This window comes from Alteromonas sp. PRIM-21, assembly GCF_027563165.1.
In the GTDB taxonomy this organism is placed as follows: domain Bacteria; phylum Pseudomonadota; class Gammaproteobacteria; order Enterobacterales; family Alteromonadaceae; genus Alteromonas; species Alteromonas macleodii_A.
The window spans coordinates 692,059-922,744 of record NZ_JADOEK010000001.1 but is presented as its reverse complement, the minus strand read 5'-3'; the positions used below and the strand labels follow the sequence as shown (position 1 = coordinate 922,744).

The following is a 230,686-nucleotide window of genomic DNA, read 5'->3' as shown; positions in this document are numbered from 1 at the left end:
CTCTTCTAAACGTTTAATGGCCATGCTTGCAGCGGATGAACTGATATCAAGCTTCTTAGCCGCTGCCGTTATCGAATTGACTTCAGCGACTTTCACAAACACAGAAAGGTCTTCGGTTTTCATTTTTCCCTCACAGGTTTAGTCCACATACGCCCTTTAAAACATATAAAGAAAAGGCAAATGGATCACTTCCATTATCCACGTTTTCGGGAAAGTTCTTATCGATTTTGGTCGTTTATTATCCGTTAACCAACGAATAAACTGTCATTCATTCGTTAATGACATTAGTAGCAAGGATACACAGGAGCTTTATATGAAACATATCGCGTGGCGAAAACTAACCATGGCGTCGCTAGTTGTAGGCGCTTGTGCTGCTTTTTTACCCAGCGCCTATGCTGAAACAAAGGTAGTAAGTGCAGAAGATGTTAAATGGGGTTACTTAAATCCTGCACGCGGTGACAAAAGCCCAGGCGCAGCCGACCTATGGGGTGATAGAACAAAAGACACAGCCACAGGTATGCTAGTTCGTTTTAATAAGGGCTTTGAATCGCCACCCCACATCCACAACATTACCTATCGCGGTATTGTTATTGAAGGTGAAATGCACAATGACGACCCAAGTGCCGCTAAAATGTGGATGCCAACGGGTTCGTTTTGGACTCAGCCTGCCGGTGAAGATCACACTACAGCAGCAAACGACAAAACCAACCTGATTTACCTAGAAATTGACGAGGGTCCGTATTTAGTTAAACCGTCAAAAGAACATTTCGATAATGGAGAACGCCCCGTTAATTTGCACATCCATAACATGGTATGGCTGCAAAAGAGTGACTTAGTCAACATTGCGGCTGACGGCGTATCCGCCACTTATCTATGGGGCGATACCAATAGTGTTTACGGTACTTTAGTTAAACTGCCAAGCGGCTTTGAAGGTTCAATAACATCTAACGGTGATGAATTTAAGGCCGTAGTGATAAAGGGCAGCCTAAACTATAAGCAAGATAGCAACGCTGAAGCACTAGCACTTGATGCGGGAAGCTATATTGAATCATCCACACCAGCAACACACAAAGTCCGCAACGTAAGTGATGCTGACGCTATCGTTTATGTTAGAAGCTCATCTAAGTATCAAGTAAAGAACTGAAGTACACTGCGATAATTAGGAGGGCTGCACTTAATGTGCAGCACCACCACACTATTGCGATACTGATAATTTCAAAACGCGTTAACGCTAAACACAAAGATGCAGTGAGTAGCAACCAGCCTATTAACTTGGTAAAGGGTGGCGAGGGTAATAGACGTAACACCTTCGTTAATACCCTACTATTACCTGCCTGCTTCGCGTGTTTGTTCATTGCTAACATTAAGCATAAGAAGCCTAACAGTTGTAGTATAAAAACTAGTGTTATCATTCCTGCTCCTTTTTCACACAAGTGCTAGCTTTTGTACCTTTTGAGGCTATATCCGCATTGGTAATACGTAAACCTATTTTCTTTGCAGCCCAATACAAAATGGTACCTGAAACGAAAAAAGCAGGAATGAAGCTTAAATAGACGCTATCTAAATATTCGATACTGTTTGCTATTCGGTCTCTAAATAACACGAGTTCTATAGTAACGGTGAAAAAACATAGCCCACTTGCTAGCGCGAACTGCTCTTTCCAAGCAACAGCAGCTTTTGCACGCCAAAATGCGTGAACAGCACTTAATGCCCACACAGTAAAAAATGTGTTTACTTCTAATTGGGCGCGGCCTGCAACATCGTGCCCTATCAACTTGTTAGCAATAAAAAACGAAACGCTGGCCAATATTAAGCCAGCAACAGCGGCTACATTACCTTTTTCCACAAGCGCTAAAGTGAACGGGTTTTGCTTAGCGCTTTTTTTCCGCTGAGTGACCCAAATGATATTGCCAGTGGCAATAAGCGCGCAGCCTAAAATACCTAACCCAAATAGCAACCATCGCATGCCAATAGGGGCAAAGTTTGCCTGATGGAGTCCGTATAGAATACGTCGTATTTGAGCTGGAACCGTTTCGTCATCGTAACCTTTAAGTTGTTTACCTGTATAGGTTTCAAAAACTAAACGGTCTGCACGGTTTGATACTGTTGTGGCCTTGCTACGCTCTACAACCATTCGGCTATTTTTATACCCTACGCCTTCAACGGTAATTCTTGCTATTGGGTTGGGCTCGCGCCACTGATTAGCAATTTTTTCTTGTATATGCGCATAGTTCGGCACAGGGACTGGCATGGAGGGCGGCACGTTTAACAAGTGATCGCTACCAATAACTTTTTCACCTAGCTGCAGGCTCGGCAGTGAAGGAATAATCTGGCGATTTACGCCTCGTTCTCCCCGTTCGAAATTAGCGTTAGCGGTATAGGGCAAATACATAATCGCGTAAATGAAAATACCGCTTAGGCAGATCATAATACAAAATGGAATAGTGAGAATACCGGCTAAGGCATGAAAGTCGGTGGTCCACTTTTTTAGCTTTTGCGGGCGAAGCGTGAAGAAGTCTTTAAAAAATCTGCGGTGTGTATAAATACCGGTAAAAATAGCAAGCAACATTGCCATTGCAGCAATGCCGGCAATGTACCGCCCGCCAAAGCCTCGAAGTTGCAACGTGTAGTGAAAATTTCTAAAAAACAAGCCGCCTTTTGTGTCTGTTTCATTTTCTCTTGCAGCGAGTTGATTGTTGAAGGTCACGGTTTGTCTTTGCTTACCCTCACGCCATTGCACACTCCAAAGTGCAGAACGCTCTGAAGGCAAGGCTATCCGCCACTGCTCAGCTTCACCTGCATGTTCATTTAAATAAGTAAAAGAGTGGGCGAGCATCGATTGCTGACTTTGAGAAATGCTTCCTCGTTCAGGCATCAGATAGCGCGTTATTTCCGGTGTAAAATAGCTTAACGTGCCAGTGAAAAATATGGCGAAAAGCAACCAGCCGAGTATCACACCTAAATAGGTGTGCAACCAAATCATACTCTTTCTGAATGTAGCTTTCATAATGGTGTGCTTAAAGGTGAAACTAACGGAAGCGCCACGGCGAGTATGCTAATAAAAGCAATTAAAAACGCGCACCACTTCTTCGTATGCTTGATAGCAAAGCTTGCGATAAATACAGCAAAAAATACGAAGTAGCTTGCCATACTGCCACTTAGTATTGCCACTCCCTCTTGCTGCTTAAACATGTGGAAAAATATATAAGCGAAGTAAAAGCTTATTAGCGCAGAAACGGCATAGCCGCCCAGAATGGCGGCTATGCTACGCAGCGCAACGTCTACGTTGTTATTCAATGTGCTTACTCTTTTTTAGAAGCGATAGGCAACTGAAAGTTTCGCATTACGCTCTTCGCCTGGTAAACCACCTAGGTACATAGCACTGCTGTAGTAGTCTTTGTTGTCCAAGTTACGTAGGTTTAGCTGTACGTCCCAGTCGTCCGATACATAGCTAACTGCCGCATCCCATACTGTGTATGAGTCTACGAATGCGTAGTCTACGCCAAATGCCGATGCTGAGATGGTACGCTCGTCTTCATAGGTTACACCAACGCTGAACTTAACCGGCGCAGGTAGCGCTTCAAAGCTATGGCTATAGGTTAGCCAAGTACTTGCGAACTTTTCAGCAATTCCCTTCGTCTGTTCTTCATCAGTGCTCGATGCATATGCGCCAGGTTCAGTACGCGGCTCTTGATAAGTACCGTTTGCATTAAGCGACCACTGCTCATTAATATCGAAGTTAATATCTACTTCAACACCCGTAGTGCGGTCTTGCTCGTCGTAATAGAACTCTGGTACATCAATGTTGTAAGACGGATCTTCAATATTATCTTCATACAGTGGGTTGGTGTACTGAAGGTTTGTACGCGCCGTATCAAACACTACCACCGAGCCAATGACCTGTTCATTTAGCGCAGTAAAACGTACGCCTAAATCCCACGATTCTGATTCAGAGTCAGGTCGGTTGTTTTCTTCTGATAGAGAACCTAGTGTGCTGTACGCAGTGCGACCTTTTGAGTGGTTAATGAAAGTACTTAGGCTGTCGCTATACATGTAGGTTAAGCCTAAGTTGTAGGTGAAACCATCATCATTTGCATCGTACTCTGGGTTACCATCGCTAAATTGGTTCTGATAGGTTTGCTTTACGCCACCGTATGCACCACCAATACGTGCAGTAAAGTTATCATTTAGATACAGAACTTCTTGGAAGCTAACGCCCCAGCTAGATACCTCTTTGTCGTACTTGCTACGAAGCGCTGGGTTATAGTCTTCAAACGTGCCGGTGGGCCAATTTGGGTTACGAATATCTAAGATGTAAGGCACAGCATCGCTTCGTGTGTCGTCTGCATCCCAAATAGACCATTGCGTGTATTCTATGTCCATATTTTCATAGTTAGCACTAAATAGGTGCTCACCACGAATATCGCCTAGCGACCAAGTATTTGTGAGGTCGATAAAGTATTGCCACACACTTTCTTGTGCTTCAACTTTACGGTATTCCTGTCGACGTGCTGCATATGGGTACAATACATCGTTAATAACAAGCGGCGCTCGCGGCTCTAGGTTAGTCGTTCCGTTTCTGTCCACGTAAACATAGTTAAACGCGCTGGTTTGACGAATATACTCTGTTTCGTAGGTACGGTATTGTAGTTGCTGAGTTAAAGACCAATCGTCGTTAATGGCTAAGTCTTGACGAAGCTTCACGCGGAACTCTTCACCTTCATTCGGGCGAGAAATTGGTGATATGAGGCTAGTATCACCCAAGTCAAAAGGCTGAACCCCATCAGTAGAAACTAGCGAAGCAGCTAATTCGTCGCGCTGAGCGTCGGTAAGCTGTAAACCACCTGATTCTGCAGTATCGTTAACCAAGTCAGCGCCAGTCAAACTACCTGCGTCAGTATCGAACATGGTTAGGTCGATAAGTCGAACGGGATGACCTACCGAATCAATTTGTACAGCATCGTCAATATAAGCAGCAGACAATAGGAACTGGTTATCACTTGATGCAACATATTTAAGTGATGTGTAAAGCTCGCTTCGCTCATCGCTAAGTCCACGATAACCGTCAGACTGCTCGCGGTTTGCTACTACGCGATAAGCAAGGTCCTTGTTAATCGCGCCTGTTGCGTCAGCCATTATTGAATAGCTATCCCAACTGCCTACTGAGGCTTTAACTTCATAGGCTTCTTGAAACTGCGGCTTCTTCTCAATAAGGTTGATAATACCACCCGCTTCGCCCATGCCGTATAGACCAGTTGCAGGGCCTTTGAGCACTTCAATACTTTCAATATTAGTCATTGAACGTGTTGGGTTATAACTGTTGCCCAAATCTGCACCAGCATAAATACCGTCAAAGGTGTAGTTAACACCAAGGCCGCGAATCGCTAAATTATCACCTACACCGTAATTGTTTCCATCTTGGCTTAGACCACTGATGTTGCGAATACTCTCTTGCAGCGTATCTACACCCTGCTCTCTTAACAAAGTACCGTCAACAACCACGATAGCCGCTGGCGTTTCCATTAGGCTCATATTTGATTTAGTGGCCGTACCCGACTCCAGAATAAGTCGATTGTGGCGACCGTAAACGGTAATGACGTCTAAGTTTTCTTCCGCACTTTGTACTTGAGAATCTACAGGTGTCTCAGCATCGTTGTCTTGCGCCAGTACCGACGTGGCAGTAACTGTAGACGTTACAGATAAAAGAGAGAGAAGAATTGCATTAGCAACTTTACTTTTTTTGTGTGAAGTGTGGTTCATTTTTCGCCTAAATCTAAATGATAATAGTTATCGCTTTTGATAAGGCGGCGAATGTTAGGATGAGCGCTCAGTTAAATCAATATAAAAATAGCCATTAGTTCAATTTTTCTTAAAAAATACTTAAATTCTGCACTTTTTTACGTTTTATACACAATTGCTTTTTAATAATTAAACAAAATTGATTTAAGTTGAGCGGCCTTTTGCACTGCAGCTGGAGGGCGTTATAGCTAAGCGCTTTTGATTTATTTTGCGAGGATAATCAGGGATTACTAAGATTTAATAGGTAGGTGCCCTAACACCGCCGAGCACGCCAGACCAATCGCTAATGTTATCGCCACGCTAGTAAAGGTGCCGAGCAATACATACTCGGTAAGTTTTCTATCCTGGTGCTTAGTTAAATCACCGAAACGGAAAATAGATTTAGCTGCAATAAGAAACCCTATAGCGGAAAACTGATTTAACAATACAAAGGTTAACATGAGTACACGCTCTAAGTAGCCAATACGCTGCCCTGCCAGTGACAAGGTTTGTTGTGCTTCAGTGGTTATCGTAGGCGGATCATTAGGATGGGCTGATGGGGGTTTGTTAGTTAAAACTTCACTGCTCCAAGGGGACAGCAGTTGCTTTATAACAATTGAGCTGGGCTTAAGCACGGCTAAATAGGCAAGAAGCACCGCTAAATGTTGTGCACCTAGTAGCTTTAGTAACGCTAGTGCACTGTGCCATTGGTTTGTGGCATATAAAAACACGCCCAAGATCACAGCCACGTGTGCAAGCTGATCGATGACAAACGCGGTAGTATTTTGGGAGCAATAAGACTTAATCACGTCAATTTTAAAATGAGAAACCGCTATTATAAGCGTTGCGATGCCTATTGTAGCCATGCTGTCGTTGCCGGATAAAAGCACTAATGCGATAAAGGCAAGTGCACCATGTAGTAGTGCATGTAAATACAAAGGTAACGCTAGCGCGTGTCGCTCGTTTCTTTGCTTTACCCAAGAATAGGGTTGAAAATAAAAGTCGGCAAGCAAGTGTGCAAGTAGTAACCCCACCAATAGTTCAGGCTGTGCAAAGTCAGGAACGGCGTTAACGATAGCGCCTTTTGATGTTTCAGCTATCATTTAACGCTCCAGTTATGGCGTGCTTCATATAATCAAGGTATTCAGCAACAAGCTTGTAATTACTCGCGTTAAGAATTCGACTCACATTGCTTCTATTTTTATTAAGTAATGCCGCTATATTCTCATGACTTTTGTCCGAGGCTTCAAGGTAGGTCAGTAAGCTTTCTGATTGGGTTTGTGTTAAGCCGCTTGCATGAGTATCCGCAAAGCGTGTAAGTAACTGAGTTTTGTTTTCTAGCTCGGTATTGCTGCTGGAAAAAGCAAGGTAATTGGGTTTAATCGAATCAAGCCCGCGCCCTGATAAAACAAAGGCTTCCCCCGTGCCTGTTTTCACTTCTTTAGGACGAAAATGTGCTTCACCCACTGCTACGCTTATTCTTACATCAACGCTTGGCATGCGTGCTTTTAGCGCTAAACGTAAACCTAATGCAATGTGCATACTGTACTGGGGTTGGTTCACCGCCAGCTGAAATGCGTCGCCGCGATAAATGTCAAAATGGCCGTCATACTGCTTAGCGTAACTCGATAAGTGCTGATTTAGCGCAGTGAGGATATCTCTGAAGTCTTCGTCAGTATAAGACTGAGAGTCTGTGATATCGCCGGTCAGCACGCCAGCATAGCTCTTCAGTTTACTATTTATTGCGTTGTTTTTGTTCGTGTTCATTTTGCGCCGCCGTGATCTTTTTTCATTACAAGAAACGCTTTAACTTGTTATCACTATGACACGCCTATCCACCAAATTCAAAAACAATCACACTTTAAAATGTGATTAAAAATAATCACAAACAAAGATGTGACTAATATCTGCAACTATTGAGTAAGAAGATAAGCTTGCTGGAAAGCTAAACTATGGATGCGAGTGCTTCACAATTAAATTAATGCCTCGGGTACGATTAAAACGTTGCGCAATTCCTACCTGAGTTTTTGGCGCGATAAAGCGCAGAATCTACGTCTTCGATAAATGAGGTAGCATTATAGTGTTCTTTTTCTACACTATTGTGTTTTGTTGATTGACGACTATTAAAACAAGCCATACCAATACTGACCGTAAGGATGTCTTTAATGTTTGATTTTTCATGAGCTATCGACAGCTGTGATACATTGCGTAGAATTCTAGCGGCGATACACTCTAAGGCATCACTATCGGTGTTTGGCAGGATAATAGCGAACTCTTCCCCACCGTATCTTGCTACTAAGTCGTCGTTACCCAAACAACTATTAGAAAGCGTTTCAGCCACTCTCTTAAGTACGTTGTCGCCAGCTACGTGCCCGTAGTAGTCGTTATATTGTTTAAAATAATCCACATCAATTAACAATAAACTAATGGGAATATCATTCTGTTTAGAACGTTCCATATCGGATTTTATCGTTGCATCAAATAAGCGCCTATTCGCAAGCCCCGTAAGTCCGTCGATATTAGCTAAGCGCTCTAACTGCTTATTCGCATCAAGCAGCTCTATCTGCATTTTTTGTAACGCTTTTCGGTTATGCAAGTTTTGAAGCGTATTGCCAAGCATTTCACCTATACGACGTAAATATTCAATATCGAACGCTTTCCATGAGTAAGGCGCGCCAATGATATCGCACCCGATAAAGCCATACATTGTGCCGTCGACCATAATGCGCACACAAAGAAGCGAGAAAATTCGTTGCTCTTCAAAACTCGTCTTTTCCAAAGACGCTGATTCTGGGAGCGCTGAAACGTCATCGACCTTAAACAGCCCGTTAGTGATATGGCTCATAAAAAAAGGCATGGTATCAATTGGAATGTTTTGTAGCTTATTTATGTAGGGAATAACTCCCGCAGCCACCCATTCATGGGTATTTGACATCAATACGCCGTCATCGTTAAATTCAAATAAGTAACACCTATCTACATCGCAAAACGCACCAAATGCGGCTAGCGCCTGATCAATAATACTATCTAGCTCATTAACGTTGGCATTGATCAATTTTGAAGAGAAGTTAGTAAGCAGCTGGTTGAACGTAATGTGCTGATTAATTTTAGATTCTTTTTGGCTAAGGTCTAACAGCCCTGTAATATCAGTTTTTATATAAAGAACAATCCAATCATCGGTAGTGGTAGTGACAACATTTCCATCAACGAAACAATTCATGGTTCTAGAACTTGTTTGAAGTCGAAAGTAACCGTTGACCTCCAAGCCAGATTCGATAAGAGAGAAAGGGTCATCTCCTACTGCTATTTCTTCTTTCGAACTCTGGTCAAAGAACGTAAATAAACTCCTTTCTGATGTTTCTAAGTCAATTATTCCAAAACATTTTTCGAAATATTCACTCGCATAAATATCTGGGCTACCAGCACATTTAAACAATATGCTGGATGGCATTTGGCGAAAAATGGATATAACTTCTTTTTTATTCAACGTTTTTCTCGGTAGGGTGCTCTCTTTAAAAGTAGCAGTACTTCAACAACAGTAAAGCTATGGAGCACCTATTAAGGTCAAATTTCTTTCAATTTGATTATTAAACTTATTTAAGAATTATCCGTACCAACTGACGAGTGCTACCCAACAGGATCTAACGTTAATTATGAGCGACTCTATCGTAGAACTTTTAGATGAAATGTATGATGAGGAAAGCGAAAAGACGTCACTAGGTGAAATTGTCGATCGCTTTGAAGACCGAGGATTTGGTCCGCTTCTCTTAGTACCCGCTCTTATTGCTCTACTTCCTACCGGAGCGATACCAGGCGTACCTACCTTATGTGGCTTGACGTTGTTTTTTATTTGTATTCAGGCGGCTTTAGGTAAGAAAAGCCCTTGGCTACCAAAGGCACTTAAACGAAAAGAAGTGAGTTCAAATAAACTAGAAAGCGCCATAGACACAGCTAAGCCCTACGCTAAAAAGTTCGAAAAGCTACTTAAACCCCGTCTCACATTTTTATCAGATACGCCGGTAAAGAACATTATCGCTGGATATTGTGCGCTTGCGGCACTTTGCATGATTCCGTTAGAAGCACTTCCTTTTGCCGTAGCTCTTCCTGCTTTCGCTCTTTGTATTACAGCTTTAGGTATGACTAACCGCGATGGTGTGTTTTTGTCTATTGGCATTTTAATGCAGCTAGGTACTGGGTATTTGGTGATGAAAGCGCTTGGCGTAATTTAATTCGCCCTAACTGTTTTTTGCTATCCTTTGCTCGCTTTTCCAGCTTTTCTCAAAAGCTAACGCTAAACACAAATACTGTCGTTTAAGGAACGAAAGCCGTACTCCTTACACACTTTTTTTACTGCCATTCTTTTTTTTAGTTTGATATTTACGTACTATTCTTCGTTTAAAAGCCTGTACTTTGGTACAGGTATTTTGTGACAAGTCATTACCTACGAAGAAATAGGCTATAAAACTATATGAAGAGAATGTTAGCAGTATCTCTTGCGTTATTTTCGTTTGCTACTTTTGCTGAAAACTGTGTATTTAGCTGCCCTATTGGCTTAGGCGGGCAAACTATCACTCGCTCTATTTACACCTTAAACAACAATCCGCAGACCAAATTTGCCAATTGGGTGGCGTATCACGTAACGCCCGACACCATCGACGGCCCTTCGCGAAGCAGAAACTGGAAGGCAGATCCCGAACTTCAAGATGAAAGCACGCTTGAGCCTAACGATTATAAAGGAGCGTGGCGAGAGATAGGTACAGATAGAGGGCATCAGGTTCCCCTTGCCTCTTTTAGCAACTCACCAGACTGGCGGGAACTCAACTATCTTTCGAACATTACACCCCAAGACTCTGATTTAAACCAAGGGCCATGGGTTAAATTAGAGAATGCTGTACGTAGTCTAGTGAGAACTGGGCAAGATGTGTATGTGGTTTCAGGCCCACTTTACGAAACATTTTTCGCAGCCTTACCCGGTGCCGATGAGCTGCATAGTATCCCTAGCGGTTACTTTAAAGTGGTCGTAAGTGAAGTTAACGGTTTAATTGAAGCGTCCGCGTTTATCATGCAGCAAAACGCCTCTCGTCGTGATGATTACTGCGCAACACAAGTTACCATTGATGAAGTAGAAGCAAGAACCGGGTTAGATATTATGCCAGTTTTACCCGATGAAAGTGAGCAAACCATTGAAGGCAAACTTGGCAGGCTAGCGATGCGACTTGGCTGTGGCTAAGCTCTATGTATAGCTGACAGAACGCGTTATTTTGACACGCTAATAAGCAGCCTTTTCCTTTGCTAACTAGTTGCTTTTAAAAGGCTGCAATAGCAAGGCGCGAATTGAAGCGTTCTCTTTTATCGCAGGTACATCCTGTTGGCCTATGGAAAGTGTTTCATCGCTTTGCTTCGCTCTAGGGGTAAAGCTTTTAAAAAGCCTGTCCCACCAAGATACGCTGAAACCATAGTTAGAATTTGATTCTGTTTTAGCTTGGCTATGGTGTATACGGTGCAAGCGTTGGGTAATAAGCACCCATCCAATTCTGTCATCCCACCTTTGCGGTATTCGAATGTTTGCGTGGTTGAACAGCGCAAACCCGTTAAGTGCCACTTCAAAAATAACAATAGCAATGGCTGGTATGCCTAGTATCGCTACTGCCAAAGCTTTAACGCCTAGACTAATAGCAATTTCAACGGGGTGAAACCTAAGCCCTGTAGTGGTATCGACATGGCTGTCGGCGTGATGCATTTTGTGGAAACGCCATAAAAAAGGCACCGTGTGAAACAATCGATGCTGCCAGTAAATAAGCATATCCAGCAGCAGTACGCTTACTACCACTATACCGACAAATAGAGCGTTGCCGTATTGAGCATTATTCATTTGAGCAGTGGACTGCAAAGTGCCGTCTGTTTTAGCTGTTACCAGGTTAAACAGCCCAACGCCCTCTTGCTGAGCCCATATCGATACGCCAACTAATGTTGCTGGAAGTAAAACTCTAGATACTAGTGCCCCTAACACCACCATGGAAAGGTTACCTACCCAGCGTGTTTTTCTATTTAGCACGGCATTACGCGCTGGAAACAAGGCTTCCAGTAACGCCATAAAGGCAAAGATACCAAGAAATACACTTAGGCGAATAATAGACGCATTATCCACTACAGTTCTCTTTTCGATTCAATTTCATGTTTACTTCTTAACGACTAATTACGCTTTGTGCATAGAAAAGGCGCAGTTTAGACGCCTTCCACTTTTCAGTTGTAACGCCCTAAATCTCATCATTTGTCGAACATTGTCTTTGTTCTAGTTCTACTTTATTTAAGGTGCTGAACCCACCCGCAATTCGAGTGACAACCGTTACCGCGCAAGCAGCAGCAAAAATATAAGCAAGTACCGCGAAATGCTGGGGCCAAATGCAAAAACCAAGGAACACGATGATTGTTTCTGTTCCTTCTGTTAACCCCTGCATGTAATAAAAGCTCTTATTAGCGAACTGTGGCCTGTCGATATGAAATTTTTCAGCTGCAATGGCAAATGCCAAAAAGCTACTGCCCGTACCGATAAACGTGGCAAGTAGCACCATTGCGGGTATGCCCCAGTTATTAGGGTCAGCAATACCAAATGCTAACGGAATAGATGCATAAAACAAAAAGTCTAGGCATATATCAAGAAACCCACCTGCACTGCTGCTACTTTGTTGATAGCGCGCTAACTCACCGTCAATACCGTCAAGTACTCTGTTAAGTATAATGCAGCTAAGTGCCATTCCCCACCAGTTAAGAATAATAAAGGGGACGGCAAGAATACCTAAAACAAAGCCTGCCACGGTAACTTGATTCGGAGCGATGCCTCTTGCATTCAGTGCTGTGATCAAAGGCTTTAATAGCGGTTTAATAAAAGGGGTGATTTTCGCGTCTAGCATGATGATAACTCTATTATTTGACCGCCGGCAGCCAGGGCGTCCTCTTTATCGTGTGTTACAAGTACTGCGGGAATATTTCGCGCTTTAAGCTGCTTAAAAGTCCAGCTTCGAATTTGCTCACGAAGGGCGAAATCTAGCTTACTAAATGGCTCGTCTAACAATACGACGTCAGGTTGCGAAGCTAGTGTTCTTAGTAGAGAAACACGGGATTGCTGCCCGCCTGATAATGAAGTGACTGCGCGCTCCCCTGTGCCTGCCAAGTCGACAGCGCTAAGCATTTCTTCGATAGCCTCCATTTTAGCCTTTCGATTTGCGTGACTGTCTTTAGGCATGGCAAAGGCAATATTTTCCGCAACCGTCATGTGCTCAAACAACAAGGCGTCTTGAAACATAATGCCTACTTTACGTAAATGAGCCGCCTTATCGTTTACTACAACGCCGTTAATTTTGATGATACCGCTAAAACTAAACGGCCCATGAAGTTGGCCGGTAATTGCCTGCAGCAAAGTAGACTTTCCAGCCCCACTTGGCCCCATTACCGTTAAAATCTCTCCGTCTTTCACACATACATTCACTTTGAATAGTGTGTTTTGTGCATGAGAAACCACTAGGTTTTCTAAACTAAGCGCCATGTAATACTGCTCTACTCTTTTTCTCTGATGTACGTAACTTGTTGCTTGGTTTTACTAACGCGGCAGGTAAATACCACGCCATCATAAAGCCAACTAAAGGCATAATCGCTTGGATAATAACGAATACCGCCGTTAAGCGCGTACTGCTTCCCGACACTGAAGCCACGGCTTCTGTAGTGATAGTGGCAATAGTGCCCCCCGAGGCCAATAACGTTGGTAAGTATTGGCTGAAGCTAATAGCGAGCCCCAGCGCCCACGCCACCATAATGGCTGAAAACAAAGATGGTAATTTAATATGGTAGAACACTTGCCAAGGCGTTTTGCCTAGGCTTTGTGCAACCATTGCGTATCGTATATCGAATTTGCGATAGGCTACCGCCATAGACAAAAACACGTAGGGCACGACATAAACCATATGGGCGATGTAGGTATGAAACCAAACAGCGTCTTGCAGCAAGAGCTGCTGGAACCAAACCAGTCCATATAAAAAAGCCACACCAGGGACCAATAGCGGCAAAAATAACGAGATAGAAAACGCCCTGTTAGCATTTATACCTGCAGGTTTGAGCAGCTCACTTTCAAGTGTAAATAGTACTAACCCCAATGCTGAGGTGCTTACCAATATGCCCAGTAATAAACTGTTAGAAAGTGGCGTTGCAAGCGTTTCAAGTGCTGTTCGCCAATGCAATAGTGTGGCACCTTCTGGCAATAAATCAGGGTAGTACCACTGCTTAGCGATTGAGTACACAAGTACCGAATAAACCACCGCGCCAATCAAAGCAATGTATAGCGCTACAGTACTATAAGCGGCGCCTTGCACAAGGCGATCAAAAAAGCGCCGGTTCCCTTTGGCAAGCCTTTTTCTTCCCACATATTTCACTATACGTTCAACACCTAACAACAGAAGTAAAGCCAAACCACTAACGGCAACCTGAAGCACGGCTGCACTGCTTGCCAAAAGGCGCATAGATAAATCGATATGATTAAACCAATGCATAATGGCTACGGCTAAAGTGCTGGGGTTATTCCCTCCTAATATAAGCGGAATTTCCACGTTAGAGGTGGCAAAGACCAAGACTGCTAATATAGGTAATCTGATTTGTGTGAAGACAGTGGGCATTACAAGCTTAAAAAAGGTTGCCACGGGGGAATAGCCAAGCGCCGTGCCCACTTTGATATAGCCAGAAAGTTTACTTTTCACTAATGGCTGCGACATCACGCTTAACGCCATTAAAAGAATGAACGGCAGTTCTTTTAAACTTAATGCCAGTAGTACACTTAGCCCATACGGATCGTAAGGGAAAAAAGCGTCGCTACTACCAGGAATAACCGTATTTGTTCCTAGCGCGGTTATTCGAGCAAATATGCCTGACGGGCTGAATACAAATAGCAAAGCAATGGCTGCAGCGGCGTGAGGAAAAACAAGAAACGGGCTTAATAAACCTTGAATTTTGTTAAGCCAATTCGATTGATAAAACGAAGCTAATAATAAAAACGCACCGGCCATCGCCAGTAATGTAGACCCCACCCCAGTAAAAAGTGAAAGCCACACCATTTGCCAAATATCATCAAGACTAAAAAGCGTTTTAAAAACGTCTAGTGAAAAGCTGTTTGCGCCTATGGCAGGAAAATAGCCTAACGCCGGAAACGCTACGCCAACCAACCCAGCCAAAACAGGGATGCACAGTAAAAGTAATAAGCACCAGCGTGCAACTTGCGTAAATTGAGCGAACATCAATAGCGCGCTCCATAGCGTTCGTACCATGCCTCTCGCAGCGCATCGGTCCAGCTTGAATGAGGCTCGGCCAGCAGTATAGTAGCTTGCGATTTATCTAACGCTGATGGGTGAGTGTTACTTTCAACAAACAGTGCTTGATCTGGCGCTGAAAGGCTTTCAATATCAAGCACCGTGTCGTCGCCCCACACTTCTACCTTCTGTTTTTTAGCTTGTGCCTGTGGAGAGAGCAGGAAGTTGACCACCGTTTTGGCCGCCGCTTTGTTTTTTGAGTTATAAGTAAGGCCCACAAAATGGACATTCGCCAGGCTGCCGTCTTGCATAACATAGGTACGAACATCGTCAGGTAAATCGAAACGAGTTACCGCCGAAGGAATTTCTGAAGCGGTAAAAGAGAAGGCCATTGAAAGCTCACCTGTACCCACCAAACGTTGTAATTGGGAGGCTTGACGTAACAAGTGCTTACCCTGTTGCCACATAGTAGGATGCAGCGCATCAAGATACGTCCACAAACTAGGTAAAACCGCATTGAGCGATTTATCATTCGATGGCTGATAAAAAAGGCTTAACTTATCTTTATTAAGTGCAAGCGCTGCATACTTAATAAAACTAATACCTAAATAATCGCTCGGTACTGGATAGGTAAACCTACCTGGGGATTTCTGGCTAAATCGTAGAAGCTCTTCAATGGTTTTCGGCGCCATAAGCCCTAGCGTATTTAAGTGTAAGCTACGATAGTAAAAAACCATAGAGGCTTTGCCCCAAGGCGCCTCCATTCCTAAAGTAGGCTCACCAAAATCTGTTGTTACAGCGGGGTTTTGATCAGGGTTAGTTAGGCTAAAGTTGTCAAGTTCTCCTACCCACGAAGTACTTAGCAGGTCGTGCTTTTTCATCGCAGCGAAGTTTTCGCCATTTATCCATATAAGGTCAACACTCCCGTTTTTGTGATTTCCCGCCGCCTTTTCAGCAAGCACGCGAGAAACCGCATCACTAGTGTCGGCCAGCTTCACATGTTGAAGTTCTATGTTAAAGCGAGTTTTAACTTGCTCGGCTACCCACTGAAGGTAGCCATTGACCTGGGCGCTACCACCCCAGGCATGAAATCGAACAAGAGGCGTTTTTTCGTTGGCTGCTTCATCGTTGGTTTGGCCCACCGCGGGCTGGCCTACAACAAATACCGAAAAAATGACCATGCAGGTAAAAAAGAGTACCTGCATGGGAGTAAACAAGGGTCTATTTGTACTTAACTGTCCCGCAGCTTGCCACTCTGAATTCATTTGGGAAGCATTTAAGGTACTGCCGTTAGCGTTAATGTTAGCGCTACTGTGCCGCATTAAGCGCCCAGTCATAGTTTAGATATTCGATATCCGCAGTGTCATTTTTTAACGCAGAAACTTGCGTTTCAGTTAATTGCATTGCGTCTTTATACAGCAAAATAAACTCATTAAGCGTCGACGTATCGCGCCACTCGCCATTTTTACCTTCAAAATCCTCACTGTACCAATCAAATATTTTTGATAGATAGAGTGTGTTATCGCTCATATTGTTGCGAGAGGTGTCAGCCAAAAACCGCTTAGTTTGTGCCTCTAACTGCGAATCTAGTTTGTCTGCTGTGTATGCTTCTTCACGAAGCGCTGGGCAACCTACGCTGGCACAATTCACCGCAAAATGAATGCGAGGCTCGTTATAGGTTTTTGTGGTTTGGTTTGTACCGCGGATAAGTTCGTGTTCAATTTCATCTAAAGTGCGAGTTTCACCAAGCAGCGGGGCTATCTCTTTTTTCCAAGGCGAAGAAAAGAAAGTTCCTAAATCTCGGATAGAGTCAATAGCTGGGTACTCAGTTAAAATAAGCTCAATGGTATAGGCGTTGTAAGCATTAATAAGAAAAGCGAGCTGTTTATCTTTACCCCATGAGTCGAATCTGCTTTGCTCAACCTTAGATAAGCGCGCTAAATACTCGTTAAGTGTATTCCGCTCTTTTTTAAAGCCGTCGTAATTTACCTGTGTACTTACGCCGTTAGAAATTGGCGTGACGTACTTACCTAACAAATTATCAAACGTGCTATGTAGGCCCTCTTCAGCATTAGCATAGAAACTTGCGCTTGCAGCAAACAGCGCTAGGCTGCCTGCTGCAATACCACGTGCTACTGCACTATTACGTGATAAACGGGCGATTTTACATATAAAAGTAGTTAGCGTAGTTTTCACCTCTATCACCCTCTGCGCCATGTGTGAAATTTCTCAACGTAGCTTAAAAGTTTTTCAGGAGCATTAGCGCGCTTCCAGTTCCCCGCTGCGTATTTCGCACCTTCTGCCCACGTAGGGTAAGCGTGGATAGTGCCAAGAATTTTGTTAAGACCTAAGTCGTGTTTCATGGCAATAACGAATTCAGACAGCAAATCACCAGCGTGCTCAGAGACAATGGTTACACCCAATATTTTGTCTTTACCCGGCGGCGTAAGCACCTTAATGAAACCTTTACGCGCACTCTCGGCCACCGCACGATCGAGTTCGGCAAATTCGTAGCGCGTTACTTCCACATCAATATCTTGTTCTGCAGCATCTCGCTCACTAAGACCTACCCTCGCCACTTCAGGGTCGATAAAGGTTGTCCAAGGAATAACGCGATAATCCACTTTAAACTTTTTAAATGTGCCGAAAAGTGCGTTAACCGCCGCATACCATGCCTGATGCGAGGCTACGTGGGTAAACTGATAAGGGCCTACCACATCACCTGCTGCAAAGATGTTTGGCATAAGGGTTTGCAAGTATTCATCGGTTTCTATGGTTCTATCGAACTGGATTCCCAAATCTTCAAGACCAAAACCATTAAGGCGCGCTTTTCGACCAACAGCCACAATCACTTCGTCATAGGCGATAGTAGACTCAACACCTTCTTTAGCAACCACTAATACTTTTTCACCGTCTTTCGTCTCAAAGCGTAGTGCGTCATGAGATGTCAAAACATTCACTCCGCTTTCACGAAGTACAGATTCAGAATATTCAGCTACGTCAGCATCTTCCTTACCCATTAAACGTGGCGCACGTTCAACTTGTGTAACCTCACTGCCGAGACGAGAAAATGCCTGCGCCAGTTCACAGCCAATAGGCCCACCACCCAACACAATTAAACGCTTTGGCGATTCTTCAAGGTCTGCAAATTTAGACCATAAGGTGTCAGAAGTGACATAACCGCTTTGTTCAATACCAGGCAGGTCAGGAACAAAAGGCGCTGCCCCCGTGGCTACAACAATGTTCTTTGTTGTTAGCGTTTGGGTACCGCCATCATTCTTTTTAATCTCTACTGTCCAGGGGTCAATGATCTTTGCATAGCCTTTCACTACATCCACCCCTAAACTGGTGTAACGCTCTACACTGTCGTTGGGCGCGATAGCCGCAATAACTTCATGCACGCGGGCCATCACTTTTTTAAACGACATCGCTGGTGTTACCGGCTCTAAACCATAGTTATCGGCTTGGCGCATTTGGTTAGCTACTTTCGCCGTTTTTATAATGGCTTTACTGGGCACGCAGCCATAATTAAGGCAGTCGCCCCCCATTTCTCCTGCTTCTACCAGCGTTACTTTTGCTTTCACCGCTGCAGCAATATAGCTGGTAACCAACCCACCTGCACCGGCGCCGATCACCACTAGATTACGGTCAAATTTCTTTGGTTTGTTGTAGCCTTTGTATACGCGACGGCGATTCACTATTGCCACAATGCCTTTAGCTATCCATGGAAATATACCTAGCAGAACAAATGAAAAGATAAGTCCAGGCGATACGATGCCTGACAGGCTGTCAATTTGCGCCAGTTGCGTACCTGCGTTTACATAAACAGCGGTGCCAGCAAGCATGCCTATTTGGCTTACCCAGTAAAATGTCCAGGTTTTAAGTGACGTCAGCCCCATTAACAGGTTGATTAAAAAGAACGGAAATACCGGTACTAAACGCAGTGTAAACAAGTAAAACGCGCCTTGTTTTTCTACGCCCTCATCTATCTTTTTAAGCTTTTCTTTGAACTTGTTGCGTACGGTATCTCGTAGAATGAAGCGCGCGACTAAAAAAGCTAACGTAGCGCCTACACTTGACGCGAAAGACACAATAACTAAGCCCTGCGCCAGCCCAAACAGTGCACCTGCAGCAAGGGTCAAAATTGCCGCACCAGGTAGCGACAGTGCAGTAACCGCCACATAAATAGCAAAGAACACCCCAATGCTTAATACAGGGTTTTCTTCTATTTGCGCTTGAAACGTATCAAGTGAGTCCTTCATCCCCTGAAGGGTTAGATAGCTATTCAAATCAAAATAGAAAAAGCTAAATATAGCGGCGGCAATAACCCCCAAAAGCGCTATTTTCTTAAACATAAAAATCCTTAGCGCTTAAAACGCGTATTGCATGGTAACTTGAGCGTGACGAGGCACGTTTGGCATAACCAGAGTCGCGCCAAAATATCCGCCTTCAAAAAGCGGCTGCCAATTTTCTTCATCAGTAACGTTAATAACATCTAAGCGTAAACGAAGATCATCGCTAACTTGGTAATCAGCATTTAAGTCTATAGTGTACTGGTCGCGAATATGCACGGTCTGTAAAAAGTCTAACGGGAAAGACTTGGTGTATAGAGCACTCGCACCAAGTTGAACATCTTCAGTTACCTGCCAGCCAGCATTAATGGATGCTATTTGTGGAGGAATACCTTGCACTCGGCTGTTCGATGCAGGGAACGCGGCAAACGACGGCGATCCCACACCCGTGCCCTCAATAATATCTGGACGACTGTTATCAAACGCGTCTATCACCTGAGCCGTGCCTTGAAACGCTGCAGAGTCATCGAAGCGAGCGTCTAAATAACTGTAGGCAGCATTGACCCATACATCGTCGCCTTGATAAAACATTTGCAACTCAAACCCTTTGGTTTTTACGCCGCTGTTGCTGCCATCGCGATTGCGTAAGCTACGGGTTTGCTCAAACACTGCAGCTTCAGCATACCATTTGCTGGTTGGCGCGTATTTTACCCCTGCTTCATACAGAGTATTTTCGGTAGCAAAATTAAGCGGGTTAATTTCATTATTACCGCCCAATACTGTGCCACCCGCCATACTGTTTGATGTAGCATCGTTTTCGGAAAACGCAGCATATAAGTTGATGTCACCGGTGAGTTTGTAAACCGCGCTTAACTGATAACTAGTTAACGTATCGCTATAGGTATCAGACGCGGCCGTTACTCCCTCAGGCGCTAGAGGGTCACGGGCTTCAACATCGTAATAATCTATTCTAACGCCGGCAATGGTTGAAAACGTGTCTGTCCATGTAGAGCGTTGTTGGAGCGCCAACCCAGTTTGCCACGACGTGGAATCAGTGGTGTCTGACAGGTTGAAGTCGCCGCTTCCATCGCCGTCCAAATCATACTGAGCTCCCGGAGATACAAATACACCCGGACGTAACTCGACTAAACGCGCTTTTTGCGCGTCGGTAAGAGGGATCACGCGGTTAGAGATAGGCCCGGTTAAATCAATCGGATTGTCGGCCTCAGTTGTAAACTGGCTATAGCCCAGCACATCGTTATAGCGAAGCGCCAAACCTACGGTAGTAAGTTGGTTATCGTTCCACTGGTAATCTAGCTCGGTGCGATTTTCGAAGGTGTCAGCGCCGTCAATAATTTCGACAAAGCTATTTTGGGCTATCTCTTCGCGCTCTAAATACTGGTAATAGGTGATATTGCGAAGTGCCACGTTATCAGCCATTTTGTATTCTACACTGCTGCGAATAACTGTGGTTTCAGCACCATTGATGTCGTCAGGGTTAGTAAATACGCGATTGCGGGGAATAACCACTTCACCGGTAGGTGAAATAATGGCTCCAGCGCCCGGAACTGAACTGCCATTGGGCTGAGTACCTTGCCCAGTAATATAAATACCATTGTCGATAAGGTCTTGCGTAGGACGGTTTATACCTGCGTTGTCAGGATAGTCTGTGTTGTAATACTCAGCGCTAATATCCCAAGTGAGTGCGTCGCTCGGTGTATAGCGATATGCAACAAATAGATTTGTACTATCGCGCTCAGCAAAGTCATAGAAGCTGCCGTGATCTAGATACTCAGCACTGAAGCGAATGCCGCTTTTACCTTCTTCTATTGCTGTGCCGTAATCTACTTGGGCTGAATACTGATCCCAACGCCCGGCTCGAAGGGTAACTTTACCCTTGCTTTCTGTGGTAGGCGCGACCTTGGTTTGAAGGTTAACAAAGCCCCCATTACGCTGCGTACTACCAAACAGTACGGGAGAAGGCCCTTTCACAACGTCAATTTGTTCAACGCTATTAAAAGACAATGGTAACCCAAAACCATTATTACCAGCCTGACGACGCACGCCGTCTTGAAAAAGTTCGCCTAACTGACCGCGAATACTTGGCAAGCTGGGTGTACCGAAGCCGCTTGAAGCGTAGGCATTAGGGGCTGCCTTTACGATATCGTGTAAATCATTAATGTTAAGCGCTTCTATCGCTTCTGCCGACAATGACGTTACTGCACGAGGGGTTTCTGCTGCACTTAATCCGCTACCAAATAACCCTTTTAGCGTATTGTCGCCTGGGTTTAGCGTGTTTAAGCTCTGTTGACTGCCTGTTACTTCTACTACTTCAATATCTGATGCTTGCTGGGCAGCTAACGACTGACTGATGGCAAGCGCGAGTGTGCTAACGGCTAGGCCGATTATTCTTTTCATTAACGATTCCGTATTTTTATTTATTATTCGACTAGACCGATACGTGTCACAAAAAATTTCAGTACATTTAATTTTCGAAAAAATATTAAAAAACACAAAATTAAATGAAATTTTTATTTTGAACGATCGTTCTAGTATGCTTGCACTATTATACTTTTGGAGCATGTATGCAAAACAACACAGATATTCAAAAGCGACTTGAGTGGTCGTTACTTTCTCTTCGCGTAACTATTTTTATCGTTATGTTCGTTTGGACCCTAGATAAGTTTGTCAACCCTGCCCACGGCATGGCGATTTTCGAAAAATTTTACGGCATAGGCGGCGTACCTGAAATGGCCGTGTACATTATGGGTGCATTGCAGCTTGCATTGGTGCTAGCATTTTTAGCGGGCCTTGCAAAAAAATACACTTACGGCCTTATTTTTATTCTTCACGGCGGCTCTACCCTTTCGTCTTTCCCGCAATATCTAGACGCCTTTAATCACCTGCTGTTTTTTGCCGCATGGCCTATGTGGGGTGCGTGCTTCGCACTTTTCTTATTGCGCGACGCCGACACCAAATTTGCGTTAGGCAAGTAGTCAACATTTGTTGGGGCGACTGCACTAGATAGTGATAGCAGTTGCCCTTGCTACGGCTCACCTCATGGCGCTAATACTGGGCTTTTTAACCTTTGGCAGCATCATACAGTTGCTGCCATTCGCCCTCTTGTACCGGCATTATTGATAACCTTCCGCCTTTTTTAACTAAAGGTAGTTCAGTAATACCTTCCATACCTTTAATGACAGAAAGTGGAAGTACGCTGGAAAACTTCTCGACAAACTTTACATCTACGCGATACCAACGCGGGTTTTCTTGGCTAGATTTAGGATCGTAGTATTTTGACTCAGGGTTAAACTGTGTAGTGTCTGGATAACCTTCTTTCACCACTTCTGCAACGCCTGCAATACCGACTAGTTTGCAGCTGGAGTGGTAAATAAAAACCTTGTCGCCTAGCTTGACACCGTCCCGTAAAAAGTTGCGGGCTTGGTAATTTCTGACGCCATCCCAAGGCTCGGTTTGGTCAGGACGGTTTGCCAAGTCATCGATAGAAAATGCATCAGGTTCTGTTTTAAATAGCCAATACGCCATGTTCTTATTCATTCTCTTAATGTTTGCACACCTACCAAAGCGTATGTAAATAAACATACGCTGTACGTGCGCTATTATCTTTTTAACTAACACCAGTATACAAAGCGCTTTTATTTAATGACAGTGCTATACCTAAGCTTGGCTAAGACTGCTATAATTACGCACTTAATCTGAGCTTATCCCTATTTTGAGTTCAGCAATTCCCTGATTTTTCTAGATGTGATTACTATGCAAGCCACCATTAAGGCCGACCGCGGTCTGTTTTCTTACCCTAAATATTGGCCACACTGCCTGGGTACTGCGCCTTTTCTTCCTATGTCAAAAGAGGAAATGGATGCCCTTGGCTGGGACAGCTGTGACGTTATTTTGGTAACCGGCGATGCGTATGTCGATCACCCTAGTTTCGGTATGGCAGTTATTGGTCGTGTTCTGGAAGCCCATGGCTTTCGCGTTGGCATTATTTCTCAGCCAGATTGGAAGAGTAAAGACGACTTTATGAAGTTGGGTAAGCCCAACCTGTATTTTGGCGTAACAGCCGGAAACATGGACTCCATGATCAACCGCTATACGTCTGACAAAAAGCTTCGTCACGACGATGCCTATACGCCAGGCAATGTAGGCGGTAAGCGTCCTGACCGTGCCGTAACCGTATATGCACAGCGCTGCCGCGAAGCCTTTAAAGGTGTACCTGTGATTGCGGGCGGCATTGAAGCCAGCTTGCGTCGTATTGCGCACTACGATTACTGGAGCGAAAAAGTGCGCCGCTCTGTACTGTTCGACTCTAAAGCCGACATGCTGTTTTTTGGTAACGCCGAGCGCCCCCTTGTTGAAGTAACCCACCGCTTAGCGGCAGGTGAAGATATTGCTGATTTACGCGACATTCGAGGCACTGCAATCATCGTTAAAGAAGCCTTGCCCGAATGGCAAGGCGTCGACTCTACTTCTCTAGACAGACCAGGCAAGATAGACGCCATTCCAAGCCCCTATCAGATGGAGCCGGAGTGCGATTCACAAGATAAAGACACGAAAAGCAGTGAAGCACCAGAGGCTGCGCCTATCGTGATTCAGCCTGCGCAAAAAGAGAAAGAAAAGCGTAAGCCTTGGGAGAAGGTGTACGTTAAGCTGCCAGCGTACGAAACAGTAAAAGACAACAAGGTATTATACGCGCATACATCGCGTATTTTGCACCAAGAGACCAATCCAGGTTGCGCCCGTGCACTTATGCAGCGTCACGGCGACAGACACATTTGGATTAACCCACCCGCCATGCCGCTTGAAACTGAAGAGATGGACGCGGTATTTGATCTTCCATATCAGCGTGTGCCTCACCCTGTGTATGGCGATGCTAAAATCCCTGCGTACGATATGATCCGCTTTAGCATTAACATTATGCGCGGATGCTATGGCGGCTGTACCTTCTGTTCTATTACCGAACACGAAGGGCGTATCATTCAAAGCCGCTCTGAAGATTCGATTATTCGTGAAATTGAACAAATACGCGATACGGTACCTGGCTTTACTGGCGTAATTTCAGACTTAGGCGGTCCGACGGCGAACATGTATCGCCTTCGTTGCAAGAGCCCGAAGGCAGAAGCGACTTGTCGTCGCCCTTCTTGCGTGTACCCAAGCATATGTGCACATATGGATACCGACCATAAGCCAACCATCGACTTATACCGCCGCGCTCGCGAATTGCCTGGAATTAAAAAGATTTTGATTGCTTCAGGCGTGCGTTATGACTTAGCGGTAGAAGATCCAGAGTACGTAAAAGAGCTAGCCCTTCACCACGTAGGCGGCTATTTGAAGATTGCACCAGAACACACGGAAGACGGCCCGCTTTCAAAAATGATGAAACCGGGTATGGGCAGCTATTACCGCTTTAAAGAACTGTTTGATAAATACTCACAGGAAGCGGGTAAAAAGCAGTACCTTATTCCTTACTTTATCGCATCGCACCCGGGTACCACCGACGAAGACATGTTAAGCCTTGCGATTTGGCTGAAAGAAAATAAGTTTAAGCTCGATCAGGTACAAAACTTTTATCCGTCGCCAATGGCAACGGCTACAACCATGTACCACACCGAAGTGAATTCCCTTCGTAAAGTAACCAAAGACAGTGAAGAAGTACCGTCAGCGAAAGGTGAAATTCACCGTAGACTACATAAGGCTATGTTGCGTTATCACGACCCGAAAAACTTTGCGCAAATTCGAGAAGCACTTAAACGTATGGGGCGCGAAGACTTAATTGGCCGTGGTCCTCAGCACCTTGTGCCGCCCGAAACCGCTGACGAAAAACGTCAGAAAGCACAAAAAGGCCGTCGCGGTGAACGTGCGCTTACTAAGCATACTGGGCTTCCACCCACGTTTCAGGGTAAAAACGGGAAAGGCAAAAGCCGAGACGGTAGCGCTGTAAATAAAAGCCGTCGTAATACAAACGGCAATAAGCAAGGTAGCGGTAATAGGCAAGATCAAGCCAACGGAAATACCGCCAATCGAAATTCCGGAAAAGCTTCTAAGGCGAATAATGGCGGCGGAAACAATCGTGGCCGCTCTCAAAAACAGCCAAGCATGCAGAAACGTTAAGATAACAAACGCTAAAAATAAAAAGCCCGATGCTTTTCAACATCGGGCTTTTTTTGTGTCTTTTAGCAATAGCACTGCGGTATTTCAGCTAGCTATTTATGGATCCAACCTATATGTATCCAGCCTTTATGTACCCAAGCTATACGCTTACATTCAGTCGTGATTTGGGTAGCACTTAACATTTTCAAGTTTAGCAAGCTCACCCGTTTGATCATTTCGCAGCAAGCAGTGCTTGCCATTACTTAGTAACGTAAAGCTGTACACAGGGTTGTTGTGCCTTCCTTCAACGGGTAAACCTCTGCTATCTATCTTCGCTTTTCGTTCAATTGTAATGTTTGAAGTTTTGCTAAACACATTATCAGCAACAGTGATGGGTATACCGCCAAACCAGTTGCTGATGATATTTTCAATAGTTTGCTTTTGGCTTGCACTCGTGCTGTTAGTGATTGCTTTATGCAACTCAGTCTCCTTGGTTGCAGCACAACCGATTGCCGATGATAGCGCTATAGCAAGGGCAGCAGCTGGCAGCCCGGTGCTTTTAGCTTTGTCTCTACCGAATAGAACCATCATTCTTGTTCCTTGATAACGGGCTGGTTAATCTTGTTATGTAAAATAAAGTTTTCTCTGCGCGTTTCGGGTGTGTCGATAGGAATAAGCTTTTCACCTACTAGCGCGCTTTGATTACTGCGCAGTGCATTTACATCAGCCATGCCATTGCCTGATACCACTTCAGGGCATGCGCCCGTAGCTGCAAATTCTAGTGCTGCAGACAACATACCTTCATTCGGGTCGCCTAAACTAGCAGTAAAATCATCTTCAACTTCACATCCTGGCAGTTCAAAATCAAAGCTCGGGGTATTGGTTGGCATAAAGCCATCGGCATAATCACCAAAGCCTTTATTATTCACCCCTTGGAACTGAATAGTGAAGTAAGTTTCACCACAGTTGTCTGTTGGATAGAAACCATAAGGTTTACCGCACGTTGTAGAGCCAATTTGTACCACCTCTACATCTATGCCGCGAAGCGCGTTCATTACCGCTTCACTCGCTGAACAGGTTGCATCTGTTGAAATTACGTAAACACGAGTCAGCGAAAGGCTCGGCAGTAAAGTATCGGTAAGCAGTCCGGCGTTGTAATCGATAACATTACTGTAAAAAGGCGTAGGACGAATGGTCTCACCAGTAATCGGGTTAGTCGTTGGGTTCTTGTCGTTAAATCTTAAGGTTTCAAACGTGGCATTGTTCGTTTGATTTGGGCCCGCTACCATATAAGAAAGCTGTGAAGCTAACGCCAGACGCCCTCCACCGTTGTAACGTAAATCCATAACTAATTCGGTTACATTCTGTTCAACAAATGTATCGAACGCGTCTATCAGCCCTTCTTGCGCAGTAACAATGAAGGTATTAAATTGGAAGTAACCTGTTTTACCGTTTTCGGTATCGAACACCTTAACGTTTTGCACCGGCGTTACGCTCACATCAGCAGAAGTTATATCTACAGACATAGTCGTACCGTCAATCAGCTCAAACTCAAAGCTCGTAGTAGTTCCCGCTTCATCAGGAAACAATCCATCGTTTAGAGCGTTTACACCTTGCTGAGTATTATCATTAACGAAATCAACGCCGTTAATACTCACGACCTTAGCGCCTCGCGGCACATTCGCTGCAGCAGCAGGTGAACCAGGCTCTGTGAACCGCACCGTTAGCTCCCTTGGTACCGTGTTTGAGCCCGATTCCCAATCAAAACCAAATCCTGACTCTATGCCAGATTGAGATAGTTCATTATATTCAGCAGTGTCTTGTGAGAAATGAAAATTGTCTTTTGGCGTGCCACTTGGCGTTAATTCATTGGTTTTTAACTGCTCAAAGTATGCCAATACTGAAAAGTTTTCTGGGTCGTTATCGTCTACTTCGTCGTACCATAAATAGGTGTCATTGGTCCAAGAGCGCAGCCAGAGCTTTTCATCCATTGCGGTGCCTTGGGTATCTGGATAAGCACTTCCTGTAAAAGGGTCGATACCAGTTCTTGGCGTTTCACATTTGGCGATAAATTCAGATTGTGGCTCATAGACACCGGCTTCCCACTCAGGTTCAGAGGTAACGGGAGTCGTTGGTGTAGTAGGTGTTGTTGCTACTGGCGTGTTACTGGATGAACCGCCACCTCCCCCACATCCTGTGAGAAGTGAAATCGTGACTGCAAGTGCAACTGAAGTATACGTATACGCTTTCATGATTAACTATATATCCTTTATTTATGAGTGCCGAAACTGAATCTTCACCGGCCTTAACGCGCTCGATAAAATTATAACGCCTTACGTTAGCATAATTTATAGTGGTATAGGTTTGTAAGAATAACTAGGTAACAAAAGTTTAAACATTGATTAAATGTAACTAAATCTTATTTATTTGTACGTTCTAGTCGTATTATCAGCACTTTATTTCGCCACTAGTTATTGCACTATTTATTATCACTGTGAGCATCACCCCCAATATCAGCCACGTCCGTTAACGAGCGCGTTTTATTATGGGGAAGCACACCCACGGCAGGCGCTATCAGGCTACTAATAAACAAACCATACTCTGTTTCTATAGCGCCAGTTACAAAAGGGTAAGCGCCGTTTGGGTCTTGAAGAGATTTAAGTACCTTCCCACTGTCGCTAATTTTTAGAAGGTGCCCATACGCTTTACCTTGTGGTCTCAGAAACTGTGGTAAACGTTGAATTATTTTACGAACAAAGGGGTTGTCTGATAGCCCGTCTACTGGCGCTGAACGGGGTGAAGCAAGACCTAGATAGTACCCGCCACCGGCAGCCTGACTGATGTTGTCAGGAAAACCGGGTAAGTTATCTATCACCACTTCCACGCTTCCCTGTTGTGGACCATTTAACCAGTAGCGTAAAACCCGGTATTTTCCTGTCTCGTTAAACAACACAGAGTCTTGGTCATGACTCATTGTTACGCCATTTGCGAAAACTAAACCGTCTATCAATACTTTGCTCGAAGCAGTGAATGGATCGTATTCTATTAGTCTGCCATTTCCTTTGTGCTCTAGAATTTCTAGCAGGCTTGCCGAAAGCGTTCCGCCGTGGTCTTTTGCGGCAAACTTGGTGGTCGCGTCGGTAAAATAAACCTTTCCATTTTTAGCTATATCAACATCATCAGCGTATACCACGGGGGTATTCTCTACCTGATTGACCAGCGTTTTTAGTTCGCCTTTTGCGTTTGCAATGAGTAACCCTCGATGGGCATCAGCGATTAGTAGGTTTCCTTTGTTATCGTATTCAAGACCAAGTGGGCGGCCATTGGTATTTATCCATGATGTAAATGACGTTTGCCCTTGCTTCATCAACAATACCGCGCCAGAGTGCGTCGCGGTGGCAATGGTTCCCGCTTTGTTTATCGCAAAATCCTCCGGCCCCTCTTCTCCTTCTATGTCAATGTACGAAAGCTCTGCCAGCCGCGAATTTTCTGTGAACGCTTTTGTAAAGCCAGCGTTTTTAGGTGCTTGCCAACTGACTGGATCGATAGGTACCGGCCATAACAGTAAATAGGCAAGAGCTAAAATAAGAGAACCCCATAGCATTTTCATTCACTCACTCCTTTTATACTTTTACCTACCTTAGCAAGCGCAGTTGACCTACTCTGCTTTCATTTTTAAATAGAACACTATTCACCAAAGCTTTAAGCGTTTCAGAAAGCTAAGCTAGATTCGCGTATTAGTACGCGCATTACAAATACGTAAGGCGACATCCATGTAAGCATTTCGCGCGTTTTTTAGTAAAACGCTGTTGGAGTACGTCATGCCATTTTACGCAAAGCTGCTGGGAGCTAAATATACTAAGCAGGTAGATAAGGAACTACGTGCAAGTCATGCTGGCGAAACAGGTGCCGTCTGGATATACCGAGGGGCCATGGTTGCTGAATTTATCTCTAGCCTATTTCGCATTAGCAAAAGCAAAGACGGCACAGAACGCTTTATAAGAGAGCACCTTGAAACGGAGCGTGCGCACCTTGCTATTTTTGAAAGTGAAATGCCGCTGTTTAGGGGTAGCTTCATACTGCCACTATGGATAGCCGCGGGCTTTATAACCGGCTTCTTACCGCGCCTTTTTGGTCAGAACTGGTTTTTCTATACCATTTATTGCGTAGAGGAATTTGTTGATTTGCATTATGACGAGCAGTGTAAAAACATGTCGGCATTATCTGTCCCGCCATCAAACGTGATAGAAAGGTTTAAACACTGTCAGGAAGAAGAGCAGCACCATAGAGACGAAGCGTTAGCAATGATGACACAGCAACCATCTTTACCAATGAGGTTGTGGGGGCGCGCAGTAGAAAAAGGCTCTGCGTTTGCAGTTGCTGTCGCCAAATTAATTTAGGTTGATACTTGATGCTCGGGGAATGACCTGAGAAAACAGCAAAAGCAGCTTTGCGAATAAAAATAGGAAAGAACGCTACAACATGGGAAAGAAAAGCAGGTTAAAACCATCAAAGCTATGTGACAATTGCGGTGTCGAAGCTGACACGCAATTTCGTGTTCGCCAAAGTGAGACAGACGAATGGCGCATAGTGTGCAAGGCTTGCCAACAGCTCGCGAAAACAAAGGGTGGCTACATGTACGGCGGGACGTGGAAAAGAAAAAAGCGTAACTAGGGTGAATACATCAAGGGGCGAGTTAGCTGACTTTCGCCCCTTAATAATTATTTTAAGGTTTATGCGTTAACACTCGTTCCTTGAGCTTCTTCATTTGTGTTGTCTTTATTTCTGTCGCCTCGATTTACTTCGCTAATGCCAGCGCCGACATTATAGCCGCGAACGTTTTCCGCACGTTTAAATGTCACAGTAGCGCGGTATAAGCTCCAGATCACGTACACAGCCATTGGAATATTTAGCTGAAGTGATGCAATAGAAAGCGCAGCGCCTTGATGTACGGCAGCATAAGAGGCTAAAAGTACAAGCACACTTAACCCAGATATCATCAACCACACTGGCTTTGTCAGTGACTTAACTGCCACGGTCACAGCCGTATTGAATAACATTAGGCACCAAAATACGGCGATAAGAGAACCGGCAAAAAACATATCAACGGCTGCGGTTAAGGCCAGAGCACTAACACTGCCCCAGACTACAGCGTACCAAAGCCTGCTCGCTAAAGGTGGGTGGGCTTTTTTAGACAGCCAAATTTCCATACCAGAAACACAAAGCATGGTTAGCATAATGCCTAACACTAAATAGAACCACTTACTGGTTAAGCCAGCAAAATCACCAAAATGCAGTCTATACATGGCCCATACAAGCTGCTTGCCCCATTCTCCATCTTCGTAGCCAGCATCACCGATATAGTTTCCGGCAGTATCGAAACGATAGCCTTCAGCGTAAATCATGCGGTTTGGCGCTTTGGCATAAATTTCAATAAATTGCTCTGGCTCACCGACTTCATGTACGGTTAAGAATATCGGCGACTTTTCAGGCGCAAGCGTTTCCATTTGCGCGAAGGCTTTTCCAATAGCGGGTTTACCTTCTTGGGGTGTTAATACGGGGTCCGGTGTGAATATTTGATCAACAACTGCATCCCTGTCGCCGTCATAGTTGAGTGAAGCAACGACCACTAAAATAATGCCCGCCATGCCGAAATAGGCACCCGTAATCCCTATAATTAAATGAAACGGCGCAGCCCACAGGCCAAAGCGGTTGTGCAAGTCTATCTGGGCCTGCTGACCATTACCGCCTCTTCTCAGTTTGAATGCATCTTTCCCAATTCGTTTGTGGGCAATAATCCCTGTAATAACTAAGGTACAAATAATGGCGCCTAGGGCACTGACTAAAATCATTCCCCAGCTATGCGGCAGGTTTAAATATAAATGCAGGTCCACTAGCATTTGCGTAAAAGACACGCTTTCTTCTTCCAGCAGGTTACCTTCGCTATCAGCAAAATACGCTACATGGTCGTTTTCAACCACCAATCGTGGAATATCGGATGTAGGAAATACAACAAAGAGGTGGTGAGACTCTTCGGTATGTTCGGCTAGGAAGCTATCCATCGCCTTTTCAATCGCCTGTGGAGAAACATTTTCCATCTCTTCAATATGAGGCTGTTCCCATCTTTCAAATTCTAGGTGGAATACGGCAATCGTACCTGAAAGGCATACTAAAAAAAGCAGTACACTCAAAAACACACCAACCCAAGTATGTGCATTTAATGCATTTTGTTTTGTAACTTTATCCATTGATTTTCACCTACATGGGTAAGAAGATAAGTATTGGTACACAAGCCGCTGACAATGCTGCGTAAGCACCAATGACTTTAAATTTGTGAGAGGTGGCAAGATAGTGATAAACGAAAAGCCCCCACAAAACTGGCAGTAGAACTGTACCCGTAGCTAACTGGCCTGCGATGGAAAACGGAAGCAGCGCGCATACGCCTAGCGTTATTAGAACGCTAACGACCAAGAAAACAACCAGTACCACGAAATAGTTTGCAACATTTGCCAATACTGTACCTCGTGCGAAGTCAAAGCTTCTCGGCTGAGGTACGTTTTTGGGCTGAGGCAAAAACGTTTGATTTAATGCGATGAATGGCCATACAAGAATGGCAGGAATACACAACGCATATAACACGCCAAACTCCCAACCCTGTGCCATAGACCAACATACCGCTGAAACCAGCCATACAACTAAGCCTAAATAAAGATAAGTTGAGGCTTGCGCACGCCAACTTTTATAAACAACCCCTAAGGCCGCGAGTGTTAAGCCACCTGCTGCAACTGTAAGCATGATCATTCCTTAAAACGAATAGGTAAGCGACGCGTTCACTGTTCTACGTACACCTGGGAAACAATCCCCTCTGAACAAACACGACGTTAGGTATTTCTTGTCCGTAACGTTTCTAACATTCAGCTGCAAATTCACGTTACTCGATAGCTCGTACGCCACCATTAAATCGCCCAATGTATAGCTAGGTGTTTCATAACGAATTGCGCCATTTTCAGAGACCGATTCGCCGACATAGCGAACACCTGCGCCTATGGTTAGCGCTTCAAACTCAAGGGGAGAGTAATTAACCCAAAGTGACGCATTGCTGTCTGGCTGTGCTGATAACGAGAAACCGTTAGGGTCTTCTGCATCCATAACAGACGCAGCGAATTGCGCGGTTACTTCGCCAAAGTCTAAACGCCCTTCTAGCTCTACACCTTCGATGGACGTAACGCCCTGCTGCTGCGCGGCTTCATCTGGTAAACCATTTGGATTAGGAAGGTTAGACACTTCAATATCGTAATACGCCAGCGTTATAAAACCCGGAATAGCAGATAATTCATACTTAATACCGGCCTCGTATTGTCGACCTTCTTCAGGCTTAAGCTGATTGTTGTCGTTATCCAGTCCCACCACAGTTTCGAACGACTCAGCATAGCTAAGGTAGGGAGAGATGCCGTTATCGAAGCGGTATAACACGCCAGCCGAGTAAGAGGTTTGCGTATCATCTTGTTCTGTCACGCCAGTATCATTGTCAACGCGGTCGTGACGTAGCCCCAACGTCATCCGCCAGTTTTTGTAGGTAATCTGGTCTGACAAATACAGCCCTGTATCTGTAACAGTTTGTTCCGGCGCATCGTTGTAAATTGAATCAAAAACCGCTTGCTCTGGCGCACCTGTATACACAGGGTTGGCTAAATCTAGAATGTATCTAAAGTCACCTTGTAATACCCCTCCACCAGCGTAATAAGCTGAGTTAGCGTCTGTTTTAACATTTTGGTATTGCACACCCGCTAACAATTCGTGCTCAAAAGAACCTGTTGCAAAGCGCTTGTTTACTCGAATATCAAAAGCGTGTTGATTAAACGTGTTGTCCGCCTGATAAAAAGTTCTTGGAACAAAGGTATCAGTAGGCGCAACAGGCGCTCCTACAAAGGCGTTTAGGTAGCGAGTACCACCGGTAAAAGTAGGCCACGCCTGGTGATAGTCTGCCTCGCCATCTCGCCATAAGGCGGTAAATGAAAGTGATGTGGTATCGTCAATTAAATGCTCGCCAAGTAAGGTAACCTGATTTGACTTAGTATCGAATTTATTAAACCCTGGCTCGCCTGCGTAAACGTCTTGATCTGGCAGATAGGTACCATCTGCCAAAGGTAATAGTGTGCCTTCAACAGGAATAAACTGTGCCGCCGTATCGCTATCGGTATCCTGAAATAAGCCAATTAAGGTGAGCGTTGTATCATCTGACGGCATAAAAGAAAGTGAAGGCATAAGCACTTGCGTGTCATCACTGACATAATCAACCTGAGAGTCGGCATTTCTATAAATACCGACAAAGCGCCCTACCCACTTATCATCCTCAGATAGGCTACCATTTACATCTAAGCCAATTTGCGCCCGGTCGAAACTTCCGTAAGACAATACAACTTCACTTCCCTTACCTAACGTGGGTGTCTTTGACACATAGTTCATGATGCCGCCCGGTGAGCCTTGTCCGTAAAGCACAGAAGCTGGCCCTTTAAGTAGTTCAACCTGTTCCATTGTGTAAATTTCAGCGCGCGTTGAATTGTAGCTGCCGAACAACTCTTGAATAGAGTCGCGATAGCGAGGAATACTTAACCCTCTAGAAGATATTGAATCAACCCGGGTGGCGTATCCGTAAGATTCACCGGTAACACCCGCCATATAAGTTGCTGATTGGGATAGATTTAAAACGCCTTTTTGCTTTAAGTCTAATGCCGTTTCAATGGAAATTGTACGGGCGAGTTCAACGATGGGCGTATTAGACTTAGTCGCACCAAAGGGGGAGCGCGTGCCAAGTACCTCTATCTTTTCAACCGCAATTTGCTCTGTCGTTGATGCCTCCTTGCCACTTTCCTGCAAAGCCTGAACAGCGTTAATGTCACCTTCTTGGGCATTGGCATAAGACACCAATACAGCTGTTACCACTAAACTAAGTAATTTTTTGTTCATGTCGAGTGCTGTCTTCTAATTATTTTGTTATGTCTCGCCCGCTCACCAATCTGAAAATAACGAGTGCTGAGTGGCTAAATTGTACTTTGGTATAATTTAACAAAATATTATACAAATGATAACCATTTTTATTACCAATATTGAGTACAAATGGTCAAAAATGAAAATCGCAAAACACCCTTCGATATAAGGTAAAGTTGGCGCACACAAAAAAGCCGAACTAACTGAGTTAGTTCGGCTTTTTCACATATTTGAGTTAAGCGCTAGATACTAAACGTATTAAGCAGCTTCGCTCTCGTCTTCAGTTTCAACCACTTCATGGCTAAGCAGGTATTCAAAGGCGGCTAGTGACGCTTTAGCCCCCTCACCCATCGAAATAACGATTTGCTTATAAGGCACAGTTGTTACGTCACCCGCAGCAAAAATACCAGGCTCAGAAGTATGACATTTAGTATCAACAATGATTTCACCATACTGCGTCATCTCTACCGTGTCCTTCATAAACTGGCTGTTCGGTACAAGGCCAATTTGAACAAATACACCGGCAAGTTCGCGAGTGTGAACTTCATTAGTTGAACGGTCTTGGTATTCAATCGCGTTCACTTTGCCATTCTCGGCGGTGATTTGGCGTGTAGCCGCATTTTTAATAATGGTAATGTTGTCGCGCTTTTCAGCTTGGTCGATAAGTACCTGGTCCGCTTTAAGTTCCGGCATAAATTCAAATACCGTTACTGATTTTACGATACCTGCCAAATCTAGTGCCGCTTCAATACCAGAGTTACCACCACCAATAACTGCAACATCTTTACCTTTAAAGAAAGGACCATCACAGTGCGGGCAATATGCTACGCCGTTACCTACGTTCTCTTTTTCACCAGGGACACCAAGTTCTCTCCAACGTGCGCCAGTTGCGACAATAACCGTACGGGTGCGAATTTGCTCGCCTGAAGAAAGCGTAATAGTTTTAATATTACCTTTTTCAATGCTATCGACGCGTACGTGCTCTTTAAGCGTAATGTCGTAATCGCGAACGTGCTCCATTAGGTTGCCTACAAGTTCAGGCCCTGTTGTTTTAGGTACAGAAATCAAGTTTTCAATACCCATAGTGTCTTTAACCTGACCGCCGAAGGTTTCAGCAACAATGGCTACTTTAAGGCCTTTACGAGCACTGTAAATTGCTGACGCAACACCTGCAGGGCCGCCGCCAATAACAGTAACGTCTTGAAGCGGTAATGCGTCGCCTTTATTTGCCTCTTTAAGGCTAGGGTCGCGCTCGATAAGTTTATTGATAAGTACTGAACCATCAACTTTACCGTTCGCGAATAGCTCGCCATTAAGGTAAACGCTAGGTACACCTTGAATGTCGCGCTCTTGAATTAGATTTTGATACAGCCCACCGTCGATCATCTCGGTCTTAATGTTAGGGTTAATCAAAGCGAATTGATTAAGTGCCTGTACGACCTCTGGGCAGTTGTGACAGCTTAAGCTAATAAATACTTCAAAGTTAAGCGGTTCTTTAACAGCTTTAACCAATGTTTGAACACTATCATCTAGCTTAAGTTCAGTGCCTGCTGCGTGCAGCATAGCAAGTACAAGCGAGTTAAACTCATGACCACCCGGAATACCTGAGAAACGAATTCCAGTATCTTCACCGTCAGCCTCTAATAAGAAGCTGATAGCGCTGCGTAGTTCACCATTAGTTTCGCGCTCTTCTACGTTTAGTTTTTCGCTTACTGAAGCAATGTCGGACAGAAACTTCACAAGCTCTTCGCGCTTGCTATGTTCACCGGTCTGTACGACAAAGGTTACGTTTTTTTGCATTGACTCAGCATATGATTTCAATGCTTGTAAAATTTCTTTAGTTAACACGGTTATTCTGCCTTATTTTCGACACGCCGATCCCCGCCAACCTTTTGTGAAGGCTAACAACATAAGCGGAAATAGGAAATTAACATCAGGGAGTGGAGGCCCACTCCCTACAAACTATCTGCCTAACACTTCTACTAACAGTTTATCCTGCTGTGCTAGACACTAAGCGTGAATGCTTAGATTTTGCCAACTAGGTCTAGAGAAGGAGCAAGTGTTTCTTCACCTTCTTTCCATTTCGCTGGGCAAACTTCACCTGGGTTATTTGCTACGTATTGAGCAGCTTTAACTTTACGTACTAGGTCGTCTGCGTCACGACCGATACCTTCAGAAGTGATTTCCATTGCTTGGATGATACCTTCTGGGTCAACAACAAATGTTGCACGGTCAGCAAGACCCATAGTTTCGCGCATACAATCGAAGTTACGCGTGATTTCGCCAGTAGGGTCGCCGATCATTGCAAACTTGATCTTGTTGATCGTGTCTGAAGAATCGTGCCATGCTTTGTGAGTGAAGTGTGTGTCAGTAGATACTGAGAATACTTCTACACCACGAGACTGAAGTTCTTCGTACTTATCAGCGATGTCGCCAAGCTCAGTTGGGCAAACAAATGTGAAGTCAGCTGGGTAAAATACGAAAACTGCCCATTTACCTTTGATGTCTTCGCTGCTTACGTCTACGAATTCGCCGTCTTTAAATGCAGTCGCTTTAAAAGGTTTGATAGCAGTATTAATCAATGCCATGTTTAATTCTCCATTTGGTTTAAATTTTCCGAATGCTTAATGCATACGGATACAAACTTTACGTTTATTTTGTCGACATGGTTTTGCAGTTTTGTGAAGATATTCACTTGTTGCGAAATCCATGTCTCTTGAAACTGGTGATAAGAATAGCGCGCATCACTTAAAAAAACTAATTGGTAAATATGAATCGCTTAATCAGGTTATTGAATTGAACGATGAAAATAGAATCAATTCGCCAATCGGCACGCGACACATTCCTGTTTATAACCTTAATACAAGCAGCGTGAGGAACATATGACAAATACCCGAATTCACCTTATTTCAGACGAAATTGAGCGTATTGATAATCACAAACCATCGCGAAGCTTGGCAAAACATATAAAAATGGCTACCAGCCCGTTTGTATTTTATCGAGGCAGCGCTCAGTTATTCTACGCAGATATCAAAGCGGGTCTGATTAATTTCCCCAAAGAGTGTGATTCTATACCACTTACCAGCGTAATGGGCGACTGCCACACTTCCAATTTTGGTTTTCTTACAGAAGAAGGTTCTCACGGAGATACAGTAATCTTTTCTCCCAATGATTTTGATGATGCGTGCGTGGGCAAAGCACACTGGGACATACTTCGCTACCTCACCTCATTGCGTCTTGCTCAACTGCACTGTAGCGGTATAGTGGAAGGTAGATATTCAGGGGAAGGCATAGATACCACTAAATCCGTAGTCACTCATCAGCAAGTTATAAGCGCGCAACACGCTTTTATTAAGCACTATGTGGAAACCTGCGACCGTGTAGTAAACAATGCTAAAGTGCTGAACGAGGCAATAGACTATTGTCCTAATGCTGTGCCAAGTAAGCTAACAAAGCTTTATAAAAAGGCAAAAGCCCGTAGTGCGGGCGGCGAGGATTTTACAATTAAAAGTGCGCTTGCTAAAGCGGTGAGTTTTAATGGCACGAGGCTGGGCTTTAAACCCAACAGTGAAAAATTCGAAACCCTAAGCGAAGGTGAATATAAAACATTACACGAAGCGTTTGCTCCTTACATGGACGATTCTATCGTTGATATTGTTAAACGCCTGAACGCAGGAACCGGCTCTGTGAATATGGCGCGCTATTACTTTTTAGTCGGGCCGTCTAAACCACACAATGAAAAGAGTTTTGCGCATTGCCATATTGTAGAAGTAAAACAACAGCGTGTTGCTGCACCTCTTCATTACTTCCCTACCGTTAACCCTGTCAACCGTCTGAACGCTGCCCACCTTACCGCACGTTGCCAACGACGAATGCAAAGAAAGCCTGACCTTGTTCTTGATGAGGTAAAATTCAAAGACGCTCATTACCTAATTCGCTCAAGACATCACGCTAAAGTGGGTGTAGACCCTCAAGATATTGCAATGGGCAATAAGGCCCTTAACGGGGGCTTTGAATATTTTGCACAATTATGCGGTTATAGCTTGGCACTGGCTCATTGTCGTGGAGATAGAAGAAGCACGCGGTTTGCCCAATCAGCCTCAAATGCCTTTTCTCAATCAAGAGATTTGCTTGTGAAAATAGCAAATCTTTATGCAGATCAAGTCGTTGATGATCACGCTTTATTTTCTCGACATCTCGAATCAAACTAAAACAATGCTTGCTGTAACAAAAAAGTAATATGCGCCTATAAATTGGCTATAGCATTATTTAATGGTTAGGTAAGGCTACAAAAGCGATTTAACAGTATAAGTAAGTTTACTTATACTTCCTATGCTGTTGTTTTATTTAAGCTATTTTAAAAACAGCTTGAATAAGATTAAGTTATTTCTATTAATCATAAACTTCCCTACGGTAGAACAAGCAATACGAAAATTGCTCGTCACAGGGTGCTCTGCTCAAGCAGACTTTACAACAAAAATACTAGTACCTGTGATTTAAAAAATAATGAAACTACAAAGGGAAAATGACGTGAGAACATCATTAACTTTACTATCTGCAGGAATAATCTCTGCACTTTCTTCTACCGCTATTCAAGCCAACGATTTAGTTATAAGTGGTGTTATCGACGGGCCATTAAGTGGCGGTGTTCCAAAAGCTGTAGAACTCTTCGTTGTTAACGATATTGCAGACTTATCTACCTATGGTATTGGTGCAGCGAACAACGGTGGTGGAACAGATGGAGAGGAATTCACCTTCCCAGCTGGCACGTCTGCAAGCGCTGGCACTTATATCTACGTAGCATCAGAAATTGATGGATTCACCGCGTTTTTCGGTTCTGCACCAGACTACGATACATCTGAGTTAGGAATTAATGGTGACGATGCTATTGAGCTTTTCAAAGATGGTAGCGTTATCGATACGTTTGGTGATATTAACACCGATGGCAGCGGCACCGCATGGGAATACTTAGATGGTTGGGCATACCGTTCGTCTGGTCAATCGGCTAACGGCGGCAGTTTTGAAGCATCTAACTGGACTTACAGTGGTGTTGACGCGCTTGACGGTTCAACCACAAACACAGATGCGGCGACTCCCTTCCCTGCCGGTACATTTACCACCGAAGGTGGCGGTAACGACGTTGTTGACGTACCGGAAGAGCCTGCTGTTGAGCTCGGTATTTGTGGCGCAGACGCAACACTTATCAGTGCTATTCAAGGAAGCGAAAGCAGCTCTGCTGAAGTAGGCAACAGCGTTATTATCGAAGCTATAGTTACTGGCACCCGTGCTGACGGCTTCTTTGTACAGGAAGAGGCATCTGATTACGACGCTGACGATGCAACCTCTGAAGGTTTGTTCGTAGACGGCACTGTAGATGTTGCCACCGGTAATATCGTTCGTCTTTATGGGGAAGTAGAAGAAAACTACGGCATGACGACCCTTGCCATGGATAGCGATGTTGGTGCACTTGATTGCGGCACCGCAGATGCTGTGGCGGCGGTAGAGATCGCTATGCCGTACGAACTTGACCTTGAATCGGTTGAAGGTATGGTTGTTAGCGTGACTGACGCGACAGTAACAAGCACAAACAACCTTTGGCGCTTCGGCGAAATCGTTGTTAGTGACTCGATTAAACGCCAACCAAGCGATGTGGCAGCGCCTTTGTCAGATGCTTACGCAGCCGCTGTTGAAGCGAGCGAGACAAGCCTGCTTACTATTGAAGATAACAGCAGTTCTCAGTACCCAGATGCATTGAGCTTCTTCCCTACTTTCAGCTACGCTAATGCTATTCGCATTGGTGATTCGGTTTCTGCTGCAGGTCCACTTAACTACAGCTTTGGTACGTACAGAATCAACCCTAGCGACATTATTGAAGTCACTTCAACCCGTGAAGCAAACCCTGTTGTTACAGAAGGTAACTTATCAATTGCTACTTTCAACGTGCTAAATTACTTCAACGGTGAGGTGGACGCTAACGGCGATGTAACCTTCGATTATGATGAAAATCGCGGTGCGGACGATGCTGTGGCATTTGAACTACAGCAAGGTCGTATTGTAGAAGCCATTGTTAACCTAAACGCTGACGTTGTTGGGTTAATGGAAATCGAAAATGACGGTTTCGGTGAAGACAGCGCGATACAGGCTCTAGTTGATGCTATTAACGCAGAACTAGGTGAAACTGAGCAATATTCATTTGTTGCTACAAGCGATAGTAGCGAAATTGGCACAGATGCTATCACTGTAGGCCTTTTATACAAGGCTTCTGTAGTAACGCCAGAGGGCGACGCTATTATCGTTGATATGCCAGTACAACAAATTGACGAAGATAGTCTTGCACAAATGCGCCCTAGCCTTCTTCAATCTTTTGTACACACTGAAAGTGGTAAGTCGTTCCTAGTTTCAGTGAACCACTTTAAGTCTAAGGGTTCGCAATGCGCTGAAGACATTGCCGAAGCGCCATCTGAAATTACTACAATTCAGGGTAGCTGTAACGCGTTTCGCGTATCGGCAGCCGTTACATTAGGTAATGCTTTGAGCGATGAAAATCTGCCAGAGCGTAAGATAATCTTAGGCGACTTGAACGCGTACAGTGCTGAAGATCCTGTGGCTGTACTTACCGACTATACTCCTGAAGCTCGCGGTTACACTATTACCACTGCAGTAAATACAGGTATGGACGACGGTGCATCTGTTGAAGTTGAATCTAGCTTCGGCTATCACAATTTAGCTGAAGAGTTCGATGCAGAAGGCTTCTCATATTGGTTCTACGGTACCGAACAAGTAGGTAGTTTAGACCACGTCTTAGCAAGTGAAGCCATGCTTGAAGACGCTATTGATGGTGCACACTGGAATATCAACTCAGTTGAAGCCTACCAGCTACAGTACGACCAAGCGCTTCGTTATTATGCTGATGAAGACGGCTACGCGTTCACTGATGTGGGTCCATTCAGAAGTTCAGACCATGACCCGTTTGTTGCAACTTTCGATCTGCAAGCGGATGTAGTTGACGATGAAGAAGGCGATGACGACAGCTCAGGCGGCTCAATGGGAGGAATTCTTGCTCTGTTAGCCGCAGCAATTGGCTTTCGCCGTCGTGCTACTGTTGCTAAAAAATAACAGAAGAAAGGATTAAATCCTTCTTAAATTAAAAAAGCTGCCTTGAAATTCAAGGCAGCTTTTTTTAGGTTTTCATTTTGCCGTTGTGTGTACATGATTAGCGGCGTTTAAACTTTTATCTAGCCCTTTATAGTAGCTTCGCAAGCTTTAAAAAGGACAACATTCCAAATTACGCTTTAGCGACAACCACGCCGACTAAATCGGCCGCATTGGTATCATCCACTTCAATGCCAATTCGCGCGATATACTGATCCCTTTTTTCCGCTTGGGTCGCCGATAACTCTTCAGAACAAAGCAATTTGGCAGCACGCTGGGCCGAATGCATTTGTTCTTCACTTAGTCCACTATCTAGATGCATTTGAGTAATGACTTTAAGCAAGCTTAACGCGATCTGTTTGTCTTTAGGCGACAAGGTCAAGGCCTGTCTTAGATTGTTATAAGCGGGAATAAGGCGATTTTCTTTGTAATTTACAGCCGCCATCTGCTTAAGCTCTTTAGTAGTAAACTGAATTTCCGTACGCTCAATAGACTCTTGATTTAAATACTCATTAACCACTTGTGAGGTAAAAGTATCACCTTCTATCTGCTTTCTCAGTTTATCTAAAATGCTGACACAGTGTTCACGCATGCCTAACTCATGGAAGGCTTTCATCTTATCTAAACTATCTTCCATTGACAGTCCATCGGTAGACGCTGAGCGATCCTTCATTAACTTTTCAGCCTCACGTTTCTCGTCTCTCAGACATAGTACTCGGGACTTGACCACATCCATTTGCTCAGCAAGCTGATTCTGCATGCCTTTCTGCTGCCTAAGCTCTTCAAGCTCACTTTCGGCGCGTTTAAGGTACTTGTCACCTTCAGCATTTCCCAAGCTTGTAGCTAAATCAATAGTAGAGCGAATAACATTAAGCGTAAGTTGAGGGGAGTCATGAATAGAATTTTTAGCGAACTTTGCCATATTCTGCACGGCAGAAAGCTGGCCAGCTTTATCATGATTGAGTCTGGCTAGGTCCCACAAGCGCTTGTTTCGCTCGATATTACGGGGCGCAAGCCGGCTTGCCTCTTTCATTTGCTCGTAAGCAATATCAAACTGCTCTTTTTCGATGAAGTACTGTGCGAGCAAATCGAAGGTTAAAAAACGAGTATCGGGCCGCTGGAGTAGATCATCAACCAGTAACTGTGCTTCTTCTAGTTCATCTTGCCGCAATAACGAACGCGTGAGACCAATATGAACCCAGGCATGGTCCATACTCTGTAGTAGCGTTCTAAAGTAATCCTCTGCCGTTTCATAGTCCCGTAACTGCAATAAACAGTCACCAATAAGGCGTTTTATTCTGGTGTGATACTCTGAAAGCGAGGGATCTTTGAGTTGTCGCTCAGCATAATACATCGCCGTTGAATAGTCGCCAGCATGCATGCAATGCAGCATTTTATGCAGTTTCAAGCGAACTTGTATTAGGTATTCTAAGCGCGCTTCAATCTTATTGCGCTGTAATGGTTTAACCCAGAAATCATCCGGCTGCAGTTCTACAATACAGTTAACAAGTTCAGGTGATGTTTCGGCACTAAGGAAAATGACCGTTGTGGTATCGTTAATGTGGTTGAGGTGCTTAAGTTCTTCAAAAAGATGAAAGCCATCTTTATCGTGACTTACGTTAAACGCTAGTAATACAAAGTCATACTGCCTTGCCTCACATAATCTCTTGGCATGGAACGCGTTGAATGCACTACTAACGTTTTTGATCCCTATTTCGTGTAATGCTGAAGCAACAACATCGTGAACTAGCCCCTGGTTATCGATAACCAGCACATGCAGCTCTTCTCTTGGGGTGGGGGCAGGTATTTTTTCCAGCATTAGCCAATCACTTCTTACATCTTTTCCCTAAGCAACACAATGGCGTCAGGACGACCTATTGTGGACAACACTATGCTATCGTTGTGAAGTAACCATCAAATACAAAGCCTGTTTGCTTACCACTAACTTCACGGACTACTCGAATTTCAAGTAGGGTTTTATCACAACAGATATATAGCAAATTCATATTATACATAAGTATGAGTTTTTGGATACTAGCGCGGAGGGTCGATACTGTCATTAACAGTACCGTTTACCCTAAACCATCCTGCAACAGAATGGCGCGTTCTTACCGCTGGCAAAACTTCGTGGGGAAAAGCTTCGCTAAGAAATACTACAAATGTTCCTTTTGCCGGTAAGACTTTTGTTCCTATTTGATCATTTTCATCAAAATACAGCACTAATTCTCCGCCGTCAGTCTCTTTCCAGTTATCGTTGAGATAGGCAACAAGCGATAGTACCCTGTTGCCCTGACCTTTAAACGCATCTACATGGCGCTTGTAAAATTTACCTGGTTCATAGCAAGCAAAATGACTTTCAAAAGAAAAGAGCCCCATAAAAAGCGAACGGTTTATATACTGCTGCATGGCTTCACACCAAGACAACCACAGGGCGCCTTCCTCAGAGGAGCCGGTAATCCAGCAAATCTCGTCCCCTCTCACTTTTTCAGCTTTCTGATAATTCTCTGCGCGTCCAATACCCGCTTTTTTATATTCAGCTTCGGAGATTGAACGCTGACAGGTTAACAGTGCTTGTATAATGAAATCGGGTAAACCATTCTCCTGAATAGAAAAGCCTGAAGTGACTAAGTCATCTACGATTTTTTCAAATATGGCTTCATCGAAAACATGTAGAGGCTGATACGACGCAAGTTGTTCTCTATTCATCTAAGTCTTTTTACCTGTAGGCAGTTAACTAATTGTGTAGTTATTAGAAAGTTGTGGACGTAAAAAAAAGTAGCGAACTTATACGCGGCGTTGAGCGTTGTGGCAATTGCATGACCACACATTTTTCGCGCTATTTTTTTATCGATAAAAGAAAAATTATTTATCGTTTTGACGGCTAAAGAATTCGCACGTTTCTTGCTAGTTTCTTGCGAGCTATTCTTTAATTAGTCTTTAATCAGTGCGTGAGCAAGCTTAGCTAGACAGAAACTAAAACAATCACTAAAGAGAAATTTTAACAAATAAGATTAATTAGTAAGCCAAGGTATGTATTTTAATGGTGTTGCTTGAAACCAAGCCCCTTTTTACTTGTTAGCTTCGTCTTTACGGTAAGAACACGAGGACTAGATGCAACAGTTGAAAAAACCATTACAAGGCGTTTAAGTAGAAATATACACGCTGTACGTATCAGAAGTATTTATCAGAATTTTTAGTAAAAAGAGTACCCCATGAGTCAAGACCAAACACAAATAGAAGAAACGGAACACCATCTAGACTTAAGAAACTTAAGACTGGACGACTATAACGATGTAAAAGGGTTGATGGACAAGGTATACGCAAACGTTGGCGGCGCGTGGCCCTACTCTAATTATAAAGCGCAAGTCACCACGTTTCCTGAAGGACAAATATGTATTGAAGATAAAGGCAAAGTGGTTGCCTTCGCCATTTCTGTCATTGTTGATTACGACCAGTTTGGCGATAAGCATAGTTACGATGAAATAACCGGCGATGCCTATCTTACGACTCACGATCCAAATGGTGATGTGCTTTACGGCGTAGAAGTTATTGTTTGCCCAGAATACCGTGGTCTTCGTTTAGGTAGACGGTTATACGAAGCGCGAAAAGAGTTGTGCAGAAACTTAAATTTAAAATCAATTATGGCTGGGGGTCGCATACCCAATTATAGAAACTATGCGAATGAATTGTCGCCTTATGAGTACATCGAGCAAGTAAAGCTTAAGGATATTTACGACCCGATTTTAACGTTTCAACTATCTAACGGCTTTGAAGTAAAGCAAGTAATGACCGCATACCTCCCGGAAGATGAAGCATCAAAGGGTTATGCCACATTACTTCAATGGCATAACATTTACTACGAGCCGGGCACGCCTTCGTTAATCGCCGGCAGAAAATCGAGTGCGCGCATAGGATGCATCCAGTGGCAAATGCGCTATTTCAACAATGTAGAAGAGCTTCTTCAGCAGGTTGAATACTTCGTCGACGCACTTTCTGACTATTCGTGCGATGTGGCCTTATTCCCTGAGTTTTTCAATGCGCCGCTTATGGGCCTTAGCCCATCGGATTCATCAATTGACGCTATTTGGCATTTAGCTACTTATACCGATGAAATTTTAACTGCCGTATCTCATCTCGCTGTTTCGTACAATATTACGATTATCGCGGGTTCAATGCCTGTCGTAGAAGAGGAACAGCTGTATAACGTAAGCTACATATGCAAGCGAGACGGAACGATTGAAAGCCAATACAAACTTCATCCAACACCTCACGAGAAAGAGGACTGGATTATGAAGGGCGGAAATAGCCTTAAGACTTTTGATACCGATTTCGGGAAAATCGGCGTGCTAATTTGTTACGACGTGGAATTTCCAGAACTGGCGCGCATTCTTTCCGACCAAGAGATGCAGATTTTATTTGTGCCGTTTTGGACAGACACGAAAAATGGTTATTTACGCGTTCGTCGCTGTGCACAAGCAAGGGCTATCGAAAATGAATGTTATGTAGCTATTGCTGGTAGCGTAGGCAACCTGCCTAAGGTTGATAACGTGGATATTCAGTATGGTCAAACCGCGGTGTTTTCACCCAGTGATTTCGCGTTTCCTCACGATGCTATTGTGTCTGAAACGACACCAAATACAGAGATGACGCTTATCGTTGATTTAGACCTCGACAAACTCACTAAGCTGCAAAATGAGGGCTCGGTGCGAAATTACCTGGACCGACGCCGCGACCTTTATCGCGTCGAATGGATTGGCGATAAAAACTAATCAGGTTTATGCCATTGAAAAATGCTGGGGTTAGACAAATTCCAGCTTCTTTGGCTTATGGAAAGTTAGCATTCTACATAAGCCATAGAATTTCCTTTGATTTAGCGATAACATGAAACTGCGCGCAAAGAATAATGGGCTCTCTTTAAGATAAAACGTTTTGACGTAATGAAGAGAGCGCTACATAAAGAGATTATTAATTTACTATGGCAAATAATTCGAAAAACGATGAGTTTCCAACCATTAGATTGGATGAAGAAGACCGTCGAGATTATCAGACAAAGAGGCAAGCGGCCCCAACAAAGGCGACCACGCCCTCACCTTCCCCTTCAGCCAACCGCCAGCCTTCAAATAGTGGTAGCGGTAACGGAGTCTGGGTTGTTTTAGTTGCCTTGATCGCCTTAGCGGCTTGTGGTGGTTGTTACTACTTGTACACTATGCTTGAGCAACAAAAGGCTGTGGCTGAGCAAGCTGAAAAGCGCATTATGCAGCTAGAAAGCAAGCTTTCTGCGACAGGCGAGGAAATTGGTGAATCTACGGTTGCTTTACAAGTCAAAGTTACTGAGTTGTCTAATAAAACCAATGAACTTTGGGAGCAAATGGACAAACTTTGGGCTTCGGCATGGCGTCGTAATCAAAAAGAAATCGCTGACCTTGGTGATCGCGTTGGCAATGTTCAAACTGCATTGAATAAAAATGTCAGCGCCGTTTCTGACGATGTAAAAAGCCAAGCTGCAGCAATTGGCTCTGTTAAAAATCAATTGGCATCACTAGCCGATGAACTACTTGCTGTGAACGTTCAACTAGAACAAGCCACAAGCGATAAACAAAGTGCCCAGCAACGTGTGCGTAATCTTACCGATAAACTATCAGTATTGGAGCAGCGCAACACAACGTTATCTGGACGCATTACCAGTTTAGAAAACGAGATCCGCGACATCGCCACAAAAGTAGTATCAAGTGGCAGTGCGAGTGGTGGTGCGGGTTCACCTCCCTCACCTGCTGGCAGTTAAATTACCTACCACCAGCTGGCTTGTTGTTTTCAAAACGAACAGCAATGTATGGCTACTCCAGATAAATACAGAAAAAAGAAAGGGGTTAATCGCCCCTTTCTTTTTTGTCGTGATACCATTACCGCCTTCGACGAAATAAGATAGGACATACTGCGCAATGAGTGACCAAGCGCCTAAACGTTTAAATAAATATATTAGTGACACAGGCCTATGTTCACGCCGAGAAGCGGATAAACTCATTGAGCAAAAGCGCGTTACGGTAAATAACAAACCACCAGAGCTTGGTACTAAAATTGGTGTCGGCGATATTGTTAAAGTTGATGGCAAGGTGGTAGGTGCGGTAGCGAAGGACAAATCAGATAGGGTCTATATTGTATACAACAAACCTATAGGCATAACCTGTACTACCGAGCGCCATGTTAAAGGCAATATTATTGACGCTATCGGTCATAAGGCACGTATATTTCCCGTAGGTAGGCTTGATAAGCCTTCTGAAGGGCTCATCATACTCACCAGCGATGGTGATATCGTAAATAAAATATTGCGCGCTGAAAATGCGCACGACAAAGAGTATGAAGTAACGGTTAACCAGCCTATCAGTGAACGGTTTGTGAAGCGTATGGCGCGCGGCGTGCCCATCTTAGGTACAGTGACAAAGCCATGTGTTGTTAAACCGACCGGCAAAAACAAGTTTACTATTATTCTTACCCAGGGGCTTAATCGCCAAATACGCAGAATGTGCGAATTCTTAGGCTATGAGGTGACTAAACTTAAACGCACACGCATTATGCATTTAGAACTCGGGTCACTAAAACCAGGTCAATGGCGAAACTTAACAGCTCAAGAATTAAAGACGATGCAAAACGCCGTTCGTTCATCAACCAAGACAGCAGAGAAAGTAGAGTTGCGTAAATAGGTGGAACTACTACATTTAATAGTAGTATCTAATTTAGCTTTATTACGCCTTGAAACACGGACATTATCATTTTTTTTCAGTAGCAGATTTTTCTCCTAATACTGAAATTCTAGCTACCTACGATGTATTTTTCGTACTGGTTTCCGTTCTTATTGCCATATCAGCATCACTAATTTCTTTCGTGCTTGCCGCTAAGATGGCGCAAACGGAGATGCAAAACGAGCGGACTTATTGGTCGCTGGCATCTGCATGCTTTTTGGGCTTTGGAATTTGGTCCATGCACTTTGTTGGCATGCTTGCTTATCAACTTCCGCTTGTGGTCTCTTACGACCCTTTTATTACTCTGCTATCCGTATTCCCTGCGATCCTCGCAAGCATTGTTGTTATGGGCAAGTTGCCTTACAAGGAAAACGCGCTATGGCTTCGCAGTATTTATATGGGGGTCGGCATAGGCAGTATGCACTACATCGGCATGATGGCGATGCAGATGGACGCCGCAATGGCTTACGATGGCTGGTATTTCTCCCTTTCGATTGTAGTTGCTGTGGGATTGGCCGGCATCGCATTAAAAACCCATGAATATGTGACTACAGCGCAGCTTCGCATTACAAAGCAAATAGTACCAGCAATCATCATGGGGTCCGCTATTTCCGGCATGCACTATACCGGAATGCTGTCTATGCACGTCTACGCCCTTCCAGAGACTAAAATACTGCAAGAGCCTGAAACCAAGAACCTAGTTTATCTAGTCATGCTAATGGTCATGCTATTTGCATTTGCTATCTTGGTATTTATTGAACTTCGCACACGAACTTTATTACTTGAGCGATACAACGCCGTATTAAACACCGTACAAGATGGCGTTATCACCTTTGATAATTCGGGCTTGGTCGAGTTTGCAAATCCTGTGGCGTTAAACATGTTCGGCTTGAGTGACTTTACCCTTACCACGCAGTCGGTGCATATAAGAGAACTTATTAGTCCTTCTAAACATACCACTGAATCACTAATTGTTAGTTTAAAGAAAGGGGCAAATAACAGCGTTGCGCATAGCGCCCCATTTACGTTGGACGGCATAAGAAAAAATGGCAAAGTGTTTCCTCTTTCTCTGAAAGTTAAACAATTGCCGGGAAACCATGTCGCTTATATGTGTACGATTAAAGACCTATCGGATGTAAAAAACCAAGAAGTCTTTGCGCAAACCGTGTTTGACGCCCTGCCCAATATGTTGCTAGTAAAAAACGCTAAGACGCTTTCTATTACGCATGTTAACGATGCGGGAAGTGAGCTATTGGGTATTGATAAAGCATCGTTAATTGGGCTGTCTGATTTTGATATATTTGAAGAAAAAGAAGCTAAGGCGTTTGTTAGTGATGATAAGCAATTACTGTTAAGTTCCAAGAAGCAAAACGCGCATGAATACAGACTCAATATTGGCGGCAAAGTGCGCTACCTGCACACAAAAAAAATAGTCATAGGTGATAGTTACGGTGACGCACAGTTTATTTTATCACTTTCTGAAGATGTAACTAAATGGCGTGAAACCCAGTACGAACTTAAGACGCTGAATCGCAGAATGTCTATGGCTGCGGACGCTGCTCGTATTGGAGTATGGGAATGGGACATCCGAGCTAACCTTCTTATTTGGGACGAGTGGATGCACAAAATTTACAATATATCCCAAAATCGTTTTAGTGGCCTTTTTAGTGATTGGGAAAACACCGTCCATACTAGTGATATCGATGGCGTAAAGAAAAAAATTGAGAAGGCGGTATTAGAAAAATCCTCTTTTGAAGCAACGTATAGAATTAAAGCCTTAAATGAGCAGTATCGTCACGTCAAAGCATACGGCCGCGTTGAAGGTAGTAAGATGTTCGGTATTAACGTTGATATTACTGAGCAAATAGAAGCCGAGCAAAAAATTAAAAAGCTTGCTAATAGCGACACCTTAACGGGGCTTGCCAATAGATTGGCGCTATCTACTTATATGCGCAATGAACTCCCCAGGCTAGAAAGGAACGCAAAATCTTGTACCCTATTTTATCTCGATCTAAACCGTTTCAAACCAATCAACGATGAATATGGTCATGCTCTTGGTGATGAGGTACTTGTAGAGCTTGCACAAAGACTAAAAGCTTTATGCCGCTCATACGACATTGCTGCGCGTGTCGGTGGTGATGAGTTTATTGTCGTCGTCACTGAACTTAGTAAAGAATACGACATACAGCGGATAACGATGCGGCTATTTAAGACACTGACTCAGCCTATCACTACCACTCAAGGGACATTCAACATAGGGGTAAGTATTGGGCATGCAAGTTATCCATCAGAGGCAAAGACGTTAGAAGAACTTATTCATATTGCCGATGAAAGGATGTATGAAGATAAGAAGCAACATTCAAAGGAAAGTTGAAATTGCAGACTAGCCTAGTTCGAAGGAGAGTATCTCTTAAGTAAAAAACGGATGAAAAAAAAGCGCCCAATGGGCGCTTTTCTTGAAACCTAGTCTTATCGACGTAGACCTAGACGCTTGATTAGGTCAAGGTAACGCTCAGCGTTCTTGCCTTTAAGGTAGTCTAGAAGCTTACGACGTTGGCTAACCATGCGTAGAAGACCACGACGAGAGTGGTGATCTTTCTTATGATCAGCAAAGTGACCTTGAAGCTTGTTGATGTTGTGAGTAAGCAAAGCTACTTGAACTTCTGGTGAACCAGTGTCGCCTTCTTTTACGCCGTACTCAGCAATGATTTTCGCGGTTTCTGCTTTAGTTAGTGACATATCATTCTCCTAAAATTTATGCTTCGCCGATCACTAATTCAGCAAAGCGGAATGAGCGCAGTATTATAATGACGTTTACACACTTAGCAAGCCATAAACCATCTTTATTTACAGGCGCTACGTCTATGGATAAACAACCCGGCGCTTAGGGTTAACAAATACTTCTTGTTTAGGTATGCCTTGGTCTTTTGGGTCAAGCACCCCTTCCCCAACGCCAAGGAAAATACCATTAGTATCAACGCCGTGGTAGACCCGATAGGATGTCCCTTCACAAAGTGCTTCACTGCACATGCCTTTAACCGATTGGCCATTGTCAAAACGATTCCTTTCGGCGTCGTTAATTGTCACAAACGGTAGACGACTTACAGCTGTATCCATAGGAATAAGCAAGTCATCAAGGGCTTTGAAGTCACCGTCTTCTAGCGACTCCTGAATTTCAATTAACTTATCCAGCGACACCATTTTATCGGTAGGATAGTCAGCAACTTCGGTGCGATGTAAGCGGGTCACATAAGCACCACACCCTAGGTTCTGACCTAAGTCATCCACAATAGAGCGAATATAAGTACCTTTACTGCACTTGATGCGCATATCAACATAAGGCAGTTCTATTCGCAGTACGTCCAGTTCATACACTTCAATATCACGTGGTTCACGCTCAATCTCTATGCCTTGACGGGCATAGTGATATAGTGGCTTACCTTGATGTTTAAGCGCAGAGAACATAGACGGAATTTGTTTACTTTTACCTAAAAAAGCTAAACACGCTTTACGTACTTGCTCTTCAGTGACTTCAACGGGCTTCTCTTCTACCACTTCACCGTCAGCGTCAGACGTGGTTGTGCGCACGCCAAGTTGTGCCGTAACCTCGTAGGTCTTTTCCGCATCCAAAAGAAACTGTGAGAACTTGGTAGCTTCACCTAAACACAGCGGCAGCATACCGCTAGCTAGCGGGTCAAGCGCGCCGGTGTGGCCCGCTTTGGCCGCCTTATACAGCCAGCGTACTTTCTGTAATAGTTGGTTTGATGAGCCACCCAGTGGTTTATCAAGCAACACTATGCCGTTAATGTCACGGCCCTTACGACGTCTTGCCATTTACTCCTGCTCTTGTGAATCGTCTTCATCGCGCTTCGACTCATCTTTAGCGATGGTCTGAGACACAAGATTAGAAATGCGCATGCCTTCAACAATCGATTTGTCTTCAAAGAAGTGAAGATCAGGTACTGAACGCATGCGAATACGTTTGGCAAGAATACTGCGAATAAACTTTTTGTATTCAGCTAGCTGCTTAATTTGGGCTTTGCCTTCTTCTTCAGTGCTGTTGTAAATAGTCACAAAGATTTTCGCGTGAGCTAGGTCGCGCGATACATCTACATCAGAAACCGTAATTAAAGGCATATCGCCTACACGGTGTTTGTATTCGTTTTGCAGAATGCTCGCTACTTCTTTATGAACTTGCTGAGCGACTCTGTCGGTACGTGAAAATTCACGAGCCATTGTACTCTCCTTTCCTTATTTAACGTAGGGCATGCTTGAGTCTGTTTACTTTATACAGACAAAAACGGGAGCACTCGGCCCCCGTTTTTCACATGCCGAATTAACTAAGGCAATTAAATTTCGCGTTTAACCTCAACGATTTCGAAGACCTCAATTTGGTCGCCTACTTTCACATCGTTATAGTTCTTAACGCCGATACCACATTCCATACCGTTACGTACTTCTTGTACGTCGTCTTTAAAGCGACGTAGTGATTCTAATTCGCCTTCGTAAATTACTACGTTGTCGCGAAGTACACGGATTGGGTTGCTACGCTTAACATTACCTTCTGTAACCATACAGCCTGCAATTGCGCCCAATTTCGGTGACTTGAATACGTCACGTACTTCGGCAAGACCAATGATTTCCTGCTTGAACTCTGGTGCAAGCATACCGCTCATTGCCGATTTAACTTCGTCAATTAGGTGATAGATAACGCTGTAGTAACGTAGGTCAATTTCTTCAGCTTCTAGTACGCGACGTGCTGTTGCATCGGCACGAACGTTAAAGCCAAGTACGATAGCGCCTGATGCAGCCGCAAGGGTCGCGTCAGTTTCGGTGATTCCACCTACACCACTACCTACAATATTAACTTTAACTTCAGAAGTAGAAAGCTTAACCAGTGACTCAGAAATCGCTTCTACAGAGCCCTGTACGTCAGCTTTAAGTACGATGTTAAGTTCGCTAACGTCACCTGATTCCATGTTCGCAAACATGTTTTCAAGTTTCGCTTTTTGCTGACGAGCAAGCTTAAGTTCGCGTTTCTTCTGATGGCGCTTCGCTGCTACTTCACGAGCTTTACGTTCGTCTTTAACAACCGCGGCATCTTCACCAGCTACTGGAACACCTGAAAGACCAAGTACTTCTACCGGCGTTGAAGGTCCTGCAACCTTAATCTCTTTGCCGTTTTCGTCGCGCATTGCACGAACACGGCCGTACTCTTCACCACAAAGTAGAATGTCACCAGCAAGTAGTTGACCTTCCTGAACGAGTACTGACGCTACCGGACCACGACCTTTATCAAGACGAGATTCGATAACAATACCGCGACCAGAGCCTTCAGCTACTGCTTTAAGGTCAAGTAGTTCTGCCTGAAGAACGATAGCATCAAGAAGTTCATCGACGCCCATACCCGTTTTCGCAGAAACGTTACAGAACTGGTGCTCACCGCCCCACTCTTCTGAGATAACTTCTAGTTGAGATAGCTCAGTTTTAACGCGGTCTGGATCAGCTGTTTCTTTATCCATTTTGTTCACTGCAACGATAAGAGGTACACCCGCAGCACGGGCGTGCTGTACAGCTTCTTTCGTTTGCGGCATTACGCCGTCATCTGCAGCAACAACAAGAATAACGATATCCGTCGCCGTAGCACCACGAGCACGCATTGCAGTAAACGCTGCGTGTCCAGGGGTATCTAGGAAGGTGATTTCACCGTTATCTGTTTGTACTTTGTAAGCACCGATATGCTGGGTAATACCACCCGCTTCACCGTCTGCTACTTTCGCACGGCGAATGTAGTCAAGCAGTGATGTTTTACCGTGGTCAACGTGACCCATGATGGTAACAACAGGAGCACGTGTCGATTTCTCGCCTTCTGTGCCGTCTGCTAGCAACTCATCTTCAAGCGCATTGTCATTTACAAGCTCGTACTTATGACCCATCTCTTCGATAACTAGTACCGCAGTGTCTTGGTCTAGTACTTGGTTGATGGTAGCCATCTCGCCCATCTTCATCATCGTTTTGATAACTTCGTTAGACTTAATAGCAAGTTTACTTGCCAGCTCACCAACCGTGATAGTTGCACCAAGCTTAACAACGCGCTCTACTGGCGCTGCTGGCTTGTTAAAGCCTTGCTTAAGATGCTCACCAGCGTTTTTCTTAGACTTGCGACGACGACGTGAAGAACGCTCAACTTGCATGTCTTCTTCATCTTCTGCTTCTTGAGCGTAGCGGTTAGAGTGCAAGTGAACTTCTTCAGCTTCTGCTTTCTTACGACGCTCTTCTTCTTCTTTCCAGCGACGCTCGTTTTCTTCAGCAAGTTTACGCGCTTCGTCAGCCGCCTTCTTCGCGTCTTCTTCAAGTTTCTTCTGCGCTTCTTCTTCCTGTGCTTTACGAAGACGTTCTTCTTCCTGACGCGCTGCTTCTGCTTCCGCTTTTTCAGCTTCAGTTAGTTCAGGCTCGTCTGCTTTACGGGCTTCAGCTTCTTTCTTAGCTTGTTCCGCACGACGTGCACGCTCTTCATCAGCAGCTTTCTTAGCTTCTTCTGCTTTACGCGCTTTTTCTTCAGCGGCTTTCTTCGCTTCAGCAGCTGCTTTCTCTTCTGCTTCGCGCTTCAAACGTGCCTCTTCTTCAAGGCGCTTCGCTTCTTCTTCCGCTTGACGCTGCTGTTCTTCAACGTCGCTGCGCTTAACGTATGTGCGCTTCTTGCGTACTTCCACTTTCACTTCTTTAGACTTACCAACACTTAATGTGCTAGTTGTCTTACGCTTAAGTGTCATGCGCGTTGGTTCAGCTGCGCTACCGTGTTGCTTACTTAAATGATCCAATAGTTTCTGTTTCTCGTCTTCGTTTACCTGATCGCCGGCACTCTTAGAGATACCCGCGTCTTTAAACTGGCCAACCAATCGGTCAACGGTCGTACCAATGTCGCTGGCGAGCTTTTCAATAGATACATCTGCCATTACGTAATTTTCCCCCTGTTGACCTTACTCTTCTTCACTGAACCATACGATATTACGAGCCGCCATGATTAACTCACCGGCTTTCTCTTCGTCTAGTTCATCGATATCACTGATATCATCGGTACCTTGTTCTGCTAATTCTTCTAGGTCAGTAACACCGCGGCTGGCCAACACATAAGCCACGTGTTTACTCATACCTTCAAGATTTAATAAGGCTTCTGTAGGCTCTGCACCTTCAAGCGATTCTTCATTCGCTAGTGCACGCGTGGTTAAGAAAGCACGCGCTCTGTTGCGCAGCTCTTCAACCATTTCTTCATCTAACCCTTCAACTGCTAGAAGCTCGCTTGCTGGCACGTATGCCACTTCTTCTAGTGTTGTAAAGCCTTCATCTACCAAGACAGACGCAAACTCTTCGTCAATGTCCAAACCAGCAGTAAATAGATCAAGTACCTTCGCGTTTTCTTCTTCGTGCTTCTTGTTGAGATCTTCAACCGTCATCACGTTAAGTTCCCAGCCTGTAAGCTGGCTAGCTAGGCGAACGTTTTGGCCACTACGGCCAATTGCCTGAGCTAAGTTGTCCGCTTCAACCGCAACGTCCATGCTGTTGCTGTCTTCGTCAACAACAATTGACGCAACTTCAGCGGGAGCCATTGCATTGATAACGAATTGCGCTGGGTTCTCGTCCCAAAGCACGATATCAACACGTTCACCGCCAAGCTCGCCCGATACGGCTTGTACGCGTGAACCACGCATACCCACACACGCACCTACTGGGTCTAAGCGCTTGTCGTTAGTTTTAACGGCAATTTTTGCACGTGAACCTGGATCGCGAGCCGCAGATTTGATTTCTAGCGTCTCTTCTGCAATTTCAGGCACTTCCAAGCGGAATAATTCAACTAGCATGTCTGGGTGAGTACGGCTAATAAATAGCTGTGCACCGCGTGCTTCCGGACGGATAACGTAAAGAAGACCACGTACACGGTCACCTGGACGGAAAGTTTCACGAGGAAGCATATCATCGCGGTAGATAACGCCTTCTGCGTTATTACCCAAATCAATAATGATATTGTCGCGGTTTACTTTCTTAACCGTACCCGTAACCAGTTCACCCACTTTGTCTTCGTACTCAGCAATCATTTGCTGACGCTCAGCTTCGCGCACTTTTTGTACGATGACTTGCTTAGCGGTTTGCGTAGTTATGCGGTCGAATTTAATAGATTCAATCTGTTCTTCCACATAATCGCCAAGTTGTATCTCTGGCTCGTCGATTTGCGCCGCAGAAAACGTAATTTCAGCAAATGGATTCTCTTGCTCTTGATCATCTGGGATAACCAACCAGCGACGGAATGTATCAAAGTCACCAGACGTTCTGTCGATACTTACACGAACTTCGATTTCGCCTTCGTTTTTCTTTTTGGTTGCACTAGCGATTGCATACTCTAGCGCTTCAAAAATCTTCTCTCTAGGCACTTGTTTTTCATTTGAAACGGCTTCCGCCACTAACAAAATTTCTTTATTCATTTTCGCCTCTCTTATGCTTTCGTCGATGAAAGCAGAGCTGTTCCGTTAATCGAACGTGGGAACAACGTTACCTTTTTCGATATTCGCCACAGCTAACTGGAACTGCTGGCCATCCACTTCAATACTTACAATGCCGTTTTCACACGTAAGTACTTTGCCTTTAAAATTACGTCGGTCGTCCATTGGCATAGACAATCGAACTTGAACCACTTCACCTACAGCCTCGATATAATGCTTTTCTTTGAAAAGCGGTCGGTCCATACCTGGTGATGACACTTCAAGGTTATATTCAGTGCTAATTGGATCTTCAACGTCCAAAATTGCGCTAACCTGATGACTTACATCTGCACAATCATCTACGGTAATACCGTTCTCATGATCAATAAAAACGCGAAGAATTGAATGCTTCCCCGCTCGTACAAACTCGATACCAACCAGTTCAAAGCCCAGTGCTTCTACACCTGGCTCTAGCATTTCGGTTAGTTTCTCTTCAAGTTTTGCCAATGCAAACCTCCAAAAACGAAAAAAGGGCCTAAAGCCCACCTGTCATCACCCGGCTCAGCGAGGCTGACTCCAGGTTTTAATACAACAAAAAGCCCCGGACTAGCGGGGCTTTTATTAAAATTCTGAACCCATACCTGCCAATGTAGGCAGTTGCAAACTTATGGGTAAAACCACCGATAGGTGATAGCTTGCTAATGATAAGTGCGTTACTTTCCTTTAATGAGGGAGCCCGCTCTCATCACTTAATGCGCACATTATACGTATAGGCGGCGCATTAAGCAACAGCGAAAAGACTTAGCGGTTAGTCCTCATCTTTAAACTTGGCTTTTATGTCGAGTATTTTAGGCATAATTTCTATCATCAATTCGACCAGTTTTGGCTCGAAATGCTTTCCCTTCTGGCTTTCCATAAATTCGACAGTTTTTTCGATACTCCATGCGTCTTTATAAGGCCGTTTACTGGTAAGTGCATCAAACACATCAGCAATAGCACAAATGCGTCCCTCAATAGGAATATCCTCTCCGGCAAGTCCGTTAGGATAACCCGTTCCATCCCATTTCTCATGGTGGGTCAATGAAACTGACTTTGCCACTTTGAGCAGTAAAGAATCCCCGCAATCACCGATGATCTCAGCGCCAATTTCAGGATGGTGCTTCATAGTGGCAAATTCTTCATCGGTAAGCTTACCAGGCTTAAGCATGATGCTATCAGCAATACCAATTTTACCAATGTCGTGCATAGGTGCGGCATGTAGCAAGGTTTCTGCTTGTTTTTCTGTCATGCCATAAGCTAACGCCAACTCTTTAGCGTAATGACTCATGCGCATAACATGCATGCCTGTTTCATTATCCTTGTACTCTGCTGCTCTTCCTAACCGTTGAACGACCTGTAATCGGCTATCTAAAAGCTCATCAGCCTGTACTAAACTCAAATGGGTTTTCACCCGTGCTTTCACGATTGCCGGTGATATGGGTTTAGTAATGTAATCCACGGCACCAGCTTCGAAGCCCTCAGTTTCTTCATGCTCATCGTTTAACGCCGTAACAAAGATAACGGGGATATGCTTGGTACTCGACTGCTGCTTAAGTTGACGACAGACTTCAAACCCCGTAAGCCCAGGCATCATGACATCGAGTAATATTAAACTTGGCTGTCTAGCCTCAGTAAGCTTTAACGCTTCTTCACCGTTTCTTGCAAAAACAAGCTGGTAGTCCGATGCTAAAAGTTGCTTCAAAACCCGTAAATTTACAGGCTCATCATCAACAACTAATAAAGTAGGTTTTTCAATTTCAATCTCTAACATGCCGTGTCTCTGGGCTACTTTAACTCTTGTATTAATGAAGAAATGTGCTCGAGCGCCAATTCAAACTCAAAGTCATCTATATCTAAGAGAATTTGACCGATTTTCTCACTATGATTGGAGCACCCTATTTCTTTTAAAAATGACAGTTCCTCTTCATCCACCATATTTTGCTCTACACTATTGAGCATAGCTTTCAGGTGACTGAGGAGCAAAGCATTGTCTATACTTTCATTGATTGCATTTTCTGCATATAAGGGCGATTCACTTAGCATCAATTCTATCTTCTCTAAAGCGTCGCGGAGCTGATTGACTTGTTCAATATCAATGATTGATTTCAGCGCCTGTGCCTCTATCTCTCTAGTGATACGGAAGAAGGTAGTTAAACATAGGTTACCCGACGTTCCTTTTAAGCCATGAGAAAGCGATGCTACCGCTTTATAGTCTTCTCTGATAGCTGCGTTCATCAACTCATCGACCTTTTCTCTACTTGTTGAAGTGAATTTGTCCACTTCTTGCAATACCGTCTCAACACTTCCCCATAGACCAACCGCTTTCTTCAAATCTAACGTAACTTTATCGGCTTTAAACGCTGATCCAGCGTCATTCTCTATAGGCGTGTCTGCGGTAGCAAAAGTATCGAGTTTGAGTACACGCGCCACTTCTTCCATAAGTAAGCCGAAGTCCACCGGCTTGTTAGCGAACCCTTCCATGCCGGCTTGCTGCGCCGCATGCTTGTCCTGCACTAACACACTCGCAGTTAGCGCAACGATAGGTGTTGGGGGTAGCTGGTGTTCTCTCTCAAACTTACGCCGTTGCTTCGCCGCCTCTAAACCGTCTAGCTTTGGCATTTGCAAGTCCATTAAAACGACATCAAATGAAGCCGACTCCATTTTTTCTAACGCTTGCACACCATCAGTAGCAGTATCTACCTGATGCCCTGCTCGAGTAAGGAGCAATGACAAAAGCTCTACATTTTGTTGTACATCATCAACCACTAATACGTTTAATGTTGAATGAATTTGGGTTGACGACGACTCTAAAGTATCAGGGGTGTGATCACCCACTTCAACCGCTTCTAGCGGCAACCTAAAGGTAAAGGTGCTTCCTTTGTCTTTTTCACTGGTAACACAGATGTTACCGCCCATAAGTTCAACAAGCTGTTTAGAAATAGTGGTTCCCAGACCAGTACCGCCATATTTTCTACTCATTGACGCGTCCGCTTGCGAGAACGGGTCGAAAACACGCTCCACTTGTTCTTGCGTCATACCAATGCCGGTATCTGACACGCTAAAATAGACAAACTTATCGTCACCTCTGACGTTAATCGACACCTCACCTTCATGAGTGAATTTAACGGCATTGCCGATAAGGTTATTGAGCACTTGCCGCATGCGCTCTGGCACACCTCTGTAACCAGTGGCCACCGAAGAATCCACATTTAGGACTAACCCAACCTTTTTACGCTTCGCTTCTAACCAAAATGTAGAAACAACCAAATCTAATTCTTCTCGAATAAGAAAGTCGCGGTAATCTAAGTCAAGTTTCCCCTTATCTAACTTTGCACTATCCAGTATGTCGTTAAGAAGATGGAGCAGTGAACGGGCAGAACGGTTTATCGTAGTGAGATGGATTTTCTGCTCTTCACGCAATGACTCCCCTAACATCAAGTCGCTAAAACCAATGATCGCGTTCATAGGTGTACGAATTTCGTGACTCATATTGGCAAGAAATGCAGTACGTGCTGCAGCTGCTTGTTCAGCTTTGTCTTTCGCAGCTTTTAACTCATCCTCCATAACCCGCCTTTGGGTTATGTCTGATATAAAACCATCGACATATAGAATATTGCCATCGTTGTCTTTTACATGAGTGCCATGCTCTGTTACCCACTTCACTTCACCTGATTTAGCTATAATGCGATATTCATAAGAGAAAGCTTCTTGTTCAGTATTAGCATTAGAAAGCCGCTCAATATCGTCTGGATGGTAAAGGTCCGTAAACGAACGTTTTGGATCGGGTAATACGAAATCGCTGGGTGAATAACCAGTAATGTCAAACACAGCGTCACTTACAAAAACCATAGGCCAGCCCGGCATATTTAAACACCGATAGGCCATACCCGGGATATTCGAAATTAAACTTCTAAACTTAGCCTCACTTTCACGCAACGCATCTTCAATTTCTTTGCGTTTTCTAAGGTCGGAAGCAAAGGAAACAAAAACTGGCTTACCGTCTATTTTTGTATAGCCTACGCCCAAGCGCACTGGTATTCGCTCACCACCTTTTCTGAGAACTTCTACTTCTCTCCCGGTACCAATTATTTGTTCAGTTGGTACAACGCGCTGGCTAAAAAAGTCGTCGCCATACAAATATCTTCTTTCATGGGGGATAATTTCAGCAGCGTGCATACCCACTATTTCTTGCTGCGTGTAGCCATAAATCTGCTCTACAGCGGGGTTAGCGGTTTTGATGATGCCCTTATCATCCACGGTGAGAATAGCGTCGACAGCAGTATCAGTAATCGCGCTTTGAATTCGTTCACTTTCTATTGCGCGCAACATCACATCGCGGTATTTAAATAAAAGGCTAATTCCCAACACCATGGTAATCAGCACTAGTGTTACGATAGCAATAGAAATAGCTAGATAGACGGCGATATTTGACGACTGGCCGGACGTTTCCAGACCCGGTGGTAAAACAAATCTTGCCGCAGCCATGCCAGTATAGTGCATACCCGCAATGGCCAGCCCCATAACAATACTCGCAAGTAATGCATGCTTGCCCAGCATGTTTCTGCTTTTAGTCGCGGCAGTAATACCAAACTTTATCCATAGCGATAGCATTGCCAAACAAACAGCAACTACGATAGAAAGAGCGAATACACTAAGGTCATAGCGAAGAAGCGGCGCCATCTCCATTGCGGCCATTCCACTATAGTGCATGGTGCCTATCCCAGCTCCCATCAACACGCCACCTAAGACTACCTCGGTAACGCTAATACGGGTTTTAATCAAAAGGTTCAGAGCTACCCAAGCAGCAGCCACACCAGGAATAGCAGAAAGTGCAGTTATCAAGGGGTCGTAATTGACAGGTAAACACAAATCAAAGGCGGTCATGCCTAGAAAATGCATTGACCAAATACCGCCCCCTAGCGCTATGCTACCTGTAATTAATAAAGTATTTCGTCTTAATTTGTCTTGAGTAACAGCTGCTTGCCCTGCAACGTTAAACGCCATAAATGAAGCGAAAACAGCGACTAATAAAGACAGAGCAACAAGGGGAAAATGATAAGCGCCTTCAATTAATGTGGCGTGTCCTTCGTACGTGAAAAAGCGAGCAATCATGGCGCGGCCAAACTACCTGTAAGTTTAATTATTCAATGGTGGCATGACTTTAACTTAGCACACTAGACTGGGCCGTGCGGCAATTATTTCTTAAAAACGACCTTAATGTCCGCTAGTTAAATCGAGAAAATATTTACGGATTGCACAACCAGAAAAGAAAAAACCCAGCAAAAGCTGGGTTCTTAAAGTGGTTGCGGGAGCAGGATTTGAACCTACGACCTTCGGGTTATGAGCCCGACGAGCTACCAGACTGCTCCATCCCGCGACTGTACGGTAGATATTGCTTACGCAATATTATTTAGTTCTGATTTTACAAATTTGGTTGCGGGAGCAGGATTTGAACCTACGACCTTCGGGTTATGAGCCCGACGAGCTACCAGACTGCTCCATCCCGCGACTGTACGGTAAAGCCTGCATTTGCAGTGCTTTGAAATTCTGGTTATTTTCTGTGGTTGCGGGAGCAGGATTTGAACCTACGACCTTCGGGTTATGAGCCCGACGAGCTACCAGACTGCTCCATCCCGCGCCAGAAAATTAACGTTGTAACCGCTGCGTTTCATGCCTCGCTTCAACGTGGGGCGTATTATACATAGAGACTTATTCAACACAAGAGCCAAGCCGAGAAATATTTCATTTTTCTGACTGTTAGCGGTTTAATTAACCAACATGTGCAAAGTTAATACAAATCGCCGCCGAAACAAGCCCATTTTAACCAGCTGACTACCCTAACTATCTAAATTTTTCCATTTTTTCTGCAAGTGAAAAATCGAGTTCCGTCAGTCCATCAGCATCATGAGTAGTCAATGTCACTTCCACTTTGTTATATACGTTGAACCATTCGGGGTGATGTTTTAGTTTTTCCGCCCAAATCGCGATTTGCGACATCCACCCAAATGCACGGATAAAACTCTTAAACTTGAACGTCTTTTTAATAGTATCTCCACTTTGTTCCCAAGGTGTGTCATCTGATACCAGTTCGTTCAACGCATCTAACTTAGCAGTGATTTCTTTCTCTGACAGCTTAGTCGCCATTCTTATCTCCTTCGCTTCACGTTGTTCATAGGTAACCCTATGCCGTAGGTACGTCGTAATGTAATCAATCGGTTTATAAATGGAAAATATCGTAGACGAAAAAGGGAGGGCGTAGTGGAGACTATGGTTTACAAAAAAAACCTGCCTTTAACTATTAACAATAGAGGCAGGTTTTCACTGTGTTATTTTATTAATTAGAACTCAATTGCTAAGCGAGCATAAAATTGGCGCCCTCTTGGATCATGAACCTTAGAGTCAAAACCGCTGTTGGTAAATAATTGAGGCGGCTCTTCATCGAACAAGTTAATGGCACCTAAAGTTAATACATAGCTTTGCTCGGTATCGTACAACCCGCCCAAATCAATATTGTATTGGGCATCAACCGTTAGGTGGCTATCAACTTCATAAAAGCCATTTGTGCAACCACCTACGTTAGCTGTCCCGTCTGCACAGTTTTGATCGTCATCATAAGACGAAATATAACGTAGAAAGATATTGGCAGCATGAATATCGCTCTGCCATGCTAAACCTAAGTTAGCACGCAACTCAGGTGAAGACACACCTATGTTATTGAAATTACGACGTCCAGCGCCATCAATGTTACCAGCCTGAGGGTCCATCAAATCGTATTTAGTAATGTAAGTTGCATTTAACGTTGGCGTAAAATTACCAAAATCCGTTTCAATTTTATAACTGGTAACGAAATCGAGACCTGACGTTTCTAGCGAACTTGCATTAACGTAGGTGTTATTTACTTGAAGTACAGGCCCTGTTAGCGGGTCACCCGCGCGAATTACTCGCTCTGTATTGGTCGGATCTTCATTTAGCACGGCTTGCGCATTTTCTTGAATGATCAGGTCTTCAAACTCAAAGTTCCAATAATCAACCTCAACAGAAAAGTCTCTGAAAGGCTCATAAGAGAAACCAATATTGTAAGCTGTCGACTCTTCTGGTTTTAAGTCTTCATTACCTGATGTTCTAACTGCCACGAAAGCAGTTGCACCTTGAACGGGGTCGATAAGCTGTTGCAACGACGTAGCGCCCCCCTGCGCTAGGAATACCGTTGGCGCTCTAAACGACGTGGATATTGAACCGCGTAATGAAAACTCATCAGTAGCGCGCCATGATATAGCCAGTTTAGGGTCAACTGTGCTGCCAATAGAGCCGCCGTAATCTTCATAGCGCAATGCTAATTGCACATCTAATTCATCATTAATAGGCAACGCAAGTTCACCAAAGGCTGCCCAAACGTCTTGACTACCGTCAATATCGGGGTTGCCGATTACAAAGGTAAAGCTGTCTTGATTAGCTAAGTCATCGTAGTCTTGGCTAAGCTGATTTTCACGGTATTGAACGCCTAGGGCTAATGCTGCAAAGCCACCGCCCATTTCAAACACATCAAACGAGGTAAACGCTTCGAAAACTTCAAGATCTGCTTTCGAATCAATAACCTCTGTACCGGTAAATGAACTCACTACATAATCAGAATTCGGAGCACTCGTATATGAGCTCGCAAACGGATTGAAGAATTCACAGTCACCCACGCCCGGCGAGCCAGCAATTGGGTCACAATTTGAGCCACCTAGCCCGTATAGTGCAAGTTGGAACTCAGTATTGAGCACATCGGGTACTCTGAATACAAAATCGTTCACTGCACGGGTGTAGCTGACTTCCCAGAAACCAGTATCTGTTACGCCCTGCAAGCTAGTACTAAAGCGCAAGGTATCCGATTCAGTATTGGCTGGATCACCAGGAAAACCATTACCTTCAGCACGCCCAAAAAACGCCACTGGCTGACCAAATGGGTTTTGCGGGTGATAGTCTGGAACGATAGGTGACGTTAATATAGGGAAGCTCGGTGCCCCACCCCGTTCAGCACGGTTTCGAGCGGTACTGAATTCAGCTGTCCACGTAATGTCATTATCAAATTCATAGTCGGCGCGAACGTAGGCGTTAGTTCTGCTTTCATCAGCTACATAAGAATAAAACTTACCAAAGTCAAAACCACAAAAACCAACCTCTAACCCTGGGATGGTGCCGCTAGGCGCAAGCAGGTTTGGTGCGCCGCCAAATTCTTCACATCCATAAGGGTCAATAATAGGTAGAGGGCCTGCACCAGGAATATTTAAAAAGAAAGAGCCAGGATTACCCAATGCACTCGTGTCATCTTGTGGTCGGCTCAAGCGTCGGTCGCTTAAAAACAGTGGGGAACGATTTGTGTAACTAATTGCCGCTAATACGCTCCCGTTATCGCCTGTTGCACCCCACAAACCTTGCAGAATATATTCTTTGTTGTCGCCGTGTGCACCGTCTTGATAGTCAGCAGTAACCATGGCACCGTCATAGTTACGTTTAGTAATAAAGTTAACCACACCTGCAACGGCATCTGAACCATACAAAGCAGATGCGCCATCTTTAACTACTTCCATTCTGTCAATGGCAATCATAGGAACAAGTGAGCTTGTGTCTACAAAGTTGAGCCCTTCGTTTGTCGGCTGAGCGGTAACAACTTGGCGCTTGTTATTAAGCAGTACCAAAGTAGATGCTACACCTAAACCGCGAAGGTTGATGTTAGAGGTGCCTGCGGTGGCATTTTGGGTGAAAGCGTCTGGGTTGTTTTCTGCACCAGTATTGATGGTCAACGTCTGAGTGATATCGGCGATATTTTTGGCACCAATGGCGTCTATTGCCACACTGTCAACAACAGCGAGCGGTGATGGAGATTCAAAGTTTTCGCTTCTTCGAACAAAGCTTCCGGTAACAAGGATTAGTTCTACGTCTTTCTTAGCTTCTTGCTCGGATTCAACGTCAGATTCTTGGGCTGATGCGATATAAGGAGAGCAAAATAACGCAGTGCCGACCATTGCGGCTACTGCTGTCTTACGCGTTTTAAATTTCATAGTGTGATTCCAAATCTGGGCTTATCACTACCGGCACTACTACCCACACATTCCGCTAGCAACAGGCTGTTCGATTTCGTGTTTGTTATTGTTAGAGGCCTACAGAATGTTGACCTACATCACTGATACTATGCCCGAATTCCAGCTATGTAAATTTATTGTGAATAATATGTTTACATTAATTTTACACATGGTCAGACCAGGTATACTTAAGACTAACAAGCAAAAAACACGTAACAGTGGGGATGAAAATATAGTGAGAAGAACTTGCTCTAACTGCGTAATTTATTCACTACGGGGTTTTAAAGGGAAAATCAGACAATTCATTAAATAACTTAAAATCAGATACTTACCAAAGTTCTGAAAGCGGAACAATTTTTGAACCTTGTTGTGGCATCAATCAAAAAAGGTAATGGAGTCTATGGAGTTCCCCAAGATAGATGAAGTATACAAGCTTCTAAGTGAAAAGCTTGAAGGCTGGATGGAAGGTGCAATCACCTTACTACCCAACATTGTCGTTGCATTTGTCATTGCGATTGTTTTTGGTCTTATCGCCAAAATGGTAGGAAATGTTGCAGGCAAGTTGATGCGACGGACCTTTGAGTCTCGTCAGATAGCCGGTCTTCTTACGTCTATTATTAAGGCCCTAGTTCTTGTCGCCGGTATATTTATCGCCCTAGATTTTGTCGGCCTAAAAGGCACGGTAACTTCTCTTCTTGCTGGTGCGGGTATCGTTGGCCTAGCCATTGGTTTTGCGTTTCAAGATATGACGGAAAACTTCATTGCCGGTGTAGCAATGGGCATCAGAAAGCCTTTCGATATTGGTGATGTGATTGAAGCTGAAGGGGTCTTTGGAAACGTCAAAGAAATAAACCTACGCAATACGCTTGTTGAAACCTTTTATGGCCAACTTGAAGTTATCCCAAATAAGATCCTATTTCGCAATATCTTGACCAACTACTCCTATCTAGGCTACCGGAGGATAGAGGTTCCGGTTGGCATTTCATACGCTGACGATATTGAAAAAGCCGCGCAAGTTATCACCGATGCGATGAACGATAAAGACTATGTAATTAAAAAGGACGAGACCGCCGTTTATGCAGAATCGTTTGGCGACTCGAGTATCAACTTACTACTGTGGTTTTGGATCCGCTATCCCGGAGAACCTGGGTTCATGGTTGTACGCCATGACGCCATTAATACAGTCAAAACCGTGCTCGAAGACAACGATATTCTAATCCCGTTCCCTATCAGAACATTAGATTTTAATGCGAAAGGTGGTGATAAGCTCAACGCTATGCTCAAGCAGCGCGATGAGAGAAGTTCATCTGATAATAATTCATCGTCACAAACAAACGGTGACGAAAAAGCGGCTGATAACTCAAGTCAAGCCGATGATGAGTAAAACCTAAGGAGAAACAAAATGGAAATGTTAAATTCAACAACACGTAAACATACGTTTTTAGCGCTTATTCTTGCAGCGAGTATCGGAAGCTTGGGCGGTTGCGCGACCATCGAAGGCGCTGGTGAAGATATTCAAAGTGCAGGCGAAGCTGTTGAAGAAGGTGCACAAGAAGCGTCAAATTAAGTCGATTGTTGTGTTAATTGATAAGGTCAGATAAGGGGTTGCCTTTTCTGACCTTTTTTCCATCTGACCTTTTCTCGTAATAAACAAACGTTGTTTTGTTAACTGAACGCCGTATACTAGCGCAGACTGTGTAAAATCAAGCGTATGTAAACCTGCGCCATAGTTCAGTTACTATTGTGGTTTCATGACCGCCAACATTAAAAAGCTTCCTACTAGCGCTGGGTTCCCGCTCGACTTCAAAATGCAGCTAGCCTCTACCTTAAAAAGCTTACCTTGAGGCTTATCGTTTACATCAACTAGTTTAAATTGGTATTTTAACGCGTCATTGCATTTGACTGGTTCAAGGAATCGAAGTTTATCTATGCCATAGTTTATCATTGAGGCAATGTTGTCGCTTGGAGCAAGTACCTCACCAAAAGCTTTGGGCATAAGACTGGCACTTAGAAAACCGTGTGCAATGGTTGTTTTAAATGGACTCTCTTTTTCGCAGCGGGCCGTGTCTAGATGAATCCACTGATGATCGCCAGTGGCATCAGCAAATTGATTAATCATGTCTTGAGTTACAGTTAAAAAATCAGCTTGTTCAAGCACATCCCCAACCGATAAATCTAAAAGCGTCTTCATATCTAAGTCCAATCTCCATTTATTAACGACGAAACTACTATTATTCAGTTGAATGTTTCAATTAACTTTTAATAATAGGTATTTATAAATATTCTTGTTACACTAACGTAAATTATTCGTAGATGCTATGTAGCAACAGTCTCTATAGTTGCTCGTTTTTCGCTGTGAAAACAACAGTGGTTCTTCATTTTTTGGCTTTTTTATTAGGGTAGTCGCCCGTAAAGGACTAGTTATGAATCTCAATAGAATTGATTTAAACCTGTTTGCCGTATTCGACGCTATTTATACGGCTGGTAGTTTAACCAAGGCAGCTGATGTCTTGTGTATCACCCAACCAGCGGTTAGTAACTCGTTAGCCAGATTAAGAGAAATGTTGAACGACCCACTTTTCGTGCGCACAGGTCACAGTATGACCCCTACACCCGTAGCACAGAACATTATTGTGCCAGCCCGGCAGGCGCTTGCATTGTTACGCAAGAGCGTCCAGGAAAGCCACACGTTTGACCCACTCACTGCCGAGAAGTCTTTTAACTTTGCCAGTCGAGATTTGTTAGAGGCCAGTATCATGCCTCGCCTAGTGTCTCGTTTACAGAATTTAGCGCCTAATATCGCCCTAACGAATTATGAGATTCCTCGAAGCCAAGTAGTTTCAGCTATGGCGGCAGGTACGCTAGATTTCTTCGCCGATGCATCTACGTTTACTGATCCACATCTGTGTAAAGAGAAAATAGCGCAAGACCGATTTGTGGTACTCGCTCGCAAAAACCACCCTGCTCTTAAAAACGGTTTGGATTTAGATACATTTTTGCGTTTGGGGCATATTAACGTATCTCAGCGCAAATCTGGTGCGGGTCCTATTGATGTTGCTCTCGACAAGATGGGCAAACGAAGAAAAGAGGTTATGCGTGGGCAGCACTTCTTGACCGTGCCTAGTACTATCGTAAAAACTGATTTAATCGCCTGTTTACCGTTTCATTTGGCGAAGCACTATGATTTAGCTATTTACGAACTTCCTTTTGACCTGCCACCGGTAGAATACTACTTGTATTGGCACGTCAGTGCAGACCACGACTATGCACATATGTGGATGCGTGAGCAAATTATGGAAGTGGCAAGTAACTTCAAGCCTCATTGATGCTAAACTCTTTTGATACGCAAAAAACGCCCTGCAGCCTGAAGTGTCCGCGGGGCGTTTTGATGTTAGATTAATTCGTTTACCACTTCTATTGGGTGTCGTGGCTTACTTCCTTCAAAGCGCGCTACTTGGCTGCGGCAGGAAAATCCAGTCACAAGCACTTCATTAAGTGTTTCCTTTTGCGCGCAAGCGAAAACAGGAGCCCAACTCAGCGTATAAAGTGCTTTAGAGCTTTCTAAATGTGATGCTTCATGACCATAGGTTCCTGCCATACCGCAGCAGCCAACAGGCTTGTGAGTAAGGTTCACATTTAAATGCTGAAATATGCGTTGCCAACGCGCTGTGGTATCCGGCATGGCGGTTTTCTCGCTGCAGTGAGCAAGCAGAGAGAAATTCTTATCACACCCGTTACTACCGTTAATATCTGCGTTTAAACTTTTTGGCAACGCATCTATCAACCATTCATCAATGGTATGAACGAAAAACTTTCCGCGCTTATCTTTTAAGAATTTTTGGTACTCGTCGCGATAGCACAACACTAACGATGCGTCGGCTCCAACCATAGTAATACCTAACTCATGTATTTTATTTAGCTGCTTTGCCGTACCTAATGCTTGTTTTTCAAACTTGTCTAGAAAGCCTTTTACATGGGCGGGCTTACCATTTGGAGTAAAGGGCACAAGTAATGGCTTAAGGCCCATTTTACTAATAACCTTTATTAGACTTTCTACACTTTTAGCGTCATAAAAACTGGTAAAAGGGTCTTGTACCACAGCAACGTATTTTTCCCGCTCACTGTTATCAAGCCGTTCTAGTTGTTCGATATCCCCTGTATCTACAATCGATTTTACTCTGTCAACGAGCGTTGGGTAGGACAACAGCGGTGTATCTACATACTCCACTTTCTTCTTTAAAAACCATGTTACCCATTTGTGTTGAAGTAACCTGTTGTAAAGACTAGGTACTTTAGCACTTAAGGGCGCAAGCGTTTCTACATTTGCCACCAGTAAATCCTTTAGCGGGCGCATATAACGCTGGTAGTAAATAGATAAAAAGATGGATTTGAAGTGAGGAACATCAATATTTACAGGGCACTGGTGAGTGCAGGACTTACACGATAAACAGCCGTCCATCACGGCTTTAACTTCATGAGAAAAATCAGCGTCCCTAGTCAATACCGTGTTCTTTAAACGAGAGAAAACGTTACTTTTAAACTGCTTGTAGGATAATCCACCACCATTCTTTTCGTCTATTTGTCCACTTAACGATAGCAGTCGCGCCCACTCCCTTAACATACTCGCCCTGCCCTTTGGCGTGTGACGTCGGTCTGACGTTACTTTACTTGAAGGGCACATGGGGGACGCTGGTTCGTAGTTAAAGCAAAGACCATTTCCATTGCATTCGAAAGCTGGCGCAAGGTCGCGTTTAACCGTTACAGGAATAATCCGCTCGATACTCGCCCTTTTGACCGCTTTAACTGAAACTAACTTATCGTTACTGCCCAACGGCGTACAAATTTTTCCAGGGTTCATTTGGTTATAAGGGTCGAACGCCGCTTTTATTTTGCGCATTTCATTAAACAGCGTTTCACCGAAAAACTCGGGACCATACTCGCTACGAAAGCCTTTGCCGTGCTCCCCCCACATAAGCCCGCCATATTTAGATACGAGCTTTACCACCTTATCTGAAAGATTATGCATAAGCGTCTCTTGCTCGGGGTCGGCTAAATCAAGGGCAGGCCTTACATGAAGAACGCCAGCATCAACGTGTCCAAACATGCCATAGTTAAGGTTGTGACTGTCGAGCAACGCGCGAAACTCAGCAATAAAATCAGCTAAATGCTCGGGGGGCACAGCGGTATCTTCAGCAAAAGCGATAGGTTTCTGTTCACCTTTAACCTTACCTAATAAACCCACTGCCTTTTTGCGCATTGCGTAAATACGTTGAATATCAGCCTTGTCATAAGTAATTCTGTAGCCTGAAATATTCCCTTCACCTTGTTTTATCGCATCTTCAATAGCGGCTTCAAGGCAATCAATGTGGCCCTTCATTTCCTCTATCGAGCTGGCGTTAAATTCCACTAGATTTAGACCCAGTAGCGCTTCGTCGGGAACGTCGGTGATCAAGTGTTGTATGTCGTGCCAAACTATGTCCGTTTTGGCAAAGTTAAGTACTGTGCTATCAATCGTTTCCACACTCGTCGCATTCGCCTCAACCAATTGCGGAGCATGCCTCAGCGCGGCATCGAATGAGCGGTAGGAAATATTTATCAGTGCCTTAACCGGCGCTATCTTATCTAGTGTTAATACCGCTTCAGTGACAAACGCCAAAGACCCTTCAGCACCTGTTATCAACCTTCCTATATCGATGTGGTGACCATCGTATACGTGCGCTAAGTCATACCCTGTTAAAAAGCGATTTAGTTTTGGAAAAGTACGCTCCACCTCGTCCTTATAATTTACGCAGGTATCTATAGCTTGTTTGTAGATAGCACCTTCCGCAGTATTTTCATTGGCTTTTCGCTTTGCCATTTCTGTGGATATTTTAGTTGTTTCAATGACCTCACCGTTAACTAGCACTGCTTTAAGTGCAATAACGTGGTCGCTTGTCTTACCGTAAACAAGCGACCCCTGCCCTGATGCATCAGTACTTATCATTCCGCCTAATGTGGCTCGGTTGCTAGTAGAAAGGTCTGGTGAAAAAAATAGGCCATGGGGGCGTAAAACATCGTTAAGGGAGTCCTTAACTATCCCTGTTTGTACTCTCACCCAGCCTTCTTCCACATTTAGCTCAATCACTTTATTTAGATAGCGACGAATATCTACCACAATACCATCGGTGAGGCTTTGTCCGTTGGTACCTGTGCCTCCGCCCCTAGGAGCAAACGACACGTCAGGGTACTTAGCCGCTAATTGCCCGATAAGCTGACAGTCTTCGTTACTTCTAGGGTAAATTACGGCTTGGGGCAGCTTATAATAAACGGAATTGTCAGTGGCTTGCGCTACGCGGGCACTATAGCTAGTTTCAATATCACCGGTAAACTCACTCGCTCTTAGGTTTTCAATGAATGCGCGGTACTGAATAGCTAAATTTGAATCAGATTTTAGGGCGGGGAGAGTCACTACCTTAATTTCCTTGTTAAAACGGGTAAATCAATGACGAAACAACATGTCAAACTGGCCATGCACGGCCTACAATTGTTATAATATAATATATCCAATTTGTATTATAGGGCTATGCCTATTGGTGTGATAGCCTATAGCGCTATATTTCAATAACGTATCGTATAGTAAGAGCAACCATAAATATGATTAAAGCAGTACCTACCAACATCATCACGGGCTTTCTAGGTGTGGGAAAAACATCCGCTCTACTACACTTGTTAAAGCAAAAACCTTCAAACGAGCGTTGGGCCATTCTAATTAACGAGTTTGGCGAGATAGGTATTGATGGTGCGCTTGTGCAAGGTATGCAAACTGGAAAGCCTACTTCCATCTCAGAAAATGCGCAGAAAGTATTTATTAAAGAGGTGCCCGGCGGCTGTATGTGCTGCGCTGCAGGCTTACCTATGCAAATAGCATTAAATCAATTGCTCGCCCAGTCTAAACCCGACCGTTTACTGATTGAACCTACTGGATTAGGACACCCTGTAGAAGTTATGCAAACCTTAAGCGCTGAACACTATCAAGACGTGCTGGATATTCAACGTACTATCACGTTAGTTGATGCAAGAAAGCTAACCGACCATCGCTATACCACGCATGCCACGTTTAATCAGCAAATTGATATTGCCGATGTCATTGTAGGAAATAAATGCGATTTGTACGGGCAAAATGAAGAAGAAAACTTAACGCACTATGCGGTTAATAGAGGCAAGCAGAACATACCTATCGTACTTTGCGAACATGGAGAAATACCTTTTACTGTATTACAGGGAAAATCGGATGCGCTTGTAGAAATGAATGCACATGCCCACCATCACCACAATAGCGAGCCTTCACCTTCAATTAACGAACGACCTTTTCCAGATTCAGGCTTTTTAAAAATCGAAAATGAAGGGGAAGGTTTTAAAGCTGTGGGATGGCGCTACTCCCCCTCCATAGAATTCGATAGAGATGCGCTATTAGCCTGGATAAATAAGCTAGAAGTAGAACGCTTAAAAGCGGTAATGATCACAAGCACAGGCATATTTAGCTATAACCTTGCAGACGGCGACTTAGTTGAAAGTGAGCTAAGTGAATGTGCTGAAAGTAAAATTGAAATTATTGCTGCTAACGTTAATACCGACTGGGATGATGAATTAGCCGCCTGTGTACAAGCCGGCTAATCATCCGCTCAACAGACGTGGCTTAAGGCCTTGTATATTTTACCTCTCCGTTTACCAGCGTATAGTATGTTTCGCCATACAAGGTTTCGTTGATAAAGGGCGAGTTTTGTGACTTTGAAGCAAAAAATGAAGGCGTTACTGTAAACGGCGTATTTAAATCAAATAGCGCTAAGTCTGCATCTGCGCCTTCTTCAATTCGTCCGCATTTAATATTAAATATCGCTCCAGCTTGCTTACTCATAAGATCAACAGCAGTATTTAAATTAAGCTTTCCTGTTTTGACAAAATGCGTGTAGATAAGCGCAAATGCGGTCTCTAGCCCTATAATACCAAAGGGCGCTTTCTCAATAGGCAAAGCTTTTTCATGCGGCGCGTGAGGAGCGTGGTCAGTTGCAATAGCATCTATTACCCCTTCTGATAACGCTTCTCGACACGCAAGCATATCGCGTTTAGAACGAAGAGGCGGGTTCATTTTCCAATTCGCGTCAAGCGTACCATCAGCCTTAACGGGTATATCTTCATCGCAAAGCAATAAGTGATGGGGTGAAACCTCTACAGTTACATTAGCCCCTTGTGCTTTTGCCTGTCTAATAGCCTCTATTGAGTCAGCGGTAGAAACGTGTAAAACGTGATAATGCCCACCTGTTTCTAGACTGTATTCACATCCCCGCTTCACATGTACCGACTCTGAGGATGCCTTAATTCCCTTTACATTATGTATTCTAGATACGTCTCCTTCGTGGATAGCGCCGCCGTTTGATAAGCTTTCATCTTCGCTATGATCGAGTACAGGCATCCCAAGCGCTTTGGCGTTGATAAGTGCCTGCTTAAACAAGCTATTATTTTGAACGCCTTTACCATCGTCAGTAATGGCAACGGCGCCAGCAGCCTGTAAAGTTTCAAAATCTGTTATCTCTTTCCCTTCTAACCCCTTTGAGAGCGCCCCTGTGGGATAAACTTTACACAGCCCCGTCGTGCTGGCTTTTTCGACCATAAAGGCTACTGTATCTACATTATCAGCGGTGGGCGTTGTATTTGGCATCGATACTACCGAAGTAAAGCCGCCTTTTACTGCTGCGCGGCTTCCGGAGGCAATATCTTCTTTGTACTCCATGCCTGGCTCTCTAAAGTGTACTTGGGGGTCAAGCAAACCTGGGGAGAGGAATAAACCCGTTGCATCTATTACTTTTTCAGAATTTTTTTCGGTAGAAGTTCCTTGTGGCGCGGGTAATGGACATTCTGAAATCTGAACAATTTTGCCCTTTTCGATAGCGAGTGAAATAGTGATAAGGTCGTGGCCATTTCGCCCCAACAGATGGGGTGTGGTTGAAGCATTATTGATTATGATCTTCATAAGTCCCTTCGTATAAAACAATTAAAATTGGGGATTATTGGCAACGTGCGCAAATACACGCGACTTCTAGGTGAGGCGTTATAATCTCGCATTGCAACGCTTGCGCTTGCTGGACAAGATGTTCATAAACAACAGGGTCTACAATAGACTCTTCAACTGCGCCACAGCGAACGCAAATTAAAAACTGCGAATACCCGTGGTGTTCACAGCATTTAGCACGAGCACATCCTATATACTTATTGTTGAGATTAAGTTTGTGAACTAAGTTTGCCTCTGACAGGAATTCAAGCGCTCGGTAAATAGTCATTGGTTTGATATTTTCGTCATGCCGCTTTGCATACAAATCTTTTATTTCATAGGCCGACAGTGGAGACGACGCTTCAATTAATATATTAAGTACCTGCTTGCGCTTCTGTGTTAAGCGCAGTCCGTCTCCCTCACATTTATCCTGAGCTATAGCAAGCAAGTTTTGAAATCGTTGATCCATTCTATCCTCAATCTAATAGCGACGAACGTTATTCCCTGTTTACACTTTATTAAATGCAAATAACCAAAAGCGACATGTTACAGTATAACATAACAAATACACTATAAAACGAGTCTCATGAAACTTATCCGTCTTTTGGTTAACGACTACCTGAGGTTTTTTGTGTTAGCAATTAAAGCTCGCCTAGGGTTATCAAATAAAGCTTTCGCCCCCTTTTGATATAAAGATATATACCAAAGTATTAGCTAATGTATTTTTCTTAATTCATCTTTATCGTTTAATCATCTCAACGAAAACAACTATTAAATTTACTTGAGGAATTAGCCATGTTGAAAATAGTTAAAGCTTCTCTTGTTATCGCTGGTACTTTCTGCGTGTCATCAGTAGCACACGCTGACGTTAGCGAAGCATTAGCAAATATATGCACCATTGTGCAGGCGGACGATAAAGGCGAATTAAGAAAGAAGATGCGCGCCGTTCAGTCTGACTATCGAATGAAACTAAAAGACTACTATTCGGGTGTTAGCTGCAGTGGTAATAGCCTGATCCGTACTGCGATGCTTAATAATGCTGTGGAAGCCGGAGAGTTGTTGGTTAAAAAGATGCCGAAAAGCGACTTAAAAGCCCCCGAAGCAGACGGCAAAACCTTACAAGCTTGGGTTGCGGAGAACGGCTTGCAAGACAGCCCAATCGCAGCGGTGCTTCAAGAGCGACTGTAAGACAATTTCACGCCATGTGAACCAGTTCAACATGGTTGCAGAGAAATCTGCACTTTAAGAAGCGACCTCCGGGTCGCTTTTTTCTTTTTAACATTAAAAAAAAAGGAGAGTTAATATTTACTCTCCTTTTGTTTATTTACGAGTAACTTATACCTAACTGGCCTTAGCCACCGCTAGCTTTTCTTCAGAAATTGCTTCGCTTATCGAAAGTACAGGTTCATTTCGATAAATTCGCTCAAGGAATGCCTTATAAACATCAGCAAATTTTTCTTGCTGAGCAAGCTCACCAAACACTTCTTCTAACTTCAAGAAGTTTAAGCTGTCCGTTTCGTTTTGCTGAGCAGCTTGATGAAGTGTATCAGACAATACATCGTTGATTTCTAGCGGCTTTCCGTCTTGAGACGCGTGTTTATCAGAATAATACGACCAACACGCAACGACGAAGGCACTAATACTTACATCGCGACCAGCTACTAAGTTGTCGCGTACCGTAGGCAACAAGAATACTGGCAGTTTGGCTGAACTTTCTAAGCAAATACGTGCCAAGGTATCCTTGATAAACGGATTTGAAAAGCGAGAGATTAACGTGTCGCGATAATCAAATACATCAATGCCTTCAACCTGGTCTAGGGTTGGCATCACTTCTTTTTCCATAAAGATAGACAATAGCTGCTTTAACTGCGCAGCTTCTACACTCTCATGGATAGTATCAAGACCGGCAACTGAACCCACTAGTCCTAGTACTGAATGCCCGGCGTTTAGCATGCGTAGCTTCAACTTTTCATAAGGGGCTACATCGCTAACAAACTGTGCGCCCACTTCGTCAAACTGTGGCTTAGTGTTGCAAAAATCATCTTCAATAACCCACTGATCGAAAGGCTCACATACTACCGGCCAGCTATCTTCAATACCCTGCGCTTTTAAAGAAACAATATCTTCGTTTGTCGTAGCAGGCGTAATTCTGTCTACCATAGAGTTAGGGAAGCTAACATTCTCGTTAACCCATTGGGCTAACGCTTGGTCGAATAGTTCGATGTAAGCTAGCAACATCTTTTTCAGCACATGACCGTTGTGCTGAATGTTGTCGCACGACATAACAGTAAATGGCTTAACATTGTTTTCTTTACGCTTTTTAATAGCAGCAACCAAATAACCAAACACTAGTTTTGGATTTTTGGGGTTTTCAATGTCATGAATAACGTCTGGGTTAGTGGTAATAAACTCCCCTGTAGACGCATCAAAGTTATAACCACCTTCTGTGATAGTTAAAGAAACAATGCGCACTTCAGGCTCAGACATTTTATCAATAACAGCTTGAGGGTTATCCGTTGCCATCATAAACCCTGTCATTGCACCTATAACTGACGCAACGCGTGAGCCGTCATTATGTTTTTCAACTAAGGTGTACAGGTTATCTTGCTCATCGAACACTTTTTTCATTGCGCGGTCGTTCTCGCGAAGACCCACGCCACAAATGCCCCAAGACAAATCGCCGGTTTTTGCCATCAGCCTGTCTACGTACATAGCTTCATGTGCACGATGAAAGCCGCCTACCCCAATGTGAACGATACCTGTTTGAACATTCTCCACATCGTAGGCTGGGCGCTGAATACCTGCCGGCAACGACGGTAAATTAGCTTTGTTTAATAAAATAGACGTTTGAGATTGCATAAAAACCTTATTAGCTTTGAAGCGCTTTTTGGCGACGCATCGCCCAATACGCAGTAACGAAATAGATAACGGTGCACGCGAACCCAATATTAAAAAATAGATCGCGGTTCGATTCGTACACGGCAAGCGTGTCACTAAGAGAAAAAGTTTTAATTGCTAGCGCGATGGACACAAGTAGGCTAGCTACAGAAGTAAGGCGCAATAGCTTGGTTACAGCGCTGATATCTTCAACGTGGTCGTTTTCTAACGCGGCTTCTTGCTGTTGATGCGCTTCAACGCGTGCATCGAAAGCCTCTACCTGCGCTTCCTGCTCTGGGTATGACTGTTTTGCGCCGTACTTGGCTGCAAGCGCAGTATATACCGCAATAGTAAAGAACCAGGTTGGTATAAACAGGTAATAGAATGAAATTACATTTAAAGCATTTAAACCAAAGCCGAACACAAGACCTAAGCCCCAGCTTGCTACAGCTGGCGTGCTATGAGTAAGACTTTGATAATGTGCCCAGTAGCGTGTATACCCAATTCGAGGGAAAATCATATGCTCAGCGAATACTATTGCACCCACTGGAACAACAAGTAGCCCAGCATAAGTTAGCAGCGGTAGTAACTTGGTAAATACAAATGGGAAGCAAGCAATGGCCACCGTAATCATACCAACAACGGCAGTGGTTTTGGTACGTGACTTATCTTTGAAGATGGCTTGTGCAGCAAGCCCGGCACGATAAAGGTTAGCATTTGCGGTAGTCCAACCTGCAACGATAACAATAACAAGACCTGATAGACCTAGCGCGTGGAAAGCAACATCGCCTGGGTCGAGTTCAACAATAGATTTTTGAACGATAACCGCGGTTCCAGCGCCCATGATACCCGCTGAAATCCATGCGATATAATGACCAAACAACATACCTGCTGATGTGCAAAGGCCGTAGCGCTTACGCTTTGCAAATCGAAGTAGCGCCATATCAATAAGACCAAAATGCGTAATGGTATTCGCTGCCCAAGAGAAGCCAATAACTTCTAATAAACCAATCCCTGGTTCACCGCTTTGTGTTAACCCCGTCCATACCGACGTGCTGCCGATGTGCATAAAGTCGTTCCACGATGTTAGAAACGTTTGCCCTATTACAGATTCTGCTAGTGCAGGCATAAGAATAAGTGGACCACAGATGAACATAGTGAACAGCCAAGGTGCACAAATGCGGGAGAAGTCAGATACGGCGTTAAACCCGTACATGGCAACAAACACAACGATAACCCCTACTGCTAGCACTACAGCAACAAAGGCTAAGTTAGTCGGGTACCAGTTCAACTGGGCAGGAATATTTAATGCAAAGCGCACCGCCGTTGCCGATACTGTGATCATCGCAGCAGATATTACAGTGAATATGATCACATTCGCCCAGTTATAGAGCTTTGTCATCGAATCGCCCGCTATCTTCTGAAGATAGGAGTACAAGCTTAGACGGGTTTCAACAGCTATAGGTGTAGTGATAAGTGTCCAGCTTAAAACCGCCAGTAGGTTACCAATAAGTAAGCCTAACAAGATGTCGGTCATGGTGGCGCCTAGGGCGACAAACGTTGCACCGAAAACAAATTCTGTTGCGGCAACATGTTCACCGGCATACAAGCCCATGAAATGCTTCCATCCCTTTAATTTATGTTTAGCAACAGGGAGTTGCTCATCGCTTACCTGTGAAATATCAATATCGCTCGACGTTGACTTCATCTTCAAATCTCTTGTTGTAGGTGGCCGTCCCTTATTAAAAATCACTTTTGAGCATTCGCTCACTATATGGGACATATCTCATTTCGGTAGATATTTGCACATGGAAATGGAATTGTAAATACCTATTAACAAAACAAAGTGCGATGTAAGTACAAATTTAACACAATATTATTTGCTATTTTTTCGCCAATAAAGCGCTATTAAAACGCTAATCCTTTGAACTTACGGGATATTGGCGAAGCAGCAATTGTTAATAAATTGAATATTAAAGATACGCTTTCAATATGCTCTTTACTAAAGTGTTTTAAAAGGTAGAAAGCAAAGCACCAATTACTTTACACTTAGGCAATTGTACACGCCGTTTTATTATGTCATTGCCAATTTGATGGTATGTTCTTTTCCTTTTGGTAGTGAAGTCTTCGTATAACTGGTGTTTTTGATATGAGGAAAAGTAACCTTTGCAAACAACTACCGTAAAGTTAGTGATCTTTGATTGTGACGGTGTACTCATTGATAGCGAAGTGCTGTCTATGGAAGCGTGGCAGGAAATTCTAGCGGACTATAACATTTCTTTATCGAAGCAGTTCTTTATCGCTCACTTTCTTGGTAAAAGCGTAGAACACGTAGAAAAGATACTAAAAACGGACTTTTGCTTTAAGTTAACTGACGTGGTTAAAAAGAACTTTCACGCTCTGCTCTATGAAAAGTTTGAGCACTCATTGCGAAGGACACCAGGCATCAATAACGTATTAGCAAACCTTGATGCCCGCCGCATTCCCTATTGTGTTGCCACAAGCAGTTCTCCCGAAAGAACGACTAAAGCGTTAAAAAGCACCGGCCTTTTCTCTTATTTTGAGGGGCGTATTTTCACGCGCTCTATGGTAGAGAACGGTAAACCAGCACCAGATTTGTTTTTACATGCGGCGGCAACGATGGGTATAAAACCTGAAAACTGCTTAGTTATTGAAGACTCTCAGCCCGGTTTAGCCGCAGCAGTAGCCGCCAAGATGTCCTGCCTTCATTTTACCGGTGGTGCACATTTACATAACGATATAAAAGCTGATATTCCAAATGACAGCAAATCTCTCAATTCATGGGACGAAATTCATTCTCTTCTCCCTGACATTTTCGACGCGAGAAAAATAAATGAGTAAGAAAGCACAAAACGAACTCAACAAACTAGACGAAGCCGCAAGAGCAGGATGGATGTATTACGTTGGGGGCAAAACACAAGACGAAATTGCGAAGACCCTTAACACGTCACGCCAGAGCGCTCAGCGCCTTGTGGCGTTATCTATGTCAGAAGGCTTGGTGAAGGTGCGTTTAGAACATCCCATAGCCAGATGCATGGAGTTGGCGCAAGGTATTAAAGAAAAGTTCGGGCTTACATTTTGCGAAGTGGTACCCAACGTCGACGACGATCCTAATTCCACACAGGGACTCGGCCAAGCAGGCGCTGCCGCCATAGAGCGTGCCCTTAAATTTGATACGCCACAAACTATTGCTTTTGGCACAGGACGCGTTCTTCGAGCATGTGCAGATGAACTATCTATTCTTCATTGTCCCCAGCATAAAATAGTGTCGTTAGTAGGTAATATTGCAGATAACGGCGAAGCAACACGATATGATGTTGCCGTTCACGTTGCAGATAGAGTAAAAGCGCAGCATTACCCCATGCCCACACCAGTTATAGCCTCAAGTAAGTCAGAACGCGAAGTGTGGCAGCAACAACAGCATATTTCACGTATTCACGCGCTTGCTGAGCAGGCGGATATTAGTTTCGTCGGTATCGGAAATTTAGGTAGCGTGTCACCGCTTTACAAAGACGGCTTTATCGGCGATGACGAATTAGGCGTATTGTCTGACTCTGGCGCATGTGGCGAAATAATAAGTTGGGTCTTTAATGAAGAAGGTGCACTCATAAAATGCGATATTAATGAAAGAGTGACGAGCTTTAAATTGAAAGCTACGCCAGAAAAGCCTGTTATTGGCGTGGCGGCGGGCGATAGTAAATTTAAAGCTATTAGGGGCGCACTTCGCTCTAAGTTTTTAAATGGCCTTATCACAACGGAGCGAACAGCATCAGCATTACTCGAAATTTAACACTACCTCTCACCGAGTAAACAAACAAATTTGATGTACTATTAGTGCCAACCTACTAATACTAACTGGGCGCTAATTCGCTTTTCGACATAGTTAAAATGCAAAAAAACGGCATCAAACGCTGTTTTTTTGCACTTTATTTGATGCTTCAACAATTGATACTCAAAAACCTCTATCTCGCCAACACCTTTAATACTAAAGGCTATAGCGCTCCCCTACCCATCTACACCTTTAGTATAAGGTATTAGCCGACATACTTAGTTATTTCAGTGAGTATTTTTTAAACGCTTTGGTTGTCTTTTAATTAATCCCGAACAAACAAACCGATTAATAAAACAAACGAAGGAATTTAACCATGTTGAAAATCGTTAAAACCTCTCTAGTAATTGCAGCCTCTACTCTAGCTTTTTCTAACACAGCTCATGCTGACGATGTAAACGAGGCTTTGGCAAATATCTGTACTATTGTACAAGCTGACGATAAGAGCGAACTGCGTAAAAAAATGCGCCGCGTTCAATCTGACTTCAAATTGAAACTACGCGACTATTACGCTGGTGTTTCTTGCGGTGGTCAAAGTCTTATTCGAACAGCACTTACTAATAACGCTGTGGAAGTAGGCACATTGCTTGTGAAAAAAATGCCTAGCAAAGACCTAACGCAGCCAGAGTCTGACGGTAAAACCTTACAAGCGTGGATTGCAGAACAAGGCTTGCAAAGCTCGCCAATTTCGGCGGAGCTTAACGACAGAATTTAGATACCATTTTCACAACGCCATGTGAACCAATTCAACATGGTAGCAGCACATGCTGCGCTTAAGGCCCCACTGCTACGGGGCCTTTTTTATTGCTTTTTACTCTAAAGCTTATCCTTTGATGTTTATTACGGATGCTTTGGTAGCAAAAACGTCGACCTAGATAAGTAGCGAAGGAGCAAGCGTATATTTGAAAGGTATACTTTGGTATACCCTGTTATTTTACAATATGTTTTTCAGCAACTTAGATTCAGGTTTAATACATCTCAACGAACAAACATAATCTTAATAACAACAAACGAAGGAATTTAACCATGTTGAAAATCGTTAAAACTTCTCTAGTAATTGCGGCATCTACTTTAGCTTTTTCTAACGCAGCTCAGGCTAATGACATCAACGAAGCACTTGCGAACATCTGTACTATTGTTCAGGCAGATGACAAGGGTGAACTTCGAAAGAAAATGCGTAGCGTTCAGTCAGACTACAAACTTAAACTTCGCGACTACTACTCGGGTATTTCATGCAATGGTCAAAGCCTTATTCGCACAGCGATCACAAATAATGCAGTTGAAGTAGGTACTCTGCTTGTAAAGAAAATGCCGAGTAAAGACTTAGCTCAGCCAGAGTCAGACGGCAAAACGCTACAAGCTTGGATTGCAGAGCAAGGTCTACAAAGCTCACCTATTTCAGCTGAACTTGACGGCAGAATTTAATACAAAAAATTAATCACACCATGTGATACAGCAGTTCAACATGGTAGCGGCAGGACGCCGCACTGGAGGCCCCTTTTAGGGGCCTCACCCCTTTCTAAGCCTCTATAAAAGCGATCACTTCTTTTTATAACCATTCAGGCTTTGCCCCGTGTAACCAATGCGACGCGCTGGAACTAAACCACGTTGTAATGAGCGGTACATGGTGTTCAATTCTATCTCACACACTTATATCAAACGCATCATCCTGCTCTCCCCATAACAATAGCGTTGGGCAATGATCAACCTTTGAGTATTGAGAGAAAACCAATGTGCTCTCTTTCTCTAAGTTACTTTAAAAAACAAAAAAGGCCGAGTAAACCAACATAGCCAATGATCAATAGTTCAATCATTCTCTCGGCTAGGTTGTTTTCTCGGCCTTTAGTGCGTTTGATATTAGCGCACTTGTTTCAACTTTATGTGGTTACTCTATGGCAAACATACTCTCTGGCATAGACATTAGGTTGTCAGCGCCTGACTGCATTGCAGAAACCAGTGAGCGAGTGCGTGTCAACAAGCGGTCAAAATAGAACCCTGTTGTTAGGATCTTGCTTTTGTAGAACTCAGTTTCTGTACTACCCGCATCAAGTTGCTCTTGCGCCTTCACCGCCATTTTAAGCCAGAAGTAAGCCACGGTTACGTAGCCCGAGTACATTAGGTAGTCAACAGATGCTGCACCAATCTCATCAGGGTTTGACGCCGCAGCTTTACCAATATCCATGGTAATTTGTTGCCACTCATCAAGGTGAGAGTTCAGAGCATTCGTCCAAGCGCTAAACTGCGCGTTGTCGCGAAGTGAGTTACAGTAGTCGCGTACTTCTTGTACAAATACATTAAGCAGCTCACCGTTAGACCCCATCACTTTACGTCCCAGCAGGTCTACTGCTTGAATACCAGTGGTCCCTTCGTACATGGTACAAATGCGTGTATCCCGCGCCAGCTGCTCCATACCCCATTCTTTAATAAAGCCATGACCGCCGTAAACCTGCATGCCATAGCTAGTTGCTTCTTGAGCCGTTTCGGTCAAAAACGCTTTAACAATAGGCGTTAAGAAAGCAAGTTTAGCTTCTGCGACCTGCTTTTCTGCTGCATCATCGCCGTAGAGCGTGACATCAACCATTTGCATGCAGTACGCCGCTAACGCTCGGTTGCCTTCAGCAAACGCTTTTTGTGTTAGTAGCATACGGCGCACATCAGGGTGCACAATTATTGGGTCAGCAGGGCCATCAGGGTTTTTACGCCCCGTTAATGAGCGAAACTGAATGCGGTCTTTCGCGTAGCGCAATGCACCTTGGAAAGAAGCTTCAGATGCAGCAAGACCTTCTAGTCCAGTACCAATACGCGCGGTATTCATGAAGGTGAACATGCAGTTTAGACCACGGTTAGGTGGACCAATTAAGAAGCCCTTAGCACCATCAAAGTTGATAACACAGGTAGCACTAGCTTTAATACCCATCTTATGTTCAATACTGCCACAGGCTACCGCGTTTCGGTCTTGTTTTTCACCATCTTCAGAAACGTTAAATTTTGGTACAACAAACAGCGAAATACCTTTTGTACCCTCTGGCGCATCAGGTAAGCGCGCCAACACGATGTGAACGATATTCTCAGACATATCGTGCTCACCGGCAGAGATAAAAATTTTCGTGCCTGTTAAGCTGTAGCTGCCATCTTCTTGAGGCTCGGCACGGCATTTAAGCATACCTAAGTCTGAGCCACAGTGTGCTTCAGTCAGACACATTGTGCCTGTCCACTCACCGCTAACCAGTTTTTCAAGAAACATTTTTTGCTGCAGTTCTGTGCCGTGAGCTTTTAGCGTTTCCATACAGCCTTGACTTAGGCCTGGGTACATAGCCCACGAGTGGTTAGCACCAGAGAACCACTCAGCGATAATAGAGGACAACGAATAAGGTAGCGCTTGACCACCGAACTCTTCTGGGTGAGACATACTTGGCCAACCACCCTCAACGTAGGTCTGGTAAGCTTCTTTAAACCCTTTTGGCGTTGTTACTTCACCATCAACCCACTTACACCCTTCTTCATCGCCTGATGCATTAATTGGTGCAAGGGTGTTTTCGGAAAACTTGGCTGCTTCAGCAAAGATTGCAGACACTAAGTCTTCAGACGCTTCATCGAAACCCAGCTTTTGATAGTGATTTTGATAATCTAGCAACTCATGCGTTACAAACATGGCGTCACGTTGTGGAGCTTTATAACCTTCCATACCCAATACCTATATAACTTCAAATAGACCAGCGGCGCCCATGCCGCCACCGATACACATGGTGCAAACAACATATTTCGCACCGCGTCGTTTACCTTCGATGAGTGCGTGACCCACCATGCGAGCACCGCTCATGCCGTACGGGTGACCAATAGAAATGGCACCACCGTTAACATTTAATAATTCGTCTGGAATGCCTAACTTATCGCGGCAATACAGAACCTGTACTGCAAACGCTTCGTTAAGCTCCCATAGACCGATATCGTCCATGGTTAATCCATGCTGCTTTAATAGCTTAGGAATGGCGAATACTGGGCCAATTCCCATTTCATCTGGCTCACAGCCTGCCACGGCAATGCCTCTATAAATACCAAGAGGCTGGGCATTGCCTTTTGCTGCCGACTGTTCATCCATAATCACTGTTGCGCTTGCGCCATCAGAGAGCTGACTTGCGTTACCTGCAGTAATACAACCGCCTTCAATAACAGGGTTTAGTGATTTAAGCCCTTCTAACGTTGTTTCTGGGCGATTGCCTTCGTCTTTTGACAAGGTCACTTCTCGCTCAGAGGTTTCGCCTGTTTCTTTATTGAATACCGCTTGAACTGCAGTGATAGGAGCAATTTCGTCGTCAAATTTACCTGCTTCTTGGGCAGCTGCGGTGCGCATTTGACTTTGATAGCCGTACTCATCTTGTATATCCCTGCTGATGTTGTAGCGTTTACCCACTACTTCAGCGGTTTGCAGCATAGGCATGTAAATGTCTTTGTGCTTGGCAACAAGTGCAGGGTCTACGGCGCGGAACATATTCATGTTCTTATTTTGCACAAGTGAAATTGAGTCTAGGCCACCTGCAACCATAATATTGGTGTCGCCAGTGCGAATTGAGTTCGCAGCGGTAGCAATGGCATACATACCAGAGCTACATTGACGGTCTAGCGTCATGCCAGCTACCGTCACGGGCAATCCACCAGCAAGACCAGCTAAGCGACCTATATTCATGCCGCCGCTGCCCTGAGTAAGTGCCGCGCCCATGACTACATCGTCTACGCTGGCAGGGTCGATACCTGCGCGTTCTACGGCATTTTGAATGGCATGACCACCTAATGAAGGGGCTGGCAAATTATTTAGCGCACCTTTATAGGCGCGGCCTATTGGCGTACGTGCTGTACTTACAATAACTGCATCGCGCATTGTATTGTTCCTTTCAGTTGGGCTGAATGTTCAGCCTAAATTTCGCTAGCGCTTTTTATCTAAGACCAATTTCTTAGAATCAGTTCTTAGAATCAGTTCTTAGAATCGGCTCTTAGAACAGGCGCTTTGCTTTACTTAAAATTACTTCGACGGCGTAAACACTTAATGTTTGCGCCGCCAACGTGTCACCTATGCCTACTTAGGTTGGTAACTTTTAAATGTGCCGCCTTCCTGCGCCAACTTAACAAGTAAGTCACTCGGCTCAAGCCACATTTTTCCGTACTCACCTAACTGGTCGCGATAAGTCGTTAGCTTATCTAAGATAGTGCCAAGCCCTACTTCGTCGGCATATTGCATAGGGCCGCCGCGATACACAGGGAAGCCATAGCCGTAAACATAGATCACGTCAATATCACTAGATTTAGCCGCTATACCCTCTTCCAAGATGGCAGCACCTTCGTTTATTAATGAATACATAACGCGAACTAGGATTTCTTCATCGCTAATATCTGAGCGCTGGACCACGCCTAAACGTTCAGCTTCCTGCTTAGCAATGTCCAATACTTCAGGGTCTGGGATTGGTACTCGACTGCCGGCCTCATAGTTGTAGGCACCACGACCGGTTTTTAGACCGTTGCGCCCCATTTCAACGAGGCGATCTGCTACAGCGCCATACGCAGGGTCGTGAGAAATGTGTTCTTGGCGAGACTGGCGCACATAATAACCAATATCTAAGCCTGCCATATCTCCCATGGTGAACGGGCCCATTGGCATGCCAAACTCGGTAAGCACGCGGTCGACTTGCTCAGGCGTTGCCCCTTCAAGTAATAATCGGTTCGCTTCCCGGCCGTATGGTTCAATCATACGATTGCCTACAAACCCGAAGCATACTCCTACTAAAACAGCGACCTTCCTGATTTTCTTAGCCATCTTCATACAAGTTTTAATAACTTCAGCAGACGTCTTCTCAGCTTTAACCACTTCGAGTAGCTTCATTACATTGGCAGGCGAGAAGAAGTGAAGCCCAATGACATCTTCAGGGCGAGAGGTGGCTGTCGCGATTTCGTCAATATCTAGAGTAGATGTGTTAGAGGCGAGTATAGCGCCTGGCTTGCATACTTTATCAAGGGTTGAGAATACCGTTTTCTTTACTTCCATCTTTTCAAAAACGGCTTCGATTACCAAGTCAACATCGGCTAGATCGTCGTAAGTCGTTGTACCAGAAAGAAGCGCCATTCGACTTTCTACTTGTTCTTGGGTCAACTTACCTTTTTTGGCTGAATTTTCGTAATTCTTACGGATAAGGGCCAAACCTTTCTCTAGTGCTTCTTCTTTAAGCTCTAGCATAGTGACTGGAATACCCGCATTGGCAAAGTTCATAGCAATGCCACCGCCCATAGTGCCAGCACCGATAATGGCGACTTTTTCAATGCTGCGCTCTGGGGTGTTTTTATCAAAATCACTTACGTGACCAGCTGCGCGCTCAGCGAAGAAGAAATGCTGTTGGGCACGCGCCTGTGGCGTGTTCATGCATTCCATGAACAGCTTGCCTTCATTTTTAAGGCCGTCTTCAAACGCTAGGGTGTATGCGCCGCGTACCGCTTCAATACATTTTAATGGCGCGAAGAAGCCGCGAGCCGCTTTCTTAGTTTGTGCGGTAACTGCATCGAACACCGCCTGTGTCTCATCTGACATAGTCAGCGTAATGTCACTGGTACGCTTTATCGCTTTATCAGGTGTTAAACCCTGTAAATACGCTTTGGCATCTTCTAGTAAATGCTCAGGCTTATCAGAAATTTTGTCGAATACACCGGGTAATTTAACGACAGTCGTTGGTTTACCGGTAACAATCATTTGCAGTGAGGTTTGCGCGTCAGCTAGGCGTGGCAAACGCTGTGTACCACCGGCACCGGGAAGAATGCCAAGGTTAACTTCTGGCAGACCGACCTTGTTGTCGGCAAAAGTAATACGGTGGTGACACGCCAGTGCCACCTCTAGACCACCACCAAACGCTGGCCCTGGAAGCACTGCAATTACCGGTTTAGACGCATTCTCTATTTTGTCTAACACTTCAGGCAACATGGGAGATAGATCGCCGCCAGAGAATTCACTGATATCAGCGCCACCCGAAAAAATAGGGAGTGAAGAAGTAATAACAATTGCACTGACACTGTCGTCATTAAGTGCGCTATCTATACCTTCGATTAGTCCTACTCTAATAGCACGGGATAGCGCATTCACAGGCGCGCTCTGCATTGTCAGTGTAGCAACGCCTTGTTGTACTGCATATTCTACGGCTTTATTTTCCATCTCAGTCATAACCATGTCCTGTTTATCACGTTAACTGGATGTTATTGCAGTGTTGTTAATCATCCAAGTTTATTGGTGTTATAGACATTTATCATAATTTTTAATAATGACCGCTACCCCTTTTATAAGCTCACCTTTCCGTGAAGCCCCTGACACAGCTTACTTAAGCTTTAATTGACAGCTTCGCTTCTCAATGCTTTTGTTAACAAAGATAGAGCGATAATTACACTATATTTACAAAGGATGTTTATCTATGCAGGTTCGAAAAACGCCAGAAAGTGCTTTTGACAATATTAAGGATTTTCCTTACCCCCCTAAGTTTGCAGAAGTTACTGATACTATCAGTAGTGTGATTTCGATGGCGTACTATCAGTGCGGCCCTCAAGATGGACATACAATTCTGTTAATGCATGGCGAACCTACATGGGCCTATCTTTATCGTAAAATGATGCCACTGCTAGCTGACGCAGGGTTTAATGTGATAGCACCGGATTTAATTGGTTTTGGACGTTCTGACAAGCCCGTAAGAAAAGAAGACTATTCCTACGCACGCCACGTAATATGGACAAAAGACTGGTTTACACAGGTCACCAAAGGCCCGGTGACCTTATTTTGCCAAGATTGGGGGGGGTTGTTAGGGCTGCGACTCGTTGCAGATATGCCGGAACGCTTTTCCGGCGTAATGGTGTCTAACACCGGACTCCCGACCGGTGACCACTCACCGAGCGAGGCCTTCATCAAATGGCGCCGGTTTTCGCAAGACGTACCGGTTTTCCCAACCTCAAGTATTATACAAAATGCAACGACAACCGAATTAAACCCAGCGACACTTGCTGCCTACGATGCCCCTTTCCCTGATGAGAGTTATAAGGCTGGAGCGCGCATGTTCCCCCTACTAGTTCCTACAAGCTCAGACAATGCAGAGGCGCAGGCGAACAGAGATGCTTGGGAAAAACTCAAGCACTACGAGAAACCTTTTGTTACCGCTTTTGGTGATAGTGACCCCGTTACTAAAGGTGGCGATAAGATATTTCAAAAGCTGGTGCCGGGCTGCAAAGGCATGCCCCATACCACAGTGAAAAACGCCGGGCACTTTATTCAAGAAGATAAAGGCGAAGAGCTAGCTAATCTACTTATTCAGTTTATTAAACAAACACAGCTTAAATAGTTTCAACGACAAACTATCAACAGACTTAACTTCCATAAATATTAGACACTAGGAGTTTACCATGGACGCTCTTCTCGACTTTACCGGGCAAGTTGTATTGATTACAGGTGCGGGCAGCGGTTTTGGCCGTTTATTGTCTTTAGGACTTGCTAACAGAGGCGCGAAGCTAGTGCTTTCTGATATTAACCAAACCGCCCTTGAAGAAACACAGAACGATGTAAAAGCGCTCACAGATGTGGTGGTGCTAGCAGGCAACATAGCAAGTGAATCACTCAATAAAGCATTAGTTGAAAAAGCTATGGAAACCTTCGGTAGACTAGATATCGCCGTAAATAATGCTGGCATCGCCCACAATCCAGCGCCTGTGCACCAGATGACTGAAGAGATTATAGATTCACAGTTTGCTGTAAACGTGAAGGGGGTGATGTTTGGAATGAAATATCAAATTCCGGTAATGCTCGCACAAAAGCAGGGCCACGTTCTCAATGTTAGCTCACTAGCGGGGTTAGGCGGCGCGCCTAAAGGCGGTGCCTACGCTGCGGCAAAACACGCAGTGTCGGGAATAACCCGTACAGCAGCTGTGGAATATGGCCGTAAAAATGTTCGCGTTAATGCCATATGCCCCTTTTATAGCCCAACTAATATTTTAAACGTGGATGGTTACAATACCCCAGAGGCAAGGGAACAGCTTGGCATGGGCAGCCCAATGAAACGTTTGGGCGAGCCGCAAGAAATCGTAAACACCATGATGCTAATGTTGTCACCAGGCAATAGCTATATGAATGGGCAAACAATAGCCGTAGACGGCGGTGTAACCGCATGGTGATAACAAAATAGCTAGTCAATGTCTTAGCCCTAAGTATAAGAAACTATACCTTTGTATAACACAATGCCTTTAGGTTTTTCTCTACTTTAGATGTAATGAAGGGGAACAAACAAAGTCGATTAAGGAGGCGAGTGCAACCGCCTCCGAGATCTTTTCTTAGTGTGAAAGAGAAAATGTGATGAAAAACCTAACTAAAAACATTTCTTCTACTTTGGGGTTACTTGCCGTAATAAGCGCTTCAAATTTAAGCATCGCACAAGAAACGACGCCTTCAATATCAGCCCTTAAAGTAACGAACGCTTCTCAGAGTTATAAGAAAATTCGCCAAAGCAAATCGCTAGCGCTAAACACGTTTAAACGTAGTGATATTTTGCCGTCGCCAACTCCCGCCAAAAAGAAAGGTCAATATCTAGTCCACGACGCTTTACCTAGCGGTAGCTTCAACGGCAAGCAATAAACTTCAATAACCAGTCGTTAACGGCTATGCTTCTCGAGCCCTTCATTCCACCTGCGAACAAATTCATCAGACCATGCGTCCCAGCCAATGGTAGTCAGAGTCCAAATTGTGACACCTAAAATAGCAACGTTTAATACTAAACCTATGTAAGCAATAATTTTCCCTTTAGTAAGCGTCGATGAGTTTGCATATTGCTCGTAAGGAAGGGATAGGCTTTTCTTAGCGTTGCGAGCCAAAAATAGCGACAGCAGAGAGAACACAATCGCAAACCCACCAAAGATAAATAAGGTACAGCTCAGTACCGCAGACCAATAAACAGTACCAGCGCCAAAAATTTTATTGTCTGTTTGATTTTGCATTGTGCTTCTCTTCCTTGATGAATAGTTAAATGTTCAGTCTATAAATTGTTTAAATTACAGACAACTCACCGTTTTTGCTAGCGTTTTATAAACTGAAAGCTTAGTGGATATACCCACAGCTCGCCTTTATTAGCTTTTACCGCTGCTATTATCGCGAAAATGATGTTCATCAAACCAAGTACGACAAACCCTAGGGCGCCGATAATGATAAAAGTAAGAATAAAACAAATAACCGAATAAACGAGCAGGCTCAGCAACCAATTAGCTGTTACTCGACCGTGCTGATTAATATCTTCATTTTGATCTTTATGCGCTATCCAAAGCACAATTGGCAAAACAATGCCTAAGCCAGGTATGACAAAGCTAGATAATTGAGACACGTGTATAAGTGTGCAATAGCTACGGGCATTAAGCCCCCAATAAACCGGTTCTTCCGTTGACATAAATTTTTCCTTATTAGTAAGTTGGTTTTATTTGATAAATATAAGCGTCTATTGTTTCGCCGCAGTCTAGCTTAACTGGAACAATTACTCTTTCGTATTGCTCACCTTCAAAATCATCAAGCAAGGGCCAGTTCTCGTTGAGTTGGCCAGATTCAAGCACCATTCTTTCTGCACCTTTTCTTTCTATTATGCTGAAAAGATACTGCGCATACCAAACATCAAATTTGTTTTACAAAAACTGCATAGCGATACACAATGCTACCCCATGTCTATGTGAACGTCGATTCACTTTAAAATCAAAATAATTAAAGGACAAAGTATGCTAAATCATAAACGTACTCTGGTAGCTGCATTGGTAAGCGTATCGCTTATGGGATGTGGCGAGAGTACTACTCAGACAGAAACTAAACCCGAACTTACCGCCCAAGACGCGAAACAATTCTTACAGCAAGCGCAGGATGATATTGCGAAAATGCAGGTGCCGGCTGCTCATGCACAGTGGAGCTATGCTACCAATATCAATTTTGATACCGCTGCGGTTAGCGCCTATTTTAGTGAAGTGCTATCAACAAAAGTGGCAAAGTTAGCAAAAGAAGCGGCTAAATTTAATGACGTAGACGTTGATGCCAATACCCGCAGGCAACTTGATTTGCTCAAAAACAGTTTAACTATGCCTCCACCAGCAGATACTCAAAAGGCAGAGCGTTTAGCCAAAATAGGGTCAGAACTTAGCGCCATGTATGGGTCGGGTGAATACTGCAGCGATGAAGGTAACTGTAAGAGCTTAGTTGAAATGAGTGCAGAAATGGCCACGCTGCGCGACGCTGATAAACTGCTAGAGTATTGGACGGGTTGGCGCGAAGTTTCTAAACCCATGGCACCGCTTTATGCTGAACAAGTTTCTCTTGCTAACGAAGGTGCGGCGGAACTTGGGTTTGAAAACGTGAGTGCACTATGGCGTGGTAAATATGACATGCCAGCAGACGACTTCCCAAAAGAATTGGACCGTTTGTGGACACAGGTTGAGCCTTTCTACGAGTCTCTTCATTGCCATGTCCGTGCTAAACTTGGTGAGCATTACGGTGAAGATGTAGTACCGCAAGACCAGCCTATTCCGGCTCATCTTTTGGGTAACATGTGGGCGCAGTCATGGGGAAACATCTACGACATCGTTAAGCCTCAACAAGAAATGAAGGTTCCTGACGTAACGAGTGCACTCGCCGCACAGGGGTATGACGAAGTAGCCATGGTTAAGCAGGCTGAGTCATTCTTTTCTTCACTTGGCTTTGAAGAACTGCCAGAGACTTTTTGGGAACGTTCAATGTTTCAAAAGCCTGAAGGTCGTGACGTTCAGTGTCACGCTTCCGCATGGGATTTGGATGACAAAGACGATCTTCGCATAAAAATGTGTATTCAAAAGACTGGTGAAGAATTTAACGTCATTCACCATGAATTGGGCCATAACTATTATCAACGTGCCTATAAAGATCAGCCTCTGCTTTACCGTGGCTCAGCAAACGACGGTTTTCATGAAGCCATTGGCGATACAATAGCCCTGTCAATTACGCCTAAGTACCTCAAGCAAATTGATTTGATAGATGAAATCCCTGACGAATCAAATGATATCGGTATGCTGATGCAGGTAGCGCTTGATAAAATTGCCTTTATTCCTTTTGGTTTGATGGTTGATCAGTGGCGTTGGAAGGTCATGTCTGGTGAGGTTACACCTGAACAATATAATCAGCTTTGGTGGGAATTAAGAGAAAAGTATCAGGGTGTAATGGCGCCTGTTGAACGCAGTGCTGATGCCTTTGACCCTGGAGCAAAATATCATGTTCCAGCTAATGTACCTTATACGCGCTACTTCCTTGCGCATATTCTTCAGTTCCAATTCCACAAAGCACTGTGTGATATTGCCGGTGATGAAGGGCCGTTGAACCGCTGCTCTATTTACGGCAGTGAAGAAGCAGGTAAAGCGCTTAACGAGATGTTAGAAATGGGAATGAGCCAACCTTGGCAGAATGCCCTAGAGACACTAACAGGCTCACCCCAAATGGATGCCAGTACCATTGCCGATTACTTTGCACCACTCAAAAACTGGCTGGACGAGCAAAACGCAACACGCCAGTGCGGTTGGTAATGCTCTATAAAGATTAAATCGCAGCACTATTGCTAACATTTCTAAATAATTAAGCCCCTTTAAAATGGGGCTTTTTTGTACAACTTAAACTTTTGTTCTATTGAAAGTCCTCGGCATTAGCGTAACTTACACCTATGAACAATCCTTAATGTTGCAATGATATGCGCCGCCCTTCAGCATGCCACTTCTTTATCCTCGCTTTTTTGGTTAGCTGGAACCTTTCTGCACACGCTCAAATTGGTGCCCCCGCTTTTAATACATTCGACATGGAAAGCGGCATCACTCACGTTACCGTTTCTGACGTCGCAGAAGATAAATACGGCTTTTTGTGGTTAGCATCCCAGTCAGGTATAGATAAATTTGATGGCTATACCTTTAGAAATTTTGGAATGTGGGGCAAGGATGAATCTTCAGGTCTTCAAACACTTAGTGTTCTACAATTAGAAGCAAGCTTAGACGGTCAGTTTATTTGGGTTGGTACGTTTAGTGGCCTGAGTCGCTTAAATGTCGACACTGAAAAGTTTATTCATTACGCCCTTCCCGTTTCATCGTCATTCGACAAACAGATTATCAATAGGCTGAAAACCACCCATGACGGCATGCTGTGGATAATATCTGAAAGAAATTTGTATCGATACCACGAGAAAACCGACACCATAGAGTTAGTCAGCTATCTTCCTGATACCACGAGTACACTTACCGATGTAGAGCTCATTGGCAATACGCTTTATGTGACCTCTACTTCAGGTCTCTATAAGCTCGACCCTTTTAAAAGCTCGCTAGAATTAGTTGCTTACAAGGGTGTGAACTTCACTCGCCTTGTCGCTGCCGAGCGTTCAAGATTTTGGTTAGGGACTTCTACTTATGGTATTTGCTTGTTTAATCCAAATGCAGAACCTGGGGCTATTACCAAACAGTGTACCAGTGAAGCACAGGGACTGTCGGATAACTCGGTTACGGATATTTTACTTCAACGCAATGGTAACGTTTGGGTAGCAACCGAAAGAGGTTTAAACCTTTTAACGGCGCATAGCCCGTACACGGTGTTACGCTTTCCTATCAGTGACAAAGATTCAGGAGACGAGCGCGTTTCAAGTCTATACCAAACACATTCGGGTCTTGTGGTCGTCGGAACCAAAGACGATGGTTTTGCAATAAGCAACCCTGAGCTAAGCAACTTTTATACTACCGAAGTGGGAAATGGCCGTATTGTAGGCTCGATGACCGAATACAAGGGTAATAAAGTATGGCTAACCAACGAAAAAGGGCTATGGATTTACGATACCGTCAATAAAGCTTACCAGGGGCCATTTACCTCAGATAGCGCTCGAACAACCGACGATAGTGCAAGCGATAAACTAACCAGTGTTTATTACGATAAACATAGCGATACGCTCTGGGTTTCCACACGCAGTGGGCTGGCAAAATTAAATAATGAAACAAAACAGCTTAATATTGTGGCGTTACAGGGTAAATCTGGCTACAGCGTAAACATGGATGCTCAGGGTGATATCTGGTTCGGTGGTTATAGTGATGGTGTATTTGTCTATCGCCCGTCTGAGGGGCGTGTTATCAAGCAGTGGCCCCTCTCCCTCACTACTCGCATCCTTTTTGAAAATAACGAAAGTGCATGGCTGAGCACGGTAACAGGCTTACACTTTGCTAATAAACTTACTGGTGAGTTAACGAGCATTAGTGACTACACAGACAAAATGACAGACAGCACAGTGGTGACGTGGATTTCTCGTTCGAAACGCGGTGGCTACTGGGTAGGAACACAAGCAGACGGCTTATTTTTTGTCACAAAAAATAACGATGATTTATCTTCTATCAACGTTAACCAAATAAAGCCAGAGAGTAGACTGAGTAAGGTTTCAATTGGAGCCATTGTCGAAGATGATGAATATGGCTTGTGGATTTCCACAATAGTAGGCATTTCTTATTTAGCGCCCGATCTCGATACACTTTATTACTATGGCGCAGAGAATGGTGCCCTCTCTACTGGGTACTACATTGGCTCTGTAGCCACTACGGAAAATAACACTATTCTTTTTGGCGGCGCTGAAGGGCTCACTCAGTTTAACCCCTCTGACGTTACCAACGTTAAATGGTCTCCTGACGTACACCTTACTAAAGTAGAAACAGTAAATCGAGATCAGAACAATGGCACTAGCGTTCAACAGCGCCTCAATTTAGGGGAAAAGATAGAACTTACCCATAATAATATTGCCCTTTCCATTGAGTTTGCAGCAACTGATTACATGAATGCCAATGAACTGCGCTACGCTTACAAGCTGGTAGATTTCGAAAATAGCTGGCGATTTACCGATTATAAAGCACGAGTGGCGACCTATACGAATTTAGAGCCCGGCCACTACCGTTTTACAGTAAAAGCGATAAACCAAGAAAACGTCTGGAGCAGCGATGAGGCCCAACTCGAAATTATTGTCATACCGCCATGGTGGGATAAGCCTGTTTGGCGTGGTGTACTGTTACTCTCTATCTTATTGTTCATTACTTCGGTAGTTTGGCTGAGAATTTCGGCACTAAAAGCACGTTCAGCAGAGCTCTCACTGAAAGTAGAAGAAAAAACGCGAGATCTTGAAGCCATGGTTGAGAAATTGACGCTTTTATCTTCTCAAGACTCGTTAACTGGGCTTAAAAACAGACGCTATTTTACCGAACGAGCCAAAGCACAATGGCACGAATTTAAACGGCACAACCGAGCTTTTTCATTACTAATCGTTGATATCGACTTTTTTAAGAAAATTAACGACGCGTATGGTCACCACGTGGGCGATGCCGTTTTGGTTAAAATAGCTAACACCCTTGAGAATAACCTACGGGAAAGTGATGTTATTGCTCGCTGGGGTGGAGAAGAATTTTTGATATTGTTGCCTTCACTAAATATACAAGAGGCGTATTGGGTCGCTGAAAAGTTACGTAAAAGTGTAGCGGAACAAGTTGTCGAGGCACCGCCGCATTCGGTCAGTGTTACCATCACATGCGGTGTCGCAGATATAAAAGACTATGACAGTGTAGATGCCTGTATTCACGCTGTAGATAAAAAACTCTACGTAGGTAAAGAGTCTGGTCGAAACGCCGTTGTTAAATAACGGTAGCTTTGCGTCGGCTCAACACCTTACATCTGACTCATAAAGGTAATTGCCCTCACTTACCAATTTATGCAGCCAATCTCTTTAGCATGGCATTCCATCGCAGTTAATGATCGCATATTGCGATTGCTTACTATGCAACCTTGTATCGATAAATATTTTTCAATTACAAGGAGTATAGCATTATGGCTAATATATTAGTGATTGGCGCTTCAGGACAAATTGGCAAACAAGCTACCGTCAAACTTTTAGATGCGGGACATAAGGTTTTAGCACCGGTGAGAAGCCCTGACAAACTATCTGACATACAAAATGATAATCTTAGTGTGGTAGAGCAAGATCTCGAGAAGGATTTTTCTTCGCACTTTGAAGGAATTGATGTGGCGGTATTCACCGCTGGCTCAGGGGGCAATACAGGCGCTGACAAAACCCTTATGATTGATCTATGGGCCGCACGGAACGCGGTAAATTATGCTAAAGCGGCAGGTACATCTAAATTTATTATGGTAAGTTCCATCGGCGCAGGTGACCCTGATAGTGTAGATTCAGCAATTAAGCCTTACTTAGTTGCCAAGCATATGGCCGACGAGCACTTAATTAACAGTGGTTTGCATCATATTATTTTACGCCCGGGTACTTTACAGAATGAACCAGGTACTCATTTAGTGCGCACTGACATGCCAAGCAATAAAGATGATGCGGTAATCCCTAGAGAGGATGTGGCAACAGCTATTGTTGAGAGTGTTGCAAAAGAAGGGAGTGAAAATACGATTACTTACCTGTTTAAAGGCGACACGCCTATCTCGCAAGTTTTATAGCACTTAAATTCCCCCTCCTCTGTTTAGTGTGATCACTACAGCGGGAGGGGTACTATTATGCAAAAGCACCTTTGTGCAAAAGCATCTTAGGGGATTAAAGACTGGCTCACCCAGTTACCATTGGCATCTTTTTGATGCCATTCTCGGCTTTGAGGGTTGCCTCTTAAATTTAGGTAATCTACGCTTTCAATAGCCAGTAATATCACACAGAAATGAGGTGGCACTACATCGAAATCGCCTTCTATTTGAAGCGCTGTGCCATCATTACGAGGCGTACCCGGCTCGCCCCATAGAAACTGCTTTTTCCCCGCGTCCGACAACTTATTCCAGTGCTGTTTAACTAAGTCGACATCCTGACTCGCAGTGATTAATGTAGCGAGGCAAGAGAAACGGTATTGCTCTCTGCTTTTAGAAAAATACCAACATACTTGTGCTTGAGCGTTTTGCTCGAGCTGGCTGTACTTTTCTGTTCGTGTATCAGAGATAACAACTAGCTGATTTTCGTCGGTCATCCCTCTAAATACTACAGTTCGGCAAAACGGAGTACCGCTGCCATCGACCGTGGCTAACTGAAAATATCGACTTTCGGGCATACTGCGGGTTTGGTGTAGACTTTTTGTCAATCCCTGTCGCCATTGGGGCATACCCACCTCCTCATGTAAGCCAACTGCTTTTTTGTTACGCTGCTTTCTTATCAGCTAAAGAAAACAATGTGTAAAAGTTGCGCGTAGTGATATCGGCAAGCTCTTTTACCGATACACCTTTGAGTTCTGCGATAAACTCAGCGACTTCTACTACATAGCCTGGTTGGTTTTGCTTACCGCGATGAGGTACAGGCGCTAACCATGGAGAGTCAGTCTCAATTAACAACCGCTCTAAAGGTATAGCTTTCACCACGTTGCGTAGTTCATCAGCAGAGTTGAAAGTCACAATCCCAGAAATAGAGATGTAAAAGTCCATTTCTATAGCGGCCTGTGCCATCTCTAATGACTCAGTAAAACAATGTAAAACGCCTTTGGTATGCGCAGCTTTGTGTTCACGGAGCAAGTTAATGGTGTCTTCTCTCGCATCCCGCGTGTGAATAATAAGTGGCTTTCTGGTTTCGTTAGCAACTTTAATGTGATCTACAAAAGAGGTAAGCTGAATATCTTTGCTTTCCGGGCTGTAAAAATAGTCCAGCCCTGTTTCTCCTATCGCGACGACTTCTTCACGCTGCGCCTTTTCTAGAAGTTCCTCATAACTACACGCTTCGTCTTGATGCAGCGGGTGCACACCACAAGATACTGAAACGTCATCAAACTGGCTAACTGCGTCTAACATGCTGTCGTAATCGCCGACCGATACGCACACGCAAAGAAAGTGCTCTACACCTCGTGTTCTAGCAAAATTTAACGTTTCAGCCAGCTCTTCTGGCCCTTGCTTCAGTCGGTCTAAGTGACAATGAGAATCTACGAACAAACTACACCTGTATTAATAAATTGCTTTCAGACAAAAGGAACTCAAACCTTTTTTGTCTGTTAACGTTGAAACTGTTTTAACAGCCCAAAGAGTACCATCGATTTATTCACCCCAGCATGTTCAAGCGTTTTTACTGCCTCTACACACGCTACATAGCGTTCAAAGTCGACGGCCTGTTGACGTTTTATGTATTCGTCATGGGCCATTTGTTGGCACCACAATGCGATTTGCTGCGCATTGCTCTGCCACTTATTTGCAAGTGCTTGCACCTGCGTGTTGGCATCACCTGCTAAAAGCGCCTGCATACCATCACTGAAATTGCGATAACTAATATCTTCGTCACCAGAGAGCGCTTCTTCCGCGCGAAGTGGTGCATAACCATAGGCCGCCAGTAATGCTTCGCTAGCATCTTCTACGCCTTTAGCCTTAAGGTAGTTCAAACTTTCTGGTACAGACGGAAGCGCAAGTATCTGTCGTTCACACCGGCTTAATATGGTTGGCATGATCTTGTTGATACTGTCAGTAATCAGCAGTAAGAAAGTATTATCTGTGGGCTCTTCTAAGGTTTTCAATAGCGCATTAGCCGCCGCCTCTGTCATGGTGTCGGCTCGGGGGATCAGCAACACTTTGTTTCCCCCCATTTGCGCAGTACCAGAGAGCTTGGCAATGCCTTCGCGAATTTTATCAACGCCAAGCTGCTTTTCACTTTCTAAAACATGAAAGTCTGGGTGATTCCCCGCTTGCCTTAGGTGACAGCTTTGACATTGTTCGCACGGTCCATCGGTGCTAGGTTGCTTGCACAATAACGCGTTGCTTAAGCCCACTGCGAGTTGATTTTTACCGATGCCCTTTGGCCCTGTCAGCAGTAGACCATGGTGCAGTTTTTTAGCCATATATCGGTTAAGCAAGGTCGAAAACGTTGCAACAAACCAGGGCAGCATTTGCATTACCCTCTCTCCTGCTGACTATCGTTTTGCACTGAGTGGCTACTTTCACTTACAGTACCAGTGTATTCATTGCTGGTCACATAATCGGTGATAGTGGCAATAACATCTTGGTGAACCTTTTCCATAGGCTGCATTGCGCTAATTACTACTATCGATTCATCTTGCTCGGCTAACGCCAAGTATTTAGCACGGGTACGCTCGAAAAAGGCGAGCCCAGCTTGCTCAATGCGGTCAAGTTCGCCACGTCCGCGAGCCCGCTCTAGTCCTACCGCTGGCTCAACGTCTAGGTATAGGGTTAAATCTGGCTTAAACCCTTTTAGTGCGATATCGCTAATGGCTGACATGGTTGTTTCACTTACACCTCGCCCCCCACCTTGATAGGCTTGTGAGGATAAATCGTGTCTATCGCCTACTACCCATGCTCCTGAGTCGAGTGATGGAAATATTTTATTAGTAAGCAGTTGCACGCGAGCGGCGTACATAAGAAGCAGCTCAGTTTCTTCACTAACGACTTCATCCCAGTCGTGCTTTACACATTCTCGTATGGCTTCCGCCATGGGTGTACCACCTGGCTCACGAGTCTGCTCAACGCGCTTTCCAGCATCTTTTAATGCTTGAACAATTAGCCCTATTACAGAGCTTTTTCCTGCCCCTTCGAGGCCTTCAACTACAATAAACTTTCCGCGCATTACTTTTTAAACTCTGTTTTCATTTAGCTATAACCTACTGGCTAGATAACTGCTACGCACTATGTAGCTGTAACAGCAGGGTTATCGTTTTAACTGGTATTTTCGCACAGCTGCATTGTGTTCAGCGAGCGTGGTAGAGAATTGATGGCTTCCGTCACCTTTCGCTACAAAATATAAAGCATCAGTGGATAGCGGGTGTAACGCCGCATGTATCGCCGCCTTGCCAGCCATGGCTATTGGCGTTGGCGGTAACCCCTTAATAACGTAAGTGTTGTAAGGCGTAGCCGTTCGAAGGTGTTTACGCGTAATATTTCCGTCGAATGTGGGGCCAATACCATAAATCACGGTCGGGTCGGTTTGAAGACGCATGTTTTTGTTGAGTCTATTAACAAAAACCCCGGAAATCATGTCACGTTCTTCAGGTACTGCCGTTTCTTTTTCGATTATACTCGCCAAGATAAGTGCTTCATAGGGTGTGGTTAATGGAAGATCCGCTTCCCGTTTTTCCCACTCAAGAGAGACAAACTCAATAAGCGCATGGTGAGCTCGCTTCAATAATTCACTAGCTGTTGTACCTTTAGTAAAAAAGTAAGTATCAGCCAAGTACACCCCTTCGGTCTGAGATACCTGTTCGCAGCACCAATCAACACCGTTACCTTGAGTTAACTGCCTTAATTTATCGTCGTCTAAATCGAAAACAAGATTGGGATTTTGCTTAAGAGTTTCAATCCATTGAGAGAGGGTTAGCCCTTCAACTAAGCTTACTGCAAAGAAATGCTCGTCACCTTGAGTAAAAAGGGTAAATACATCCACTAATGACTGACCAGGGCGTAACATGTATGTACCCGATTTAACCGACGTGCTGCCTGCAAAAAATTTAAGCCACACTTTTGCCACAAACGGTGGCACATCAGTTATTTCTGCTGCGCGCAAGAACTTCACCGTGCGATAAGCATTACTACCGCTTTCTATGGTAAATAAAGTTTCATTTTCTAGCGTTAATTCAGAAGTGACCTTTCCAGACACGTACATAACGCCACATGCAGCACCAATCACTGCAACCATAATAAGGGACAGTAAAGTAATAACAGCCCGCTTCATACTTGGGCTTCCCTTTTGTACATTGTTTTATTTTCCATTCTACTTCGTTCTACGACTAATTCTTCAAATCACTTAAGAATGCATGCGCTCTTTTGTATGCATCTATAATGTCAATTTGAGCGCTAGCTTGTTTCGCTAGCCGCCCTTACTTTTTATTATTACTCGCTTTTTTACTGTGCACTTTTTACTGCCAGCTTTTCATTGCCCGTTTTTCACCGCAGCAGTAAGACGTGCCTTTAGGCAAGCAACTGCATCGCTTTTAACATCAAAATTAACCACAGAAAAGTCAGTCATTCTTACTTGTTTCACCGGCATTACTCCCATCAACGCATTGGTAATTACCACTGCGCTGGCTTTTCGTAAAAAAGAAAGGTCGTAATTCCCAACGTGAAGTACACAGTTATCGTTTAACAGCGAATCAATAAGACACTGCCTTACAACACCATTTACCCCACTACCCTTTAGAGAGGGGGTATACCATTCGTCATCAAGATAAAAAAACAGATTACCTGCACTAGCCTCTATAATACTATCCTGGGTGTCGCAAACGATAGCGTCGTTTACACCAGCCTCATCTACTTCGTGCTTAACTAAAACTTGTTCTAACCTATTCATATGCTTTACGCCTGCAAGCAAAGGCTGAATAGCTAACTTTGTTTGCGCACATATTACAGCAACACCTTCTTCTTTAAGGCTTTCGTAATGGCTAGGATAAGAATGTTGGCTAAATCTTACTAGTGCTTCGCTGTCTTCGCTTCGCGCGTAACCTCTTCCCGCCTGTCCACCAGAGACATGGACTTTCAGCACATACTTAGGCGAAGCGTTCTCCACTGAAGCGAGCTTGATCGCGTTTATTTGCTCAACTATAGCCGCTCTTAGCTCGTGGATGTCAATGTTAAGTTTAATGGCCGCAGCATCGTGCTCTAAACGTGAAATATGATAAGGCAATAATTGCACTTTGTGTTCGTCTACCAGCAAAGTGGTGAACACACCGTCACCGTAATTAAACGCCCTGTCACTTGGTGAAATAGGCGTAGTGCTAGGAATAATTCTCACTGCCTACTCTTGTTCGCCGTTGTTATGGTTGGTGGAAGTATACCAACTTGCGTTGGTCAGACAACTTCTAGCTGAATTGATTTGGATGTACCAATGCTGGAAGGGCCCCGACGCTTATAATTTGTGCGTAAGCGTGCAGTAAACAGCACGCTTACAAAGAAATTGAGCCCGAACAGGTATGGACTCACGACTCGTTAGAACAGAATGGACTTTGATACTTATAGTTGGGATGCCTTTCTGGAAGACAACTGGATAGATACGTCAGATCTTTAGTTTAATTGTAGTAGGCAATCATTAACACCCCACTACTGGATAGGACACTTGCCGTTACAGGAGTAAGCGTCCATGAAGCCACAGCCTCGGTTCATCCAGTAACAATTTTGTCCTTTAAGACGACACCCGATACATGCAAAGCTTGAGTCGGTTCTTCACTCACAAGGAGGCCTGTTGTCGTAGTTTGCACTCACAAGGTCTGCTGATGCTATATTCAACTGACTTCGTACAGTGAACAGCTCTTTGGCTTGTTCCAAGCCAAAGAGTTCCACGGCTTCTAACTCCAGCAGTTGCAGTTTCTGTAAGAACTCGGGGGTAGGTTCGTTCTCTGTGAATATTTCGGGGACGAGTATAGTAAGTCTATCTATGAAATCACGTTGTGACGCTGATAATGAATCCTCTTTAAGCACTCTCTGTAACTTCCATTTCCATAGTGACACTTGCTTGTCAGCAGTTAAACTGGCGATAAACACCCGTTTTTCAGTCTCCGTCTGAAGAGAGTTTAAAACATGCACTAAACTCAATTGATTTTTGCCGATGTTGGCATTGAGCTCGCTCGCTAGCTTTTGGACATGGCTATATTGCTCGTTGAGACCACAAGCCACAGTTTTTGCATTAAGATTTGAACAAAACATAATCAGACACAGAAGCAGAATTTTTTTCATAACAAAACTCCCGAAATTTAGCTAATTTTACATCTACCTCATCAGACGTATAGTCTAAAAGTTATACATAAGTATCGGATTGTCAACTTTTACCGGAGCGTGAAAAACGCCTCATTGGAGATTGCCGATTTGTTCATACACAGCCCAGCCAACAAGCTGCAAGGTGTAGGGTCGATGCTGGTTGGCGTTATTATTGATGCCGCATGCAGCAGCGGGATGGCTCAGGTTTGGACACTATGCAGGTTGACGATTATCTGGTCCATGGCTTCTAGCGCAAACATAGGTTCGTATTTTAATATTCGCCATGCGACGCGGGGAACCGATTCTACCAGTATCTGTAGGGTGTGTTTACTACAATAACATGCAGACCTATCACACAGCGCACTACTCCGGATAAGTGCGCAAAGTTACTCTGATTGCATTTACGATAAGTTAAAGGTCTAAGTGAAAACTTCTGACTGATATCAGAAGCTACCATCGACTGAAAGCCCATGAAAAAAGGCTATCGAAAAAAGATAACCCTTAAATATTACCTGCTTGCCTAAGACTGATTTTAATTGCCTGCAGTTTTGACTAATTCTCCATAAATATAGTTTTCTTCGTAACCGTCTGCTGATCTACACCTTGCCCGATTTAACATTCCAAGGCAACAGAGCTTCGACATTGCTTGGCGATGCGGCCAGGTGCTTCAGACAATGCATGATGTAATCAAACGGTGTTAAGCCATTGGCTTTGGCCGTTTCAATGATGCTGTAAAGTATCGCACTGGCATTGGCACCACTTTTCGCGTTGCTGAACAGCCAATTTTTTCTCCCAATGACAAAGGGCTTGATGGCTCGTTCGGCATGGTTGTTGTCAATGGTCAGGTTACCATCATTAACATAGCGAACCAGTTTGTGCCATTGGTTCAGGCTGTAGCCAAGCGCTTTACCCAATGTGGTTTTAGGTGGCACCTGCAAAGCCGATTTATCCAGCCAGGTTTTATATTGGTTTAGCAGAGGAAGTGTTACAGCTTGCCTGATCTTATACTTCTGCTGTGCTGCTGGTCTTCTAGGATCTGCCGCCACTCGTCCGGGCTTCGAAATTTTCTCATTGCTCACTCCGTATTTAACTTTGGAGCCAGCTTACCGAGATTTCATCACCCTTTAAATGTGCTGTTTACTGCACGCTTACATTTTTGCCATGAAAGTTAACGCTATAAACAACGAAAGGCAGCCGAAGCTGCCTTTTAACTTTACGTGAAGTTCACTTAATCAGTGATGCTTACGCTATATTAGTTACGCTATATTAGATACGCTGTATTAGATACGCTTAAATATCAATGAGCCGTTCGTACCGCCAAACCCGAAGGAATTACACAGTGCGTAGTCTTCACTGAATGCTTTCGCTTTATGTGCAACAAAGTCTAAGTCGCAGCCTTCACCTGGTTCATCCAAGTTAATGGTTGGCGGTGCCATTTTGTCACGTAGTGCCAAAATAGTGAAAATTGCCTCAACCGAACCGGCAGCACCCAGTAAGTGACCTGTCATTGACTTGGTAGAGCTAACAAGTAATTTGTGAGCGTGATCGTTAAATACACGTTTTACCGCGGCTACTTCAGCGATGTCACCTGCAGGCGTAGACGTACCATGGGCATTAACATAGCCGATGTCGCTTGCGTCCATCTTGGCATCGTTTATTGCGTTTTGCATAGACGCGGCAGCACCTTCACCATCTTCAGGTGGTGAAGTCATATGGTATGCATCACCGCTCATGCCAAAACCAACGAGCTCAGCATAGATAGTAGCGCCACGAGCCTTAGCAGCTTCGTATTCTTCTAGCATTACCACGCCAGCGCCCTCACCCATGACAAAACCATCACGGTCTTTATCCCATGGGCGGCTTGCTGCCTGTGGATCGTCATTACGAGATGACAACGCACGAGCTGCGGCAAAGCCTGCCATCCCTAACGGCGTGATAGACGCTTCAGCGCCACCGGCCAACATGGCGTCAGCATCACCATAAGCAATGGTTCTCGCGGCAATACCTATGTTGTGAACGCCTGTCGTACACGCAGTCACAACGTTTAAATTCGGTCCTTTTAACCCTTCCATGATAGACAAAAAGCCTGAAATCATGTTGGTTATGGTTGAAGGTACAAAGAACGGCGATACGCGCTTAGGTCCACTATTTGTCAGTTTTAAATGGTTTTGTTCAATTTGCTCTAAACCACCAATACCTGAACCAATAGCCACACCTACGCGATGCGCATTATCTTGTGAAACAGTTAAACCAGAATCGACCAAAGCTTGTTTGCCTGCTGCAATACCCAATTGGATAAAGCGGTCCATCTTCTTGGTTTCTTTCTTTTCAATGTATTCCTGCGGATCAAAATCGTTAATTTGACCTGCGAAACGGGTTGAATAGTTACTACAATCGAAATGGGTGATTTCACCAATGCCGCTTTCGCCCGCGAGCAGTTTGCGCCATGTGTCTTCGCTATTAAGACCTAATGGTGAAAGCATTCCAAGACCAGTAACCACTACGCGACGTTTTGTCACAAAAAGCCCTCGCTTTGGAACTAAGGTAGGAGATACAAAAACGGCTCTGTAAGAAGAGCCGCTTTGTCGCTACTTAAGACTTAAGCGTCTTTGTTAGCGTTGATGTAGTCAATTGCAGACTGAACAGTAGTAATTTTTTCTGCTTCTTCGTCAGGAATTTCAGTGTCGAATTCTTCTTCCAAAGCCATCACTAGCTCAACAGTGTCAAGTGAATCAGCGCCTAAATCGTCAACGAATGAAGCTTCTGCTTTTACTTCTTCTTCTTTCACGCCAAGTTGTTCAACAATGATTTTCTTAACGCGTTCTTCAATGTTACTCATAATTCTAGGTTTCCCTTAAACGTCACTAGATAATAAAAGTGCCGCTAGTTTATTTTGCAAGGTGCATCCTTGCAAGCACCAGTTTAAACAAATTTTCTGGTCAAACCAGCGACATTCGAAATTCGTAAAATACTATTTTTACATCCAAGTTCGGGTAAATACCACCCCAAACTAGGGAAAATTCGCAATTTTTGCGAATTTACCCCATATACATACCACCATTTACGTGGATGGTTTCGCCTGTAATATAGGCTGCACCATCGCTCACTAAAAAGGCAACAGTGGCTGCAATTTCATCAGGCGCACCTAAGCGGTTCGCCGGAATGTCTTTGAAAATGGCTTCTTTTTGGTCATCGGTCAGTGCTTTTGTCATATCGGTATCGATAAAACCAGGTGCCACAACGTTGATTGTAATACCACGAGAAGCTACTTCACGAGCCATCGATTTAGAAAAACCAATGACCCCTGCTTTCGCTGCAGCATAGTTTGCTTGGCCAGCATTGCCCGCACTACCCACTACAGAACCGATATTTACAATGCGACCACAACGCTTCTTCATCATACCGCGAAGTACCGCTTTTGACATTGTAAAAATAGAGGTTAAGTTAGTGTCGATAATATCCTGCCACTCGTCATCTTTCATGCGCATTAGCAGATTATCACGTGTGATACCTGCATTATTGACTAAGATATCGATGCTACCAAAAGCTTCGTTAATTGCTTTTAATGTTGTATCAACGCTTTCTTTGTCGGTGACATTTAGCGCAAAACCCTTGCCGCCAAACTCAGAAAGATAGTCGCTGATTGTTTTCGCACCGTTTTCACTAGTTGCAGTACCGATAACCGTAGCACCTTGCTGTGCAAGTTGTGTGGCAATCGCTTTACCTATACCTCGGCTTGCGCCGGTAACAAGCGCAATTTTACCGTCTAATTGACTCATTGCGTTTCCTTATTGTTTTAATGTTTCAACACCATCAGGTGTATTAACTGCAAGAGACGTAAGGCTCTTATCAATACGTTTGTTCAATCCGGTAAGTACTTTACCAGGACCTACTTCAATAACACGCTCAACACCCGCTGCCGCTAGATATTCGACAGTACGAGTCCATTGAACGGGGCAATAAAGTTGTCTTACTAACGCGTTTTTGATGGCATCACCTTGGGTTTCAATGGTGACATCAACATTATTCACAATATTGATTGCAGGCTCATTAACGTTCAATGACGATAGCGCGTCTTCTAATTTGTCTGCCGCAGGGCGCATTAGCTCACAGTGTGAAGGTACACTTACTGCAAGAGGAAGTGCGCGCTTAGCGCCCGCTTCTTTACATGCATTAGCCGCTTGTTCAGCAGCGTTCTTTTCGCCAGCAATAACGACTTGTCCTGGAGAGTTGAAGTTAACTGGCGCGACTACATCGCCTGTAGCAATCGCAGTTTGCTGGCAAATATCAGCAATGGCAGCATCGTCTAATCCAATAATGGCATACATAGCGCCCGCACCGGCTGGTACAGCTTCTTGCATATATTTACCACGAGCCTCTACAAGCTTAATAGCGTCAGCAAAAGCCATGGCGCCGCCGCATACTAACGCTGAATACTCACCAAGGCTGTGACCTGCTAAGTAATCTACGTCTATCCCCTGCTCGCGTATTACACGCCATATTGCGACACTTGCTGCAAGTAACGCTGGCTGCGTAATATGGGTTTCATTGAGTTTACCGTCTGCATCGTTTTGGACTAAATCCCACAGATCATACCCAAGTGCGTCAGACGCTTCTTTAAACGTCGCCTCGATAATAGGAGAAGTCTCGGCGAGTTCCTTAAGCATACCAACGCTTTGAGAACCTTGTCCTGGAAATACACAGGCTGTCTTTGTCATGTCGATTCCTTATTATTTTTAATTTACTAGAAACGAGAAAACGTCGAAATTGGAATGCCCTATAACAGGGCAAATCTCAGTAGGGCTAATAGCGAACAAGCGCTGACGCCCAAGCAAATCCGCCTCCGAATGCTTCTAGTAATAAATGCTGCCCGCGTTGAATGCGGCCGTCTCTGATAGCGGTATCAAGCGCTGTTGGCACGGTAGCAGCAGAGGTATTGCCATACTGTTCTAACGTAAGCACAACTTGGTCAAGAGACATATTTAGCTTTTTAGCTGTCGCTTTAATAATTCTAAAGTTTGCTTGGTGAGGCACTAACCAGTCAAGATCAGATTTTTGCATGCCGTTCGCAGCAAGGGTTTGTTCAACCACTTCTGAAAGCTTGGTGACCGCAACTTTGAATACTTCGTTGCCGCGCATCACACCCCAGTTTTCGTGAACAGACTGCTCATCACCGCGGGTTGGATTGCCTACGTATAGTAAGTCTCCATATGAACCTGCGGCATGAATATGTGTAGATAAAATACCTGGTTCATCACTGGCTTCTATAATAGTCGCGCCTGCCGCATCACCAAACAGAATGACCATGGTTCTGTCTTCTGGGTCTATCAATCGGCTTAGGCAGTCGGTTCCGATTACAAGAATGCGTTTGGCCATTCCCGATTTAATATACTGATCGGCTACACTTAACGCATAACAATAGCCTGCGCACGCAGCAGCCACGTCAAATGCCGGAATGCCGTCTAAATCAAGAATGCGTTGAATTTCACATGCTGTGCTTGGAAGCGCATAGCGACCACTTGTGGTAGCGCACACAATCATGTCGATAGATTTTGGGTCGATGCCCGCCATTTCTATGGCTTTTTTACTGGCTTCTGCACCCATGGTAGCAGCGGTTTCATCTGCTCCAATAATACGTCGCTCTTTTATCCCGGTACGGTCAGTGATCCATTCATCACTGGTGTCCACCATTTGCTCTAAATCTGCGTTTGTACGCACGTCGCTGGGATAATAGCTACCTGTTCCTATAAAGCGTGAATATTTGCTCAAAGCTGCTCCAACAATACCGTTTCTATCTTAGTCTTTATCTTCTCAGGTAAATGCATTTTTGCTTCTTTCATTGCTTGCACGATGGCGTAATAAAAAGCGTCTTTTTGTGCATTTCCATGACTCTTGATAACAATGCCGCGCAATCCTATCAGACTCGCACCGTTATACTGGTCGGGGTTCACGCTGTTATAGATAGATTTCAGTAATGGGAAGGCAATTTTTGCCAATAATCGGGTATAAAAGTTCTTCTGTGACTGGCGTTTTACTTCATTTATCACCAGCTTAGCCAGCCCTTCGCTGGATTTGAGCGCTACATTTCCGGTGAAACCGTCTGTAACCACTACGTCCGCATGGTCTGTGAAAATGTCGTCGCCTTCTACATAACCAATATAGTTTATGCCTGGCGCATCTTTGAAAAGCTGGTCGGCAGATTTCACCTGCGCGTTGCCTTTAATATCTTCTTCACCCACGTTTAATAAAGCGACCCGTGGCGATGCTATACCCGCAACCTCTTGCGCAAGCACGGAGCCCATAACGCCATACTGAAACAGGATCTCAGGCGTACAGTTAACGTTAGCGCCTAAATCAAGGAGAAAAACGTTGTGGTGCCCTGTTGTCGGCATCATATTTATAAGCGCAGGCCTATCGATGCCTGACAAGGTTTTGAGTAAGTAGAAAGACAAGGTAAGTAGTGCACCGGTATTACCTGCACTTACGCACGCATCTGCTTCACCGCTCTCAACGAGTTCGATAACGCGACGCATAGAAGAGTCTTTTTTATTTCGTAACGCTGATGTAGGCGCTTCGCCCATTTCAACCACTTGTGAACAATGTTTTATGGTAACGCGGTTGCGTTCAACATTGGTAAGGGGTTGTAAGCTCGAATTGATAATTTTTTCGTCACCGCACAATGTGAAATGCACATCGGGATGAAGTTGGATAGCCTTTACGGCCGCAGAAAGGATAACAGGGGGACCATGATCGCCCCCCATGATATCTAACGCGATGGTTAGTTTAGACAAAATGTACTCGCCGTATTACGCGCCGATTACTTTCTTGCCTTTATAATAACCGTCAGCGGTCACGTGGTGACGACGGTGAGTTTCGCCCGACGTTGAATCGACAGACAAAGTCGCGCCTGTCAATGCATCGTGTGAGCGACGCATACCGCGCTTAGAACGCGTTTTACGATTTTGTTGTACTGCCATAACTTACTCCTGGTCTCGCTTAAGTTCTTTCAAAACCGCGAAAGGGTTTTGTCGCTCTTGTTCCGGTTCAATCTTTCCAAACGACATATCGTCTTGCTTCACTGTACACTCCGACTCTGCATGAAGGGGCACAATTGGCAAAGATAACAGTAGCTCGTCTTCAAAAATTTGAAGCAGATTAACTTCTCCGTGGTCGTTGACCTCTACCGGTTCGTAAGCCTCGGGAATGATGTCATCGCTTTCCTGCTCTTCTCCCTGCACTGGAGTAAAACAGAATTCCGCTTCCACGGGATAATCGAGTTCACCATTACACCTTTGACAGATAAGTGTTACCTGCGTGGCTAAATGACCGTGAAAAACAGTAAGACCCTGCGCGTCTTTTTCGAACTGCACTTCTGCGTCCACATAGTCACTGCATCGGACAACTGCTTCACTCAATCGTTCCATATCTTTGGACGCAATCACGCCCCGGTAATCGGAACGTTTCATGGCACTTTTAGTCGGTTCAACCGAATGAGGGAGTTTCACTTTCTGCATAGGGCGCGCATGATATAGGGTCAACCCCTTCCTGTCAAAGCAAAATTACGTTTTAACCTATAATAAAACACTGTGTGTAATCCACCTTGATATTATAACATTGTTCACTATAGCCTGTAGATTTAATGTAAGGAGTATTAGTGGCTTCCCTTATCCTCGCTTCCTCATCCCAATATCGCAAAATGTTACTTGCTAACATTGGTATTTATGTAGACACCCATTCACCTGATATTGATGAAACCCCCTTCGCTAACGAGAGCCCTACTGAGTTAAGCTTTCGTCTTGCGCAGCAGAAGGCGCATAAAGTTGCTGCGGATATAGGTAAATTAGATAATGTAGAAGCCGGTGCTATTATTATTGGTAGCGACCAAGTGGCTTTGGTACAAACCGACACAGGGCCTCAGCTACTTGGCAAACCGGGTACGTCTGAAAATGCGGTAAAGCAATTGATGGCGTGCCAAGGTAAACAAGTGGCATTTTACACCGCACTTTGCTTACACCAACCTAGTACCAATAAAACGATAACTCAGGTAGATGAAACCCGAGTTTTCTTTCGCCATAACAGCGAAGCTGCCATTCGCGCCTACGTAGAAAAAGAACAGCCGTTAGATTGCGCCGGCAGTTTTAAAAGCGAAGGGTTAGGTGTACTGCTGTTTGACAAAATAGAGAGCCGCGATCCTAACAGCTTAATAGGTCTTCCTATAATGCTGCTAAATGAACTACTCGGCGCCCACTTCAATGTCGATTTATTAGCAATGGCAGCACAGTAAGCCGCTAATTCCGTTAGAGCAGCGCTATCAAGGCAGTTCTAATAAAAACAGCGCTATTTAAATAGCGCTGCTTCTAGTTCACTTATAGAGTGTACAAGTGCCACAGGTGACAATGCTTCTAAATGAACCTGCGCATGAACACCATATGACACCCCTATTCTATCCATTCCAATGGTTTTAGCCATTTGCATGTCATAGGTTGTATCACCTATCATCACAGCATCTTCGATTTCAAAGCCAAGTTCATCGAGAATTTGCAACAACATATCCGGCGAAGGTTTTGATTCTGCATCATCAGCAGTACGCGACGCACTGAAAAACCTGCCCGTTTCAGTTTGTAACCAAGCTCGGTCAAGTCCGCGGCGCGCTTTTCCCGTCGCCACGGCCAGTGTACATCCTGCTTTTTTCAAATTAGCGAGTAACTGTTCCACGCCGTTAAATAATGGGCAAGGTGTTGTATCTCGAGTAACAAACGCTTCTTTATATGCAGCGACTAAACGTTCAGCTAATTCATCTTCTTCAATTTTAAAAAGCTGCTTGATGGCGGGCTTTAAACTTATGCCAATAATGTGACCCACTTCGTCATAGGTAGGTATTGGCATATCGCACTGTTTTGCCGCAAGCTGCATGCAGCTGACAATTTTCGCAGCCGAGTCCATGAGCGTGCCATCCCAATCAAAGATAACAAGTTTGTACTTAGGTAGTTTTTCATCTAACGAAGTGAAAGGCTGTGTTTCCACAGCCTGGTTCTTTGAATGCATATTTTACAGCGCTTTAAGTGTATTTGAGAGAGTGTCGTCCAAGGGAGCAGTAAAAGTCACCCGCTCTTCTGTCGCAGGATGTATAAGTGAAATACTGCGAGCGTGAAGGAAAAGTCTATTCAGCCCTTTCTGGCGCATTGATGCATCAAAATCTGCATCTCCGTACTTAGGGTCACAAGCAATGGGATGACCCGCATGTAAGCAGTGAACGCGAATTTGGTGAGTTCTGCCTGTAATAGGCGATGCCTCAACTAGGGTAGCTCCTGCGTACTCTTCTAATATGCGATAGCGCGTTTCAGACGGCTTACCATCATCACTTACACTTACCATGCGCTCGCCCGATTGGAGTACATTCTTACGAAGTGGTGCTTTTACTTTAAATCGGCTTTTAGGCCATTCTCCTGCAACCAGTGCATTATAACGCTTGTCCATTTTACCCGTGCGAAGTTGCTCGTGCATGTGTCGAAGGGCAGAACGCTTCTTAGCGATTAAAATACAGCCAGAGGTATCGCGATCAAGTCTATGTACTAATTCCATAAACTTGGCATCGGGGCGCAAGGCTCGTAGGCCCTCAATCAAACCAAAGCTTAAACCACTGCCACCATGAACTGCCATTCCAGAAGGCTTGTTTATAACAAGTATGCGATCGTCTTCGAAAAGAATGTGCGACTCAAGCGCTGCAATTTTATCGAGTTTAGGTGATGGTGCCGGTGCACCTTCCGATACACGAACAGGAGGAATTCTGACTAAATCGTCGGCTTGTAGTTTGTATTCAGGCTTAACACGACCTTTGTTAACTCGAACTTCACCTTTGCGTAAAATGCGATAGATCATACTTTTAGGCACGCCTTTTAACTGCGTACGCAAAAAGTTATCGATACGTTGACCAGCCAAATCGGCTTCAACCGTTACAAAACGTACTTTTTTGGGGGCTTCTTCTTTCATGCCCAGAGTATACCTCATTGGTATTTCTCTGGGCTAATTGAAAGTGATAAATAATTGAAAAAAGCATTTATCGTCGCAATTTTAACCAAAGGCCAATTTTTGCTATTCGTCTGCGCTCAGTACACAGCCTACTTATTGAGATATACACAATTTATTCACTTGCTTTCCTTGCTAAATTTGCAGTTTTGGTGCGATAATTAACGACGTTTTTTGAACGGTAATATTCACAATTTAGTTTTTGATAGTAAGTGGTAAAAAAACGCCCTTTCAAAAACGTGAAACTCAGCGTTATAAAAACAACAAACGAGAACGAGATAGCAATCTATAAAGAACGACGATGCTACTCACACTTGTAAAACGAAAAAGTATGGCGTTCGCGTTGGTAGCATCCGCAATGAAAAAATATTTTTCAGACCAACCAAGCTAGAGAGGCAACGACTACACTGCCGTGATAAAGCAACCGCCATTGCTTGCGAACATAAAATAAGTTTGCCGTTAACTAACAGAATTAAATGACTAGCGAGCATATAAAAATGCTCGTAAAAAAGAATACAGTAATAAGGGCTAGTCGCTCCCGACATCCTTAAAGCAGTGTGGCCATTGCAATTCACTTGCGATTTTGTCTGAAAATAAGACACAAGTGAAAACAGTTAAAATTAAGCGCTAAAAACGGTGCTAACATGGCCAACCACCAGGGATAATGCGACGCAACAACAAGGTCCCCGTCCAGCCGTGAGGTTGCGCGGTGAGGGTTTGCACATGTCACTTTAATTTTGTGTCTTAACGGCTGTACTAAAACAGAGTTAGATACAATGAAAAGAATGTTAATTAATGCAACTCAGCAAGAAGAGTTGCGCGTTGCCCTTGTTGATGGGCAACGGTTGTACGATTTAGATATTGAAAGCCCAGGGCACGAGCAGAAAAAAGCGAACATCTACAAAGGTAAAATTACCCGCGTTGAACCAAGCTTAGAAGCTGCTTTTGTCGACTACGGCGCAGAGCGTCACGGTTTCCTCCCTCTAAAAGAAATTGCCCGCACTTATTTTCCTAAAGGTTACAAATTCGAAGGCCGTCCAAACATCAAAGATGTGATTAAGGAAGGCCAAGAAGTTATTATTCAAATCGACAAAGAAGAGCGCGGCCAAAAAGGCGCTGCTTTAACTACGTTCCTATCGCTTGCGGGTAGCTATTTGGTGCTTATGCCGAATAATCCACGCGCTGGCGGCATCTCTCGTCGTATTGAAGGCGACGAGCGTACTGAGCTTAAAGAATCACTAAGTAAATTAGACCTTCCTGAAGGTATGGGTCTAATTGTGCGTACTGCCGGTGTAGGTAAGTCGTTCGAAGAATTAGAGTGGGATTTAAAAGTTCTGCTTAAACACTGGGAAGCGATTTCAGAGGTAGCTGAAGAGCGCGAAGCTCCTTTCTTAATTCACCAAGAAAGTAACGTTATTGTGCGCGCTATTCGTGATTATCTACGTCGCGATATCGGCGAAATCCTTATCGATAAAACCAGCATTTATGAGCAAGCGCTACAGCACATTCAGCTAGTGCGCCCTGACTTTGCAAATCGTGTAAAGCTTTATCGTGGTGAAGTACCATTATTCAGCCACTATCAAATCGAAAGCCAAATTGAGTCTGCGTTCCAACGCGAAGTGCGTTTACCCTCTGGCGGCTCAATAGTTATCGACCCTACTGAAGCACTAACATCTATTGATATCAACTCTGCCCGCGCAACCAAGGGCGGTGATATTGAAGAGACTGCGCTTAATACTAACTTAGAAGCGGCAGACGAAATTGCGCGTCAGTTGCGTCTTCGCGATTTAGGTGGTTTGGTAGTTATTGACTTTATCGACATGACACCAGTACGTCACCAACGTGAAGTTGAAAACCGTATGAAAGACGCGGTAAGAAGCGACAGAGCCCGTGTACAACTTGGTCGCATTTCTCGCTTTGGCCTTCTGGAAATGTCTCGCCAGCGTTTACGCCCTTCTCTAGGTGAATCAGCGCACCACGTGTGTCCACGATGCTCTGGTCACGGCACTATTCGCGGAACCGAATCTTTAGCACTGTCTATTCTTCGTATTTTGGAAGAAGAAAGCATCAAAGAAAATACAGGGCAAATTGAAGCACAGTTGCCTGTTCCAGTTGCGACCTATCTACTTAACGAAAAGCGTAAGTCAATTCAGCTTCTTGAAAAGCGTCACGGCGTAGATTTACTGCTTATTCCTAATGCAAACTTGGATACACCTCATTACCAGGTGTTGCGTAGACGTCCGGATGACGTTGTGTCTGACTCAAGCTACAACGTAGAGCTAATGCCTGCAGTAGAAGCTGAAACAGAAACGACAACTACGGCACCAGTTAAACGCGAAGAACCAGCGCTTAAAGGGCTTGTTGCGCCAACGGCTGCACCTGTTGTGGCGCCGAAAGAAGAGCCGGCGAAGAAAGCTGACGATGTGCCTTCGTTGTTCGCACGTTTCGGCAAATGGATTAGTGACTTATTTGGTAGCGAAAGCGAAGAAGAAACCAATAAAGACAAGAAAGCACAGTCTGGTAACCAAAATAGAAACAACCGCACTCGCAATAACGACGACCGTCGTCGCAAGCCGCGTAATAAAAACAACCGTCGTGGCAGCCAGTCTAGAGGCCGTGACCAAGATAAAGATCAAAACCGTGATGGCGAGCAGAAAGATAATCGCAAAGCTCGCGGCGATCAGCGAAAAGATCAGCGTCAGGACCAAGACGACAAACGCAATAACAAAGGCCGTAAGCCGCGTAAAGCGCAACAGCCTCGCGATGAACAGCAAAAGCCTAAGCACGAGAAGCAAGATGGCGAACAGCAAGAAAACCAAGCGCAGAAGAAGCGTGAAGTGGCTGAACGCAGAAAACGTCGTGACAAGCGCCGTAGCGTTCGTGTGAAAAAAGATGACACTGCCGTAAATACTGCAGAACAAAAGGACGCGCAAACAGCCCCTGCGCCAAAAGAAGCAAAGGTACAGCAGAAGCCAAAAGCTGATGCAAAACCTAAGTCACCTAAAGTAGAAAAAACGCAGGCGCCAGCTGAAAATAATGTTGAGTCAAAACAGGACGCTAACAAACCAGCGCCGCAAGCGGAACAACAAGTAGCTGAAAAGCCTGTAGACGCTAAGCCGGTAGTGGCTCAATCGGATGCGACTAAGAGTGATAGTCAAACTTCTGTAGCTAATGACGCAGTTGAAGCAACTACTGATGCGAGCACTGAAGCCAACAATGAAGAACAAGGTCAAAAACGTGAAGGCCGTGGTCGTTCGCGCCGTTCACCTCGCCATGTTCGTGCTGCAGGTCAACGTCGTAAGAAAGAAGCGCAGCAAGTTGACGATGCAGACACTCAAGCTAAGCAACCTGGCGAGCTTTCACCGCAAGCTCCAGAGGCTGAAGTTGAAGCGACTGCTAAAGCTGACACCCCTGTTGTTGAAGAAACGCAAGCACAGGAGCCTGGTCAACTAGCACCAGCTGACGAACAGCCTGTTTCTAACCAAGGCAAGCAAGAAAAAGCCAAGCTTGATGTTGAAGCCGTTCAGGACGAACTTCAGTTTGATGCAGAGCCTTCAGCGGGTGATAAAGCTTCAGCGGGTGATAAAGCTTCAGCTGATAATAAAGCTTCAGCGGGTGATAAAGCTTCAGCGGGTGATAAAGCTTCAGCGGGTGAAGAGCCTTCAGGAGGTAAACCTTCTACTACTGAAGAAACTTCAGCAGTAGAAAACGCTGCCACTGAAGCCGAACAGCCCAAAGAAGCTCAAAGCGCTGAGCAAGCAAGTTCATCTGAAGACACCACGTCTGCAGCAGACACAGAATCTACAGATGAGACTGCTGATACTGAGACTTCAAGCACAGCGTCAGAAGCTAAAGATGAAGCAGCATCCCCAGAACAAGTTGAAATTAACTTGGCAGATGCGCCATCAGAACCAAAAGCACCAGCGCAAGAAGCAAAAGCAGCTGACACGGTGGCTAAAGAGCAACGTACTGCAAAGGCAGCACCCGCTTTAAATAGCCTAGCTGCTAGCGGTAAAGGTAAACGTGGCGCATCTCACCCTATGGCATTGCCAGCGCAAGTGAACGACACGTTTGTTGATGTTGCGCTTACTGCAAAAGCTGACGACACACGACCTGCACTAGCAGTATCGGGTAAAACTGCGGCCATGTCGTACGCCAACTCGCGAGCATCAGCAACTACAACACTTCCTCAAGCAGTAAGTGACGTTGCTGAAGCGCCAGCAGCGGCTGAATAAATCTCAGTTGCTAGTGGTTGACTAGCCCATGAATAAAAGCCGCTTTCGAGCGGCTTTTTTGTTTGTTAGTGTACTTTTGAAATTTAGTTCGAATTGAGAATGAAATGTCAGACACGGTAGACCAGCAATATATAGATTGGTTAAGCCAAGTGTGTAATGCCAAGGTATTAAATACGCAACTAATCCAGCCTCTTTGGAGTGGCTACGGTGCGTGCTTTCGTGCCACACTAAGCTATTCTAGTAACGGCACCGCAAAAGCCAGTAACAATGTTAGCGCTACTTGTACAGGTGAAATTCAGCACGTACAAGATAGCTCAACTACCCTACACAAAGCCAACTACCAACCAGTTACTAAGGTTGTAGTAAAATGCGCCACACCGCCAAACACCCTTTCACACCCCAAAGGTTGGAACGGCGAGGCAAGCCACAACCGAAAATGCCAATCTTTTGCGGTAGAGAACTGTTTTTATAGCCTAGTTCAAAAGCAAACTGATGCCTGCTTTCCAACAGCTAAATACATAGCACACAGCCAGCAGGGCGAAGCCTCCCTTCTGGTTATGGAAGATTTAGCGCACACTGGCTACTCACGCACAGCCTCTTCACTGACCTCAGTACAATGCGAAACCGTTCTAAAATGGTTAGCTCACTTTCACGCGCGCTTTCTTAATGTAAGAAGTGAATTTGAAAGCCGAAATATACAGTTGTGGAGCGAGGGTACTTATTGGCACTTAGCTACACGTGAAGATGAGTTCCAAGCCATGCCAGAGGGGCTGTTAAAACAAAACGCCCTGGCCATTGCTAAGACTTTAGACAGCGCTAACTATCAAACGCTAGTACATGGCGATGCTAAAGTGGCTAACTTCTGTTTTACTGAAGATTTTTCCGCCTGTGCCGCCGTCGACTTTCAGTATGTAGGTTTTGGTGTCGGCATAAAAGATGTGGCTTACTTTTTGGGAAGCGCATTACCCACTGAGACCCATATAGCCCATCGGGACGCCCTGCTTAATACGTATTTCCTTGCACTAGAAGACGCACTACAAGCTCGCTCGTCAAACCATGATACTCCTTCTTACTTCAAAGATAGCGATATTGAGCACGTCATAGCCGAATGGAAAAAGCTGTACCCCTTTGCCTGCGCTGACTTTTATCGGTTCTTATCTGGTTGGAGCCCAGAGCACTGGAAAATAGATGCTGAGCTTAAGTACCAAACTGACATCGCCTTAGCCGCCTTATAAATTTCACACGCCTTCTAGCCGCCTTTAAAACCAATAAAACTGCACCATTACATTATATTAAGCGTATATAGTGGCAAACAAATACAATGTCGTTGCCATGTACAAACGCAAACTTTATCTTTTTGGGTTGTTATCTACATTTATCTTGTTAATAGCCTTGGCAAGTGCCGCAATTTCGGCACATTTAACCCGTACTAATCTAACCCAGGCACAGCTTGCCCAGTCACTACTGTCAGAGCATCAACAGCTATCGAGTGTTTCCTACAGGCTTTTTAAACAGCTGACAGACGAGCTTATATTTGGAAAAAATGCGAACCAAGCCAAAGTTAGAAACAAGCAACAGCAAATAGAAAACACATTAAATCGAATAACATCGCTAGAACTCGCGCAGCGTGAAGCCTTAGGAGTTGAAGCAACACTTGGCAGCGTAGAGGACACTGACGAACTCGAAGCACTCATTCAAAGCATAGTGGCAGAATTTAGGGCTATTGCGCTTTCTAACGATAACACCCCACTCAACCAGCAGCAGCGCCTTCAAACATTATTAGAAGTCACCATCGACAATCAGTTTAGAGAAGCCATTAACTCTGCTGTAAATAGACAAACAGGTGTGGTATCGCGTATTAACGCTAGCATCGAAACACTCAACACCAGCATTGTATGGTTTACGATTAGTTTGGGTCTTATCACCTGCCCCTTCATTTTGCTGGGTTGCTACTGGCTATTCAATGCCCTTTATTCACCCCTTACAGTCATTCGTACTGGTACTGATGCTATCGCATCAGGAAATTATCACTATCGCTTGCCTGAAACCCTAGACAGCGAATTTACTGACTTGGTGAAAGCGCTTAACTCTATGATTGCGCGACTACAGGAGCATGAAGATCAGGCAGATGCCCATCGCAAGCATTTAGAGTTTGAAGTGGAGAGCCGTACTCGCGCGCTAAAAGAAGTAAATGACAAGCTAACTAAGCAAGACGCAAAGCGTCGGCAGTTTATGGCCGATGTTAGCCACGAATTGCGTACGCCGCTAACTATTATACGCGGCGAAGCGCAGGTAACCCTCAGGCAAGCTGCAGCGAGCAATGAGATTTACAAAGAAACGCTGGAGACCATACTTGAGCAAGCGGTTAACTTGAGTAAGTTAGTGGATGACTTACTGCTACTGGCGCGGGCCGAGATGCACGAATTCACGGTGGATTTGGTAAAATCGGACTTACACAGCCTGCTTACGCAAAACATGCCATCGTGGCAAAAACTTACAAAGCCCAGAAACCTAGATATTAAATGGCTTGCTAAAGAAAAAGCGCAAGTGCTTATCGACAGTGACAGAATTTCGCAGGCACTAACCATTCTTATTGAGAACGCGCACAAATACTCCTATCCAGATACGCCCATTTCGCTGCATGTTGAAAGCGAAGACCAGAATATCAATGTATCAGTCATTGATTGCGGTGAAGGCATTTCTTCAAGTGATTTGCAGCACGTGTTTGAACGCTTCGTTAGGTTAAAACGCAAAGGCAATGGAATGGGGTTAGGTTTGTCTATCGCAAAAGCCATTGCAGAAGCACACCACGGCGCACTAACTGCACACTCTACGTTAGGTAAAGGCTCTCAGTTTACCTTGACACTTCCTATGATAGAAAACCAAGCAAACCAATCAGATTTACCTAGCCCTGAATGACTTAGACGAATTAGGATTATACCAACAATGAAGATTCTTATTGCTGATGACGAAGCCCCCTTACTACGATTTTTATCGCGAGGCTTAAGCGCAGAAGGCTTTGAGTGTGTCGAAGAGTCGGCATTGCACAATTTAGTCACGCGCATTCGACACGAGTCCCCTGCCATCATCGTACTTGATCGCATGTTTGGCGACGAAGATAGCGTAGAGCTGTTGCCCGCCATTAAATCTCTTCCTCATGCTCCTATGGTTTTGCTACTTACAGCTGTAGATGAGGTACGGGAGCGCGTGAATGGTTTAAAACAAGGCGCAGACGATTATCTATGTAAGCCTTTTGACTTTGACGAACTGCTAGCGCGTATAACGGCCTTGAGCCGAAGAGTGACCAACGTGCCTGTTACACAATCAGGATTAACCGTCGGACCGTTAAACATCGATGATGAATCTCGCATTGCGACACTGTCAGGAGAAGAAATTACACTCACTAAACTAGAATACGACATGCTCTATTATTTTGCGGAAAATACTGAAAAAGTCCTCTCTCGAGAGCGCATATTAAGTCGAGTATGGCGAAGCCACAGCGACCCGCTGACCAATGTGGTTGACGTGTACATCAGTAGGCTACGTCAAAAGCTTCATAGCAGTGATGCCATATTTATTGAAACCTTGCGCGGGAATGGGTATCGATTAACCACCAGAAAATAGTCATTTCGTCTCATCAACTATTGCATTAAGGCCCTATTCATCCTATTTTGAACACTCGTTCAAATCTTAATTAAGGATAATCATGGCTCGTTCACCTTCATCATTACTATCACGGATATGCTGTGCAACCGCTTTAGGCCTAGGTCTGCTGTCATCACCTGTTTTTGCGCAAACAGGAAATACCGATGCAATGCAGATCGAAAAGAAAGAACTGCGCGCGCCCAAAGTTATCTTTTTTGATGTAAACGAGACCCTTCTTGACCTTACCGCCATGCGCAGTTCGGTGGGTGAAGCATTAGGAGGGCGAGACGATTTGTTACCGCTTTGGTTCTCTACCATGCTGCATCACTCGCTGGTCGACTCAACCACTGGTCGCTTCCATACCTTTGGAGAGATTGGCGTTGCCTCACTATTGATGGTCGCTGAAATTGAAGGTATTGAATTAACCAAAGAGCAGGCTAAAACGGCAATTGTCACGCCTTTGCGAAGCCTTCCCCCACACCCAGACGTTCGTGATGGCTTGCAGGCGTTAAAAGACAAGGGCTATAAACTGGTGAGCCTTACCAATTCCTCTAATAAAGGCGTGTATACCCAGTTTAAAAATGCCGATCTACTGTCTTATTTCGATGAACGACTTAGCGTTGAAGATATTAACTTGTACAAGCCAGATACACGCACTTATGAATGGGCTATTGAAAAAATGGGCATAGCAGCAGAAGACGCTATGTTAGTTGCGGCTCACGGTTGGGATATTGCTGGGGCTAAACAGGCCGGCTGGCAAGCTGCGTTTATCGCTCGACCGGGCAAAGTGCTCTATCCTCTAGCGCTATCGCCTGACACTGTAGTGAGCGGGCTAGATGAGCTAGTTTCTCAACTACCGAAGGCGAAATAAGCATTCGGGTCTTGATTGATGAATTCTGAGTGCACTTAAAAGCACCGCTTATCGGTTGGCATGGTTGAATAATATTGCTTAATACTTTGGCTATACGTCTGTTTAAAAGCTATAAGGTTATGCCAACCGATTTTTTGAGCTAGTTATAGAGCTAAGCTTTTGCTGTGCCTAGTCTTTTCATATCTATGTGAGGGATGTCATCTTCCAAGTACATCGTTGATGTGGCTTCAAAACCAAAACTTTCATAAAAGCGTTTTAAATACTCTTGCGCACCAATTTCAATATCACACCCCGGCCACAGCGACTCACAATGCTTGATGGCTTCACACATAAGGGCTTTACCCGCTCCTTTCCCCCGAAAGGCTTCACTGGTCGCCACACGGCCTATGCTTACCGATGGATAACTAACACCTTTACTAAGTAATCGTGCACATGCCACAAGCTGATTATTTTCAAAACCCATTAAGTGATGGGTTTGCGAATGGCGGTCTTTTTCATCTAATTCCGGATAGGGGCAGTTTTGTTCAACAACAAAGACATCGACTCGCAGCTTAAGCAGGTCGAAAAGTTGATGATTTGTAAGTTCATTAAATGTAAGTGATTGCCAAGAAACCATGTTACCCCGATGAATTTCTATTATTAACGTTTTTATGGCGCACATTAACTTGTGGTGTTAAAAGCGCGATAGTAAAAGACTAAAGCTATGACCTGCCGTAGTGTAACCCATTGCTATTTACTCACAAAGCGTATCAAGCTCACATTAAACAGAGTTGTTTTGGATTAGCACAACAGTTTTATTTTGTAATGATAAGCAGCATCCCCTATCGCAATTCCCCTAACTTTTTGAATGCTCACTTAGGGTTAAGATATTCATTGTTTGCTAATCCGGCCTTTACATAGTCGATAAAGGTTTTAATTTTGGTTAGGTTTTTTCGTCCTTCAACACTCACCACTTGAATAGGCAGCTTGTTATCTTCCACATCTTCTAACAAGCTAACCAATTCACCACTTTTAAGCGCATCAGCAACTTGGTAAGACATAAGCCGTACAATACCTACGCCATCTTTTGCTGCATTAATTGCCGCTCTATTTTGGTTAGACTGAAAGCGAGGCGTAAGCTTAATGGGTATAGCTTTGCCGCCTTGATGGTACGTCCATATGGCAGGTTCGTTGAATCGCGTAGGAAACAAAATGCTATGCTGTTTTAAATCTTCCGGTTTCTCGATGGGCCCGCTGCTTTCTAAATAAGCAGGTGCTGCGCAGGTTACGCGCCTTACATACCCAACAGTAACACCATAAAGCGATGAGTCTTTCGGCTTACCAATTCGTATTGCTACATCAATATTATTATCAATCAAATTCACGACGTCATCGTGAAAATGACCGTTAATTGAAATATTAGGGTAATCCTTCAGGAACTGAGAAATAATCGGCGTTATGTAACGCTCTCCGAATAATATAGGCGCAGTTATATTGAGTTCACCTTGTGGCGCGAGATCTAAGCCAGATACCGCAGCTTCACTTTGTTCAATGTCGGTCAAAATACGTGAGGCATGACTTAAGTAATGCTCTCCCACTTCGCTCAGTTTTATTTGCCGTGTTGTGCGATGAAAAAGCCTTGTATTTAACTGAGATTCCAAATATGCAATACAGCGAGTAACTGCAGGCGCTGACATTGACAATGCATCTGCAGCCCCTACAAAGCTACCCGATCTAGCCGCCTCGACAAACACTCTCATGCACAAAAGCTTATCCATATTATTTCACTATTTGAAATTATAAATTTCAAAAATAGCTAATTATTAAACAAAAAGAAAGCATTAGTATTTCCATAAGCTTATTCGCACTTTCAATTCAAACAATATTGATAAACCACAGACTGATAACACGAGGAGACATTAATGAGAGCGCCAACACCACCATTTTCACTTGAAACCGCAGCGCAAAAAGTGCGCCTTGCTGAAGACGCTTGGAACAGTAAAGACCCGGTAAAAGTTGCGGGTGCTTATACCTTCGACTGTAGCTGGCGTAACCGCGCAGAGTTCATTGAAGGGCGAGCTCAAATAGTAAGTTTTTTAACGCGAAAGTGGGACAAAGAGCTCAATTATAAACTGGTAAAAGAGCTATGGACATTTGGCTCAAACCGCATTGCTGTGCGCTTTGCCTATGAGTACAAAAACGATTCTGGACAATGGTTCAGAGCTTACGGCAACGAAAATTGGCAGTTTAACCCCCAAGGGCTGATGGAAAAGCGTATAGCCAGTATTAACGAACACCCTATTGCTGAGGGTGATAGAAAATTTACCTGGGATGGTGACCGTCGCCCCGATGACTTTCCTTCACTGTCGGAGCTTGAACTATAAACAAGTTCAGTGACGACAATAATCTAACTATGCCTATTGTGAGAAATACCCCCATGACGCACCAAATAAATAAAGTTAAGCCCCAACACCCTATTACTTTGTTTCAAAACCCTAAGTCTGGCCACTGTCATAAAGTGTCGCTATTTATGGCGCTCAACGCCATTCCTTTTATAACCGTTGAACCTGACATGGCCAGTGGCGAGCACAAAAGTGAGCGTTTTAGTGTACTTAACGTTTTCAAACAAGTCCCCGTGATAACTGACGGCGATATCACTTTGGCTGACTCTAATGCCATCTTGGTTTATTTGATCAACGCATATGCAGACAGTGATTATTGGTTAGGAAAAAGTGCCAAAGAAAAAGCGCTTATTCAACGTTGGCTCTCGGTTTCAGCAGGTGAACTTGCTAAAGGGCCCGCTGCCGCGCGATTAGAATACGTGTTTGGCGCAACAGTTCATGTTCCCACTGTACTTGCCACCAGCGCTACATTGCTTGAAAACATGGAAGCGCATCTATCAATTTCGAAAAGTGTTTTTCTAGTGGGTCATCACGTCACCGCCGCAGATATCGCTATGTATTCTTACATGGCTCACGCCCCTGAAGGTGGCATATCGCTAGAAAAGCACCCTCACATAATTGAATGGCTAAGGGCTATCGAGAGCTTAAACGGTTTTGTTCCAATGCCGTCATCTGATATTGCTCCAGTTCGCAATTAGGAGGTTGCTATGTCACTACCTAGGCTATCGTCAATAAACCCTGCGTTTCACCATGGTGAAATTGCTCTGCAAAAGAAACTGGGTATTGATAAGGAAATAGGCGAGCGAACCAAGGGATTCATCCGTAGCTACATGCCAGAGCAGCATAGGCTTTTCTTTACTTCTAGCCCGTTCACCGTTTTAGCCTTGGTAAATGACGAAGGCTACCCTGTAGCCGTTCCTGTGTGGGGAGAGGGAGATTTCATAGAAAGCCCCTCGCCCACCCAATTGCGCTTTAGCCTTCCTGTACAAGTTTGGAATATGATGCTGGGTGCGTTAAATCTCGACGTAATTTCAGGAAGCAAAATCGGCATAGTCGGCATTGAATACGCTACAAGGCGAAGAAATCGACTAAACGGTACGATAAACCACGCGACAAAAGGCAATCTTACGGTGTTGGTAGATCAAAGTTTCGGGAACTGCCCTCAGTATATTCACAAGCGAAACACGACAAAAAGGCGGCGCCTTGCCACAGGTTTACAGCCAGAGAGTAACGCGTCTTACAACGTTAATATGGCCACTACCACAACAAAGGTAATTGACACCAGGGCTCGCACAATAATAGAAAACGCTGAGACATTTTTTATTGCTTCACGGCATAGTTCTCTGGGACAAGAAGCAAACGAAGGCTTGGACGTTTCTCACAGAGGGGGCAAAGCAGGCTTTGTTAACGTGAAAGGAAATACAATAACCTTCCCTGATTTTAGCGGGAATAAATTCTTTAATACTTTGGGCAATATCCTACTAGACCCACGCGTAGGTTTGTGTTTTTGGGACAATGAAACAGGTGACCTTTTTTTCGTAAAAGCAAAAGCTAAGGTCGAACCTATTGAATCTAAAGCTTCTGTGTTTAAAGAGACTGAGTTTGAAGGGGCTGAGCGTTTTGTGTCCTTATCAGTAATGTCGGTTACACACATTGCGGGAATATACCCCTATTCTCATGAAATAACCGACATGTCTCCCTATGCACTTCAGACTGGCGACTGGAAATAAGCGTTTAATTGATGAACCCTATAATTTAGTCGGCGTAATTAATTGGAACACCATTTAAAAATAGTTAAGGTGCTTTGCTACTAGGTCTTGTATACATGAGCAAACACCCGCGCGGGCACAGGGGCAGAATATGAGTGATAAGCGCAACATCAAAACTTACAACAAACCCGCAGGCGGATGGGGCGCTTTAAAAAGCGTAACCCAAAGCTGGATCCAAAGCGAGAAGCCGCTAAAAAATTTACGGGCGATGCTTAAAACCAATCAAGATAAGGGTTTTGACTGCCCGGGCTGCGCATGGGGAGAATCTCCAGAAGGCGGACTAGTTAAGTTTTGCGAGAATGGAGCTAAAGCAGTGAATTGGGAGTCTACTGGTCGACATGCTGACCCTGCATTTTTCTCAAATCATTCTGTAAATTCACTCAAAAAGCACACAGACTACTGGCTTGAGTCACAAGGCAGACTTACCCACCCTATGCGCTACAACGCTAAAACTGACTGCTACGAACCCGTTTCATGGGACAACGCGTTCGCACTTATCGCCAAGCATCTGAATGCTCTAAGCTCACCACATCAAGCCGAATTTTATACCTCAGGGCGGGCAAGTAACGAAGCCGCTTACCTATATCAACTTTTTGTACGCGCGTTTGGTACTAATAATTTTCCCGACTGCTCGAATATGTGTCATGAAGCCTCGGGACAAGGTATGAAGCCCACCATTGGTGTAGGTAAAGGCACGGTTACGTTCAACGATTTTGAAAAAGCGGATACCATATTTGTCATCGGGCAAAACCCGGGCACTAACCACCCGCGCATGTTAGAGCCACTGCGCGACGCTGTACGTAGAGGCGCCCAAGTAATTTGCTTAAACCCGCTAAAAGAGCGCGGGCTTGAAAAGTTCCAGCATCCTCAACACCCCATAGAAATGCTAACTAATGGCTCAACGCCAACCAATACCGCTTACTTCAGGCCTGCCCTTGGCGGCGATATGGCAGTAATGCGCGGTATTGCGAAATGGTTACTAACTTGGGAGCAGGAAGCAAAAGCGGATAACGCTCCTCCTGTGTTTGACCACGATTTTATCAATACACATACCAACGGCATGGACGACTATTTAGCTGTAGTCGACAATACAAGTTGGGATCATATTGAAGCACAAAGCGGTTTATCAAGAGACGACATCCGTCACGCGGCAACTATGTACAAGCGCGGCGAACGGGTAATCATGTGCTGGGCTATGGGAATTACACAGCACAAACACTCTGTTGCTACGGTTCAAGAAATTGTAAATGTACAGCTATTGCGAGGAAACGTTGGCAAGCCAGGTGCCGGCCTTTCACCCGTTAGAGGACATAGTAATGTACAAGGTGATAGGACAGTGGGTATTAATGAAGCTCCGCCTAAAACCTTACTCGATGCATTGGAAAGCAGGTTTAACTTCGCAGTACCCCGAGAACAGGGTCACAATACCATTCAAGCGATTCAAGCTATGGAGCGCGGCGAGGCTAAAGTATTTATCGGCTTAGGCGGTAATTTTGCGCAGGCAACACCGGATACACCGCGTACACACGCTGCTTTATCAAAATGCGATTTAACGGTACATATCGCTACCAAACTAAACCGCTCTCACCTAACTACAGGCAAGGATGCACTTATTTTACCGTGCTTAGGTAGAACTGAAGTAGACATGCAGGCTAATGGACAACAAGGTGTAACCGTTGAAGATACGTTTTCTATGGTTCATATCTCCTATGGTCAACTACCGCCTACCTCGCCTGAACTTCGCTCAGAACCAGCCATAATCGCGGGTATCGCAAAAGCGACGATGGGCAACACACCGGTAGACTGGGATGTCTTAATTAGCGACTACGCTAACATTCGTGAGCTTATTGCCGATACGATAGACGGTTTTAAAGACTTTAATACCAAACTTGCACAGCCAGGTGGCTTTCACCTAGGTAACGCAGCTAGCAAACGGCACTGGTTAACACCTTCAGGCAAAGCTGAATTTGCCGTTAACTCGCTGCCAGATTCGCTGTTAAATGAAGACCTAGTTGCTCAAGGAGAAAAGCCCGACCTTATTTTGCAAACGCTGCGCTCTCACGACCAATACAACACCACTATCTATGGTATGGATGACCGTTATAGAAACGTGTTTGGCGCCCGTGATGTCCTTTTTGTTAACGAAAGTGATATCGAAAAACTGGGGTTTAAAGACGGCGATAAAGTCGATATTACCTCTATGTGGAACGACGGCAAAATACGCCAAATAAAACAGTTTATGTTAGTGGCTTACGACATTCCAAAGGGTCAAGCCGCGGCCTACTACCCAGAAACGAACCCACTGGTACCATTAGAAAGTTATGGTGATGGAACCTTCACACCAACGTCAAAATTTATTGCGATTAAACTTTCAAAGTCCGAATCGGATGGACGAATTGCGGTTTCCGCAGTTTAATCATATCAAATTTGGCCCCAAGCATGGGGCCTTTTAAATATTCTATAATATTTAGCCTCGCACCCCTTTAAATTTGTGGTGAGTACGCTCTCGGTGAGTCATATTTAGGCACGTGAATAAGGGTAATACCATAGCGGTTAGCCCACTTAACTGATAAAGCCGTAGGTGCTGAAAGGGTTACAAGCAAAGGTAACTTTGCTCTTATCGCTTTTTGTACTAGTTCTAAGCTACAGCGACTGGTTAGCACTACAAGGCAATCCTTCTGATACAGTTTATTAGCCGCAATTGCCCCAATTAACTTATCAAAAGCGTTATGCCTTCCTATATCTTCACGACACGCCAGTACATTGCGCTTAGCATCAATATAGAGTGCGCCATGCACTGCCCCACTTTGCTGCGCTAATGCTTGCGCTTGCGAAATTAGGTCTCGCAACCCTTCAAACCAGCTTGCTTCTGGTAAAGGCAAAGGTTCTACAGGTTGGAGTTGAGGCAAAGCGTTATCCAGCGCTTCGACACCACAAAGCCCACAGCCCGATGCACCTGCCAATTGCCGTTTATTTTCTTTTAACTTCCAAAATGCTTGATTGGCAATTTCGACTTCAGCATTAATATGTTCGCTATGGTGCGTCAGTTCAATGTTATAGAGCTGGCGGGGGTGTTCAATAATGTCGTTACTTAAACTAAAGCCAACTATAAAGTCTTCAATGTCTTTGGGCGTAACAAGCATTACTGCATAGTTGATACCGTTGTAACTAATGCTTAATGCGACCTCTTCAGCAAGAGTAAAATGTTGAGTTTCAGGCGTTCCATCTAAAACTAATGCGTGGTATTTAGCGTTATTTGTCATCAGGCCAATCACCTGGCGTATTAACGTTAAGCCATTGTGCCTCATCCATACGGGTTATTTTTTCGTACTGTTTTTCTTGCTCGCCATTTACCCTTTTGGGGCGCATAAGATTAGCTTCTTCAAGAGCAATGGCTTCTAGGCTTTCCAAAAATCCTACTACACGTCGCTTGTTTTGCTCGACCAAGTAGTGAGTTAGCACGGCGTTAGTATTGTGCGTAACAGACAAATAAAAAGGCAAAAAGCGTTTTTTTACATAAACCGACCGCTGGGATTCCCGCCCTGCTGATACTAACGTTTTTAAAAGCTGAGGCGTCATCTGGGGCATATCCACGGGAAGAACAAGCAATTCAATAGGGCTGTCATTGCCCTCATTTGAACTACATAAAACATCCAATGCCGCATGTACACCACCCAGTGGACCTGCATCGTCAATTTTATCATTTAAAAAATTTGGCGCATTACGGCTTATTAATACCTCATCACACCCTGCAGCCTTTAACAGCGATGACGCTTTTTCAATAAGCGTCGCACCCTGATAACGCATAAGGGCTTTATCTTGTCCCATTCTGCGAGATTGACCACCCGCTAACACTAGTCCGATAAGAGTTTTATCCACTTTATCCACTTTTCGTTTTTCTCTTATCAAGCTTTCCCTCATTATTTATTCTAAAAATTCAAAACACTGCTTAGCAATAGAAAGCTAAGCCTTGTTTAGGTTACACAGTTTGCAGAAGGCGCGCATTAGTTCGTAGAGGCTTTTTTCTTAGTACTAACCCGAATGAAAGTAGAAATAGCCATACCGTAGCAGCCTCATCAACCGCATGAGTTACAGTAGTCAAATAACCAATATCAGCAAACGACGCTATAGTGGTATCGCTTAACGTAATTGGATAGGGCCCTAAATAGCCGGTCATTAAGTCCGATGAACCACCAGGCCAAGGCTCGTCCCAATGACTATTAGCAGTACCTGCGCCTCCGCCAAGTTCAACAGGAATAAAGGTGGCGTCTTCGACAAACTCACGGCGGTAGATTTCCAAAGCGTATTCTCCGGTGTAGCGCCCTGTGCCATTAACGTAATTAGACTGGCTCCCCGCGATAAAAAAATCAGTCGTCCACAAAGTGCCAAACCCGATAACATGAGCCATTTCGTGCACGATAACATCGAGAAGTGTACCGTTAGCTTCCATGTTATTTAGATCTGCCGTATCAAAGCGCATGCGACCTTTATTCGCATAAACATAAGTACTGTCGGAAAGCTGAGTAATACTAGAAGGCCCGGCACTACCTAACACCCCGCCTCTACCATCTATCGCCACTCCACTCGCCTCTATAACAATACTATGGTCAAAAGAGCTTTGAACACCTATTAAATATGATTCCCAATACGCAATTGCATCGTCAAATGCGCTAGATTGTGTGGGTGTTAACCCTCCAAGATTATTGATAGAGATGTTGAATAGCCCAGCATTTACAGGTAGTGACATGCATAATGATATTACGACACCTAGAACCAGCTTCGGTAAACCATTCATGGCTTCCCTCCTAAATTTAGAAACAACATCTAACGCGAACAATTATGGATAACGATACTTATGCGCTTTAATAACTATAGACTAGAAAGTAGAGGTAACACCTTTCCTTTACTATTTTGTTCTTAACGGCCGAGATAAGATTTTCTAAAGAGAACAAATTCTAAAAAGTCGCAATAAATACAGTAATTTAGGGTAGCGCAAGCGATAGCTATGAAGGGACTTTGAAGTTCAATTGCAATCAGAACATGCAAATAGAGTACGGGTATTAGGAGAAGGTTGATAAAACGTGAGTAAATACAGCTATGGTTGAAAACATTTACTCACCACCGAGCTTTTTTTAAGCCACAAGGTGGTGAGTTTGAAAAGACTACCAGGTTAAATCGTCTGGAATTTCGTAGTCGGCATACCAATCGTCTTCATCCTCGTCTTTTCCGTCGCTGCCACTTTTATCTAGATCGGCGCGATATATAATTGAAGATTCATCACGTTGAGCAATTTTGTCTGCCACAGGCGTTGGAACCAGTTCGTAAGCATCGTCAAGTAATACCACAGTCAAACGACCTTTTGTCACTTGCTTGTGCATTTCTTCACTCACATACATGCGTTTTACCACGTTATCGTGAGTAAAATTAAGTAACGTTTCACCCTTACGAGGCTGTTTATTAACGTTAATAAGCTGCCTTACTTGGGCCGCAATTGAACGTTTTTCTCGTTCTTCCTGCTGTAATTGGTTAAGCTCACGAGAGCGAGCTTTTTTCTCTTCCGCCGCTTTTTGAGCCGCTAACGTAGCCTCATCTACCACTGGCTGTTTTTGCTTATTTTTCTGTTTCTGCTTTTTACGCTTGTCAGCGCGCGCTTGTTTTGCAGTTGCTTTGTCAGCCAGTCCGGCTTTTAAAAGTTGATCCTGTAAAGAGGCCATAACTCACTCTCTATTAACATAGTAATAAACCTTGCATGAAGCGTGTTGCAAGTCTTAATTGGGTTTCTTAAAACGTAATAAGCCCGAATAAAATCGGGCTTATTGTTTAGGCTTCAAAGCATTATATTAGCTTTGAATTACTTTTTCTTGGCTTTTGACTTGGCCGCTGGCTTTTTCGCTGCTTGCTCCTGCCATTTACCGTTGTCGTACCATGCCGACCAACCCGTCGCTTTTCCGTTTTCATTTTCGGACATCACATACTGCTGTTTGGTCTTTCTGCTGTAGCGAACTATTGCAGGGTTACCATCAGGGTCTGTTTTTGGCGCATCAGCAAGATAATAGAATTTCGGCGAAATTCTATCTCTAAAGCGTGCAAGTTCTTCCACTTTTGGCGCACGAGTCTCACGAGATTTAGGGAAGTTATGCGCTGCCAAGAATATGCCCGACGCCCCATCCCGTAGCATGAAGTGCGCGTCTGACTTTTCACATGGAAGTTCCGGCAGATCGACCGGGTCTTCTTTCGGTGGTGCGGCTTCCCCGTTTCTTAGCAGCTTACGGGTATTTTTGCATTCTTCATTAGTACAGCCGAAGTATTTACCAAAGCGACCGTTCTTAAGCTCCATATCACTGCCACATTTATCGCATTCGATAATAGGACCGTCGTAGCCTTTAATTTTAAATGTGCCCGCCTCAACCAAGGTGCCATCACAGGTAGGCGTGTTACCGCACACATGAAGTTTACGGGTTTCGTCTACCAAGTAACTGTCCATAGCAGTGCCGCACTTAGGGCAACGCTTTTTAGAGCGAAGCGCTTCTGTTTCAAGCTCTTCTTCGTCATCCACTTTCACCACTTCGTCACCAGGCGTTAGGTTCATGGTGTTGGTGCAGCGCTCTTTAGGCGGTAAGTTATAACCCGAACAGCCCAAGAATACACCGGTTGAAGCAGTTCTCACATTCATTTCGCGGCCGCATTTGTCACATTCAATACCCGCAGGTATTGCCTGATTTAAGCGCATACCGCCTTCTTCAGGATCTTTTTCCGCGTTTAGCAGTTTTCCATAGAAGCCACTGTAGAACTCATTAAGAACATCTTTCCAATCTTTATTGCCTTCAGCAATGTCATCAAGATGTTGCTCCATGTTAGCCGTGAAGTCATAGCTCATTAGATCGTCGAAGTTTTCCATCAGACGATCGTTTACTATCTCACCCATTTTCTCGGCGTAAAAACGTTTATTTTCTAAACGCACATAGCCGCGGTCTTGTATGGTTGAAATGATGCTAGCATAGGTTGAAGGACGACCAATGCCGCGTTTTTCGAGCTCTTTTACCAGAGACGCTTCATTAAATCGCGCCACAGGCTTAGTGAAGTGCTGCTTAGGATCAAGTGCTTTTAAGTCAAGCACATCGCCTTTTTGCACATCAGGCAACATAAGCTCTTCATCGCCTTTTTTGCGAAGTTGTGGCTGCACACGCGTCCAACCGTCAAACTTAAGTACACGGCCTTTTGCAGTAAGCTCGTAGTCCCCTGCTGCCACTTTAATCGTAGTTGCATCGTACTTAGCCGGTGTCATTTGACACGCTAAAAACTGGCGCCAAATAAGCTCATAAAGGCGCTGGGCATCGCGCTCCATATCACCTAAGCTCGCCGCACTAATACTCACATTTGAAGGTCGAATCGCTTCGTGCGCTTCTTGCGCACCTTCTTTGCTTCCATAGCGATTTGGCGATTCTGGTAGGTATTTTCCACCAAAATTGTCTGAGATATATGCGCGCGCACTTTCTACTGCTTCTTGACTCAAATTGGTCGAGTCGGTACGCATATAAGTGATGTAACCCGCTTCATAAAGACGCTGGGCCATCATCATAGTTTTCTTAACACCGAAGCCCAAACGCGTACTCGCTGCTTGTTGCAGCGTAGAGGTAATGAATGGCGCAGAAGGACGACTCTGCGTTGGCTTCGACTCACGGCTTTCCACCGTATAATTAGCGCCTTCAAGCTCAGTGAGTGCTTTATCTGTTTCCGCTTTGTTTTTAGGCTTAAACGCACTGCCTTGATGCTTGGCAACCAACATGCGAAGCGCCGCTTTTTGCTGGCTGGTCAAATCAGCGTGAACGTCCCAGAACTCTTCTGGTACGAAAGCTTTGATTTCGCGCTCTCGCTCGACAACAAGCCTAACCGCTACTGATTGAACACGCCCAGCTGAAAGACCGCGCGCAATCTTTTTCCACAGCAGTGGCGACACCATAAAGCCCACAACGCGGTCTAGGAAACGGCGTGCTTGCTGCGCATTAACGCGAGATATATTTAGCTCACCCGGGTCTGAAAACGCGTCTTGAATCGCATTTTTAGTAATTTCGTTGAACACGACCCGCTGATAAGTCTTATCTTTTTTGCCTAGCAGTTCTTGTAAGTGCCACGCAATCGCCTCTCCCTCGCGGTCCAAATCCGTTGCGAGATAGATAGTGTCGGCGTCTTTTGCGAGTTTTTTAAGTTCGTTGACTACCTTTTCTTTGCCCTGCAGCACCTGATAGTGAGCCTTCCAGTCTTTTTCTGGATCAACGCCCATCCTGTCTACAAGCTTTAAGTATTCGTGACGACGAAGATATTCTTGACGCTCTTCTTCACCTAAAGTTTTGAGTTCTTTAGCCGGTTTTTTAGGCTCTACTTTGCCTAACGCCTTCGTTGGAAGATCTCGCACATGGCCAACCGAACTTTTTACGATAAAATCTTTGCCAAGATATTTATTTATCGTTTTTGCTTTGGCTGGTGACTCGACTATGACCAGTGATTTTGCCATATAATTGAACTAAACCTATTGATTTTTAATGACTATTTACGTCAAATTCTGAAAATTGGAGCAACCCGACACTATATATAGGGTACTCGCTCTTTTTTAACATATATCTACAAAGTGAATGGAAAACAAGATCTTCTTCATACTTATTCTTTCCACCGCTCTAAACGCGCACAAAAACTGTACATTAAATAAGCAGCGTGATTGGCATCGGTCTTAAAAGCCGTATAATGCCAGCCATTCCAACCTGACCTAACGACGCGCTCAGGTTTAAAGAAGTGCTGCGTTTGCCCCTGTACAAAGCGAAAGCGCTACAACTGCAATCAATTTAATGGCAGTGTCGGTTAAGAATGTAGCATATGGGGTCAACAGCAAAAACTACAAGAATGAGGGAAAGTATGAAGCAGTTTGAAGTTAACTTTGATGGTCTTGTTGGACCTACACATAACTATGCCGGCTTATCGTTCGGCAATGTCGCTTCCCTAAACAATGCGAATGCAAAAAGCAGCCCTAAGCAGGCTGCAAAGCAGGGTCTTGCAAAAGCAAAAGCCTTGGCCGATATGGGAATGGTTCAAGGTGTGTTAGCTCCGCAAGAACGCCCTGATATCGCTGCACTCCGTCGGTTAGGTTTTACCGGCTCTGATGCTCGTGTTATAGAAAGCGCTGCAAAGCAGTCTCGCGAGATTTTCCTAGCGTGTTGCTCTGCTAGTAGCATGTGGACTGCAAATGCCGCCACTGTGTCTCCTAGCGCCGATACGGCCGACGGTCGCGTGCACTTTACCCCTGCAAACCTCACAAACAAGTTTCATCGCTCATTAGAGCCTCAGGTAACGGGCAATATTTTGCGCGGCACATTCGCCAATGAAAAACACTTCGCCCATCACCAACACCTGCCAGATAACGAACATTTTGGTGACGAAGGTGCAGCCAACCATACGCGGCTTTGCAGCAATTATGGGCAGGCTGGTGTGGAGCTGTTTGTTTATGGTCGCCATGCATTTGATACCAGCAAACCTGCGCCAACCAAATACCCGGCTCGCCAAACACTAGAAGCATGCCAAGCCGTAGCGCGTTTGCATGGCTTAGACGACGATGGCGTGGTTTACATGCAGCAAAACCCTGATGTTATCGACCAAGGTGTATTTCACAACGACGTGATTGCCGTAGGTAACCAAAACGTGTTGTTTTTCCACGAGCAAGCGTTTTATAAAAAAGAAGCGGGCTTCAAAGAGCTGCAAGCAAAATTTGGCAGCGAACCACTTCACTTTATTGAAGTCCCAACCGAGGAAGTGTCTGTTCAGGATGCGGTTAGAACCTACTTGTTTAACACGCAAATTATAACGCTTCCTAGTGGTGATATGACCATTATCGCGCCAACTGAATGTCAGGAAAACGAAGCGGTTAAACGTTATTTAGACAAGCTAGTTACACTAGGTACGCCAATTAAGTCGGTTAACTATTTCGATGTTAAACAAAGTATGCGCAATGGCGGCGGCCCTGCTTGCTTACGTCTGCGTGTTGCTATGAACGACCAAGAGCTTGAAGCAGTAAATCAAAACACCTTAATCAACGATACACAGTTTACGCGCTTAAACGCGTGGGTCGATAAACATTATCGCGATGAACTAAGCGAAGATGACTTGCGCGATCCTCAGCTACTGATTGAGTCGCGCACTGCTCTAGATGAGCTTACGCAAATTCTGAAGATTGGTTCGGTTTATCCGTTCCAGCAGGGGTAAGCGCTTTAACGAGCAGAAAACTAAAAAGAAAGCCGGCTATCAGCCGGCTTTCTTTATTCTTGGTATTTTTTAATACTTAAATTAGTACGTACCCTTACGGTGTAACAAGCGTACACTGGTCAGACACGCCAAACGGGTTTGCTGGCGGAGACGCCCCCTCATCGGTCACATCGTCAGCTGAAATACTTAATGTGTAGTTCATCGAAGCCTGAGCCTCGCTTCCTGTAGACTGACCAAAAACGGAAATAACTGCATCGTACCAAACCGCATAGCTGCTTGGATAACGGTACTCTAATTCGGCATAACCATTTTCATCTGTTTCAGCGTTGCCGTTAGCAAAGGTTATGGTGCCCACTAACCCTGGCGTAAGCATCTCGTCGCCATTGGTGTCTTCATTAGTTGGGGTTGTATCCAAGATGCCGTTATCGTTAACATCTTCTGTCAGACAGTTCTGGTTAATTATTGCTATCCATTGTGATTCATCGTCATCATAGACCCAGAAGCCTGTGCGATATTCGCCATTATCCACATATTTTGCCGGCGCAACTGATGCAGTTAAGCTCACGCCACTGACCGGCTGTCCGGCAGAGTCAGAGACAAATACACTGAAACGCTTCAAGTAAGATGTAGAGGTAGGTTCTTCTAGCTCATTACCCGTACCCAAAGAAATATCGAATGCACGAGCGCCCACCGTCAAGGTGACTTGATCATCTATCGCTGAATCATCAGCAACAAACGCGGTAATCACTACGGACTCTAAGGTTGAAACTGAGCCAGATGTAAAGACTGTTGTCGCTATTCCCTTGCTATCTGTCGTTGCCTGAGACGGTGATACAAATCCGGTAGACACGTCAGAGACCGTAAAATTGACCACACTGTTTTTAACCAAATTACCATCTACATCGCGAACCACCGCGCTAATAGTGCTGGTTTGTCCATCAGGGCCTAAAATGTCAGGCGATGCATCAGCAATAAGCGTGTGCGGTGTAGTAGCAATAAACTCAATTTGAGTAAGTGCTGAAACCAACACATTACCGCTTCCATCACTTGCCGTCGCCGTGATTGAAGAGATGCCAGCATTGTTGGCGCTGATATTGATACTTGCTTGTCCTTCTGCATCGGTTTGTACCGTTGAGTTGCCGTCAATTACGCCACGAGAGGCGCTAAACGTAACTTCTTGACCCACTACTGGCGTGTTGTTTTGACGCCACTGTACGGTGATCGTCTGTGCTTGCCCCAACGGCACTTCTTCAGTAGGCAAGTTAACGAAGTTAAATTCGTCCTGCTGAACCTGTACTGTAAAACTTGTTTCAGCATTAAGTGCTGATGCAGTAATGGTATTTTCTCCAGAAGCGGAGGCTGTATAGGATACTGTTGCTTGACCATTAGCCCCGGTATTGACCGTGGTACTGCTAAGGGTGCCGTTAGTTGCAGTTAAGACAACATCTTCGTTTTTGATAGTCTCGCCATCGGAGTCTTGAAGTCGAATCGTGTATTCAACGGTATCGTTTAAAATGACCGACGATGATCCGTTTATAGTCACTTCTGTCCCAGTAATAGTGATATCAACAGATTCAGAAAGGCTACCTGCCCCAGCAGTGATAGTAATAGTACGGTTTGATTTGTCGTTCTGCGACGTCAGTACTGCGCGAGCTGTGCCATCGGCAAGAGTTTCAGGCTGTGTTAATTGAAGTTCAACACCATCACCTGTTGCCGCTGAAAAGCTCACTTCAATCCCTTCCATCAACACGCTTTGCTCATTTTTAACTAACGCTATAAGTTCGACTTCATCACTACCGCTAGATGCCAGCTGAATACTGTCAGCGAAAAGCTCAAGAGACGCAGGCTCTTCACTTACCGTGGTGCTACCTTCAGAACTAAAGGTCGTAGAGTCTGTCTCACCAGTAGGTAGAGTCGCCGTTACTTCGCCGTCGCCAGAGGCGCTTCCAACCGACATGTCTATTGTCGCAACACCTTCGGCATTTGTTAATGCCGTCGCCGTATCGTTTGAGAAGGTAGCAAGCTCATCATTACTTAATGAAAAGGTAAGCAGTAGATCGGCCTGAGGCTCACCCAATGAATTAGTTACTGTTGCCACTGCTGTTAAGGCATTGCTAGAAGAAAGATTATTATCGGCCTCTCCACTTTCATTTTGCAATGATAGTGCAACACTAATAGTAGTAGGCTCTGTGGCACTTACCGCTGTGGCAGAGAACGTTGTACTCCCTGTTTCGCCACTGCTTAATGCCGCGGTGATTTCACCATCACCTGAAGCCGTACTGGCGTTCAAGCGAATTCTGGCAACACCGCTTGAGTTGGTGCGCGCAGTACCGGTGTCGTTGCCAAACTCTGCAAGTTCCTCGTTGCTCAACGTGAAAGTTAACAGTGCATCTGAGTACGGGTTTCCTTCGTCATCTGTCACCGTTGCTACTGCAAACAAGCTATTGTTTTCTGATAAGTTGTTGTCGCTTGTCCCACTTTCATTTTCTAATGTTAAAGCTATCGAATAGGTAGGTGTGGTAGTACCGTCGTCCCCGCTTCCATTATCCGTGTTATCCCGAGAGACTGCAGAACCGCCTCCACCACATGCTGTTAGCATAAATATTGCGCTAATTAGGCTTAGCGCTCTCGCTAATGTCGACATAATTCGTTCCTGAACCTCTTTTATTGACAATTGCGTCGTTTTTTATGTTTAAAAATCAACTGAATCTGGCACACTACGAAAGATTAAAAATATAAAAATGCACAGGAAACATTAATGTCTTCATCTGCACATAAGTATAGTTTAACCGCCCGCATATTTATCGGCATGGCTGCCGGTATCTTGACTGGTGTCTTTCTCCAATTATTGTTTGATGATAGCGGAGATTTTACTTTTTCGGTATTCGGTTTTGAGCTCTCAACGTATAACATTCTTGTTGAAGGTATATTTTCAACTCTCGGCCAAATATTTATCGCTAGCTTAAAGATGCTGGTGGTTCCCCTCGTTTTTGTTTCTCTTATTTGTGGAACTAGTACCTTATCAGACCCAAGCAAGTTGGGAAGACTGGGTGCAAAATCGGTAGGGTTATATGTTGTCACAACCGCAATCGCCATAACACTAGCCATGAGTATAGCTTTGGTAGTTTCTCCCGGTGACGGACTGAATTTAACCACCGAAACCTCGTTCCAAGCGAAAGAAGCCCCTAGCCTGTCAGACGTTATTGTGAATATGTTCCCTAGCAACCCTATAAACTCTATGGCACAGGGTAACATGCTTCAAATCATTGTTTTTGCTGTACTGTTCGGTATAGCAATGGCGATGACAGGTGATGCGGGCAAACGTCTTACCGCTATCTTTGAAGATATCAATACAGTAATCATGCGCTTAGTGACCATCATCATGAACTTAGCGCCATACGGTGTTTACGTACTAATGGCGAAGCTCTTCTCAACCATTGGCGGCGAAACCATATTGAGTTTGGCGAAGTACTTCTTTTTAGTATTTGGCGTTCTGATCCTTCACGGGCTAGTTACTTACTCTGTTTTACTTAAAGTTTTGGCAGGCTTAAACCCGGTTATTCTGTTGAAAAAAATGCGTGACGCGGCCCTATTTGCTTTTAGTACGTCAAGTAGCAGCGCAACGTTGCCGGTTACTATGGAAACAGCAAAAAACAAACTTGGCGTAGGTAATTCAGTTTCATCATTCACTTTGCCTTTAGGCGCAACAATTAACATGGACGGTACCGCCATCATGCAGGGTGTGGCGACGGTATTTATTGCCCAGGTTTACGCTGTCGACTTGAGCCTTGGCGACTATATGATGGTAGTGTTAACCGCCACGCTAGCTTCTATCGGAACCGCCGGAGTACCTGGCGTTGGCCTTATTATGCTGGCGATGGTTTTACAGCAGGTAAACTTACCCGTTGAGGGTATTGCACTTATTATCGGCGTAGACAGACTGCTCGATATGACCCGTACTGCGGTAAATATTACTGGTGACTGTATGGTATCATGCGTTGTTGCTAAGAGCGAAGGCGCGTTGGACGAGAGTGTTTACAACGACCCTATAGCAGGTTTGAAACAAGAAGATGTGGATTTCGAACACTTCGAAAAGAACAAATAGTACAGAGTTCAAACCCACTGCGTGCGCTTTGCACATCATGTAAGTGTCGTACAAGAACAGCCGTTAAATACAAACAAGGCCAGCATAATTTGCTGGCCTTTTTATTGGTTAAAGTCGTGTTATTAGCCCAATGAACATTAGCCTCGGATGTATCAGACTAACATTTGTACCCTCCTACGCTTCAGCTATGTTGCTAAAACAACGAGGCTGCCGAGCGTTACTGGTCGGTGGTGCTTAAAGTAACTATCATCGCCCCGTAATAGTTAATTTTGTAATTAGCTAGTGAAGCGCAGAAGATGGCGACACTTTTGCAGCTTTTTGCGCTGGATATAACGTAGCCCCGACACTTAAAAACATGGCTACAACAATTGTTACTACCACATCCTGCCAATGTAAGCTTGAAGGTAGAAAATCAATAAAGTAGATATCTCCAGAGAGAATTTCCACACTTAACAAGGTTTCAATAAAGCGAACAATATCTGACAAATTTGGTGCTACCAGCAAGGCAAGCGCAACGCCAACGGTAATGCCGATAAACCCGTTAATAACGCCCTGAAGTACGAAGGTATTGCGGATTAGACGGTCAGTGGCTCCCATTGTTTTTAAAATCGCAATAGCAGCCTGTTTGTCTCTTACCGCCATAACTAATGATGACACTATATTAAAGCAGGCAACCGCAATCACTAACGTAAGCGCGATATAAACCACGGACCTTACAAGCTGAATGTCGTTATATAAATGCCCTTGAGTGCGTGTCCAGTCAGACATATAAACAGCTTGAGGGTAGCTATAGCCAATATCTCGCATGGTATCGTATGCTGAAAAAGGATCGTTAAGGGTAAACTGAATTCCTTGGGCTTTAGAGGTAATACCAATAGCTTCCGACGCAGTCGCTAAATGCATCAGCCCAAGCTGATTATCTAGCTCACCACCAACAGATAACGCGCCTGCGATAGTCAGCGTAATAGAACGCGGCGCCTTAAAGGTTAAATCACGCGTGGTTTGAGGTATCAATAGCTGAACTGTGTCACCCACGTTTAGCGCCATCGAAGACATAATACCTTTACCAACAAGCAATCCATTAGATTGCTTGGAAAAGTTTAGCCACTCTTGACTAGCTACTCTTTCAGCGTATTTATCACCAACCTGATTTACTGGGATACCGGTGACGCTAATCGCCTTTAACTCGCCTTTTGACTGCAGCATGCCTGTTAACCCTGTGTAAGGGGTTACTGATGCAATACGGCTATCTTGTGAAAAACGGTAAAGCTGAGCATCTAAATTTTCTATTCCACTTTCGCTTTTACTGTATAGCTCGCCGTGTGGAACCACGCTTAAAATGCGACTCGTTAACTCTCTTTCAAAACCGTTCATAACACTTAACAGCACGATAAGAACAAAACACCCGAGCCCAATACCAATAGTCGACGACATTGATATAAACGAAATAAAGCGCTGTTCGGAACGTGTTTTTCTAAATCTCTTGGCCAATTCAAGGGCGAGCATCTTGACCCTCCACAGGCAATGCTTCGCTAGCTAAACGGCCGTCTTTAATCTTAAGTACCCTATCCATTTTCGCAGCAAGAGTAATATCGTGGGTAACCACTACAAAGGCTGTCCCCTTTTTCTCGCTTAAGCTTTTCAAAAGCTTATAGATTTGTTGTCCCGTAGAATCATCCAAATTCCCTGTAGGTTCATCGGCAAGCACCACAGAAGGTTCGGTAACCAACGCACGGGCTATTGCCACACGCTGTCGCTCGCCTCCCGACATAGTTGAAGGTAAATGATCTAATCGATGGGAGAGCCCTACTTCTTCTAACATAGCTTGGGCTTTAGTATGTGCCGCTTTAGTGGAAAGCCCTCTTATTCTAAGCGGCATCGCAACGTTCTCTAAGGCCGTGAACTCGCCAAGCAGGTGATGAAACTGGTAAATAAACCCCATTTCGTCATTGCGAAGTTTAGCTAGCGCATTACCAGATAGTTTGCCAAGAGATTTGCCATTAAATTCGACGTCGCCACTGGAGGGTTTATCTAATCCTCCGAGTATATGTAATAGCGTACTTTTCCCTGAACCAGAACTGCCTAAAATGGCTACGTGTTCACCAGCTTTTATCGAAAGAGAAACATCGTGTAATACGGGGGTGGCGTTACTGCCATCTTGATAAGTTTTGTTAATATTGCTGCAATTTAGCACGTCCTGCATGCGACTGTTCTTCTATAGTTTCCAGACGGTGAATGGTAGCGCTAAACACTACCAACACCAACTGAAAAATAACAGCGCTAAAACTTGTTATTGTGTGTCTTTGACGCTTTTGGCGAGTGCATCGGCAGACTGAGGCTTGCCAAACAACCACCCTTGGCCGAAGCCAATAGTTAAACCTTTTAATTCATTAGATTGATCAATATTCTCAACGCCTTCTGCAATCAGGTCGACGTTAAGCCCTTCGGCAATGCTAACAATATGTGGAATAAGCGAAGAACGAATACTGTTGTCTTCCATATCCATTACAAAACTTCGGTCAATTTTGAGATAGTCACAGTTCAAGGTTTTTAGCTGGCTTAGGTTGGAATACCCCACGCCGAAGTCATCAATAGCAAATAAGAACCCTTTACTTTTTAAAGATTTAATATGCTTAACCGCACTATGAGTTGCTATCTGTTCGTCTTCGGTAATTTCCAGCACTAACTTGAAGTTTTTAACATTCATTTCCAAAGCAAAATCTAAGTCTAAACAGTCTTCTCTTGTAAAGTCGAAAGGGAATAGGTTAAAGGACACTTTAAACCCATTTGGAATATCAGGGTTCTCATTAAGCTCCTTCATCGCAGTCGTAATCATATCGATAGTAAATTCCCAGGTCATTTCTTGCTCTTTAACTTGCGGAATAAACTCATCAGGATAAATAGGCCCAAACTCGTCTTCAAAGCGACTAAGCACTTCACAACCGATGACTTTGCCCGTTTCCAAATCAACAAATGGCTGATAAAGACTATAAAACTTATGCTCTTTTAACCCTTTGCTAACTCTGGACTCGAGAGAACGACGACGACGTAGATAATTAAACACCAGCATGTGCGTGAGCGCGGCCGTCAACAGCATAGCGAAAACGAACAAGACAATCTTACCCGTGTGTAAATCTAATACCCTTCCGTGGTCAGATTTAACTTTTAAACAGGTGTTATTGTAGCGCTCGTCACACATGATGAATTGTAATGAAAAATACCCTGTACGAGCTTCCATATCATCTTGGCTAAGCGTGGTATCCACGAGCCCTGGGTTGCCCGCCATATGATAAAAATGATCGCCATTGTAAAAAAGCTGCCAATCTTGAGTAAAGCTGTAGCCAATAACGCTATCCATATCAAGCACAGCATTATAGCGACCACGTTGGACAATGGTGCCTGTTGCCTGTTTGTCAAATAATTGCAGGGGTGTGTTTATCCAGAATGCATCACCAAGCTGGGTGTAAAAATCGGGGGTTGCCTCTTGTATGGGCTCTTCAAGAATACCCAGATAGGTACTACACAACAATGCGCCGTTTTCATAGAAACCAATTTCTTTTACAAAACGGGAGCGAAAAAGAGTTTTGCGCATTTCTGCCAAGTTTTCGAGTTCACAAGACTGATAAGGCAGTGCGTTGAGATAATCGAGGGTAATTTCTGCATCTCTAAAGACAATGCGGACGTTATCTAAAATCTCTTTAGCACGGCTTTCCTCTTGTTCTCTAACAAACACAAACATAACTATGGCAAGAACAAATGTAACTAAGGCCACGCTTAACAGAGAGACGCCAATCGCTTTTAAATTATCAGCCAGAAAATACCGTTTTTGATCGCTTTTATTCATAATTTCCGTTGTTGTAAAACTCTAACGTCCTAACTGTAGTACAGATTCAAAAAAACACACTACGACTTTAGGGCACATGTTACTGTTTGTTAGATAGTTTTAATGCTTAACGTGTGGTTCTTGAAAATAAAAATGAAAGGTTTAAAAGCTAAGGAAATACAGATATGAAATTTGTCTGGCGCGTTTTAATAACAGCTATTATGCGAGGTGCGAAAAATGCTTTTGCGGGAAACGATAACTAAAGAGGACGCTAATAAGAATTAAAACTTTGTTTTTCTGGCTTAAGGGGGGAGAAACTAACTTAAATAAAAACTTGATATGGCTCTTTATCATTAATGGCGGAGCGGACGGGACTCGAACCCGCGACCCCCGGCGTGACAGGCCGGTATTCTAACCAACTGAACTACCGCTCCGCAATAATGAAAAGCGCGCGTTATTCGATTAATGGCGGAGCGGACGGGACTCGAACCCGCGACCCCCGGCGTGACAGGCCGGTATTCTAACCAACTGAACTACCGCTCCACATAATCGAGATTGCGCTGTATAACTAAATGGCGGAGCGGACGGGACTCGAACCCGCGACCCCCGGCGTGACAGGCCGGTATTCTAACCAACTGAACTACCGCTCCGAAGACCTTTTAGTTATACCATTGAAAGAGTGGCGGAGCGGACGGGACTCGAACCCGCGACCCCCGGCGTGACAGGCCGGTATTCTAACCAACTGAACTACCGCTCCACATCTTCAATGTTATCAGTGAGTTGACTTGGCTGTTGTTGCCCTGTCCCCTGACTGCGGCGCAGATAATACGTATTCCCCCATGTGGAGTCAACGCTTTTTATTAATAAAATTGTCATCTGCGGTTTGTTTGCCTGTTAAATAGACATTATGTCGAAATAAAATTCAAAGTGAACAATTTAACATCGCATAATCACAGCTGTGATAAAACACGCATTAGGATTTTTCCGATTTGCTCCCTTTTTTAAACATCCCGAATAACTTTTTCAAACCTTTCGGCTTTTCTTCCATAGAAAGATCGGCATCAGTCGTAGCTGGAGATTGCTTTGCTGGTGAAGACGATGGTTTAGGAGACGTACGCTTTTTACGCATAAAAATGATAACCGCCGCAGCAATAACGCCAATAAGTACAATTGACCCATTAACTGCTATCAAGATAATGGTTAAAGTTCCATTATCCATTTCTTCTTGTCCATCTAGCGAAGATTCTTCATTTTGCGTCATAGCGGCAGGATTTAGCTCAGGTGACGCAACTAGTGGTGCACTTCCATCGACAATCGGGTCTTTTCCATCTATTAATGGGTCTTCAACTTCAGGCTCTTGTGGCCCCTCAGCAACAAAACTAAATTCAGGCACATCCAAAATAAAATCCCTGCCATTCATTGTTGTTCCATATGCCGTAATCTTTACTCTAAAAATACCTTCTTCATAGGCAACAATTAAATGTTCGCGAGGCTCACTGCCCCCTTCGGTCAAAGAAAAGTTCTGCATGTCTGCATTAGGGAACTTTACCTTTCCGTCCACAAGCAAGGATTCGATATCCACTAGCTCCCTATCAACATCAATTATGATCTTATGGTAGCCGTCACCGCCGCCATTCATTTCTACGTCAATAGAAACGGGGTTGTTATGTAAGACAATAGGTTGGCTTTCTTGCTCGCGGGTATACATAGGGGTGATAACGCGAAAAACCGGCTTCCACTCCCCCGCCGCTATCTTTAAATTAAATTGACCGGTAAAGACACCATCACCTGGGCGCTCGTCCATTCCGCGGCCATCGTCTTGAAACGTAGCAATATTTTGATCGCCAGTGCCAAAGTTTCCGAAGTTAGGGTTGTTTGTGCTCTTAAATTCAATATCAAGCTCGACTACATCTCTAAACTGTTTGTTGTCAATTGGCTTGCCATTATTTGTGAGGTAGGCCGTAGATTTTAGAATTTCACCGGCAAATAGAACGTCAGGTAAAGGGTCGGCGTGTAACTCTATATTTGATATAACCATCACACGGCTTTCTGGCAGTACTTGGCCCACAGCTTGCCAAGGCCCTGGGACAGGATTTTTAATGGTTATCATGTCGAAGGTATCGGCATCAAACCACTCTACTTTGTCTTCGTCCACTCGCCCCTGAAACAGCTTAGATCCATCTGGTCTCACAAGGACAACCGGTGCAGAGCCATACTCTCTGAAAAAAACCATAGTGATTTCTTCGACGTTGTAATCTACTCGAAAGCGATTTTGTAGAAGCTTTATTGAGTTTGTATAGCTGTCGCCTAACTCAGTAAGCGGCGAGGCATCAACATCTTGATTATTTGACTGAGGGTTTTGAATTGCACTATCTGCGAGCTGCCTAGCGGCATCGCGCTCGTCTTCTTGCGACTGAGCGCCAGCGCTTAAGTGTATAAAAAGCGATAAAATAATTCCCCAATAAAACCACACTTTCACGCTACGCTGCTCCTGCACTGTTTGGCTATTTTATTTCTATCTAAATGTGTTTGGCTAAGACACCTCTTCTGGCTGAGGACGCCATAAGCACTTGCCACCCGCTTTTTCTACAATGTCCAAGCGAGCTTCATGTTGTGTTATTTCATCGGCGGTAGCTTTAATAACCTTTAATTTATTTGCGCCACGCTTAACCCTGCGAATAGCGGTAGAGTCAGCATCATTTCCCGAGCTCGATGCCAATTTAAGCTTGGTCTGCCCACCGGTCATTAATAAATAGACATCGGCAAGAATTTCAGCATCCAGCAAAGCCCCGTGAAGCGTACGGTGGCTGTTGTCTATACCGTAGCGTTTACACAATGCATCGAGGTTGTTTTTCTGCCCCGGGTGCATTTGGCGAGCAAGGGTCAGCGTATCGAGTACATCACATATCTGGTTGGTGATGACGCCTTTTGTTGAGGCTTCCATTCCAAACTCGTGATCCATGAAGCCCACGTCAAATGGTGCGTTATGAATAACAAGTTGCGCCCCTTTGATAAAGCTTACAAACTCTTGGGCAACTTGAGAAAACGTAGGCTTGTCGGCAAGAAATTCATTGGTTATGCCGTGAACTTCAATTGCTTCTTGTTCAATATGGCGGCCCGGGTTGATGTAAACGTGAAAGTGATTCCCCGTCAAACGGCGGTTAACAACTTCAACACACCCTATTTCGATAATGCGGTGGCCTTCTTTGGGGTCAATACCTGTGGTTTCAGTATCGAGAACAATTTGGCGCATGGAACCTCTACTATAATTACACTTTCATTTTTTGATAGTATATCAACCCCTTTGCAATCCGCTAAGGGAAAACACAAGATAAATTAAGCGAGTTAAACTAAAGGAAACGCTGTGGCTCAAAAGACCATTCACATTTATACCGATGGCTCGTGTCTAGGTAACCCTGGCCCGGGCGGGTACGGTGCTGTACTAATTTACAAGCAGCATAGAAAAGAGTTGAGCGATGGCTTTGCCCACACCACGAATAATCGTATGGAACTGCTTGCCCCGATTGAAGCACTCAATAGCTTAAACGAGCCGTGCAATGTTGAGTTAACTACCGACAGTCAGTATGTAAAAAATGGTATTAATCAATGGATCCATAACTGGCGTAAAAACGGTTGGCGCACTGCTGATAAAAAACCGGTTAAAAACGCAGACTTGTGGCAACGTTTAGACGAAGCGGTGAAAAAGCACAAGATTAACTGGCATTGGGTGAAAGGTCATTCAGGGCACCCAGAAAACGAGCGTTGTGATGACCTTGCACGCGGTGCTGCAGAAGCAAACCCAACAAAGCCAGATGAAGGCTTTGTTGGAAAGTAAAATACCTTAGCAAAGCGTCTTTAGTGAGAGCCTTTATTAAAAGCTCTCACAAATAGCTTTTAATAAGGACGTTTACCACAAGTTTTAAACACGAGCTTTTACCACGCGCACTTACCAAGAGCTTCCACGAAGAGCTTTTTACCAAGAAATGACCAACTTGCCCTGCGTGTCGTTGTTTTCCAATCGCGCATGAGGCTTATCGATATCTTCAATACTATAGTGAGTATCGATATTTACATTTAGCTCTTTGTTTTCAAAAGCGGGCAAACATACGTTAGAGAAATCACGTATCAAGTCTGCTTTATAGTCGTCGCTTCGATTTCTCAGTGTTGTCCCAATAATCGAGGCTCTCTTTCCTAAAAGCAAAGCCATATCAAGGTTATCAGCATACCGCCCTGCTAGCATGGCCAGGTAAACCACTTTGCCGTCTTGCTTCAACACTTTAAGATTTCGGTTAAGGTAATCGCCACCGACCATATCAAGTACCATATCAACGCCTTCAGGCCATACTTTTTTTAGAACGTCATCAAACTGCTGCTGTTTGTAGTTAATTAGATGCTCTGCGCCATTGTTTTCACAAAGGTTAAGCTTGTCTTGGCTTGACGCTGTTACTGCACTATGAACACCCCAATATCGACATAGCTGAGTGGCGGCTAACCCCACACCACTTGCGCCCCCATGTATCAAGGCTCGTTCAGCTGGCTTAAGGTGAGCAATGGTGCGTAAACACTGAAATGCGGTAAGAAAAACTTCGGCAAGACCTGCAGCTTCAAAAAATGGCATGCCCTTAGGGATAATCATTAGGTGAGCAGGATTAACAATGACTTCAGTGGCATAGCCACCACCTGCGACCAAACCAAATACTTCATCACCTTCTTTAAAGGTACTAACATCACTGGCAACTTCTGTTACAACGCCTGCTACCTCTAACCCGAGGATTTCACTTTCCCCTGGCGGAGGTGGATAGTTACCTTGACGCTGTAAGGTATCTGCTCGATTTACACCGAATGCTTTTACCTCTACTTTTACTTTTCCCGATGTTAGCGATAACCCGTCACATTCCTTAACAGTCAGTTCGCTTGGGCTGCATCCCTTTTCAAAATCCACATAGCGCATACTTTGCATCCAATCCTAGTCTTAAAATTTTAAACGTAATTTGTCTACGGACATCTCTATCAATCAGTTTGGGTTTCTTCTAAGTTTATACCAGTGGGCATAGATAATATTCAACACAGAACCTCTGAAAATGCGTATAATCGCGGCCATTACCGTAAGCATCTAATATGGCTTACATCAAATATATATTATTTAATTTACCACGAGAGCCTACATGTCAGCACAGGTCATATTACAACCGTCCAGAGATAAATCACTTCGCCGTAAACACCCTTGGGTTTTCGAGAGCGCCGTGGCAGAGTTAAAAGGCCGTGCACGGGTTGGCGATACCGTAGACGTGTTCGACTCTGAAGGCGATTGGTTAGGGCGAGGCGCTTATTCTCCAAATTCTAAAATTCGCGTTCGCATGTGGACGTTTAAAAAAGATGAAAGCATTGATAACGGCTTTTTCTTACGCCGTTTAGAAACTGCGCTAACGCTGCGTAAGCGCTTGTTCGACCCAGCCAAAACAAATGCGTTTCGTTGGATAGCGTCTGAAAGCGATGGTCTTCCCGGTATTACCATTGATCTCTACGACAACGTTGCCGTGGTGCAGCTTCTTAGCGCTGGCGGTGAAAAGCACCGAGATAAGATAGTATGGGCAATCACCAATCTAATGCCTGATGTTCACGTCTATGAGCGCAGTGACGTTGATGTACGCAAAAAAGAGGGGCTAGAGCCTGTAACAGGCGTGCTTCACGGCGAGCCACCCATGCAGGTTACAGTAAAAGAAAACGGCATTAATATTGTTGTTGATATAGAACATGGCCATAAAACTGGTTTTTATCTCGACCAACGTGATAGCCGTGCCGCCGCGGCACACTACGCGAAAGATGCTGACGTACTAAACTGTTTCAGCTACACAGGCACATTCTCTTGCTATGCCCTTTCAGGCGGTGCCAAGTCAGTGACTAACGTTGATGTGTCTCAACCAGCGTTAGATTTGGCTAAACATCATGTGGCCATTAATGGATTAAGTGAGGACAAAGCGCATTTCGTCAACAAAGATGTATTCAAAGCGCTCAGAGAGTATCACGAGCAGGGCAAACAGTTCGATATGGTCATACTCGACCCACCAAAATTTGTTGACAGCAAAGCTACACTGAACCGCGCTGCTCGTGGCTATAAAGACATTAATATGTATGGCATTCACACAGTTAAATCTGGCGGATTACTGCTGACTTTCAGCTGTTCAGGTCTTATGCCTGCCGATTTATTTCAAAAGGTCGTTGCCGACGCTGCCCTTGATGCGGGCCGCACTATAAAAATCATTGCAAGGCTAAATCAAGCGTCTGACCACCCTATTATTGGTAGCTACCCTGAAGGCTATTACCTGAAAGGTTTAGTCTGCGAAGTCACAGACGATTAAAAATTAAAAAGCGCCCTCGTTCTTATAAAGACTGGGGCGCTGATTTCACTTATTGAATTAACGATAGGTTATGCAAATCGCTTTAAAGCAAGCAATTAACCCTATATCTTAAGAAGCGAAGGTTACATCACTATTCGAAAAGCCACTATTACTTGAAAAGCCACCACTATCTGAAAAGCTATTCGATAGTTGCTGTGAAGACTCACTTGTTTGCCCTTCAGTAACCGCCTCTTTGTTCTCTAACTTTTTCCACACCATTTCGTGGAAATAGAAGGCCACAGTATTAATTGCTGGCTCAACTAATGCTACCGCACCGCCTACTACCAAGCTACCCGTAAGTAGGTAGGCTACAGTAAAGGCTACTGAAAAGTGCATAACGGCAAAGGTAATTGTCTTTTTCATAATAATCGCTCTCTCAAAAGTTAAATCTGTTTGCTTTCGCATTAATGAGAATTATTATCAATTAAGAGAAAAGATTAAAATCGAAAAAACTGAACCGCTTATTCGCTTTATTGAATGATAAGCAACAGCGCGAATACTGATGATGCTTGTACTGAGGATAGAAAGGCGAAGGTTAATTTCGCCTTTTTACCTGAGATAAATCTATTTCATCTGAGAAATTTCAACGCCTATAATACAGCTTGAATCAGATTCTGGTTCACAGCGTACGACAGTAGCTAACGCTGCCAAAGAAGGGATTTGCGAGCTAGACGATTCTATAGCAACACTCACCTGTGTTCCCACTTCAATTGAGGGTTCGTCAACTTCTAACGACATTCCTGTGGCGCTTATATCTTTGCACATTGCCTGCATGGTGCGGCTCGACTCATCGTCAGTAATTTGCAACTGACACGGCGAATTTACCATCATCCTGAAAAAATTTCGCTTATCGTCGTATCCCAACATGTCTACTTCTCCTGATTTTTAGCATTACGCTGACGACTACAAATGTTGTTATAGGTTGATGGCGATAACTTGTCAATCGAACTGTCTAAATTTTATTCAACAATGTTACAAAAGTAGTATTGGTCTTACCTCAATGAGTCGACGTTTATCTTTTACTGTCGATAAAACAGCATATATTTATGCTTATTAGATACAAATAATTAAGCCCCACAATACGCTGCACCGTGGGGCTTTAATATAATTAACCAGCCTATGTAGAAGCGCTTCGCGTTGGGTAAACTAGGCGTTACACATTGTCTATATCGATAACTTCGTTAGAAGTCAGCTAAATAAAGGGTTATACGCTTCGCTGATATGGGGTATGCGGTACCAAGCTGCTGTGCAAACAGAGAAACTCGCAACTCTTCTATCATCCAGCGCACATCATCAAGGGCTTGAGGCACTTTACCTTTGGGGTACTTACTGCACGCTTTTTCCCATTCTTTAATCGACTTTTCTACCGTTACCTGATGCATTCTGTCTTTGTTGGGGTCAATAGGTAGTTTCTCAAGACGACGGGCTAAGCCTTTAATATAGCGGTTCCAATCGTCCAGCCTACTTTCGCCAATTTGAGAGACAAAGCCAGGGAACACCAATGACGCAAGATGTGCTTTACAGTCACCTAACGCGTTAATCATAGTTAGCGGTACGTTGCCTTTCATCTGCTTTTGGCATTGATGAGCAAGGGTAAGCCCCTGCTCTACCTGCTTGGCGATTTCTAACACTCTGTCATTGATATTGGCTCGAGCAATCTCTAAACAGGCCTCAAAATCAGCTTTATTCCGAATGTCAGTGTCGTTCGATTTACTGTAATCACTGACGATGGCGTCAATACCGGCAAAAATGCAATCATCTATCAGCGCTTTAACTTGCCCGAATGGATTGAAATACAGGCCCAGTTTAGCTTTATTGGGTAATTTACTTTGCAAATAGTTAAGCGGCGACGGCATGGCGTTTTTAATCAATACATTAACACCCTGCTTATGTAGCGCCTGCGCTTTATCGGCTTCTTCTATTAACGCGATATCCACCTTATCGCCTTTTTGCACTAATGCTGGGAACGCCTGTACTTCAAACCCGCCTACCTTTTGCACAAAGGTTTCCGGTAGACTTTCAAAATCCCACTGTTCAATATTGTTGCGCTCTAATTCTGGTGTCGCGGCTTTTTCAAAGGTTTGCTTAACCTGTCCTGCGCACTGTTGCTTAAGCGCATGTAGATCATCACCTTTGGCAATATCATCACCGTTGTCGTTCACTACTGCAAAGTGCATTTTTAAATGCTTATCAAGCTGAGCTAGATTCCATTCTTCGCTTTCAATAACAACGCCAGTCATTTTACGAAGCTTATCACTAACCGCTTCCAGCAAAGGCACAGGGCGATTGTTTTTGTCTGTTTCACTGATATCAGCGAGGCAGGCATCGGCAAAGTTAGGCGCAGGCACAAAATTACGTCGCAAGCGTTTAGGTAAGGTTTTAATTAAGCTTACAATAAGGTCGTGCCTTAGCCCAGGTACTAACCAATCAAAACCTACATTGTCCACTTGGTTAAGCACTGGTAACGGGATCACTACCGTTACACCGTCATCTTCAGCGTTGGGCTCGAAGTTATAGCGTAGCGGCAGCGTAATATTGCCCTGGCGCCATACATCAGGGAACGCGTTCGCTACCGACTGCCCAGGCTGCTGACGATACACGTCTTCTTCTTTAAAGGTTAAACTGTCGTTGCTTCCGTGCTGTCTAAACCATTTCTTAAACGCTGCGTCATTATTGGCTTCAACCGGAATACGTTTAGCGTAAAAGCTTACAAGCTCTTCATCATCTACAATCAAATCGCGACGTCGAGTCTTTTGCTCAAATTCGTCCGCTTGTTCCAGCAGTGCCTGATTTTCTTGTAAAAAGCTGTAGTTGAGCTTGGTGTTACCTTCTACTAACGCTTCGCGAATAAACAATTCATGGCAAATTGGCGGGTCGATTAGGCTGTAAACCTTTGCGCGCTTCATCACAATAGGCAGTCCGAACAGAGTGACCTTTTCAAACGCAATAACCGCGCCGCGCTTTTTAGACCAATGAGGCTCAGAATAGCTTCTTTGCACAACGTGTTCAGCTAAAGGCTCTACCCACGCTGGGTCTATTTTTGCCACCATACGGGCAAAAAGTTTAGACGTTTCTACCAGCTCGGCTGCCATTACCCATTTTGGCTGAGACTTTGATAACCCTGAGCCTGGGAAAATTAAAAAGCGTGAATTGCGTGACCCCATATACTCACGGTCTTTATCTTTAAAGCCCATATGTGATAACAAACCGCTGGCAATAGCTTGATGAATGGCCTGATAGTCGGCTTCTTGCTTTGAAATACCGAAGCCCAGTTCAGCAATAGACTTTTTGAGCTGGCTTACAATGTCTTGCCACTCGCGCATACGCAAATAGTTGATGAAATTCTGCTTACACCATTTGCGTAGCTGGTTTTGGCTTAATGCGTTTTGTTGCTCTCTAAACGCCACCCACAAGTTGTAAAGGCTTATGAAATCTGAATCTTTGTCGTGATATTCGCTGTGCTTCTCGTCTGCTTGCTGGCGTTTTTCCTGAGGTCGCTCTCGGGGATCTTGAATTGAGAGCCCCGCTGCAATAACCATGACTTCACTTAGCGCATTAGTGCGCTCGGCTTCAATTACCATGCGTGCATAGCGAGGGTCAATGGGCAAACGCGCCACCTGACGACCCAGCGGGGTAAGCTGCATCTTGCCACTTTGCTTCGTTTTTCTATTAGCTTTGCCTTTCGCAATAGCTTGGATTTCTTCAAGTAAGCGAAAACCGTCGTTGATGTTGCGGTTATCCGGTGGCTGAACAAACGGAAAAGCAGCGATGTCGCCTAACCCTAACGCAAGCATTTGTAAAATAACCGACGCTAAGTTGGTGCGAAGGATCTCAGGGTCAGTAAATTCTGGGCGCCCTAAATAGTCTTCCTCACTATAAAGGCGAATACAGATACCATCAGACACACGGCCGCATCGCCCTGCACGCTGATTCGCTGATGCTTGAGAGATGGGCTCAATAGGTAAACGCTGCACTTTACTTCTAGCGCTATAGCGTGAAATACGGGCAAACCCCGGGTCTATTACGTATTTGATACCGGGTACGGTTAACGAGGTCTCGGCAACGTTTGTGGCTAGCACAATGCGTCTACCGCTGTGAGACTGAAAAATGCGGTTTTGCTCTGCCGCCGATAGCCTAGCATAAAGCGGTACAATTTCAGTATTGCGATAATGCTGTTTGCTTAGGGCATCTTGGGTATCGCGTATCTCGCGTTCACCGCTTAGAAATACCAGAATATCGCCCGGTGCTTCACGCATTAGCTCGTCTACAGCATTTACGATGGCATCACTTTGATCGATGTCATCATCATTGTCTTCTGGGGCGTGATAACGAATCTCTACCGGATAGGTACGACCGCTCACTTCAATAATTGGCGCATTATTAAAGTGTTTAGAAAAGCGTTCTGGGTCGATGGTAGCTGACGTAATAATAAGCTTAAGATCAGGGCGCTTATCTAACAGTTGGCGCAGATAACCTAACAAGAAATCAATATTCAGGCTTCGCTCGTGAGCTTCATCGATGATGATAGTATCGTATTGATTTAAGAATCGGTCTTGCTGCATTTCAGCTAGCAACATACCGTCGGTCATAAGTTTAACGTAGCTTCGCTCGCTTACCTGATCGCTAAAGCGAATCTTAAAACCTACCTTTTCGCCAAGTGGCGTGTTTAGCTCTTCAGCGATACGCGTAGCCACGCTTCTTGCTGCTAAACGTCTTGGCTGGGTATGAGCAATCATGCCATTCACACCCCTACCTAGTTCTAAACATATTTTAGGTAGCTGTGTGGTTTTACCCGAGCCAGTCTCACCGGCTACGATAACCACTTGGTTATTAGCAATCGCTTCTTTGATATCTTCTTTTTTATCGCTAACCGGCAGCGGCGGATACTCAACCTTAGGAAGGTTGTTTTGTCGCCAATTGCGCTTTTCTATTGATGTATTGATGTCGCTTTCTAGTTTCTCAAACTGCTTTTTTAGGCTTTCTTCGCTTACTGAATTATTTGTCTCTTCTTTTTTTCCATTTTCTTTACCGCCAGATGCGTCATTAGCTTTTTGCGCAAGCTGCGTGATCCTGCGCTTCAAACGAAATTTATCTGCGCTTAAACAATCATCAAGTTTGTTGTAAAGAGGTTTTATAGCAAGTGGTGAAGACAAAGTGACATCCTAAAGCGAGTTTCTAATCATCAATAAAATTCGGGCGGTGATCCTAGAAGATACCGCCCTAAAAAGCCAGTGTGTTAAGCGTTACGAGAATTTAAGTGCTTTGGGTTAGTTCATCGTCCTGCGCGGTTGTAAAACGAGGAAAACCAAACCAAATGGCTGCTACTCCAAATACGAATATAAGCATGGGGTACCAGCAATAGGGTGTAATAGCCAATGGTGAAATGCCCACTACGGCTGCTGCGCTTAAGAGCTGTGCTCCATAGGGGACCAAGCCCTGAAAGCTACACGAAAAGATATCCAGTAACGACGCGGTCCGGCGTGGGTCTACGCCATATTTTTCGTTCAAATCTTTCGCGATAGGGCCTGCGGTAACAATGGCAATAGTATTGTTGGCCGTTGTAATATCTAAAAAGCTGACTAAACCAGCAATACTAAATTCCGCGCCTTTCTTAGACGTAACTTTGCGAGTTAAACGCTCAATTAACCACGTGATACCGCCATTTGCGTGCATAAGCGCCACAATGCCACCTATGGTTATGGCAATCATGGCTAAATCTTGCATCCAGCCCATCCCTTTTTGGATGCTCTGCATCATTGAAAGTGGCGTAAAGCTACCTTGAACCAAACCCACCACGCAGGCGCTGGCAATACCCACTGCAAGTACGCTGATAACGTTAAACCCTGTTAGCGCAAATGCAATAATGCATAAGTACGGCACTATGCGCCAAAAATCATAGCTGCCGCCTTCTACAATTCCTGAAGTATCAACATCAACCATAAGCAGTAACGCCATAGTGACGATGCAGGCTGGCACAGCAACCATTAAGTTTGCTTTGAATTTGTCCTTTAACTGTACGCCCTGCGTTCGTGTTGCGGCAATGGTGGTATCTGAAACAAACGAAAGGTTGTCACCAAACATAGCACCCCCCACGACAATACCCAGCGCCATTTCCACCGGCAGCCCTAAGCTTGTGGCAAGACCGGCTCCTATTGGCGAAAGTGCGGTAATAGTGCCCATTGACGTGCCCATGGAAAATGATATGAAACAGCAAATCAAAAACAGGCCTGGCAATATCAGTGCAGAAGGCACAAATTGCAGCGCCATGTTAACTGTGGCATCTCGTGCACCAATATCGATGGTCACCGCGTAAAACGCACCAGCCAGTAGGAATATCAGCACTAAGAGAATAATATTCTTGTCGCCACCGCCTTTACAAAAAGTTTGCACCTTTTCGGAAAAGCTAACTTTCCTGCCTTTGGGGTTCAAACATAAGCCATACCCGGCACTAATGAAAAACGCCACCAAAATAGGCATTGCGGTAATGTCATTTGTGGTGATGCCTGTTACCACAACAAGGATCACAAAAAGCAAAATAGGCGTTAAACCTAGCGGGTTTGGAATAATAGAATTTGGTGCAATGTCGTTATTTTCGTGCACAGAAAACTCTCTTTTGGGTTTTATTGCGTAACAGCAACAGTTTAAAGGCTACGCTGAACAGCCACCTTAAGGGTGCGAATGCGTAAAACAAGCTTCAACAAGACCATATCTCCACGGTCTTTGACGGTGCGAAGCTAAAGCAGCAAAGGATAAAAGGTTTTAAGTGCGTTGAAAAGAAGTTTACCTCTCAACAGCTAACCCTTCTGAATGGTTACAGCTACTATTTTAGTATTTAAGCTTTGGGCTAGTCTTGCAGTTCACTGGGAGTCACACAGTTTAATGGGGGTCACGCAGTTCGCTGGGGGTTTTGCCGGTAAGCCGTTTTACGGTGCGGCGAAAATTAGTTAAGTCGTTAATGCCCATTGCATTTGCAGCAACTTCGTTGCTAACTTTATTTACTGACAGAAGCATTACCGCGTGATTACGCTGGACTTCTTCAGACAACGTGCGAAAGCTAACGCCAAACTCCTTCAATTTTCGCTTCAAGGTAGCCACGCTAACGCCCAACTTCTCTGCTAATTCGGGTAAACCTATATTTGCGCTTCCTGCGCTAAATGCAAAGATGTAATGCCTGACATAATCTGGCAAAGAAAGACATGGTTGCAGTGTAGTATCAGTCACTGCTTTTGATGAAGTGACACTGCTTCGTAATAAACTGTTATCTACTAAATAGCTTGATGGGACCTGTGGTTCACAAACATCTGTCGCTCTACTTACCGGTTTTAGGGGCTGAAGCAATACGTCTTTTTCAATACAAATACTATTAAAGGGACTGTTAAACGATAACTTAAGACCAAGGTGGGTTTCATAATCAGCGATGTTTTTTGGCCGACTCCCTTTAAAAGTAAAGGACAGACGTATTCGCTTATTAGCAATATTTCTTAACAGTGAAACGATACTTGCGAATGCCATTTCAATAGTGAATAAAGATAGCTTGCTGCTCCCCCCAGTTAACTGCGGTACCAATACTAGGTTATTTGCGCTGTCAAAACGCTGAAATTGGCATAGCGGTAAGCTACACCACCTGAATATTTGCTGGTGAGTGAGGTGAAAAAGTAGTGCTTCGACATTTTCGCATGCAGCTAACACATGCAAAGGACTGTGCTGCCACTGTGAAGCTAGAGCACCACCGAGCATAAAGCTAACATCGCTACCTTTTGTTTGAGCATGCACATTCCCTAACAGCGATAAATATTGTTTTATGCTTAGTAGCGAATCACTTTGTAAGGCATCATCAAAAATACCGGTGCCTCGCAGCACCTTATTTTTATTGGCCCCTCTCGATAGCGCCACATCCAATGCAGCCCGCACCAACCAACACCCACGAATCGCTTTGTCTTGAACAGACATCACCACACTAGCACTAGCAATGACACCCACGCCAAGCTCATCATCATCACCTTTTGCAGAGACACCCACGCCAAGGTCATTAGCACCACCTTTTGTAGAGACACCCATGCCAAGCACATCAGCACCTTTTGCAGAGACCCCCACGCCAAGCACATCAGCACCTTTTGCAGAGACACCCACGCCAAGCACATCAGCATTTCCTTTTGTAAAGACACCCACGCCAAGCACATCAGCATCACCTTTTACAGAGACACCCACGCCAAGCACATCAGCACCTTTTGCAGAGACACCCATGCCAAGCACATCAGCACCTTTTGCAGAGACACCCACGCCAAGCACATCAGCATCACCTTTTGCAGAGACACCCACGCCAAGCTCATCAGCATCACCTTTTGCAGAGACACCCATAGCACATGAGTTTTTGGGGTGGTTATGCTCAGCCTCTGCAATGTGAGCATCTCTGCCCTCAGCTGCACGCAGTGCTTCTAATGGTAGTGTTAAATCCATAAATTACTTACCGTCGGCGTCTTTTTTACTTTGCACAAAACGCCTTTATTAAGCTGCGCTATCATGTGGTCGTTCAAGTTCCATGAGCATGTTGTTAATCACCGTTGCTAGTCGCTGGTTGGGCAGCAAAGTTACTTGAGTGCTACGTGCAGTGGTGTAAATCGCATTCGCATTTTGGCTGTGCCTAAAAGCAAGGTGTTGGATACTGGCTTTAATATCATTGAGAATAATATCAGCTTGCATGGGCGAAATATCCGGCATCAAAATGGCAAAACGATCACCAGCATAACGACAAGCTAAATCTTGCTGCCGTAAATTCATAATTATTAATTGCGCAATGTCATGCAGATATCTATCGCCTTCCGTGTAGCCATGCTTCTGGTTAAACAAAGAGAAATTATTAATATCAATGATGGCTAGAACGGCTGACTTACCTAAGCGCTGTTGCTTGTGAATTTGTTCTTTCCAATACTCTGCTCTGTAAAGTTGCGTTATGGGGTCGATGGCGTCGTGATCACGAAAATCCCACTCCCTACGCCGCAATTGCAAATTTAAGGCGCGCTGCTCTAAGTGCCATTGATAAAGCGCCGCAGTCATCACCACCATCCCCACGGCTGCTGGATAAGACTCAATCATACTTATCCAGTAAGCTTCTTCGGGGTAGTGAAAAAACTCATCTAAAAAGTCCAAGCTGACGGAAAACAAAAATAAACCTAGCCCTATCGTCAAAAGGCTAGTTACTGTTCCAGGAGGACGGCTGGCAAGGGCTGCAAGCATCCATGCCAAGGTTAAAAAAGCGATACTGCCCTCCCCCAAAATATCTAGGTTTGATATTACAGCGCTTTCTTTGACATCACCGAACATAGAAGCCAAGCAAACCGCCAGCGTCACTATGCCCGCAGTAAAAACCAGCCAAAGCTTGTGGTGTCTAAATTGTGTTGCGTTTGAAAAGGTAAACATAATGCTCTCTTTGAGAATATCCCGTGGTGAATTACCTCACGCACCATGTCTATGTGCGAAAGCGTTAAAAATAAAACGAGAGTCTTGCCCAATTCTGCTGAAACTGTCGAGGGTCAGTTTGGCTCATCAATGTGACATCTTGATGGCAAAGTGCGCAGATAACGATAAACAGCGAGAATAAAACCAATTAATTCAGAAGGTTAATTCAGGGTCATTTTAGCTCAACGAACTAAAAATTTGTCTCGATTTCGTTTAACGAGACTCCCCTTCCATCACATCGTCATATAACTGTCACGCAGACTTTTTAGTGTACTTACCCACTTGCTTATCACATCTTTTGACTGCTTAATTGTTTGGAAAATAAATGAAAATTAAAACCGCGTACTCCTCCATTACACTTGCTTGTATAACAGCATTGGGTCTCACCGTTGCTTCTCCTGTTTCAGCTGCTGATGGCGTAATTATCGGCTCTGTAAAAGACGCCGCAAAGGCACGCAGCTATGCCGGCGCACAAATAAAAATTGTCGAATTAGGACTTAGCACCGAAGCAGGCAGAGACGGTACGTTTCGCTTTCCATCTATTCCCGAGGGTACTTACACACTAGAGGTTTCTTACCTGGGTGAACAAACCGTCACTCAAAATATCCAGGTGACTGACAATGGCATTGCCCGAGCGGCCGTGGAGCTTGGAAACGGCGATACTATTGACGAAATACTGGTACGCGGACAACGAAGCGGGCAAGCAAGTGCAATTAATCAGCAAAGAGCGTCGGACCGCATTTCTTCCATTGTTTCAGCTGATGCCATTGGACAATTTCCAGATCAAAATGCTGCAGAGTCTTTGCAACGCTTACCCGGTTTATCTATCGAGCGAGATCAAGGTGAAGGCCGTTTCGTTGGGATCCGAGGTATTGACCCTAACCTGAATAACGTGACCATCAACGGTTTAAATATCCCTTCACCAGAGTCAGGCGTACGTTCAGTAGCACTAGACGTAATTCCATCTGAGCTTATTCAAACCTTGGAAGTTTCTAAATCTGTAACCCCGGATATGGACGGCGACGCTATTGGTGGCTCGGTAGCCGTTAAAAGCGTTAGCGCCTTTGATAAAGCGCGCGATACCGCAAGCGTGACGTTACAGGCAAGTCAAAACGACTTGCGTGATGAAACCAGCCCTAAGCTTTCTGGCACTTTCACTAAGAAACTATCACCAGAATGGGGAGTGGCTGGCGCTATCTCGTATTTTGATAGAGATTTTGGTTCAGACAACGTGGAAAGTAACGGTGAAGATGAACTTGAACAGCGTCATTACACCATCACCCGTGAGCGTTTAGGTAGTGCATTAAATATTGATTTTCGCCCAGACTTTAACAACCAGTATTTTCTTCGCACACTCTACAGCGAGTTTTCTGACGATGAATTTCGCCAGGGCAACATATTTACGTTCGACGGCGAAGATTCGGAAATAGAAAGAGAAAGTAAAGACCGTTTTGAGAGCCAAAGTATATTCACCGTGGCCTTAGGTGGTGAACATCAATTAAAAACTTGGACAGCCAACTGGCAACTTGGTTATGCGAAATCTGATGAAGATGAACCTGATGCCCTGTATTACGTCTTTAAAACTGAAAATGACAGTATTGACGCCGACCTAAATACAATGCGCCCTACTGTTTCACAGAACGCTGATGCCATGGATTTATCAACCTACGAGGTAGATGAGATAAGCTTTGAAGACAACTATACCAAAGACACCGAAACCAGTATTAAATTCGATGTAGCACGCCCTCTTAATCTTGGTGGTTATATTGGCGAATTAAAAATGGGTTCTAAATACCGCAGCCGAGAAAAAGACCGAGACAGCAGCATAGCAATTTTCGACGGTGACTTTGACGAGTTAGATGCTTCTCAGTTTGGCGCTGTAAGTCCAGATTATTCACTCGATGACTTTGGTCCAGGGCTTAATCGCAGTGAAATGCGCAGTTACTTTAACGACAACCGCAGTAGCCTAGAATTAGACAGTCTAAATTCTGAAGTGGAGTCTCGCGGCGCCACTTATATTAATGAAGAGGATATTTTTGCCGCCTATGTCATGGGTAGCGTAGACATCGATAAACTCCACCTAGTTGCGGGTGTTCGCTATGAACGCACTGACTTTTCTACATCAGGTATGCGAGTAGAGCTAGTAGAAAACGAAGAAACCGAAGTTGAAGAAGTGGTTAATACACCATGGGAAGCGGAGCGTGACTATGACCATTGGTTACCCAGCGTGAACGCTAGGTATACATTTTCAGAAAAACTTCAGCTTCGCGCCGCATACACACAAACTCTTTCAAGACCTAAATTTGAAGATGTAGCGGCATTCCAAATCATTGAGAGCAAAACAGAAGAAGACGATGGCGCATTTGTCACTGAACGCGCAGCCGAAGTTGGCAACCCTGAGCTTCAGCCCTATGAAGCACAAAACCTTGATTTATCGATTGAATATTATCCAGGCGATATTGGTGTAATGTCAGCTGGACTGTTCTACAAGAATATCGATAACTTTGTTGTGTATGCTGACGTAGCTGGCACCACCGGCTGGGAAGGTTTTGAAGAAGTTATACAGCCAATAAATGGTGATTCTGCTGATTTGACCGGCTTAGAACTTTCTTGGGTAAAAGCTTTCAATAACGGCTTTATTGTTTCTGCCAATGCCACCTTTACTGACTCAGAAGCGACAACTTTCTTAGACGGCGAGAAATTTGAAACTCAATTACCGAATCAGTCAGACCGCATTGGGAACTTAACCATTGGATACGAAGCCAATGACTTCAGCGTGCGTTTAGCTACCACCTATAAGAGTGACAATTTCGAAGAAATTGATGGCGACATGTTGAGATTTGAAGACGACCACATTCAGGTTGATTTCATGGCACGCTACTACATTAACAATAGCATGCAGGTCTATTTCAACGGCATCAACTTAGGTGACGAACCCTTCTACAACTATTTTGATACGCGCAGCCAAAATGCACAGTATGAAGAGTACGGGCGCACCTTTGAGCTTGGCTTTACTTGGCAGCTTAACTAAGTACGTTTATCGATAGCTAGTCTATTAGTAAGGGGAAGGTCAATATGTTTGTGACCTCCCCATTTAGTTCTTCTAGGGCATGCTTTACTCGTTCGGCTAAGCATGTGCTTACACTCAGAAAGTTTCAGGACAATAACAACAATGACCCAAAAGCGTCACACACAACGTTCATTTATGGCTTTAGGTAGAGCAACGGCGATTTCAAGCGCATGTTTAGCGTTATTTAGTTGCGCAGCCGCTAACACTGCAACTAGCACCACAGCGAATATATCTACGGATGATAACCAACAGTCAAAAATAACCGATGCCCAAGAAATAGTATTACCGCTTACAAAACTCGATAACGGTTTCAGCATCACACTTCCCTACCAAAGCAACATTAGCAAAGACACCCATGCTAATACCCTGCAGTTTGCTTACGCAGACACCCATGCAAACAAAAGCAAGGATGCTTACGATGACACCCATGTAAACAACAGCAAAGACACCCAACCTAAAAACACTAACGAAGACACCCACGTTATCAATATCAACGTGAATGAATACAAGGGTGTCTCGTTAAGCAATTCGGCGGGAAAGGAAAAATTCATTGCGGGAAATTACAGCTTAGTAAATGCTGAAGTTGTATTGCATAAAACGAAGCAATGGGTGTCTTTGGTAATGTTTAACAACGACACTCAACACATAGAAGTGTATCGCATTGCTCCAGAGCCCCTTGAAATTCGCCAGCAAATAAGCCAACCAACTATGGGCTCTGAAGCTATTTGCGCTGCAATATCGGCTAATGGTGAACTTCAAGTCATCAACGTTGATGCTACTGGCACACTTAATCAGTATGAAGTTCACCACGGAAGTTTTTTGTCGCTTCGTGACTTTGCGATAGGGCCGGGCATTAAAAGCTGCGCCTTGAACACCAATACTGAAACCTTATATCTAGCCGACGAATATGCCGGCGTATGGCAGCTAGATACCAATATTGAAAGTGAGCTAGCTAAAGACCTCATCTTTCATGAGCGAGATGTTGCTATTGAAGGTGTAGCCACCCTACCCTCAATGCCCCCAATCTCAATACAAGATAACGTGGGTGTCTCTGCAAGGGCTCTACCCTCAATATCGACGCGAGATAGCATGGGTGTCTCTGCTTGGGTTAGCCCAGATGCTAGTGGTGTATGGTTACAAACCCCATGTTTGACGCAGTTTGTCTCGCTTGTTTATGATGCAGGAGATGGCAACTCAGCATTTGAAGTAGATAATGCAGATGGTAAAGCTACCTTTATTCAGCCCGAATACGTTCATTTATCGCTAAATAGCAGCGCAAGAAGCATTTCTCTTATTGTTGATGATGACCAATCAGGATACTTTTTTCACACGGAACTATCACCAGCATTAAGCCACGCATTACTGAATAGTCAATGCGATTCTGGCCAGGCAGAAGCTAGTACCAGAGACACTAGCAAAGACACCCACATCAAAAGCACCATTACAAAAGGTAGCAGCACAGCAGCGGTAACGTCGAAAAGTAAATACGGGACTGTCAGTGTTAAGCCTGAAATAGAAACTGACTCGGTAGAAAATTATGGTGATGCCGCTGACGACCCTGCCATTTGGGTTAATTCACTCGCACCGCAACAAAGTCGCGTTCTCGGTACCGACAAAAAAGGGGCACTTAATAGCTACGACTTATCAGGTAAGCTTTTGCAAAGCTTACCTGTTGGCAGAGTGAATAACGTTGACGTGGGGTACAATGTATTTGTCGAGCAAAGCCAAGCTCGCAAAAGCGATGCGCCGACGATTGATATAGCAGTAGCATCAAACCGTTCAAACAACAGTTTGTCAGTATTTGAGATTGATAAACGCGGAGACATGGTTCACCTCGGTGATATTAGCACTACGCTTGGTGATATCTATGGCTTGTGTATGTTTGTTTCAGATGGCGAAGCTCAAGTATTTGCAAACGATACCAGCGGACGCTTTGAACGATATCTCCTATCTTTTGATACAGCCAAAACCATCGATGGGCGCTTAACACAATCTTTTTCGCTACCCTCTCAACCTGAAGGGTGCGTGGTAAATACCAAGACAAACACTGCCTACCTGGGGGAAGAAGGTGCTGGGATCTGGGCTTTAAATGTAAGCAAAAACAACGAAGAGCCTCGCTTTATAGCTGAAATAGCCGCGCCTGTAGAAGCAGATGTAGAAGGGCTGGCAATTTTCGAAATGGACAGCCAAACCTATCTAATTGCCTCAAGCCAAGGCAATGACAGTTACGCTATCTATCAAATTCACAACAACAAACCTAGCGCACTTAAACTTATTGGTCTCATTCAGATCGTTGCAGACAAGATCAAAAGAATAGACGGCGCATCGGAAACTGACGGGCTTGACGTAACCAATGCTAATCTTGGAGGAAGGTTCTCTGAGGGGCTTTGGGTAGTACAAGATGGCCGAAACGTTATGCCAAGCCAAACACAAAACTTCAAGTTAGTGACTGGCACATCGCTAAAACATTCAATAAGAAAACTGGTTAAAAGAAACCATTAGATTTGCGTAGTTATATACCAAATAAGATTCGTAAATACAGAAATGAAAAAGAGGCGTTAAGCACCCTAACGCCCCTTTTTACAATACACTACTTTTCTAACAAAAGTGTATTTGCAGCAACCGTTATAAAGCAGCGCCATAATAAGCTCCGGCGCTTTAAAAACAACTAACCCGCTCGCTGATACCCATCATTTAATTGAACGTCAATAGCGCGAAGCACGGCCGTTCGGTTAATTGAGCCTAGAAGGACACCATCATCATCTACTACCGGGTAAACCCGCGGCTTCTCTTTAAGCAGCAATTGCGCTAGCTCTATCACTGACATGTATGGCTTAACCGAAACCACCGGCGTTTTCATGATTTCCCCTACCCTACAAATTTGCTCGCGATAGTAGCTAGACGCAATCATTTGAGCGATACAATCTTGTTCAGATAAAAAGCCCACTACTTTTCCCTTTACATCGAGCACAGGCCCACCACTCTGCCCACTGGCTAATAGCACTTCAACAGCCTGCGCTACCGGCATATCGACATTAAGTTTGACTGGGTGAGTATTCATATAATCACTGACTTGCAACGATTCCATTTTCGATTCTCCAGCCGTGGCGCCTAATGTGACCGATACTGCGACTTATTTGGCGTTACGGCACTTCAATTATTATTAACCACATGTGAAAGCAATTTTCCCCCACACTTAAAGATTAGACGTTTCATTGAATACAAGCCAGTAAATTTAACATTAAAATAACAACCGCTTTTTAGTATTTAGTCTTTATAAATAGCCACGGTTGTTTTGCCATTTATGTCGATGCTTGCACGGTACATCCCTGCTGAATTAAAAGGCATCGCGATATTGCCTTTCCCGTCGATGGCTATTACGCCACCATCACCACCAGCCTTCACGAGTACATCATTAACCACAGTATTAGCAGCGTCGTTTAGTGTTAACCCTTGATACTTCATTCGCGCACAAATATCTGCTGCTACATTATATCGGATAAAGTATTCGCCATGTCCGGTAGCCGATACGGCGCAGCTTGCATTATCGGCATAGGTACCTGCACCAATAACGGGGGAGTCGCCAATGCGCCCAAATCGTTTCGCCGTCATTCCACCCGTAGATGTTCCGGCAACAATGTTGCCTTCGCCATCTAATACCACCGCGCCTACGGTTCCAAAGCGCTCGTTCCCCTGCTGTGTACCATACCCATTTGAAGCTTGCTCCATACGGGCTTTCGCTTTATCTAAAGCCTGCTTGCGAAATTCAGTATCAAAAACCGAGTTATCCACTTGCTCAAGACCGTTTTGTTTGGCGTATTGTTCGGCGCCTGTGCCAGAAAGCATGACATGGGGGGATTCGTTCATTACAAGTAGCGCCGCCTCTATTGGACTTCTGATTGTCTTAACACCTGCAACAGCACCTGCATTTTTACTTCCGCCATGCATGATGGACGCGTCGAGTTCATGCTCTCCATCAAAGGTATACACGGCACCAATGCCAGCGTTGAACAAAGGTGAGCTTTCAAGAATTTTAATGGTTTCAACCACCGCTACTTCACCTTTTACTCCGTCTTTCAGCAAGGCATGACCGTGCTGTACTGCTTGGGCTAATACCTTTTTATAAGCCGCCTCTTTCTCAGCCGTCATCGAAGACTTTAAAATAGTGCCAGCTCCGCCGTGAATGGCAATGGCAACTTGTGGGCTTTCTTGGTGAGCATCAGCCGCTGATGCGTTAGTACTAACAATCGCTAGCGAAGCTGCTAAAGCGCTGATTGCACACAGCGTATGTCGAACTGTATTGGGCTGGTGAAAAATGCGAGAAAGGTTCAAACGGTTCACTCCTTTAAAAGTTATAAAACGCCGCTTGTTTTCGTGGCAGATGAAACCAACACAAACGAGCGATGTGATTATCGTATTTATAGCGAATTAAGATGACACACTAAAAGATGATAATCTAGGCTACTTCAAGAAGTTCCAAGAAGGTATTGAGATCGTCGCCGATAGATGGAAGCAACGCCTTTACTTTCACCCAATCGGCTACTTTTGATAACTCCCAAAGTGATTCAAAATCTTTTTGTAATTGAACGGCACCTATATCTGCAGACATCCCTTTGAGTTTAAGAGAAAGGACTTGTACTTGTGAAAAGTCTTGTTCTTCTGCGGCCCTTTCTAAAAGTTTAAATTTCTCTGGTGCGCTTTGAGAATAAAGCTCACAAACCCGCGAGAACAACGCTTTATCTCCCATAATGCGAGCTATAGCATCCTCTTTTTCCCAACAGTCATTACTTATTGTATCCGTTTGCTCGTTAGAAATACTTTCTGGCGTACCTAATGCGTCACTAGGCTCAGAACGAACATGAGCATCAGTGCTTTCCTGTGATTCGTTTGTTACGTTCATAAATTCAGTACTTTGTTCTAAGTCTCTATCAATAGCACCAAGCAGGCTGTCTACTAAGGGAGGCGCCGACGCACTATTACTCGTTTTATTTACAGGTTCTGAAAGAGAAGTGTTGGTGCCTTCAGCGCTTTGGGTATCAACTTCTGAAGTTTCAAGTTTGGTACCTGCTAATTTAGTAACTTGGTTTACTAACCACTGCCTGACTTTAGGAATAAGCACATCTGCAATAATCGGTTTAGTAGCAAAGTCGTCCATACCTGCTTCTAGGCACTTTTCTTTTTCGCCTAGCATAGCGTTTGCCGTCATCGCTATAATGGGAACATCGGCATGCATTGCACCAGCTTTTCCCTCTCGAATAGCACGTGTTGCCTCGTAACCATTCATTTTAGGCATTTGGCAATCCATTAAAATACTGTGAATTCGACGACCTTTCTCATCGCATTTACGCAGGAAAGCAACCACTTCTTCGCCGTCTGCACAGGTATATAATTTACAAGGTAAGCACTCTAGAACGCCCTTAGCCACTTCCCTGTTTATCATGTTGTCGTCAACGATAAGCAAACGCGTATTTTCAATTGAAAAGTGTGATTTACCTTGCTCTTCTGCCTTATTTTCGACTTCTGGTGTACTACTATGGCTGTCTTCAGTAGTGACTTTTTTAGTCAAACCACTGTATTTAACAGCATCTAAACCTTGCTTTACCGTTACAAACGTAGAGCGGAAAAGGGGTTTGGGTAAATACAAAGGCGTTAAATGCGTAAACTCATAGGGTGCCCCTTCTAGCTTTTGCAGAATATAGACAACGGGCATTGTGCTAGCCTTTCCGCCTTTTTCACTTCGTTCCCACTCTCTGTCAATTGCGCCAAGTAATGTGCTGGATTCATCAAGTAAAAGAACGTCGTAATCTTTCCATTGAATAGCGCTAGCAGGGCCATTTAAGACTTGTGAAGTAGCCCCTACATACGCTGCAAGTTTACATATGTGCGCTTGTAGCGGTAAATAAGCAGATGAAACGCCAACTTTAACATTACTAAGAAGTGTCTTCTCGTCTTCATTAATTTGGTCGGAATCTGCTGACTTGCCCGATCTAGTATCGGGAAGTGAAATGTAAAACGAAAACTTACTTCCCTTTCCTAATTCCGACTCGAAGGTAATGTCCCCACCTAATAATTGGCACAACTGCTTGCAGATAGATAATCCCAGTCCTGTACCGCCGTATTTTGTTGCCACAGAGGCGTCAGCCTGCGTAAAGGCAGAAAAAAGCTTGGGCTGATTTTCTTTTGATATACCAACACCTGTATCTTCAACACTAAAATGTAACTTTTGAACGTCAGACCCCGGTTCGCTTAAAAACAGTTTTAATTTGACGTGCCCTGTTTTAGTAAACTTAATCGCATTGTTAAGTAGATTACTCAATACTTGGTTAATTCTGTGAGGATCTGAGTTAACTTCTATCGATGGTATCTCTGAGGTATCAACCAGTAACTCTAGCCCTTTACCTGCCGCTTTTATAGCAAACACTTTAGCAATAGACTCAATAAGAGAGAGTAGTTCGAAATTTTGCTGGTTAATATCCAGCTTGCCCGCCTCTATCTTTGAAAGGTCTAGTACATCGTTTATAAGCACGTTTAAGTTATTGCAGCTGATTTCCATCATGGAAACTAACTGCTCTGCCTTTTCGTTAAGCGGTTGGCGTTTTAATAAAGCTAAAGAACCAACTACCCCATTGAGGGGGGTGCGCATTTCATGACTAATATTAGAAATAAACGAACTCTTTACCTTGCTTGCTTTACGCGCTTCTTCCGTGGCCTCTACCAACTCTTTTGTTCTGCTTACCACTTTTTCTTCAAGCTTTAAGTTAACTCGTTCAATAGCGTCTTTTGCTTTTTGTTCCTCTGTAACGTCTCTAATTACTACGGCAACACCAGAAAACTGTGAATGCTCTCCCCATATTGTTGACGCGGTAATCAACAGCGAATGCTCTTTTTTATCATCATCTACATAAGGCTTGGTAAAGGTGACTTGCTTACCACCTTCAACGAGCACATCCTCTAGCCCCAGCAGTGATAATGGCGCAAAAGACGAATAATGATGATTGATGATTATTTGGGAAGGGATCCCAAAAAGTGACTCCGCCGCTTTGTTCCAGCTTTTGACAATACCGGTGGAGTCCACACTAAAAATGGCATCTTTTGAAATATCGACAATAGCGACTGATTCACCGCGCACTTTGGCTAACTCAATATTCTTTTTATTACTGCGATAAACGAAGAGCAGAATGCTTACAAAGATAATCGAGATGACGCCAATCACGCTGTAAACGCTCAGACGTTTTTCGTTTATCAACGCACTCACTAGGGATTGCGGTAGAAGTATGTGTAAGTAAAAGCCTGTGCCCTGTTCTTTGGCACCTAGTGTGAACGTCCTAGAAACAGCGTAATGTAAACTCTGATTTTCATTTCTAGGCGTAATCTTGTTCCGACCGTTGAATTGAGATACTGAGAATTCGCTTTGCCATGTTACAGAAGGATTTAAGTCTTTTGAAAAAGACTTTTGGCTATCGGGATGTACTACAAAATATCCATCTCGGTCAGTGACGTACAGCGACTGATTGCGAGTTAAAACTTTGGTCATCTGAGAAAGCAGATATTGTGCGTTGACGTTCATAATTAGAAATCCGTAACGCTCGCCATTTTCACTAAAGATGGGTAAGGAAAGTCGAATGACGCTCTTGTAGGGGTATTCTAATTTTCCGTATTCCCTATTTAAGTTGATATCGGAAATGTAAAATTGACCTTTATTACTCTTAACGCTTTCAATGAAATAATTTCGCGTTGCTTTCGCCTGTAGATCAGTACTACTGGCTATTAAAACACTCCCACCTTCGCGCTCGACCCTTAAGAATTCTTTCCCCTCTTCGTCTGCCTTAATAACCCTTAACTGATCGATTTCTGTGTTATTTTCGATAAAAGCAACAAATATAGTTTCTAAGCGATGCTTCCACTGGTCGAGCGTAGTGCCATCTTTAGGATCTAACTTATTGTTCTGCGTGGCTCTAACTATTCCGCTTATGGGCGGCGTTTGGTGCAAAAAGTTAAGGGCGTTGAGATATTTAACTAGCTGCGTTTCGGCGACATTTTCCACGCTTAAGGCACTTTTCTCTAAAGCCTCATAGGCCTGACTTTCCGCTGTCGCTTTTATGTTGCTTTCAAACAAACTAACAACCAACACAATCAGCAAAGTAGCAAGCACAACAGCCAATATAAAAGTACTTTTAGCTTCGTTAAACGCAGGTTTAGATGGTAGGACCGACAAGCCAATAATTTCCGTATAACTTGTAATAACCTAAAGCTAGTCAGAGATGTTTTGTTGCGCAAGTTTATAGTCTAAAAATCTTATATAAAAAACAAACGACAAAACCGTTAGTTACAACGCCACTGTAACGTTTCGAATGTCTTAATTATTGGGCACAAAACCAACAGCATTTGGTATTAAAATTGTCGCGGTGTACACTGCGTGCAAGATTTTACTAATAAGCAATGGTGGTTATGCACGCACCTACATTTTTGTGGCACGATTTTGAAACATTTGGCACCAGCCCACAAAAAGATCTTCCCTGCCAATTTGCCGCGGTCAGAACAGATATGGATTTAAATGTTGTTGGAAAGCCCATCAACATTATGAGCGCCATTGCTAATGATTATCTGCCTCACCCAGAGGCATGTTTGGTTACCGGCATTACGCCACAGCAAACCATTAGAGATGGGTCAAACGAAGCGGATTTTGCAGCGCGCATTTACCAAGAGATGTCTACACCAAACACCTGTAGTGTAGGATTTAACAGCATTCGCTTTGACGATGAAGTGGCGCGCTATCTGTTTTACCGTAATTTTTACGATCCCTATTCACGGGAGTGGCGAAACGGGAATAGCCGCTGGGATATTATTGATGTAGCAAGAGCGTGTTATGCGCTTAGGCCAGAAGGAATCAATTGGCCAGAACGAGAAGATGGTACGCCTAGCTTCAAATTAGAATCGCTCACTGCAGCTAATAACATTGGCCACGAAAATGCACACGATGCGCTAAGCGATGTCTACGCAACCATTGCTTTGGCAAAGCTTATCAAAGAAAAGCAGCCTCGTTTATTTGATTATGCGTTGTCGCTTCGCAATAAACATACGGTTATGCAGCAAATTGACTTAAGCAAACCTTCGGTACTTTTGCATATATCCTCTAAATTACCGGCCTCCCAGGGATGTTGCACGTGGGTAATGCCGATTGCTAAACACCCAACCAATTCTAATGCGTTTATAGCGATAGATTTATCTCATGATATAGACAGCGTGGTAAACGACACTGCCGAAGAGATAAGACAGGCACTTTACGCGCCAGCGGATACGTATTCAGATACTAAAGAACGACCTGGTCTTAAACTTATCCACATTAATCGCTCTCCTTTTATTACCACAGCCAAAGCGATGACTGAGGAAAATGCCGTTAGATTAGGTCTTGATAGAGAGCGCTGCCTAGACAATTATAAAACACTCGCAAACACCAAGGATCTTGCTGCTAAGCTTGTGGATGTGTATGACGAAGAACGCGACAGTACAGAGCATGACGTAGACCATGCCTTGTATAGCGGTGGTTTCTTAAATGACGAAGATAGACGTTGGTGTGAGCGTGTTATTGATGCAGCCCCTGACGACCTTGCCACCTTAAGCGATGAAACCCAGCATGAAGGCTTGCGCAAACAGCTTTTTCGTTATCGTGCGCGTAACTACCCTAATACACTTACCGCTGATGAGATGACGAAGTGGCAGTATCACCGTCAGGCTCGACTTACTGACCCCGCGTTTGACGGCTCAATTACATTAGAAAACTACATGATGAGGCTTGAAGCGTTAGCCCACGAGCACAGTGACAACCCTGATAAGCAGGCCATACTGCGCGCCCTGTATCAGTATGCTAAAAACCTTTGACGGAGGTTTTATAACATCATAAATTAATGATAGTTGAACGAAGGCGGTAAAGGATAAAACGTAGTCAAGGAATTGATGACTTCCGCCGATAATAACAATACACGCGCGTAAGGGAATAAGTAGTCATGAATGGCGTTACAATAAGCTTCGACAAATCAAGAACCTATATAAACATTATGCTCAATCCTTCTGAATTTACATCAGAGGTGAATATCCGTGATGTTAGACAGCAATTGGAAAGTGGCGAAACCAAGCGCCTTTATGTGTCAGAAAAGGCATTGAAATCAGCTTGCGAGACGGCCAACCATTACTTTAAAACAGGCGATGGAACCGTGGTTCAAGAGCGTATTGGAGAGCGTAAAAATGCCGAAGTTGAATTTCGGCTGCCTGAAGACGGCATGACTGCGAATTTGGTCCTCACTACCCCCTATGGCGGTAAACTCCCATCCCTTGCGACAGTTAAATCATTAGCGGTCAAAAATAGAGTGATTCGAGGTGTTAGCACTAAAAAAATAGACGCCATGCTCAAAGCCGCAAGAAATGCGGCGCCTGGCACTGTATTAGAGGAAACCATAGCTAAAGGGCTTCCTGCTCGAAATGGGAAAAACTCCAAATTTATTCCCCTTGTTCCGAACGCACTTGAACGAATACTAAGACCGCAAACGAACGAAGGTGAACGAGTTGACATGCGCAACTTAGGCGAAGTGATATGCGTGAAAATAAACACGCCTGTTCTGCGCCGTACCCCACCTACAAAAGGTCGTTCTGGCTTTGACGTGAAAGGAAACACAATATCAGCCACTCCTGGTGAATGGGTAGACTTTAAAATGGGAACAGGAACGGTGGTGTCTGATAGCGACGCAAACCTATTAATGTCATCCATTTCAGGGATGCCTAAATACCGTGACCAAGTTATGAATATAGATGATACCTTTATTTGTAATGGCGTTAACGTTGGGTCAGGGCATGTAAATTATGAAGGTGCTGTATTAGTTAATGGCGATGTCACCGAGAAAATGCAAATTAAAGCAGCCGGTGACGTTACTATTAACGGTTTCGTAGAGTCGGCTTACATTGAGTCGGGCGGCGACATTATTATCACCGAAGGTGCTATGGGCAAGGTGAACGATAAGCAAGGTGACTACCAATGCAAACTCGTTGCCGCGGGAAGTATTCACGTTCAGCATGGTCAAGGCATCGATATTCAGTGCGCTGGGAATATAACTGTTGGTAGGCAGCTTGCTTATAGTCGTCTGCGCTGCGGCGGTGCGGTAATTGTGGGGCAAATTGATAAACCCATGGGCAATTTGTTTGCTTGTGACATTATTAGTCAAGATAGGGTTGAAGCAGGAACACTCGGCGCTGTTTCTGGAAGTACGTTAAAAGTTGATTTTAGCCCTGGTTTTAATCAGCTGCTAGAGCGCAAAGATTCTCTTGATGAGTTATTAAGGCAAATTCGCGAAAATAACCTAAAGCACAAAGAAAAAATCGACCTTATTCAAGGTAAAAAGATTCCTAAAGAGCTACAGCGCAAGGCAGCGGAAGCGCTTGAACTTTTTAACAACGAAAGCGCGCTTCTTGAATGGTTAGAGAATAAAGCTAACGACGTGAAAGCCGCAAAAGAAAACTATCAAACAGATATCAAGCTTATTGCAAATAAAAGGCTCTACCCTGGCGTTTCTGCCAAGCTGAATAATAGAAACTGGCGTTCTGAAAGGGAATACGATCGCGCTCAAATTCACTACGACTCGCACCAATGGCATTACGAGCCAATTATTTAGATGATGTTTAGGCTAGCGAAGCCGGCTTTTTAGGCTTCGCACATCTACCTTTCTATTTAGCCGTAGAGTAATCCATTTTTACTGAGCAATGGTCACATTACCGTAGCCCTGTCGCTTAGACTGATAAAGCGCTTTTATAGTGCGTTCAAGCCAATCTGGGAACTCTTCTGAGTCTCGCAATTCAGCCATACCAATCGCAATTTTGTATTTATCATTCAAAAGATAGTGGGTATCCATGCACTCCAACAGCCTATCTGCAAGCGTTTTTGCTGAGTCTAATTGGGTCTGTGGACAAAGCACGACGAACTGCTCTCCATTAAACCTTGAAACAATATCAACCTCTCTTACAGTATTAAGGCAGTTCTGAGCGGCGGTCTTCAACATGTCTTCTCGAATAGAGGGGTCGTGAGAAAATAGATCTTCATCAACAGGCGTTAAATCAATAGCGATTAATGTAGCGGTAGTATGAAACCGATGGAAGCGTGATATCTCTTCTTCAGCCCGCTGTATCATGTGGTTACGGTTATAAAGACCGGTGATCGTATCGTAAGCTGAAAGAAAACCTAATGTTTTGTTTTTCTCTAACAACGTGGCTTGAAGCGCACTTATCTCTTCATTTTTTTGTTGAATTATACGCTTGTAGCCGCCCACATGACGGTTTCTCGAAATTAGCCACAACAAGCCCAACAATACAATTGCTGAACTTAATACCATTACCGTATAGTTGCGGCTGTAACGGATTTGTACGTTATTCCACTGCTTGTAAATTTCTACTTTCTTTGTCTCTGGAATGCGCTCTATTGCGACATTTAGTTTATTGACTAAATGACTAAACGACTTATTAATGCCAAATGCGAGAGAGTCAAAGGGTTCGGCGTAACCCACAATGTGTAAATCTTCGAGTTCAAGGTTATTAATGTGCATATTCACACTCATCAATGAACCTACCATTACGTCAAATTCACCGTTTGCGAGTTGCTTAAGGCCCTCTTCCTCAGATGGGATGAGTTTTAGACGTAATCCCGGGTAATGCCGTGAAATATACTCGACTTGGCGGTAACCCTGCACAATACCTACTGTACGATTCCCAATTCCTGAATAGCCCTGCAGCATAGGCGTTCCCGTTCGAGCCACCAATACATTTGGCGCCTCAAAATACGGCACACTAAAATCTAAAAACTGCTTGCGATAATCAGACGTGTTCATCATAGGAATGACTTGGCATTTACCTTGTTGAACGAACTCTAGGCTTTCCTGCCAACTCTGTGTAGAAACAAGCTTGAACTTAAGCTCGCTAAGCTCAGCAATAAGCTGCATATACTGGGCTGAAATACCCACATGGATGCCATTTCTTATCGCTTCATAAGGCGCCCAATTGGGGTCAATACAATAGGTTACTTCAATTGAATTTTGAGATGCTAATGGTTGCTCAGGTGCAGCTTGCAAGAGCGCGCTAAAAGCAACTCCTACAAACAACACTGTGCAAAGCAGGCCTTTTCTTATTTTTCTCAACTGCACACCCAAAAGAATAATTACATCAATAACAAGTCAACCGCGAAGTATTAAGGTTAAATGCAAAAAATGCAATAAATTCGATTATTTAGTCACTATTTAGCTAAGTAACACTCTGCTGTTGCTTGAGCTCTTCTCGATCATAGCGCTTTTCACTCATGATAGCAGCCAACGCTGTTACCGCTTTCTCAACATCGGCAAAACTTAAGTACAGCGGCGCAAAGCCAACACGAAGTATATTTGGAGCACGAAAATCAGCAATGACACCTTCAGCTATCCACGCTTGGCAAATGGCATAAGCATCATCGTGGGCAAACGCAATTTGGCTACCTCGATTATCTAGCGCCGGGCTTACCACCTTAAGCTCATCTAATAACCCTGCCCTTTTAGCTTCAGCGATAAAATAGGCTTGAAGCTTTTTAGATTTTTCATCAATGGCTTTAATCGAAACGTCTTCGAACACATCAAGGGCAGCATCTAAAATGCTCATACCAATTATGCCTGGTGTACCACACAAGTTTTGTTTTATTGAGGTATCAGGGGTGTAGTCGGGAGAAAATGAAAATGGCGAGCTATGGCCCATCCAACCTGATAGAGGCTGCTTATAAGCGTCCTGATGTCGTCGGGCAACATAAATAAATGCAGGGGCACCTGGACCGCCATTCAAATATTTATAGGTACAACCCACGGCGAAATCTACATTGCATTCATCTAAGGCTACAGGAAACGCGCCCGCGCTGTGTGCCAAATCCCACAGCGTAAGTATTCCTTTATTATGCGCTTGCTCAGTAATACCCTTCATATCAAGCTTCAAACCACTTCTGAAGTTTACCTGAGTCAGCATCAGCACTGCGATATCTTCGTCAAGCTGGGCACCAACACTGTTTTCATCTACGTAACGAATACTGTATTCAGCGCCGAGTAAATCGAGTAAACCTTGAACCATATAAATATCGGTGGGGAAATTGTTTCTTGTTGTGGCGATGACTTTTCTTTCTGGGTGCATTTTTAAGGCAGCACTAAGCACCTTAAACAAATTGATTGATATCGAGTCGCAGCATATTACTTGGCCTTGCTTGGCGCCAACAATTGTACCAATTTTGTCACCCACCTGCTGTGGTAGTGAAATCCACTGATGCTTGTTCCAGCTTGTGATAAGGCCCTCACCCCACTGATTTTTTACCACCTCACCGGCGCGTTCTTCCGCTTTCTTGGGTAAGGGGCCAAGAGAATTACCGTCAAGATAGATAGTATTGTTTGGCAACGAGAATTCACCCGCCTTGCTAAAAAGCGGATCTTTTTCATCAAGTTGCTTAGCAGAAAAAACCTTATTTATCATGTTGACTCATAACCTCAAGTAAAGCATCAAAGGACGTTGATTCTGGATGTAGCCAGTCGAAATGACCACCGTTTGTTATTATTCTGTTTTTTGCGCTGGGCATTGTAGCGTGGTGTTCGGGTACAATACTATCTTCGTTGCCTTGCAATAATATTACCGAAGGCTTGATTGCCGCTGCATCAGGCGTAGCCGTTTGATATTCACGTTTGTTTTCAGTGGGCATTCCCCCCATAAACTGCGGCGTGGCTGTCTGACAACTATTTTCGCCAAGTGCATAACTTTGCACATTTGTTATAGCGGCAAGGCCTATTACTTGTGTAATGCTTTCACTTACATCGCTACTCGATAGCTGCTGTGCGGCAAGTAAGCCAAGATGCCCGCCCGCAGAGTGCCCCACCAAATATATGTTGCCACTATCCCCTGTAGCTTCAATATTCTCAATTGATGCCTTCACAGCGCTTGTTACATCTTCCAAACTACCGGGCCAGCCACCGCCTTCATCGCCTACGCGCCGATACTCCATTGCATAGACACCCATCCCAAGCTCTGCCAAGGCATGATAAAACCCTTTAGCATGGTCATAGCCGTATGCATTTAGCCAACACCCGCCATGAACGAAGATGACGGCGTCCCCAGCAAACTCATTTTCATCACCACCGCGGCCATGCCATACATACACAGTCTGTAGCGGGTCTTCCCCATAGCTGAATTGGCTGTCATGCTCTGACGTTGACAAGACACCCAACGCAGAATATGGTGATGTTGGCAAGACACCCAACGCAGAATATGGCACTTGGGTCAGTGTGCGAGGTATTTCATTCGAATAGGCGTTTACATTAATGCTTGCGTGGGTGTCATTCGAAGCGTTTTTTGAAGATAAGTTCGGCTCATTAGCATGGGTGTCTTTGTAATTCGGCGTTGTTTGGGTGACACCCAACGTAAAAGTTAACTCTTGCGGGCCTGCATGCAACTTCGAGTTTGCATGGGTGTCATTCGAAGGAGCACTCGAAGCGGCATTAGATGCTAAATGCCTTTCACTTACGTGGGTGTCATCGTAAGTTACGTTGTTATTTACAACACTACCCCCTTTCGGAAGTGGAGTCGCTTGAGTATTTACGGCCGGCAATAGCGTCGCTAACACAGCTAATGTAATTGGAGGGATAGCTTTGATAGAAGATTTCATATTGATAGTTTTTATTTCAATTAAATCATAGAGTACCAAGTAAATGGTGACACTCTATGATTAATTTTTTGACATCTTATCGCCGGTCTTTGATTAGATCATTTCAACAGCCAGTGCTACGCCTTCACCACCACCAATACATAAGGAAGCAATACCTTTTTTCCCGCCACGTTGCTTAAGCGCGTGCAGCAAAGTTACCAAAATACGTGCGCCTGATGCACCGATTGGGTGGCCCAATGCACATGCACCACCTTTCACGTTCACTTTATTTTCATCAAGCCCAAGTTTCTTGACTGCCAGCATAGTCACCATTGCAAAAGCTTCGTTAATTTCAAACAAATCAACTTCTTCTTTTGTCCAGCCTGCTTTATCCAACACTTTTTCCATTGCTCCTACAGGTGCCACAGTAAAGTTTTCAGGCTCAATAGAATTTGTAGCGTGAGCAACTACACGTGCCAGTGGCGCTAAACCAAGCTCTTTCGCTTTACTCTCACTCATAACAACCAGGGCTGCAGCACCATCGGAGATTGAGCTTGAGTTTGCCGCAGTGACCGTACCGTCTTTTTTGAAAGCAGGCCTCAAAGTTGGTATTTTTTCAGGACGTGCAGAACCCGGGCCTTCATCGGTATCAACCACGGTGTCGCCCTTTCTAGACGAGATTGTTACCGGCACTATTTCATCAACGAATGTACCGCTATTTATTGCTTCATGTGCTTTTGAAAGCGAGCTTAGTGCAAATTCATCCATTTCTCCGCGAGATATGTTTTCTTCATCGGCCGTATCTTGCGCAAAACATCCCATTGCTTTGCCATCATAAGCATTTTCTAGACCATCAAGCATCATGTGATCTAGCACTTGGCCGTGACCCATGCGGTAACCCGTTCTTGCTTTGGGCAGCATGTAGGGCGCGTTACTCATGCTCTCCATTCCGCCCGCTACAACTGCTGTCGCACTGCCTGCTTTGATTAAGTCATGCGCCATCATTACCGCTTTTAAGCCCGAGCCACATACTTTATTAATGGTTGTAACACCGGCGCTTAACGGAAGCCCCGCCCCCAGTGATGCTTGTCGTGCAGGTGATTGACCAAGGCCTGCGGGTAATACACACCCCATAATGACTTCATCAATTGCAGAGACATCCATCTCTTCACAGGCTGCTTTAATCGCAACTTCTCCAAGTTTGGTCGCAGTAAGCGAAGACAAATTACCGTTAAAACCACCCATTGGTGTGCGTTTAGCCGCGACAATAACTACTGAATCATTACTCATAACCGTGCCCTTAAAATTCATTTAAATTATAGAGTTAAGTGAAGAAGGCCGCACAGATGTATACAAAAGTAAACACCTCTAATAGCGGCTATGCTTTGCCTTCACCATGAAAAATTGACGTTAGCAAAATGTTACTTTACCTTAACGTAAAATGTAATTAACGTTAACGTAAACCTGTACCAGGTATGTGTCAACCAAACACTACGTTTTAATATAGTGGTATAAAAAATATGCTGCTTTAAAACAATAGTGCGATTGCGAAGACACCCAACCTACTACAGAAAAATTAATTACAAAGACACCCACGCTAAGATAAAGGGTGTTAAACAGCGCTAAAAACAAGGTACGTGTAATGAGCAAGTACGAAGACGAAACAACATATGCAATAGGTGAACTCGCGCGAGAGTTTGACATCACTCCTCGTTCAATTCGTTTTTATGAAGAGCAAGGACTAATGTCGCCGTCCAGAACTGGACAGAATCGCGTTTATTTGAACAAGGACAGAGTGCGCTTAAAGCTTATCTTGCGCGGAAAACGTTTAGGTTTTTCCCTTGCTGAAGTCAAAACACTTTTCGACATGTACGACACTAACCCCAACTCGGCCATTCAGCTAGAGGCCATGCTTGAAATGACTGAGCAAAAAAGAGCAGTGCTTAAACAACAATTAGAAGATATTCAGATGCTAATGACAGAACTGGATGATGTTGAAGCACGTTGCCGAGAAGAACTCGCAGAATTAAAACGAGGAAATATCGCATGAACACCTCCTACCCTACTTTGAATTTTGGACTTGGTGAAGACATCGAGATGTTACGTGACCAGGTCTACCAATTTGCACAAAATGAGATTGCTCCTCTGGCTGAGCAAGCAGACGCAGATAACCAATTTCCAAATCAACTGTGGACTAAGCTTGGCGATATGGGTTTATTGGGTGTAACTGTTTCAGAGCAATACGGTGGCTCTGACATGGGCTATCTCGCCCACACTATTGCGATGGAAGAGGTTAGCCGCGCATCAGGTGGTATCGGATTGAGCTACGGCGCACACTCAAACTTATGCGTTAATCAGATTTTTAAAAATGGTAACGACGCTCAGCGTGAAAGGTACCTGCCTAAGTTAGTAAGCGGTGAACATATCGGTGCGTTAGCAATGAGTGAGCCTAACGCAGGTTCTGACGTTGTTAGCATGAAATTAAAAGCTGAGAAGCGAGGCGACAAGTACATTCTCAACGGTAATAAAATGTGGATAACGAATGGCCCTGATGCACATACTTTTGTTATCTATGCAAAAACCAACCCTGATGCCGGCCCAAAAGGTATCACAGCATTTATTGTGGAGCGTGACTTTCCGGGCTTTAGTCGCGCGCAAAAACTCGACAAACTTGGCATGCGCTCCTCTAACACTTGCGAGTTAGTGTTCGAAGATTGTGAAGTACCAGCCGAAAATATTCTTGGCAAAGAAGGCGAAGGCGTTCGTGTACTGATGAGCGGTTTAGATTACGAGCGCCTTGTTTTATCCGGCGGCCCACTCGGCATTATGCAATCGTGCATGGATATTGTTGTTCCTTATATTCACGACCGCCAGCAGTTTGGTCAATCAATTGGTCAATTCCAACTGGTACAGGGCAAAGTCGCTGATATGTATACACAGATGAATGCGGCTCGAGCCTATGTATACACCGTTGCACAATCTTGTGATCGCGGTGAAACTACACGCAAAGATGCGGCTGGCGCGATTCTCTACTCAGCAGAACTGGCCACAAAAATGGCATTAGACGCTATTCAGTTACTAGGGGGTAATGGCTATATCAATGAATATCCTACTGGCCGCCTATTACGTGACGCCAAGCTTTATGAAATAGGTGCAGGTACATCGGAAATCCGCCGCATGCTTATCGGCCGCGAGCTTTTCAACGAATCTAAGTAGATCGGGATTACGGTTGGAAGGCAAATTCTATTGAACAAAGAAAGATTAAACGCTCCTTGTTTTATAGAAATTAGCAAGACACCCACCCTAAATCTTATTAGGTACATTTTACGAAAGCTGAACTTTATTTATAGGCCAATGAATTACAAAGACACCCACCGCAGCGAAAGTACTTAGCATGGGTGTCTCGCTAATCATATTGCTAACTAGTGGTTAATGCGACAGCCGTCGCATACGCCCAACACAAGGAGGGGTTATGCCCGTTCTTCGCTCAAGTATAAATACGAAGTCCGAAACATTTATCGCAAACGCCGAGCACATGCAGGCTCAGGTAAATGATTTAGTCGAAAAAATAGAACAAATTTGTCAAGGTGGTGGAGAAAAAGCAGCCGAGCGCCACATGTCACGTGGGAAACTATTACCACGTGACAGAATAAACGCCCTCATCGATCCGGATACTCCATTTCTCGAAATAGGCCAGTTAGCAGCCTGGGAAGTATATGAAGACTATGTGCCCTGTGCAGGGGTTGTTGCCGGTATCGGTATTGTTGCTGGCATCGAGTGCATGATTGTAGCTAATGATGCCACTGTCAAAGGCGGGACTTACTACCCTCTTACTGTTAAAAAGCACCTTCGAGCTCAAACCATCGCAGAGCAAAATAACTTACCTTGTATTTATCTGGTGGATTCAGGTGGTGCTAACTTACCTCGCCAAGATGATGTATTCCCTGACAGAGATCATTTCGGCCGCATATTCTTCAATCAGGCGAATATGTCTGCAAAGAATATCCCTCAAATTGCGGTAGTTATGGGCTCCTGTACAGCAGGTGGCGCTTATGTTCCTGCTATGGCTGATGAAAGTATTATCGTTAAAGAACAGGCGACTATTTTCTTAGGTGGGCCACCTCTTGTTAAAGCAGCGACAGGTGAAGTGGTAACTGCAGAAGAACTTGGTGGCGGAGACGTCCACACTCGTATTTCGGGGGTTGCTGATCAGTTAGCCAACAATGACCATCATGCACTTTCTCTAGCCCGAAATGCTATATCAAGGTTAAACCGAAAGAAACCTCAAGACTTAGACGTTGCTGCGGTGAAACCTCCACGCTACGACACAAAAGAGATATATGGCATCGTGCCTGCTGATAGTCGTCAGACTTATGACGTGAGGGAAATTATTGCTCGAATTGTTGATGATTCAGATTTTGATGAATTCAAACCTCTTTACGGCACTACCCTTGTTTGTGGGTTTGCTCGCATATTTGGTTTTCCTGTCGGCATTGTTGCGAACAACGGCATACTTTTCGGTGAAAGTGCGCTCAAAGGTGCTCATTTTGTCGAGCTTTGCGCAATGCGAAAAATTCCCCTGGTATTTTTGCAAAACATCACCGGATTTATGGTTGGTAAGCAATACGAACATGGCGGGATCGCAAAACACGGTGCCAAAATGGTAACCGCTGTAGCGTGCGCGAATGTACCAAAACTCACTGTGCTTATCGGCGGAAGTTTTGGTGCAGGTAACTACGGCATGTGCGGCAGAGCCTATGACCCACGCTTTCTTTTCATGTGGCCAAATGCTCGCATCTCTGTGATGGGCGGTGAGCAAGCAGCAGGTGTTCTCGCACAGGTAAAACGCGACCAAAAAGAGCGTTCTGGCGAATCTTGGAGCGCAGAAGAAGAGAAAGCATTCAAACAACCCGTTGTTGATACCTACGAAAAGCAAGGACATCCATACTATGCATCTGCAAGGCTTTGGGACGATGGCGTTATTGACCCGGCGGATACGCGATTAGTGCTTGGGCTATCGCTGTCAGCGACCCTCAACAAGCCTATCGAAGACACCCAATTTGGCATATTTAGAATGTAGGAGTTCGGGTTATGGAACAATCAGTTATTTACAGCGTAGATGAAAGAAACATTGCCACTGTCACCTTAAACAGGGCTGATAAACATAATGCCTTCGACGATGAAATGATAATCGAGCTGACTCGTTTGTTTAAAAAAGCGGGCGAAGACGAGAACGTACGTGCGCTTATTTTAAGAGCAGAAGGTAAAAGTTTTAGCGCAGGCGCCGATCTTAACTGGATGAAAAAAATGGCCAGTTATACCGAAGCGCAAAATGAAAGTGACGCTCTCGCATTAGCAACCATGCTGCAGACGCTTTATAAAATGCCAAAGCCCACAATAGCGAGAGTACAAGGTGCAGCTTTTGGAGGCGCAGTTGGTTTAATTGCCTGTTGCGATATTGCTATTGGGAGCAAGCTAAGCAAGTTTTGCTTAAGCGAAGTTAAAATAGGCCTTATCCCAGCGACTATCAGCCCTTACGTTGTTGAAGCAATGGGCGCACGAGTGTGCCGACGATACTTCCAGACCGCTGAAGTGTTTTCTGCGCGTAGAGCACGACGACTAGGTTTATTGAGCGAATCAGTTACCGAAGATGAGCTAGATAGCACTATCGACGATATTTTATCAAACCTACTGAAAAACGGCCCTCAAGCAGTGGCGAAAGCAAAAGACTTCGTGCAATGGGTGTCTACGCAAGAGATTAACGATGCCCTTCTCACAAAAACGAGCAAACTTATTGCACAAATTAGAACCTCTGATGAAGGTCAAGAAGGTTTGTCAGCCTTTTTAGAAAAGCGCAGTGCGTCATGGGTGGAGGTACAGAATGATAAATAAATTACTAATCGCAAACCGTGGCGAAATAGCCTGCCGCGTTATAAAGACAGCCAACGCACAAGGTATAAAAACCGTAGCTGTTTATTCAGACGCCGATGAGAATGCACTTCATGTACAAATGGCTGATGAAGCAGTTTATTTAGGGCCACCTCCGTCAAAAGAAAGTTACTTACGTGGTGAACTCATTATTGAGAAATCGAAAGAGCTGGGTGTGGATGCTATCCACCCGGGTTACGGCTTTCTCTCTGAAAATGCTGAATTTGCAAATCTGTGCGCAGAAAACAATATTATCTTTGTAGGTCCACCCGCATCTGCAATAGAAGCAATGGGTTCAAAATCTGCTGCGAAGCACATTATGGAAAAAGCAGGCGTTCCACTCGTTCCAGGCTATCATGGCGACGAGCAAAGTGAAGCAGTGTTGAAAGCCGCTGCCGATGAGATGGGCTATCCGGTGCTTTTAAAAGCCGCAGCTGGTGGCGGCGGTAAAGGCATGCGCCAAGTGTGGAACGAGAAAGAGTTTTCTCAGGCTTTAAACGCCGCTAAACGTGAATCTATGGCCAGCTTTGGTGACGATCATATGCTGGTTGAAAAGTACCTAACCCGCCCTCGTCATGTTGAAATACAAGTCTTCTGTGACACCCATGGTAACGGTGTATATCTTTTCGAGCGTGATTGTTCGGTGCAACGCCGTCACCAAAAAATTATTGAAGAAGCGCCAGCGCCTAATATGTCTCAGTCAGTAAGGGAAAAAATGGGCGAAGCGGCGATACTGGCGGCGAAAGCAATTAATTACGTAGGTGCAGGAACTGTAGAGTTCTTACTTGATGAAGACGATTCATTTTACTTTATGGAAATGAATACGCGCTTGCAGGTTGAACACCCTGTTACAGAAATGATTACCCGAGAAGATTTGGTTCACTGGCAATTAACTATTGCTGAAGGTAAGCCCCTACCTAAGCAACAAAAGGAACTCACGCTTACAGGACACGCATTCGAAGCACGTATTTATGCTGAAGATCCGAACAACGAGTTTTTACCTTCCACCGGCACGCTGTGCCTGTTACGCACACCAAAAGAAAATGACGTAGTCCGTGTTGATACTGGCGTTGTGGAAGGCGATGAGGTAAGCGTTTTCTATGACCCTATGATCGCCAAGCTTGTAGTTTGGGGAAAGAACCGTGAGATAGCCCTCAAGCGCCTAATTAGTGCTTTGGGCGATTACTATATTGACGGTGTAAGCACAAATATTGACTTCTTAAAGCGCGTCGCTACCCACCCGGCATTCGGTGCTGCTGAGTTGACAACTACATTTGTTGAAAAGCATAACGATTCGTTGTTTAACCATATAGCTAGCGAAGACACCCATTCTAATATTCCAGCGATGGCGTTACTTTCCCTATTAAATAGAAAAATTACCTTGAGTAATCGCACACCTGAAGTATGGTCCACTGCAGGCGCGTGGCGGCCTAATGGAAATCACAAAGAAACCCTAACGTTGCTTTTTGACCAAGAAGAGTTCGGTGTTGAGGTAAAACATCTACCACACGAGAATCAGCCTGTCTGGGAGCTAACGGTAGCTAACAAAAGCTTCGAAGTAAGTGGCAAAATCATAGATAACACGCTAAAAGCGACAGTCAATGGATACAAATCGACGTTTTCGTTTTCAGAAAATGATGGCGTGTTTACTCTTTTTAACAAAGACACCCATGCTAAGTTTAGTGTAGTTTCACCCTCGTTAGGTGATCATAACAGTGATGGTGATGATGCCAATTTAAGTGCTCCTATGAATGGAACAATAGTTGCGCATTTAGTTGAAAAAGATCAGCAAGTTAAGAAAGGAGATCCAATCTTAGTCATGGAAGCGATGAAGATGGAGCATAGTATCATTGCCCCACACGACGGCTCAGTAGAAGAGTTCTTCTTCAAACCTGGTGAGTTAGTTGATGGCGGAGCCACGCTATTGGCATTTTCGACCAAAGAAGCTGCCGAGGTTTAATGTGACGTTTCCTAAAGAAGTAAGCATTGTCGAAGTCGGCCCGCGAGACGGCCTTCAAAATGAAAAGCAGACTTTAAGGGTTGAACAAAAGGTAGAGCTTATAAAGCTTCTATCAGAAACTGGCCTAAACCGCATTGAGGCTGGTAGCTTTGTTTCGCCTAAATGGGTGCCTCAAATGGCGAATTCAGGTGAGGTTATTAAAGCGCTAAATTCGAAGGCGAATATCCGTTATTCTGCGTTGACACCCAACCTTAAGGGACTAGAAGCGGCCATAGAATCAGGAGTGAAAGAGGTTGCAGTATTCGGTGCAGCATCTGAGTCTTTTTCACAAAAGAATATCAACTGCTCAATTAGCGAAAGCTTAAAGCGTTTCGAAGCACTGTTTGAACTAGCCAACCACAATAAAATAAAAGTCAGAGGTTATGTTTCGTGTGTAATGGGCTGTCCTTATGAAGGTGACATCTTACCTAAAGCTGTAACACAGGTCAGTAAGGAGCTGATTGACATGGGATGTTACGAGGTTTCATTAGGCGATACCATTGGTGTGGGCACTCCAAAAGCGACTAGTTTGATGCTTGATGATGTACTAAAAGAGATCGATGTCAGCAAAGTTGCAGCTCACTTTCACGACACTTATGGGCAGGCGTTAGTTAATTTGTATACGGCGCTAGGATATGGAGTTTCTACTATAGATTCGGCTGTTGCAGGACTAGGAGGTTGCCCTTATGCCAAAGGAGCCAGCGGTAACGTCGCAACTGAAGATGTCCTTTATATGTTAAACGGTATGGACATTTCCACAGGTGTGAACATGAATAAGCTGCTTGTAGCCTCATCGTATATTTCTGACGTATTGGGTCGCTCGCCTGTATCGAAATCAGCCAACGCGCTTTTGGGTAAATAGTCTTTGGTTACGGGCCCATGATTTCATGTATCCGTTTTATGAAGACACCCACCCTAAATATTAAGAATATTTTTTAAGGTGGGTGTCTCCACAAGCTTTCGCTCTATACCAAGCTCTGAAGAATGGATGTCTCTAGTAGCTTATTACCTTTCTAGGATGGATGTCTTTGTATGCTTCTTTGTAAGCTGTCCCCCGTTATCGACGTGCAATGATAAAAACCGCTCTTTTGTTCAGGTCACAGAGCTGCGCCTCCGATGGTAAGGTCTGCTCAAGTAATATGACCTTGCTGGATGAAAAAAGTGGCGCAAAGCAGAAAATCTCTCATTAGCCTTCAAGACACTCCTTACTATCACTGCATATCTCGCTGTGTAAGGCGCAGTTATCTGTGTGGATACGATCGAAACAATAACGTTAATTATGAACATAGAAAATCATGGGTAGAGAAAAGGCTTCAATTCTTAAGTAAAGTTTTCTCTATAGACATTTGTGCTTATGCAGTAATGAGCAACCACGTTCATGTTGTTCTATGCGTAAATAAAAGCGCTGCGCTTTCGTGGCCGACAAAAACTGTCTTACAGCAGTGGCATAAAATGCACAAAGGCACCCTCCTCACTCAAAAATATATGAAGGGCGAATTACTTAGAGATAGTGAATTAGCTGCAGTTAAAGCTACAGCTGAAGTTTATAGAAAACGTCTCTTTGATATCAGTTGGTTTATGAGGAACTTAAATGAGTTTATTGCAAGAAAAGCTAACGAAGAAGATAACTGTACCGGCAGATTTTGGGAGGGGCGCTTTCGTTCACAGGCTTTATTAACTGAAAAGGCTCTACTTTCCTGTATGGCTTATGTCGATTTAAACCCAATTCGTGCAAAGGCTGCAACAAACATACAGAACTCGTATCACACAAGTATACATACCAGGCTAGCTTCAAACGCATTAAATAACAAACCGATTAAAGGGCTAATGCCTTTTAAAAGTCAAAGGATAAGTAAAAACCACCGCTGCTTAAATTTCACCCTAAATAACTATTGTAAGCTTCTTAATGGCTCTATTAACCTACTTGTAGATAGCAATGAAGAAACCGCTACTCAAGAAAGTGATGACGACATAAAGCTAATCGGCCTCGGCAAATCTCATTGGCTCAAAGTCATCAATGATTTCGAGAGCACTTTCTCTTTTGCTGCTGGAGACACAGCATCCATGCAGAAATTCAAAGAACACACTCATAGAAAGCGAATGGCCAAACAGAAAGCAGCATCGCTCTGCTTCGACCTTAAATCTACTTCTCAGAGGGTAGAATTACAGTCATAACAACTGCCACCAAAAGTACTAATGCCATAATATAAACTACTGAAAATGGTAAAACAGGGGTTAGCGCAGCGTAGAGAGCGCCAAATGCTAATAAAATTACTCCTATCGCAGTGTTAGAAAAACCGACTAACTCAGTTCGCTCATGCCCATCTTTAACGTCTAAACTATATGTTTTTCTCCCCGTCCGTACTCCTGTATGAGCAATTGAAAGCAAAAAGAATAGAAATGCCGATGTGACAACAGAGGTGGACTGCAAGTAAAGAAGCCCTCCACATGAACACAGTGCCAGCAAACCAGATAACCGTAGCGTTAATTTTGCACTTTTATCAGCAAGCCTACCCCAAATAATCGAAGATAAAAGCGCAGCCGCAGCCTCAGCACCTATATAAATTGGTAGCAACTCTTGCGCGTCACCATTTTTTTCAATCATAAAATAGGGAGCAACGAGCGCCGAATGCACGAAAAGCCCCCTTACCAGAATAAATTTATAAACAGTAGAATCAAAGTTGATACTAAACGTTTTCTCTTCGTCGCTACCGGTGTCCACACTTGTCTTGATGGGCCACACACATACCAAGGTCAAAACAAAGGAGAGTAAACTTCCACCTAAAACTAGCAGAAGTACGTTTGAAGAAAGGTTGTCATTTAAAATAACCAAAGGTATTGAAATTACGAGCGTAACCACCCCAGAAATAGTAGAGGCCGACCCTATCAGATTGCCGCGTTTTCCTTTTTCAGCGACATCTGCTTCCATATCTTTCACAGTTAACGAGCACGCCGAACGACCTAAACTTAAAAATATAAGAGAGGCTAGGAGCAAAGCGCCTGCTGTGAAGCTAGAAAAGAATATGACCGAAAATAGCATACCGACTACAGCAAATGCCTGTATTGCCATACCAATACGCCAAACGATGTGCCGCTGCGTGTGTTTTCGAAGATAGACGCTGATAAGAACTTGGGGAAGAAGCGCCCCTGATTCTCTGATAGGAACTAACCACCCCACCATCCAAAGTGGGGCACCAACGCTTAGAAGTACCGCCGTCAAGGTGGTCTTAGCTGATATTAATAGGTCGGCTAACTTATTAAGTGAAAGGCCGGCAATAAGGAGATTTTTTTCTTTCATGGACGATGCCACGTACCGTAAACCAATCTGGTATTTACGGCACTTTTATATTTTCAGATCAAAACGTTGGGCATATCAACTGTTGTTTTCGACCAGCACCTTAAGGTTTTCAAGGCCCATTTCGAAATCTGGGCCAATCATACTATCCATCATCAACGCGAAGTATTTGTTTACTGGATTATTGTCGACCGAACCTTCATCTCTCCAGGTAACTATAGAACCATCGACTGTAGATTCTATTTCGACCACACCGGATGAGCCCATGTCAAAATCAGGAAAATATAAACGATAGAGAACTCGTTTGTTGTGTTCTAATTGCGTGATTTCCATCTCGCCATTCCCTTCCGTTTCACTTATCCATTCCGAACGCATCCCGATAGCCCTATCTGGACCAGAATAATCAAGCTTCATGTTTGGATCGCGTTTAAACCACACTCCCCACTTCTGCCATTCTTTTAAATCAACGACATACGGATATATCTCAGAAGGTTCGGCGTCTATGCTAACTTTCCTTTCCACGCTGTACTCATTTGGAATAAAAAAGCTTGTAATTACAAACAATAGAATTACAACACCAACCACCACTAAAACTTTCTTTAATGCTCCCATCTGAGACTCCACAAAAAAACAGTCATTCAAATATAACATCTAATTAACAATTGTCACTTAATGTCGTAATTAACGTTCCAACGAAATTATCGTTAGATAGACACCCAACCATGTATTTTTAACGCAGTTATAGGCGTTTCGGCGTAGTAGTACCTTTTGTATGTTCGTAATTTTAGTTGGGTGTCTCATTAAATATGAAGATATACGTAGTTTTAGTTGGGTGTCTTTCTAGCTCCTTCTAATACCCTCTAACTCCGTCTTCCTCCTTGTGATAGTGGATACCTCGACTATGCTTTATATGTATGAATTTTATGATGGGTGTCTCGCTTAAGCCTTCTTTTTTACCCCTTAGGGAGGAAGGTCGATATTGCGATGGGTGTCTTGTTTAGATAAATCCTAAAGCAACAAAAAATTTCAAAAATTAACCATTTCATCACAAAGCAAGAAAATCGCGCTGTTATTATAAATTATCTTGTGTAATATGGGTTTAGGTTATCAGTAAAGCCTGTTCAGTCGGGCCTTTCATGCATAGCGCAATCAATCGCAACACCTCGTTTTCTTTTTATATTTCTATCGATACACAGTTGTCGCTTTTTTACAGGAGTTTTTAGGAAATGGCAGATCAAAGTTCTCGTTACATCAGTAACCTTACCCGCGATACATATGCGCTTATTTTAGCTGGGGGGAAAGGTTCAAGACTACACGAGCTCACTACTTGGCGAGCCAAACCGGCGCTTTATTTCGGCGGTAAATTTAGAATCATCGACTTTCCACTATCAAATTGTGTTAACTCAGGCATTCGAAGAATTGGCGTCGTGACACAGTACAAGTCTCACTCCTTAATTCGCCACTTGGTCAGAGGTTGGGGGCACTTTAAAAAAGAACTTGGCGAATCAGTTGAAATTCTTCCCGCGTCTCAACGGTTTTCCGACAGTTGGTATGAAGGTACCGCCGATGCTGTTTTTCAAAATATCGACATCATTCGTGATGAGCTGCCAAAATACGTTATGATCCTATCAGGTGACCATATTTATCGTATGGACTACGGTGACTTGCTCGCTAAGCACAAAGAGTCTGGTGCTAAAATGACCGTATCATGTATGTCAGTGCCTCTAGAAGAAGCAGCAGGTGCGTTTGGTGTAATGTCAGTAGATGAAAACTACCGTATTAATGGTTTTGAAGAAAAACCTGCCAACCCTACCCCGCTTCCGAACGACCCCACGCGCTGCCTAGCCTCTATGGGCAACTATGTATTCGACACCGAGTTTTTGTTTGAACAACTGCGAGTAGACTCTGAAAATATGGGTTCTCAGCGTGATTTTGGTAAAGACATTATTCCATCGATAATAGCTGACCACCCGGTATATGCTTACCCATTTGAGCAAAGTGGCGGTGACAACGCTTATTGGCGTGACGTAGGTACAATTGATTCGTTCTGGGAAGCCAATATGGAGATGGTAGCTCCTGTACCTCAGCTTAATCTATACGATAGAAAATGGCCTATTTGGACTTATCAAGAACAATTACCACCTGCCAAGTTTGTATGGGAAGACCACGACAGACGAGGTGAAGCTATTAATTCTGTTGTCTCAGGTGGCTGTATAATCTCTGGCTCTACCCTTCGTTCTTCTATTTGTTTTTCTAACGTAAGGGTGCATTCATACGGTCTTATTGAAGATGCCGTCATCCTTCCAGACGTTGAAATTAAACGCCATTGTAAGTTGAAAAAGGTGATTATTGATCGCGGCTGCGTTGTGCCGGAAGGAACGACCATTGGTTACGACCACGAACAGGATAAAGCACGAGGCTTCCGTGTCTCAGAAAAAGGCGTGGTACTTGTAACGCGTGAAATGCTTGGGCAGCCAGTGGGTGGGCTAAGCGCCTCGAGCAAACAGAATTAATAAAGGTTTTAAAAGCCTACAAGATTGGTTTTGGCGTTGCACGCCAAAACCAATCTCAAGCCAGCTAGCCTTAAAATTACTTAGCCAAATCTATTTGATCAACAAGCCAACCCTGCCGTTCAATCCGCCTCATTGTTCCACCTTGTAAGGGTTTGCTCAATGAAGCTCGCTACTGCTTCAGGATGCTCTAACGGGAACATATGCCCCCCATTTAATACCGCATGTTCAATTGCATTATGCTTCATCAGTCGCGAGTACATTTCAGGTTTACATACATTGCTGCTGCTACCCGTCGCCAATACTGCGGGGCACTTTAGCTTTCCTTTGTATTTCCCTAGGTTATGAGGCACGTTGCGGAATAAATCAGCTTCCACGTCAGCCCGAAATGTTAGTGAGATATTGTCTCCCTTACTCTCTGTAACAGACTTCACGTAGTCACGTACGCATCGTTTATCCATATCTCTAAACAGTGCTTTGCCATGAAAGTACGCAACCATATCGGTATTGCTTGGCCAACGTGTATTACGCGTTTGTGCAAGTTTTGCAGGCGTTAGTTTATTAATTAAAGGTGTATGTTTCGCAAACTTAAAGAAGTAACTCAGGGGGCCAACCACTAGCGGCGGGTCGAATAAAATAACGCCCCTAAATAGCTCAGGCGCCTCACACGCCGCCATGTAGGTAATTACGGCTCCAAACGAATGCCCTATACCGTAAACACCGCGCGGATCTTTATTTTCGTTCTTAATATGTTTGATGAGTTCGTGAACCTGATTGCGCCAGTTGCCATTTACGGGAAGCTGAGGGTCGTGCCCGAATCGCTCAACGTGCAAACGGTTGAAGTGGCTGGGTAACGCCGAAAACATTGCGTTATAGCTTCCTGCAGGAAACCCGTTCGCATGGGCAAAATGAAAACTCAACTCTGACGAGGACACCTATACACTCCTTCACACTCAAACAATAAAGGGGCCTATAATCAGCCCCTTACCATGAAAGGTCGATAATACTACAAGCCCCTAGATTCTGCCATTTCCCAATCTTTTACAATCTTAGTGCTTGTCCATAAGAACACTGCAATTGAAATGGCGTAAGGAACTACTAGGTAAATCAAAGCTTGCCTTAGCGCTTCAGTCTCGCCTAAGGACGGCACCAGCGCTTGGCTTATAATACCGGTAAGTGTAGGTCCACCGCCTAATGCGATTATATTTAAAACAAAGAAGAAGAGTGCCGTCGACATCGCCCTTACGTTTATTGGCGCAAGGGTTTGTGCCATTGCAAAACTAGGCCCTAAGTAAGAGCCACTTGTAAATAACAGCAGCGCCATAAGCCCAACCGACAACCACAAATCTTGAACTTGTAGCGATGCATAAAAGGCAGGCACACCGATAATAAGCGCGATAGCTGGCAACAATGCATAAGCTTTCTTATTATGCTTGCCCCATCTGTCAGCTATATAGCCACCTAACCACACGCCCAATGCGTATGCAGTACCGTTGATGATGCCAAATACAATGAGAAGTTGTGTAATATCTAGCCCTGCAAATGCTCGTACGTAGTAATCAATGACCCAAGTCGATATTGCATAGTTACCGAACGAACCAAATGAAATACCCAATGCCATTCCCCACCACGTAGGTATTTTTAGCAGCATTTTCAATGACGATTTAACACTCGGCTTATTCGCGTCATCTGCACTTGGTGTAGAAACTGTTCTAGCAGGCTCTTTTACCGTCAACTTCAACAAAATGGCCAATAAAACTCCAGGTATACCCACGCTGTACATTACCGTACGCCAGTCGGCAGATCCGCCTTGTAGAAAGAACGCTGAGGCAAAAAACGCCAGCATTACACCAAATGGAATACCCAAAGAATAAATGGCCAGAGCACCAGCGCGTTTTTCTTTAGGGAAAAGGTCAGAAATAATACTGTGCGATGGTGGGCTGCCACCAGCCTCTCCAATACCTACACCAATACGAGCTATAGCGAGTTGCATATAGTTAGCTGCCAATCCAGATGCTGCAGTGAAGCCACTCCAGAGCGTTAATGATATTGCGATGATATTTACTCGGCTATAACGGTCTGCAAGCCAAGCAATTGGGATACCCATTACGGTATAAAGTAGCGCGAAGTAGATGCCTTTAAGCCATCCCAACTGGGCGTCATCTAACCCCAGATCGGCTTTGATAAAGGGCGATAATATTCCGATAATTTGCCTATCTATAAAGTTAAAGGCATACACTAAGGTTAATATGAACAGAACGTAATTGCGGTAACTTCTAGATGTTCCAGTTTGGTTAGCCGGAATACCTTCAACGTGCGTATGGGCCATAACAGTCCTTTTGAGTGACGATAACCCAGTCTACGCATCTGGTAAAAAAATAAACAACTAATTGTTACTTATTTGTTAACATAACGAAAATTTCTAACTCAGGCTTTTCGTTCCACAGCGCTTAATGTACGATGACACCCACTTAACTCATCAGACCAGACAAGCCAATATGACAGTAGATGAATTACTCAATATTCCTCAATTATCACAGACATCGGAAAATACCTGGAAAGTTGACGGGCTAGTCATTCCAAAAACCTGGGGGCAAGGACGAACGGCGTTTGGCGGCATTTCGGCCGGCATGCTATATACCGCTGTGAAGCAGCAGGTAACTGATAATCGCGTATTACGCTCTTTTACTACTAACTTTGTTGGCCCTTTATCCCTCGAAGCCCCCTTTTCTATCGAAGTTACCCTATTAAGAACGGGAAAAAATGTCTCCCAATATACTGCGCATGCCATTCAAGACGGCAAAAGCTGCGTTTTTTCCCAAGCTTGCTTTGGGGTTGCTAGAGAATCTGGTATTAAGGTAGAGAATACCGAAAAGCATGATATGCCTTTGCCTAATAAGGCGAAATTTATCCCACAAATACCTAAAGTTACGCCAAAGTTTTTACGTTACTTTGACTTAGCCATTGAAGATGGCGGCATTCCTTTTACGCGCAGGAAAACAAGCCACTACCACGGTTTCATGCGGTTTAAACAAGCACCTGCGGCGATAACTGATGCGCACATTATTACCATGATTGATGCCTGGCCGCCTACGCTATTGCAAATGATGAAATTGCCGGCACCGGCTAGCACGGTTAGCTGGAATTTAGAATTTATCCACCCGCATAAGCCGGTAAGCCCAACTGATTGGTTCGGCTATAAAGCCCATACTAGGCAGGCAGCTGACGGTTACGGTCATACGGAAGCGACAATTTGGGATAAAGATAACGAAGTCATAGCAATTAGCAGACAAACCGTAGCGGTTTTTGATTAATCGCTACGGCATTAGCTATGACTAAAGGCGTTTAGCCTTAATAGAGCATAAACGCGTTAGGATTAAACAAGGAAATAACCGAAATACATTGGAGGTTAGTTATATCTAGCGCGTCTTCCAAATCGTCGCGATTAAGCGATAACGCCTCGTGCATCTCAGGTTTTAAATTGTGATAGCTTGGATAAATTTCTGGATTTACGTTATCTAGCGCCAGCACGTAAGAAAGCTGTAGGATTTTATCTTCTACATTCGTTTCCACGTCTTCGCCTTTGTGAATACTGGCAATAGGCGTATAAATCGAACTAGGGATATCCCATTTCTCGATCAGTCTTGCCGACAGATCTGCGTAAGTAAACCCTAATACGCCAAATTGAAGCTCTGCGGGACTTACCCGTGCATTAAATGCCTGACAGCGGGTTGCCGACTCGGGCATAAGCGAAACGGTAACTAGCTCTCCAATATTGTGAAGTAGCCCAGAAACGAAAAGTCTTTCAGGCTCTCTAATATTGCGCATATCGGCAAAATACTTGGCTAATAACCCGCAAGAAACGCTTTGTTCCCAGAACTTGTCTAAGTCTATTGCTTGTCCATTTACTTCACTAAATGCCTGACTTACACCATAGGCCAATGCTAAGTCGTAGGTTGAGCGGGTCCCCACAACCTGGATAGCACGTGTTATCGTGTCAATTTTATTGGGAAAACGATAGAGTGCTGAGTTTGCCACTCTGAGTAGCTGGGTAGCCAATGACGGGTCGAAAGCAATGATATCGCCAATATCGTCAATGCTTGAAGCTTCATCATCCATACAAGCTTTAAGTCTCGTTACCGAGTCTGGTAAAACAAAGAGGTCTTCCGCTTTCGAAACTAATTCATCTAAATTCATTCGTGCACTCTCTTCAATGCAATCTTTGACATTGTTGTGTTCAAGGCACCTCCATTCGCCATGAGCTTCATTAAGGTATAGGCGTTAAAACTAAAGAGGTCAATTAACATCACCTAGTAAAAAAGTATGATTTCTTTATTAATCAGAAAGTTAAAAAACTCTTAGAAAAGTAATTATTAATTGATGTTCCTATATAAGTATAGGCTGTTTTTCCAACCCTGAGCATTATCAATTTTGGTAATACCCTAGACTACAAGACACCTCTGTAGTTCCTCGAACATGCCGGAACGTCGCGTATTATAACGGGCCGCTTGTTTTTACAAACCTAAAATTCTTTTTCAAAGAAAAACTTAGGGTAATTACCCATAAGAATTAGAATTTCTAAGGCAGAGCCCCTTTAATTAATGACGTGAGTAGTTTTGTGATAGCATTTGCCGCAAAATAACCGTGCAGTTCAGGCACATTTTTAAATAAGAGTTGTAACCCATACCATGTTAAATGTTGTTGTAGTCGGCTATGTATGGCCCGAGCCAAATTCCTCAGCCGCGGGGCAGAATATGCTCTCTATTATCGAGCGTTGCTTAGCCGCTAACTTCAACGTGACATTTTTAACAGCTGCCACCGATAGCGAGCACAAAGCCGATCTTTTAACAATGGGGGTAAATGTTCAGCCTGTGGCGCTAAACTGCAGTTCATTTAATACTCTTATTGCAGAGATTGCCCCAGACGTGGTTATTTTTGATCGCTACATGACTGAAGAACAGTTTTCCTGGCGAGTAAAAGAAGTTTGCCCGAATGCACTTAGAGTACTTAATACCGAAGATTTACACAGCCTTCGCCAAGCAAGACATGAAGCTGTAAAAAAGCATGGCGACGCAAGCCTAGCGCATTTACATAGCGAACTGGCCCAAAGAGAAATTGCTTCGATTATTCGAAGCGATCTGACCTTGGTTATATCAAAAAAAGAAATGGCCTTATTGACTGAACACTACGGTGTACCTTCAGCGCAACTTCAGTATCATCCTCTTGTAGTTGGCCGTTCTATTAGTTCTCCCCCACCTTTTGAGCAGCGCTCGCATTTTATCCATATTGGTAACTTTCGCCATGCGCCAAACTGGGATGCGGTGTTGCAGTTAAAGCAGTATCTGTGGCCTTCTATCAAAAAAGCATTACCCCATGCTGAATTGCATATTTACGGCGCTTACCCTCCTAAGAAAGCAACGCAACTTCACAACGAGAAACAAGGCTTTTTAGTGAAAGGCTGGGCGAACGATGTTGAGTCTGTAATGATGAATGCTAGAGCCCTTATTGCTCCCTTACGATTCGGCGCGGGGATAAAAGGAAAATTGCTTGATGCGATGCGCTGCGGCACGCCTAGTATCACGACTTGGATTGGCGCAGAAGGTATTGCTGAAAATAGCCTTGATGTAAATAGCGACATTAGCGCAAAAGTAGAAAACGAGATTAACAACCTGCAGTCTGCACAATGGCCTGGAGCTCTATGCGATGCTGATACTTCTAATGCAGCCGTTATTCGGGACTACGTCGAAAGGGCCGTAGCGCTGTATGAAGATGAGAAGGTATGGAGTTTAGCCAATAAACACGCGGCTAGTTTGCTAAACGAATTTAAACAGCAGCAGTCAGAGGTGACGCTTATTGATAGAATAAGTGAGTTAAACCAAGGGCTAGATAAACATAGAGATGCGCTGTTTATGCAAAGTTTGTTGTGGCATCAAACGCTTGCAGCAAGTAAATATATGAGCCAGTGGATTGAAGCAAAGAACAAGTAGAGGGGCGAGAGGAAAGTGCCTACACGCCCTTCAACTTTGCTATCACTGACTTTATTCCGTTGCCTCGCGACTGACTTAGATATCGCTCTAACTGGCAGCGAGACAAGTAACTTTCGAAGTCAAAACTTTCACGCTGCGCTTCGGACAAGGTATTGGCTTTTTCAAGTAATACTGCAAGTACTCCCCGAATCACCTTACTTGGCGAGTACGCCATTATGCTGCCTTGCTCCGTTGAATATGCCATCCACACAGGGCTCTCACACCCCTCAACTGCTGTGTCTGAAGTGCGTTCATCTAGAGGGAGTGGCGTTGAAGATTTACCCGCTAACATAAGTGTGCGAGTGAAATCATCCCACCCTTTCGAAGCGGCAAGCGATGAAGCTAAAGGAAGCAAAGTTTCATCCGAATTCATCTGCTATAAGCCCAGTTTAATTGCCGTTTAGTTCGGCAGCTAAATCTTCTGCAGTCATAACTAAGTTTTCAACGTCACTTGTTGTTGGAAACATAACCAGTTCCACACCATTTTTTGTAAGACCAGGTAGCCAAGTTTCTGTAAATTCGTCCAATTCAACACTTACGCATTGGCCTTCTATTTCATTTATGTCTACAAACTTTTGCGCCAAGTCGCGATGTGGGAATACGGGTAATTGAACACTCTCGCCGCCTTCGAACATAACAAAGCCTTCACTGCCCTGTATCATCCATATTTCTTTTGCTTTCGCTACATAGCTAACAACAAGCTCTTGTCGCTCTTCAGCGCTTAGCTTCATCGCTTGCTCAATGACCGCATCGCTCAACTTGTCCGCAATGGTTTCTGGAAACACGTTTATTCACCTATCTCAAAATTTGGGGCAAGTATACCCGCACCAGCAAAAGGCGCAATGCAATAGTCACCAAAACCTCTCTTACAAAGACACCCATGCTAAAAGCAACATAACCATCCTTACAAAGACACCCACGCTAAAAGCACCAAAACCATCCTTACAAAGACACCCACACTAAAAGCAACTAAACCTCCCTTACAAAGACCCCCATGCTAAAGCAGCATAACCATCCTTACAAAGACACCCATGCTAAAGCAGCACTCAACCTCGTTAAATTTAAATTATCTAGCTTTTCTTCAATTCACTACCGATTACAGAGACACCCATGCTAAAGTAAAGCCAAACCGATAATGACTACTAAGCAACGACGCCAAGATACTTAAACCATGCGCAACCTTTTCACTGCCCTTAAGCAAGACACCCATGCAAACCACGATATTTTGGAAAACACCTTCCCTTTTTCCATCTATCACAAAGACAGTTTGTTTGATGAAAAGGCATACCTCGCTATTTTAAAGATCATGAGTATGTTCCACCAAGCCGCGGCAAACGCTGTTCAACAAGCTGAATTTGAAGTTCCTGCCCTTGCAGCAGTTGCTTCGATGATAAACAGTGGCGTCATTCAAGATGCGCTAAATCGAGACATTATTGCGCTTACCAGAGATTCACTTACCGAAGACACCCACGCTACAGGTACATACACAGACCAGGCTTACAAAGACACCCACCACAACAAACCATCTATGCCATACAGCAGCTCGCCCACCAGCCAAGCTATTTCAGCTATATACGTATGGCTAGGGTCATCGATGGGAGCGAATATCATTGTTCGTAGGCTAAATGCCATGGAGCGCGATATTCCTACAAACTATTACCAAGCAATGGCTGGATGTGCGAAAGCATGGGTGTCATTCAAACAAGAAGTCGATAGGCTACTCCCTGAACTCGATTTAGAAAATGAAAGCTTTGTTGCAGATGCAGTTAAAGATGCGAATGCATGGTTTGAATATTTGATTTCATTAGCTGATGCTGAAATGCACAACAACACTAATAAGGCGGTTGAGTTTAGCTAGCATAGCGCTGTTAAGAACAAAGGCGATTTCTGCCATAGGCAGAAATCCCGCGGTAATTCGCCTTAATCACATTCCCTGCCATCACCTGGCGACGATCAAGCTTCCTAGCTATAAATAAACTTAATCCAGCCAATCGACTGAATGCATTAATATATCGGTAGTTCTTCGTTAAGCGCTTGCTGAGTTTCTGATAGAATCAACGTAACCTCGAAACAACAAAAATATAAATATGAAAGTAATCTCATTTAATATAAACGGCATACGCGCCCGCTTGCACCAACTACAAGCGGTTATTGACGCTCACCAACCAGATATTATTGGCTTGCAAGAAATTAAGGTTCACAACGAGCAGTTTCCAGTAGAAGCAGTGGAAGCCATGGGCTACCACGTTTATTTTCACGGGCAAAAAAGTCACTACGGCGTAGCGTTTTTAGCAAAGAAAGAAGCCCTTTCTGTTTCTATGGGTTTTCCTACCGACGAGGAAGATGCACAGCGTAGAATGATCATCTTGAAAACCACTGATGAAGCTGGCGAACCTGTCACTATCCTTAACGGCTATTTCCCTCAAGGTGAAAACGAAAAGCACGAAACGAAATACCCTGCTAAGCGCAAGTTTTATAAAGATTTAATGACGTATTTAAACGAGAACCACACGCCTGATGAAAACGTCATTGTGATGGGCGATGTGAACATCTCTCATACAGATTTAGACATTGGCATTGGTGAAGAAAACAAAAAGCGCTGGTTGAGGACAGGCAAGTGTAGCTTTTTACCGGAAGAGCGTGAATGGTTGAACACACTTATCGATTGGGGTTTTGAGGACAGCTTTAGAACTCTCAACCCTGAAACTAATGACAAGTTTTCGTGGTTTGATTATCGCTCAAAAGGTTTTAACGACAACCGCGGCCTTCGTATCGACCTAATACTGGCTACAAAAACTCTGCATTCACGTCTGCACGATGCTGGCATTGATTATGAATTAAGAGGCATTGAAAAGCCGTCCGACCACGCTCCAATTTGGGCTGAATACAAAAAGTAGTTGGCCGTTAGCGTATAAAGTAGCCCCATATAAGGAGTACCAGTGAGTTCATTACAGTTGTTGGCATTGCTAATCTATGGCGCGTTTATGTTAGGCGCGGCTAAGCACATCGACTTTACTCACTTTGCTCGCAATAAACAGCAGCAACACCTTATGTTCGGCACTGCTGCCTCTCTATTTGTGCTTTGGTTGTTTAAAGCAGGGATTTTTGAAGGCTTAGATGTTCATTTTCTAGGCCTTTCTGTACTCACCCTCATGTTAGGCTTTAGAAATGCAATTATTGCCTCTTTTATCGCGCTTCTGGGGGCAAACCTGATAGGTTACGGCACGTGGGAAAACTTCGGTGTTAATGGTCTGCTTGGAACTATTTTACCAATTGGAACAACTTACCTTTTCTACATGCTGTCTTTCCACCGTATACCCAGACAGCTGTTTGTATATATTTTTGTGTGTGCCTTTTTTCCTGCCGCACTGTCAATTGCTTTGAAAACATTATCATTGGGCGCCTTTTACTTTTATGAAGGTATATACACATGGGACATCGTTTTCGATAACTATATTTTACTCATTCCGCTATTGGTGTTTCCAGAAGCGCTTTTGAACGGAATGGCGATAACCCTACTCGTTATTTACCAGCCAACGTGGGTGTACACCTTCCACGACAAGTTCTATCTCGACAACTGATCTTTTTACCTTCTTTCGTCACCTCACTTATTTAACTTATTAAACTAAAAGTTAATAAGCTTTTCTTGATTTCAATCTATCATTACAGTGTGAAGTTGAGTGGTAGAGCTAGATGAATATTCAAACATTCGCCTTACAATGCGGCAGTACTGCGAGCGTAACATCGCAACTGGAAAATATTTTGTCCGATACAAGGCCTTCATTACTCATTGGTTACGGTAACACCGACTTACCTCTTGAAACGCTTGCATCGACCATTAACGATACAGCGCTACCATTTTTTATCTCTAGTTCTTGCTTAGGCGCGTTGCTTTGCGATAACAACATAGCCTCGCCCACTTGTGACTTAGCTTTGTTCTGCATTAACGATGAGAATGGGGCCTTCGGTGTAGGCAGCGCAGATATAACTGATTGCAGCCCATTTAAAGCGGGAGCAACATCCTTGCAGAAAGCATTAGCAAACGCAGAGAGGCCATACGAAAGTCCAGCCCTTATCTGGTGTTCGCTCCCCCCTGGCAATGAAGAGAGAATACTCGAAGGTTTTGCCAGCGTAGTAGGAACAAAGGTCCCTATCTTCGGGGGCTCAATGGCAGATAATACTGTTTCAGGCAATTGGTGCACAGCAACAAATACGACCTCTGGGCCTCAAACCGTTGCCGTAGCCGTCTTGTACCCCTCAACACCTTTGGGCTTAAGCTATAGCTCTGGTTACAAACCAACTGAGACGGTATTTAGAGCCACTACAGCTCAAGGCCGACAACTTCAACAACTCGATAATGGTAAAGCCAGCACTATCTACAATAATGCGACTAATGGCCTAATTGCGGACCAGCTTAACGGCGGGCAAATATTAGGACTTACTTCATCAGCCCCTTTGGGCAAGCCAGTTGCGTTGGACAATGGTGCGGTTAACTATCTTCTCTGTCATCCCGACTCGGTAGACAAAGATGGTACTCTGAATGTTTTTTCCGAAGTACAAGAAGGCGAAGAGCTGGTTTTAATGGAAGGAAATATTACAAGCCTCACCTCTCGTGCAGAGCGTGTTATCAATAATGCAATCATGCTGCTTCCGGAAAACAAAACGCCCGTTGGCGTATTGATGATTTATTGCGCCGGATGCCGGTTAATGGTTGGCGATGAGATAAATGCTATGTTGAACTCATTACAAAAAACGTTTCCTTCGTTACCTATTTGTGGCCCATTTACGTTTGGCGAACAAGGGCGCTTTTTAGACGGCAAGAACAGGCACGGTAACCTTATGATATCAGCGGTAGTGTTTTCTCAATGAATAAAGACTACGAAAACGTTTTAGAAGATCTGGCCCTTGTTTATCGCTTGAAGCAACAAGCTGAGGCTCATAAAAAGGAAAGCGATGCCTTGCTAGAAGGCACGCGCGTGCTGCTTACCGCTGAGGATGAAACAGATCTTTATAAGAAAATGTTTAGCGTTTTTAAAGGGCTTTACAGCTACGAAGTATGCTTTGTTCTTCAAAACGAAAGTGCGGGCAAAATGAGGTGTATAAATAGCACGCATGATGCATTATATGATACGGTTTGGAAGATAGACGACACCCTTTCTAGGGCGGTCAAAAGTGAACCCGTTGCATTGTTTAATGTTCAACAACAGCCTACTTGGCAACAGCACCTGCCATTATTTGAAACTCCAGTCACATCGGTACTCTATTGCCCGTTTAAAGTACATCAGCAGCAGGCCGTTATTGTGTTTTGCCATCAATCTCTGGGTTACTACACCCAAGAATACGTAGACATGGCCAATAGATACCGCACCTTTACCGAGCAGATGGCAATGGGGATGCAGGCCAAATTAATGACGCTGGAAACCGTAAGGCTGAAAGAAGAAAAAGCCAAAGTGGAAAAAAGCCTTATCGATTCTGAAAAAATGGCTTCTTTAGGGTTATTAGCAGCAGGTGTAGCCCACGAAATAAATAATCCGATAGCGTTTATCAATAGTAACATTCACTTTTTAAGAAACGTATTGCCCGCTTTATCTCAGATGCAGGACATAGTGCTGCAGTTGGCATCAAGTGCTAGCGATAAAGAAAGGTTAGAAATAGCGCAAAAAGCAATACTGTGGCAATCGCGCAATAAGATTGATTCACTAAGTGATGAAATTGCAGATATTTGTGGGGAGTCCGAGGAAGGTTTAAACAGAGTCACTGACATAATCACCAGCCTTCGTTCTTTTTCTCATGACGCCGACATTCCTGATGACGAAACTATTAATGTAAATGACTGTATTGCGCATGCCTTAAGGTTAGTTAATAGCGAATTAAAGCACCGCATCAAAATACACCAGCGCTTGACCGAAGTCCCGCTAATTAAAGGTAAAACCGGAAAGTTGAATCAGGTGTTGGTGAACCTTTTTGTCAATGCTGCGCAAGCGATGGATGATGGAGACAAGCTAAGCATTTCGTCCTTTGAAGAAGATAACCATACTGTTATCACCATTAAAGACACAGGTTGTGGTATTGAAAAACACGCTCTGCAGAAACTTTTCGAGCCGTTTTACACTACTAAACCTACAGGTAAAGGAACTGGTTTAGGTCTTTATATTTCTTTTTCTATTGTTGAGGCCATGGGCGGCACTATTGCCGTAGATAGCGAGGTTAACGTGGGCACTACGTTTACGCTCTCGTTTCCAACGAATTTAGCCAATAAAAAAACCGCACAATCGTGCGGTTTAGATACGTTCGACAGCGATTCGTAATCGCTACAAAAGCTATATGGCTGTTATTTTTGGAATAAGATGTCCATAACGTCAGCTAACTCGCCCTTTCCTTCGCGGATCTCTTCTTCGGATAGACCTGCGATTTCGTGAGGAAACACTAGCCATTCATCACTTTCGTTTACGTAGTAATCTGGCACTATATCAGTAGTGTTGTTTTGAGGCTTATACCAAGGGCACGCAATGCGAATGTCTTTTGGCATGTTCAAGCGCATAAGCTTGTTAATTTGCTTGATAAGCGCGTCAACACTTCGGCCAGAGTCAAAAACATCATCAACAATCAATAACTTGTCGTCAGCGTTGGCATTTTCAACCAAGTAGTGTAACCCGTGCACACGGATTTCTTTCGACTGCTTATTGATTCCATAGTAAGACGAAGTACGTACCGCGATATGGTCGGTTGACGTATCTTTAAATTCAAAGAATTCTTGAACTGCGATACCAATTGGAGCACCACCACGCCAAATACCAATAATAAAGTCAGGGCGGAAGCCGTCTTCATACACCTTTGCCGCTAAGCGAAAGGAATCCTGTAGAAGCGATTGCGAGGTGATAAAATTCTTGTTCATGACGTCTCACTGAGCAAATTTTAAAAGACCGCGAGTATAGTGAATTTCACGGTCTTTTGCACGGTAAATTCAACTATTTATTCGTTTTGAAGAGCCTGAGACGGTGCAATTTTCATCGCTTTGCGCGCAGGATAAACGCTGGCTAAAACGCATAACAATAACGACAGCAAAGTAATGCTGATAATTTGCACTACGTCCATTTCAATGGGCAGCCCTCTTCCGTCAGCCGCTAGCGCTAACGGTGAACCTATTGCATCTAAAATATTATTTAGCTGAAGGGTTATAAAGACACCCAAGATAAGCCCAAAACCTGCTCCTTTTATGCCATTAAATAAGCCATTCAATACAAAAATCCACATTACCGTACTGGGCAACATGCCTTGAGTTTGAAGTACCGCAATATCGCCCTGCTTTTCGGTGACCACCATTACCAGTGCAGACACTATGTTAAATGCAGCTACAGCGATAATAAGAAGCAACATGAGTGTCATCATGTTCTTTTCCATTTTTACAGCATCAAACAGCGGTCCCTGGCGCTCCCGCCACGTTCTAATATTATTTACAGAGACACCCACCCTATCTGTTAACTCATTCACCACCGCTTGGTAGTTGAACGCATCATCCAGGAAGAGACGCAATGATTTTTTACTGCCTTTGGGGTCTCTCATTAAGCGATTCACATCATCAAGGTTCATGTACATTACCTTGTCATCCATTTGCGAGCCCATATCGAAGACACCCACTACAGTCACAAGCCTCTGACTTGGCATTCTTCCAAACGGAGTATAAACACTGGCCCCTGCAACCATAACTCGGAGCCTGTCGCCTACACGTGCTTCAAGCTTTATAGCCAGCGAACGGCCAATAATAGCGGCGAAACTACCTTTAGTAAGGTCGCTAAATCGGCCTTGCTCCATATGGTTTGCAACTAAGGTGTGTTCAAGCATCACATCTGGCTGAACACCGTGGACCTGCACGCCACGTAAATCTGAGCGCGACTGCACTACGGCTTCAGCTTCTCTGTAATCCATACTGGCAACCACGCCTTCGATGGGTGTCATGCTAATTTCATTTTGGGTGGGTGTCTTTGCAACTTCTTTTTGGGTGGGTGTCTTGCTAAGGCTGTTTTGCATCTTTAACGTGGGTGTCTTGCTTAGGTTGCCTGACTTTTGTTCTTTTTGCGTGGGTGTCTCTGTAACTTGTTTTTGGTTGGGTGTCTTGCTAAGGCTGTTGCTTGCAATGGGTGTCTTTGTAATTTCGATATGCGGGACTATGCCTAGTATGCGCTGTTTTAACTGCCCTTCTAGGCCGTTCATAACTGATACGACAATAATAAGCGCCATCAAGCCTAGTGCGATGCCGGCCACTGAGAATCGGTTTATAAATGAGACAAAACTGGTTTGGCTTGCTTTGTTAGACTTGGCATAACGATAAGCAATGAATGCAGAAAGAGGATAAAACATAGCGCCTAGCTTTTCAGTAATACGGTAATCTGCCTTACATTTAGCTATGCTTAGTGAATAAATAATTCAGATAAGTAGCCCAAAGGCGAGATGACGGGTTAACCCCAAAATAGTAAAGTGGGTATACTACGTGGTCGGTATACTACTTATAAGTTACTAGCGGCACAAGAAATAGTGGCAGAGGAATGATGTGAGCGAACTTAGCCTAGAACAAAAAAAAGCCCAATTCGATGAGTATTTTTCTATTGCGCACAGCATAAATGCGAATGTGCGCCCGTTAGGTGAAGACGAAAAAGTACCTGATGAGGAAAACCTTGAAGACTCGATGCCCTATGCATTTCGCATTGCCAGCGAAATGGCCGCGTTAGAAGCTCAAGCAATACGCCCTTTAAGAAACTTGGGTGATCACGCTGAAACTTTGGCCGAATACCTAAATCATCAGTCGCGAAAAATTGACCTGATGATGTCTTTTGTATTGCATCAACAAGATGAGCCCGAATACCGTTTCAAAACCGTAAAGCTTGGTGGTGGTGGCGTAATTATCGAATCATCCGATTCGCTAGACGTAGGTACTAGAGCAGAACTAAAGCTTTTTCTTGATGCCGAAGCTGCAGCAATTTTTTGTTTTGGTGAAGTAATTACTTGCGAGCAAGTTGAAGATAGTTACCATATCGCCTTTATTTTTAATACCATTCGAGAGCAAGACCAGGAGCTTTTAGTTCGCGCCAGTTTGCATATTCAAACACAGCAACTAAGAAAACGGGCGAAAGAAAAAAAAGCGGGATCTGAATAGCCCCTAACAACAGTATATAAGCCCTAAAACTTATCTTGCACTTAAAAAACAGGACGTCATGACAGCCACTTTATTATCGCTTCCATTACCTGCGCCTAAAAAAGAAGCCTCATCACAAGATCACAAACACTGGGGCCAGCTTCAAGGTAGCAGCGCCGCGCTATGTATTAGCCAAACGCTAAACCAATACAAAGGCCCTATTGTATTAATCACCGCCGATACGCCATCGGCAATGAAGCTTGAAAAAGAAATAGCATTTTTCTTAAGCGATAATCAAAAAAATACGCCCATTACCCTATTTCCAGATTGGGAAACGCTGCCATACGATTCCTTTTCGCCTCACCAAGATATTGTTTCGCAAAGATTAGAAACTCTGTTTCGCTTTACCCAACAAGTCGAAGGCGTTTTTATTGTTCCTGTTAACACGCTAATGCAGCGCCTTGCGCCTACCGACTATTTAGCAAAGTACCTACTAATGCTAAATAAAGGCGATACATTAGACAGAGACCAATTCAGGCGCAACCTAGAGCAAGCTGGCTATCTTCACGTAAGCCAAGTGATGAGCCATAGCGAATTCTCGGTACGCGGCAGCATTATCGACCTATACCCAATGGGTAGCGACCAGCCGTTTCGAATAGACTTATTCGACGATGAAATCGACTCTATTCGCTATTTCGATACAGAAACCCAGCGCTCTGGCGAAGCGGTAAATAAAATTCGCCTGCTGCCCGCTCGTGAATTCCCAACAGATAAAGAAGCGATAACCCTTTTTCGCCAGCAATTTTTAGAAAAATTCGACGCCAACAACGCCTCTGAAAGCGTCTTTTCTCAAGTAAGTAAAGGCACCATGCCAAGTGGTGTGGAATATTACTTGCCCTTATTTTTCAAACAAACCGCGACTCTGTTCGACTACCTTCACCCAAAAAGCCTGCTGTTACTTCACGGCGACGTGCAAGACGCCAGCGAGTTCTTTTGGGCCGACGTGCAAGAACGTTACGAGCAGTATCGCTATAACTTAGCTCGCCCGTTACTTGCGCCAGATGAACTGTTTTTACCCATTAACGAGCTGTTCGGTGCTATTAAACAGTGGCCTCGTGCGTCGCTTTCCAGCAAGGTACTTGAAGAAAAACATGGTTCTACCAACCTTCAGTGCGAAAAACTTGATGACATTGCGATTAACTCGCAGAAAAAAGCACCTGCTGAACGACTTATTAAAACCGTAAATCAAGCCACTGACAACGGGGCTAAAGTACTGTTTTGTGCTGAAACCCAAGGTCGCCGCGAGGGGTTGATTACTGTGCTTGCCAAAGCAGGCATAAAACCAAAAATTGTTGATAGCTTCAGCGACTTTATCGCAAGTCACGATACTATTGGTATCACGGTGGGTATGGTTGATAACAGTTTTCGATGGCAAACCCAGGAAGGTGAACTGTTATTTATTACGGAAACGGAATTATTAGGCCAGAAAGTAAGCCAGCGCCGTTTACGTGATAAGCGCACCGCCACCGATGAAAGTGCTATTATTCGCAACCTAGCCGAGCTTTCTATTGGCCAACCTGTAGTGCATTTAGATCACGGCGTGGGCCGTTACTTAGGCTTACAAACGCTAGATGCGGGCGGCGTTGCCACCGAATACTTGTGTATTGAGTACGCTAAGCAATCTAAACTTTATGTGCCTGTCGCATCACTTCACCTAATTTCTCGCTACACAGGTGGAGACGCAGACAGCGCACCAGTAAGTGCACTAGGTTCTGACGCCTGGACAAAAGCCAAGCAAAAAGCCGCTGAAAAAGTTCGTGACGTTGCCGCAGAACTGTTAGATGTATACGCCCGCCGCGCTGCTAAACCAGGCTTCTCTTACAATATAAACTGGGACGACTACCAAGCATTCTCAGACAGCTTCCCCTTTGAAGAAACGCCAGACCAAGCGCAAGCCATCGCTGCCGTTATGCATGATATGGGAAGCCCATCTGCCATGGACCGATTGGTATGTGGCGACGTAGGCTTCGGTAAAACTGAAGTTGCCATGCGCGCGGCATTCCTTGCAGCAAATGCAGGTAAACAGGTAGCCATATTAGTGCCTACTACCCTGCTTGCGCAGCAGCACTTTGAGAACTTTAAAGACCGCTTCGCTGCTTGGCCGTTTGAAATTGAAGTAATGAGCCGATTTGTAAGCGGTAAAGCGCAAAAGTCTGTGGTGGAGCGTATTGGTGAAGGTAAGGTCGATATCGTGGTAGGAACACATAAGTTGCTATCTAGCGATATTAAGTACAAAGACTTAGGCCTTGTGATCATCGACGAAGAACACCGCTTTGGCGTGCGTCAAAAAGAGAAGCTGAAGTCTTTACGAGCCGATGTTGATATTTTAACCCTTACCGCTACGCCTATTCCACGTACGCTTAACATGGCGCTATCTGGCATGCGCGACTTATCGATTATTGCCACAGCACCTGCCCGTCGCTTATCAATTAAAACCTTTGTGCAGCAGCGTAATAAAGCCGTTATTCGCGAAGCTATTATGCGTGAAATATTACGTGGTGGTCAGGTTTACTTCCTTCACAATGAAGTGGAAAGCATCGCGCGAACGGTGGAAGAGATTGCCGAAATTGTTCCCGAAGCACGTATTGCAATGGGGCACGGTCAAATGCGCGAGCGCGAACTAGAAGGCGTAATGAGCGACTTCTACCACCAGCGCTACAACGTACTTGTATGTACCACTATCATTGAAACCGGTATCGACGTACCAAGCGCGAACACCATTATTATGGATAGAGCTGATCATTTAGGCTTAGCCCAGCTTCACCAGCTTCGCGGCCGCGTGGGCCGTTCACACCACCAAGCCTACGCTTACCTATTAACACCGCATCCAAAGCGTATGACCAAAGATGCAGTGAAGCGCTTAGAAGCCATATCTCAACTTGAAGATTTAGGTGCAGGTTTCGCCCTTGCTACCCACGACTTGGAAATTCGTGGTGCTGGTGAGCTTTTAGGTGACGACCAATCAGGGCAAATCGCCAGCATTGGATTTAGCCTTTATATGGATATGCTCGATAAAGCGGTTAACGCGCTTAAAGATGGTCGTGAGCCATCACTAGACGATGCAACATCAGGGCACACTGAGGTAGAACTGCGTATTCCGGCTCTATTACCTGAAGATTATATTGCCGACGTTAACACCCGCCTATCGCTATACAAACGTTTGGCAAGCTGTACTAACCAAGACGATATTGATGAGTTCCAGGTAGAGTGCATTGACCGTTTCGGTCTTTTACCAGAGCCTGCTAAAAATTTGATAGAAGTAGCTGAAATTAAACTAAAAGCCCAAGAGTTAGGCATTCTAAAAGTAGACTTGTCGGCGCAAGGCGGTACCATAGAGTTTAAAGAAAACACTAAGGTCGACCCAGGCTTTATTATCAGCTTGGTGCAAACCAAACCTAATACTTTCAAATTTGAAGGTAGCCAAAAACTGCGTTTGGTGAAAAAGACCGAAACAGCTAAAGAACGCATCGCGTTTATTAGCGATATTATTGCCGATTTTGCAAAGGAGTCGCGATAACATGAAGTTATCTCGCTGGTGCCCGTTAGTCGCATCAATAAGCGCCGTATTTTTAACAACAATTTCAACCACAGCTTATGCCAACGATAACTGGTGGTTCGATGTGGAAGTGATTGCGTTTAAGCGTAACGTGGCACTGACTGAGTTAGAAGAGCAGTTTTCGCTAGCCGACAACTTAAACTCCCCTCGCGCTCAGGCAGACATCATCAGCGATGTAATTGCACCCGATATCAGCTATTTAAAACAGGGCTTAGCCGTTTGCGGTGAAGCCTCTACAACAAAATGGCCAAACGAAACCTTATTTGATATTCCGTCAAAAGATGTGGACTTTTTGTCGCTATCAACGCAAGAAAGCGAGCAAAGCGCAAATTCGTACACTGATGTGCTATCAAGCTCGAACACTAACGATGCTGGCAGTGCCTATAACAACACCACTGGCCATGCTGCAAATGCCAATACCCAAGCAAACGACGCGTATACTTCAAACCAAGGTAACCTGGCTTATTCATCGGCGGGTTATACCGAAAACCTTGGCTATGTAAATGAAGAAGTTGCAGGTAACGCACCAGATGCAACAACTATCGCTAGCTACTGGACATCGTTTTTTGGGGTAAAACAAACTACGCCCGTTACTGTTCCCAAGTTTAAATATTGCGAAGAAGCAAAGCCTTGGCTTAGCGCAGAAATTACCACTGTACTAAACGTTGTAGCCTCGACAGAGAGCGACGTTAACAACGAGGCAATGACAAGCGCTATTTCAGATAAAACAGGGGTAATTCAGTCTGCACTGAAGCCGGCTATTGTTTGGAAGGTCAACAAGCCAGACAACAGAATGCCCGCCCCTGCAAGCCTACCCATAGTGGTTGAAGGGCACGACTGGCCACTTGCCTCAAAAGCTCACCTGCTTACCAGTGAGCAACAAGCGCTATCATCTATCTCGCGCCAAATTCGCTCGAACCGACAGTTAGAACGCTTATTTCATGCTACCTGGCGGCAACCCGTTATGTTCGGCAAAAACAATGCTTTTGATGTTCGACTCTACGGGGGTCAAAACTATGCGCAGCAGTTCGATTTAAATGGCGACATGCTAGAGCAAGAAAGCCACACAGCACTTGTTGAGTCTGCCAACACTGAGACAGAATTTGGCTATGACGCAACCGCAAATTTAAATAGTGACGAGAGTAATGCAAACTCGTTTGGCACCAGTCAGGCTGCATCCCCTCTTACAGACAGCGCAGCCGCCAACGAGTTTTCGTTGAACGAAAGCAGTGCAACCACTAAAAGCGTAACAGAAATAGCCACCACTTCAGATATTTTTGCTGATATCGACCGCCGGTTATCGAACCCACAAGCGATAAAGTATGAAGCGTTTAAAGCGCTAGATACCGCCATAATTGTGGAGCAAGGTGACGACAACGCACTAGACCCATCACTTAGAACACCTATTTGGGAAATTGACGGCACAATAAAAGTATTCCTTAAATACATCAACCGCGTGCCGTATCTTCACGTAGATGGTGAGATGTTCTACCGCCAGCCAGTGCCGTTAAGTTACTTTAGTAGTGAAGAAAGTAACGCCGCATCAGCTGACCAAGCAACACCAACCGAATACAAATTGGTGTCAGTTCCTTTAGCCGAACAACGACGGGTGATCAGTACTCAGCTGCACTATTTCGACCACCCGCTTTTTGGGTTTGTGGTTCAGGTGCGTCGTTACAACCGCCCTAACATTAGCGAGTAGCTTTTTTCGCGCCAGCTACAGCATTGGCGCGTCTAGCTTTGCTAGTCGCTATTTGCTAGTTGCTAGTTGCTAGTTGCTAGTTGCTAGTTGCTAGTTGCTAGTTGCTAGTTTGCAGCATTTAATAGCTTCGCGCGTAAAAGCAGCACAAGAAATGAGTTAAGAAAATAAGGTTTTTATGAAAATTTACACTCGCACTGGCGATAAAGGCAGTACGCAAATTTATGCCGACAAAGCCGTACGTGTTGATAAAGACGATTTGGTAGTTCAAAGCTACGGCGACATGGACGAACTTAATAGCCATATTGGTTTGCTAGCCGCTCATGTTGCTGAAGCACATCAGCCCATGCTGCACGATATTCAGCGCAACCTGTTCCAAGCCGGCTTTGCCATCTCTGCAAGCTCTACATTAAAGCAAGCCGACGTTGAAAGCTTAGAAAGCCTGATAGATACAATCACAGGTAAAATGCCGCCCAATACGTCATTCGTACTGCCCGGCGGCTGTAAGGCTGCTGCGCAGGCCCATGTATGTCGTGCTGTATGCCGCCGTGCTGAACGGGCAGTTATCAGCCTTTCTAAACATTACGACGTACCCGAAGTAGTACATGCGTATTTAAACCGCTTAAGCGACTTCCTTTTTACCTTTGCGCGCTTCATGAATGTAGAAGCAGGTATAAAGGAAACCGCGGTATAAGGCCGCTATCAATTAGCCGGCGGCGAAACTAACTATAGATTCAGTTACGTAGCCAGCGCCCAAACCGGCAAAATCTAAGCAAATAAAATAATTAAGCATAAACGGTAGAGTTAAAAACCTACCGTTCACTTAATTGCTTTACCAACTCAACGGCACTATCGTACTTATCATTAAGCCCTGCAGGCATGACCCGCCCGTATAGCGCCATAACCCGCTCTTGCTTCTGTGAATCGCCCTCAATTAAGTTAGAAAAGCGTGCTTCAAATCCATCCAGAATACTCTCTGCCCCTTTTGGATTATTGCAAGCAAGGACCATGTCGCAGCCAGCATCTAGCGCCGCTTCAGCGCGCTCCACATAGCTTCCGGCAACGCTCGCGCCATGCATAGATAAATCGTCAGAAAATACAGCGCCACCAAAGCCCAAGTCACGCTTAAGCACATCTTGTAGCCATTTCGGAGAAAACCCTGCTGGCTTATCGCACACCTGGTTATAAATAACATGGGCAGGCATAACGCCATCAAGCATAGCGCGCTCAACTAAGCGTTCAAACACCACCATATCAGTACTTCGTATAGCATCGAAATCACGCTCATCTACTGGTAATGCAATATGTGAGTCGGGGGCGACACTGCCATGCCCAGGAAAATGCTTTCCAATAGCTGGCATATTGACGGTTTTTAACCCTTGTATAAGGTGGGTAGCAAGGCGTATCACCTCTTTTGCATTATCAGCAAATGCTCTATCGCCAATAACCTTAGATACACCGTTAATATCAAGCACAGGCGCAAAACTAAAATCGATATCTAGGGTTTTAAGCTCATGTGCCAACACTAGCCCACACGCCTTAGCATACGCTGCACTTTCATCCTGATGTTCTGACTGCTTTAGAATATTGCCCATAGCAGGTATTGCGGTGAAACCTTCACGGAAGCGCTGAACGCGGCCCCCTTCGTGATCGACCGCTATCAGTACGGGGCGTTTCGCATACCGTCTTATATCTTGAACAAGCGCAGAAAGCTGGCGCTTATCATGATAATTACGGCTAAATAAAATTACGCCCCCTACCACTGGGTGAGCTAACTTTTCCTTTTCTTCAGGCGCAAGTTCTTCAGCCTGACAATCCAACATTAATGGTCCCACAGCACCGCCTTTGTATGTGTCATAAAACATCACTTCAATTTTGATAGTTCTGTGGTTAGGATAGAGAAAAACAAGGAATTTTACACGTGATAAATTGGTTCAAGTGGTTGGTTTTAAGTGTTTTAACACTGCTTCTAATAGCGGCTTTGGGGATATATATATCGCTTCGGCTAAGCTTGCCCGCGCTTGATGGCAATAGCGCCACCTATCACGTAAACGCCCCCACCGAGTTAAGCCGCGACGATTTAGGTCACGCTGTCATTAATGCCGGCGATATTTTCGATGCTGCCTATGCGTTAGGCTTTGCTCACGCACAAGACCGCTTTTTTCAAATGGACTTACAACGTCGCGCTGCATCTGGGAGTTTGTCGCAATGGGTGGGCGATGTAGCTCTAGACATTGATAAAAAAGCCCGCTTTCACCAATTTGAAAAACGCGCAAAAGCCGTTTTCAAAAGCCTGCCTTCAACACAGCAAGAGTTGTTAGTACGCTACGCTCACGGTGTAAATGACGCATTAGATGAATACACCTTGCCGCCCTTTGAGTACCTCGCAGCAGGCGTTGATATAAAACAATGGCAGCCCACCGACAGCATTCTCGTTATTTACAGTATGTATTTAGACTTACAAGGCACCCAGGTAGAACTAGATTTAGCAAGAGAGGCACTGCTTTCAACTTTCGGAAATGATATATATAGCTTTATTACCCAGCCAAGTAATTATCAAGCAGCCTTAGACGCCAGCGAAATTCCGTTACTTGAGGCTGAAATACCAGACTACCCTGCTTCCCTTCGTACCCTTACCAATCAGCAGAACAATGAAAGCGAGCAAAGCGCGGAGCTCAGCGTCAAAAAGAGCACCGCAAAAACTACAAGCAATAGTAAAAACATCAACACTGCTATTGCTCGTGCCCAATACAACGGCACAGAGTTACCTGATATTGGCAGCAACAACTGGGCGGTTACCGGAAGTCACACAGCAACAGGTGCAGGCCTTTTAGCGAACGACATGCACTTAGGATTACGAGTTCCGATCATCTGGTATCGCGCCCAGCTTAACTACCAAGAGTCGGGTAGCAAGGTTCAGGTAACTGGCGTTTCTTTACCAGGCATTCCTGGAATAGTGGTGGGCACCAACGGTCACATCGCGTGGGGCTTTACTAACGCAAACTTAGACAACGTTGATTGGATAGCGCTAGATAATACAACGCCCACTAACATGGTAACAGAGCGTATTCCCCTCCCCGACGGTGAGCATGAATTCACATTTGAAGTAAGCGAATACGGCCCTGTAAAAGAACTTAACGGCAAACGTTACGCGCTGAACTGGGTCGCACACCATCCATTTGCTGCTAATTTGGGTATCATAAATTTCGGCGCCGCGAAGGACGTTCAAAAAGCTATTAATATAGGCAAACGCATCGCCATTCCAACACAGAACTTAGTTATTGTAGATGAAACCGGCAACGCCGTGTGGCTTCCTGGCGGCGCGGTTATGGATAGGCAAACGGCGTCGTTCACCGCTATAAAACAGCAAGACGCGACAGTACCTGAGCGTGCTGCAAAACTGCCTATGTTGTTGAACCCTGAAATGGGAAGAGTATGGACAGCCAATGCCAGAGTAATTTCAGCTGACGACTTTAAAATATGGGGCGACGGTGGCTATGCCCTAGGGGCCCGCGGGCAACAAATAAGAGACAGACTTTTTGAAAAAGACACCTTCAGTGAAACCGACTTTTATGCTATTCAGTTAGATAATCACGCTCGCTTTCTTATTCCGTGGCAACACCTGTTATACGGCTTGTTGAATATGCAAGATATTGAGTTCAAACCAGACCTTGCTTATTTAAACGCGTGGAAGGAATGTGCGTGTGAAGACTCGGTTGGCTACACCCTAGTTAAGCACTTTAGGCGCGAGGTAATACAAACACTTTTTGGTGGCATGCTTTCACACTTAGACCAACAAGGCGTAAACAGCCGTACTTTGCTTAGAGGTATAGAGCCTGCCACCTGGCAGCTTATTCATAGCCAGCCAGACTCGTGGTTGCCTGCCGACACTGAAAGTTTCGACGAGTTATTGGTAGACGCTTACAGACGCGCTAAACACAAGTTACTAGATAAGTATTCTCCGGTAGAAGCTGACATGGAAACCTTAGCCTGGGGTAAGGTCAATGCTTTATCAGTAGAGCACCCTTTCGCTAGTCAAATTCCCTTAGTTGGAAGCATGTTAAATATGCAGCAAGTGCAAGGCTTCGGCGATACCTTTATGCCTGCAGTTCAAGCGCCTAGCTTTGGTGCATCGGAACGATTCTTTGTGAGCCCTGGTCATTTAGAAGATGCCATTCTCACCTTACCTGGTGGGCAGAGCGGACACCCGCTGTCAGATTTTTTTACAGCAGGTTTTAACGATTATGCCACCCACGCGGCCACGCCCCTGCTACCCGGCGAATCTATCCACAGTCGAACATTCTATAAAAAAGAGGTTGAATGACACCTGCAATCACACTACTTACCAAAAAGCGTATAGCCCATAAGGTACTAAAGTATGACCACGATGCAAATGCGGCATCCTATGGGCTAGAAGCGGTTGAAAAGCTAAACCTTAACGCCGATACCGTATTTAAAACCTTAGTGGTTAGTACTGATACTAACAAATTAGCTGTTGCTGTAGTGCCCGTAAACACCAAGCTAAGCGAAAAGAAAATGGCGAAAGCATTAGGTGTGAAAAAAGTAGAAATGGCCCAAGCAAACGCAGTAATGGTAGCCACAGGATACGTATTAGGTGGGGTAAGCCCGTTGGGCCAGAAAAAGCGGTTAGCCAGCGTAATTCACAAAAGCGCAGAAAGCCTTGCGACTATGCACGTAAGCGCAGGAAAGCGAGGGTTAGAAGTGGCGCTCGCCCCTTCTGATCTAGCTACGCTCACTAATGCTAAGTTTGCAGATATTTCAGTAAGTTAAATTATCACAATCCGATATAACGTTTGCTACGTTAGCAAAAACTCACAATGCAGCTTTTGGTTATGCGACTGCCGCCATTATATTCTTAAGGTTTTCGATTGGTTTAAGCCTTTTTTTAATTAGCACATCGTCGTTTATCTTTAGGATAATACCTTTAAGTAAATCAGTAGTATTTTCTATGTGCGATAGTGACTTAAGGTGCTCTATATCTTCGAAAATCTTACGCCCTTTTAGAGATAGGCGCTTTTCTGATCTACCTTTTGCCAAGTCACTTTGAAGGTAACTCGCTATCTTTTTTGCTGATTTTTCATCTTCAGACAATGAGTGAATGTAGTACTTCATCATGCTTGGAACAAAGTCTGTAGTTGCACCAATTTCCATTGTCGCTAAATTTAAAATATCGATTAAATGCGCAGGTAAACGCCCTTCCACTGGCTTTCGCTTTGCTTCATATTGACGTTTAACCGCAGGTGTTGATTGATGAGGTAATACAGTCACGTTTTCACACTTATCACATACCCCCACCAAAACTTTTTTAACTACCCCCGTACCATCACTGAAAGGAACATCTCTAAGTTGAAATGTCGCATTTTCAAATGATTGGCAATTGCTGCATGCCGCTGTCTGCGACTCGCCTACTTTGAAAATTTTCATATCTTTTCCTCAATGATGGACGCTAATAAAAACGCTATTCGGCTCTACGAAATACCATTTAACATACCAATTATGACCGGCTAGTCTTTTCTTAATTACGTGTACTGTAATGCTGCTATCAAAATGATGAGGGCTGGAAGAATAATCGCTTCCACGACTTCGACCTATAATTTCGGCAACTTCCTCAAGCGACACTTGCCCAATTGCCAATAGGTTTTTAACATCAATATCGTTTCTCTGCTCATGGGAAACGTATCCTTTATTTAGACAGTCAATGACCTGCCGCTTTATTTCCTTGTAACCCACCCAGTACTCCGCATGCACGTAAAATGTACGCCAAATTGCGTACATTTTCAAATTAAGCTTGCAATCAGTTTATAGTATGAAAAGTAGGAAGGGGTATGAAGCTGGGCTGTGGTATGGGTTTTGGGTGAGTGTGTAAGTGCTGTGCGAGCAATAGTCTAAGGCATAGCCTCAGACATTGCCTAATTGGCCGCCTGCGCTAACCACTGCTTGCGCGCTTCTTCAAGCGCTGCTTCATCAGGCTGTTCGTTACCCGAAATAGCTACGGCAATTTGCTGAATAATGTCATCGCGCTTTTTAATTAGTGCATCAGTGCGAGGGAATAGATCTTTAGCTTCAGGATACTGTTCTTTAAGCGCTTCTACATCTTCTAATGCGTAATAGCGTGCTTCAAAGGCTTCGTTATATAGCTGACGCTTAGCATTGAATACCACAAAGTCTTTTGCGGTCTCTGAATTAAGGTAATCCATATCTTCTGACGCTAAATTAGCAGCCTGCCCCACTTCACGGGCTTCTGCCATCCACGAATCTATAGCTTCAATATTCCCATCTTTTACAGCTTGCTTTACACCTTGCTGCAAATCGCTGGCGTGAAGAATTTCCATCACGGTAATAAGCGGAACTTGTGCTGCGTTTTGGTCTCGTTTGTCTGCATCTAGCGACAAGTAAGCAAACCATGAAAAAGTAGCGGCAATAATGATAGCAAGAACGACAAGTGCTCTTTTCACACTTTCCTCCAAAGAAATGCATATAGAAATCAGTGCGAGTGCACTGTAAAAAAAGAGGCAATACAAAAAGAGCGAGAGACCCCGCTCTTTTTCAGTATTGTAACGACCTAAAGATTATTGGTCGACAGGCTCTGAGTTTTCAACTCGGCTTTTCAGTTTTTGACCCGGGCGAAATGTAACCACGCGGCGCGCTTTAATTGGAATGTCTTCACCGGTTTTAGGATTACGGCCAGGACGTTCGTTTTTATCACGCAAGTCAAAGTTACCAAAACCCGACAGTTTTACTTGCTCACCAGATTCCAGAGCGCCTTTAATCTCTTCGAAAAAAAGCTCTACCAGATCCTTCGCATCACGCTTGTTAATGCCTAGTTTCTCGAATAGGTGTTCAGCCATCTCGGCTTTGGTCAATGCCATAGTTTACTCTCTTAACGCGGCCCCAAACTCAGATTCCAGACCTTTAACCACAGTATCTACAGCTTGCTGAATTTCAGCTTCTTCCAAGGTTTTATCCGGATCTTGTAAATGAAGTGACAAAGCAAGGCTCTTATAGCCAGGCTCAATTCCCTTGCCTTTGTACTCATCGAACAAGTTTAGAGCAACTAGTTGATTTACGCCAATATTTTCTATGTAAGAAAGAACATTCCCTACACGCACTTCATCTTTAACCGTAATAGCAATATCACGGCGATTCGATGGGAAGCGCGATACTGGTACGGCTGACGGTAATTTACGATCGGTAATGGCATCTACCACTAGTTCGAACACAAATACGCGGCCGTTAACACCAAGCAATTTAGTAAACTGCGGGTGTATAGCACCAATATAGCCAACTTCTTCATCATTAAGCAAAATTTTTGCCGTCATACCAGGGTGTAACGCACTATGCTGCCCTGTAACGAACTGGAACTCACCGGTTTTACCCGTAAGTGCCAACAACGCCTCAACGTCTGCTTTCGCATCGAAGAAATCAACCGGGCTGTCGCCCAAGTCCCAATGTTCTTCATTACGACGCCCTGCTACTACACCACCAATTACTTGTTGTTGCAATACACCATTAGGCGCATCTTGTTGAGGAATAAAGCGTAATCCGGTTTCAAACATGCGAACACGTTGTTGCTGACGCTTCTGATTATAAGCAGTAGCACCTAGCAAACCCGGCCATAAACTAACGCGCATTACCGACATATCAGAAGAGATTGGGTGTGGTAACACCATGCCTTTCACGTCTGGGAATAATGCGTTTTGAATTTTAGGATCTACAAACGAGTAAGTAATCGCTTCATTGTAGCCGCGGCTAAGTAGCAACGACTTCATTGTGTTTAGCGGAAGCTTAGCTTCTTGCGAAGGCAACATTGCCAACGTTGCTTTTGGCGCCACGTTTGGAATGTTGTTGTAGCCGTATACGCGCGCAATTTCTTCAATCAAATCTTCTTCAATTGAAATATCGAAACGATAGCTTGGCGCAACCGCTTCCCAGCCTGCCTCAGTTTGCGTAACGCCTAAACCAAGGCGGTTAAGCATTTCCTTTACTTTCGCATCGTCAATGCTAATACCTAGTACGCGAGATAAACGTTCGCGACGTAGCGTAACCGTTGCTTGCTTAGGTAGCTTGTCTTCAGCCACAGCTTCAACAACAGGGCCAGCTTCACCACCACAAATTTCAAGAACTAGTGCAGTAGCGCGTTCCATGGCTTTACGCTGAAGTAGCGGGTCTACACCACGCTCATAGCGGTGCGACGCATCGGTATGCAAACCGTACTGACGAGCACGGCCCATAATGGCATCACGGCTAAAGAACGCACTTTCAAGCAAAATGTCTTGGGTTTCAGTAGTTACACCAGAGTGTAGGCCGCCGAAGATACCCGCCATTGCTAACGCTTTGTTGTCGTCAGCAATAACCAAAGTATTGCTTTGCAGCTTAGCTTCGGTTTCGTCAAGTAGCGTAAGGGCTTCGCCTTCGTTCGCCATACGTACGTTAATGTTGCCTTCAACGCTGGCAAGATTAAACGCGTGCATTGGCTGGCCAAGCTCTAGCAATACAAAGTTAGTCACATCTACAATGGGGTCGATGCTGCGAATACCGCAACGACGAAGCTTTTCAACCAACCACAATGGCGATGCTGCTTTTACGTTTACGCCTTTAACAACACGGCCTAAATAACGTGGGCATGCGTCATCCGCGCTTAACGTAATTGACAATTTATCTTCAATAGTTGCGTCTACCGCAGCTACTTCAGGCTCGCACACGTCAAGGTTATTAAGCACGCCAACTTCACGGGCAATACCGCGAATACCCAAACAATCTGCACGGTTTGGTGTAAGATCTACTTCAATGGCGTTGTCATCAAGACCAAGGTAATCGCGAATGTCTTCGCCAATAGGTGCATCGGCTGGAAGCTCGATAATACCGTCGTGGTCGTCGCTAATACCTAGCTCAGAGAAGCTACATAGCATGCCGAATGACGGCTCGCCGCGAAGCTTCGCTTTCTTAATTTTAAAATCGCCTGGCAATACAGCGCCAACAACCGCTACCGCTACTTTAATGCCTTGACGACAGTTAGGCGCACCACAAACGATATCTAGTAGCTCATCGCCACCTACGTTTATTTTAGTTACGCGCAGTTTATCGGCGTTAGGGTGCTGTCCGCACTCAACCACTTCACCTACTAGCACGCCTTTAAAATCGCCTGCTACTGGCTCAACGCCGTCTACTTCTAGGCCAGCCATGCTCAACTGTTCAGACAGCTCATGTGCCGACAGCGACGGGTTAACCCACTCTCTTAACCATTTTTCACTGAATTTCATGTGTACTTTCTGCCTTAGTTGAACTGCTTAAGGAAACGAAGATCGTTTTCAAAGAACGCGCGCAAGTCGTTAACACCGTAACGAAGCATAGTTAAGCGCTCTACGCCCATACCAAAGGCAAAACCTGTGTACTCTTCTGGGTCGATCCCCACAGCTTTAAGTACATTTGGGTGCACCATGCCGCAGCCTAGTACTTCAAGCCACTGACCGTTTTTACCCATAACGTCTACTTCAGCTGAAGGCTCAGTGAACGGGAAGTAAGACGGACGGAAGCGAATCTCTAGTGACTCTTCAAAGAAGTGATGTAGGAAGTCGTGCAAAATACCTTTAAGGTCGGTAAAGCTAACGTTCTTATCAACCATCAAACCTTCCACTTGGTGGAACATTGGCGTGTGGGTTTGATCGTAGTCGTTACGATACACGCGCCCTGGCGAGATAATGCGCAGTGGCGGCTTTTCCGCTTCCATAGTACGAATTTGAACACCAGAGGTTTGCGTACGAAGCATCATGTCTGGGTTGAAATAAAAGGTATCGTGATCGGCACGCGCTGGGTGATTCGCAGGAATGTTCAGTGCGTCGAAGTTGTGAAAACCATCTTCAATTTCAGGGCCAGTTTTCACTGAAAAACCAAGCTCGCCAAAGAAAGATTCAATACGTGCAATTGTGCGGCTAACCGGGTGCAAGTTACCTGGCTTTTCTGTGCGGCCAGGCAAAGTTACATCAATGGCTTCTTCGGCTAGCTTTTTGTTAAGCTCTTCAGTGCGTAAAAACTCACCTTTTGCAGAAATAGCTTGCTGAATAACCTGCTTAGCTTGGTTAATCTTTTGGCCTGCGGCAGGACGTTCTTCATTCGATAACTTTCCAAGCCCTTTAAGTAAGTCGGTAAGTTTACCTTTCTTACCCATGAATTCGACCCTAACTTGGTCTAATGTGGCTGCATCTTGTGCAGCGTCAATCTGGCTTTGTGCCTGATTGATAATAGCGTCAAGCTCCATGTTTTCCTCAATTTACATGATGACTGCATGGCCAAAGCATAGGAAGAATTTTTCTGTGCGCTAAGGCTTGCCTGAAATAAAAGCGGTAGTTTACACGAGTGACAGACATTACCGCTACCCTATATAGCTGATAATGGCGAAATTTTAGAAAAAGCTAGTAATTATATAAAAGCCCTACATAAACACTCGACTAACCATTAGCCTTGATAGACAATGCCCGCTGCAAAGTGTGCGATTTTATTGGGTCGTATATTTTTTAACACTGCTTAATTGAGAAATATGTAATATGAAATTCAGGGAAGATATCAACGCATTGCGAGCCATCGCAGTTGTTTCAGTAGTCGTTTTTCACTTCAATCACAGTTGGTTGCCTGGCGGCTTTGCAGGTGTAGATGTCTTTTTTGTTATTTCAGGCTTTCTTATGACAATGATTGTTGTAAAAGGCTTGGAAAAAGAAAATTTCTCAATCCTATCATTTTACAATGCTAGAGTAAGAAGAATCATACCAGCCTTGTCTGTTCTCTGCTTTGCTCTCTTGGTGTTTGGTTTATTTTTCATTCCTCCGATAGACTATTTGAACTTAGGCAAACACGCGGCAGCAAGTTTATCTTTCGTATCAAACATGGTTTATTGGTCGGAATCTAACTATTTCAACCCTTCATCAAATGAAAAATGGCTATTACATACTTGGAGCCTTTCTGTAGAGTGGCAGTTTTATCTCATCTACCCTTTGTTCTTAGTTTTCTTAAATAAAGTTCTTTCGCTTCGACAGTTGAAGCTCACTATACTTTGCGGAACTATTCTAGCTTTCTTGATTTCTGTTTTCGTTACCGTTAAGTCGAGTAGCGCAGCATACTTTCTGCTACCGACTAGAGCCTGGCAAATGTTGGCTGGGGGGTTAGTGTTTCTCTACCCTTTTAACATTAAAGATAGTTTTAGACATCCATTACAATTAACCGGCCTCGTTCTAATAATAAGTTCTTTCTTCTTATTCACTTCGTCTACACCTTGGCCGGGATATGCTTCGCTATTGCCAATAGTTGGAGCGTGCATGGTTTTAGTTGCTAGTAATAACTCTAGACTTGTAAGCAACAGCATTACCCATTCACTTGGGAAATGGTCTTATTCTATTTATTTATGGCATTGGCCCATAGTTGTGGCTGGGTATTATTTCGAGTTGGGTCCGTATTGGTGGGCAGTGGGTATACCACTATCCGTTTTACTCGGTGCTTTAAGTTTTACTTATATCGAATCTAAAACGCTAAAAGATTACCACTTGAACAAATTTAAAGTGCTTTTACGCCCTTTACCATTCGCAATTGTAATTGCTCTATGTGGTATGGCTATTTTTCATACTAAAGGGCTTTTGCACCGTTTGCCACCAAGTGAACAAATGTTGGTTAAATCGGCTTTAGAAGCTAAAGAGGACTGGAATTATCCCGAACCCAATATGGAAGTCGCTGGTTTGAAAGTAAGGTTTATTGGAGGTAATTCTGATAAAAATATATTAGTTATGGGGGCTAGTCATATTGAGCAACTTTACCCATATGTCGAAAGCTTAAATAATGAATACAACATTTATTTTTTAACGCAAAGTGGATGCTTTGTTACGCCCTCTATGAAAAACCCTAAATGGAATTGTGACAACTTGCAAAACTATGAAGAGCTATTAAAAGAAGTAAAGTTCGAAAAAGTTGTTACATCTTTTTACAGCTTTAATTCATATTTGCCAAATAAACGAATTGAACGCGATGAAGCAAAGCGCGTAAGGATAAAAGAGTACGACAATTTTTTAAATACCTTGAAAACAAACGTATCTAAAGTATTTATTATAATGGGCGAGCCAAAAGGAAAAGAGTTCGACCCAACTATTGCCATCCGTAAGGGACTACCTAATAGCATTTCAGAAACAAAAGCGCGCTCGGATTACACCGAGCATCAGGATGCTTTAAAACAATTAAAAAATATTGAACATGTTGAAGTTATCGATCCGATAAAGCATTTATGTAAAGACGGTTTATGCAAAACTAGAGATGAAAAAGCTTTCTTCTACCGAGATTACAACCATATGCGGCCTTGGTATTCTATAAAGGCAAACTCTTATTTAGACGCAATTTTTCTAACATAGTATTTGGGGGCGTGTTAACATTCATATGGAAATTAACACCTCAAAGCCAATGTCCTTTAGTACTTAAATTGCGTATAGGCGCGTCATATTTTTTCTGAATTTCTTAGCTAATACACAATAAGTTTTTTAAATGTTGACTAGTTTGTTGTGACTAAGTTTAGTGATAGCATATATGCAATTTCCAAAACTAAAGGCATTTGGTAAGAATGATACCTTTGTCCTGTCCACTGCAATTGATTTTTACTGCTTAATTTTTCATATACGACGACCATTGGAAACTAAGTACTAACGCTAAACCAAGAATCTTTGATAAAACAGTAATAACTAGTGTAGGACGTATATTTTTTCAATGCCTTTTGGTAATTGTCAAAGTAATACACTAATTCACATGACAATAGTCCATTTAAACCGTTACAGCTTGGATAGTTTATTAAGGTACAAAGGATATAAAAAATATGGAAGTGAAAATGCCAAACACTGTGTCTGTTGTAATCACAACGCATAATCGCCCAGACTACCTAAAAGAATCACTCGCAGCAGTATTAAAACAAACTGTAATGCCAAAAGAAGTGTTCGTTATTGATGATGGCTCGTCAGTAAGCTATGAAGAAGTATTATCTCTCTTTCCAAGTGAACAATTTACTTACGTTAAAGTTCCAGTAGCATCAGGTGCTAACGCAGCACGTAACTTAGGTATAACTAAGTCAACATCAGATATTATTGCGTTTTTAGATGACGACGATGTATGGGACAATGATTATTTAGAACAGCACATTGCAATGCATCAACACGCAGATGCAGTGACTTGCGGCTACCGATTTCTTGAAACGCCCGATAAAATTCACATTAACAAAACTGAAGTTATCACCACTGATGTAATCAAAAAAGGTAATAAATTCTGCGGAATGAGTGGTGTTACGTGCAAGGCTTTATTAGCTAAAAAGCTAATGTTTGATGAAGAACTAAAGAACAGCCAAGATTGGGACTTCTTTGTTCGCATCACGTTAGAAGATGCTGTTTTCAAAAACATACCTAAAGATATTTATTTCTATCGCAGAGGTCATGTTAGCATTTCTACTGAAGTAGCCAATATGCCACTAGAAAAAGTCTTCCCAAGGCTTAAGGCATTTAAAAAACATAAAGCGCTATTAGGCAAAGAAGCTTATAACGACCGTGTTGCCAATCAAATTCTTAGTCAAATTGGCAAGAAGAATAACAAGCTAGGTTGGATTAGTTTATCTGTGCGAGAGGCGGGGTTAGTAGCAACAGCCAAGGTTATTCTAGGGAAAGATAGGCTTCGTCGGAAGTTCGGCAAGTAAGCAGCATTTACAAAATAGTAATGCGCGCTGTTACTAACGTTAACAGCGCACTGTTTATGTAGAGATAAAACTTTATAAACTCTCTATCACGTCCGCGTATTGCTCAGCTACACTCTCCCAACTAAAATCAGCCGCTTGTTCTATTGGCGCATTGGCCCAGTCGGTTGATAGTGTAGTGGCTATGGCAGCAGCGTATTCTTCTGCATTTTCAACATTACAAACCACACCAGCTTTACCTATTAGTGTTCTGCGCATGGAGTCATCGGTAGCTACTACGGGCAATCCGCTTGCCATAGCCTCTAGGTACACTCGCCCAAAAGGCTCGTCTTCAGATGGCAATGTAAATGCATCAACTGAACGATAAACATTAGGAATATCAGCGAAGTCGACTTTAATAATTTTAAAGCGTTGTGCACCTAACTTTTGTGTACAAAGGTCATTAAAGTACTGTACATCTGGGCCGTCACCACAAATAAGTAACGACACATCGGTTAACTGGCTTACTGCCTCAATGGCTAAATGTATACGCTTGTGATTTTGTCTATTTAACGCACCTACAGTTGATAACACTTTGCCTTGTAAACCATGCTCATATTTTTCGCCCTGCGGGCTAAATTTAGCTAAGTTTACACCGTTGGGGATAATCTCAACCCGTTGTTCAGGTGCTATAGAATGAACATACTCTTTGGTTTCTTGGTTAAACACAACCAAGCAGTCGGGCTTAAATTTCAAGTTGCGGCGTAATACTTTACCGTTCGATACCATCCCTGCCCTTTCGGTATAAAGAATGGGAGTCTTAAATAGCTTTCTAATTACTGCAGCTACTGCCAAGCCCCCATAATCGTTATTAGGGTAAATGACATCACATCGCTTAAACATTAAATATGGCGTGTATGTTAGGAAGCTAGTTAGCGACTCGATAAGCAATGATGGGTTAGAAACAAAGCGAGTAAGTAACCAATCAATAGTTTTATTACGCTGGGCTTTTTTCACTTTCCCTCTGGGAATACAGGGAATTACTACACTGTGTTCACTACATTTAGATGAGCTTAAAAGCTTTACGTCAAAAAATGTCGCAATATGTTCCGCCATTTCATACGCACTGAGCTGAGATCCGCCGCTTGATGAAAACCCTGCCTCAGGGTGAATAACGGCTACTTTTTTCTTCATAAAAATTCCATTTTAATACTAGAAGCAACCACTTCCACCTTATTAGACTTAAGTATAACAGGTGCTTACGCAAAATGAGCTATTTTATAGAAAATAAATTACTTACCCGTTGTTTAGTTTCAGCTTAAACAGGGCTATGTGCCTGTCATAGGCTTTACGGCAGGTAACCAAAACAAAATACCTGCAGCAAAGTAACAACTAATAGTAAAGATCCACAGTTACGACTTGCTACGTAACTACGTTAGCACTACCCTTTTAATACAGCCCTAGTTTTCTTCTCATGCTTCTCAATCTATAGGGATATACCATGCACTCTGCTAACTCAAAGCCATCTATTTTTCGCTTCGCTTTTATTGGTTTACTGTCGTTTCTAATGCTTTCTTGTGCCACAGTGAACAAGAATGATAAAGGTTATACAAAGGGCGGCCAACCCGGTGATATTTTGTATAACTATCTTAATGCGCATATTAATGACAACAATACCGTAAACTCATTACTAGCTGATTACAAAGGCCCAAAAAACCTATCAACCGTTGTTGAAAAGTACGACGACGAAATAGCCCAACTGTATAAGCAAAAAGTGTTATCACGTAAGCCACCACTTAGTGAAGAAGCAAAGAAAACGCTGTTCGCCAATTTAACCTCTAACCAAGCCTCTGCGCTATTTGCTTTGTACCCAATCGATACAGCAAAGTGGATGAAAACAGTTTCAACATACTCGGGCTTAAGCAAAAACGATATATACGAGTCAGCAATAACAGCAGGGTTAGACCCTTCAATAGTTTTTGCCGCGTCGGCTTCTGGGTTTGAAGATACCGCGACCCCACTTATCAACTCTATAGGGTTAGTTATTTACGGCCAGGATGAAGAAAGTACTGCCACCGTTAAATTTAGAGCCAATGATGATACTTATTGGCGTGAAGGGTTAGACCTAGCTTGGGAACCTATTTATGGTTCGTTCGCTGGAAGCATAGTTTATCTAGAAGCAAACACTACGTACCACATAGAAGTGACAATTACGGATGTTTACGGAGATATAGTTGAACATTCCTTTCAAACAACAACAAAACCTAATACGCCCCCTATTGACCCAAATAAGGTTTATTACCTTTCTGAAATTTACTCTGGCGGCCAATTGGATTTAGAAGCGCTAAATATAGAAGGTAGCGCAGATGGCTACGCCAAAATTATTGGCGACGGCCCCGTTATTGAAGCTGGCAGCGATGTACTTGCTGCTGTGAATATTGGTAACAACTCTTACGTTATGCTAGAAAACCTTACCGTTAAAGGCGGACAGCGTTACGGCATATTTGCAAAAAAGGCACATCATATATGGATTAAAGGCTGCAACGTATCTGAATATGGCAGAGAAGCCGTTGATATTAGAAACGGTAAAGCTTATTCGAGCCCGACAAGTAATTCCCCTATCAATTACGATTCTGGTATTTACTTAGAACGAAGTGGTATTGCTGTAATTGAAGAGTGTGAAGTG

At 44.2% G+C, this 230,686-nt stretch carries 178 protein-coding genes, 7 tRNA genes and 1 pseudogene (2 of these 186 running past the window's edge); 69 read left to right on the top strand and 117 right to left on the bottom strand.

All coding sequences use genetic code 11. From position 1 onward, the window contains the following. Positions 1-123, bottom strand: partial view of a LysR family transcriptional regulator gene (locus IW644_RS03935; RefSeq protein WP_269916484.1) — the 5' portion only. The gene continues 828 nt to the left of window position 1, outside the view; the window shows 123 of its 951 coding nt (coding positions 1-123); it begins with the start codon at positions 121-123; its stop codon lies off the left edge, out of view. A gap of 190 nt (positions 124-313) precedes the next feature. Here IW644_RS03935 and IW644_RS03930 point away from each other — a divergent pair, with 190 nt between their 5' ends. Then, complete coding sequence (locus tag IW644_RS03930; protein WP_442864417.1) at positions 314-1,144, top strand: DUF4437 domain-containing protein; 831 nt, start codon at positions 314-316, stop codon at positions 1,142-1,144. On the opposite strand, the gene IW644_RS20005 is transcribed toward IW644_RS03930, so the two are convergent. The 7 genes from IW644_RS20005 to IW644_RS03900 all read right to left on the bottom strand — a co-directional run bounded on the left by IW644_RS20005 (position 1,122) and on the right by IW644_RS03900 (position 9,265). Further along, positions 1,122-1,412: a DUF3325 family protein gene (locus IW644_RS20005; protein WP_442864416.1), complete on the bottom strand. Its 291-nt coding sequence runs from the start codon at positions 1,410-1,412 to the stop codon at positions 1,122-1,124. The two genes, IW644_RS03930 and IW644_RS20005, sit on opposite strands and share 23 nt — an antisense overlap. Beyond that, positions 1,409-2,983, bottom strand: a complete 1,575-nt coding sequence (locus IW644_RS03925) for a PepSY-associated TM helix domain-containing protein (protein WP_269916483.1) — start codon at positions 2,981-2,983, stop codon at positions 1,409-1,411. Before IW644_RS03925 ends, IW644_RS20005 begins: the two co-directional genes overlap by 4 nt. A 20-nt stretch (positions 2,984-3,003) precedes the next feature. Then, entirely contained in the window at positions 3,004-3,297 is a 294-nt protein-coding gene (locus IW644_RS03920; RefSeq protein ID WP_269916482.1) for a hypothetical protein, read from the bottom strand. Positions 3,298-3,312: 15 nt separating this feature from the next. Further along, entirely contained in the window at positions 3,313-5,760 is a 2,448-nt protein-coding gene (locus IW644_RS03915) for a TonB-dependent receptor (protein WP_269916481.1), read from the bottom strand. A 269-nt stretch (positions 5,761-6,029) separates the two neighbouring features. Further along, a complete protein-coding gene (locus IW644_RS03910; RefSeq protein ID WP_269916480.1) occupies positions 6,030-6,881 on the bottom strand; it encodes a DUF3307 domain-containing protein in 852 nt (283 codons plus the stop codon). Next, entirely contained in the window at positions 6,871-7,545 is a 675-nt protein-coding gene (locus IW644_RS03905; RefSeq protein WP_269916479.1) for a hypothetical protein, read from the bottom strand. The genes IW644_RS03910 and IW644_RS03905 overlap by 11 nt, the downstream gene beginning before the upstream one ends. A gap of 229 nt (positions 7,546-7,774) precedes the next feature. Next, positions 7,775-9,265, bottom strand: a complete 1,491-nt coding sequence (locus tag IW644_RS03900; protein WP_269916478.1) for a sensor domain-containing diguanylate cyclase — start codon at positions 9,263-9,265, stop codon at positions 7,775-7,777. A 166-nt stretch (positions 9,266-9,431) separates the two neighbouring features. Here IW644_RS03900 and IW644_RS03895 point away from each other — a divergent pair, with 166 nt between their 5' ends. Then, positions 9,432-10,007, top strand: coding sequence for an exopolysaccharide biosynthesis protein (locus IW644_RS03895; protein ID WP_269916477.1), 576 nt, complete (start codon positions 9,432-9,434; stop codon positions 10,005-10,007). 239 nt (positions 10,008-10,246) lie between these two features. Next, positions 10,247-11,008 carry a DNA/RNA non-specific endonuclease gene (locus tag IW644_RS03890; protein ID WP_269916476.1) on the top strand — a complete coding sequence of 254 codons (762 nt, stop codon included), beginning with the start codon at positions 10,247-10,249 and terminating at the stop codon, positions 11,006-11,008. Positions 11,009-11,074: 66 nt separating this feature from the next. Here the strand turns inward: IW644_RS03890 and IW644_RS03885 are convergent, their stop codons facing one another. From IW644_RS03885 to IW644_RS03850, 8 genes are all read right to left on the bottom strand, one after another. Beyond that, positions 11,075-11,926, bottom strand: coding sequence for a sterol desaturase family protein (locus tag IW644_RS03885; protein WP_269916475.1), 852 nt, complete (start codon positions 11,924-11,926; stop codon positions 11,075-11,077). A gap of 109 nt (positions 11,927-12,035) precedes the next feature. Then, entirely contained in the window at positions 12,036-12,689 is a 654-nt protein-coding gene (locus IW644_RS03880; protein WP_269916474.1) for a CDP-alcohol phosphatidyltransferase family protein, read from the bottom strand. Beyond that, on the bottom strand, positions 12,683-13,321 hold the full coding sequence (locus IW644_RS03875; RefSeq protein WP_269916473.1) for an ATP-binding cassette domain-containing protein: 639 nt from the start codon (positions 13,319-13,321) through the stop codon (positions 12,683-12,685). The genes IW644_RS03880 and IW644_RS03875 overlap by 7 nt, the downstream gene beginning before the upstream one ends. Continuing rightward, positions 13,311-15,056 carry an ABC transporter permease gene (locus IW644_RS03870; RefSeq protein ID WP_269916472.1) on the bottom strand — a complete coding sequence of 582 codons (1,746 nt, stop codon included), beginning with the start codon at positions 15,054-15,056 and terminating at the stop codon, positions 13,311-13,313. The genes IW644_RS03875 and IW644_RS03870 overlap by 11 nt, the downstream gene beginning before the upstream one ends. After that, a complete protein-coding gene (locus IW644_RS03865) occupies positions 15,056-16,390 on the bottom strand; it encodes an ABC transporter substrate-binding protein (protein ID WP_442864415.1) in 1,335 nt (444 codons plus the stop codon). Before IW644_RS03865 ends, IW644_RS03870 begins: the two co-directional genes overlap by 1 nt. After that, entirely contained in the window at positions 16,377-17,240 is an 864-nt protein-coding gene (locus IW644_RS03860) for a DUF547 domain-containing protein (protein WP_442864424.1), read from the bottom strand. Before IW644_RS03860 ends, IW644_RS03865 begins: the two co-directional genes overlap by 14 nt. Before the next feature lie 29 nt (positions 17,241-17,269). After that, positions 17,270-19,423 (bottom strand): FAD-dependent oxidoreductase, encoded by a 2,154-nt coding sequence (locus IW644_RS03855; protein WP_269916470.1) that lies wholly within the window; start codon positions 19,421-19,423, stop codon positions 17,270-17,272. 15 nt (positions 19,424-19,438) lie between these two features. Next, positions 19,439-21,778, bottom strand: a complete 2,340-nt coding sequence (locus IW644_RS03850; RefSeq protein ID WP_269916469.1) for a TonB-dependent receptor — start codon at positions 21,776-21,778, stop codon at positions 19,439-19,441. Between the two features lie 167 nt (positions 21,779-21,945). On the opposite strand from IW644_RS03850, the gene IW644_RS03845 reads away from it, so the two are divergent. After that, complete coding sequence (locus tag IW644_RS03845) at positions 21,946-22,356, top strand: hypothetical protein (RefSeq protein WP_179983246.1); 411 nt, start codon at positions 21,946-21,948, stop codon at positions 22,354-22,356. 85 nt (positions 22,357-22,441) lie between these two features. Here the strand turns inward: IW644_RS03845 and IW644_RS03840 are convergent, their stop codons facing one another. Next, entirely contained in the window at positions 22,442-22,906 is a 465-nt protein-coding gene (locus IW644_RS03840) for an EVE domain-containing protein (protein WP_269916468.1), read from the bottom strand. Between the two features lie 228 nt (positions 22,907-23,134). On the opposite strand from IW644_RS03840, the gene IW644_RS03835 reads away from it, so the two are divergent. Beyond that, the gene (locus IW644_RS03835; RefSeq protein ID WP_269916467.1) at positions 23,135-25,489 is read left to right on the top strand and encodes a YgiQ family radical SAM protein; all 2,355 of its coding nucleotides are present in this window, start codon (positions 23,135-23,137) and stop codon (positions 25,487-25,489) included. A 153-nt stretch (positions 25,490-25,642) separates the two neighbouring features. On the opposite strand, the gene IW644_RS03830 is transcribed toward IW644_RS03835, so the two are convergent. The 3 genes from IW644_RS03830 to IW644_RS03820 all read right to left on the bottom strand — a co-directional run bounded on the left by IW644_RS03830 (position 25,643) and on the right by IW644_RS03820 (position 29,078). After that, a complete protein-coding gene (locus tag IW644_RS03830) occupies positions 25,643-26,059 on the bottom strand; it encodes a hypothetical protein (protein ID WP_269916466.1) in 417 nt (138 codons plus the stop codon). Then, positions 26,056-27,720, bottom strand: coding sequence for a S41 family peptidase (locus IW644_RS03825; protein ID WP_269916465.1), 1,665 nt, complete (start codon positions 27,718-27,720; stop codon positions 26,056-26,058). The genes IW644_RS03830 and IW644_RS03825 overlap by 4 nt, the downstream gene beginning before the upstream one ends. A 227-nt stretch (positions 27,721-27,947) precedes the next feature. Next, a complete protein-coding gene (locus tag IW644_RS03820) occupies positions 27,948-29,078 on the bottom strand; it encodes a strictosidine synthase family protein (protein ID WP_269916464.1) in 1,131 nt (376 codons plus the stop codon). A gap of 211 nt (positions 29,079-29,289) precedes the next feature. On the opposite strand from IW644_RS03820, the gene IW644_RS03815 reads away from it, so the two are divergent. Beyond that, entirely contained in the window at positions 29,290-29,868 is a 579-nt protein-coding gene (locus IW644_RS03815; protein WP_269916463.1) for a demethoxyubiquinone hydroxylase family protein, read from the top strand. A 333-nt stretch (positions 29,869-30,201) separates the two neighbouring features. Here IW644_RS03815 and IW644_RS03810 read toward each other — a convergent pair whose 3' ends face one another. From IW644_RS03810 to ahpC, 5 genes are all read right to left on the bottom strand, one after another. Further along, positions 30,202-31,716: a PepSY-associated TM helix domain-containing protein gene (locus IW644_RS03810; protein ID WP_269916462.1), complete on the bottom strand. Its 1,515-nt coding sequence runs from the start codon at positions 31,714-31,716 to the stop codon at positions 30,202-30,204. A gap of 10 nt (positions 31,717-31,726) precedes the next feature. Beyond that, positions 31,727-32,263: a hypothetical protein gene (locus IW644_RS03805; protein WP_269916461.1), complete on the bottom strand. Its 537-nt coding sequence runs from the start codon at positions 32,261-32,263 to the stop codon at positions 31,727-31,729. Positions 32,264-32,272: 9 nt separating this feature from the next. Then, positions 32,273-34,435, bottom strand: coding sequence for a TonB-dependent siderophore receptor (locus IW644_RS03800; protein ID WP_269916460.1), 2,163 nt, complete (start codon positions 34,433-34,435; stop codon positions 32,273-32,275). Positions 34,436-34,714: 279 nt separating this feature from the next. Continuing rightward, positions 34,715-36,304 carry an alkyl hydroperoxide reductase subunit F gene (gene ahpF / locus IW644_RS03795; protein ID WP_269916459.1) on the bottom strand — a complete coding sequence of 530 codons (1,590 nt, stop codon included), beginning with the start codon at positions 36,302-36,304 and terminating at the stop codon, positions 34,715-34,717. 176 nt (positions 36,305-36,480) lie between these two features. After that, on the bottom strand, positions 36,481-37,038 hold the full coding sequence (gene ahpC / locus IW644_RS03790) for an alkyl hydroperoxide reductase subunit C (protein ID WP_442864423.1): 558 nt from the start codon (positions 37,036-37,038) through the stop codon (positions 36,481-36,483). 300 nt (positions 37,039-37,338) lie between these two features. On the opposite strand from ahpC, the gene IW644_RS03785 reads away from it, so the two are divergent. Continuing rightward, positions 37,339-38,667, top strand: coding sequence for a DUF2252 family protein (locus tag IW644_RS03785; protein WP_269916457.1), 1,329 nt, complete (start codon positions 37,339-37,341; stop codon positions 38,665-38,667). A 319-nt stretch (positions 38,668-38,986) separates the two neighbouring features. Continuing rightward, positions 38,987-41,572, top strand: coding sequence for an ExeM/NucH family extracellular endonuclease (locus tag IW644_RS03780; RefSeq protein WP_269916456.1), 2,586 nt, complete (start codon positions 38,987-38,989; stop codon positions 41,570-41,572). 169 nt (positions 41,573-41,741) lie between these two features. On the opposite strand, the gene IW644_RS03775 is transcribed toward IW644_RS03780, so the two are convergent. Both IW644_RS03775 and IW644_RS03770 read right to left on the bottom strand, forming a co-directional pair. Further along, positions 41,742-43,427, bottom strand: a complete 1,686-nt coding sequence (locus IW644_RS03775) for a response regulator (protein WP_269916455.1) — start codon at positions 43,425-43,427, stop codon at positions 41,742-41,744. Positions 43,428-43,642: 215 nt separating this feature from the next. Then, the gene (locus tag IW644_RS03770; RefSeq protein ID WP_269916454.1) at positions 43,643-44,314 is read right to left on the bottom strand and encodes a 2OG-Fe(II) oxygenase; all 672 of its coding nucleotides are present in this window, start codon (positions 44,312-44,314) and stop codon (positions 43,643-43,645) included. A gap of 506 nt (positions 44,315-44,820) precedes the next feature. Between IW644_RS03770 and IW644_RS03765 the strand changes: the two genes are divergently transcribed. The 4 genes from IW644_RS03765 to IW644_RS03750 all read left to right on the top strand — a co-directional run bounded on the left by IW644_RS03765 (position 44,821) and on the right by IW644_RS03750 (position 50,719). Then, entirely contained in the window at positions 44,821-46,377 is a 1,557-nt protein-coding gene (locus tag IW644_RS03765; RefSeq protein WP_269916453.1) for a carbon-nitrogen hydrolase family protein, read from the top strand. Between the two features lie 206 nt (positions 46,378-46,583). Next, positions 46,584-47,390, top strand: a complete 807-nt coding sequence (locus tag IW644_RS03760) for a hypothetical protein (RefSeq protein ID WP_179983229.1) — start codon at positions 46,584-46,586, stop codon at positions 47,388-47,390. A 157-nt stretch (positions 47,391-47,547) separates the two neighbouring features. Next, positions 47,548-48,306 (top strand): 23S rRNA pseudouridine(2604) synthase RluF, encoded by a 759-nt coding sequence (rluF, locus tag IW644_RS03755; RefSeq protein WP_269916452.1) that lies wholly within the window; start codon positions 47,548-47,550, stop codon positions 48,304-48,306. Between the two features lie 49 nt (positions 48,307-48,355). Next, positions 48,356-50,719: a diguanylate cyclase domain-containing protein gene (locus IW644_RS03750; RefSeq protein ID WP_269916451.1), complete on the top strand. Its 2,364-nt coding sequence runs from the start codon at positions 48,356-48,358 to the stop codon at positions 50,717-50,719. A gap of 95 nt (positions 50,720-50,814) precedes the next feature. On the opposite strand, the gene rpsO is transcribed toward IW644_RS03750, so the two are convergent. The 13 genes from rpsO to IW644_RS03685 form a co-directional block, all read right to left on the bottom strand. Continuing rightward, on the bottom strand, positions 50,815-51,084 hold the full coding sequence (rpsO, locus tag IW644_RS03745; RefSeq protein WP_012518257.1) for a 30S ribosomal protein S15: 270 nt from the start codon (positions 51,082-51,084) through the stop codon (positions 50,815-50,817). Positions 51,085-51,207: 123 nt separating this feature from the next. Then, entirely contained in the window at positions 51,208-52,179 is a 972-nt protein-coding gene (truB, locus tag IW644_RS03740) for a tRNA pseudouridine(55) synthase TruB (RefSeq protein ID WP_269916450.1), read from the bottom strand. Further along, a complete protein-coding gene (gene rbfA, locus IW644_RS03735) occupies positions 52,180-52,581 on the bottom strand; it encodes a 30S ribosome-binding factor RbfA (protein ID WP_118495169.1) in 402 nt (133 codons plus the stop codon). It lies immediately after the preceding gene. Positions 52,582-52,694: 113 nt separating this feature from the next. Beyond that, a complete protein-coding gene (gene infB / locus IW644_RS03730; protein WP_269916449.1) occupies positions 52,695-55,301 on the bottom strand; it encodes a translation initiation factor IF-2 in 2,607 nt (868 codons plus the stop codon). A gap of 24 nt (positions 55,302-55,325) precedes the next feature. After that, on the bottom strand, positions 55,326-56,822 hold the full coding sequence (gene nusA / locus IW644_RS03725; protein ID WP_179983225.1) for a transcription termination factor NusA: 1,497 nt from the start codon (positions 56,820-56,822) through the stop codon (positions 55,326-55,328). A 45-nt stretch (positions 56,823-56,867) separates the two neighbouring features. Further along, on the bottom strand, positions 56,868-57,326 hold the full coding sequence (gene rimP / locus IW644_RS03720) for a ribosome maturation factor RimP (protein ID WP_179983224.1): 459 nt from the start codon (positions 57,324-57,326) through the stop codon (positions 56,868-56,870). Between the two features lie 301 nt (positions 57,327-57,627). Further along, positions 57,628-58,629, bottom strand: coding sequence for a response regulator (locus IW644_RS03715; protein WP_269916448.1), 1,002 nt, complete (start codon positions 58,627-58,629; stop codon positions 57,628-57,630). A 14-nt stretch (positions 58,630-58,643) separates the two neighbouring features. Next, a complete protein-coding gene (locus tag IW644_RS03710; protein WP_269916447.1) occupies positions 58,644-61,970 on the bottom strand; it encodes an MHYT domain-containing protein in 3,327 nt (1,108 codons plus the stop codon). 188 nt (positions 61,971-62,158) lie between these two features. Next, positions 62,159-62,235: transfer RNA gene (locus IW644_RS03705), tRNA-Met, on the bottom strand. A 54-nt stretch (positions 62,236-62,289) separates the two neighbouring features. After that, a tRNA-Met gene (locus IW644_RS03700) sits at positions 62,290-62,366 on the bottom strand. A gap of 53 nt (positions 62,367-62,419) precedes the next feature. Further along, positions 62,420-62,496, bottom strand: a tRNA-Met gene (locus tag IW644_RS03695). Positions 62,497-62,699: 203 nt separating this feature from the next. Continuing rightward, the gene (locus IW644_RS03690) at positions 62,700-63,002 is read right to left on the bottom strand and encodes a 4a-hydroxytetrahydrobiopterin dehydratase (protein ID WP_179983221.1); all 303 of its coding nucleotides are present in this window, start codon (positions 63,000-63,002) and stop codon (positions 62,700-62,702) included. 194 nt (positions 63,003-63,196) lie between these two features. Beyond that, positions 63,197-65,902: a TonB-dependent receptor gene (locus IW644_RS03685; protein WP_269916446.1), complete on the bottom strand. Its 2,706-nt coding sequence runs from the start codon at positions 65,900-65,902 to the stop codon at positions 63,197-63,199. Positions 65,903-66,323: 421 nt separating this feature from the next. Between IW644_RS03685 and IW644_RS03680 the strand changes: the two genes are divergently transcribed. Beyond that, positions 66,324-67,307, top strand: a complete 984-nt coding sequence (locus IW644_RS03680) for a mechanosensitive ion channel family protein (RefSeq protein ID WP_269916445.1) — start codon at positions 66,324-66,326, stop codon at positions 67,305-67,307. 18 nt (positions 67,308-67,325) lie between these two features. Then, positions 67,326-67,490 carry an entericidin A/B family lipoprotein gene (locus IW644_RS03675; RefSeq protein ID WP_269916444.1) on the top strand — a complete coding sequence of 55 codons (165 nt, stop codon included), beginning with the start codon at positions 67,326-67,328 and terminating at the stop codon, positions 67,488-67,490. A gap of 171 nt (positions 67,491-67,661) precedes the next feature. Here IW644_RS03675 and IW644_RS03670 read toward each other — a convergent pair whose 3' ends face one another. After that, positions 67,662-68,114, bottom strand: a complete 453-nt coding sequence (locus IW644_RS03670; RefSeq protein WP_269916443.1) for a MaoC family dehydratase — start codon at positions 68,112-68,114, stop codon at positions 67,662-67,664. Between the two features lie 232 nt (positions 68,115-68,346). On the opposite strand from IW644_RS03670, the gene IW644_RS03665 reads away from it, so the two are divergent. Beyond that, entirely contained in the window at positions 68,347-69,249 is a 903-nt protein-coding gene (locus IW644_RS03665; protein WP_179983217.1) for a LysR family transcriptional regulator, read from the top strand. 65 nt (positions 69,250-69,314) lie between these two features. On the opposite strand, the gene ydiJ is transcribed toward IW644_RS03665, so the two are convergent. After that, the gene (gene ydiJ / locus IW644_RS03660; protein ID WP_269916442.1) at positions 69,315-72,371 is read right to left on the bottom strand and encodes a D-2-hydroxyglutarate dehydrogenase YdiJ; all 3,057 of its coding nucleotides are present in this window, start codon (positions 72,369-72,371) and stop codon (positions 69,315-69,317) included. A 185-nt stretch (positions 72,372-72,556) separates the two neighbouring features. Between ydiJ and IW644_RS03655 the strand changes: the two genes are divergently transcribed. Further along, positions 72,557-73,576 carry a CobW family GTP-binding protein gene (locus IW644_RS03655; protein WP_269916441.1) on the top strand — a complete coding sequence of 340 codons (1,020 nt, stop codon included), beginning with the start codon at positions 72,557-72,559 and terminating at the stop codon, positions 73,574-73,576. A 22-nt stretch (positions 73,577-73,598) separates the two neighbouring features. Here the strand turns inward: IW644_RS03655 and IW644_RS03650 are convergent, their stop codons facing one another. Together IW644_RS03650 and IW644_RS03645 are read right to left on the bottom strand one after the other, a co-directional pair. Next, positions 73,599-74,930 carry a dihydroorotase gene (locus IW644_RS03650; protein ID WP_269916440.1) on the bottom strand — a complete coding sequence of 444 codons (1,332 nt, stop codon included), beginning with the start codon at positions 74,928-74,930 and terminating at the stop codon, positions 73,599-73,601. Between the two features lie 34 nt (positions 74,931-74,964). Then, positions 74,965-75,417, bottom strand: coding sequence for a Fur family transcriptional regulator (locus IW644_RS03645; protein ID WP_179983213.1), 453 nt, complete (start codon positions 75,415-75,417; stop codon positions 74,965-74,967). 326 nt (positions 75,418-75,743) lie between these two features. On the opposite strand from IW644_RS03645, the gene IW644_RS03640 reads away from it, so the two are divergent. Beyond that, complete coding sequence (locus tag IW644_RS03640; RefSeq protein ID WP_269916439.1) at positions 75,744-76,136, top strand: DUF3718 domain-containing protein; 393 nt, start codon at positions 75,744-75,746, stop codon at positions 76,134-76,136. A 153-nt stretch (positions 76,137-76,289) separates the two neighbouring features. Here the strand turns inward: IW644_RS03640 and IW644_RS03635 are convergent, their stop codons facing one another. Together IW644_RS03635 and IW644_RS03630 are read right to left on the bottom strand one after the other, a co-directional pair. After that, the gene (locus IW644_RS03635) at positions 76,290-77,807 is read right to left on the bottom strand and encodes a mannitol dehydrogenase family protein (protein ID WP_269916438.1); all 1,518 of its coding nucleotides are present in this window, start codon (positions 77,805-77,807) and stop codon (positions 76,290-76,292) included. Positions 77,808-77,817: 10 nt separating this feature from the next. After that, positions 77,818-79,533 (bottom strand): purine-cytosine permease family protein, encoded by a 1,716-nt coding sequence (locus IW644_RS03630; RefSeq protein ID WP_269916437.1) that lies wholly within the window; start codon positions 79,531-79,533, stop codon positions 77,818-77,820. Positions 79,534-79,991: 458 nt separating this feature from the next. Here IW644_RS03630 and IW644_RS03625 point away from each other — a divergent pair, with 458 nt between their 5' ends. The 4 genes from IW644_RS03625 (at position 79,992) to IW644_RS03610 (ending at position 83,100) form a co-directional block, all read left to right on the top strand. Continuing rightward, a complete protein-coding gene (locus IW644_RS03625) occupies positions 79,992-80,687 on the top strand; it encodes an HAD family hydrolase (protein WP_269916436.1) in 696 nt (231 codons plus the stop codon). After that, complete coding sequence (locus IW644_RS03620) at positions 80,680-81,636, top strand: sugar-binding transcriptional regulator (protein WP_269916435.1); 957 nt, start codon at positions 80,680-80,682, stop codon at positions 81,634-81,636. The genes IW644_RS03625 and IW644_RS03620 overlap by 8 nt, the downstream gene beginning before the upstream one ends. Before the next feature lie 355 nt (positions 81,637-81,991). After that, positions 81,992-82,390 (top strand): DUF3718 domain-containing protein, encoded by a 399-nt coding sequence (locus tag IW644_RS03615; protein ID WP_179983207.1) that lies wholly within the window; start codon positions 81,992-81,994, stop codon positions 82,388-82,390. A 311-nt stretch (positions 82,391-82,701) separates the two neighbouring features. Next, entirely contained in the window at positions 82,702-83,100 is a 399-nt protein-coding gene (locus IW644_RS03610) for a DUF3718 domain-containing protein (RefSeq protein ID WP_118495189.1), read from the top strand. Positions 83,101-83,560: 460 nt separating this feature from the next. Here the strand turns inward: IW644_RS03610 and IW644_RS03605 are convergent, their stop codons facing one another. The 3 genes from IW644_RS03605 to IW644_RS03595 form a co-directional block, all read right to left on the bottom strand. Continuing rightward, on the bottom strand, positions 83,561-85,360 hold the full coding sequence (locus IW644_RS03605; protein WP_179983206.1) for an acyl-CoA dehydrogenase C-terminal domain-containing protein: 1,800 nt from the start codon (positions 85,358-85,360) through the stop codon (positions 83,561-83,563). Between the two features lie 9 nt (positions 85,361-85,369). Then, positions 85,370-86,551, bottom strand: coding sequence for an acetyl-CoA C-acyltransferase (locus IW644_RS03600; RefSeq protein ID WP_269916434.1), 1,182 nt, complete (start codon positions 86,549-86,551; stop codon positions 85,370-85,372). A gap of 195 nt (positions 86,552-86,746) precedes the next feature. Further along, positions 86,747-88,870 (bottom strand): 3-hydroxyacyl-CoA dehydrogenase NAD-binding domain-containing protein, encoded by a 2,124-nt coding sequence (locus IW644_RS03595; protein WP_269916433.1) that lies wholly within the window; start codon positions 88,868-88,870, stop codon positions 86,747-86,749. A gap of 244 nt (positions 88,871-89,114) precedes the next feature. On the opposite strand from IW644_RS03595, the gene IW644_RS03590 reads away from it, so the two are divergent. From IW644_RS03590 to IW644_RS03580, 3 genes are all read left to right on the top strand, one after another. After that, positions 89,115-90,029 (top strand): haloalkane dehalogenase, encoded by a 915-nt coding sequence (locus IW644_RS03590; protein WP_269916432.1) that lies wholly within the window; start codon positions 89,115-89,117, stop codon positions 90,027-90,029. Between the two features lie 61 nt (positions 90,030-90,090). Beyond that, positions 90,091-90,855: an SDR family NAD(P)-dependent oxidoreductase gene (locus IW644_RS03585; RefSeq protein WP_179983202.1), complete on the top strand. Its 765-nt coding sequence runs from the start codon at positions 90,091-90,093 to the stop codon at positions 90,853-90,855. Positions 90,856-91,030: 175 nt separating this feature from the next. Continuing rightward, a complete protein-coding gene (locus IW644_RS03580; RefSeq protein ID WP_269916431.1) occupies positions 91,031-91,312 on the top strand; it encodes a hypothetical protein in 282 nt (93 codons plus the stop codon). Between the two features lie 17 nt (positions 91,313-91,329). On the opposite strand, the gene IW644_RS03575 is transcribed toward IW644_RS03580, so the two are convergent. The 3 genes from IW644_RS03575 to IW644_RS03565 all read right to left on the bottom strand — a co-directional run bounded on the left by IW644_RS03575 (position 91,330) and on the right by IW644_RS03565 (position 92,277). Next, positions 91,330-91,671: a CCC motif membrane protein gene (locus tag IW644_RS03575; protein ID WP_269916430.1), complete on the bottom strand. Its 342-nt coding sequence runs from the start codon at positions 91,669-91,671 to the stop codon at positions 91,330-91,332. Positions 91,672-91,748: 77 nt separating this feature from the next. Further along, positions 91,749-92,114, bottom strand: a complete 366-nt coding sequence (locus tag IW644_RS03570; protein ID WP_179983200.1) for a DUF4870 domain-containing protein — start codon at positions 92,112-92,114, stop codon at positions 91,749-91,751. 13 nt (positions 92,115-92,127) lie between these two features. Next, positions 92,128-92,277 (bottom strand): gamma-glutamylcyclotransferase family protein, encoded by a 150-nt coding sequence (locus tag IW644_RS03565; protein WP_269916429.1) that lies wholly within the window; start codon positions 92,275-92,277, stop codon positions 92,128-92,130. Positions 92,278-92,433: 156 nt separating this feature from the next. On the opposite strand from IW644_RS03565, the gene IW644_RS03560 reads away from it, so the two are divergent. The 3 genes from IW644_RS03560 (at position 92,434) to IW644_RS03550 (ending at position 98,188) form a co-directional block, all read left to right on the top strand. Next, positions 92,434-94,254, top strand: a complete 1,821-nt coding sequence (locus IW644_RS03560; protein ID WP_269916428.1) for a M2 family metallopeptidase — start codon at positions 92,434-92,436, stop codon at positions 94,252-94,254. A 161-nt stretch (positions 94,255-94,415) separates the two neighbouring features. Further along, complete coding sequence (locus IW644_RS03555) at positions 94,416-97,370, top strand: ligand-binding sensor domain-containing diguanylate cyclase (protein WP_269916427.1); 2,955 nt, start codon at positions 94,416-94,418, stop codon at positions 97,368-97,370. 185 nt (positions 97,371-97,555) lie between these two features. Beyond that, positions 97,556-98,188 carry an SDR family oxidoreductase gene (locus tag IW644_RS03550; protein ID WP_269916426.1) on the top strand — a complete coding sequence of 211 codons (633 nt, stop codon included), beginning with the start codon at positions 97,556-97,558 and terminating at the stop codon, positions 98,186-98,188. A gap of 86 nt (positions 98,189-98,274) precedes the next feature. On the opposite strand, the gene IW644_RS03545 is transcribed toward IW644_RS03550, so the two are convergent. The 16 genes from IW644_RS03545 to yceD all read right to left on the bottom strand — a co-directional run bounded on the left by IW644_RS03545 (position 98,275) and on the right by yceD (position 111,912). Further along, entirely contained in the window at positions 98,275-98,832 is a 558-nt protein-coding gene (locus IW644_RS03545) for a pyridoxamine 5'-phosphate oxidase family protein (RefSeq protein ID WP_269916425.1), read from the bottom strand. Between the two features lie 34 nt (positions 98,833-98,866). Then, a complete protein-coding gene (locus tag IW644_RS03540) occupies positions 98,867-99,646 on the bottom strand; it encodes a TatD family hydrolase (RefSeq protein ID WP_179983194.1) in 780 nt (259 codons plus the stop codon). Positions 99,647-99,705: 59 nt separating this feature from the next. Next, positions 99,706-100,593 carry a DNA polymerase III subunit delta' gene (gene holB / locus IW644_RS03535; protein WP_269916424.1) on the bottom strand — a complete coding sequence of 296 codons (888 nt, stop codon included), beginning with the start codon at positions 100,591-100,593 and terminating at the stop codon, positions 99,706-99,708. Further along, positions 100,593-101,282, bottom strand: coding sequence for a dTMP kinase (gene tmk / locus IW644_RS03530; RefSeq protein ID WP_269916423.1), 690 nt, complete (start codon positions 101,280-101,282; stop codon positions 100,593-100,595). Before tmk ends, holB begins: the two co-directional genes overlap by 1 nt. 81 nt (positions 101,283-101,363) lie before the next feature. Then, positions 101,364-102,383 (bottom strand): endolytic transglycosylase MltG, encoded by a 1,020-nt coding sequence (mltG, locus tag IW644_RS03525; protein ID WP_269916422.1) that lies wholly within the window; start codon positions 102,381-102,383, stop codon positions 101,364-101,366. 198 nt (positions 102,384-102,581) lie between these two features. Beyond that, entirely contained in the window at positions 102,582-103,439 is an 858-nt protein-coding gene (pabC, locus tag IW644_RS03520; RefSeq protein WP_269916421.1) for an aminodeoxychorismate lyase, read from the bottom strand. Between the two features lie 428 nt (positions 103,440-103,867). Continuing rightward, positions 103,868-104,377, bottom strand: coding sequence for a bacteriocin fulvocin C-related protein (locus IW644_RS03515; RefSeq protein ID WP_269916420.1), 510 nt, complete (start codon positions 104,375-104,377; stop codon positions 103,868-103,870). A 617-nt stretch (positions 104,378-104,994) separates the two neighbouring features. Then, positions 104,995-105,477 carry an IS66 family transposase gene (locus tag IW644_RS03510; RefSeq protein ID WP_083648719.1) on the bottom strand — a complete coding sequence of 161 codons (483 nt, stop codon included), beginning with the start codon at positions 105,475-105,477 and terminating at the stop codon, positions 104,995-104,997. 201 nt (positions 105,478-105,678) lie between these two features. Further along, positions 105,679-106,917: a beta-ketoacyl-ACP synthase II gene (gene fabF, locus IW644_RS03505; protein WP_269916419.1), complete on the bottom strand. Its 1,239-nt coding sequence runs from the start codon at positions 106,915-106,917 to the stop codon at positions 105,679-105,681. 80 nt (positions 106,918-106,997) lie between these two features. After that, positions 106,998-107,237 (bottom strand): acyl carrier protein, encoded by a 240-nt coding sequence (acpP, locus tag IW644_RS03500; protein ID WP_012518211.1) that lies wholly within the window; start codon positions 107,235-107,237, stop codon positions 106,998-107,000. 199 nt (positions 107,238-107,436) lie between these two features. Next, entirely contained in the window at positions 107,437-108,177 is a 741-nt protein-coding gene (gene fabG, locus IW644_RS03495; RefSeq protein WP_269916418.1) for a 3-oxoacyl-ACP reductase FabG, read from the bottom strand. 9 nt (positions 108,178-108,186) lie between these two features. Further along, positions 108,187-109,116 (bottom strand): ACP S-malonyltransferase, encoded by a 930-nt coding sequence (gene fabD, locus IW644_RS03490; RefSeq protein ID WP_269916417.1) that lies wholly within the window; start codon positions 109,114-109,116, stop codon positions 108,187-108,189. A gap of 85 nt (positions 109,117-109,201) precedes the next feature. After that, positions 109,202-110,167 carry a beta-ketoacyl-ACP synthase III gene (locus IW644_RS03485; RefSeq protein WP_071814538.1) on the bottom strand — a complete coding sequence of 322 codons (966 nt, stop codon included), beginning with the start codon at positions 110,165-110,167 and terminating at the stop codon, positions 109,202-109,204. Next, positions 110,164-111,189 carry a phosphate acyltransferase PlsX gene (gene plsX / locus IW644_RS03480; protein WP_269916416.1) on the bottom strand — a complete coding sequence of 342 codons (1,026 nt, stop codon included), beginning with the start codon at positions 111,187-111,189 and terminating at the stop codon, positions 110,164-110,166. The genes IW644_RS03485 and plsX overlap by 4 nt, the downstream gene beginning before the upstream one ends. A gap of 15 nt (positions 111,190-111,204) precedes the next feature. Then, positions 111,205-111,375 (bottom strand): 50S ribosomal protein L32, encoded by a 171-nt coding sequence (rpmF, locus tag IW644_RS03475; RefSeq protein ID WP_012518206.1) that lies wholly within the window; start codon positions 111,373-111,375, stop codon positions 111,205-111,207. Positions 111,376-111,378: 3 nt separating this feature from the next. Continuing rightward, complete coding sequence (yceD, locus tag IW644_RS03470) at positions 111,379-111,912, bottom strand: 23S rRNA accumulation protein YceD (RefSeq protein ID WP_179983187.1); 534 nt, start codon at positions 111,910-111,912, stop codon at positions 111,379-111,381. Between the two features lie 140 nt (positions 111,913-112,052). Here yceD and IW644_RS03465 point away from each other — a divergent pair, with 140 nt between their 5' ends. Continuing rightward, positions 112,053-112,682 (top strand): Maf family protein, encoded by a 630-nt coding sequence (locus IW644_RS03465; protein ID WP_269916415.1) that lies wholly within the window; start codon positions 112,053-112,055, stop codon positions 112,680-112,682. Between the two features lie 53 nt (positions 112,683-112,735). Here IW644_RS03465 and IW644_RS03460 read toward each other — a convergent pair whose 3' ends face one another. Then, complete coding sequence (locus IW644_RS03460; protein WP_269916414.1) at positions 112,736-113,443, bottom strand: HAD-IA family hydrolase; 708 nt, start codon at positions 113,441-113,443, stop codon at positions 112,736-112,738. Positions 113,444-113,446: 3 nt separating this feature from the next. Further along, on the bottom strand, positions 113,447-114,388 hold the full coding sequence (gene rluC, locus IW644_RS03455; RefSeq protein WP_269916580.1) for a 23S rRNA pseudouridine(955/2504/2580) synthase RluC: 942 nt from the start codon (positions 114,386-114,388) through the stop codon (positions 113,447-113,449). Positions 114,389-115,200: 812 nt separating this feature from the next. Here rluC and rne point away from each other — a divergent pair. The 5 genes from rne (at position 115,201) to IW644_RS03430 (ending at position 123,175) form a co-directional block, all read left to right on the top strand. Beyond that, on the top strand, positions 115,201-118,659 hold the full coding sequence (gene rne / locus IW644_RS03450) for a ribonuclease E (RefSeq protein WP_269916413.1): 3,459 nt from the start codon (positions 115,201-115,203) through the stop codon (positions 118,657-118,659). Positions 118,660-118,763: 104 nt separating this feature from the next. Next, the gene (locus IW644_RS03445; RefSeq protein ID WP_269916412.1) at positions 118,764-119,894 is read left to right on the top strand and encodes a phosphotransferase; all 1,131 of its coding nucleotides are present in this window, start codon (positions 118,764-118,766) and stop codon (positions 119,892-119,894) included. 97 nt (positions 119,895-119,991) lie between these two features. After that, the gene (locus IW644_RS03440; protein ID WP_269916579.1) at positions 119,992-121,578 is read left to right on the top strand and encodes a sensor histidine kinase; all 1,587 of its coding nucleotides are present in this window, start codon (positions 119,992-119,994) and stop codon (positions 121,576-121,578) included. A gap of 27 nt (positions 121,579-121,605) precedes the next feature. Continuing rightward, positions 121,606-122,283, top strand: coding sequence for a response regulator transcription factor (locus IW644_RS03435; RefSeq protein WP_269916411.1), 678 nt, complete (start codon positions 121,606-121,608; stop codon positions 122,281-122,283). 82 nt (positions 122,284-122,365) lie between these two features. Beyond that, a complete protein-coding gene (locus tag IW644_RS03430; RefSeq protein WP_269916410.1) occupies positions 122,366-123,175 on the top strand; it encodes a haloacid dehalogenase type II in 810 nt (269 codons plus the stop codon). Positions 123,176-123,326: 151 nt separating this feature from the next. Here IW644_RS03430 and IW644_RS03425 read toward each other — a convergent pair whose 3' ends face one another. Both IW644_RS03425 and IW644_RS03420 read right to left on the bottom strand, forming a co-directional pair. Next, entirely contained in the window at positions 123,327-123,791 is a 465-nt protein-coding gene (locus IW644_RS03425; RefSeq protein ID WP_269916409.1) for a GNAT family N-acetyltransferase, read from the bottom strand. A 235-nt stretch (positions 123,792-124,026) separates the two neighbouring features. Continuing rightward, entirely contained in the window at positions 124,027-124,932 is a 906-nt protein-coding gene (locus IW644_RS03420) for a LysR family transcriptional regulator (protein WP_269916408.1), read from the bottom strand. Between the two features lie 144 nt (positions 124,933-125,076). Between IW644_RS03420 and IW644_RS03415 the strand changes: the two genes are divergently transcribed. The 4 genes from IW644_RS03415 (at position 125,077) to IW644_RS03400 (ending at position 129,741) form a co-directional block, all read left to right on the top strand. Continuing rightward, on the top strand, positions 125,077-125,538 hold the full coding sequence (locus IW644_RS03415; RefSeq protein ID WP_269916407.1) for a nuclear transport factor 2 family protein: 462 nt from the start codon (positions 125,077-125,079) through the stop codon (positions 125,536-125,538). Positions 125,539-125,591: 53 nt separating this feature from the next. Then, positions 125,592-126,254 carry a glutathione S-transferase family protein gene (locus tag IW644_RS03410; RefSeq protein WP_269916406.1) on the top strand — a complete coding sequence of 221 codons (663 nt, stop codon included), beginning with the start codon at positions 125,592-125,594 and terminating at the stop codon, positions 126,252-126,254. Between the two features lie 9 nt (positions 126,255-126,263). Beyond that, positions 126,264-127,286, top strand: coding sequence for a pyridoxamine 5'-phosphate oxidase family protein (locus tag IW644_RS03405; RefSeq protein WP_269916405.1), 1,023 nt, complete (start codon positions 126,264-126,266; stop codon positions 127,284-127,286). Between the two features lie 130 nt (positions 127,287-127,416). Beyond that, positions 127,417-129,741 (top strand): FdhF/YdeP family oxidoreductase, encoded by a 2,325-nt coding sequence (locus tag IW644_RS03400; RefSeq protein WP_269916404.1) that lies wholly within the window; start codon positions 127,417-127,419, stop codon positions 129,739-129,741. A gap of 67 nt (positions 129,742-129,808) precedes the next feature. On the opposite strand, the gene fdhD is transcribed toward IW644_RS03400, so the two are convergent. The 5 genes from fdhD to topA form a co-directional block, all read right to left on the bottom strand. Further along, a complete protein-coding gene (gene fdhD / locus IW644_RS03395; protein ID WP_269916403.1) occupies positions 129,809-130,588 on the bottom strand; it encodes a formate dehydrogenase accessory sulfurtransferase FdhD in 780 nt (259 codons plus the stop codon). Further along, positions 130,578-131,204 carry a molybdenum cofactor guanylyltransferase gene (gene mobA, locus IW644_RS03390; protein WP_269916402.1) on the bottom strand — a complete coding sequence of 209 codons (627 nt, stop codon included), beginning with the start codon at positions 131,202-131,204 and terminating at the stop codon, positions 130,578-130,580. Before mobA ends, fdhD begins: the two co-directional genes overlap by 11 nt. Before the next feature lie 100 nt (positions 131,205-131,304). Beyond that, positions 131,305-132,120, bottom strand: coding sequence for a leishmanolysin-related zinc metalloendopeptidase (locus tag IW644_RS03385; protein ID WP_269916401.1), 816 nt, complete (start codon positions 132,118-132,120; stop codon positions 131,305-131,307). Positions 132,121-132,487: 367 nt separating this feature from the next. Next, positions 132,488-133,039, bottom strand: coding sequence for a DUF2058 domain-containing protein (locus IW644_RS03380; protein ID WP_179983130.1), 552 nt, complete (start codon positions 133,037-133,039; stop codon positions 132,488-132,490). 137 nt (positions 133,040-133,176) lie between these two features. After that, positions 133,177-135,837 carry a type I DNA topoisomerase gene (topA, locus tag IW644_RS03375; RefSeq protein ID WP_269916400.1) on the bottom strand — a complete coding sequence of 887 codons (2,661 nt, stop codon included), beginning with the start codon at positions 135,835-135,837 and terminating at the stop codon, positions 133,177-133,179. 395 nt (positions 135,838-136,232) lie between these two features. Here topA and astB point away from each other — a divergent pair, with 395 nt between their 5' ends. Continuing rightward, positions 136,233-137,573, top strand: a complete 1,341-nt coding sequence (gene astB / locus IW644_RS03370) for an N-succinylarginine dihydrolase (RefSeq protein ID WP_269916399.1) — start codon at positions 136,233-136,235, stop codon at positions 137,571-137,573. Between the two features lie 94 nt (positions 137,574-137,667). Here astB and IW644_RS03365 read toward each other — a convergent pair whose 3' ends face one another. Further along, positions 137,668-140,217 (bottom strand): beta strand repeat-containing protein, encoded by a 2,550-nt coding sequence (locus IW644_RS03365; protein ID WP_269916398.1) that lies wholly within the window; start codon positions 140,215-140,217, stop codon positions 137,668-137,670. Positions 140,218-140,331: 114 nt separating this feature from the next. Here IW644_RS03365 and IW644_RS03360 point away from each other — a divergent pair, with 114 nt between their 5' ends. Continuing rightward, on the top strand, positions 140,332-141,678 hold the full coding sequence (locus IW644_RS03360) for a dicarboxylate/amino acid:cation symporter (RefSeq protein WP_269916397.1): 1,347 nt from the start codon (positions 140,332-140,334) through the stop codon (positions 141,676-141,678). Positions 141,679-141,957: 279 nt separating this feature from the next. On the opposite strand, the gene IW644_RS03355 is transcribed toward IW644_RS03360, so the two are convergent. From IW644_RS03355 to dnaQ, 9 genes are all read right to left on the bottom strand, one after another. Further along, a complete protein-coding gene (locus IW644_RS03355) occupies positions 141,958-143,184 on the bottom strand; it encodes a lipoprotein-releasing ABC transporter permease subunit (protein ID WP_269916396.1) in 1,227 nt (408 codons plus the stop codon). Continuing rightward, the gene (lolD, locus tag IW644_RS03350) at positions 143,171-143,881 is read right to left on the bottom strand and encodes a lipoprotein-releasing ABC transporter ATP-binding protein LolD (RefSeq protein WP_269916395.1); all 711 of its coding nucleotides are present in this window, start codon (positions 143,879-143,881) and stop codon (positions 143,171-143,173) included. The genes IW644_RS03355 and lolD overlap by 14 nt, the downstream gene beginning before the upstream one ends. Before the next feature lie 87 nt (positions 143,882-143,968). Then, the gene (locus IW644_RS03345; RefSeq protein ID WP_269916394.1) at positions 143,969-145,522 is read right to left on the bottom strand and encodes an EAL domain-containing protein; all 1,554 of its coding nucleotides are present in this window, start codon (positions 145,520-145,522) and stop codon (positions 143,969-143,971) included. A 336-nt stretch (positions 145,523-145,858) separates the two neighbouring features. Next, positions 145,859-145,935, bottom strand: a tRNA-Asp gene (locus IW644_RS03340). A 32-nt stretch (positions 145,936-145,967) separates the two neighbouring features. Beyond that, positions 145,968-146,044: transfer RNA gene (locus IW644_RS03335), tRNA-Asp, on the bottom strand. Between the two features lie 30 nt (positions 146,045-146,074). Then, positions 146,075-146,151 (bottom strand) — tRNA-Asp (locus tag IW644_RS03330). 30 nt (positions 146,152-146,181) lie between these two features. Then, a tRNA-Asp gene (locus IW644_RS03325) sits at positions 146,182-146,258 on the bottom strand. Between the two features lie 216 nt (positions 146,259-146,474). Then, positions 146,475-147,980, bottom strand: coding sequence for a TIGR03503 family protein (locus tag IW644_RS03320; RefSeq protein ID WP_269916393.1), 1,506 nt, complete (start codon positions 147,978-147,980; stop codon positions 146,475-146,477). Positions 147,981-148,034: 54 nt separating this feature from the next. Then, the gene (dnaQ, locus tag IW644_RS03315) at positions 148,035-148,754 is read right to left on the bottom strand and encodes a DNA polymerase III subunit epsilon (RefSeq protein WP_269916392.1); all 720 of its coding nucleotides are present in this window, start codon (positions 148,752-148,754) and stop codon (positions 148,035-148,037) included. Positions 148,755-148,865: 111 nt separating this feature from the next. On the opposite strand from dnaQ, the gene rnhA reads away from it, so the two are divergent. Further along, a complete protein-coding gene (rnhA, locus tag IW644_RS03310; protein ID WP_014949181.1) occupies positions 148,866-149,336 on the top strand; it encodes a ribonuclease HI in 471 nt (156 codons plus the stop codon). Between the two features lie 138 nt (positions 149,337-149,474). Here rnhA and IW644_RS03305 read toward each other — a convergent pair whose 3' ends face one another. Next, a complete protein-coding gene (locus IW644_RS03305) occupies positions 149,475-150,452 on the bottom strand; it encodes an NAD(P)H-quinone oxidoreductase (RefSeq protein ID WP_269916578.1) in 978 nt (325 codons plus the stop codon). A gap of 214 nt (positions 150,453-150,666) precedes the next feature. Here IW644_RS03305 and IW644_RS03300 point away from each other — a divergent pair, with 214 nt between their 5' ends. After that, positions 150,667-151,860 (top strand): class I SAM-dependent rRNA methyltransferase, encoded by a 1,194-nt coding sequence (locus IW644_RS03300; protein WP_269916391.1) that lies wholly within the window; start codon positions 150,667-150,669, stop codon positions 151,858-151,860. Between the two features lie 228 nt (positions 151,861-152,088). Here the strand turns inward: IW644_RS03300 and IW644_RS20000 are convergent. The 6 genes and pseudogenes from IW644_RS20000 to IW644_RS03270 form a co-directional block, all read right to left on the bottom strand. Next, positions 152,089-152,262 (bottom strand): annotated as a pseudogene (locus tag IW644_RS20000) (DUF2061 domain-containing protein); the annotation flags it as partial. Positions 152,263-152,463: 201 nt separating this feature from the next. Further along, a complete protein-coding gene (locus IW644_RS03290) occupies positions 152,464-152,766 on the bottom strand; it encodes a PilZ domain-containing protein (protein WP_118495239.1) in 303 nt (100 codons plus the stop codon). A gap of 314 nt (positions 152,767-153,080) precedes the next feature. Further along, positions 153,081-157,052, bottom strand: a complete 3,972-nt coding sequence (gene hrpA / locus IW644_RS03285) for an ATP-dependent RNA helicase HrpA (protein ID WP_269916389.1) — start codon at positions 157,050-157,052, stop codon at positions 153,081-153,083. Between the two features lie 100 nt (positions 157,053-157,152). After that, on the bottom strand, positions 157,153-158,499 hold the full coding sequence (locus tag IW644_RS03280) for a Na+/H+ antiporter NhaC family protein (RefSeq protein WP_269916388.1): 1,347 nt from the start codon (positions 158,497-158,499) through the stop codon (positions 157,153-157,155). A gap of 276 nt (positions 158,500-158,775) precedes the next feature. Further along, positions 158,776-160,356 carry an AraC family transcriptional regulator gene (locus tag IW644_RS03275; protein WP_269916387.1) on the bottom strand — a complete coding sequence of 527 codons (1,581 nt, stop codon included), beginning with the start codon at positions 160,354-160,356 and terminating at the stop codon, positions 158,776-158,778. Between the two features lie 48 nt (positions 160,357-160,404). Then, positions 160,405-161,316 carry a diguanylate cyclase domain-containing protein gene (locus tag IW644_RS03270; protein WP_269916386.1) on the bottom strand — a complete coding sequence of 304 codons (912 nt, stop codon included), beginning with the start codon at positions 161,314-161,316 and terminating at the stop codon, positions 160,405-160,407. 364 nt (positions 161,317-161,680) lie between these two features. Between IW644_RS03270 and IW644_RS03265 the strand changes: the two genes are divergently transcribed. Beyond that, positions 161,681-164,386 (top strand): TonB-dependent receptor, encoded by a 2,706-nt coding sequence (locus IW644_RS03265; RefSeq protein WP_269916385.1) that lies wholly within the window; start codon positions 161,681-161,683, stop codon positions 164,384-164,386. A 141-nt stretch (positions 164,387-164,527) separates the two neighbouring features. Then, positions 164,528-166,927, top strand: a complete 2,400-nt coding sequence (locus tag IW644_RS03260; protein WP_269916384.1) for a phytase — start codon at positions 164,528-164,530, stop codon at positions 166,925-166,927. A gap of 166 nt (positions 166,928-167,093) precedes the next feature. Here IW644_RS03260 and IW644_RS03255 read toward each other — a convergent pair whose 3' ends face one another. The 3 genes from IW644_RS03255 to IW644_RS03245 all read right to left on the bottom strand — a co-directional run bounded on the left by IW644_RS03255 (position 167,094) and on the right by IW644_RS03245 (position 172,640). Continuing rightward, positions 167,094-167,513: a CBS domain-containing protein gene (locus IW644_RS03255; protein ID WP_025254932.1), complete on the bottom strand. Its 420-nt coding sequence runs from the start codon at positions 167,511-167,513 to the stop codon at positions 167,094-167,096. Positions 167,514-167,692: 179 nt separating this feature from the next. Next, positions 167,693-168,757, bottom strand: coding sequence for an isoaspartyl peptidase/L-asparaginase family protein (locus IW644_RS03250; RefSeq protein WP_269916383.1), 1,065 nt, complete (start codon positions 168,755-168,757; stop codon positions 167,693-167,695). 124 nt (positions 168,758-168,881) lie between these two features. Next, complete coding sequence (locus tag IW644_RS03245; RefSeq protein ID WP_269916382.1) at positions 168,882-172,640, bottom strand: ATP-binding protein; 3,759 nt, start codon at positions 172,638-172,640, stop codon at positions 168,882-168,884. A gap of 233 nt (positions 172,641-172,873) precedes the next feature. Between IW644_RS03245 and sbcB the strand changes: the two genes are divergently transcribed. Both sbcB and IW644_RS03235 read left to right on the top strand, forming a co-directional pair. Next, positions 172,874-174,304 (top strand): exodeoxyribonuclease I, encoded by a 1,431-nt coding sequence (sbcB, locus tag IW644_RS03240; protein ID WP_269916381.1) that lies wholly within the window; start codon positions 172,874-172,876, stop codon positions 174,302-174,304. A 125-nt stretch (positions 174,305-174,429) separates the two neighbouring features. Further along, positions 174,430-176,085 (top strand): FapA family protein, encoded by a 1,656-nt coding sequence (locus IW644_RS03235; protein WP_269916380.1) that lies wholly within the window; start codon positions 174,430-174,432, stop codon positions 176,083-176,085. 78 nt (positions 176,086-176,163) lie between these two features. Here IW644_RS03235 and IW644_RS03230 read toward each other — a convergent pair whose 3' ends face one another. From IW644_RS03230 to IW644_RS03215, 4 genes are all read right to left on the bottom strand, one after another. Continuing rightward, positions 176,164-177,597, bottom strand: a complete 1,434-nt coding sequence (locus tag IW644_RS03230) for a diguanylate cyclase (protein ID WP_269916379.1) — start codon at positions 177,595-177,597, stop codon at positions 176,164-176,166. A 103-nt stretch (positions 177,598-177,700) separates the two neighbouring features. Further along, on the bottom strand, positions 177,701-178,936 hold the full coding sequence (gene kynU / locus IW644_RS03225; RefSeq protein ID WP_269916378.1) for a kynureninase: 1,236 nt from the start codon (positions 178,934-178,936) through the stop codon (positions 177,701-177,703). After that, positions 178,926-180,119 (bottom strand): alpha/beta hydrolase family protein, encoded by a 1,194-nt coding sequence (locus IW644_RS03220; protein ID WP_269916377.1) that lies wholly within the window; start codon positions 180,117-180,119, stop codon positions 178,926-178,928. Before IW644_RS03220 ends, kynU begins: the two co-directional genes overlap by 11 nt. A 93-nt stretch (positions 180,120-180,212) precedes the next feature. Further along, a complete protein-coding gene (locus IW644_RS03215) occupies positions 180,213-181,388 on the bottom strand; it encodes a thiolase family protein (protein ID WP_269916376.1) in 1,176 nt (391 codons plus the stop codon). 352 nt (positions 181,389-181,740) lie between these two features. On the opposite strand from IW644_RS03215, the gene IW644_RS03210 reads away from it, so the two are divergent. The 7 genes from IW644_RS03210 (at position 181,741) to IW644_RS03180 (ending at position 190,200) form a co-directional block, all read left to right on the top strand. Beyond that, positions 181,741-182,148 carry a MerR family transcriptional regulator gene (locus tag IW644_RS03210; RefSeq protein ID WP_179983106.1) on the top strand — a complete coding sequence of 136 codons (408 nt, stop codon included), beginning with the start codon at positions 181,741-181,743 and terminating at the stop codon, positions 182,146-182,148. Further along, positions 182,145-183,314, top strand: a complete 1,170-nt coding sequence (locus tag IW644_RS03205) for an isovaleryl-CoA dehydrogenase (RefSeq protein WP_179983105.1) — start codon at positions 182,145-182,147, stop codon at positions 183,312-183,314. The genes IW644_RS03210 and IW644_RS03205 overlap by 4 nt, the downstream gene beginning before the upstream one ends. Before the next feature lie 256 nt (positions 183,315-183,570). Continuing rightward, positions 183,571-185,178, top strand: coding sequence for a carboxyl transferase domain-containing protein (locus IW644_RS03200; protein WP_269916375.1), 1,608 nt, complete (start codon positions 183,571-183,573; stop codon positions 185,176-185,178). 11 nt (positions 185,179-185,189) lie between these two features. After that, a complete protein-coding gene (locus tag IW644_RS03195) occupies positions 185,190-185,990 on the top strand; it encodes an enoyl-CoA hydratase/isomerase family protein (protein ID WP_269916374.1) in 801 nt (266 codons plus the stop codon). After that, positions 185,980-187,986, top strand: a complete 2,007-nt coding sequence (locus tag IW644_RS03190; protein WP_269916373.1) for an acetyl/propionyl/methylcrotonyl-CoA carboxylase subunit alpha — start codon at positions 185,980-185,982, stop codon at positions 187,984-187,986. Before IW644_RS03195 ends, IW644_RS03190 begins: the two co-directional genes overlap by 11 nt. Next, positions 187,934-188,887: a hydroxymethylglutaryl-CoA lyase gene (locus IW644_RS03185; protein ID WP_442864414.1), complete on the top strand. Its 954-nt coding sequence runs from the start codon at positions 187,934-187,936 to the stop codon at positions 188,885-188,887. The genes IW644_RS03190 and IW644_RS03185 overlap by 53 nt, the downstream gene beginning before the upstream one ends. Positions 188,888-189,186: 299 nt before the next feature. Next, positions 189,187-190,200: a transposase gene (locus IW644_RS03180; protein ID WP_269916577.1), complete on the top strand. Its 1,014-nt coding sequence runs from the start codon at positions 189,187-189,189 to the stop codon at positions 190,198-190,200. Here IW644_RS03180 and IW644_RS03175 read toward each other — a convergent pair. Then, a complete protein-coding gene (locus IW644_RS03175) occupies positions 190,169-191,323 on the bottom strand; it encodes an MFS transporter (protein ID WP_269916371.1) in 1,155 nt (384 codons plus the stop codon). The two genes, IW644_RS03180 and IW644_RS03175, sit on opposite strands and share 32 nt — an antisense overlap. Before the next feature lie 75 nt (positions 191,324-191,398). Then, on the bottom strand, positions 191,399-191,932 hold the full coding sequence (locus IW644_RS03170) for an SRPBCC family protein (RefSeq protein WP_269916370.1): 534 nt from the start codon (positions 191,930-191,932) through the stop codon (positions 191,399-191,401). A 614-nt stretch (positions 191,933-192,546) separates the two neighbouring features. Here IW644_RS03170 and glgC point away from each other — a divergent pair. Further along, positions 192,547-193,833, top strand: coding sequence for a glucose-1-phosphate adenylyltransferase (gene glgC, locus IW644_RS03165; protein ID WP_179983097.1), 1,287 nt, complete (start codon positions 192,547-192,549; stop codon positions 193,831-193,833). A gap of 119 nt (positions 193,834-193,952) precedes the next feature. On the opposite strand, the gene IW644_RS03160 is transcribed toward glgC, so the two are convergent. Continuing rightward, complete coding sequence (locus IW644_RS03160) at positions 193,953-194,765, bottom strand: alpha/beta fold hydrolase (protein WP_269916369.1); 813 nt, start codon at positions 194,763-194,765, stop codon at positions 193,953-193,955. Between the two features lie 71 nt (positions 194,766-194,836). Next, a complete protein-coding gene (locus tag IW644_RS03155) occupies positions 194,837-196,159 on the bottom strand; it encodes a spinster family MFS transporter (RefSeq protein ID WP_269916368.1) in 1,323 nt (440 codons plus the stop codon). A gap of 169 nt (positions 196,160-196,328) precedes the next feature. On the opposite strand from IW644_RS03155, the gene IW644_RS03150 reads away from it, so the two are divergent. Continuing rightward, a complete protein-coding gene (locus tag IW644_RS03150) occupies positions 196,329-197,144 on the top strand; it encodes an acyl-CoA thioesterase (RefSeq protein ID WP_269916576.1) in 816 nt (271 codons plus the stop codon). 37 nt (positions 197,145-197,181) lie between these two features. Here IW644_RS03150 and IW644_RS03145 read toward each other — a convergent pair whose 3' ends face one another. After that, on the bottom strand, positions 197,182-198,027 hold the full coding sequence (locus tag IW644_RS03145; protein WP_269916367.1) for an HDOD domain-containing protein: 846 nt from the start codon (positions 198,025-198,027) through the stop codon (positions 197,182-197,184). 491 nt (positions 198,028-198,518) lie between these two features. Here IW644_RS03145 and IW644_RS03140 point away from each other — a divergent pair, with 491 nt between their 5' ends. Further along, positions 198,519-199,817 (top strand): glycosyltransferase, encoded by a 1,299-nt coding sequence (locus IW644_RS03140; RefSeq protein ID WP_269916366.1) that lies wholly within the window; start codon positions 198,519-198,521, stop codon positions 199,815-199,817. Between the two features lie 19 nt (positions 199,818-199,836). Here IW644_RS03140 and IW644_RS03135 read toward each other — a convergent pair whose 3' ends face one another. Both IW644_RS03135 and IW644_RS03130 read right to left on the bottom strand, forming a co-directional pair. Then, positions 199,837-200,229, bottom strand: a complete 393-nt coding sequence (locus IW644_RS03135) for a SufE family protein (RefSeq protein WP_269916365.1) — start codon at positions 200,227-200,229, stop codon at positions 199,837-199,839. A gap of 16 nt (positions 200,230-200,245) precedes the next feature. Beyond that, positions 200,246-200,641, bottom strand: coding sequence for a DUF2750 domain-containing protein (locus IW644_RS03130; RefSeq protein ID WP_269916364.1), 396 nt, complete (start codon positions 200,639-200,641; stop codon positions 200,246-200,248). 386 nt (positions 200,642-201,027) lie between these two features. Between IW644_RS03130 and IW644_RS03125 the strand changes: the two genes are divergently transcribed. The 5 genes from IW644_RS03125 (at position 201,028) to IW644_RS03105 (ending at position 206,164) form a co-directional block, all read left to right on the top strand. Beyond that, positions 201,028-201,714, top strand: a complete 687-nt coding sequence (locus tag IW644_RS03125; RefSeq protein WP_269916363.1) for a biliverdin-producing heme oxygenase — start codon at positions 201,028-201,030, stop codon at positions 201,712-201,714. Positions 201,715-201,943: 229 nt separating this feature from the next. Beyond that, entirely contained in the window at positions 201,944-202,753 is an 810-nt protein-coding gene (gene xthA / locus IW644_RS03120; protein ID WP_269916362.1) for an exodeoxyribonuclease III, read from the top strand. Between the two features lie 42 nt (positions 202,754-202,795). Continuing rightward, on the top strand, positions 202,796-203,437 hold the full coding sequence (locus IW644_RS03115; RefSeq protein WP_269916361.1) for an energy-coupling factor ABC transporter permease: 642 nt from the start codon (positions 202,796-202,798) through the stop codon (positions 203,435-203,437). Between the two features lie 112 nt (positions 203,438-203,549). Further along, entirely contained in the window at positions 203,550-204,725 is a 1,176-nt protein-coding gene (locus IW644_RS03110; RefSeq protein WP_269916360.1) for an FIST signal transduction protein, read from the top strand. Beyond that, positions 204,722-206,164 carry an ATP-binding protein gene (locus IW644_RS03105; protein ID WP_269916359.1) on the top strand — a complete coding sequence of 481 codons (1,443 nt, stop codon included), beginning with the start codon at positions 204,722-204,724 and terminating at the stop codon, positions 206,162-206,164. The genes IW644_RS03110 and IW644_RS03105 overlap by 4 nt, the downstream gene beginning before the upstream one ends. A gap of 23 nt (positions 206,165-206,187) precedes the next feature. On the opposite strand, the gene IW644_RS03100 is transcribed toward IW644_RS03105, so the two are convergent. Next, positions 206,188-206,751, bottom strand: coding sequence for a phosphoribosyltransferase (locus tag IW644_RS03100; protein ID WP_118489551.1), 564 nt, complete (start codon positions 206,749-206,751; stop codon positions 206,188-206,190). Between the two features lie 77 nt (positions 206,752-206,828). After that, complete coding sequence (locus IW644_RS03095) at positions 206,829-208,214, bottom strand: FtsX-like permease family protein (protein ID WP_269916358.1); 1,386 nt, start codon at positions 208,212-208,214, stop codon at positions 206,829-206,831. A gap of 190 nt (positions 208,215-208,404) precedes the next feature. Between IW644_RS03095 and IW644_RS03090 the strand changes: the two genes are divergently transcribed. The 4 genes from IW644_RS03090 (at position 208,405) to IW644_RS03075 (ending at position 214,995) form a co-directional block, all read left to right on the top strand. After that, a complete protein-coding gene (locus IW644_RS03090) occupies positions 208,405-209,007 on the top strand; it encodes a PilZ domain-containing protein (RefSeq protein WP_179983083.1) in 603 nt (200 codons plus the stop codon). A gap of 58 nt (positions 209,008-209,065) precedes the next feature. After that, a complete protein-coding gene (mfd, locus tag IW644_RS03085) occupies positions 209,066-212,563 on the top strand; it encodes a transcription-repair coupling factor (RefSeq protein ID WP_269916357.1) in 3,498 nt (1,165 codons plus the stop codon). 1 nt (position 212,564) lies between these two features. Continuing rightward, a complete protein-coding gene (locus tag IW644_RS03080) occupies positions 212,565-214,304 on the top strand; it encodes a CsiV family protein (RefSeq protein ID WP_269916356.1) in 1,740 nt (579 codons plus the stop codon). Positions 214,305-214,479: 175 nt separating this feature from the next. Continuing rightward, positions 214,480-214,995, top strand: coding sequence for a cob(I)yrinic acid a,c-diamide adenosyltransferase (locus tag IW644_RS03075; protein WP_269916355.1), 516 nt, complete (start codon positions 214,480-214,482; stop codon positions 214,993-214,995). 118 nt (positions 214,996-215,113) lie between these two features. Here IW644_RS03075 and nagZ read toward each other — a convergent pair whose 3' ends face one another. After that, complete coding sequence (nagZ, locus tag IW644_RS03070; RefSeq protein WP_333473838.1) at positions 215,114-216,124, bottom strand: beta-N-acetylhexosaminidase; 1,011 nt, start codon at positions 216,122-216,124, stop codon at positions 215,114-215,116. Positions 216,125-216,222: 98 nt separating this feature from the next. Between nagZ and IW644_RS03065 the strand changes: the two genes are divergently transcribed. After that, positions 216,223-218,625 carry a penicillin acylase family protein gene (locus IW644_RS03065; protein ID WP_269916353.1) on the top strand — a complete coding sequence of 801 codons (2,403 nt, stop codon included), beginning with the start codon at positions 216,223-216,225 and terminating at the stop codon, positions 218,623-218,625. After that, a complete protein-coding gene (gene ybaK, locus IW644_RS03060; protein WP_269916352.1) occupies positions 218,622-219,092 on the top strand; it encodes a Cys-tRNA(Pro) deacylase in 471 nt (156 codons plus the stop codon). The genes IW644_RS03065 and ybaK overlap by 4 nt, the downstream gene beginning before the upstream one ends. A 60-nt stretch (positions 219,093-219,152) precedes the next feature. Here the strand turns inward: ybaK and IW644_RS03055 are convergent, their stop codons facing one another. From IW644_RS03055 to pheS, 5 genes are all read right to left on the bottom strand, one after another. Further along, the gene (locus IW644_RS03055) at positions 219,153-219,746 is read right to left on the bottom strand and encodes a hypothetical protein (RefSeq protein WP_269916351.1); all 594 of its coding nucleotides are present in this window, start codon (positions 219,744-219,746) and stop codon (positions 219,153-219,155) included. 485 nt (positions 219,747-220,231) lie between these two features. Next, positions 220,232-220,777: a hypothetical protein gene (locus IW644_RS03050; RefSeq protein ID WP_269916350.1), complete on the bottom strand. Its 546-nt coding sequence runs from the start codon at positions 220,775-220,777 to the stop codon at positions 220,232-220,234. 114 nt (positions 220,778-220,891) lie between these two features. Next, on the bottom strand, positions 220,892-221,191 hold the full coding sequence (ihfA, locus tag IW644_RS03045) for an integration host factor subunit alpha (RefSeq protein WP_012518129.1): 300 nt from the start codon (positions 221,189-221,191) through the stop codon (positions 220,892-220,894). Between the two features lie 3 nt (positions 221,192-221,194). Continuing rightward, positions 221,195-223,582, bottom strand: a complete 2,388-nt coding sequence (gene pheT / locus IW644_RS03040) for a phenylalanine--tRNA ligase subunit beta (RefSeq protein WP_269916349.1) — start codon at positions 223,580-223,582, stop codon at positions 221,195-221,197. Positions 223,583-223,596: 14 nt separating this feature from the next. Further along, complete coding sequence (gene pheS, locus IW644_RS03035) at positions 223,597-224,577, bottom strand: phenylalanine--tRNA ligase subunit alpha (RefSeq protein WP_015066912.1); 981 nt, start codon at positions 224,575-224,577, stop codon at positions 223,597-223,599. Between the two features lie 286 nt (positions 224,578-224,863). On the opposite strand from pheS, the gene IW644_RS03030 reads away from it, so the two are divergent. Further along, positions 224,864-226,705, top strand: a complete 1,842-nt coding sequence (locus IW644_RS03030) for an acyltransferase family protein (protein WP_269916348.1) — start codon at positions 224,864-224,866, stop codon at positions 226,703-226,705. Positions 226,706-227,160: 455 nt separating this feature from the next. Then, positions 227,161-228,024 (top strand): glycosyltransferase family 2 protein, encoded by an 864-nt coding sequence (locus IW644_RS03025; protein ID WP_269916347.1) that lies wholly within the window; start codon positions 227,161-227,163, stop codon positions 228,022-228,024. 72 nt (positions 228,025-228,096) lie between these two features. Here the strand turns inward: IW644_RS03025 and IW644_RS03020 are convergent, their stop codons facing one another. Next, a complete protein-coding gene (locus IW644_RS03020; RefSeq protein ID WP_269916346.1) occupies positions 228,097-229,194 on the bottom strand; it encodes a glycosyltransferase in 1,098 nt (365 codons plus the stop codon). A gap of 307 nt (positions 229,195-229,501) precedes the next feature. Here IW644_RS03020 and IW644_RS03015 point away from each other — a divergent pair, with 307 nt between their 5' ends. Continuing rightward, positions 229,502-230,686 carry the start of a right-handed parallel beta-helix repeat-containing protein gene (locus IW644_RS03015; RefSeq protein WP_269916345.1) on the top strand. Its footprint extends 1,290 nt past the window's final position, so only the first 1,185 of its 2,475 coding nucleotides appear in the window; its start codon is at positions 229,502-229,504; the stop codon falls past the right edge of the window.

What these genes read in the sequence shown, in the direction of transcription:
- IW644_RS03930 (WP_442864417.1), top strand. Translation starts at nt 314, where the DNA reads ATGAAACATATCGCGTGGCGAAAACTAACCATGGCGTCGCTAGTTGTA.
- IW644_RS20005 (WP_442864416.1), bottom strand. Translation starts at nt 1,412, where the DNA reads ATGATAACACTAGTTTTTATACTACAACTGTTAGGCTTCTTATGCTTA.
- IW644_RS03925 (WP_269916483.1), bottom strand. Translation starts at nt 2,983, where the DNA reads ATGATTTGGTTGCACACCTATTTAGGTGTGATACTCGGCTGGTTGCTT.
- IW644_RS03915 (WP_269916481.1), bottom strand. Translation starts at nt 5,760, where the DNA reads ATGAACCACACTTCACACAAAAAAAGTAAAGTTGCTAATGCAATTCTT.
- IW644_RS03910 (WP_269916480.1), bottom strand. Translation starts at nt 6,881, where the DNA reads ATGATAGCTGAAACATCAAAAGGCGCTATCGTTAACGCCGTTCCTGAC.
- IW644_RS03905 (WP_269916479.1), bottom strand. Translation starts at nt 7,545, where the DNA reads ATGAACACGAACAAAAACAACGCAATAAATAGTAAACTGAAGAGCTAT.
- IW644_RS03895 (WP_269916477.1), top strand. Translation starts at nt 9,432, where the DNA reads ATGAGCGACTCTATCGTAGAACTTTTAGATGAAATGTATGATGAGGAA.
- IW644_RS03890 (WP_269916476.1), top strand. Translation starts at nt 10,247, where the DNA reads ATGAAGAGAATGTTAGCAGTATCTCTTGCGTTATTTTCGTTTGCTACT.
- IW644_RS03880 (WP_269916474.1), bottom strand. Translation starts at nt 12,689, where the DNA reads ATGCTAGACGCGAAAATCACCCCTTTTATTAAACCGCTATTAAAGCCT.
- IW644_RS03875 (WP_269916473.1), bottom strand. Translation starts at nt 13,321, where the DNA reads ATGGCGCTTAGTTTAGAAAACCTAGTGGTTTCTCATGCACAAAACACA.
- IW644_RS03870 (WP_269916472.1), bottom strand. Translation starts at nt 15,056, where the DNA reads ATGTTCGCTCAATTTACGCAAGTTGCACGCTGGTGCTTATTACTTTTA.
- IW644_RS03865 (WP_442864415.1), bottom strand. Translation starts at nt 16,390, where the DNA reads ATGCGGCACAGTAGCGCTAACATTAACGCTAACGGCAGTACCTTAAAT.
- IW644_RS03855 (WP_269916470.1), bottom strand. Translation starts at nt 19,423, where the DNA reads ATGTTTAAGAAAATAGCGCTTTTGGGGGTTATTGCCGCCGCTATATTT.
- IW644_RS03850 (WP_269916469.1), bottom strand. Translation starts at nt 21,778, where the DNA reads ATGAAAAGAATAATCGGCCTAGCCGTTAGCACACTCGCGCTTGCCATC.
- IW644_RS03845 (WP_179983246.1), top strand. Translation starts at nt 21,946, where the DNA reads ATGCAAAACAACACAGATATTCAAAAGCGACTTGAGTGGTCGTTACTT.
- IW644_RS03840 (WP_269916468.1), bottom strand. Translation starts at nt 22,906, where the DNA reads ATGGCGTATTGGCTATTTAAAACAGAACCTGATGCATTTTCTATCGAT.
- IW644_RS03835 (WP_269916467.1), top strand. Translation starts at nt 23,135, where the DNA reads ATGCAAGCCACCATTAAGGCCGACCGCGGTCTGTTTTCTTACCCTAAA.
- IW644_RS03830 (WP_269916466.1), bottom strand. Translation starts at nt 26,059, where the DNA reads ATGATGGTTCTATTCGGTAGAGACAAAGCTAAAAGCACCGGGCTGCCA.
- IW644_RS03825 (WP_269916465.1), bottom strand. Translation starts at nt 27,720, where the DNA reads ATGAAAGCGTATACGTATACTTCAGTTGCACTTGCAGTCACGATTTCA.
- IW644_RS03820 (WP_269916464.1), bottom strand. Translation starts at nt 29,078, where the DNA reads ATGAAAATGCTATGGGGTTCTCTTATTTTAGCTCTTGCCTATTTACTG.
- IW644_RS03815 (WP_269916463.1), top strand. Translation starts at nt 29,290, where the DNA reads ATGCCATTTTACGCAAAGCTGCTGGGAGCTAAATATACTAAGCAGGTA.
- IW644_RS03810 (WP_269916462.1), bottom strand. Translation starts at nt 31,716, where the DNA reads ATGGATAAAGTTACAAAACAAAATGCATTAAATGCACATACTTGGGTT.
- IW644_RS03805 (WP_269916461.1), bottom strand. Translation starts at nt 32,263, where the DNA reads ATGCTTACAGTTGCAGCAGGTGGCTTAACACTCGCGGCCTTAGGGGTT.
- IW644_RS03800 (WP_269916460.1), bottom strand. Translation starts at nt 34,435, where the DNA reads ATGAACAAAAAATTACTTAGTTTAGTGGTAACAGCTGTATTGGTGTCT.
- IW644_RS03785 (WP_269916457.1), top strand. Translation starts at nt 37,339, where the DNA reads ATGACAAATACCCGAATTCACCTTATTTCAGACGAAATTGAGCGTATT.
- IW644_RS03775 (WP_269916455.1), bottom strand. Translation starts at nt 43,427, where the DNA reads ATGCTGGAAAAAATACCTGCCCCCACCCCAAGAGAAGAGCTGCATGTG.
- IW644_RS03770 (WP_269916454.1), bottom strand. Translation starts at nt 44,314, where the DNA reads ATGAATAGAGAACAACTTGCGTCGTATCAGCCTCTACATGTTTTCGAT.
- IW644_RS03765 (WP_269916453.1), top strand. Translation starts at nt 44,821, where the DNA reads ATGAGTCAAGACCAAACACAAATAGAAGAAACGGAACACCATCTAGAC.
- IW644_RS03760 (WP_179983229.1), top strand. Translation starts at nt 46,584, where the DNA reads ATGGCAAATAATTCGAAAAACGATGAGTTTCCAACCATTAGATTGGAT.
- rluF (WP_269916452.1), top strand. Translation starts at nt 47,548, where the DNA reads ATGAGTGACCAAGCGCCTAAACGTTTAAATAAATATATTAGTGACACA.
- rpsO (WP_012518257.1), bottom strand. Translation starts at nt 51,084, where the DNA reads ATGTCACTAACTAAAGCAGAAACCGCGAAAATCATTGCTGAGTACGGC.
- truB (WP_269916450.1), bottom strand. Translation starts at nt 52,179, where the DNA reads ATGGCAAGACGTCGTAAGGGCCGTGACATTAACGGCATAGTGTTGCTT.
- rbfA (WP_118495169.1), bottom strand. Translation starts at nt 52,581, where the DNA reads ATGGCTCGTGAATTTTCACGTACCGACAGAGTCGCTCAGCAAGTTCAT.
- infB (WP_269916449.1), bottom strand. Translation starts at nt 55,301, where the DNA reads ATGGCAGATGTATCTATTGAAAAGCTCGCCAGCGACATTGGTACGACC.
- nusA (WP_179983225.1), bottom strand. Translation starts at nt 56,822, where the DNA reads ATGAATAAAGAAATTTTGTTAGTGGCGGAAGCCGTTTCAAATGAAAAA.
- IW644_RS03715 (WP_269916448.1), bottom strand. Translation starts at nt 58,629, where the DNA reads ATGTTAGAGATTGAAATTGAAAAACCTACTTTATTAGTTGTTGATGAT.
- IW644_RS03710 (WP_269916447.1), bottom strand. Translation starts at nt 61,970, where the DNA reads ATGATTGCTCGCTTTTTCACGTACGAAGGACACGCCACATTAATTGAA.
- IW644_RS03690 (WP_179983221.1), bottom strand. Translation starts at nt 63,002, where the DNA reads ATGGCGACTAAGCTGTCAGAGAAAGAAATCACTGCTAAGTTAGATGCG.
- IW644_RS03685 (WP_269916446.1), bottom strand. Translation starts at nt 65,902, where the DNA reads ATGAAATTTAAAACGCGTAAGACAGCAGTAGCCGCAATGGTCGGCACT.
- IW644_RS03680 (WP_269916445.1), top strand. Translation starts at nt 66,324, where the DNA reads ATGGAGTTCCCCAAGATAGATGAAGTATACAAGCTTCTAAGTGAAAAG.
- IW644_RS03675 (WP_269916444.1), top strand. Translation starts at nt 67,326, where the DNA reads ATGGAAATGTTAAATTCAACAACACGTAAACATACGTTTTTAGCGCTT.
- IW644_RS03670 (WP_269916443.1), bottom strand. Translation starts at nt 68,114, where the DNA reads ATGAAGACGCTTTTAGATTTATCGGTTGGGGATGTGCTTGAACAAGCT.
- IW644_RS03665 (WP_179983217.1), top strand. Translation starts at nt 68,347, where the DNA reads ATGAATCTCAATAGAATTGATTTAAACCTGTTTGCCGTATTCGACGCT.
- IW644_RS03655 (WP_269916441.1), top strand. Translation starts at nt 72,557, where the DNA reads ATGATTAAAGCAGTACCTACCAACATCATCACGGGCTTTCTAGGTGTG.
- IW644_RS03650 (WP_269916440.1), bottom strand. Translation starts at nt 74,930, where the DNA reads ATGAAGATCATAATCAATAATGCTTCAACCACACCCCATCTGTTGGGG.
- IW644_RS03645 (WP_179983213.1), bottom strand. Translation starts at nt 75,417, where the DNA reads ATGGATCAACGATTTCAAAACTTGCTTGCTATAGCTCAGGATAAATGT.
- IW644_RS03640 (WP_269916439.1), top strand. Translation starts at nt 75,744, where the DNA reads ATGTTGAAAATAGTTAAAGCTTCTCTTGTTATCGCTGGTACTTTCTGC.
- IW644_RS03635 (WP_269916438.1), bottom strand. Translation starts at nt 77,807, where the DNA reads ATGCAATCTCAAACGTCTATTTTATTAAACAAAGCTAATTTACCGTCG.
- IW644_RS03630 (WP_269916437.1), bottom strand. Translation starts at nt 79,533, where the DNA reads ATGAAGTCAACGTCGAGCGATATTGATATTTCACAGGTAAGCGATGAG.
- IW644_RS03620 (WP_269916435.1), top strand. Translation starts at nt 80,680, where the DNA reads ATGAGTAAGAAAGCACAAAACGAACTCAACAAACTAGACGAAGCCGCA.
- IW644_RS03615 (WP_179983207.1), top strand. Translation starts at nt 81,992, where the DNA reads ATGTTGAAAATCGTTAAAACCTCTCTAGTAATTGCAGCCTCTACTCTA.
- IW644_RS03610 (WP_118495189.1), top strand. Translation starts at nt 82,702, where the DNA reads ATGTTGAAAATCGTTAAAACTTCTCTAGTAATTGCGGCATCTACTTTA.
- IW644_RS03605 (WP_179983206.1), bottom strand. Translation starts at nt 85,360, where the DNA reads ATGGAAGGTTATAAAGCTCCACAACGTGACGCCATGTTTGTAACGCAT.
- IW644_RS03600 (WP_269916434.1), bottom strand. Translation starts at nt 86,551, where the DNA reads ATGCGCGATGCAGTTATTGTAAGTACAGCACGTACGCCAATAGGCCGC.
- IW644_RS03595 (WP_269916433.1), bottom strand. Translation starts at nt 88,870, where the DNA reads ATGACTGAGATGGAAAATAAAGCCGTAGAATATGCAGTACAACAAGGC.
- IW644_RS03590 (WP_269916432.1), top strand. Translation starts at nt 89,115, where the DNA reads ATGCAGGTTCGAAAAACGCCAGAAAGTGCTTTTGACAATATTAAGGAT.
- IW644_RS03585 (WP_179983202.1), top strand. Translation starts at nt 90,091, where the DNA reads ATGGACGCTCTTCTCGACTTTACCGGGCAAGTTGTATTGATTACAGGT.
- IW644_RS03575 (WP_269916430.1), bottom strand. Translation starts at nt 91,671, where the DNA reads ATGCAAAATCAAACAGACAATAAAATTTTTGGCGCTGGTACTGTTTAT.
- IW644_RS03570 (WP_179983200.1), bottom strand. Translation starts at nt 92,114, where the DNA reads ATGTCAACGGAAGAACCGGTTTATTGGGGGCTTAATGCCCGTAGCTAT.
- IW644_RS03565 (WP_269916429.1), bottom strand. Translation starts at nt 92,277, where the DNA reads ATGGTGCTTGAATCTGGCCAACTCAACGAGAACTGGCCCTTGCTTGAT.
- IW644_RS03560 (WP_269916428.1), top strand. Translation starts at nt 92,434, where the DNA reads ATGCTAAATCATAAACGTACTCTGGTAGCTGCATTGGTAAGCGTATCG.
- IW644_RS03555 (WP_269916427.1), top strand. Translation starts at nt 94,416, where the DNA reads ATGCGCCGCCCTTCAGCATGCCACTTCTTTATCCTCGCTTTTTTGGTT.
- IW644_RS03550 (WP_269916426.1), top strand. Translation starts at nt 97,556, where the DNA reads ATGGCTAATATATTAGTGATTGGCGCTTCAGGACAAATTGGCAAACAA.
- IW644_RS03545 (WP_269916425.1), bottom strand. Translation starts at nt 98,832, where the DNA reads ATGCCCCAATGGCGACAGGGATTGACAAAAAGTCTACACCAAACCCGC.
- holB (WP_269916424.1), bottom strand. Translation starts at nt 100,593, where the DNA reads ATGCAAATGCTGCCCTGGTTTGTTGCAACGTTTTCGACCTTGCTTAAC.
- tmk (WP_269916423.1), bottom strand. Translation starts at nt 101,282, where the DNA reads ATGCGCGGAAAGTTTATTGTAGTTGAAGGCCTCGAAGGGGCAGGAAAA.
- mltG (WP_269916422.1), bottom strand. Translation starts at nt 102,383, where the DNA reads ATGAAGCGGGCTGTTATTACTTTACTGTCCCTTATTATGGTTGCAGTG.
- IW644_RS03515 (WP_269916420.1), bottom strand. Translation starts at nt 104,377, where the DNA reads ATGAAAAAAATTCTGCTTCTGTGTCTGATTATGTTTTGTTCAAATCTT.
- acpP (WP_012518211.1), bottom strand. Translation starts at nt 107,237, where the DNA reads ATGAGTAACATTGAAGAACGCGTTAAGAAAATCATTGTTGAACAACTT.
- fabG (WP_269916418.1), bottom strand. Translation starts at nt 108,177, where the DNA reads ATGAGTCAATTAGACGGTAAAATTGCGCTTGTTACCGGCGCAAGCCGA.
- fabD (WP_269916417.1), bottom strand. Translation starts at nt 109,116, where the DNA reads ATGACAAAGACAGCCTGTGTATTTCCAGGACAAGGTTCTCAAAGCGTT.
- rpmF (WP_012518206.1), bottom strand. Translation starts at nt 111,375, where the DNA reads ATGGCAGTACAACAAAATCGTAAAACGCGTTCTAAGCGCGGTATGCGT.
- yceD (WP_179983187.1), bottom strand. Translation starts at nt 111,912, where the DNA reads ATGCAGAAAGTGAAACTCCCTCATTCGGTTGAACCGACTAAAAGTGCC.
- IW644_RS03460 (WP_269916414.1), bottom strand. Translation starts at nt 113,443, where the DNA reads ATGCATTCAAAGAACCAGGCTGTGGAAACACAGCCTTTCACTTCGTTA.
- rluC (WP_269916580.1), bottom strand. Translation starts at nt 114,388, where the DNA reads ATGAAAGAAGAAGCCCCCAAAAAAGTACGTTTTGTAACGGTTGAAGCC.
- rne (WP_269916413.1), top strand. Translation starts at nt 115,201, where the DNA reads ATGAAAAGAATGTTAATTAATGCAACTCAGCAAGAAGAGTTGCGCGTT.
- IW644_RS03445 (WP_269916412.1), top strand. Translation starts at nt 118,764, where the DNA reads ATGTCAGACACGGTAGACCAGCAATATATAGATTGGTTAAGCCAAGTG.
- IW644_RS03440 (WP_269916579.1), top strand. Translation starts at nt 119,992, where the DNA reads ATGTACAAACGCAAACTTTATCTTTTTGGGTTGTTATCTACATTTATC.
- IW644_RS03435 (WP_269916411.1), top strand. Translation starts at nt 121,606, where the DNA reads ATGAAGATTCTTATTGCTGATGACGAAGCCCCCTTACTACGATTTTTA.
- IW644_RS03430 (WP_269916410.1), top strand. Translation starts at nt 122,366, where the DNA reads ATGGCTCGTTCACCTTCATCATTACTATCACGGATATGCTGTGCAACC.
- IW644_RS03425 (WP_269916409.1), bottom strand. Translation starts at nt 123,791, where the DNA reads ATGGTTTCTTGGCAATCACTTACATTTAATGAACTTACAAATCATCAA.
- IW644_RS03420 (WP_269916408.1), bottom strand. Translation starts at nt 124,932, where the DNA reads ATGGATAAGCTTTTGTGCATGAGAGTGTTTGTCGAGGCGGCTAGATCG.
- IW644_RS03415 (WP_269916407.1), top strand. Translation starts at nt 125,077, where the DNA reads ATGAGAGCGCCAACACCACCATTTTCACTTGAAACCGCAGCGCAAAAA.
- IW644_RS03410 (WP_269916406.1), top strand. Translation starts at nt 125,592, where the DNA reads ATGACGCACCAAATAAATAAAGTTAAGCCCCAACACCCTATTACTTTG.
- IW644_RS03405 (WP_269916405.1), top strand. Translation starts at nt 126,264, where the DNA reads ATGTCACTACCTAGGCTATCGTCAATAAACCCTGCGTTTCACCATGGT.
- IW644_RS03400 (WP_269916404.1), top strand. Translation starts at nt 127,417, where the DNA reads ATGAGTGATAAGCGCAACATCAAAACTTACAACAAACCCGCAGGCGGA.
- fdhD (WP_269916403.1), bottom strand. Translation starts at nt 130,588, where the DNA reads ATGACAAATAACGCTAAATACCACGCATTAGTTTTAGATGGAACGCCT.
- IW644_RS03385 (WP_269916401.1), bottom strand. Translation starts at nt 132,120, where the DNA reads ATGAATGGTTTACCGAAGCTGGTTCTAGGTGTCGTAATATCATTATGC.
- IW644_RS03380 (WP_179983130.1), bottom strand. Translation starts at nt 133,039, where the DNA reads ATGGCCTCTTTACAGGATCAACTTTTAAAAGCCGGACTGGCTGACAAA.
- topA (WP_269916400.1), bottom strand. Translation starts at nt 135,837, where the DNA reads ATGGCAAAATCACTGGTCATAGTCGAGTCACCAGCCAAAGCAAAAACG.
- astB (WP_269916399.1), top strand. Translation starts at nt 136,233, where the DNA reads ATGAAGCAGTTTGAAGTTAACTTTGATGGTCTTGTTGGACCTACACAT.
- IW644_RS03365 (WP_269916398.1), bottom strand. Translation starts at nt 140,217, where the DNA reads ATGTCGACATTAGCGAGAGCGCTAAGCCTAATTAGCGCAATATTTATG.
- IW644_RS03360 (WP_269916397.1), top strand. Translation starts at nt 140,332, where the DNA reads ATGTCTTCATCTGCACATAAGTATAGTTTAACCGCCCGCATATTTATC.
- IW644_RS03355 (WP_269916396.1), bottom strand. Translation starts at nt 143,184, where the DNA reads ATGCTCGCCCTTGAATTGGCCAAGAGATTTAGAAAAACACGTTCCGAA.
- lolD (WP_269916395.1), bottom strand. Translation starts at nt 143,881, where the DNA reads ATGCAGGACGTGCTAAATTGCAGCAATATTAACAAAACTTATCAAGAT.
- IW644_RS03345 (WP_269916394.1), bottom strand. Translation starts at nt 145,522, where the DNA reads ATGAATAAAAGCGATCAAAAACGGTATTTTCTGGCTGATAATTTAAAA.
- dnaQ (WP_269916392.1), bottom strand. Translation starts at nt 148,754, where the DNA reads ATGCGCCAAATTGTTCTCGATACTGAAACCACAGGTATTGACCCCAAA.
- IW644_RS03305 (WP_269916578.1), bottom strand. Translation starts at nt 150,452, where the DNA reads ATGCGCTATGTGGATTTTGAAAAGGGATGCAGCCCAAGCGAACTGACT.
- IW644_RS03300 (WP_269916391.1), top strand. Translation starts at nt 150,667, where the DNA reads ATGTCAGCACAGGTCATATTACAACCGTCCAGAGATAAATCACTTCGC.
- IW644_RS03290 (WP_118495239.1), bottom strand. Translation starts at nt 152,766, where the DNA reads ATGTTGGGATACGACGATAAGCGAAATTTTTTCAGGATGATGGTAAAT.
- IW644_RS03275 (WP_269916387.1), bottom strand. Translation starts at nt 160,356, where the DNA reads ATGGATTTAACACTACCATTAGAAGCACTGCGTGCAGCTGAGGGCAGA.
- IW644_RS03270 (WP_269916386.1), bottom strand. Translation starts at nt 161,316, where the DNA reads ATGTTTACCTTTTCAAACGCAACACAATTTAGACACCACAAGCTTTGG.
- IW644_RS03265 (WP_269916385.1), top strand. Translation starts at nt 161,681, where the DNA reads ATGAAAATTAAAACCGCGTACTCCTCCATTACACTTGCTTGTATAACA.
- IW644_RS03260 (WP_269916384.1), top strand. Translation starts at nt 164,528, where the DNA reads ATGACCCAAAAGCGTCACACACAACGTTCATTTATGGCTTTAGGTAGA.
- IW644_RS03255 (WP_025254932.1), bottom strand. Translation starts at nt 167,513, where the DNA reads ATGGAATCGTTGCAAGTCAGTGATTATATGAATACTCACCCAGTCAAA.
- sbcB (WP_269916381.1), top strand. Translation starts at nt 172,874, where the DNA reads ATGCACGCACCTACATTTTTGTGGCACGATTTTGAAACATTTGGCACC.
- IW644_RS03235 (WP_269916380.1), top strand. Translation starts at nt 174,430, where the DNA reads ATGAATGGCGTTACAATAAGCTTCGACAAATCAAGAACCTATATAAAC.
- kynU (WP_269916378.1), bottom strand. Translation starts at nt 178,936, where the DNA reads ATGATAAATAAGGTTTTTTCTGCTAAGCAACTTGATGAAAAAGATCCG.
- IW644_RS03220 (WP_269916377.1), bottom strand. Translation starts at nt 180,119, where the DNA reads ATGAAATCTTCTATCAAAGCTATCCCTCCAATTACATTAGCTGTGTTA.
- IW644_RS03215 (WP_269916376.1), bottom strand. Translation starts at nt 181,388, where the DNA reads ATGAGTAATGATTCAGTAGTTATTGTCGCGGCTAAACGCACACCAATG.
- IW644_RS03210 (WP_179983106.1), top strand. Translation starts at nt 181,741, where the DNA reads ATGAGCAAGTACGAAGACGAAACAACATATGCAATAGGTGAACTCGCG.
- IW644_RS03205 (WP_179983105.1), top strand. Translation starts at nt 182,145, where the DNA reads ATGAACACCTCCTACCCTACTTTGAATTTTGGACTTGGTGAAGACATC.
- IW644_RS03200 (WP_269916375.1), top strand. Translation starts at nt 183,571, where the DNA reads ATGCCCGTTCTTCGCTCAAGTATAAATACGAAGTCCGAAACATTTATC.
- IW644_RS03195 (WP_269916374.1), top strand. Translation starts at nt 185,190, where the DNA reads ATGGAACAATCAGTTATTTACAGCGTAGATGAAAGAAACATTGCCACT.
- IW644_RS03190 (WP_269916373.1), top strand. Translation starts at nt 185,980, where the DNA reads ATGATAAATAAATTACTAATCGCAAACCGTGGCGAAATAGCCTGCCGC.
- IW644_RS03185 (WP_442864414.1), top strand. Translation starts at nt 187,934, where the DNA reads ATGGCGGAGCCACGCTATTGGCATTTTCGACCAAAGAAGCTGCCGAGG.
- IW644_RS03175 (WP_269916371.1), bottom strand. Translation starts at nt 191,323, where the DNA reads ATGAAAGAAAAAAATCTCCTTATTGCCGGCCTTTCACTTAATAAGTTA.
- IW644_RS03170 (WP_269916370.1), bottom strand. Translation starts at nt 191,932, where the DNA reads ATGGGAGCATTAAAGAAAGTTTTAGTGGTGGTTGGTGTTGTAATTCTA.
- glgC (WP_179983097.1), top strand. Translation starts at nt 192,547, where the DNA reads ATGGCAGATCAAAGTTCTCGTTACATCAGTAACCTTACCCGCGATACA.
- IW644_RS03155 (WP_269916368.1), bottom strand. Translation starts at nt 196,159, where the DNA reads ATGGCCCATACGCACGTTGAAGGTATTCCGGCTAACCAAACTGGAACA.
- IW644_RS03150 (WP_269916576.1), top strand. Translation starts at nt 196,329, where the DNA reads ATGACAGTAGATGAATTACTCAATATTCCTCAATTATCACAGACATCG.
- IW644_RS03145 (WP_269916367.1), bottom strand. Translation starts at nt 198,027, where the DNA reads ATGAATTTAGATGAATTAGTTTCGAAAGCGGAAGACCTCTTTGTTTTA.
- IW644_RS03140 (WP_269916366.1), top strand. Translation starts at nt 198,519, where the DNA reads ATGTTAAATGTTGTTGTAGTCGGCTATGTATGGCCCGAGCCAAATTCC.
- IW644_RS03135 (WP_269916365.1), bottom strand. Translation starts at nt 200,229, where the DNA reads ATGAATTCGGATGAAACTTTGCTTCCTTTAGCTTCATCGCTTGCCGCT.
- IW644_RS03125 (WP_269916363.1), top strand. Translation starts at nt 201,028, where the DNA reads ATGCGCAACCTTTTCACTGCCCTTAAGCAAGACACCCATGCAAACCAC.
- xthA (WP_269916362.1), top strand. Translation starts at nt 201,944, where the DNA reads ATGAAAGTAATCTCATTTAATATAAACGGCATACGCGCCCGCTTGCAC.
- IW644_RS03110 (WP_269916360.1), top strand. Translation starts at nt 203,550, where the DNA reads ATGAATATTCAAACATTCGCCTTACAATGCGGCAGTACTGCGAGCGTA.
- IW644_RS03105 (WP_269916359.1), top strand. Translation starts at nt 204,722, where the DNA reads ATGAATAAAGACTACGAAAACGTTTTAGAAGATCTGGCCCTTGTTTAT.
- IW644_RS03100 (WP_118489551.1), bottom strand. Translation starts at nt 206,751, where the DNA reads ATGAACAAGAATTTTATCACCTCGCAATCGCTTCTACAGGATTCCTTT.
- IW644_RS03095 (WP_269916358.1), bottom strand. Translation starts at nt 208,214, where the DNA reads ATGTTTTATCCTCTTTCTGCATTCATTGCTTATCGTTATGCCAAGTCT.
- mfd (WP_269916357.1), top strand. Translation starts at nt 209,066, where the DNA reads ATGACAGCCACTTTATTATCGCTTCCATTACCTGCGCCTAAAAAAGAA.
- IW644_RS03080 (WP_269916356.1), top strand. Translation starts at nt 212,565, where the DNA reads ATGAAGTTATCTCGCTGGTGCCCGTTAGTCGCATCAATAAGCGCCGTA.
- IW644_RS03075 (WP_269916355.1), top strand. Translation starts at nt 214,480, where the DNA reads ATGAAAATTTACACTCGCACTGGCGATAAAGGCAGTACGCAAATTTAT.
- nagZ (WP_333473838.1), bottom strand. Translation starts at nt 216,124, where the DNA reads ATGTTGGATTGTCAGGCTGAAGAACTTGCGCCTGAAGAAAAGGAAAAG.
- ybaK (WP_269916352.1), top strand. Translation starts at nt 218,622, where the DNA reads ATGACACCTGCAATCACACTACTTACCAAAAAGCGTATAGCCCATAAG.
- IW644_RS03055 (WP_269916351.1), bottom strand. Translation starts at nt 219,746, where the DNA reads ATGAAAATTTTCAAAGTAGGCGAGTCGCAGACAGCGGCATGCAGCAAT.
- ihfA (WP_012518129.1), bottom strand. Translation starts at nt 221,191, where the DNA reads ATGGCATTGACCAAAGCCGAGATGGCTGAACACCTATTCGAGAAACTA.
- pheT (WP_269916349.1), bottom strand. Translation starts at nt 223,582, where the DNA reads ATGAAATTCAGTGAAAAATGGTTAAGAGAGTGGGTTAACCCGTCGCTG.
- pheS (WP_015066912.1), bottom strand. Translation starts at nt 224,577, where the DNA reads ATGGAGCTTGACGCTATTATCAATCAGGCACAAAGCCAGATTGACGCT.
- IW644_RS03030 (WP_269916348.1), top strand. Translation starts at nt 224,864, where the DNA reads ATGAAATTCAGGGAAGATATCAACGCATTGCGAGCCATCGCAGTTGTT.
- IW644_RS03025 (WP_269916347.1), top strand. Translation starts at nt 227,161, where the DNA reads ATGGAAGTGAAAATGCCAAACACTGTGTCTGTTGTAATCACAACGCAT.
- IW644_RS03020 (WP_269916346.1), bottom strand. Translation starts at nt 229,194, where the DNA reads ATGAAGAAAAAAGTAGCCGTTATTCACCCTGAGGCAGGGTTTTCATCA.